The following is a 230,300-nucleotide window of genomic DNA, read 5'->3' on the forward strand; positions in this document are numbered from 1 at the left end:
AAAACGCAAAACGGAAGGGACGGTGCACTAAGCACCGTTTCACAGAACGAGAAAAGGCCGGATAAAATCCGGCCTTTTTTTTTGTCCGCCTGCGCGCACGCAGGCAGCAGCATCAACGCAACTCAGCGACTACGGAAGACAATGCGGCCTTTGCTCAGGTCGTACGGGGTCAGCTCGACAGTCACTTTGTCGCCCGTCAGGATGCGGATGTAGTTTTTACGCATTTTACCGGAGATATGAGCGGTAACCACGTGTCCGTTCTCAAGTTCTACGCGGAACATGGTGTTAGGTAACGTATCCAGTACGGTACCTTGCATTTCAATATTGTCTTCTTTGGCCATCGAATCCTCTGGGTGTACTACCTTTCAGTTGAATCGGCAAGATAATGCCCAATTCAACAAGTTATGTAAAGAACCGTCGGCAATAAAGCCAACGCATCGCCGTGCTTCGCGTGTCAACGCGAGCATGTCGGTTAAATTCGGGTGTTTATGTGACGTCTGCGGGGGATTAGCGGGCTAAGAATCTGAATCAACCGGTAACACGCGCACGATTGAAACAGTTCCGAGAGTGCGATGAGATTCCCAGCCTGGCAATTCCGGCTTGAAAACCAAGCGCGGACGACATACCAAACTTGGCCATTATATCACTTAACCGACTTTATGTGTGCAAAACATCTACGCAACTTTTAAAAAAGGGTTTGATTACGCCAGCAGCCGCTGTCAACGGCCAGGGATGCCAGGTTTTTTACCTGCTCAAGATAATGATCGCGTGCAATCTCAACCGCTCCCAGCGAAGCGGTATGGGGGTTAAGTATCTGACAATCCACTAACTGGCCCCCGTGCTTAATAAAATGCTGACAGAATACCAGTAAGGCTGTTTTTGACGCATTGGGCTGCAGGCTGAACATCGATTCGCCGCAAAAGATTTGTCCCAACGCCAGACCGTACATGCCACCTGCAAGGGTTTGATCGCGCCAGACTTCAATCGAGTGCGCGTGGCCCAGTTCATAGAGCTTCTGCCAGGCGCGTTTCACTTCAAACGTAATCCATGTACCTTCTTCGCGGCCCAGGGCACAGCCGTCAACGACATCGCCAAAGGCCTCATTCATCGTCACCCGATAAGGTGACTGCTGATGAAACCGCTTCATACTGCGACTGAGATGGAACTGCGTCGGGAATAACACCGCTCGCGGATCGGGTGACCACCACAAAATCGGATCGCCGGGCGAGAACCAGGGAAAAATACCCTGCTGATAGGCACTCAGCAGGCGTGCAGGGGAGAGATCGCCGCCCATCGCCAGCAGGCCGTTCGGCTCGCGCAGCGCGGTTTCCGGTGGCGGAAAGCGCAACGACTCTTGTGACAGTTGAACCAGTCTCATCGCGGTAATGTACCCCTCAGCGTTTGCTCAGCACTATAGCGCAAAGCGCTGCTGGAAACGCCAGTAACGTCCACCTTTTGCGACTAATTCAGAATGATTTCCCTGCTCGACGATCTTACCGCTGTCCATAAGGCAAATTCGGTCCATTTGCGCCAGGCCGCGCAGACGATGCGTTACCATAATGACCGTTTTACCCGTGGTGATCTGTTGCAGGAGGGCGAGAATCTGCTGCTCGGTGGTGGCATCAAGCCCTTCAGTCGGCTCGTCCAGAAGCCATAAGTCGCCGTTGTGTAACATCGCCCGGGCGATGGCCAGGCGGCGTAGCTCTCCACCCGACAGCGGACGGCCGCCTTCACCCAGCCAGGCATTAAGCCCTTCCTCATTTTCCAGCAGGCCCTGAAGCCCGGTTTGCACCAGTGCATTTTCAAGCATTGCATCACTGGCGGTGGGGCAGGCCAGCAACAAATTGTCCCGTAGCGTCTGACTAAACACATGGACGCGCTGGGTGACTACGCTGATGCGCTGGCGAAGTTGGGCTTCATCCCAGTCCGCAAGCGGTACGCTGTTCAATACGATTTCGCCCTGTTGCGCCTCCCAGGCGCGGGTGAGCAGCCCAAGCAAGGTGGACTTGCCGCAGCCTGTGGGGCCGAGAAGGGCAATACGTTCACCGGCTTTCATCGTCAGTGAAAACTGATCCAACACCTTTTCAGGTCGTCCAGGATAACGGAAATCCAGCGCGTCAATCCTGAGTTGCAGCGCACCGGCGGGAACCGTGCTTGTGGATGGAAAGAGGATGGCAGGCGACTGATCGATAACGTCATTGACGCGTTGTGCTGCCGTGATTACCTGAGACAGGGGCAAAAAGGCGCTCGCGATCGGCGCCAGTGCTTCAAAAGCTGCCAGGGCACAAAACACCACCAGGGCAATGAGCGGTCCGGGCAGTTGCTGCTGCGCAATGCTTGTTGCGCTCAGCCAGAGCAGGGCAGTAACAGTGAGGCCACTGCATAACAGCAGCAGACTTTGCGCCAGCGCCTGTAAACGCTCCTGCTGACGTTGTGCGTCCTGCCACTGCTGCTCATCTTCGTCCAGCCTGGCCCGCCAGCGGGCAGCGTTACCATACAGTGTCAGTTCTGCCTGTCCCGCCAGCCAGTGCATTAACTGCTCTCGCCAGCGCGATCGCTGCCGGGCAATCGCGATGCCGGTGGGCGCGCCCAGACGGTAGAACAGCGGGGGAAAAAGGCAGAGCAGCGTAAGCAGAATGCCGCCCAGCGCCAGCGCCAGGTGCAGATCAATCAGGCTGAGGCCGGCTGTTACCACGACGATAACGATAAACGCGCCCAGCAGCGGCGAGAGGACCCGCAAATAGAGATGATCCAGCGTATCCACATCACCAACAAAACGATTAAGCAGATCGGCCTGACGAAAGAGCGCGAGCTGGCCGGGAGAAAGCGCAATCAGGCGGCTAAACGTGAAGACACGCAGATGCTGTAAAACCCGAAACGTTGCGTCGTGACTTACTAACCGCTCAAAATACCGGGCGGCGGTACGGGTAATCGCTGCGCCGCGCACGCCAGCGGCGGGAAGCATATAGTTGAAACTGTACAGACCAGCCACACCGGCTACAGAAGAGGCGGCCAGAAACCAGCCCGACAACGTGAGCAAGCCGATACTGGCTAACAGCGTGACAATCGCCAGCACGATCCCTGACGTCAGGCGGAAGGGATGACGCAGCCATAGCCGCAGAAAGGGACGCAGAGCCGTCATCAGAAAATCTCCTGTTGCCGGTGTTGTAATAAATCACTGAACGGACCGGACGCAGTCAGCGTCTGCCAGTCGCCCTGCTGTACGATCTGACCGGCCTGCATTACCCAGATCGCATCCCATGTCTGAAGCAAATCAATTTGGTGGGTGATCATCAGTGTCGTCTGGCGCGTGGCCGCCTGATTTAATGCCTGCATCACATGATGTTCACTTTGACTGTCCAGGCTGGCAGCGGGCTCATCCAGTAACAATAACTGGGCGGGTTTATACAGCGCGCGGGCTACGGCAATGCGCTGTGCCTGACCGACCGATAAGTGATGACTGGCATCCCCCGGTTCGGTATCCAGTCCGGCAGGCAGTCGGGAAAGAAATTCATCGATCCCACATGATGCGGTTAAGGCACTTAGCCGTGCGGGATCGTGCGGCGCATCCATGATGATATTGTCCCGTAACGTTGCGGCGGGTAGCTGGGGATTCTGGCCGACCCAGGCAAGATGCCGATGCCAGTCATGGCGTGCGATACGGTGAAGTTCAATGCCGTTAACTTTCAGCGATCCCTGATAGGGTAAAAAGCCCAGCAGGGCATTTAACAGTGCGGTTTTGCCTGCACCGCTTTTGCCCACCAGCGCGACGCGCGTGCCTGCGCGCAGGGTGAAGGTGAGCGGGCCGCAGAGCTGATGGCCATTGGGCGCGTGTACCGTCAGATTTTCTGCCACCAGCTCTACTGGCGCCGTTGCGCTAAAGGCGTCGCTGGCGGATGTGTTTTCGGCCTCTGGCGTTTCCTGCATAAAGCGTTCAAGCGCATCGGCACCGCCGATTGCCTGCGCTTTAGCATGGTAGAACGTGCCCAGATCGCGCAGAGGCTGAAAAAATTCCGGGGCCAGAATCAGTACCAGGAAGCCGGCAAACAGCGTCACGCCGCGGCCATAATCACCAAAGTGCAGTTCGCCCAAATAGGAAAAGCCAAAATAAACGGCGACAACGGCGATGGACAGTGACGCAAAAAATTCCAGTACTGACGAAGAAAGAAAGGCCAGACGCAGAACCTCCATCGTCCGTTGACGGAAATCCGTCGTGGCGTCAGCAATCGCCTGTTTTTCGGCGTCTGCCCGATGAAACAGACGCAGGGTTTCCCGTCCACGCAAGCGATCCAGAAAGTTGCCACTCAGGCGTGCGAGCGCCACAAAGTTACGGCGATTAGCCTCGGCCGCGCCCATGCCGACCAGGGCCATAAAAAGCGGGATCAACGGCGCGGTCGCGAACAGGATCAGACCTGCCGCCCAGTTTAACGGAAACAGGGTGAGCAATATGCAACAGGGAATGACCGCCGCCAGCGTCATCTGTGGCAAATAACGCGCGTAATAGGCCTGCATATCCTCGGTTTGCTCAAGCAGTAACGTTGCCCAGCTGCCGGCGGGCTTGCCCTGTATCCAGGCCGGACCCAACGCTGCCAGACGATCCAGCACCTGTTTACGCAAAGCCTGACGGATGGCCTGCCCGGCACGAAATCCAGCCTGCTCCCGGGCATAATTCAGCGCGGCGCGCAGAACAAAGCACAGGATCAGAAGTGAAAATGAGGACAAAAGGGAGGCTGGAGAATGCCTGTCAATAATCAGCGCCTGCAGTAGCGACGCTAAAAGCCATGCCTGCATGATAATCAGAAGCGCGCCAGCGCAGCCCAGCAACGACGTAACGCGCAACCAGGGGCCAGCATGATGACACTGTTGACGAAGCCAACGAGTAAGATGCTGCTGACGCGATTTATTCATGCGAAACCCAATGTGGCAAAGACAAATGAAATGAGGCTGGTCCTCACACCCGGCGCCTGAATTTAGCATGGTGATAATAAAAAAGGCGACTGAAAAACAGTCGCCTCAAACAATTAAGATCAGGTTATTAACAACTTACTTATCGTTCTTAACCAATCCGTCAAGATAACGCTCTGCATCTAACGCAGCCATACAACCGGTACCGGCAGAGGTAATGGCCTGACGGTAGATATGGTCCATGACGTCACCTGCGGCAAACACGCCAGGGATACTGGTTTGCGTGGCATTACCGTGCAGGCCGGACTGTACCTTGATGTAGCCGTTTTCCAGCGCCAGCTGACCATCGAAAATCGCCGTATTCGGGCTGTGTCCGATAGCAACAAACAGGCCGGCAACATCCAGCGTTTCGGTCTCTTCGGTATTCAGCGTTGAACGTAGCGTCAGGCCCGTCACGCCCATCTGATCGCCGACCACTTCTTCCAGCGTTCTGTGTGTATGCAACACGATATTGCCGTTGCTGACTTTTTCCATCAGGCGGTCAATAAGGATTTTCTCTGCGCGGAAGCTGTCGCGGCGGTGAATTAAATGCACTTCAGAGGCGATATTCGCCAGATAAAGTGCTTCTTCAACCGCGGTATTTCCGCCACCGATAACGGCGACTTTTTGGTTGCGGTAGAAGAAACCATCACAGGTCGCACAGGCCGAAACGCCTTTGCCTTTAAAAGCGTCTTCCGACGGTAAGCCCAGATAGCGTGCTGATGCACCCGTGGCAATAATCAGCGCATCGGCAGTATATTCGCCACTGTCACCGGTCAGACGGAAGGGACGGTTCTGCAGATCGACCGTATGAATATGATCGAAAATAATTTCCGTGTTAAATTTCTCGGCATGCTCATGCATACGTTCCATCAGCGAGGGACCTGTCAGATCATGCGGGTCGCCCGGCCAGTTTTCCACTTCCGTCGTGGTGGTCAGCTGACCGCCTTTTTCCAGCCCGGTAATCAGTACTGGATTCAAATTGGCGCGTGCAGCATAGACGGCCGCGGTATAACCTGCCGGACCAGAGCCCAAAATGAGCAACTTACTGTGTTTAGCCGTACTCATGCGTTCCTCAGTTTTATTCACCTGACATAACCTGCGATTGTAGGGAATATGCCGTAGCAATGACAACACTTGCGCACTTTTGTTAGCGATTGCTGCAAACGGCGTAGACGATGAATGGCTTTTTCGCCTGCCTCCTGTGCCAAAAGGGGGCAAAAATTCAGTTTACAGACCACCATCGCACGAAAATACTCATTTAAAAACAGTGACCCAGCGAAGTGTCTGGCATCTTGTCCTGAATTTAGACATTTTACTTTGACAATCGCCTGCGCATTTGCGAAAACAGTGTGAGAAGCGAATAACTTAGTCTGAACAAAACGGGTGTTGCCGCCGCGTTTTGGGCAGAGTACCGAACGAATTTTATCGTCTGATATTGGTCATGACGCATGCGGTGGACAGACAGCATGCGTCATACAAATAGGTACGAATGCGCTCAGACGCCGTTATTTCACTTCAAAAATGCCCCGAACAATGACCGTTTTCAGGGGATGGCAGGTAAAGGGAAGGAATGAAGAGAGACAATAATAATGGTAGATAATAAGAAACGCCCCGGTAAGGATCTCGACAGGATCGACAGAAACATTCTTAATGAATTGCAGAAAGACGGTCGCATCTCAAACGTGGAACTTTCCAAACGTGTAGGATTATCTCCTACACCTTGTCTTGAGCGTGTACGCCGTCTTGAACGTCAGGGGTTCATCCTTGGCTATACTGCGCAACTCAACCCTCACTACCTGGATGCTTCATTACTGGTATTTGTTGAGATTACTCTGAATCGTGGCGCACCTGATGTGTTTGAGCAATTTAACGCCGCTGTGCAAAAACTTGAGGAAACTCAAGAGTGTCACCTGGTTTCTGGTGATTTCGACTACCTGCTTAAAACGCGCGTGCCTGATATGTCCGCTTACCGCAAGCTGCTGGGTGAAACCTTGCTGCGCCTGCCAGGCGTAAACGACACGCGTACTTATGTGGTGATGGAAGAGGTCAAACAGAGCAATCGTCTGGTGATCAAAACGCGCTGATGCGTGGCAGGTGCAAAGCCTGGGAAATTTCGGTACACTCCTGTGAATACATACAGGACCAGCGTCGGGTGAGCCCGACGCTGTTGTTTCTTACTTTACAGGCACCTGGAGAGATCTCTTGAGCCAGGAATACACAGAAGATAAAGACGTTTCGTTACAGTCGCTGAGCAGCGGACGCCGTCTGCTGGAAGCGTTACTTATTTTGGTGGCATTGTTCGCCATCTACCTGATGGTTTCCCTGGTCAGCTTTAATCCTTCCGATCCGAGCTGGTCGCAAACGGCCTGGCATGAACCTATCCATAACATGGGTGGCACAGTCGGCGCATGGCTGGCTGATACGTTGCTTTTCATCTTTGGTGTGATGGCCTATGCCATTCCGCCGGTCATACTGGGGCTGTGCTGGATAGCGTTTCGCCAGCGGGATAACCAGGATTATGTGGACTACTTTGCCATTGGTTTACGCTTAATCGGTGTCCTGGCCCTGGTCGTTACCACCTGTGGGATGGCCGCGCTCAACGCGGACGACATCTGGTATTTTGCTTCCGGAGGCGTCATTGGCAGCCTCGTCAGTAATGCCATTTCACCCTGGTTCAGTCCGGCAGGTGGCACACTGACTTTGCTCTGCATCTGGGCCGCAGGGATCACGCTTTATACGGGCTGGTCATGGTTAACCATTGCGGAAAGAATCGGTGGCGTGGTCATGGGCGTGCTGACATTCGCCAGCAACCGCTCACGTCATGATGAACCCTGGCATGAAGAGGACGAAGCAGACGATTATCACGAGAGCGCGCCCGTCCTTCATGCTCAGACGGACGACGACGATGACGTATTGCTGGCCGCGCCGCGTAAGGCGCAGCCCGATCTGGATGCGCATGATCCACTGTTAGCCAGGGCCGCCACCGCCACCCGCGCCGCTGTTGCGGCCACAGCCGAAGTATCTGCGACCACGACACCGACGGCAACCGCTCAGGCTACTGCCACAGCACCTGCGCAGCCTGCTGCCGCAACAATGGCGGCAACGCCTGTCAGTGCGCCATCAGCTTCACCTGAGCCTGAACAGGTTGCAGCGACGCCTGAACCTGTTTCGCCTGTTGCGGCATCGCCTCATCCTGCCCCGGTGATGACGCACATTGCACCGCGCGAGCCGGTGTCACAGGAGAAGCCTCTCACTGAACCGCCGCGCTACCGCTTTGAGTTACCGGACGATGCACCGGCGGCTGCCCCGCACTTTACCGCTTATGAGGATGACGAACCCAAAATGGGGAACTGGCGTGAAGCTACGTCGGCAGCCTCGCTGAACAGCGCTGCCGTCGCCGGTGCTGCGGCAACCGCAGCATCGTCAGCATCCTCACCGCTGTTTGAACCTGTCCCTGAAACGGTGTCGAATCCACAGGTGAAACAGGGGATTGGTCCGGCGCTGCCGCGGCCTAATCCGGTTAAACTGCCTACCCGACGTGAGCTGGCCTCGTACGGTATTAAACTGCCTTCACAGCGTATGGCGGAAGAAAAAGCCAAACGTGCTGAACTGCCGTCATCACAACCTACGAAAGAAGATACGTCACTCACTGACTGGTCAGCAGAGGAGCAGGATGCGCTGCAACAGGCAGAGTTGCGTCAGGCGTTCCAGTCAGAGCAGCAGCAACGCTATGGCGAAAGCTGGCAGCAGGACGACGCGCACGAGGACGATGAGCTGGCATTGCAGCAGGCCTCGCTGGCGCGTCAGTTCGCACAGCAGCAGCAACAGCGCTATGAAACGGTGCCTGAAGACAATGCACCCGTTTTCAATCTGGATACGTCAGCGGCCTTCGATTTCTCCCCAATGAAGGACCTGGTCGACGATGGCCCTGTCGAGCCGCTGTTCACCATTGCAGCATCGCCGGACGTCAGCGAGGTCGCGCCACAACATGAGCCCTGGCAGCACGTTCAGGCTGCACCAGAACAGCCTGCGGCTCAGCGTGTAGAATCGGCCCAGACCTTTGCGGCCGATCATTTTGCCGCGCCTGCGCAGCAGCCGGAGCCGGTCACGGAGGCGAAGCCATCCGTGCATGACAGCCTGATTCACCCCTTCCTGATGCGTCACGAGCAGCCACTGGAAAAACCTTCTACACCCTTACCGTCACTCGATCTCCTGACCGCGCCGCCGGAAGAGGAAGAACCGGTTGATATGTTCGCCCTTGAGCAGACAGCAAGACTGGTTGAAGCGCGTCTGGGTGACTACCGCGTCAAGGCCGAGGTGGTGGGCATTTCGCCAGGACCTGTGATTACCCGTTTTGAACTGGATCTCGCGCCGGGCGTGAAAGCGGCGCGTATCTCTAACCTGTCACGCGATTTGGCCCGCTCCCTGTCGACTACGGCAGTGCGTGTGGTTGAAGTGATCCCTGGCAAACCCTATGTTGGTCTGGAATTACCTAACCGACATCGCCAGACCGTTTACCTGCGTGAAGTGCTGGATTGTCCAAAATTCCGTGACAACCCCTCGCCGCTGTCTGTGGTGCTGGGTAAAGATATTGCCGGCCAGCCGGTCGTTGCCGATCTGGCTAAAATGCCACACTTACTGGTAGCGGGTACAACCGGTTCCGGTAAGTCCGTCGGCGTGAATGCGATGATCCTCAGCATGCTGTATAAAGCCACGCCGGAAGATGTGCGCTTTATTATGATTGACCCCAAGATGCTTGAGCTTTCCGTTTACGAAGGCATTCCGCATCTGCTGACCGAAGTCGTGACCGATATGAAAGATGCGGCGAACGCGCTGCGCTGGAGTGTCGGTGAGATGGAGCGTCGCTATAAGCTGATGTCGGCGCTGGGTGTACGTAATCTGGCTGGCTACAACGAAAAAGTGGCGCAGGCGGATGCAATGGGGCGGCCGATTCCCGATCCGTTCTGGAAGCCAGGCGACAGCATGGATATGACGCCGCCAGTGCTGGAAAAACTGCCTTACATCGTGGTGATGGTGGATGAGTTCGCCGATCTGATGATGGCTGTCGGTAAGAAAGTGGAAGAACTGATTGCACGTCTTGCACAGAAAGCGCGTGCGGCGGGAATCCACCTTGTTCTGGCAACCCAGCGTCCGTCAGTTGACGTCATTACCGGCCTCATCAAAGCCAACATTCCTACCCGTATCGCGTTTACTGTCTCAAGTAAAATTGACTCGCGAACCATCCTTGATCAGGGCGGTGCAGAATCGTTACTGGGGATGGGCGATATGCTTTACATGCCGCCCAACTCATCAATGCCGGTGCGTGTTCACGGTGCCTTTGTGCGCGATCAGGAAGTACATGCTGTCGTGCAGGACTGGAAAGCGCGCGGGCGTCCGCAATATATTGAAAGCATTACGGCGGGCGAAGAAAGTGAAGGCGGGGGCGGCATTGACAGCGATGAAGAACTCGATCCGTTGTTCGATCAGGCTGTTGCCTTTGTGGTGGATAAGCGACGCGCCTCGATTTCGGGCGTACAGCGTCAGTTCCGTATCGGTTATAACCGTGCTGCGCGCATCATTGAACAGATGGAAGCACAGGGCATCGTCTCGTCACCGGGCCACAACGGTAACCGTGAAGTGCTCTCTCCACCACCCCATGATATGTAAAGCCTGAACGATAAGCTTTGAAACACAAAACAATGAGCCAGTTTCCACTGGCTCATTGTTTTTTAGCGGTTAACCCCCATAGTTGATTAGTGTTTCGGTTTTTTCTCCTGTATTAAACGCAGGACAGCGACCAGGCTTAGTCACGTGATCAACGGGAAACGATTTAATAAGGATTTAAGCAGATGAAATTACGCGTAATCGCCTTAGGCCTGCTGGCCGCTTTGGGGTCAGCCAACGTTCTCGCCGATGCGTCGAGCGACCTGCAACAGCGCCTTAATAAAGTTAACAGCTTCCACGCCAGCTTTACTCAAAAGGTGACCGATGGAAGCGGTGCCAACGTGCAGGAGGGTGAAGGCGAGCTCTGGGTTAAGCGCCCCAGCCTGTTCAACTGGCATATGACCGCACCCGACGAGAGCATCATTATTTCTGACGGGAAATCGTTATGGTTCTATAACCCGTTTGTTGAACAAGCTACGGTCAGCCTGTTAAAGAATGCGACCAGCAATACACCGTTTATGTTGATTGCCCGTAACCAGGCCAGTGACTGGCAGCAATACAACGTAAAACAGCAGGGTGACAAATTTGAACTGACGCCGAAGAAAAGCGATGGCAACCTCAAGCAGTTCACGATTGATGTGACGCCAGATGGCACCATTAATCAGTTTAGCGCCGTCGAGCAGGATGGGCAGCGCAGTAACTACCAGCTAAAGAGCCAGAAAAACGGCCCGATTAGCCCGGATAAATTCACATTCACCCCGCCAAAAGGCGTCACGGTGGATGACCAACGTCAGTGAGGTGGTAGTGGGTAACCTGTCCCTGGATTTTTCCAGTGAAGATTTTAAACCGCTGGCCGCGCGTATGCGGCCAGCAACCCTGAAGCAATACATTGGACAGCAGCACCTGCTGGCTGCGGGTAAACCGTTGCCGCGCGCGATCGAAGCGGGGCACCTGCACTCCATGATTCTCTGGGGACCGCCAGGGACAGGAAAAACAACGCTGGCCGAGATTATCGCTCACTATGGCAATGCGGACGTTGAGCGTATTTCTGCGGTCACCTCTGGTGTCAAAGAGATTCGTGAAGCCATTGAACGCGCAAGGCTGAGCAAGCAGGCGGGCCGCCGCACTATCCTGTTTGTAGATGAAGTCCATCGCTTCAACAAAAGTCAGCAGGATGCGTTTCTTCCCCATATTGAAGACGGCACTATCACGTTTATCGGTGCCACGACAGAAAATCCCAGCTTTGAGCTGAACTCCGCACTGCTGTCACGTGCTCGTGTCTATTTACTTAAATCCCTGACCACAGAAGATATTGAGCAGGTGCTTGACCAGGCGATGCAGGATGCCAGTCGGGGTTATGGCAACAGCGATATCCTGTTACCTGACAATACGCGGCGTATGATTGCGGAACTGGTCAACGGCGATGCACGTCGTGCTCTGAATACGCTGGAAATGATGGCCGATATGGCCGAAACCAACGGCACAGGCAAACGCGAGCTGACGCCCCAGTTGCTGACCGAAGTGGCGGGGGAACGGTCTGCCCGGTTCGATAATAAAGGCGATCGCTTTTATGACCTGATTTCTGCCTTGCATAAATCCGTCCGGGGATCGGCACCGGATGCCGCCCTGTACTGGTACGCTCGTATTATTACCGCCGGTGGCGATCCGCTGTATGTCGCGCGTCGGTTACTGGCCATTGCGTCTGAAGACGTCGGCAATGCCGATCCACGAGGCATGCAGGTGGCTATTGCGGCCTGGGACTGTTTCACCCGCGTTGGTCCGGCAGAAGGGGAGCGCGCGATTGCGCAGGCCATTGTCTATCTCGCCTGTGCGCCAAAAAGTAACGCTGTCTATAACGCGTTTAAGGCGGCGATGCGTGATGCACGCGACCATCCAGATTTTGATGTTCCCGATCATTTGCGCAATGCCCCCACGAAGCTAATGAAAGAGATGGGGCTGGGCGAAAGCTATCGCTATGCGCATGACGAAGCCAATGCCTATGCTGCGGGTGAAGTCTATTTCCCACCCGAAATGGCGCAAACGCGTTACTATCATCCCACTCAACGCGGTCTTGAAGGCAAAATTGGCGAAAAGCTGGCCTGGCTGACTGAACTCGATCAAAATAGCCCGACAAAACGCTACCGCTGAAACAGACGTTGCGGTAATGTGGTCAATGTTTTCAACGCATTCCAGCGGGAGTGCGTCCCCTTCTTTTAACTCATAAATACACAGGATAAGCATGCTCGATCCCAATCTGCTGCGTAATGAGCCAGACGCAGTCGCAGAAAAACTGGCACGCCGAGGATTTAAACTGGATGTGGAAATGCTGCGTTCGCTCGAAGAGCGTCGCAAAGTCTTGCAGGTTGAAACGGAAAACCTGCAGGCCGAGCGCAACTCCCGCTCCAAATCCATCGGTCAGGCCAAAGCACGTGGGGAAGACATCGAGCCACTGCGTCAGGAAGTGAACAGCCTGGGCGAACGCCTGGATGCGGCTAAAGCAGAACTGGACGCGCTGCAAAATCAGATCCGCGATTTCAGCCTGGCGCTGCCGAATCTTCCTGCGGATGAAGTGCCGCTGGGGAAAGACGACACGGAAAACCTGGAAATCAGTCGCTGGGGTGAACCCCGCCAGTTTGATTTTGAGGTGAAAGATCACGTTGAGCTGGGTGAAGCGGCTAAAGGGCTGGACTTTGCTGCGGCAGTGAAACTCACCGGCTCACGCTTCGTGGTTATGCAAGGCCAGATTGCTCGCCTGCACCGTGCGCTCAGCCAGTTCATGATTGACCTGCACACTGAACAACATGGTTATCTGGAAACTTACGTCCCTTACCTGGTTAACCATGCGACCTTATACGGTACAGGCCAGTTACCTAAGTTTGGTGAAGATCTGTTCCATACCCGTCCGCTGGAAGAAGAATCCGAAAGCAGCCATTACGCGCTCATTCCGACCGCTGAAGTGCCGCTGACCAACCTTGTGCGGGATGAAATCGTTGAAGAAGAGAGCCTGCCGCTGAAGCTTACGGCACATACACCCTGCTTCCGCTCTGAAGCAGGCTCCTATGGCCGTGATACGCGTGGGCTCATCCGTATGCACCAGTTCGACAAAGTTGAAATGGTGCAAATCGTCGCGCCTGAAACCTCTATGGATGCGCTGGAAGAGCTGGTTGGCCATGCTGAAAAAGTGTTGCAACTGCTGAACCTGCCGTATCGCAAGGTCTTGCTGTGCAGCGGTGATATGGGCTTTGGTGCGACAAAAACCTACGATTTAGAAGTATGGTTACCGGCGCAAAATACCTACCGTGAAATCTCTTCTTGCTCAAACATGGGGGATTTCCAGGCTCGCCGTATGCAGGCGCGCACCCGCAATAAGCAGGATAAAAAACCGCGTCTGGTGCATACCCTGAATGGCTCGGGCCTGGCCGTAGGACGTACGCTGGTTGCCGTGCTGGAAAATTACCAGCAGCAGGACGGCCGCATCGCCGTGCCAGAGGTATTACGTCCTTATATGAACGGCCTGGAATTTATTGGCTAAGCGTTCATCCTGTCTAAAATAACCCAGCTCAGGCTGGGTTTTTTTATCTTTACCGCGAGGCATCCTCAACACGTTTAAAATTTATCACAAATAAACATTATCGATGACGACGCGGGCAGAAAGCGTAAAAATCCAGATTATCATAGAGATAGCGCAAAGTTATCTGATGCCTGACAGATGGCTAACTTACTGAAGATAAATAATTTAAATGGTCACGCAGCAAAATGTGCTGCACCCTCATTCCTCCCGTTGACTTTACAACGCGCGATGGCAAACTGCGCGCAATTTCCTTCATTTCTTTTGGTTTTTATCCCCTATGTCGACCTGGTCACGTCCTGTGATATTGCTGCTCTGCGGCCTGTTATTAATGACCGTTTCCATTGCGGTACTGAATACGTTAGTGCCCCTTTGGCTGACGCATGATGCGCTGGCAACATGGCAGGTAGGCGTGGTGAGTTCGTCGTATTACACCGGTAACCTGCTGGGCACTTTAGTGGCTGGCTGGCTGATCAAGCGATACGGTTTTAACCGAAGCTATTATCTGGCGACCGGCCTTTTTGCGCTGTCGACACTGTGCATGCTGGCGCTGGAAGGATTCTGGGCATGGACATTGCTGCGCTTCACGGCCGGTATCGGCTGCGCGTTAGTCTGGGTCGTGGTGGAAAGCGCATTGTTATGCAGTGGAACAGTACGTAACCGTGGGCAGTTGCTCGCTGCCTATATGATCGTCTATTACCTGGGTACGGTTGCCGGACAACTGCTGGTGAGCAAACTGTCTACCGAATTACTGAGTGTGATTCCCTGGGTAACCGCCACGGTCATCAGCGCCATCTTACCGTTAATCTTCACACAGGTTTCCGCCAACAGCGATACCGTAGAAGCTACGCCAGGCGGACGAATTTTACCTATGCTGCGTCGTCGCAGTTCTCGTCTCGGTATTAACGGCTGTATTATTTCTGGCATTGTTCTGGGATCGCTGTACGGCTTAATGCCGCTCTATCTTTCTCATCAGGGTATGAGTGATGCCAACGTGGGTTACTGGATGGCCTTGCTGGTGAGTGCCGGCATTGTCGGGCAATGGCCGATTGGTCGGCTTGCTGACCGCTTTGGCCGCATGATGGTACTGCGAGTGCAGGTATTTGTGGTGATCCTCGGGGCGATTGCGATGCTGACAAATGCCGCGATGGCCCCAGCCCTGTTTGTGCTGGGGCTGGCAGGTTTTACGCTTTATCCGGTCGCCATGTCATGGGCCTGCGAAACCGTGGCGCACCATGAACTGGTGGCAATGAACCAGGCGCTGTTACTGAGCTACACCGTTGGCAGCCTGGCCGGACCAAGCATGACGGCCATGCTGATGCAAAGTTATTCCGACCGTCTGCTGTTCGTTATGATCGCGGCGGTAGCGCTGGTTTACTTAGTCATGTTACTGCGTAAGGCCGATCATCATGCCACGCCAGTGGCACATGCCTGATCATAACGATAACCAGGCGGTGACACTTAACCTTCGCCGTCTGGCTGCGCTGACTGTCAGACGGTTATCGTTTACTGACTGCGGTGACGTGGTCTGTCAATACATCACTTCATGTCCGTAGCTGGCAAGAATATGCTTGACCCGTTCCATGGTCGCTTTACTGGGCGGTTTTACGCCGTCGAGCTTGTACTCTTCACCCATCGCAATCCATTTATGCTTACCCAGCTCGTGATAAGGCAGAAGCTCAATCTTCTCCACATTTGTCATATCCTGCGTAAATGCACCTAAGCGATGGACACTGTCATCATCATCAGAATAGCCGGGCACGACGACGAAACGAATCCACGTCCGTTTTCCTTTCTTCTGAAGATAGCGCGCAAAATCGAGTGTGCGATGATTCGACACACCGACAAGAATCTGGTGGATGTCATCGTTCATCTGCTTGAGGTCAAGCATCACCAAATCTGTTGCATCCAGTAATTCATCAATAACGGGATCGTAGCGGCGGACAAAGCCGTTGGTGTCAAGGCAGGTATGAATGCCCTCAGCTTGACATGCGCGAAACCAGTCGCGCACAAACTCCGCCTGCAAAATGGCCTCACCGCCTGAAGCCGTCACCCCGCCACCGGACGCATTCATGAAATGGCGATAAGACAGAACGTCCGCCATGAGCGCGTCGACGGTAATTTCTTTGCCGCAATGCGTGTCCCAAGTATCACGGTTGTGGCAGTACAGGCAGCGCATCAGGCAGCCCTGAAAAAAGGTGATAAAACGGATGCCGGGACCGTCTACGGTTCCGCATGATTCAAATGAGTGGATGCGACCAATGGCAGACATTGCGATGTATTCTCCTGATGAGCCTGCGAAGCAGGTGGCGCACTCTCCGGTGCGCTCTGAACGGGAAATCAATTTTGGTGGTTATCCGTCATACAGACAGCGACCAAACCTGACTCGAAAGAAGAGGCTCCATGAAGGAGCCTCAAGGGCGAACTAGAGTGACTGGGTAAAGGTACGGGTAATCACGTCCTGCTGCTGCTCTTTGGTGAGCGAGTTAAAGCGAACGGCATAGCCCGAAACGCGGATGGTTAACTGAGGATATTTCTCAGGGTTATCCATCGCGTCCATCAACATTTCCCGGTTCATCACGTTAACATTCAGATGCTGGCCGCCTTCAATACTGGCCTCATGATGGAAGTAACCATCCATTAGTCCTGCCAGGTTGGTTTTACGTACATTATCATCTTTGCCAAGCGCATTAGGCACGATGGAGAAAGTATAAGAGATACCGTCTTTAGCGTACGCAAAGGGTAATTTCGCTACCGAGGTCAGCGATGCTACCGCTCCTTTCTGGTCGCGACCGTGCATGGGGTTAGCGCCAGGGCCAAAGGGGGCGCCTGCACGGCGGCCGTCTGGCGTATTACCGGTTTTCTTGCCATAAACGACGTTAGAGGTAATGGTCAGAACGGACTGCGTTGGCACCGCGTTGCGATATGTTTCCAGTTTCTGAATTTTCTTCATAAACCGTTCAACCAGGTCGCATGCCAGGTCGTCCACGCGCGGATCGTTGTTACCGAACTGGGGATAGTCGCCTTCGATGTCGAAATCAATTGCCAGGCCATCTTCATCACGTACGGGTTTCACTTTGGCATATTTAATGGCTGAGAGTGAATCCGCAGCCACAGACAGTCCGGCGATACCGCAGGCCATGGTGCGGTAAACATCACGATCGTGCAGCGCCATGAGTGACGCTTCATAGCTGTATTTATCATGCATGAAGTGGATGATGTTCAGTGCGGTGACATACTGTTTTGCCAGCCAGTCCATGAAGTGATCCAGACGGGCCATCACGACGTCGAAATCGAGCACTTCATCCATGATTTTGGCTTCTTTCGGCCCCACCTGCATTTTCAGTTTTTCGTCCATGCCGCCGTTGATCGCGTACAGCAAGGTTTTTGCCAGGTTGGCGCGGGCACCAAAGAACTGCATTTGCTTGCCGACGATCATAGGGCTGACACAGCAGGCAATGGCGTAATCATCGTTGTTAAAGTCAGGACGCATCAGGTCGTCATTTTCATACTGCAGTGACGAGGTGTCGATTGAAACTTTAGCCGCATATTTTTTGAAGTTAACGGGCAGTTTTTCAGACCACAGAATGGTCATGTTTGGTTCAGGGGAGGGGCCCATGGTGTACAGCGTGTTCAGGAAACGGAACGTGGTTTTACTGACCAGCGTGCGACCATCAACGCCCATCCCCGCCAGCGATTCGGTGGCCCAGATAGGGTCACCAGAAAACAGTTCATCGTATTCTGGTGTACGCAGGAAGCGGACCATGCGCAGTTTCATGACCAGATGGTCAATCAGTTCCTGTGCCTGCTCTTCGTTCAGTTTTCCTGCCTGGAGGTCGCGTTCGATGTAGATATCGAGGAAAGTCGACACCCGGCCAAAAGACATGGCCGCGCCGTTCTGTGATTTAACTGCAGCCAGATAGCCATAATAGGTCCACTGAACGGCTTCAGCCGCGTTGGTGGCCGGGCCAGAAATATCATGACCGTATTTGGCTGCCATCGCTTTAATTTGTTCAAGCGCCCGATGCTGATCAGCAATTTCTTCGCGCAGGCGAATCGTGGCTTCCAGGTTTACGCCGTTTTCAAGATCGTTTTGCAGTGAGGTGAACTGAGCAAACTTATCCGCCATCAGATAATCAATGCCGTATAGGGCAACACGACGATAATCACCGATGATGCGTCCACGACCATAAGCATCAGGCAGGCCGGTCAATACGCCGGATTTACGGCAGCGTAAAATGTCAGGTGTATAAACATCAAAAACACCCTGGTTATGCGTTTTGCGGTATTCCGTGAAAATCTTTTTCAGAGACGCGTCGAGTTCACGACCATAGACCTTGCATGAGCCTTCAACCATTTTAATACCGCCAAAAGGAATAATGGCGCGTTTCAACGGGGCTTCGGTTTGCAGGCCAACAATTTTTTCCAGTGATTTATTGATGTAACCGGCATCGTGGGAAGTGATGGTTGAGGCAAGATCGGTATCAAAATCGACTGGTGCATGGGTGCGGTTTTCAATTTTGATGCCTTCCAGCACGCTCTCCCACAGTGTTGTGGTGGCCTCGGTGGCACCGGCCAGAAAGGACTCGTCGCCTTCATAAGGCGTATAGTTTTTCTGAATAAAGTCGCGTACGTTGACGCTGTTCTGCCATTCGCCTTCAGTAAATCCCTGCCAGGCTGAAGCGAGTTTTGCATTACGTTCGGTCATAATATACCTGCCTTATTTAAGGAGACTTTTGCTCTCGGGCGTACCAGGCTGCGATATGCCGTTGAGACAGGATTAGTGCGTTTCTTTACCACCGCGTAAGTAAATTACCCAGTAGGTCAATCCGACTAGCAGGCCGCCGCCAATGATGTTACCGAGCGTGACCGGAATCAGATTGTCGAAAATAAAGTTTTTAACGGTGAGGGCCGGGAACTGTGCTGCTGTGGCCCCTGCGGCCTGCCAAAACTCAGGCCCGGAAAAGTCGCGTATCACGATCGCGAAAGGAATCAAAAACATATTGGCGATACTGTGTTCAAAACCACAGGCGACAAACATGGCCACCGGCAAAATCATAATCAGGCTTTTATCGGTCAATGTCCGTCCTGAATAGCTCATCCAGACCGCCAGGCAGACCATCAAATTGGCCAATGTGCCGAGGCAAACGGCTTCGATAAAAGTATGATGCATTTTATGGTCGGCTGTTTGCAGGACGTTTAATCCCCACGCGCCGTTTGCCACCATCTGTTCACCGGAGAACCACATGAGCGTGACGAAAAATAACGCGCCAGCCAGGTTACCGATATAAACGGTTATCCAGTTTCGTGCCAGTTGCCCCCAGGTGATGCGTCCACTGGCTTTGGCGACCACAATGAGGACGGTAGATGTGAACAGATCGGCACCGCATACCACGACCAGTATGAGTCCCAGTGAAAAACAGATGCCGCCGATCAGTTTTGCCAGGCCATAAGGCACAGCACCGCTGCCCGTGGTAGCCGTGATGTAAAACACGAAAGCAATCGAGATGAACATGCCCGCAGTAAAGGCCAGAAAGGTCGTGGTGAGGGGATGTTTAGTGGCTTTATAAACGCCAGCATCTTCAGCCACTTTCGCCATCGCGGCGGGTAATAACAGATTAAAAGGATTGTCAGCTTTCACACTAACTCACTCCAAAAGTTGTCTGAAAAAATGATAACAAAGGCAACAGTTACAGAAGTTGATTTGGATCATGATCAGCCATGCAAGGACGGTGCGTGTTTGACTGAAAGACGGGATTTTTGGGGTTAATTTATTGAAATATAATGATTAAAAATATTTTAAATTATGCAATTTTTGTTTAAGAGATGGCGGTGTGCCGTCAGGACGATCTCTGCGGAGTTAACGAAATGCATCTGTTATGTTGCTTTAAATAATGATGATAAAAACGCTGAACAATACATCCCTTAAATACTTATTCTCAAAAAAAGAAAGGCACCCATTAAATAAGGTGCCTGTGAGATTATTATCGCTTTATCCTGAAACAGAGCCGCGAAAGATTAGGCGTTTTTCCAGTAAAGACGTTTCGCCTTTTGCAGCTTTTCATAGGCAGCAAGCAAAGCCTGATGAGCAGGGAAAGCCTTAAGATCGCTGTCTACCGGCTGGAGGCCATTGAAGGCCGCCTCACCGCTGATTGCGGCCGAGGCGGCGTCGACAGCGTCAGCACCATACATACGCACAAAGGCTGCGTGATACTCAAGCGGATTCCGCTCATCTTCCATCGCCAGCAGCAGCAGAGTTTGCAGACAGCGGTAATAATTTGCACGCTCCGGGCTGAATACGGAGCCATTAAATTCTATTGTCCATTCCGTCCAGATCAGCGCCTGATCGAGATCACCGCCAGCCAGGGCCAGCATGGCTTTGAGTTCGCCAATGCGCAACGTGTACCAGCCGTTATCTTTGCCTGTCGCCAGTCCCAGCAACTCGCGGACACGCGTGAAGTCATCAAAACCTTCTTCGTCCAGCTGAGAAATTAAATCCAGGTACTCTTCCGGATTCCAGTTGCTGCCGGGCAGGGCCAGAAGCGTTTCACGAATACCTGCACCCATGCTGTTATTCGCCAGCAACAAGTCTTCAGCCGGATAAATATCTGACATACCGGGCACAATAATACGGCAGGCATACACACCGAGGTGCTCATAATCAGCGATGTAAACGTCCTGACCTTCGGCTTTGAAAATCGCCATGAGCGTACTGAATTCCTGCTCGGTGGTGCCATCAAATTTCCAGTCAACGAAGGGATAATCCGCTGTTTCTTTGAACAGATCCCAGGAGATCAGGCCGCTTGAATCGATAAAGTGGGTTTCCAGGTTGGCGTGCTCTGCCACTTCTTCATCATCAAACGTGGGCGGCGTGAACACATCCAGATCTTTCAGGCTGCGGCCCTGAAGCAGTTCGGTAACGGTACGCTCCAGCGCGACACCAAAATCAGGGTGCGCGCCAAAAGAGGCGAAACAGGTGCCGTTGGCAGGATTAAACAGCACAACGCAGATAACCGGATATTTCCCACCCAGTGACGCGTCATAGGCAAAAATCGGGAACCCTTCGGCTTCCAGACGGGCGATGGCCTCAACCACATCGGGGTAACGCGCCATCACGGATTCAGGAATGGCAGGCAGGCTGATGGACTCGGCGATGATACGATTTTTAATATAGCGCTCGAAAACTTCTGACAGCCCCTGTACCCGTGCCTCGTTGGCCGTGTTGCCGGCGGACATGCCGTTCGACACATACAGGTTACCGATAATATTCATCGGAATATAAACGGTCTGCTGATCGGACTGACGGGTAAAGGGCAGGGCGCAGATGCCGCGTGCGCTGTTACCCGACTGGAGATCGATTAAATCTGAAGCGGAGAGGGCGTTTTCAGGATCGTAAAAGGCGCGCAGGCGCGCATCCAGGATGCCTTCAGGCAGGCTGTCGTCTTCAGGCAGAGCAAACCATTTTTCATTGGGATAGTGAACAAAATCCCCTTGGGCGATACTGTTGCCAAGCCAGAAATCAGCAAAAAAGTAATTCGTGGACAGGCGTTCAAAATATTCCCCCAGCGCCGAGGCCAGAGCGGCTTTTTTGCTGGCACCCTTACCATTGGTGAAGCAGAGGGGGCAGTCGCGATCACGAATGTGGACAGACCAGACGTGTGGCACAGGATTCAGCCAGGAGGCTTCTTCAATATTAAAACCCAGATCCTGTAATTTGGTCTGGAAGCGTGAAATGGAGTCTTCCAGGGCGGCATCTTTGCCCGGGATAAAAGTTTGCGTCATGGTGCCGCTCTCTCTGTAAATGGGGAGACATAAAGCGCGCAATGATACGTTTTTTACCGTCTGTTCGCTATCAAGACGCCGCAATTTTACCGTCGTTTTTCTCATGCTTTGTCATCTGAGCCAAAGCTGGGACTGCATGAAAGGAAGCCGCCTCACAATATTTCGTGCCGGATTACATTGGTAATATAACCTTCGGTGCGTCATGCCGAAAAAATGTGACCGCAGTTCGATTTATGATTGCAGCCACCAGAAGGCAGTGATAAAACCGAATCGTTATTCATAACCGTTCGATATGACAGTGGTGAGGGAAATGACGCAAATTTATAATTTTAGCTCTGGGCCAGCGATGCTGCCGAGCGAAGTACTCCGCCGTGCAGAACAAGAACTGACAAACTGGCATGGTCTGGGAACTTCAGTAATGGAGATCAGCCACCGCAGTAAAGAATTTATTCAGGTGGCAGAAGAGGCTGAAGCGGACTTCCGCGATCTGCTGAAAATTCCTTCCAATTACAAAGTATTATTCTGTCATGGCGGCGCACGTGCGCAGTTTGCTGCTGTACCGGGCAATTTACTCGGCAGTGCGACCAGTGCGGACTATGCAGATGGAGGCTACTGGGCTCACAGTGCCATTAAAGAAGCGGAAAAATATTGCTCACCGCGGACGCTGGATGTCAAAACGACCCAAGAGGGTAAGCGCGCCATCCTGCCGATGCGCGAATGGGATGTCAGCGACACGGCCGCCTATTTGCATTTTTGCCCAAATGAAACCATTGACGGTCTGGCTATTGACGAAGAGCCTGACTTTGGTGACAAGGTTGTGGTCGCCGATCTTTCCTCCACCATTCTGTCACGCCCAATTGATATCAAGCGCTATGGTGTGATTTACGCAGGTGCGCAGAAAAATATTGGTCCGGCTGGCCTTACCCTGGTTATCGTACGGGACGATCTTCTCGGCAACGCGCATCAAAGCGTGCCTTCCATCCTTGACTACACCGTTCTGGCTGAAAATGATTCCATGTTTAACACGCCACCTACGTTTGCCTGGTATCTGAGTGGCCTGGTCTTTAAGTGGCTGAAGCAGAAGGGTGGTGTCGCTGAGATGGAAAAAATTAATCAGGCAAAAGCCGGATTACTCTATGGTCTCATCGATAACAGCGATTTTTACCGTAACGATGTGGCACTGCAAAACCGTTCCCGAATGAACATTCCTTTCCAACTGGCTGATGCCTCGCTGGACAGCCTCTTCCTGGAAGAGTCATTTAAGGCAGGTCTGCACGCATTAAAAGGTCACCGTGTTGTGGGCGGCATGCGTGCCTCAATCTACAATGCGATGCCATTGGAAGGCGTTAAAGCGCTGACCGATTTCATGATTGATTTCGAACGCCGCCACGGCTAAGTCTTTCACTGTCAGTGGAATGACTGACACCCGACTCCGCCCTCTGGCGGAGTCATCGTTTTTTAAGGATTACGTTTCACATGCAAGATTCCCTGACCCTTCAGCCCATCGCTCGCGTTAATGGTACGGTTAATTTGCCCGGTTCCAAAAGCGTGTCAAACCGTGCGCTTCTGCTTGCTGCACTGGCGAAAGGTAAAACCCGATTAACTAATCTGCTGGACAGCGACGATGTTAAGCACATGCTTAATGCGCTTGATGCACTGGGTGTTGAGTTCACGCTTTCCAGCGATCGTACGGTGTGCGAGGTGACAGGAAAGGGTGGGCCGCTGCATGCATCACAGCCCACAGAGCTGTTTCTGGGCAACGCCGGCACCGCTATGCGGCCCCTTGCGGCAGCGCTTTGCCTGGGTGAGCAGGATGTCGTCCTGACGGGCGAACCACGCATGAAAGAACGCCCTATCGGGCACCTGGTCGATGCACTACGGCAAGGTGGGGCTACTATAGACTATCTCGAAAATACAGATTATCCCCCAGTCCGCCTGCGGGGTGGGTTTACTGGCGGCGACGTTACAGTAGATGGCAGCGTATCCAGCCAGTTTTTGACTGCGCTTCTGATGATGGCTCCGTTAGCTGAAAATCCTACCCGTATCAGCATTAAAGGTGAGCTGGTTTCCAAACCTTACATCGATATTACTCTGCACCTGATGCGCTGCTTTGGTGTCGAGGTTGAGAATCAGCAGTATCAACACTTCCTGATTAAGGGTAAACAGCACTACCAGTCACCAGGTGAATATCTGGTGGAGGGGGATGCGTCTTCTGCCTCCTATTTTCTTGCCGCAGCCGCAATCAAAGGCGGTACCGTGCGTGTCACCGGCATTGGTCGCAACAGCGTACAAGGCGATATTCGCTTTGCGGATGTACTCGAAAAGATGGGTGCATCAATTGAGTGGGGCGATGACTATATTGCCTGCACGGCCGGGACATTACGCGCTATTGATATGGATATGAACCATATTCCTGATGCTGCCATGACCATTGCCACTGCGGCATTGTTTGCAGAAGGTACGACGCAACTGCGCAATATTTATAACTGGCGAGTTAAAGAAACGGATCGTCTGACGGCTATGGCAACCGAGTTGCGTAAAGTCGGTGCCGAGGTGGAAGAAGGGCACGATTTTATTCGCATCACGCCGCCTGAGACGTTGAAGCATGCCGACATCGGCACGTATAACGATCACCGTATGGCGATGTGTTTCTCGCTGGTTGCGCTGTCCGATACGCCCGTTACCATTCTTGATCCAGGCTGTACGGCAAAAACCTTCCCTGATTATTTTGAACAGCTGCAAAAAATTAGCGAAAACGCCTAATCCCCTCGCCCGATGTCGTGCATCGGGCTCATCATCTTCAGGACGCTTTTCCACGCCAGAGGCCTTTTTCCTGGCTAAATTTCTCATTGCCTCTTCTCAAAAGGTAACTAAGCGTCGCCGGGCAGCGTATAATGCCCGACATTTGTGACGGCCAACCGGCCAAAATGCGCGCAGCAACAGGAGGGAATGATGACAGCAACTGCCCCGGTCATAACAATTGATGGGCCAAGTGGCGCGGGAAAGGGCACCCTGTGCAAGGCGATGGCGGAAGCATTACAGTGGCATTTACTGGATTCCGGCGCAATTTATCGTGTACTGGCCTTAGCCGCATTACATCATCAGGTCGATATTGAGTCTGAAGAGGCGTTAGTGCCTATCGCCGCCCATCTTGATGTGCGTTTCCTTTCTCATCATGGCGAAATGCAGGTCATCCTGGAAGGGGAAGACGTCACCAGCGAAATTCGTACCCAGGAAGTCAGTAATACCGCCTCACGCGTCGCGGCTTTTCCTCGCGTTCGGGAAGCGCTGTTACGTCGTCAACGCGCGTTTCGCGAGGAACCCGGTTTGATTGCAGACGGGCGGGATATGGGCACCGTCGTTTTCCCCGATGCGCCTGTAAAGATTTTCCTTGATGCCAGCCCGGAAGAACGTGCTCAGCGACGTATGCTACAGTTGCAGGAGAATGGCTTTAATGTTAACTTTGATCGCCTTTTAGCCGAGATAAAAGAACGCGACGACCGCGATCGCAACCGCGCTATCGCACCGTTAGTCCCTGCCGCTGATGCTTTGGTGTTGGATTCAACCCAGATGTCCATCGAGCAGGTTATTGATAACGCGTTAAATTATGCCCGCAAAACGCTTGGTATGTAATCTTCCGGCTTAAACGAATGTATTAACCCTGTGCCACGGATCCGGTGCAGGGCATGTGAAACAACCCCATCCGACATGATGTCAGATGGACGTTAAATTGAAGAATCCTAAGATTATCAATATGACTGAATCTTTTGCTCAACTATTTGAAGAATCCCTGAAAGAAATCGAAACCCGCCCGGGTTCCATCGTTCGTGGCGTTGTTGTCTCTATCGACAAAGACGTTGTTCTGGTTGATGCGGGCCTGAAATCTGAATCTGCAATCCCTGCAGAGCAGTTCAAAAACGCAGCCGGCGAACTGGAAATCCAGGTTGGTGACGAAGTTGACGTTGCTCTGGACGCAGTGGAAGATGGCTTCGGTGAAACTCTGCTGTCACGTGAGAAAGCTAAGCGTCACGAAGCTTGGATCACGCTGGAAAAAGCTTACGAAGAAGCTGAAACTGTTACCGGTATTATCAACGGCAAAGTCAAAGGTGGCTTCACAGTTGAGCTGAACGGTATCCGTGCGTTCCTGCCAGGTTCACTGGTTGATGTGCGTCCAGTACGCGACACACTGCACCTGGAAGGCAAAGAGCTTGAATTCAAAGTGATCAAGCTTGATCAGAAACGCAACAACGTCGTGGTTTCACGTCGTGCGGTTATCGAATCTGAGAACAGCGCAGAGCGCGATCAGCTGCTGGAAAACCTGCAGGAAGGCATGGAAGTTAAAGGTATCGTTAAGAACCTCACTGACTACGGTGCATTCGTTGATCTGGGCGGTGTTGACGGCCTGCTGCACATCACTGACATGGCCTGGAAGCGCGTTAAGCATCCAAGCGAGATCGTGAATGTTGGCGATGAAATCAACGTTAAAGTCCTGAAATTCGACCGCGAGCGTACCCGTGTATCTCTGGGTCTGAAGCAGCTGGGCGAAGATCCATGGGTGGCTATCGCTAAGCGCTATCCAGAAGGCACCAAGCTGACTGGTCGTGTAACCAACCTGACTGACTACGGCTGCTTCGTTGAAATCGAAGAAGGCGTTGAAGGCCTGGTACACGTTTCAGAAATGGACTGGACCAACAAAAACATCCATCCGTCTAAAGTTGTAAACGTAGGCGATGTGGTTGAAGTGATGGTTCTGGACATCGATGAAGAGCGTCGTCGTATCTCCCTGGGTCTGAAGCAGTGCAAATCTAACCCATGGCAGCAGTTCGCTGAGACCCACAACAAAGGCGATCGCGTTGAAGGTAAAATCAAGTCAATCACTGACTTCGGTATCTTCATCGGCCTGGACGGTGGCATCGACGGTCTGGTTCACCTGTCTGACATCTCCTGGAACGCGACTGGCGAAGAAGCCGTTCGTGAGTACAAAAAAGGCGACGAAATCGCTGCCGTTGTACTGCAGGTTGATGCAGAGCGCGAGCGTATCTCTCTGGGCGTGAAACAGCTGGCAGAAGATCCGTTCAACAACTACATCACTTTGAACAAGAAAGGTGCTATCGTCACCGGTAAAGTGACTGCAGTTGATGCGAAAGGTGCTACAGTTGAATTGGCAGACGGCGTTGAGGGTTACCTGCGCGCTTCTGAAGCTTCAATGGACCGTATCGAAGACGCTACACTGGTTCTGAACGTCGGTGACGACGTTGAAGCTAAATTTACCGGCGTTGACCGTAAAAACCGCGTAGTGAGCCTGTCTGTTCGTGCGAAAGACCAGGCTGACGAGAAAGAAGCTATCAACACTGTTAACACCAAACAGGAAGAAGGCAACTTCTCAAGCGCAATGGCTGAAGCGTTCAAAGCGGCTAAAGGCGAGTAATCGACCTTGCACCGGGCGGATTCATCCGCCCGGTTTCGGTAAAGGCTGTCATACATTCCTGTAGGGATTAACCGGAGGTTACATGACCAAGTCAGAATTGATTGAAAGGCTGGCGGGACAGCATACTCATATACCGGCGAAAGTCGTTGAGGATGCAGTCAAAGAGATGCTTGAGCACATGGCCACAACGCTGGCACAGGGCGAACGCATTGAAATCCGGGGATTCGGCAGCTTTTCGTTGCACTATCGCGCACCGCGCACTGGCCGTAACCCGAAAACGGGTGACAAAGTGGATCTGGAAGGTAAATACGTTCCCCACTTCAAGCCGGGCAAAGAACTGCGTGACCGTGCTAACATCTACGGCTAAGCCGATACCGAAACGCCTAAACGACATCTCAGGATGTCGTTTTTTTTTGCCCGCGTGATTATGTTCGCTCTCCCGCAAAAAAATGCGTCTGCGCTGCAACGAATTATCCTCTCTGGAAACCCTTTCTTAATTCACTCTTTACGCGCTTTACCCTGAAAGTCTGAAGGACATACTTACGCCAGTTCATCAGCGGGATACGGTATGTTGACATGGATTGGACTGGCGAGACTGGCCTCGCTGACCGCGTTACCCTTACTGATCGTGCCTCAGCTCCCTTCGCGAACGTTTATTATCGTGATGCTGCTGTGTGGCACTTGTCTGGTGGCGATGTCCGTACGTTATGTCCGCATCGCAGGCTGTGCGCTTTTGCTGGCCGCCTGGGGGCTGGTTAATGCGCAATCCCTGGTCAACGACACGGAATGGATGAGTACCCGACCCGCCTGGTTTGTCGTGCAAATTGAAGAGGTAAAACAAGACGCGTCATGTATTCGGGTCAGAATGTTGAAAGCGGGAAACCGGATTTTCTTTCCTCCCCGTTTTGCCTGGCTGTCACTGCAGGATAACGCTACAGCCTATTGTCCGGGGCAGCGCTGGCAAATGCGGCTCAGGTTACGCGCTGTTCATGCCAGACTCAATGAGGGAGAATTCGACGCACAACGCTTTGCCATGGCGAATCATACCCCGGTGCAGGGGCGCATTATCAAGCAACATCCTGTGCAGTCTGAATGCAGCTGGCGTTGGCAGCATATTCGTGGCCACAGGCAACATTACGAACATTTACCCGCTTCGGCTACGCTGGAGGCACTGGCTTTTGGCATTCGCGACAATCTGAGTGAGGCAACCCGTCAGTTGTTACGTGATACCGGAACGGCGCATCTTATGGCCATTTCAGGTATGCACATTGGCCTGGCCGCGGGCACCGGATGGCTACTGGCGCGGGGCAGCCAGTTTTTGTTACCGGCACGCTGCATTAGCTATCTGTATCCGCTCATTGTCAGTTGGCTCTGTGCCGCACTTTATACGTGGCTTTCAGGGGCCCAGGCGCCAGCGCAGCGGGCATTACTGGCACTGACGCTATGGGCAATAACACGTATAACAGGTATACAGCTCAGCCCCTGGCAAATCTGGACGCTCTGCGTAGGGTTGTTGCTGGCACTGGATCCGCTTACCGTTCTCTCGGACAGCTTCTGGCTGTCGGTGCTGGCGGTGGGGATGTTGCTGACCTGGTATCGCTGGTTTCCTCTGGCCGAGCGCTTTCGTGACAGGCGGCGCTGGTTTTTACTGCAACTCCTTCATCTGCAACTGGGAATGATGATCCTGATGGTGCCGCTTCAGGCCGCATTATTTAATGGCATCAGCCTGACCGCGCTGTTCGCTAATCTGTTTGCGATTCCTGTCGTGTCGTTTATTACGGTGCCATTGATACTCATCACCCTGTTGCTACCTTTCCCGGCATTATCAGTGTGGGGGTGGCAGGCGGCCGATCTGTCCCTGCGGTTTCTGTTCTCCGGCCTTGCCCTGCTACCGGCAGGTTGGTGGCCGCTGCAAGGCGCACCTTTCCTGATAATAGTCATATGGGGAGGGCTACTCCTGTGGCGTTCCGGCGTACTGTTCTCCATGCCGTTCAGTTGTAGCGCTGTCGCACTGGCAATCCTGTTTTCCCGCCATGCTAAGCCGGAAGCGCTATGGCGCATTGATATGCTGGACGTGGGGCATGGATTGAGCGTCGTCATCAGCCAGGGCGATGAAGCGGTGCTCTACGATACCGGTCCACGCTGGAAATACAGCGATGCAGGGAGCCGCGTTATTCTGCCCTGGCTTGAACGTAAAGGACTCAGACTGCGGGAGGTTATTCTCAGCCACCGGCATCTTGACCATACCGGCGGGCTGTCGGCTATTCTGCAACATGTCCCTACTGTACGGGTGCGCAGCGGACTTACAGAAAGCGGGCATTTACCCTGTGTACGCGGTACCACATGGCGCTGGAAACGGCTACATTTCCGGGTGCTCTGGCCAGCAACGTCTCCCAACCAGGGGGAAAACAACGATTCATGCGTGGTGAGTGTGGATGATGGAAGCGTCCGTTTGTTACTCACGGGCGATCTGGAAACCGAGGCGGAGCGGCAGTTAGTGCGGCTGGAAAAGCAGCAGTTAAAGGCGGATATTCTGCAGGTACCTCATCATGGCAGCCGGACATCCTCATCGCGCATACTGCTGCGCAGCATCGCCGGCCATACCGCAATCGCCTCTGTAGCACGCTATAATGCGTGGCGAATGCCCGCGAAGTCCGTGCTGCGAAATTACCGTGAACACGCTTATGACTGGCGTGATACCGGTCAGTCCGGACAAATTAGTATCAAAATAGAGGCAAACACCGTGCAGGTTTTTTCCTTCAGAGAACAATTAGTGCCCCGTTGGTATCATCAGTGGTTTGGCGTCAAACGCGAATCCAGGTAGAATGACCGGCTATTTCCAACAACGTGAATAAATAATGCATCAAGATAAAGATCTCTCAACGTGGCAGACATTCCGTCGACTCTGGCCGATGATCGCACCCAACAAAGCTGGCTTAATTGTGGCGGCTACTGCCCTGATTATTAATGCCGCAGGCGATACGTTAATGCTCTCCCTGTTGAAGCCTTTGCTGGATGACGGCTTTGGTAAAGCGGACAGATCCGTGATGCTGTGGATGCCGTTGGCAGTCATCGGCTTGATGCTGGTTCGTGGCGTAAGCAGCTATATCTCAAGCTACTGCATCTCATGGGTGTCAGGCAATGTGGTGATGAATATGCGCCGTCGTCTGTTCAGCCATATGATGGGCATGCCGGTTGCGTTCTTCGATCAGCAATCCACGGGTACGTTACTCTCTCGCATCACCTATGATTCGGAACAGGTCGCCTCGTCGTCATCGGGGGCGCTGGTCACCGTGGTGCGTGAAGGCGCTTCGATAATTGGCCTGTTTATCATGATGTTTTATTACAGCTGGCAGCTGTCGTTGATTCTGATTGTTCTGGCTCCAATCGTATCCTTCGCGATTCGTACCGTATCAAAGCGCTTCCGCAACATCAGCAAATCGATGCAAAACACCATGGGACAGGTGACGACCAGTGCCGAGCAGATGCTGAAAGGGCACAAAGAAGTGCTGATTTTTGGTGGCCAGGACATTGAATCCGAGCGTTTTGCCAAGGTCAGTAACCGCATGCGTCAGCAGGGGATGAAGCTGGTTTCAGCCTCTTCAATCTCCGATCCGGTTATTCAGCTCATTGCTTCTCTGGCTCTGGCATTCGTTCTGTACGCCGCCAGTTTCCCCAGCGTGATGGATACGCTGACTGCGGGGACCATTACGGTGGTCTTCTCATCTATGATCGCTCTGATGCGTCCGCTGAAATCGCTGACAAATGTGAATGCGCAGTTTCAGCGTGGTATGGCGGCCTGTCAGACGCTGTTCTCCATTCTCGACAGTGAGCAGGAGAACGACACCGGTACGCGTGAAATCACGCGCGCAAAAGGTGATGTCGAATTCCGTGGGGTGACCTTCACCTATCCCGGCCGTGAAACACCTGCGTTGAAAAACATTAACCTGATGCTGCCTGCCGGAAAAACCGTTGCCTTAGTCGGGCGCTCCGGCTCAGGTAAATCGACTATCGCCAGTTTGCTGACGCGTTTTTATGATATTCAGCAGGGCGAGATTTTACTGGATGGCCATGACCTGCGTGAATACACCTTAGCGTCGTTGCGTAATCAGGTCGCACTTGTGTCGCAAAATGTGCATCTGTTCAACGATACCGTTGCCAATAACATTGCCTATGCGCGCAGTGAACAGTATAGCCGCGAGGAAATCGAAAAGGCGGCGACGATGGCACACGCGATGGACTTTATTAATAAAATGGACAAGGGGCTGGATACCGTCATCGGGGAAAATGGTGTGCTGCTATCAGGCGGTCAACGCCAGCGTATCGCCATCGCCCGCGCTCTGCTGCGTGACTGTCCTATCCTGATTCTCGATGAAGCCACCTCTGCGCTGGACACCGAGTCCGAGCGTGCTATCCAGTCTGCCCTGGATGAGCTGCAGAAAAACCGCACCTCACTGGTGATTGCGCATCGCCTTTCTACTATTGAAAAAGCGGATGAAATTGTGGTGGTGGAAGAGGGCAATATCATCGAACGCGGTACGCACGCCGACCTGCTGGCGGAAAAAGGTGCTTATGCCCAACTCCATAAAATGCAGTTCGGCCAATGATTGAGCGCATCTGGAGTGGCCGATCGCCATTATGGTTAGTCCTGTGGCCACTCAGTGTGCTTTATGGCGCCATTACGGCGCTGATCCGCCTCAGTTTCCGGCGTGGCTGGCGTAAAAGCTGGCGTGCGCCCTTGCCTGTTGTCGTGGTGGGGAATCTGACCGCGGGCGGGAATGGTAAAACACCCGTGGTCATCTGGCTGGTTGACGCCCTGCAGCAGCGAGGATTACGGGTAGGTGTGATTTCCCGCGGCTACGGGGGGAAAGCAGACCGCTATCCGCTGCGTGTCACTGCGGAAACCGCCACCGATCAGGCGGGTGACGAGCCGGTGCTGATTGCGCAGCGCACAGCTGCACCCGTTGCAGTGGCACCGCGACGCCGTGAGGCGATTGAAGCCCTTCTGCAACATCATTCACTGGATCTCATCGTGACTGATGATGGCCTGCAACATTATGCGCTCCAGCGCGATCGGGAAATTGTGGTGGTGGATGGCGTGCGACGTTTTGGCAACGGCTGGTGGTTACCTGCCGGACCCATGCGGGAACGGGCATCCCGCATTAAGACGGTAGACGCGGTGATCGTTAACGGTGGTGAAGCGCAGCAGGGCGAAATTGCCATGCAACTGCAGGCGGGGATGGCAACCCATCTGCTCAGCGGTGAACAACGACCGCTCAACACGTTGCACGATGTCGTCGCCATGGCCGGCATTGGTCATCCGCCGCGCTTTTTTCATACCTTAAAACAGCACGGTCTGACGCCCGTTGCGGAGATCGCCTTTGCCGATCATCATGCTTACAGCGAAGAGGAACTGTCGCGTCTGGTCACGCCCGGCCAAACGCTGTTGATGACGGAGAAAGATGCCGTTAAATGCCGCGCATTCGCGCAATCCTCATGGTGGTATCTTCCCGTCGATGCCCATCTGCAGGCTGAGGCAGCGACGCTACTCTTAGACGATATACAACGCCTGTGTGGCATGTATTCACCACGAGAGCCGCACTAATTTCCACTGAGAAGGAAGAGAATGGGCACGCATTCACTTTCACGACAGCAGGCACGTAATATTCAGCTCGCGGCGCAGGGGTTATTGCGTCCGGTGAAACGTCGGGCACGTTTTCAGGATATTTCAGCCTGCATTAGCCGCATGTCGCTGTTGCAAATCGACACCATCAATGTGGTGGCCCGCAGTCCGTATCTTGTCTTATTCAGTCGCTTAGGCGACTATCCGCCCGTCTGGCTGGACGAGTCGCTGGCGCAGGGGGAGATTTTCGAATACTGGGCGCATGAAGCCTGTTTTATTCCCCGCGCAGATTACCGGTTACTGCGGCACCGCATGCTGTCGCCAGAGCGCCTGGGCTGGAAGTACAGTGCAGACTGGGCAACGGAACATCAGCAGGAAATCGCTGATCTACTTACCTATATACGCGACAACGGGCCCGTCAGATCGGCTGATTTCGCCAGTGGAAAAAATCATAAGCCAGGATGGTGGGCATGGAAACCCCACAAGCGGCATCTCGAAAACCTGTTCAGTTCAGGGGAGTTAATGGTGTCAGCGCGCCATAATTTTCAGCGCGTCTATGATTTACGCTCACGTGTCATGCCTGACTGGCAGGATGCGCTGCATGCTATCAGTGAGGATGACGCTGTCCGCCTGATGTTAGTGAACAGCGCACGCAGTCTGGGCATTTTTCGCCGTGAGTGGCTGGCAGACTATTACCGGCTAAAGCGCGCGCCCATTAAAGACTTTATCTTATGGGCACAGGCGGCCGGCGAAATCATGCCGGTTGAGGTCGACGGCATGGGAGAGATGTGGCTGCATCGGGACGCTCAGGCCGCATTAGCCACGCCGTTGATCGCAACACATACCACGCTGTTATCCCCTTTCGATCCGCTGGTATGGGACAGGAAACGTGCGCTTGCGTTGTTTGACTTTGACTACCGCATTGAATGTTACACGCCTGCGGCCAAACGTAAATATGGCTATTTTGTCTTACCGGTGCTGCATCGGGGCCAACTCAAAGCCCGCCTGGATGCACGGATGGTGCGCTCAACAGCCTTGCTGGAAATTAACAACATCTGGCTTGAACCTGACGTCGCGGTAACCGTTTCCTTTCTCAATGACGTGCAACGTGCTATTGAACGCTTCGCCCGTTGGCAGGGGGCCGAAACGGTCTTGCTAAAGAATGCGCCTTCGGCGTTACTGACACACTGGCCAACGCGCTGGCAGCTTAACAATTCCTGATGCAGCGCGGGTGTGATTTACCCGCTCTCATCAGCGCTGTGATATGCTTTAGTCCTTACGCTCTCGGTCCGAGATGGAGGACATATGGATCACCGTTTACTCGAAATCGTTGCCTGCCCGGTTTGTAATGGCAAATTGTACTTTAACAAAGAACAGCAAGAGCTGATCTGCAAGCCCGACGCGCTGGCTTTCCCTGTGCGTGACGGTATTCCGGTACTGCTGGAAAACGAAGCCCGTACGTTATCGGTTGAAGAGATCCATCCATGAGTTTTATTGCCATCATTCCTGCGCGTTATGCTTCCACCCGTTTACCGGGTAAACCCCTGGTTGATATTCATGGCAAGCCAATGGTGGTGCATGTGATGGAGCGCGCCCGGGAATCGGGTGCCAGCCGTGTGATTGTCGCGACCGATCATCCTGAGGTGGCCCGCGCTGTCGAGGCTGCCGGTGGCGAGGTGTGTATGACACGCGCCGACCATCATTCCGGTACGGAACGCCTTGCAGAAGTGATTGAAAAATATCAGTTCGCGGATGACCAGATCATCGTCAATGTTCAGGGCGACGAACCCATGATCCCCGCTGATATCGTCCATCAGGTGGCGACCAATCTGGCTCAGGCTGACGCCGGCATGGCGACGCTGGCGGTGCCGGTTACGGATGCGGAAGAGGCGTTCAATCCCAACGCCGTCAAGGTGGTCATGGATGCCAGAGGCTACGCGTTGTATTTTTCACGCGCGACGATTCCCTGGGATCGTGAACGTTATGCGCAGTCCCGGGAACAGATCGGTGACACCCTGCTGCGCCATATCGGCATCTATGCTTATCGTGCCGGGTTTATTCGTCGCTATATCAGCTGGGAACCCTGTCCGCTTGAGCAGATCGAACTGCTGGAGCAGTTGCGCGTGCTGTGGTACGGCGAAAAGATCCACGTTGCGGTGGCAAAAACGATTCCGGGCGTTGGCGTGGATACGCCAGAGGATCTCACCCGGGTCCGCGCCGCGATGCTTCGCTGACCTGTTCCGCTTCTTGTGCGATGACCGTCTGCGCACGCGGCTGAGGCGCCGGGTTCCGGTCCACTCAGCCTGCGCCATGACGGATGTCCGCCTTTGCGTCTATCCATCAGATCGTGCGGCAGAAGGTGAGGCGGATGAGAAACGTTGCAATGCGCTCCCCAGCGTTTCGTAGATCGCGCGTTCGCTGTGACTCATCCACAGCGGGGAAGGATAAAAACGTTCCCACCAGTTAAGTGGCGAAGTAATCGCCAGCTGATTGGCGGGCGCTGCAATCGGCTTGAGGCCTGCCTGATTGAAAAACCGCATCGCGCGCGGCATATGATTAGCTGAGGTAACCAGCAGGAAAGGGTGGTGCCCGATGAGCGTGCTGACAGCCTGCGCCTCCTGTGCGGTATCTTTTGGCTGATCCAGCAGACGAATGTGCGATGAAGGTACGCCCAGGCTTTCGGCAACCTGTGCGGCGACCCAGGCATTACTTTTGGGATTTTGCCCTGCTGCCGCACCGGTAAAGACCAGGGTAGCATCCGGATGGCGCTGCCACTGACGCACACTTTCTGTCACGCGAGGCAAACTGTTGTTCAGCAGGTTCGAGCTGGGCGCCCAGGCCGGGTTATAGGTATAGCCGCCCCCTAACACCACGATGTAATCGACTTTTTCAGTCCCATTCCACGTCGGGTAATGCGATTCGACGGGCAACAGTAAGCGATCGGCGACCGGCTGTAGGCTTATCAGTAATAACATCAGCCAACTCACTGAGATAAAGATTTTACCGCTTTTCTGCCAGCGGCTGAACCAAAGCAGCAAAATACCGACAGCCATTAAAAGAAGCAGAAAAGGCAGGGGCAGTAACAGGTTGCCAAATGCCTTTTTCAGCATAAAAAACATGTAAAATCCCTCTTGTTGTCCGAAAAAACAGCAGCCAGAGCAGAAGAAGGGCATGAAAGCTTCATTCTTACGGCACCTGTGACAAAATAGCATACGTTTTACCGCAGCATACCGGAGTCCATGCCATGCAGGATCGTAACTTTGACGATCTCGCGGATAAATTTTCGCAAAATATTTACGGCACCACCAAAGGCCGGGTGCGTCAGGCAATCGTCTGGGATGAGCTTGAAGCCTTGCTTCCCAGCCTGACGTCCTCGTCTCCCTCACTGAACGTGCTGGATGCGGGCGGTGGCATTGGGCAAATTTCCAGTGGACTGGCCGCGCGGGGCCATCAGATTCTGCTGTGCGACCTCTCAGGTGAAATGTTGCGCCGTGCCCAGGAAAATGCGGATGCGCTGGGTGTGAGCCATAACATGCAATTCAAACAAATTAGCGCGCAGCAGGTCGGTGAACATTTGGATAAGCCGGTGGATCTGGTATTGTTTCACGCTGTGCTTGAATGGGTCGCTGAACCGGAAACCGTGCTGAAAGCCCTGTTTGATACATTGCGGCCGGGAGGCGTGCTGTCATTGATGTTTTATAACCTGCATGGGTTAACATTACGCACCCTGACGCTGGGCAATTTTGGTTACCTTCGTACCAACTTAACCAAGCGTAAGAAGCGCACGCTGTCACCGGACTATCCGCGCGATCCTGACGATGTGTCACGCTGGTTACAGGCCTGCGGTTTCCAGATTGAACAGCGTGCCGGGATTCGGGTGTTCAGCGACTATATGAAGCCGCCTAAAGGCGAGCCAAAAAGCGACGACGAAATCATTGAGATGGAGCGGCGTTTTTGCCGTCAGGAACCCTTTTTAAGCTTAGGGCGTTACATCCACGTGACCGCGCGCAAACCCGGGCAGAAGGACGAATTATGAGTGAATTTTCCCAGACGGTACCGGAGCTGGTATCCTGGGCGCGCAAGAACGATTTCTCCCTTGCGCTGCCCGTTGAACGTCTGGCTTTTTTGCTGGCCATCGCCACGCTGAATGGCGAGCGCATGGACGGAGAAATGAGTGAAGGTGACCTGGTCGATGCGTTTCGTCATGTCAGCAAAGCGTTTGAACAAACCAGCGAAACCGTACTGGTGCGGGCCAACAACGCCATCAATGATATGGTGCGTCAGCGCCTGTTGAACCGTTTCACCAGTGAATTAACTGAAGGCAATGCAATTTATCGTCTGACGCCGCTGGCCATCGGCATCACGGATTACTATATCCGCCAGCGCGAGTTCTCCACGCTGCGGCTTTCCATGCAGCTTTCTATCGTTGCCGCTGAACTTAAGCGTGCCGCCGACGCGGCGCAGGAGAATGGCGATGAATTTCACTGGCATCGTAACGTATTCGCGCCGCTGAAATACTCCGTAGCCGAAATCTTCGACAGCATTGATATGACGCAACGCCTGATGGATGAGCAGCAGCAGGCGGTGAAAGCGGATATTGCGGAGCTACTGAATAAAGACTGGCGCGCCGCGATTTCAAGCTGTGAAATGTTACTGTCGGAAACTTCCGGTACGCTGCGTGAATTGCAGGATACGCTGGAAGCGGCCGGTGACAAACTCCAGGAAAATCTGCTGCGTATTCAGGATGCGACGCTGGACAGCCCGGATTTGGGCTTCGTCGATAAACTGGTGTTCGATCTGCAAAGTAAACTCGACCGCATCACCAGTTGGGGACAGCAGGCCATTGACCTGTGGATTGGTTATGACCGCCACGTGCATAAATTTATCCGCACCGCTATCGACATGGACAAAAACCGTGTTTTTGCCCAGCGCCTGCGCGTATCCGTACAGAACTATTTTGACTCACCCTGGGCGCTGACTTATGCCAATGCCGAACGTCTTTACGATATGCGTGACGATGAGCTGACGCTGCGTAATGACGAAGTGATGGGCGAATTACCTGCTGAACTGGAGTTCGAAGAATTTAATGAAATTCGCGAGCAGCTGGCGGCCATGATCGAAGAAGCCTTAACGATTTATAAAACGCAGCAAAAACCGCTTAACCTCGCCGCCGTCATGCGCGACTATCTGGCCCAGTACCCGCGCGCGCGTCACTTCGACCTTGCGCGCATTGTCGTGGACCAGGCGGTGCGATTAGGTGTAGCGGAAGCCGATTTAGCCGGTTTGCCTGTGGAATGGCAAGCCATTAATGATTACGGAGCCAAGGTGCAGGCACATGTCATCGACAAATATTGAACAAGTGATGCCGGTTAAGCTGGCACAGGCACTGGCAAATCCGATTTTTCCGGCGCTGGACAGCCAGTTACGTGCCGGTCGCCATATTGGCATTGAAGAGCTGGATAACCACGCTTTTCTGATGGATTACCAGCAGTATCTGGAAGAGTTTTACACGCGCTACAACGTTGAGCTGATTCGTGCTCCAGAGGGCTTTTTCTATCTGCGTCCACGCTCAACCACGCTGATTCCCCGTTCCGTGCTTTCCGAACTGGACATGATGGTCGGGAAAATCCTCTGCTATCTGTATCTCAGCCCGGAACGCCTGGCGAATGAAGGCATTTTCACGCAACAGGAACTCTATGATGAACTGCTGTCCCTGGCGGACGAAAGCAAGCTGCTAAAGCTGGTTAACCAGCGTTCAACCGGGTCGGATCTCGATCGGGCTAAGTTACAGGAAAAAATGCGTGCGTCCTTAAGCCGCCTGCGCCGTCTGGGCATGGTGTGGTTTTTTGGCAACGACAGCAGCAAGTTTCGTATTACCGAGTCTGTCTTCCGCTTTGGTGCCGATGTCCGTAGCGGTGATGATGCGCGTGAAGCGCAACTGCGCCTGATCCGCGATGGCGAAGCGATGTTGCTGGACAACACGACGGCAGCCACAGAGGCTGATGACAGTGAAGAGAATGACAGCGATGCGGGTGATATCGCGGAGGAAGAGCAGGCATGATTGAACGCGGCAAATTTCGTTCGCTAACCCTGATCAACTGGAACGGGTTTTTTGCCCGAACCTTTGATCTGGATGAACTGGTCACCACGCTGTCGGGCGGGAACGGGGCAGGTAAGTCCACCACAATGGCGGCCTTTGTCACGGCGCTGATTCCTGACTTAACCCTGCTGCATTTCCGTAACACCACCGAAGCGGGCGCAACCTCAGGCTCACGCGATAAAGGCCTGCACGGTAAACTGCGGGCAGGCGTCTGCTACGCGATGCTGGACGTAGTGAACTCACGCCATCAACGTGTGGTGGTCGGGGTCCGGTTACAGCAGGTGGCAGGACGTGACAAAAAGGTTGATATCAAGCCCTTTAGTATCCATGGCCTGCCCACGGATACGCTGCCCACGGACATGCTCACGGAAATTCTGAACAGCCGTCAGGCGCGCGTGTTACCGCTTAACGAGGTCAAAGAACGCGTCGAGGCGCTGGAAGGTGTCCAGTATCGGCAGTACAGCTCGGTAACGGACTATCACGCGATGATGTTTGATCTGGGGATTGTGCCGCGTCGTCTGCGTACCGCCAGCGACCGCAGTAAGTTTTATCGCCTGATTGAAGCCTCTCTGTACGGCGGTATCTCCAGCGCCATCACCCGTTCTCTGCGCGATTATCTGTTGCCTGAAAACAGTGGCGTGCGTAAAGCGTTCCAGGACATGGAAGCTGCGCTGCGCGAAAACCGTATGACGCTGGAAGCGATCCGCGTAACCCAGTCTGATCGCGATCTGTTTAAGCACCTGATTTCTGAAGCCACCAGCTATGTATCGGCCGACTATATGCGTCATGCCAACGAACGACGCATCCACCTGGATAGCGCACTACAGCTGCGCAATGAACTGTTCACCAGCCGCAAGCAGCTGGCGTCGGAGCAGTATCGCCACGTGGAAATGGCACGAGAGCTGGCTGAACACAGCGGGGCAGAGAACGATCTTGAAATTGATTATCAGGCGGCCAGCGATCACCTGAATCTGGTGCAGACGGCAATGCGCCAGCAGGAAAAGATTACCCGTTATGACAGTGATATAGAGGATCTGACACTTCGCCTGGAAGAACAGAGTGAAGTCGTGGCCGAAGCGCGTGAAATCCAGGAAGAAAATGAAGCCCGTGCTGAAGCGGCCGAACTGGAAGTGGATGAGCTGAAAAGTCAGCTGGCCGATTTTCAGCAGGCGCTGGACGTGCAGCAAACCCGTGCCATTCAGTATCAGCAGGCGTTACAGGCTCTGGAACGTGCGCGTTCGCTGTGTGAATTGCCTGAGCTGAACATTGACAACGCGGCGGAATGGCAGGCCAGCTTCCAGGCCAAAGAAGAAGAAGCAACCGGGCAGTTGTTGCGCCTGGAGCAGAAACTGAGTGTGGCCGAAGCGGCGCACAGTCAGTTTGAACAGGCCTTATCGCTGGTGACCAGCATTGCCGGTGAGGTCAGCCGTAAAGAGGCCTGGCAAGTCGGGCGCGATCTCCTGCGTGATGCCAGCAATCAGCGTCACCACGCCGATCAGCTTGCTTCACTGCGCCTGCGTCTGAGCGAACTTGAACAGCGCCTGCGCGAGCAGCAGGAAGCAGAACGTCTGCTGGCGGAATTCTGCAAGCGTCAGGGGCAGCAATATGAGCCTGATGCGCTGGAAGGATTGCAGCGTGAACTGGAAGCCCAAATCGAGCAGCTGAACAGCAGCGTTGCCGATGCGGGCGAACAGCGTATGTTGATGCGTCAGGAGCTGGAACAGCTCCGTCAGCGCATCGCAACGTTGACCGCGCGTGCGCCGCACTGGCTGGCTGCGCAAGAAATCCTGACGCAGCTCAGCGAGCAAACCGGTCAGGCGTTGACCAGCAGCCAGGACGTTACGGAATACATGCAGCAGCTGCTGGAGCGGGAACGTGAAACCACTGTTGAACGTGATGAAGTGGCCGCAAGGAAACGTGAAATTGAGCAGCAGATTGAGCGCTTGAGCCAGCCGGGCGGTGCGGAAGATCCGCGACTGAACCAGCTGGCCGAACGCTTTGGCGGTGTGCTGCTGTCTGAGATTTATGACGATGTCACGCTCGACGATGCGCCTTACTTCTCCGCCCTGTACGGCCCGTCACGTCACGCCATTGTGGTGCCCGATCTTTCGCTGGTGCGTGAGCAACTGGATGGCCTGGAAGAGTGCCCGGAAGATCTCTATTTGATCGAGGGCGATCCGCAATCCTTTGATGACAGCGTGTTCAGCGTCGACGAGTTACAAAATGCCGTCGTGGTCAAGGTGGCCGAGCGCCAGTGGCGCTATTCCCGCTTCCCTAAAATCCCGCTTTTCGGCCGGGCGGCACGCGAAAACCAGCTGGAGTTGCTCAATAACGAACGCGATCGTCTGGCGGAACGGTATGCCACCCTGTCGTTTGACGTTCAAAAGACGCAGCGGCTTCATCAGTCATTCAGCCGTTTTATCGGTAGCCATCTGGCGGTCGCCTTTGATGACGATCCCGAAGCGCAGATTCGTCAGCTCGGCGCCCGTCGGGGTGAGCTGGAACGTGCGCTCAACCAGCATGAAAGCAACAATCAGCAGCAACGTCAGCAGTTTGACCTGGCCAAAGAGGGCGTTGCGCAGCTTAACCGCCTGTTGCCGCGCGTGAATCTGTTACTGGACGACACGCTGGCAGACCGTTGTGAAGAGATCCGTGAGCAGGTGGAAGACGCGCAGGAAGCCGCACGCTTCCTCCATCAGCATGGGGCGAAGCTGGCCAAACTTGAACCGATGCTGGCGGTGCTGCAGAGCGATCCGGAACAGCACGACCAGTTGCAGGCAGATTACCAGCATGCACAGCAGCAGCAGCAGCGCGCGCGTCAGCAGGCTTTTGCGCTGACCGAGGTGGTACAGCGTCGCGCCCACTTCAGCTATGACGACTCGGCCAGTATGCTCGGTGGCAACACCGATCTGAGTGATAAGCTGCGCCAGCGTCTGGAGCAGGCGGAAGCGGAGCGCAGCCGCTGCCGTGAGCGCCTGCGTGCCCATCAGTCGCAGCTGACCCAGTATTCTCAGGTGCTGGCATCGCTGAAAAGCGCTTATGACGCCAAACGCGACATGCTGAAAGAGTTGCAGCAGGAGATGCAGGATATCGGTGTGCAGGCCGATGCCAGCGCGGAAGAACGCGCCCGTATCCGCCGTGACGAGCTGTATACCGCGCTCAGTCACAATCGTGCCCGCCGTAACCAACTGGAGAAACAGCTCACCTTCTGCGAAGCCGAAATGGACAATCTGCAGAAGAAACTGCGCCAGCTTGAGCGCAACTATCATCAGGTCCGCGAACAGGTGGTCAGTGCCAAAGCAGGCTGGTGCATGGTGCTGCGTCTGGTGAAGGACAATGGCGTGGAGCGGCGTCTGCATCGTCGGGAACTGGCTTACCTGAGCGCAGATGAGCTGCGTTCAATGTCGGATAAGGCACTCGGTGCACTGCGCCTGGCGGTGGCGGATAACGAACACCTGCGCGATGTGCTGCGCCTGTCGGAAGATCCCAAACGACCAGAGCGTAAAATTCAGTTCTTTATCGCCGTGTATCAGCATCTGCGCGAACGTATCCGTCAGGACATTATCCGCACCGACGATCCGGTTGAAGCCATCGAACAGATGGAAATCGAGCTGAACCGTCTGACGGAAGAGCTGACCGCCCGCGAGCAAACGCTGGCCATCAGTTCACGCAGCGTGGCGAACATTATTCGCAAAACGATTCAGCGTGAACAGAACCGTATTCGCCAGCTGAACCAGGGGTTACAGACCGTCAGCTTTGGACAGGTACGCAGCGTGCGGCTCAACGTGAACGTGCGGGAAACACACGCGATGCTGCTCGATACCTTGTCCGAAGAGCATGAACAGCATCAGGATCTGTTTAACAGCAACCGACTGACCTTCTCGGAAGCGCTGGCAAAACTGTATCAACGCCTCAATCCACAGATTGATATGGGACAGCGCACGCCACAGACAATTGGTGAAGAACTGCTGGATTACCGTAACTACCTGGAGATGGAAGTCGAGGTGAATCGTGGCTCCGATGGCTGGCTGCGTGCAGAAAGTGGTGCGCTCTCTACCGGTGAAGCGATTGGTACCGGTATGTCGATCCTGGTCATGGTCGTGCAGAGCTGGGAAGAGGAATCACGCCGTCTGCGTGGGAAAGATATCTCACCCTGCCGCTTGCTGTTCCTGGATGAAGCCGCCCGTCTGGATGCGCGTTCAATCGCCACGCTGTTTGAACTCTGTGAGCGCCTGGAGATGCAACTGGTCATCGCTGCACCTGAGAACATCAGTCCTGAGAAGGGCACGACCTACAAACTGATGCGTAAAGTGTTTAACAACACCGAACACGTTCATGTCGTGGGATTACGGGGTTTCGCCGCCGATCCGCTGCCTGCCAAACGCGGCAGTGAAGCCGATTCGGCCAGTGAAACGACGACATAATATTCGTGCGGCAAGGATAGTCAAAAACAGCGCCATTGGTTAATCTGGTAACGGCATTTGTCGCAGGAGGCAAATGCCGTTTTTGTTTGTATACTCAGTCATATGAGTAACAGCCCGATTGCAGCTTTTTCCTCTCAGGCTGCGCGGTAGATTAATGAAGGGGGCAGGGATGTTACTGAATAAAGGCTTAACAATTCATCAGGTTAGTTCATGGCTGGTGCTGGCACTTGCCCTGAGTCCGTGCGTGCCGTCCCAGGCGGCTATCATCGCGGCCATGCCCGGTGTCCATTCGACCCAGGCCACCACCTCTGTTTCTGCCAGTCAGCAAAAAATTCGCCAGGCGTTTGCCAGTGACAGTCAGCCTTTTTACGGTGCTTCACTGGCCGCCCTGTATGCCGCACGAAATATGCAACCGATCTGGCAGGATCATGACGCCGTGCAGAAGTTTCAGCAGCAGCTGGCTGAGGTAGCGTTATCCGGCGTCCAGCCACAATTTACCCGGTGGGTGGAGCGTCTGACCGATCCATCCATTACCGGATTCGCCCGCGATGTGACACTGTCCGATGCCATGCTGGGTTATCTGCAGTTTGTCTCATCGGTTCCCGCACAGGGGGAAACGTGGCTCTACAGTACGGTGCCCTATAAGTTGGCGGTGCCGTCGGTGTCCGTCATTAATGCCTGGCAGAACGCCGTGAATGCGGGGCGGGCAGCGGCCTTTGTGAATTCGCTGGAACCGCAACATCCGCAGTATCCCTTAATGCACAAAGCGTTAATAAACCTGCTTAACGATAAACAGCCGTGGCCGCAAATCAAAAATCGCGACACGGTAAGGCCGGGTCAGGTCAGTGATGATGTACCGGCACTGCGGGAAATCCTGCGGCGCAGCGGTATGTTAAGTGCACAGACGACGGCACCTGCACCGAATGACGATGCGGTTCCTACTGCGCCAGTTACGGTCAGCCACAGTGAACCTGTCGCGGTCAGCCCGTCTGCCGTTGCCGTGAACGCTATTCCGCCGCCACCGCCAGGCGCGCCGGACAACGTACAAGTGGCACCTACGGCGACAAGTGGCGTCAATGTCTATGACGATAATCTGGTCGCAGCGGTAAAACGCTTTCAACAGTGGCAGGGGCTGGACGCGGATGGTGCCATTGGTCCGCGTACGCGTGAATGGCTGAATGTGTCACCTCAGCAACGTGCCGCCCTGCTGGCGCTGAACATTCAACGCCTGCGTTTGCTGCCGGATGATATGCACAACGGCATTATGGTCAACATTCCCAATTACTCGTTGAATTATTACAACAACGGCACCCGGGTGCTGACATCGCGGGTGATTGTGGGCCGGCCAGACCGTAAAACGCCACTGATGCGCAGCGCGCTCAACAACGTGGTGCTGAATCCGCCGTGGAATGTGCCTACCACGCTGGTGCGCCAGGACATCATTCCAAAAGTGAAACAGGACCCGACGTACCTGTATAAGCATGGATATACCCTGCTGTCGGGCTGGAGTGCGGATGCGGAGGTGATCGATCCCACCATGATCGACTGGAGCATGGTGTCAGCCTCGTCGTTCCCGTACCGAATTCGTCAGGCGCCGGGGCAGACCAATTCACTGGGCCGTTTCAAATTTAATATGCCCAGTTCAGATGCTATCTATTTGCACGACACGCCCAATCATAATCTGTTCCAGCGTGATATTCGCGCACTCAGCTCGGGCTGCGTGCGGGTCAACAAAGCGTCAGAACTGGCGGGCATTCTGCTGCAGGATGTAGGCTGGAATGATGCCCGTATCTCAGGGACGTTAAAACAGGGTGATACGCGCTATGTGCCTATTCGCCATCGGATACCGGTTAACCTGTATTATTTAACCGCCTGGGTCGCGGATGATGGTAAAACGCAGTTTCGTACAGATATTTACAATTATGATAATACTGCCCGTTCCGGGAGTCTGGTGCTGAGTCGCGCGCAGCAGTTGCTCCTCTAACGGTTGATTTTTAACCGTAAGTGCGCATTGCGCGTGGGAAGATGACCTGAGAAAGGCGGTGTCTCCGATGAGGCGCCGTCTTCCAAACTTGCCAGACATGGGTTGACGTGCTACCGCGAGAAAGTTATGGTTCCGCCAGTGCGTTTTTTGCACGTGTCATTGGCTCTGTTCTCAGGTAAAACGCTTCATGTCTACAATTGATTCTGTCCGTCGCAAACTGTTGTTTTGCGGAAGTGCCGCTGCGGGACTGGCTTTGTTGCCGACGTCAGCGATGGCTTCACTCTCTACGTCACGACCGCGCGTCTTAACGCTGAATAACCTTCACACGGGTGAAACCCTCAAAACAGAATTCTTCAACGGTAAAAGTTACGACAAGAGCGAGTTATCGCGTCTTAATCATTTTTTCCGTGACTACCGCGCCAATAAAATCAAAAGTATCGATCCCCACCTTTTCGATCAGCTCTACCGCCTCCAGGCGCTGCTGGAAACGCGTAAGCCCGTTCAGCTGATCTCGGGCTACCGTACTCTGGCCACCAATAATATGCTGCGCGAATCTGGTCCTGGTGTCGCAAAACACAGCTACCACACCAAAGGTCAGGCGATGGATTTCCATATTGAGGGGATTAGCCTGGCGAATGTCCGGAAAGCCGCGTTAAAAATGCGGGCGGGTGGTGTAGGATATTACCCCAGCAGCAACTTTGTACATATTGATACCGGTCCGGTCAGGCACTGGTCGTAACGTCGGCAACGCTGCGGGTGCCGACCATGGAGCGTTATGAATTATCACATTATCCCCGTTACCGCCTTCGCGCAGAACTGTTCGGTTATCTGGTGCGACACCACACGTGAATCTGCGATTGTGGATCCGGGTGGTGACGCCGATACAATCAGGCAAACGCTGGAACAGCTTGATTTAACGCCTGGCCAGATCCTGCTGACGCATGGTCATCTTGATCATGTCGGGGCCGCGGCGGAACTGGCGGCCTGCTGGAACATACCACTGGTAGGCCCGCACAAACAGGATGCGTTCTGGCTTGAGGCATTGCCCACGCAGAGCCAGATGTTTGGACTTGAGTACTGCGCGCCGCTTACGCCCGATCGCTGGCTGGAAGAGGGGGACACTGTTCAGGTTGGTCAGGTTAATCTTGAGGTTCTGCACTGTCCCGGTCATACGCCAGGCCATATCGTGTTTTTTGACCGACAGGGGCGTTTACTGGTTTCCGGTGATGTGATCTTTAACGGTGGTGTAGGACGCACCGACTTTCCGCAGGGTAACCATCAGCATCTGATTGATGCCATCAAAAACAAAGTGTTGCCGCTGGGAGATGATGTGACGTTTTTGCCCGGTCACGGTCCGCTATCCACTTTAGGTCGTGAACGTCTGACGAATCCTTTTCTGCAATAAAAAATGGGCCAGTCAGGCCCATTTTTTTTCATAAGGACAGGATTACAGCACGGCGACAATCGCTTCACACAGGGCAGACATATTATCGGGCGTCATCCCGGCCACGTTCACCCGGCCTGAGTTCACCGCATATACGCCAAACTCTTCACGCAGACGAATGACCTGATCTTTGGTCAGCCCGCTGAACGAGAACATACCGTTCTGCTTAATGATAAAGCTGAAATCCTGCTGCGCCCCTTTTTCCGCCAGCGTATTCACAAACAGCTGACGCATGCGCTGGATACGCTGACGCATATCGGACAACTCCTGCTGCCAGATGGTACGGAGCGCGTCATTTCCCAGGATGGTTGCCACCACTGCCGCACCGTGTGACGGTGGGTTAGAGTAGTTAGCGCGAATCGTGTACTTCACCTGACTGAAGGCAGTATCGGCCGTGGCTGCATCGCTCGCCACCAGCGTAATCGCACCCACGCGTTCATTATACAGACCAAAGTTTTTGGAATAGGAACTGGCCACAATCAGCTCCTGATGGCTGGCCGCAAACAGGCGCAGACCTGCTGCATCTTCTTCCAGCCCACGGGCAAAGCCCTGATAGGCGAAGTCAAACAGCGGCAACCAGCCATTGGCTTTGGAAAGCGCAGCCAGCTGTTGCCACTGCTCTGCTGTCGGATCGATACCGGTTGGGTTATGGCAGCAGCCGTGGAACAGCACCACATCACCGGCTTTAACCTCTTTCAGCGAGGCCAGCATGCTGTCAAAGTCCAGCGTATGGTTGACCGCATCATAATACGAGTATTCACACACCTCGAGACCCGCGGCGTTAAACACGTTTTTATGGTTCGGCCAGCTCGGGTTGCTGACCCATACGCGCTTCACCGACGTCTGCGTGGCCAGAAAATCCGCAGCGACACGCAGTGCACCTGTCCCGCCTGGCGTCTGCGCGGAACGTACGCGGCCCGCCGAAATCAGGGCGTTGCCTTTACCAAATAACAATTCCTGAGTGCAGTGTGCGAAATCCGGCAGACCGTCAATGCTCAGGTAATTTTTGCTGGTCTCGTTTTCCAGCAGATATTGCTCTGCTTTTTTAACGCTGGTGAGCACCGGGGTTTTCCCGGTTTCATCTTTATAAACGCCAATACCGAGATTAATTTTATTCGGGCGGTCATCGGCACGAAACAGATCGGCCAGGCCAAGGATAGGATCGGCAGGTGCAGCAGAGATCGATTCAAACATGAGTCGGGTCCAGTAGCGTGAACTTTAGCAAATGAAGCATCAGGTTAACGTCAGCACGACGAAATGCCAACCGTTTGCGATAAAATTCATTGTCCGGTCGGCAGAATTACCGGTACTTATAGGGAGAAGGGGGCCACGTAGCGGCTGCGCTGAATAAAGGCAATAAAAAACGGAGCCGAAGCTCCGTTTTTTGTACTGCATCAACAAACTTAGAACTGGTAAACCACACCCAGGCCGACTACGTCGTCGTTAGGAATGCCCAGTGGGTTGTTTTTGTCCAGCTGGTTGATTTTATAATCAACGTAGGTGGCCATGTTTTTGTTGAAGTAGTAGGTTGCGCCCACATCGAAGTATTTGTAGATATCCGCATCGCCGATACCTTCAATGTCTTTGCCTTTGGACTGAACGTAAGCCAGTGAAGGACGCAGACCGAAGTCAAACTGGTACTGTGCAACCATCTCAATGATTTGAGCTTTGTTTGCAAAGGCAGGAGCGGTAGTTGTTGGGCCAGTAACGATTGAAATTGGTGCTGCATTACGCATTTCACCATACATCGCTGCCAGATAAACATTGTTAGCATCATATTTCAGAGCGGTTGCCCAGCTTTCAGCATGTTTGCCAGCGCCAACAATATTGCCGTTGGCTGCAACACCCTGAGCCTGCGAGTCAGTACGATCGCTGCTGCTATATGCACCAACAATGCCTACGCCGATTGGCGAGGTGTAAGATGTTGATGCACCCCATCCATCGCCATTTGCTCTACGATCAGCGCGATTTGAATTCTCATTTTTGCCCTGATACTGAAGCGCAAAGTTCCAGCCATCTACCAGACCAAAGAAGTTACTGTTGCGGTAGGTCAGCAGACCACCACTACGACCGTTCATGAAGTTGTCTGAGTTACCTGAGTCACCGCCGAATACTGGCAGCATATCGGTCCAGCCGATGGCATCATAAACCACACCGTAGTTACGGCCATAGTCGATTGAGCCGGCATCGCCGAACTTGAGGCCAGCAAAGCCCAGACGGGTTTTATTGTCAGTTTGCGCGTCAGAACCTTCAGAGTTATTACCCTGGATGTTGTATTCCCACTGACCATAACCGGTCATCTGGTCATTGATCTTGGTTTCGCCTTTGAAGCCGAAGCGGATATAAGTCTGATCGCCGTCATCACCTGAGTTATCAGAGAACTGGTGACGTGCATCCACTTTACCGTACAGGTCCAGTTTATTGCCGTCTTTGTTATAAACTTCTGCTGCATTGGCTGCGCCAGCGGCGAGCAGAGCAGGGATAACCACTGCCAGAATGTTGCGCTTCATCATTATTTATTACCCTCATTGGAGTTATTTGGACACCTGCCACTGCCGTCAAGAAATCTTTACATGAACCTTGAAAGAAGTTTGGTGTCTCCTGTGTCTGCACGCATCTTTCCATCCCCCATCGGGTAATTCTACTGCGAAAATGCTACAAAAGTCGTAATCTTGTTTCAAAGATAAAAAATGTATTTCCAAATGTAAAAATAACGGAACTTTGTGAGTCATATCAAAATTTACAAAAATAAAAAAAGGCCGGCGAAGCCGACCTCTTTATATATATGAATTTCTTATATTAAATGCTGAAAATCAGAAGCTCGCATTACGTGGCGTACGTGGGAATGGAATAACATCTCTTACATTTTGTACGCCTGTGACATAGGCGATTAAACGTTCGAAACCTAATCCGAATCCGGAATGGGGAACGGTGCCATAGCGACGCAGATCACGATACCACCAGTAATCCTCTTTTTTCAGCCCCATCTCTTCCAGACGCGCATCCAGTACGTCCAGACGCTCTTCACGCTGTGAACCGCCGATAATCTCACCAATGCCAGGCGCTAACACATCCATCGCGGCCACGGTTTTACCGTCTTCGTTAAGGCGCATGTAGAACGCTTTGATGTCTTTCGGGTAGTTTTTCACAACGACAGGCGCTTTAAAGTGTTTCTCCGCCAGGTAACGCTCATGCTCAGAAGACAAATCAATGCCCCAGGAGACAGGGTTCTCAAATGTCTGGCCGCAGTTCATCAGAATCTCGACGGCATCGGTATAGTCGACCTGCGCAAAGTCTGTGGTGACGAAGCGCTCCAGACGAGCGATGGCGTCGTTATCAACGCGCTCGGCAAAGAACGCCATGTCGTCTGCACGTTCTTCCAGGACGGCTTTAAACACATACTTCAGCATGGCTTCCGCCAGATCGGCCGCATCATCCAGGGAGGCGAAAGCTATTTCCGGCTCCAGCATCCAGAATTCGGCGAGATGACGGCTGGTGTTGGAGTTTTCGGCCCGGAAGGTGGGGCCGAAGGTATAAATTTTTGACAGCGCACTGGCATAGGTTTCGCCGTTGAGCTGGCCGGATACCGTCAGGAAGGCTTCCTTACCAAAGAAGTCTTCTGAAAAGTCGACTTTGCCCTGATCGTCACGCGGCAGGTTTTCCAGATCCAGCGTTGATACGCGGAACATTTCACCCGCACCTTCGGTATCGGAAGCGGTAATCAGCGGCGTAGAAACCCAGAAATAGCCGTTCTCATGGAAGAAACGGTGCAGCGCCTGCGCCAGCGTGTGACGAACACGGGCTACGGCACCAATCAGGTTCGTGCGTGGACGCAGGTGGGCCACTTCACGCAAATACTCAATGCTGTGACGTTTGGCCGCCATAGGATAGCTGTCGGGATCTTCCACCCAGCCTACCACCTCCAGCTTTGTCGCCTGGATTTCAAACGCCTGCCCCTGGCCCGGAGATGCCACAACGGTACCGGTGACAATGACGGAGCAGCCGGTAGTCAGGCGCAGCACTTCGTCCTGGTAATTATTCAGAGAATTATTGACGACGGCCTGAACGGGATTAAAGCAGGAGCCGTCATACACGGCGATAAAGGACAGACCGGCTTTTGAATCTCTTCGGGTACGTACCCAACCACGTACGGTGACTTCACTGTCAACCGCGACGCGACCGTGCAGTACATCCGCTACAGGCACTACGCTCATAAATATCTCTCTATATAGAAGAAGTGTGTGAATGAATTCCCCAGACTGGGGTGTTGCTATGTTACTTGCGAGTCAACAGGAAACAAGCAAAATTCAGGGGGAAGGGCAGATTTATTGCCAGGAAAGCGGGGCGCAGAGCGCCCCAGTCACATAGCGCTTAGCTGGCTTTTTTTACCAGTGGCAGGTCAAAGGCTTTTCTCAAGGCTCTGACGAAGGCTTTATCCTGACAAATGGTTTTGCCCGGACTGTCTGACAGCTTGGCAACCGGCTTCCCGTTACACTGCACCAGCTTAATGACAATATTGAGTGGCGTCACGCCGGGGATATCGCAGGTCAGTCGGGTGCCAATGCCAAACACAACGTGAGTACGCTGACCAAAGTGGCGATAGAGCGCCAGCGCTTTATCCAGATTCAGGTTGTCGGAGAACACCAGGGTTTTACTCTGTGGATCTATGCCCAGTTGCTGATAATGCGCCAGGGCTTTTTCACCCCATTCAACCGGGTCGCCCGAATCATGGCGTAAACCCTGGTAACGGCGGGCGAAGACCGGGCCGAAGTCGCGCAGGAAGGCGTCCATAGCGATGCAGTCCGTTAACGCAATACCCAGTTTGTCATCATATTCATCCAGCCAGGCCTGTAACGCGGCCCGCTGGCTGTTCGCCAGCACCGGACTGATTTGCTGAAAAGCCTGAAACCATTCGTGCGCCTGCGTGCCGACAGGCGTCAGTTCAAGACGGCGGGCCAGATCATAGTTGCTGGTGCCCATCAGCCAGGGGAAGTCCTGCTTCAGCGTACTGACAATGGCTTCCTGCACCGACCGGGAATAGCGGCGACGGGTACCAAAATCCATCAACCGAAAACGTGACATATCGGTATCCGCAATTTGCGTTTTAAACGTCGCCAGTTTCTGGTGCAGAAAGTCCACGGCCTGCTGACTGCCGGTGTGTGGTGTACGATGGCGATGCACCACTTCGCTGATCAAGGCCAACAGGGGAACTTCCCACATGATGACCTCACGCCAGGGCCCCTGAATTCGGATGGCCAGCTTGCCGTTGTGATTTTGCACGTCGACCTGCTGAGGGTCATAGCGAAAATTGCGCAGCCAGTTAAGGTAGTCGTCAGCAAAAAAGGGGAGGTCAGATAACCAGGCATATTCGGCGTCGGTCAGCGCCAGCGTCTGCATGGCATTGATCGCTGCACGGATTTCGTCAGCATAAAAACCCAGTAACTCATCGCTGCGGCAACGAAACTCCGCCGCTACCGTAACATCATAGTAGCGGTGGAAGACGGCTTGCTGCATATGAAGCTTATACGCGTCAGTATCCAGCAGCGAAGTCAGTATCGGGGAAGCATGTCCTGTCATGGCGCGTTTCGGCATCCTGTTCGGTGGCGCAGAGCCCGGTGTATTAAACGTCACAAAGACGCAAAAGTATAAATCACTAACAGACGGCGATCACAGCATATTTCAGGATAGCGAGTCGAGGCCGAATTGTGTCATTGTTAAGAAAGTGTAGCCATTTTGCCCACGACATGCATTACGCATGGCAAGCTTAACGCATCAGGCTTAGACTTTAACGGGTAAACTATTCATTGCGAGACGAAATATGACGCAGCAGCCAAAAATAAAATATCGCCACGATTACCGGGCTCCCGATTATACCATCACCGATATTGATTTAACCTTTGAACTGGATGAGTCGACTACGCGCGTCACGGCCATTAGTCAGGTTAAACGCCAGGGTGATAACGGGGCTGAATTGCGTCTGGACGGTGAAGATCTGACCCTGATCTCGCTGGAAGTTAATGGCCAGGCCTGGACGGCTTATAAAGAGGAAGAAGGCGCACTGGTACTCAGCCAGTTGCCAGACAGTTTCACGCTGAAAATCGTGAATGACATCCATCCTGACCGCAACAGCGCGCTTGAAGGATTGTACAAGTCCGGTGAGGCACTTTGTACGCAATGTGAAGCCGAAGGCTTCCGCCATATTACCTGGTATCTGGATCGGCCGGATGTGCTGGCGCGTTTCACGACCACCATCATTGCCGATGGCAACCGCTATCCTTTCCTGTTGTCGAACGGCAACCGTATCGACAGTGGTCATGACGAGCAGGGACGTCACTGGGTTAAATGGCAGGATCCGTTCCCGAAGCCCTGCTATCTGTTTGCGCTGGTGGCAGGTGATTTTGACGTGCTGCGCGACAGCTTTACCACGCGTTCGGGGCGTGATGTCGCACTGGAGATCTTTGTTGACAGAGGCAATCTGGACCGCGCCGACTGGGCAATGACCTCGCTGAAAAACAGCATGAAGTGGGATGAAGAGCGCTTTGGCCTGGAGTATGACCTCGACATCTTTATGATTGTCGCGGTGGACTTCTTTAATATGGGCGCGATGGAGAATAAAGGGCTTAACATCTTTAACTCCAAATATGTGCTGGCAAAAGCCGAAACCGCAACCGATAAGGATTACCTGGGGATTGAGGCCGTGATAGGCCATGAATATTTCCACAACTGGACCGGCAACCGCGTCACCTGTCGTGACTGGTTCCAGTTGAGCCTCAAAGAGGGCCTGACCGTCTTCCGCGATCAGGAGTTCAGTTCAGACCTGGGATCGCGCGCCGTTAATCGTATCGATAATGTCCGTATCATGCGCGGCGCGCAGTTTGCTGAGGATGCCAGTCCGATGGCGCACCCGATCCGGCCGGATCAGGTGATCGAAATGAATAATTTCTACACCTTAACCGTGTATGAAAAAGGATCGGAAGTGATCCGCATGATGCATACCTTGCTGGGAGAGGAGAACTTTCAGAAAGGGATGCAACTGTACTTCAAACGGCATGACGGCAGCGCCGCCACCTGCGATGATTTTGTTCAGGCGATGGAAGACGCGTCTGGCGTTGATCTGTCTCAGTTCCGCCGCTGGTACAGCCAGTCAGGTACACCAACCGTCACGGTACGCGACGACTACAATCCGGAACTGGAGCAGTACACGTTGCACGTTACGCAACACACGCCACCGACAGCCGATCAGAAAGAAAAACTGCCGCTACACATCCCGCTGGATATCGAACTGTATGACGGCCAGGGCAAGGTGATTCCGTTGCAGCGCGATGGCCATCCTGTGCATCACGTCCTGAACGTGACGGAAGAGTTCCAGACGTTTACGTTTGATAACGTCTATTTCCAGCCGGTGCCGTCACTGCTGCGTGAATTCTCCGCACCTGTGAAACTTGATTACAAGTGGAGCGATGCCCAGCTCACCTTCCTGATGCGTCATGCCAGTAACGATTTTTCCCGCTGGGATGCGGCGCAAAGTCTGCTGGCAACCTATTTACGTCTCAATGTTGCGCGTCATCAGCAGGGGCAGCATTTGTCACTGCCGCTGCACGTTGCCGATGCTTTCCGCACCGTGCTGCTTGACGCAGACAGCGACCCGGCATTGACGGCGCTGATTTTGACATTGCCGAGTGAGAACGAAATTGCCGAGCTGTTTGAGATTATCGATCCGCAGGCCATTGCGCTGGTGCGCGAAGCGTTGGTCCGTACGCTGGCGCGTGAACTGGCGGATGAATTCTTTGCCGTGTATAACGCCAATCAGCAGGCGGACTATCACGTTGATCATGCGGAAACAGGCAAACGGTCACTGAAAAACATCTGCCTGTACTATCTGGCGTTTGGTGACATGGATCTGGCCGATAAACTGGTTCAGGCACAGTATCAGCGCGCGAATAATATGACCGATTCCCTGGCGGCACTCTCGGCCGCCGTGGCGGCGCAGTTGCCGTGCCGTGACGCCTTACTGGCTGACTATGACGATCGCTGGCATCGCGATGGCCTGGTGATGGACAAATGGTTTATGTTGCAGGCCACCAGCCCGGCGCAGAATGCGTTACTTAACGTGCGCCGGTTGCTGTCGCACCGTTCGTTCAGCATGGGGAACCCCAACCGTATTCGTTCATTGATCGGTGCCTTCGCATCGGGGAACCCCTCGGCCTTCCATGCCGAAGATGGCAGCGGCTATCGCTTCCTGGTCGAGATGTTGACGGATTTAAATACCCGAAATCCGCAGGTTGCGTCGCGCATGATTGAGCCATTGATTCGTCTGAAACGTTACGATACTCGCCGTCAGGCGCTGATGCGCCAGGCGCTGGAGCAGCTACAGGGTCTGGAGAAACTGTCGGGCGATCTGTACGAGAAAATTACCAAGGCGCTTAACGCCTGATGAAACGGCGGGCCATGGCCCGCCGTTTCATCAGCGCTGTTGCGCATAGCGCGGCGGTTTATCTGCCGCACTGCGACGCATCACCCGATCCAGCACCTCCGCTTCCAGCTCGGCCAGACGGGCGGAACCCCGCCGCCGGGGACGCGGCAAATCAACCTGCAAATCCAGCCCAATCCGACCTTCCTCAATCAGCAGAACCCGATCCGCCATTGCAACCGCTTCACTGACATCATGGGTGACCAACAGCACCGTAAAATTGTGTTGCTGCCACAGTGATTCAATCAGCTCCTGCATCTCAATTCGGGTTAACGCATCGAGCGCGCCGAGTGGCTCATCCAGAAGGAGCAGACCGGGGCGATGAATCAGGGCGCGAGCCAGTGCCACGCGCTGTTTCTGACCGCCAGACAGGGCGGCAGGCCAGTCACTGGCGCGATCGGCTAGCCCAACGGCCGCCAGCGCCTCGTGTGCGGCTTCCCGCCAGGCATTGCCCCGCAGACCAAGTGCCACGTTATCAATCACTTTTTTCCAGGGCAGCAGTCGCGCATCCTGGAACATCAGACGGGTTTCGTCGCGCGCCGTGTGCAATGGCGCAGTGCCGGCCAGTAGCTGACCCTCAGTGCTGTTTTCCAGCCCGGCCAGCAAACGCAGCAGGGTACTTTTGCCGCAGCCGCTGCGGCCCACGACGGCCACAAATTGTCCAGACGGTATGTGCAGGTCAATGTTATTAAGAATCGTACGCTCGCCATATTTTTTGCTGACGCCCTTTACACCAACCGGCGTACCGGCCGTCAGACGCGCCGGGATAGCGGAGTTAATCATGCTGCTTCCTCCTTATGTTGATAAGCCGGATGCCAGCGTAACCACACACGTTCCAGCAGTAGCGCACTGACATCGGCCAGTTTCCCCAGCAGGGCATAAAGAATAATGGCGACCATCACCACATCGGTTTGCAGAAACTCACGGGCATTCATGGCCAGGTAGCCAATCCCGGCGTTAGCGGAAATGGTTTCAGCCACAATCAGCGTGAGCCACATTAATCCCAGACCAAAACGCACGCCGACCATGATGCTCGGTAACGCACCCGGCAATATCACCTGGACAAACAGGCTCCAGCCCGATAAGCCATAGCTGCGTGCCATTTCAACCAGCCCCCGATCCACGTTGCGAATGCCGTGATACGTATTCAGATAAATCGGGAACAGTGTGCCCAGCGCCACCAGAAAAATTTTGGCGGTTTCATCGATACCAAACCACAGGATGACCAGCGGGATAAGCGCCAGATGAGGCACATTACGTAACATTTGTACCGAGGTATCCAGCAGGCGCTCGCCCAGACGTGAAGTGCCGGTAATCAATCCCAGCACTAACCCGATCGAACCGCCGATGCTAAAGCCCAGCAGCGCGCGCCAGCTGCTGATAGCCAGATTCCGCCACAGCTCGCCGCTGGCGGCCAGTTGCCAGAAGGTGGTGACGATCTTCTCCGGTGCTGGCAGGATACGGCTGGAGAGCCAGCCGGTCTGCGACGCAATCTGCCAGACCACGACCAGTAACACCGGTAACAGCCAGGGCACAAGCGCCGCTGAGAAGGATTGACGTAATCGGATCATGGCGATCTCCTCAGGCCCGTGCGGCTTTTTTCTCGGGGGTAAAATCGTTCGCAACTGCTTCACCGTGCGCCTGAACGACCCGAGGTTGAGGCACTTCAGGTATCTTCAGATCCAGATGGGGAAACAGCAGCTCGCCCACGCGATAGGCTTCTTCCAGGTGCGGATAGCCGGAAAGAATAAAGGTTTCAATGCCCAGCGCTTCGTACTCTTTCATTCGCGCCGCTACGGTTGGGGCATCGCCCACCAGCGCGGTACCGGCACCGCTGCGAACCAGCCCAACGCCAGCCCAGAGATTGGGGCTAATCTCCAGTTTGTCACGGCGACCTCCGTGCAGGGCGGCCATGCGTTGCTGCCCAACGGAATCGGTACGCTGGAAGGCGCTTTGCGCTCTGGCAATGGTGGCATCATCGACGTTAGCAATCAGTTTGTCGGCGGCCTGCCAGGCTTCTTCATTGGTTTCACGGACGATGACATGCAGGCGGATACCAAAACGAACCTGGCGGCCCTGAGCAGCGGCTTTAGCGCGCACCTGTTCAATTTTTTCTTTTACCAGTTCAGGCGGCTCGCCCCAGGTGAGGTATACATCAACCTGTTCAGCGGCCAGATCCTGAGCGGGCTCTGATGACCCGCCAAACCACAGCGGTGGACGAGGCTGCTGCACCGGCTTAAACATCAGGCGCGCCCCGCGCACATGCACATGCTTGCCCTCGTAGTCTACTGTTTCACCTTCCAGCACCCGGCGCCAGACGCGGGTGAACTCGGCCGATTCGGCATAGCGTTCACGATGGTCGAGGAAAACGCCATCACCTGCCAGCTCTTCGGGATCGCCGCCCGTTACCAGATTAAACAGCGCACGTCCGTTAGACAGGCGATCGAGCGTCGCGGCCTGGCGGGCGGCCTGAGTCGGTGAAATCACGCCAGGGCGCAGGGCAACCAGAAAGCGCAGGCGCTGAGTGACCGGAATTAATGAGGCGGCCACCAGCCAGGCATCTTCACACGAGCGGCCGGTCGGGATCAGCACGCCACCAAAACCCAGGCGATCGGCTGCCTGCGCGACCTGCTGCAGATACGCATGATCGACCGGGCGCGCACCTTCGGCCGTGCCAAGGTAGTGACCGTCACCATGGGTGGGCAGGAACCAGAATACGGAAACACTCATTTTTCTCTCCTTATTGCGTCACGCTACGGGGATGCCAGATGCGATCGGCAATTGATACTTTCACGGGAATCAGGTGATTGGCATAAAACAGATCGGCGGTTTTCTGTTGTAACGCAACAGTGTGCGCGCTGACCGGACTGACCGGGCTAGGGGGACGATGATCCAGATTACTGGCAATGACCGCCTCAGGCAGGCCAATGGAGGTGGCAAGCAGATGAATGCTCTGGTCACGTTCGCTGCGCGTCAGCGCTTCCGCATCGCTAAAGGTTTTGAGCGTTGCTAAGACAAAGTCATTATGGTTCTGGGCGAATACGCGCGTCGCAAGGTAGAACGGACCGGTCTGATTGAGTGTGGTACCGTCTTTTAAAACGCGAACGTGCCCCTGAAGCAGCACTGCGGAATAATAGGGATCCCATATCGCCCAGGCATCAACGTTACCCTGCTGAAAGGCCGCTCGGGCATCGGCAGGCGTAAGATAAACCGGCTGTATATCTTTGATTGACAGGCCGGCCTCCTCCAGTGCGCGCAGTAACAGATTGTGCGAGCTGGAGCCTTTCTGAAAGGCCACTTTTTTGCCCTTCAGGTCGGCCACCGATTTCAGCGGGCTGTCCTGGCTGACCAGAATCACCTCGGCTTTGGGCTTAGGCGGCTCCGAGCCGATATAGAGTAAATCTGCCCCCGCCGCCTGGGCAAAAATGGGTGGAATATCGCCGGTACTGGCAATATCAATACTGTTAACGTTCAGGGCTTCCAGCATTTGCGGCCCGGCTGGAAATTCAACCCACTGTATTTTGGTCTGAGGGAAACGCGTTTCCAGTAACCGGTGAGCTTTTGCCAGCACCATACTGACCGATCCTTTCTGGTAGCCGATACGCACCTGTTCGGGGGCTGGCTCAGCAGCATAAACCTGAGTTCCCGTTATCAACATCCCTGCCAGTAACCACGCGCTTACTATCCGTTTCATGCTTAATCCTTATACTGCCCAGGCAACCGGTTGATGACGGCGTGACAACGCCAGTGAGAAAGAATCCACCGCCTCATCCAGGCGGGTGGCCAGAAGGGGATCCAGTTCTGGCTGACGATCGTAATGCGTGATCTGTTTATCTTCGGCATAAACCCCATGAAGCACTTCTTCCGCTTTCAGCGCGTTTAAAACGGGCTTGAGTGCGTAATCCAGCGCCAGCATGTGGCCTGCGCTGCCACCACTGGCAAGCGGCAGCACGACTTTGTGGGCCAGTGCGCGTTCGGGCAACAGGTCCAGTACCGTTTTCAGCGCACCCGAGAAAGACGCCTTGTAAACGGGCGTAGCAATCACCAGACCATCGGCGGCAGACAAGTCCTCACTCAGCGCCAGAATCGCCGGGGAATCAAAGCGGGCGTTAATAAGGTCTTCCGGCTGAAAGTTATGAATATTCCAGGGAATAACTTCCACGCCGCGCGCTTCCAGTTTGTGCTGGCACAGCGCCAGTAACGAGGTGGACCGTGAAGGAAACCGTGGACTGCCTGCCAGGGTAAGCACTCGCATTCACTACTCCTTATAACTGAAAGTTATTGATTATCTGTTGTTGAGAACTCAGGCTTTCATCCTGGCAGAGGCCACGGCAGGGCTTAAATGATTTTTCTGACAATCTAAAGGTGAAAAGCGCAAAAGGAAGATAAGGCGTGGCATCTGGAATCCAGGAGAAAACCGCTACGACAAATCTTAAAAACGGCCTGGTAAGTAACGGGATACATTAATCCGGATGAATGAATTCTCTGTCGCAGATGGATTTCGTACATTTGGTTACTTGAATATCGCAATATTGAAATAAATCCATGAAAGAAAAGAGTGGTCTTTTCTGACTGTGAGTTATCAAAATGGAAAAAGCGAAAAAGATTCGATGTTTCAATGGGGTTTTGTGATGCCGTAAGCCTGAGTTTAAGACGGGTTCCACAAAAGTATCAGATAAACAGGGCCAGCATTTATAAAAATTTTAATGGAATTTCACAACTGGTTACAGGCGGCAGGGCGAAAGTGAAAAGGGGACTGATGTATTTATTAAATGATTTCTCAACAAAGTGACGAAAGGTAAGTGATTAAACTTTAGTTTTTCTTACGATGGTTTTTGCCTGTGCTGCCTCCGCACGATATTGAGGCAGGCATTTTGCGGCATCAGGCATTAAAATAACGCTGCTCAATGTAAGCGCCTGTTATTTTAAATATAACTATTCGCCCTTAGTCAGTGCCTGTCTCAGGCTGGTGGATTTTATTTTTCATTTTCTAACAGCAGAGAAATCATGTATGTCTGACATCCTGTTATCGGTCATTATTCCAACGTACAACGTTGAGAAATATATTGTTGAATGCGTTGACTCCCTGGTAAGTCAAATTCGCGCGCCGAATGAAATTATCATTGTTAACGACAGTTCGACTGACGGGACAGTGGCGTTAATTGAACAGCATTATGCGCACCTGCCCCATGTCAAGGTGATCACGATTCCGAATGGAGGAGCAGGCAATGCGCGTGACAAAGGCGTAGAGGCCGCTAAAGGACAGTTTGTTTTTTTCTGCGATCCTGATGATGTGGTGGTGGACGGCCTTGTCAGCGAACTGGCTCAGGTCATTGAGCATTATCCGGATACGGATTTGTTTTGTTTTAATTCCAGTGCTTACCGTGAAGACAAACCGGAAATTACGTGGCCGAAAGTCAGGCACGGCCTGTTTGGCATTCAGCGCCCGCAGGATGTCCTGTTGGGATTGTTACAAAACGGTTCGTATACTTCCGCCGCCTGGAATTATGTCGTGAAAAAAAGCGTCATCCAGCAGCATCAGTTACGTTTTATCGATCGTGTTCATGAAGACCATAATTTTACGTTATCGGTGTTTATGAAATGCAATCAGGTCTGGGTAAGCCGTCAAACCTATTACAAACAGCGCATCCGTGGCGGCTCACTGACCAACAGTAGCAAAAACCCGACCTTTTTTATTCAACGCTACAATGCATTTATTACAACCTTCAACACATTGTGCCGTTCACTGCATAAAAGTGAATTGAAAAAGGATTTAGAAAAAGCCTACCTGTTTCATTCCTTCCGGTTGATGATTTATTTGTCGCTCTACAACCAGACGCCCGTTCCTGACTATGTGCTTAATGCGATTCGTTATTTCGGGCGCAGAGTTAAAGCCAGTAGTCTGAAAGAGTGGCTGCTGTTCAACAGTCCGGAAACCTTCATTTTATTGCAAAGCCATAAAGTGAAAAAAGAACTCAAACGCGTTCCGTAATTCCGAAAAATGGCAAGTGATATTGTTTGCACCTGAGCGAAATGAGAAGGTGAGGCATGCAATGTGTATAAGGTTGTTGCGACATGGCAAAAGTGCTCGATAAAAGTTTAGTAGTCAATATCTTATCTTTGCTGGCGTACCGGGGAGCTTCTTTCCTGTTTCCGCTGGCGACCTTACCCTACCTGGCGCGCGTGCTGGGTGTCGATCATATGGGGATTCTGGCGTTGGCCATCGCCTGCGTACTTTACTGCAGTACGATTTCTGACTGGGGGTTCAATGTTTTTACGACTAAAGACATTGCCCACCACCGTGATGACAAGGCGCGCGTGACGCAACTCTTCTGGTCAACATTCAATGCCAAACTGATGCTGCTGCTGCTGACCAGCGGCACATTGCTCACGGCGACCTGGTTTAATCCGTCCTGGCATTCATTGTTTTTTATTATTCTGGCTAACTGCACCACATTAGTCGGTTCACTGTTTTCCTTTGGCTGGCTGATGCAGGGTTTTGAGAAGCTGGGTAAAACGGCGATGATCGCCACCTTTGGCAACTTTTGTGCCATCCCGCTGACGTTTTTACTGGTGAAAACACCAGACGATACCTGGCTGGCGGCGCTGATACCGGGCGCGGTATCCATTATTAACGCCATTATTACGCTGAAGTTTGTGCTGGAAATGAAGGTGATTGGCGCGTATCGCTTCGAACCGAAAGAGATCAAACAGCGCATTACCGACAGTGCAGATGTGTTTATCGCCATTGCCGGTGCTAACCTGTTTAACAGCGTAAACGTCGTGATTCTCGCCAGCTTTACCTCCCACTACATGGTGGGGATCTACAACGGTGCGGACAGGCTGCGCAAAGCCGCGAATTCTGTACCGGAGCAGATTGGCAGCGCGTTTTTCCCGCGCGTCAGCCATCTGTTTGGTCGCGATAAAGCGGCTGCGGTTGCTGCCACACGTAAAAGCCTGATGCTGTCTTTTGGCCTCAGTCTGTCTATTGTGATCTTTACCTGGCTGTTTGCCGATCAGGTGGTGTCATTGCTGTTAGGCAAAGACTTCCTGCCGTCAGCCGATGTTCTCCGCGTCTTTGTGCTGTGCTTCCTGTTCGGCAATATCGCCTATCCCGCCGGACTGCAGATTCTGATTCCGCACGGGCTGGCGCGTCAGCGCATGATGGTGATGATGGCCGCGGGCGTCGTCAACGTACCTGTTTGCTGTTTGCTGGCGTGGAAATTTGGCGCGATCGGCGCAGCATGGTCAATGGTGCTGGCGGAAGTGCTGGTCTGTATCGGTATTTTTGGCATTATGGTTCGCCACAATATCTGGCGTGACTATGCGTTTCCGGACAGGATGAATTCGCGCACGGCAAACGATTCCGTTGTGTAAGATCAAATCTGCGTCAAACAGTTTCCTCGCTTAACGCCCCACGATTTACTTTTGCGCCAGAGCACCTTACCATTCTGGCGCACAATTTCCTGTGCACTGATTTCCACCGTCGCTTCCGTCTTCCAGGAGAGTGCATGTTTTACTCAATCGTCCGACCGGCGTTATTCAGGCTCGATCCTGAGCGCGCGCACCATCTCACCTTTCAGCAGTTACGCTTTATGAGCGGCACGCCGCTGGAAGCCCTTATCCGCCAGCGTTTACCCTCGCGCCCCGTGACCTGTATGGGGCTGACGTTTGATAATGCGCTGGGCCTTGCGGCCGGGCTGGATAAAAATGCCGAGTGCATTGATGCGTTTGGCGCAATGGGATTTGGTTTTGTTGAAGTGGGAACGGTCACGCCACGGGCTCAGCCAGGTAACGATAAGCCGCGCATGTTTCGCTTAGTTGAAGCCGAAGGGATTATTAACCGCATGGGATTCAATAATCTCGGCGTGGATAATCTAGTGGAAAATGTCAAAAAATCCCGATTCAAGGGCGTGCTGGGCATCAATATTGGCAAAAATAAAGATACGCCAGTGGAGCAGGGCAAAGACGATTATCTGCTGTGCATGGAGAAAATTTATGCCCATGCCGGTTATATTGCCATCAATATTTCTTCACCGAATACGCCAGGTTTACGTTCTCTGCAATATGGTGAGGCGCTTGACGATCTGCTCAGTTCCATCAAAGCAAAACAAAAAGAACTGGAAAAGCGGCATCTCAAATATGTGCCTGTCGCTGTAAAGATCGCGCCGGATCTTTCTGAAGACGAGTTGATCCAGGTGGCTGACAGTTTAGTTCGCCACCAAATTGATGGCGTCATTGCCACAAATACTACGCTGGATCGTACCCTGGTGAATGGACTGAAATATAGCGAGGAAGCCGGGGGATTAAGTGGACGTCCGGTTCAGTCGCGCAGCACCGCCGTCATTCAGCGTCTGTCACAAGAGCTGCAGGGGCGTTTGCCCATTATTGGCGTGGGCGGAATTGATTCACTGACCGCGGCACGAGAAAAAATCGCTGCCGGCGCCACGCTCGTTCAAATTTATTCTGGTTTTATTTATAAAGGTCCGGGCTTAATTAAAGATATCGTGACCCACATCTAAGAGAATCGCTCTATTAATGCGCCGGGGGGTTTATTTCTCTCTCCGGCTCGTTTATATTTTGTCCTGTTGCACGATTTTTCAGCATTCATTATTCTTCGACAGATATTTTGCCTTTAGCACAGCGGTAAATACAGGGCACACGATGAAAATTAAACCCGATGACAACTGGCGTTGGTATTATGACGCCGAGCACGACCGGATGATGCTCGATCTGGCTGACGGTATGCTTTTTCGTTCCCGCTATGCACGCAAAATGCTGACACCGGATGCTTTCACGGAATCCGGATTTTGTGTTGATGACGCCGCGCTCTATTTCACCTTTGAAGAGAAGTGCCGCCAGAGCCCGTTAAGCAGTAATCAGCGCGCCGAACTGGTGTTAAATGCGCTGGTGGCCGCCCGCTTTCTAAAACCCCTGATGCCCAAAAGCTGGCATTTCTCCGCACATCGCCAGCCAATGCAACCTGCGGTCGGCGAGATGGTTGAGGTCACGCTGGCCGAGAATGGCGAGCAGGCACGTTTGCTGGTGGTTGAAAATGGCGATAACGCCGCGCTCTGCCTGCTGGCGCAGCCCGCGTTAACGCTGGCGGGCAAAGGAATGGTGTTAGGGGATGCGATTAAAGTGATGAACGACCGTCTTCAACCGCATCAGCAGGAAAAAACCACGCGTTATGCACGCGCGGTGTAACTTACTTCACATCAATATCGCCGGCAGGAATACAACTGCAACTCAATATTGTGCCATCCTCACGGATGGCACTCTGTTTTAGGGGCTTCACTTTTCCCGCCACCAGGGTGATTTTGCAACTGCCACACAAACCTGCCCGACACGAGTAGGGAATGCGGAACCCCTGGGCTTCGAGCTGCTCAAGCAAAATTTGCTGGTTATCGCCGCTGAATGTCTGGCCCTGATACGAAATCGTCACCGCATTGGGGGATTGCTGCTGCGGCTTGAGGGTTTCCACAACCTCTCCCGCACCATAGGCGCGTGGCGGCTGGCGTTTGACGACCTTGACGTCATCACCGACACGAATAATCCCACTGTTTAGCGCAATAAGGTTCAGGCCAAAATCAATGTCACCACTGCCGTCCTGTGCGGTGCGAAAGCCCTGAAGTGTGGCGAGAGGTTGTCCGTCAGGATGTTTCTGGCCATTTTCAACGCTAACCGTAGTAAACACGCAACGACTGCAGGGCTTAGGGACGGCAAAATGTACCTGACCTACCGTAATCTCCGCCCAGTTGTCTTCATCCCAGGCAGGCGCACCGCTGACCACCAGGTTAGGACGAAATTGCTCAACGCGCACGCTGGCCGGACAGCGCTGCTGCAGATCCCGCAGAGAGGCATTATTCACTAACAGATAAGGATAGCCATCGGCAAACCCCAGCGGCACCTCGGTGAAGCGCTTCACGCGGCGTGACGGCTGTGGTCCAGTCCAGCGCAGTTGGACCGGTCTTGGGAAAAAGGCACTCAGCCACTGGTTGATCGCCTCCGGCGCGATACGGGCGGTAAAGGTGTTTCCCCATACCTCTGTTGGCGCTTCCGTTTGCGTAAAATCGGCGAAGCGAATCAGCGACTGACTGCCGTCGGGCGCCTGTAAAAATAATCCCTCAGGGGTGACGGCGGGCGTAAACTGCACCATTTCCGGGAACTGGCGCGCAGTAATAAAAGTGCCATCGGGTTCGGTCACCATAAAAATGCGATCGAAGGTCAATCCGCTGTTGGCAGCCCAGGCATGGGAAACCTGCAACCCCCGCATTGATTTAACAGGATGAATAAACAAGCGGGAAAGCGTAATCATGACAGTCTCCTGAAGCAGGCGCGCAAGACAAAAGAAGCTAACTTTATGACATAGGTCTGCGATTCGCTATAATGCGCAACAATTTTCTCAAGAGTAAAAAGTGACGATATGAATTCTCTGTTTGCCAGCACGGCGCGTGGGCTCGAAGAGCTGTTAAAAAATGAGCTGGACGCGCTGGGCGCGCAGGACCTGCAAGTGGTACAGGGAGGCGTTCACTTCAAAGCTGACGATCGCGTCATGTATCAAAGCCTGATGTGGAGCCGTCTGGCGTCGCGCATTCTGCTTCCGCTGACGGAGGTGGGCGTGTACAGCGATCTCGATCTTTATCTTGGTGTGCAGGGCATTGACTGGCCTGCTACCTTTGGCAGCGATAAAACCTTTGTGGTGCATTTTAACGGGACTAACGAGGCAATCCGTAACAGTCAGTTTGGCGCGTTGCGTGTCAAAGACGCGATTGTTGACAGCTTTACCCGCCGCAATCTGCCACGACCGGATGTGGATCGTGAACAGGCGGAGATCCGCATTAACGTCTGGCTCGACGACGATCGCGCCAGCATTGCACTGGACCTCAGCGGCAGCGCATTACATCAGCGTGGTTATCGCCAGCAAACCGGTCAGGCGCCGTTGAAAGAGAACCTGGCCGCAGCCATTGTGATGCGTTCAGGCTGGCAAACAACTACGCCGCTCATCGACCCGATGTGTGGTTCCGGTACGCTGCTGATTGAAGCGGCACTGATGGCCTGCGATCGTGCGCCAGGTTTACTCCGGAGCCAGTGGGGCTTTACGGCCTGGGCCGGCTTTAACGAAAGCCTGTGGCTGGACGTTAAACGCGATGCGCAGGCGCGGGCCCGTGCGGGCACGGCGGCCTGTCAGGCACGTTTTTATGGTTTCGATAATAATGGCCGGGTGCTGGAATGGGCGAAAGCCAACGCCCGCCGCGCAGGCGTTTTCGAGTTGTTCACCTTTGGGCAACAGGACCTGCTGAAGCTGAACAATCCGCTTGAGAACGGCGTAACGGGCACGGTACTGAGTAACCCACCGTACGGTGAGCGTCTGGAAAGCGAGCCTGCGCTTATTGCCCTGCACAGTCAGTTGGGGCGGCTGATGAAGCAGCATTTTGCGGGCTGGAACTTATCGCTGTTCAGCGCCTCACCCGAGCTGCTCAGTTGCCTGCAACTGCGCGCCGATCGACAGTTCAAGGCGAAAAACGGACCACTGGACTGCGTACAGAAAAATTATCAGTTATCTGCCGCCAGTGGTGAGCGCGCCAGCCAGATTGCCGAAGATTATGCTAACCGCTTGCGTAAAAACCTGAAGAAGCTCGATAAATGGGCGCGCCAGGAAGGGATTGAGTGCTATCGCATTTATGATGCCGATCTGCCTGACTACAACGTGGCGGTGGATCGCTATGCGGACTGGGTAGTGGTACAGGAATATGCGCCACCGAAAACTATCGACGCAAATAAAGCCCGTCAGCGCCTGTTCGATGTTATCAGCGCGACGCTCAGCGTGCTGGAGCTGCCGTCCAGCCGCCTCATCCTGAAAACCCGCGAACGCCAAAAGGGCAAAGCGCAGTATCAGAAACTGAGCGAGAAGGGCGATTATTTCGAGGTGCAGGAATTCAATGCCCGCTTCCTGGTGAATCTGACCGATTACCTGGACACCGGGTTGTTCCTCGATCACCGTATCGCGCGCAAAATGCTGGGCCAGATGAGCCAGGGCAAAGATTTCCTGAATTTGTTTGCCTACACCGGAACCGCCAGCGTCCATGCGGGGCTGGGCGGCGCGCGTTCTACGACCACAGTGGATATGTCGCGCACCTATCTGGAATGGGCGGAACGGAACCTGCGGCTGAATGGCCTGACAGGCCGTCAGCATCGCTTATTGCATGCGGACTGCCTGAGCTGGCTGAATGAAACTGATGAAAATTTCGATCTGATCTTTATCGATCCGCCTACGTTCTCAAACTCTAAACGTATGGAAGAGAGTTTCGATGTGCAGCGCGACCATATGATGCTGATGCGCAATCTGAAGCGTCTGCTGCGCAAAGGCGGCACCATCATGTTCTCGAATAACAAACGTGGTTTCAAAATGGATCTGGACGGCCTTAAGGCATTAGGCCTTCAGGCGCAGGACATCACACAGAAAACCCTGTCACAGGATTTTGCGCGTAATCGCCAAATTCACAACTGCTGGCTGATTACACATGCCGGTAAGGAATAAGCTACATGTCATTAATTAGTATCCACGGCGCTTATCTCTCCTTCAGCGATGCGCCGCTGTTAGATAACACCGAGCTGCACATCGAAGAGAATGAGCGCGTGTGTCTGGTTGGTCGTAACGGTGCGGGTAAATCCACATTGATGAAAATCATCAACGGCGAGCAACCGCTGGATGATGGTCGCATCATTTATGAGACCGATCTGGTCGTCGCACGTCTGCAACAGGATCCGCCGCGAAATATTACCGGCTCGGTTTACGACTTTGTGGCAGAAGGCGTACAGGAACAGGCGGAGCATCTGAAAGCCTACCACGCGATTTCCCATCAGGTCATGGAGGATCCGAGCGACAGGAACCTCAATGAGATGGCACGCTTGCAGGGCATTCTGGATCACCACAATCTGTGGCAACTGGAAAGTCGCATCAATGATGTGTTGCAGCAGATTGGCCTGTCGCCGGATACGGAGCTGTCGTCGTTATCGGGCGGCTGGTTACGTAAAGCCGCGCTCGGACGCGCGCTGGTCAGTAATCCACGCGTACTGATGCTGGATGAGCCAACGAACCACCTGGATATTGAAACGATTGACTGGCTGGAAACCTTCCTGAAAAGTTTCAGCGGCAGCATCGTGTTTATCTCTCATGACCGTTCGTTTATTCGCAATATGGCCACCCGTATCGTGGATCTGGATCGTGGCAAACTGGTTTCGTGGCCGGGTAACTACGACGCCTATCTGGAAGGCAAAGAAGAAGCCTTGCGCGTTGAAGAAATGCAAAACGCCGAGTTTGATCGCAAGCTGGCACAGGAAGAAGTGTGGATACGTCAGGGGATTAAGGCGCGCCGTACCCGTAATGAAGGCCGCGTTCGCGCGTTAAAAGCCCTGCGTCGCGAGCGCTCAGAGCGCCGTGAGGTGATGGGTAAAGCCAATATGCAGGTCGGCGAAGCGTCCCGTTCCGGCAAAATTGTCTTTGAGCTGGAGAATGTCGATTACGCGGTAGACGGCAAGCAACTGGTCAACGATTTCTCGGCGCAGGTTCAGCGCGGCGACAAGATTGCCCTGATTGGCCCAAATGGCTGTGGCAAAACCACCTTACTGCGCCTGATGCTGCAACAGCTTAAGGCCGACCATGGCCGCGTGCATTCAGGCACCAAGCTTGAAGTGGCCTATTTCGATCAGCATCGTGCAGAACTCGATCCCGACAAAACGGTGATGGATAACCTCGCCGAAGGGAAGCAGGAAGTGCTGGTGAACGGTAAGCCCCGCCATGTGCTGGGTTATCTGCAGGACTTCCTGTTCCATCCCAAGCGGGCGATGACACCTGTCAGAGCGCTGTCCGGTGGAGAACGTAACCGCCTGCTGCTGGCGCGTTTGTTTCTGCGCCCAAGTAACCTGATGATCCTCGATGAACCGACCAACGACCTTGATGTGGAAACACTGGAACTGTTGGAAGAGCTTATCGACGGCTATCAGGGCACCGTGCTGCTGGTCAGCCACGATCGTCAGTTTGTGGATAACACCGTGACGGAGTGCTGGATCTTTGAAGGCAATGGTGAGATTGGCACCTTCGTCGGGGGTTATCACGATGCCCAACAGCAGCGTGCGGCCTATAAGCAGCAAAAAACGCAGGTGACCGCGAAAGCGAAAGAGGCAAATCGTGCCGCTCAGTCTGCTGAACCGAAAAATGAATCTGCCAAACGCAGCGCGAACAAACTAAGCTATAACCTGACGCGTGAGCTGGAGCAGTTACCGCAAAAACTGGAACAGTTAGAGGCGCGTATCGGCGAACTGCAGGCAAGCATGAGCCACCCGGATTTCTTCAGCCAGCCGCACGATAAAACGCAGCCGGTGCTGGATGAACTGGCTCAGGTGGAAGCGCAGCTGGAAACCGCGTTTGCGCGTTGGGAAGAACTGGAATCAATGAAAAACGGCGGCTAGCGATAAGGGTCAGGGAATGTGTTCTGCAGACAAAACCAGTGCGTGGATGCTTTGTCCACAATGCGACCTGATGGTCAAACTGCCGGATATCCCTGTTGGCAGCCGCGCGTCATGCCCGCGCTGCCACACGTCCCTGACAGTCAACTGGTCAGAGCCATGCAAACGTCCCACCGGCTATGCGCTGGCGGCACTGTTTATGTTAGTCCTGGCCAATCTGTTCCCGTTTATCACCATGAAAGTGGCTGGGCTCTCCAGCCAGATTAGCCTGATGCAAATTCCTGGTGTCATGGTGGCCGATGACTATGCCAGCCTGGCCACCCTGTTTCTGCTGTTTGTTCAGGCGATTCCGGCGTTTTGCATGGTCACGCTGGTCCTGCTGGTCAACCAGGTCAAGATGCCCCTTAGCCTGAAACTGGGGCTGGCGCGTATTCTGTTTCATATGCGGAGCTGGGGCATGGCCGAAATTTTTATGGCCGGTGTGCTGGTAAGTTTTGTGAAGCTCATGGCCTATGGCGAAATCAGCCTTGAAACCAGTTTCTGGCCCTGGTGTCTGTTTTGTCTTTTACAACTGCGGGCGTTTCAGTGCCTGGACCGTCGCTGGCTCTGGCTGCAAATTGAGCCACCGCCGCCTTTGCCGCATGCGCCACAGCCCGGCATTAGCGGACTCAGGCAGGGGCTGCGCTCCTGTCCTTGCTGTACGGCGATCTTGCCCGTGGCGCAGCAGGAATGCCCCCGTTGTGGCGTAGTCGCCCATGCCCGACGTAAGCACAGCCTGCAGTGGACCATGGCACTGCTGATCACCTCCGTTATGCTCTACGTGCCGGCCAATCTGCTGCCCATCATGATTACGGAAACCCTGGGCTCCGCGATGCCGTCCAACATCATGGCTGGCGTCATTTTGCTGTGGGGCGATGGCTCTTATCCGGTCGCGCTGGTGATTTTCATCGCCAGTATTATGGTGCCGTCTCTGAAAATGCTGGCGATTGGCTGGCTGTGCTGGGATGCCAGTGGGCGAGGGCAGCGCGACAGCCACAAAATGCACCGGATTTATGAAGTCGTTGAGTTTGTGGGGCGCTGGTCAATGATTGACGTCTTTGTGATTGCCGTGCTTTCTGCGCTGGTGCGCATGGGGCAATTAATGAAAATTTATCCGGCATGGGGAGCGGTGTTGTTTGCGTTGGTGGTGATTCTGACCATGATTGCGGCAATGACGTTTGACCCGCGCTTAACCTGGGATCGTGCTGGTGAGAAAAACATGAAGGAGCCGCATCTTGACGGAAAATAATCACGGTTATGCCAAAGTGGACCAGATCAAGCGCTGGTCACCGGTATGGATCGTCCCTATTGTCACGTTATTAATAGGCGGCTGGATTCTGTTTTATCACTTCAGCCATCAGGGGCCCGAAGTGACCCTGATCACCGAGAGTGCAGAAGGGATCGAAGCGGGCAAAACCACGATTAAAAGTCGCAGCGTGAACGTTGGCGTGGTGGAAAGTGCGGTGCTGACGGACGATCTTCATCATGTGGAAATTAAAGCCCGACTGAATGCCGGTATGGAAAAACTGTTGCACAGCGACAGCGTCTTCTGGGTAGTTAAACCGCAGGTGGGCCGTGAAGGGATCACCGGTCTGGGCACGTTACTTTCCGGGGCCTATATTGAGCTGCAGCCTGGCACCAAAAAAGCGCCTCTGGAGCAGTACACCCTGATGGATTCACCGCCGCTTGCGCCGCCGGATGCCAAAGGTATCCGGATTACGCTCGACAGTAATAAAGCAGGCCAACTGAATCCGGGCGATCCGGTTCTGTTCCGCGGTTTTCGTGTCGGCACCGTTGAAACCAGCACGTTCGACACGGATAAACGCCTGATGACCTATCAGCTGTTTATCGCCGCGCCTTACGATCGCCTGGTGACGACCAATGTGCGCTTCTGGAAAGACAGCGGCATCGCGGTCGATATGTCGGCCTCAGGGATGCGCGTCGAAATGGGATCCCTGACCACGCTGTTTAGCGGCGGAGTGAGTTTTGACGTCCCGGACGGGTGGGATTTAGGCAAAGCGGCGCAGAATCAGGCTGAATATCATTTGTTCGACGATCAACGCAGTATTCAGGATTCGCTGTACACCAATCATATCGACTATCTGATGTTCTTCTCGGATTCGATTCGTGGCTTGCAGGTGGGCGCGCCGGTTGAATTCCGCGGCATTCGTCTGGGTACCGTTGCGGAAGTGCCGTTCATGAATGCGGGCACCGCTCAGGCGTTAAATAATGATTATCGCGTGCCGGTGTTAATTCGTATTGAACCCGATCGCTTTATTAACCGTTTAGGGCAAAACTTCGATCTTGAGCAGCATCTGCAGGATGGTAAGAAACGTGGCCTGCGCGCAACGTTGAAAACGGGCAATTTGCTGTCCGGTGCGCTGTATGTGGATATCGACTTCTATAATAACGCACCGCCGTATACCGGTCCGGATAAGGTCGCGGGATACGAAGTAATTCCAACAGTAAGCGGCGGCCTCAGTCAGATCCAGCAAAAACTGATGGCGGCGCTGGATAAGATTAACAGTTTACCGCTGAACAACATGGTGACGGAAGCCACGGGCACACTGAAAGAGAGTCAGAAGACGCTCAGGGATCTGCAGCGTACTATTGATAACATCAATGTGGTGACCAGCAGTCCGGCGATGAAGACCTTGCCAGAAGAAACGCAGCAGACGCTTCGTGAGCTGAACCGTAGCATGAAAGGGTTACAGCCAGGCTCCCCGGCTTACAGCAAGCTGGTGGGCGATATGCAACGGCTTGATCAGGTGCTGCGTGAACTTCAGCCCGTGTTAAAAACGTTAAATGCGAAAAGTAATGCGTTAGTGTTTGAGGCCAAACCGGGACAGGATCCCCAGCCAAAGAGGGCGAAACAATGAAAAAAGGATTAATGCTTTTTGCCGCTCTCGCACTGAGTGCCTGTAGCAGTACGGTCAATACCACCTATTATCAGCTGCCCTCGGGGGCAGCCTCAATGCAGGTGATAAGCAGCGAGGCGAATGCGCAGCCGACATTATGGGTGCAGCAAATTACGGTCCCCGACTATCTGGCGGGCAATGGGCTGGTCTATCAGACCAGCGACGTAAAATATGTCATTGCCGCTAATAATCTGTGGGCCAGCCCGCTCGATCAGCAATTGCAACAAACGTTGATCACTAATCTGACGAAAGCGTTACCCGGCCGTCTGGTTACCCAGACGCTTATCGGTCAGGAGCACGATACGCTGAGCGTAACGGTGAATGATTTCCAGGGCCGTTATGATGGCAAGGCGGTTATCAGCGGTCAGTGGACACTGGAACATCAGGGGCGCTTCACAAAGCAGGCTTTTAATCTGGTGCTACCGCAGCGGGAAGATGGCTATGATTCGCTGGTTAAAACGCTGGCACAGGGCTGGCAGCAAATCGCACAGCAGATTGCACGCGGTGCAACCACGGCAGAGTCAACCGCAACAGGGCTTTAGTTAACGTGTTGTTTCAGCACATATAATTTTTCTGACGTTTTCCAGGCTTTCTTTATAAATCATACGGATATCGTCACAGTTTCATAGGGTGAAACAGAAAGTATATGTCTGGAGCAGGTCATATTTGTGACACTGGCGTGAATATTGCGCATTGATCTTTTCATACAGAGCGAGTAAAACAAAAGGGTGGCTGAACATTAATTCGCCACCTTTTTCTTTCCACCAGATTCCACAGACCTTACATGAGGGACACGGAGTATGAAGAGACAGAAACGAGACCGCCTTGAGCGCGCCCATTCACGTGGTTATCAAGCTGGCATTACAGGACGCTCTAAAGAGATGTGTCCGTATCAAATGATAGACGCTAAGTCTCACTGGTTGGGAGGTTGGCGACAAGCCATGGAGGACAGGTCGGCTGCGGCTTAGCCGGATGTCACTGAAAAGGGATATAACCTCCGCACTGTGCGGAGGTTTTCGTTTCTGTGGAATGAAACGTCAGAATGCAGCAGTATCTTTGAACAGGCCAACTTTCAGATCGCTGGCTGTATAGATCAAATTCCCGTCAACAAACACTTCACCATCTGCCACGCCCATAACCAGTTTACGGTTAATCACGCGTTTAAAGTGAATGCGGTAGGTGACTTTTTTCGCGTCTGGCAGAACCTGACCGGTGAATTTAACTTCACCCACGCCCAGCGCGCGGCCTTTTCCTTCGCCACCCAGCCAGCCGAGATAGAAGCCAACCAGTTGCCACATCGCATCCAGGCCCAGACAGCCAGGCATCACCGGATCACCAATGAAATGGCAGCCAAAGAACCACAGATCTGGATTGATATCCAGTTCAGCTTCCACGAAGCCTTTATCATATTTCCCGCCGTCCTCGGTCATTTTGACTACGCGGTCCATCATCAGCATATTGCCGGAAGGGAGTGGCGGACCATTTTCGCCGAACAGTTCACCGCGACCAGACAGGATCAGGTCTTCTTTGGTATAGGATTCGCGTTTATCTACCATGTTCTTATTAAGCCTTCTTTTAGTGAATCACGAATATTAGCGAACAGTTGTACACTGAGCAAATGAGATTAACGGTGGTTGAACCAGTTAAGCCATCTCAACGGCCATGCCCGAGGGGTGGGCTCAGGCTGATTCATCTGACTGATGCGCTCCTGAATCGTACGCAGCAGGCATTCGCCTTCGCCGTCTTCCGTGTTCCAGACTTTTCCGGTCAGTAAGGGCAACGCTTCATCAGCCGTATCGATTGCCCAGATATGGAAACGACCGGCTTCGACTGCACTCACAACCTGCTGATTCAGACTCAGGTGGCGCACATTGCAGGCAGGAATAATCACACCTTGCTGACCCGTGAGCTCACGCTGATGGCAGATGTCGAAGAAGCCTTCAATTTTCTCATTCAGGCCACCGACCGGCTGGACGTTACCAAACTGATCGACCGAGCCCGTGACCGCAATTTGCTGATTTAGCGGTGTATCGGCAAGGGCACTGATCAGAGCACACAGTTCTGCCAGCGACGCGCTGTCGCCGTCAACTTCCGAATAGGATTGTTCAAACACCAGCGAAGCAGAAAAAGGCAGTTGCTGATCTAACTCCAGCTCCGCAATAAGATAGGCCTGCATAATCATCATGCCTTTAGCATGAATATTGCCGCCCAGCTCCGCTTTGCGTTCGACGTCGGTAAATTCACCGTCGCCAGGATGAACCACGCAGGTGATACGGCAGGGATCGCCCCAGGCCCGCGGGTGACCGGGATATTCCACGACGGAAAGACCGTTGATCTGGCCCACCACTTCGCCTTCCGTTTCGACCAAAATCTGGCGCAGCAAAATCTCATCACGCATGCGTTCATTCAGATAATTTTCGCGCCACAGACGTGCTTCCAGCGCGTCACGCAAGGCTTCAGCGTTTAGTGTTTCACCCATCAACGCGGTCTCACGCAGCTGACGCAGCAGCCAACGTGGACAAAGGGGATAGGTTTCCTGATCGCCACTATAGCGAACGCCTTCTTTGATGAGCTCAGGCCAAAAGTCCTCATCTGGCGCAGCGATATCAGCCTGTGCGGCCAAATCTACTGTCCAGCGGCACCATGCCAGCACATCATCTTCATCCACAATTTGAAGGTTTTCTTCAAATTCAGTGTAAATCGCCATCTCATGCGCTTCGGCATCCAGCTCCTGAAAATCAGCGAGCGTATCGCGTTCGCCACAGAGCACCAGATTTAACTTCAGCGGAAGCGGCGGGACAGAGACAGGCAAAGGGCGGCGCTCATCCTGCGACAGCCATTCGAGGTAGCCTTGCTCAATGCTTCTTTTCAGCCGCAGCCAGAGCAGGGGCTGAGCGAGGAGCGCACGGAGTGAAAGCACCAGCGTTCCGCCATTGGCACGATGGATCAGACCAGGTTCCAGCTGAATACGATCTTTATGTACCCGGACACAGCCAAACAGCTGCTCCTGCTCAATCCAGTCGGCAAAATGCACACCACCCTGGCTGGTAAAAGGACGCTGACTGTCAGTGGGCGGCTGCAACGTGACGTTGTCGGCCAGGATATGATAATCCCCGCCCGCCAGGGACGAAGCGGTGCCCATTACGCGCCGTGCCGCACTGGCGATCAGCGAGAGATAATCGCGGTTTTCCTGGCTGCGAACCAGCAGCAAAGGAAAACCCTGACTCTGATGGTGCAAGTGGGCCAGCGCATTCAGCAATCGGGGCTGCACCGTTGCTAAAGCATCGGTTTCTTCATCAGCAATTCGGGAGAAAACGGATTGATATTGCGCGCTATCCGGCTGTAAGGTTTGCCACGTGAGTTGAGTGCTGGTCAAAATAATCGCATTTGTCTGTTTTGAGAAAAGCGAGATTATACAGGATTCACTGTGCTTAAGCACTGCGGAGTTCAATCAGAAGTTGTGACACTGACGACATGTTTTTCGTTGCTGCATCCAGTAAAAAAGCTGTTATTCTTAGTTCGTTACGTGATCACGATGAGATTCCGATGAAATACCAGCAGCTCGAAAATCTTGAATGTGGATGGAAGTGGAAATACCTGGTGAAAAAACATCGGGAAGGTGAACTGATCACGCGTCACCTTGAACTCAGCGCGGCACAGGCGGCAGTCGATAAGCTGTTAATGATGGAGAATAATCCCGTCGACGTTAACGACTGGATTAGCCAACACATTCATCCCGAACTGGACAACCGGCTTAAACAAACGATCCGTGCGCGGCGAAAACGGCATTTCAATGCCGAGCATCAGCACACACGAAAAAAATCCATCGATCTGGAATATCTGGTCTGGCAGCGGCTGGCCGGCCTGGCGCAACGGCGCAACTGCACCCTGTCTGAAACGATTGTGCAGCTAATTGAAGATGCCGAACGCAAAGAAAAGTACGCCAGCCAGATGTCGACGCTGAAGCAGGATTTGCAGGCTATACTGGGCAAGTCGGATACTGACAACGGGTAGTTTACGGAGCAATATTCAGGCCTGCTCCGGATTAAAGGACAAAAAAAACCCCGCATGCGCGGGGTTTTTTATCACGTATAACTTAAGCCTGAGGCTGAGTTACCACGTCTTTGATACCTTTAACGTCGATTTCTACACGACGGTCTGGCGCCAGGCAATCGATCAGGGCTTTACGGCCTTTCACGCTGTCACAGGTGTTGCCAGTCACTGGGTTAGATTCACCCATGCCGCGAGCAGAGATCTTGTTAGCAGGGATACCTTTAGATACCAGGTAATCTACTACAGACTGAGCACGTTTCTCAGACAGTTTCTGGTTGTACTGCTCTGAACCGATGCGATCGGTGAAGCCCAGAACAACGACTGAACCGTCTTTAGGATCCATTGAGCTCAGCTGGCTGTACAGCTGATCCAGAGCCTGCTGACCTTCTGGCTTCAGAGTTGACTTGTTGAAGGTGAACAGAACGTCTGATTTCAGAGTAAAGCGCTTAGTCTGAACAACTGGCGCTGGTGCTGGAGCTGGAGCCGGAGCTGGCGCAGCAACATCATCCTGACCGAAACGGTAAGAAACACCCAGGCTCAGCATGCCGTTGTCTGGACGAGCACCAACGGTCTGTGCGTCACCGATGTTGTTCACCCACTGGTAATCCAGACGGGTTGCCCAGTTTTTGGTCAGAGCATACTCAACACCAACCGCTGCCAGTGGAGAAACACCGGTGTCGTGGTCGCTGATGCGGTTGCCGCCAACTACTTGCTGGGTAGAATCTGCACGCCATACCATACCACCCAGGCGGGTATAAACGTCGAGATCGTCAGCGATTGGGTAGCTCAGTTTAGCAGCCAGTTGGATGCCCTGTGCTTTGAAAGCGCCGTTAACCTGGTTGCCTTTGTTAGGCATACGGCCTAACCAGTCATAACCCAGCTCGAAACCCAGGTATGGGTTAGCCTGGTAACCGGCGAATGCGCCAGCACCCAGTTGGCTTTCGTGAGTTGGGCCGTCGTTATTTTGGTAACCGTGACCGTAGTAGCCAGTGTCGTGATACTGAGACCAGCCCAGTTTAGCACCGGTGTACCAGGTGTTATCTTTAGGGGCGGCCTGCGCTACGGTAGCGAAGCCAGCCAGTGCCACTGCAATTGCGATAGCTGTCTTTTTCATTTTGCGCCTCGTTATCATCCAAATAGGCAATGAGCATAAAGGTTGCTCTTGGTTTAATCCTTCGCCGGGTCAAAACGCTCGCTTATGACTCTACCGCAAAAAACGGAGGTTATTGAGCACCCTGGCGAGATAAAGTCTACAACGAGATTGGAAACTTACAAGTGTGATGTGAGGCACTTATGTAAAAAAACAGTGTTTTATACATAAATTCTAACAATTTAGGGTGAACTTCTGTGATGGGGGTAACCCGCAAAATGGGGGCTAAGCCATTGTCATTACTGGCAGGAGCAGAATCAGTGTCTTAGCCCAACGCGAGAGAAAAAATTTCTTGAGATAAATCTCATTTTTTACTTAATGAAACAAATCAGACTGAATTTTTAGCCGACTTTCTGGTCTGACTGGCGTTTTAGAGGACTCACCCGAGCGCAGGATGAGTCCTAACGCTTCACCTTCAGCCGCAGCGAGCTCTAGTTCCCGACGCTCATCTTCATCCAGATCGTAGGGAATCCAGGCTAAAACGACACTGTAATTTCCCGTACGCAGGGCCTTAATCATGGCCTCGACGGCGTTGTAACGTTCAGCGTCGGCGATATGCATACTTTTCTCCAGGGGCAAGCCTGCTTCCTGCATCCAGACCCGACTCAACTTATGCGCCGGTGTTAACCAAAGCTGCCAGCGGGATTGCTGGCTCAGTTGCTGAAGCAACGGTAACAGCAGCATCTGCATCATTCCCGGTTTTTCGCTATAGCGCAATTCAGTAATCCAGCCGCTCTGAGAAGCGGGGTCAGAAGGCGAAGCGTAACGGTGAGTCGGGCATACATTACGGGGATGTTGGGTGCGCATAAATTAATCACTCAGCAGTTGACTGTATGGATATACAGTAATGACATCCTGGATAAAGATCAACCTGAATTTCTGAAAATGCCTCGCAAAATTCGCATAATGTTGACGCCAAAGTGATTTATTCATTGAACCTGCAACTGAATTTTCTTATCTTCTAACCGACTGAATAGTAACGTTTTTAACAGGTTTTTGTTACAAGGAGGTGATGATATGAAGAAAGAACAGCGGGTCGTTTTGCGATCAAAACAACAACTGGCATCTTTAGGTAATGTCGAATCCCGTACTCAGTTTGGCGGTTACGCCTTAGCTGTTGAGCGCGTCGTGTTTGCCTTGATAAAAGACGATCAGCTTTATCTGCGCGCCAGCGAAGCCCTGCGGGAATATGTGGCTAAACGCCCCTTGGAGCCGCTTATTTTTCGCAAACGCGGTATGCCGGTCAGCCTGAATTATTTCAGGGTCGATGAAAATTTATGGTGTGACCCGGAGCATCTGGTTGCGCTCTCAGCGGCCTCACTACAGACCGCCCGTCGGGAACAGGATGACCGACAAGGCCGGGTGCGTTTAAAAGATCTGCCTAATGTCAGCTTACGGCTGGAAATGATGTTGCATGAGATAGGCATTTGCAGCGTTAAACACCTGCACGAGGTCGGAGCCAGGGCGTGCTGGTTAAAACTAAAACGTTATAACCAGCACCTCGGTTTCAAAACCTTGCTGGCGCTTCAGGGTGCTATTTCGGGTCATCATGAAGCCGCTCTCCCGCCAACGGTTAAAGCGGAGCTGGGTGAATGGTACCAGGCTGCGCTCAAAACAGTGGAAGAGGCGAAGAAAGGGCCTTAGTGAGAACCTAAAGCACGCCGCAGGCGAGCGATTTCCGGCAGCAAGGCAACCAGTAACCCAAGTTGCTGCAGTACCAGTGGCGTAGGCGAATCAGACCCGGCGGTAAACCGGGTAAGGCGTTGTTCCAGTTCCCGACGCATTTCCTCAGCCCGGCTGTCACTGACGATGTCGGTTTGCAGCACATCTTCGACATAGCACACCGTGTCGTCGAGAAGCGCCAGCAGCGCTGGATCAGTGACTTTATCGCGGTGCGCCCCCAGCGCGGAGATATAGCTGAGCAACGAGTGGTTCAGGCAAAGTAGCTGAAAGGCCGATTCCCGCAGCTTAGGGTTGGTACGGGTTTCACTGCTCATGTTCGACACGACGGAGGCCAGTTCCGCGTCAGCATTGTGTGCATCGCGGCGGGCAATACGGTAAGCGAGGCGATTATCTTTGCCCTGATGGTATTGTTCCATAATGGCATCCAGATAACGGCAATTGGCATTGAGTGTGCGCGTCGCCACCGCCGGAAGCTGGCGAAAACGCCAGTCTGGCCAGATAAAGGTGACGGCCAGCCAGGCCAGCGCACAGCCCAGTAACGTGTCCACTACCCGGGGCAGGGCCACCTCAAAGCCTTCGCCTAACAAATTAAAACAGAACAACACCAGCAGAGTAATGAACAAGGTTGCATGAGCATACTGCACCTGACGAAACGCAAAGAACATGACGCCCGTGACCACAATCAAGACCAGTTGGCCTTCAATGGAAGGGACCAGCCAGAGCAGGGGCAGTCCAAGCGCAATGCCCGCGAGCGTGCCGCCAATGCGTAGCGCCAGTCGGCGTTGGGTTGCGCTATAGTTAGGCTGGCAAACAAACAGACTGGTCAGCAGGATCCAGTAGCCGCGCTCCAGCCCGGTAATCTGAATAAATCCGTATCCCACACACATCACAATCGACATGCGTACGGCGTGGCGAAACAGGGCAGAGGCCGGACTCAGGTGAAGGCTGAGGCGCAGTTTAATATCACTCCAGCCACTCAGTTCTTCGCGTGACAGCAGGTTGTCGCTGTGCTGCGGATCAACTGCCTGCGCCTGCTCGGTTTCGATTGAGGCCAGTTGTGCATCGATGGCCTGCAGGTTGCGAAGCAGCCAAAGCAGTGCACCGGTGTGGGCGGCATCCGGCTCGCTCTGCGCCAGCCGGTGAATCGCATTTTCCAGACGTTCAAAAACACGCTCAAAGCGGCCATCATGTTCCCAGCGTTCGCGCAGCAGAATCGCCCGGGCAAGCTGGCGACAGGCCTGTGCCTGCATATTCAGTAAACGCTGAAAGCGAAACAGGATCTCGTTGTAACGCCAGTCGCCACGCAGAAGATGGTACTGCAGATGCGAAGAGCTGGCGCGTTCATGGATATCCTGAGCCACGAAGTAATAGTGCAGGCTGCGTCGGGTACCGCGTGAGCCTCTGTCACCTCGTAAACGGCTTTGCAAGGTGGTCTTGGTCAGATTGAGCTGTGCAACAAGCTGGCTGTTTACCATCGCGGCTTTAACAAATGCAGCATCATCCTGTTCACCCGCGTCAGGATCAAACAGATTGGCTTTGGCATCCAGATAGTGGGCCAGCTGTGAAAAACTGGCTGCCAGTTGTTCCTGCACCGGACGAACCGGAAACATTAAATGGCCCAGCAGCGTCAGCAGGTTATACCACAGTGCCCCAACCAACAGCAGCATGGGCTGCATATACCATTGTGAGAACAACCCAATGCCCAGCATGGTGTAAACGGCAATCAGTAAGGCGCCAAATGCAATGGTGGCATAGCGCTGTCCCAGCGCGCCTAACAGAATGAATCCCCATGTTGAACCTGCCAGGCCGATAATAAATACCAACGGATGCGGGAACAGCAGCTCTACTGAAACCGAAGCGATGCAAAAACAAAGTAAGGTAATCAGCAGGTTTTTAAGCCGCCCGGCCAGCCTGTCATCCAGATCGGCCAGCGCGGCGGCAACCACGCCGAGGGTTAACGGAATCGTCCACTCAATTTGCTGCAGTATCCAGGGCACAGCCGCACATCCTGATAAGGCAAACAGAATGCGCAGCAGATAACGCCAGGTGCTGTTAAAAAGATACTTTCGCCACCCGGACAGCATACTAATAGCGGCGGCGGGCATTGGCATCACGCGCGGCACGCGCCTCTTCCACAGAGACGACCCGACGTCCTACCGGCCAGAGTGCAATGGCGGCAATCTTGAAATTGGCGAGGCCCACCGGAATACCAATAATGCTGATGCATTGCACGATGCCGACAGAAATGTGCGACAGGCATAACCACCAACCGAAAAAGATAAACCAGAAAATGTTCAGAAACGTGCCGCCGGTGTTCATGATAGAGCTTTTATTCTCCGGGCGCAGAACGTCAACATGGACCGCTTCATTGCCAAACGGCAGAAATGACAGCTTAGTGATCTCCCAGCAGGAGCGCGTTAAGGGCAGGGTAAAGATCAGGACGATACTGATGAGCGTGGCGAATAACCAACTCAGCGTGGTGAAAAATCCACCCAGGACAAAATTAAGAATATTTAAAACAGTACGCATAACAGGCTTTTCCTTTTGCACTCCGCAATCTGTGCCGCCAAGTTTAGCGTGTTTTAAGGCTGGAGCGTCAAGAGTCTGACAGGTAAACTCCGATTACTCTCTATCTCGGTCGTTGGTGTCGGCGTGGAACTTAAAGCAACATCCATGGGCAAACGGCTTGCCCAGCATCCTTATCATCGTGTTCGCCTGTTATCCGCGGGCGTTGAGGTCAGCGGCGACAAACACGAATATTTGATCCCCTTCAATCAGTTGTCCGACATCACCTGTAAACGGGGAATGGTGTGGGGTGAACTGGAATTCTTACTGGCGGACAACAAGGTTGTGCGTTTGCACGGTACGGAATGGCAGGAGACGCAGCGTTTTTTCCACTACCTCATGCAGTCGTGGCAAAGCTGGAGTCAGGAAATGAGTGAAGTATGCGCGGCGGTTTTACAGGCGCTGCGCGACGACATTCAGGGATTCAGCGAACAGGAGCGTTGGCTGAAGCGCAGCGAACTTCAGGCGATCAAAGATAAGATCCGCAAACAGTTTGACGCGTTACCTTTGCCGCTTTCCCGCATTGAGCAGTTTGATTCCTGCCGTGAAAACTGGGCATTTTGCCAATACTGGCTGCAGCAAGTCGAGACGGCGATGACGCAGCGCAATCGTGACTGGACGGCGGCCATGTTGACCCGCTACCGGGATTTTTTCGCCACGGTGGAATCCACCCCGCTGAACGAGTCACAGGCAGAAGCGGTGGTTAACGGCGAAGACGCTGTGCTGGTGCTGGCGGGCGCTGGCAGCGGCAAAACGTCAGTATTAGTGGCCCGCGCGGGGTGGCTGTTACAGCGCAGACTGGCCGCTGCCGATCAGATTTTGTTGCTGGCATTTGGTCGTCATGCGGCGGAAGAGATGAATGACCGTATTCAACGCCGCTTAGGGGCCGGGGATATCCAGGCGCGTACGTTTCATGCGCTGGCCCTGCATATCATTCGGGAAGGAAGTCATAAACAGCCGGTCATCAGTAAACTCGAAAGCGATGCCGACGCGCGTCGGACATGGCTGATCGACCACTGGCGCCAGCAGTGTAATGAAAAGAAAGCCCAGGCGAATGGCTGGCGGCAATGGTTGCGTGATGAACTGGAGTGGGAGGTCAGCGAAGGCCCTTTCTGGCAGGATGATCGTTTAGCACAGCGCCTGGCGTCTCGTCTTGAACGCTGGCTTGGCCTGATGCGGATGCATGGCGGCGCGCAGGCCGCCATGATTGAGGATGTACCTGACGCGCTGCGCGACGTATTCAGTAAGCGGATTAAATTGATGGCACCCCTTCTGAAGGCCTGGAAAAGTGCGCTTAAGGACGAGGGCGCAGTCGACTTCTCCGGGCTGATTCATCAGGCCATCGCGATCCTTGAAAAGGGCCGCTTTGTCAGCCCCTGGAAGCATATTCTGGTTGACGAATTTCAGGATATCTCGCCACAACGCGCGGCTTTACTCAGCGCGCTGCGTCAGCAAAACACACGCACGACATTGTTTGCGGTGGGCGATGACTGGCAGGCAATTTACCGGTTCAGCGGCGCAGAGATGAGTCTGACAACGGCATTCCATCACTATTTTGGTGAGGGCGATCGTTGTGTGCTGGATACGACCTATCGTTTCAATGATCGTATTGGTGAAGTGGCGAATCGGTTTATCCAGCAAAATCCGCATCAACTGCGTAAGCCCTTAAACAGTCTGACGAAAGGGAATAAAAAGTCGATTGCTTTGCTCCCGCACGATCAGCTTGAGGCACTTCTTAACAAGCTAAGCGGTTATGTTAAAGCGGATGAGCGCGTACTGCTGTTGGCTCGCTATCACTATTTGCGTCCTGAACTGCTGGATAAAGCAAAAACCCGCTGGCCAAAAATGCGTATCGATTTTATGACCATTCATGCCAGTAAAGGTCAGCAGGCCGATTACGTCATTGTGCTGGGTCTGCAGCAAGGCAAAGAAGGGTTTCCCGCGCCGCAGCGTGAGTCCATTATGGAGCAGGGGCTGCTGCCGCAGCCCGAAGACTTCCCCGATGCAGAGGAGCGCCGGCTGGCGTATGTTGCCCTGACGCGCGCGCGGCAACAGGTCTGGTTGCTGTTCGATAAACAGCAACCCTCAGTCTTTGTCGATGCGTTCCGGGCACTGGATGTACCCGTATTACGTAAAGCCTGAATCAGTTCAGGCGTTCGGCAAGGTAGCGCGCGTAATCCGGGATTCGCACGTCCACTGTCTGCGAAAAAAGCGGTGACTGAATAATAAAATCGGCCGTTGCCCGATTGGTGGCGACCGGAATATTCCACACTGTCGCCAGACGAAGCAGGGCCTTAACGTCAGGATCGTGAGGCACGGCATTAAGCGGATCCCAGAAAAACATCAGCGCATCTATTTTGCCTTCGGCAATGAGCGCACCGACCTGTTGATCGCCGCCCATCGGGCCACTGAGCATCGCGTTCACGTTCAGACCGGTGTGACGGTTGATGAGATTACCGGTCGTCCCGGTTGCGTAAAGAATATGGGGTTCAAGTGCGGATTGGTTTCGTGTAACCCAGTCCAGCAGAGAAGCTTTGCAATGGTCATGGGCGACCAGCGCGATATGTTTTTGTTGACCAAGCGTTCGTACGGTGTAGTCCATAACAGCATCCTGATGCCAGTGAGCCCAACAGCCCGTTGCCGCAGTTTACCTTGTACGCTTTCTGTCTATCAACTTGCCCGCAGCATTTTGACCAGATTGATAAATTGCTGGCGGGTTGCTTCATCAAAACGTTCAAACCAGCGCTGAATTGAAGGCGTTGTGCTCTGAACGGACCAGGCGAGGTCCGCCGTCAGTTGGGCGGAAGGAGAGGGCGCGGTAAGATTCGCGAATTGCGGCACAGAGGCCGCCAGGCCCATGCGATTATACTTAACCATGGCTTTTTCGATGTCCACGCCCGGGCTGGTGGGCAGACGATCGCGCACGCTGAATATTTCTTTGCCCTTCTCGTCCACCAGCCTGAAGGCCAGCGTTCGGTCGAAGTTATGTCGCTCGCGCGCACTGGTCAGCGGTGGCAGGCGAATCGTGATGGTTTTTGCCGCCGCAGTGAATGCCACGATCATGGGCACGGACTGGTAGCCCGGTAGCGCCGTCTTACGCGGATCTGCCGGTTGTTCTACCCGAAATAAAAATTGATGTTGACCCCGTTCAAGCTCCAGGCTGTCGGCCCCTTTCAAGAGAGAGCCTGATATCTTACGCCCGTCCAGTACCATTAGCGTAATCTGCGGATCAAGTTTTAACGTAATTGCAGAACAGGACGCCGAAACGAGGAGGGCAATAAACCCCGTTACAGCCATTGACAGCTTCATTTCGACTCCGGTCAAAAGTGGGTGGATGTAGCAATTTTTTACATTATGGCATTAAGTTTACAATTATACATATATATTCGAGCGAAGCGGCACAATATGTCTTTACGCCAGGTGCGAACTCTGTAACGCCTCATCTACACTAAAGATTAAAGTGAAAGGAGATGGACATGAATGATCAGACTATTCGTGACGTACTGACCCGGACAAAACGCATCGCGTTGGTGGGGGCGAGTGATCGTCCGGAACGCCCCAGTTATGGCGTAATGAAGTATCTGCTTGATCAAGGCTATGAGGTTATTCCGGTGAGTCCGAAGCTGTCAGGCAAAACCCTGTTAGGGCAGACAGCCTATGGATCGCTGGCAGAGGTGCCGGGAAAAATCGATATGGTGGATGTGTTCCGCAATTCAGAGGCGGCATGGGAAGTGGCTCAGGAAGCCATCGCTGCCGGAGCCGATTCGCTCTGGTTACAAATTGGGGTAATCAATGAGCAGGCCGCCGTGCTGGCCCAGGATGCGGGAATGACGGTGATTATGGATCGTTGCCCCAAAATCGAGATCCCGAGACTAGGGCTGGGACACTAATATCAGGCGCGGCAACACCGTTGCCGCCCGCTGTTAATGGCGCAGATGAGGAGCCTGAAGCTGTTTACGTACCGAGGCGGCCAGTTCATCCATTGAGGGCTGCTCAGGATGTTCCGGGCTGGTTTCACCGGCCAACTGAATTTCAGCCACATAGGTATGAACCTGACTGCCTTGTTCATCTTCCATCACCACATGATACCAGGGCGCACTGCGCATGGTATCGGCGGCACCAATTTCATCCAGGTGCGGCTCATCTAACGCGTATTCAGGATCGACATCGACAATGACACCCAGCACGCCGGAGAGGCGATGACGAACCTGCTGACCAATACCAAATTTACTGGCAATCATGATGACCTCCGAAAAAAACTGTCCTGCCTGTTATATGGGGGCAGGGACAGTCATTTCAAGTCACATGACGCGGCAGGCGAAGCCTTTCAGGTAAAGTCCTTCAGGATAGGTTGCAATCACGGGATGATCGGCCGCCTGGCGGAACTGTTCAACAAACTGCACGTCACGGCCGGCATCCAGTGCGGCATCTGCGATGATTTTCTGGAAAAGGTCGGTAGCCATTAATCCCGAACAGGAGAAGGTCATCAATATTCCGCCGGGATTCAGTAACTGAATGGCCAGCATGTTAATGTCTTTATAGCCCCGGCAGGCTCCCATGAGCTGGCTTTTATTCTCCACGAACTTAGGCGGATCCATAATGATGAGATCAAATTTTTCACCCTCATCACGGTAGCGGCGCAGCAGTTTAAAGACATCATCGCGCTGAAATTTAGCACGCGCGAGATCCAGCTTATTCAGCTCAACGTTTTGTCGTGCAACATCCAGCGCGTCCTGAGACGTATCTACACTGATAACTTCCTGACAACCGCCGATTAGCGCTGATACGGCAAAGCCACCGGTGTAGGAGAAACAGTTAAGCACGCGAGCATCTTTGGCATAGCGCCGTGTGGCATAACGGCTGTCGCGCTGGTCAAGGTAATAGCCTGTTTTATGCCCACCCTGAATATCCACCAGCAGTTTCATATCGTGTTCGGTGATCGGCAAGAGTGCGGGAGGATACTCACCGGTAACGGTGCCCTGCGCCAGTTCCAGCCCTTCTTTTTTACGGACAGCGACATCAGATCGATCGTAGATAGCACAATCCGGAAAGCACTGCTGCAGCGCTGAAATGATAGCCGGGCGTTGGTATTCTGCGCCGGCGGATAATAACTGCAGCACCAGAAAGCGTCCGAAACGGTCAATAGTCACGCCAGGCAGACCATCCGACTCGCCAGCGATCAGGCGATAGCTGTCCAGCCCATCGCGCTCAGCCAGCCATTCACGCCATACCAGCGCGTGCTGAAAACGCCGCACGAAAAAGGCGATATCGATGGATTCGTCCTGCTGCCAGCTCCAGACGCGGGCGCGAATCTGTGACTGCGGTGAATAGGCGGCGCGAGCCAGCCATTTGCCATTACTGTCACAGACATCAATGGTTTCACCTTGTTGCGCTTTGCCTTCCAGACGAGCAACGGCCCCAGAGAAAACCCAGGGATGGCGACGGAGCAGGGACTTTTCACGTCCCTTCGCGAGAATCAATCGAACGGTCATATTTGCTATGCTTACCTGAAAAAATGAGGCGCTATTGTCCAGTGGATAACGGCAAATTGCAACGAAAGGCAGGAGAAGGCCATGGCGAAGGTCTGTTACAAAGCCTGGGTACAGGGCACGGTGCAGGGCGTGGGTTTCCGTTACAGCACCCAGGCGAAAGCAAACACACTTAACGTGCAGGGTTACGCACGGAACCTTGAAGATGGTCGTGTGGAAGTCCTGGCCTGCGGCGATGCCGAACAGGTCAATGCATTACTTGACTGGTTAAAAGCGGGCGGGCCGCGCACAGCCCGTGTAGAAAAGGTCCTGGTGGAGCCGCATCATGTCGCTGACATGCCGCACGGCTTCACCACGGGTTGATTACAGGCATTTTGCCGGTTTTGGCAGACCGGCAATTTTGGTTGCCTGCTTAGCAGGGCCCTCGGGGAAAAGGCGAAACAGGTAACGGCTGTTTCCTTTTTCTTCGCCATACTTTTTTGCCATCGCCTTCACCAGCATTCTTACGGCGGGGGAAGTATTAAATTCCAGATAAAAGTCGCGTACGAAGCGCACGACTTCCCAATGGGCATCTGTCATGGTGATGGCTTCTTCTGCCGCAATCTGCAGCGCCAGGCCTTCGCTCCAGTCCTGATGGTTTTTCAGATAACCTTCGGCATCGACAGCAATTTCGTCACCGTTGTAATTCATAGTGCATCCTCAGATTCGTTCGGGCTGCAGTTTACCAAACTGGCCCCACAGAAAAAGCAAAAACCCCGCCTGAGCGGGGTTTTTCAGTTTACCTGCAGTGCGTTAGTTACTGCGTGAGAAACCCAGGATGCTTAACAGGCTCACGAAGATGTTATAGAGGGAAACATACAGGCTGACCGTTGCACGAATATAGTTGGTTTCGCCGCCATGAATGATGTTGCTGGTTTCCCACAAAATAGCCCCCGCCGAGAACAGAATGAACAGGGCGCTAATCGCCAGTTGCAGCGCTGGCAAGTGCAGGAACAGGTTCGCCACCACGGCGACCAGTAACACGACAAAGCCCGCCATCATCATGCCGCCAAGGAAGGACATATCCCGTCCTGTCGTCAGCACATAGGCAGAGCAGCAGAAAAACACCAGTGCCGTTCCGCCGAGCGCCAGGGCGATCACGTCACCCATCCCTGCGGCCAGATAGGTGCTCAGGATAGGACCCAGACAGTAGCCCAGGAAGCCCGTAAATGCGAAAGCAGCTAAAATTCCCGCCGGGCTGTCAGCCAGACGGTAGGTCAGGAACATCAGACCATAGAAGCCCACCAGCATCAGGATCAAACCCGGGGCGGGCAGGGCCAGCAGTGTACTCGCTGTTGCGGTCAGCGCGGAAAAGGCGAGGGTCAGGCCCAGCAGAAAATAGGTGTTACGCAGGACCTTGTGCGTACTCAGTAATGACTGTCGCGATGATGATGAAACTATTCTGTCCATGTTGCGCTCCTGTAAGGCAGAACACCAAATATGCGTTGAGAATACGCAGCGCGATAAAGCGGGAAAAGAGGTTTTACCCTTCTTTACGCGAAAAAAACGCTAATTCTTTGAGCACACTGGCGATTTTGACAACGAATAACGCTTTTTTGACTGTTTTTCAGGCGAACGGATTATCACAGGCTTTACATCTCCATAGGGGATGTTTATAGTGCGCGTCATTGCGGAGGGGTGGCCGAGCGGCTTAAGGCAGCGGTCTTGAAAACCGCCGATGGGAAACCATCCGAGAGTTCGAATCTCTCCTCCTCCGCCACTTCATCTCTTAAAGAGTGAAGTGGCAAGACAGCGTTATCGCATCTTGCCTTTGCAGTAGTATGACAACCCGGAGGGATGGCCGAGCGGCTTAAGGCAGCGGTCTTGAAAACCGCCGATGGGAAACCATCCGAGAGTTCGAATCTCTCTTCCTCCGCCACATTCACAGGCCAGCACAGCGTGCTGGCCTGTTTCGTTTTACGTGCCTGACACATTTCTTCATTATTATCCCTGCCTTTTCAGTAAACTGGACTGTTTTTACCCGCGTCCGGTATCTCTGCTATAGTCCAGTAATTGTTTTTACTGTCACCTGGCGCTTTTCAGGGGCAAGCTGAGTTACACTATCCGTCACGTCGCTCTATGGCGAGCTAATCGGTTGATAGCCAGAGTGTTTTTTTACTGAATGAATGGAATAGGCACAATGATCAAGAAACTGAGTCTTTGCGCATTGTCGGTACTCGCTGCATTACCGATCGGGACGCTGGCCCACGCCGCGGATAACGAGATGCAGCTCCAGCAGGTACTGATGTTTAGCCGCCATAATCTGCGTGCGCCGCTTGCGGATAACGGTAGCGTACTGGCACAGTCCACCAAAAAAAGCTGGCCAGAGTGGGAGGTGCCCGGCGGGCAACTGACCACCAAAGGTGGCGTGCTGGAAGTCTATATGGGTAACTACACGCGCCAGTGGCTTGCGCAGCAGGGCCTGGTGAAGAACGGCGCCTGTCCGGACAGCAACAGTGTGTTTGTCTACGCAAACAGCCTGCAACGTACCGTAGCGACGGCCCAGTTTTTTGTAAATGGTGCCTTCCCGGGCTGTGATATTACGGTGACCCATCAGGATGAAATGGGCAGCATGGATCCGGTATTTAATCCCGTGATCACCGACGGCAATGAAGAATTCATCAAAAAAGCGCTGGCGGACATGACTGCCGCTAATGAGAAGCTGGCCCTGAAGCCAGCGTATCAGCGTCTGGACAAAATTGTCGACTACAAGTCTTCTCCGGCCTGTAATAACAAAAAGCAGTGCGATCTGAGCAGTGGGCAAAATACCTTTATTGTTGAAAACGGCAAAGAGCCTGGCGTGAACGGACCGCTGAAAGTGGGGAATTCCCTTATGGATGCCTTTACGCTGCAATATTACGAAGGCTTCCCGCTGGATCAGGTTGCCTGGGGGCAAATTAAAACCCCTGAGCAGTGGCAGTCACTGTCAGCGATCAAAAACGGTTATCAGGACACGCTGTTTACCACACCAGATGTGGCACGCAACGTCGCGGCTCCGCTGGTGGACTATATCCGCAGCCAGCTCATCGATCAGGATAAAGCTGACTCACCCAAAGTGACCCTGATGGTAGGGCATGACTCCAACATAGCGTCATTGTTGAGCGCCTTACAGGTCAAACCTTATGATCTGCCAGAGACCTATGAGAAAACGCCCATCGGTGGACAGGTGGTGTTTGAACGCTGGCATGATGCCAAAAACAACAAAGACCTGCTGAAGATGGAATACGTGTATCAGACCGCCGATCAGTTGCGCGATGCCCAGGTGTTAAGTCTGAAAACGCCACCGAAGCGCGTCACCCTGCAACTGGCGGGTTGCCCGACTGACGCGAACGGTTACTGCAGCTGGGAGCAGTTTACCCAGGTGCTGAACAGCGCGCTGCAGGGGACCGCGTTGCAACCGGCGGCGGCAGAGCAGCCAGCGGCCAGTGCCAACGCGGGCGCGGCGAATCCTGCGGAGTCAAAAGCTGACGATAAAGCCAGCGCCGATAAGGCGACGGCTGATAGCGCTGCTGCCCAGAAAGCGGCTGACGATAAGGTAAAGGCGGACAAAGCGGCTGACGAGAAAGCGAAAGCTGATAAAGCCGCCGCGGATAAAGCCGCTGCGCAAAAGGCGGCGGATGAGAAGGCCAGCGCTGATAAGGCTGCTGCCCAGAAAGCAGCGGATGACAAAGCCAAAGCGGAAAACGTCGCCAACGCGCAAAATAAAACAGATAACAGTCCTGCGAAGCAGCCCGCTGCAGCCAACTAATAGCTTTCGGTCACTGAAAACAAAAAACCCCGTTAAGACGGGGTTTTTTTTACGCTTCAGGCTGCGCTTATCCGGCCACAACCACCAGTTTCTGGTTCGCAAACTCTTTGATACCCAGATCCGAAAGTTCGCGTCCGTAGCCAGAACGCTTCACACCGCCGAAAGGCAGCTCCGCAGAGGTGTCGCTCTGCGAGTTGATGAACACCATGCCCGTTTCAATGGCGGAGGCCAGTTTACGGCCACGCGCAATATCACGTGTCCACACGGAACCGCCCAGCCCATAGTGTGAATCATTGGCCAGGGCCACCGCCTCGTCATCACTGGCGACCACATAAACCTGCGCCACCGGGCCAAAAAACTCCTGAAAATAGGCAGGGTTATCGCGGGTGATATGGGTAAGCAGCGTGGGCTGGTAATAGCATCCTACGCCCGCCACCGCTTTACCACCTGTGACCAGCTTAGCGCCGTTTGCGACGGCTTCATCAACCTGTTTAACCAGACGATCGCGCGCATCAGCCGACGAAAGCGGTCCCAGAGTAGTTTTCTCATCCAGCGGATCGCCCAACACCGCTGCATTAAGCGCCGCACTGAATTTATCGATAAAGGTATCCGCAATCTTCTCGTTCAGAATAAAACGCTTGGCTGCTGTACAGACCTGACCGCAGTTGCTCAGTCGCGCCTGCACGCCCTGACGAACGGCTTCATCCAGATCGGCATCCTCCGTGACCACAAAGACGTCATTCCCGCCCAACTCCAGCGTGGATTTTTTCAAATGCTTACCAGCCTGTTCAGCAACGGCGCTTCCCGCCCGTTCGGATCCTGTCAGAGCCACGCCCTGTACCCGGTCATCGGCAATCAGTTCCGCAACCTGATCGGTAGAGATAAACAGGTTGGTCCAGGCACCCTCAGGCGCGCCCGCTTCCTTCACCAGCTTTTCGAAGACATCGGCACAATGCGGCACGATGTTGGCGTGTTTAGCCAGTACCGGATTACCCAGTGCCAGATTTGGTGCCAGCACGCGCATCAGTTGGTAGTAGGGGAAGTTCCACGGTTCGACCGCAACCAGCACACCAATGGGATGATACTCAACCCAGGCGTCGCCCAACTCACTTTCATAAGGTTGTGGCTTCAGGATACGTTCTGCATGCTCAGCGTAATAGCGGGCGATTTGCGCGCAGATTTTGACTTCGCCACGGCTTTGGCCAATCAGCTTGCCCATCTCTTTACTGGCAATAGTCGCCAGTTCTTCCGCACGGTCATCAATCAGATCAGCCAGTTTTTTCAATACCTGAAGTCGTGGCTGAATAGCGCCTTTACTCCAGGCAGAGTGGAACAGCCGATCCGCCGTTTCCAGCGCTTGCGTCACGGCCGCGCTGTCATGGGAAGGCCAGCTTTTCATTAACTGATTGTTTGCCGGGTTGATGCTTTGATAGGAAGACATAGAATTCTCCGTGGTCAACGATAAAAAAAAGGGCGGGGCCAGGCCCGCCATGCCGTCAGACGTTCTTTCGCTCAACCGTTTTGTCGTCCCACGTGAGGACGTCCTGATCGGTTTTTTCAAACGCGCGGATTAATACGTCATCGCTTCCCTGTTGACGCCAGATCTCTTCCGCCAGGCGCTCGTCATAGTTTGCGACTTCAAAAATGGCCTCGGCAATTTCGGGCGAGGTGTGACGCAAACTGGCCCATTCACCTACGTGATGTGCTTTTGACTGATTCGTCGACATACTGATCTCCTTCTGGAAGGTTAGTCCTTAAGTTTTGCTGCCAGCCCGGCAACGTGTTCGCCCTGGAAACGGGCAATAATCAATTCTTCCTGGGTTGGCTGACGTGAACCGTCACCACCGGCCAGCGTAGTGGCGCCATAAGGCGTACCGCCGCGGACCTCAGAAATGTCAAACATCTCTTTGGTGCCATAGCCGATAGGCACGATGACCATGCCGTGGTGGGCGAGGGTGGTCCAGACAGACGTAATGGTTTGCTCCTGTCCTCCTCCGGTACCGGTGGAGGTAAAGACGCTGGCAATTTTGCCGTAGAGCGCGCCAGAGGCCCACAGGCCGCCTGTCCGGTCCCAGAATGTTCGCATCTGCCCTGACATGTTGCCGAAACGGGTAGGGGTGCCCACGATGATGGCATCGTAGTCAGGCAGTATCTCTGGCGTCGCTTCAGGCGCGGATTGCTGAGTTTTACCGCCAACTTCCGCAAAGCGTTGTGCATCCATGGTTTCGGGGACGCGCATCACATCTACCTGGGCGCCAGGCACCTTGCGTGCGCCTTCCGCGACAGCGTTCGCCATGGTTTCAACGTGTCCATACATTGAATAGTAAAGCACCAGAATCTTAGCCATTGATCTCTCCGGGAGTTAGTCAACACATCGAAAAGTATAGAAGAGCTTTACCTGACTGTGAGAAATCACCGGTCAGACAGTCAGCGTAACGACACTGAAAATGCTGAGAATGGATTTTTTTAAGGATTAATCGTCGTCTTTTAAGTCAATTCTTAGCGTAGAGTCTGTTTCTAAATGTAATTTTCAGCGATCCAGAGACCTAAAAGGTGGAATGTCACACAGGCTTTCACGCACATGTCCTTCGATGAACATCAAGCCGCCTCACGTGAAGCGATGTGGCACTGAACGTTCATGCATCAGAAGATCGCAAACCGGTGCAGGTATGTTCACCTGTTATCGCTCCAGCCCAGACCTTGTCAGGCGACGGGGTGCCGCCTGATGCGAGGCGACAGTCACGCGGCAGCAAACGGAATTGCATTCGCCCGGAGCACTGATCACAATAGCGCCTGAAAACAGATACAGGTGAATTATGTCGGATACGACTCGCAAACTGACCGTCGGTATTACGCGTCAGGAACTGGTCCTTATTTTTATTACGGTAATCTGGGGGGGAACGTTTCTGGTCGTGCATCAGGCGATGCATTATTCAGGTCCGTTCTTCTTTGTCGGTTTACGCTTTGCTACCGCTGCGCTGTTACTGGCGTTTTTTTTCCGCCGCTATCTTGCTGCCGTCTGTTGGCGCGAAGTCAAAGCGGGCACGATGATCGGCCTCACGATTGCGGGGGGCTACGGCTTACAAACCTGGGGCATGCAGACGATATCCAGCAGTCAGTCAGCGTTTCTCACCGCGCTTTATGTTCCCGTGGTGCCGCTGTTGCAGTGGCTGTTTCTGCGCCGTCCGCCAAAACTGATGGCGTGGTTGGGTATTTCACTGGCGTTCTGCGGATTGATTCTGGTCGCGGGGCCGCAGGATGGCCGAATTGCGCTGAATCAAGGGGAAGCCGCGACGTTACTCAGCACGCTGGCTATTGCCGGAGAAATCATTCTTATCAGTCGTTTTGCCGGTCAGGTTGATGTGCGTCGGGTGACCTTCATTCAACTGACTGTCGCTTCACTGTGTGCCTTCTGCTTTATGATCCCGAATGGTGAATCCGTGCCTGCGTTATCGACCCCGCTGTTAGTCAGCGCGGTCGGGCTCGGCACAGCCAGTGCGCTGATACAGGTAACAATGAACTGGGCTCAACGCAGCGTATCACCGACACGCGCCACGGTCATTTATGCCGGTGAACCGGTCTGGGCGGGTGTGGTGGGGCGTTTAGCAGGCGAGCGTCTGCCGGCCGCTGCCATTCTTGGCGGTATCCTGATTGTCTGCGGGGTCATTGTCAGCGAGTTGCGCTGGAAACGTAGCATGCCATCGGCCTCTTCCGATGAATAGTGGCGCGAGAATAAGTGCTTATGGCCCTGTCAGTGTGGCCCTTTCCCTGCGCCGTATATCACAGCTGTCGGCACGTTAACGCCTGAAAACAGTCTGTTGCCGTGATGCGTAACGGTAACGTGAAGGAGATACGTATGAAAAAGGCTACGCCCGGGCCAACGCGTCGTGCGGTCGCCGTTGCAGCGAAACGTGCGGCAATTCTGCAGGCTGCCCTGACCTGTTTTTCCCAGTTTGGTATTCACGGGACGCGGCTGGAGAAAGTCGCGGAGCAGGCTGGCGTCTCCAAAACCAATTTGCTGTACTACTATCCCTCTAAAGAAGCGCTTTATATTGCCGTATTAAAAGAGATCCTGGATGTCTGGCTGGCACCGCTACGTGCCCTGACTTACGAGCAGGAGCCGTTGCGCGCCGTGCGTCAGTATATTCGCCTTAAGCTGGAGGTTTCTCGCGATTATCCACAGGCATCAAAGTTGTTTTGCCTGGAAATGCTGCAGGGTGCGCCCTTGCTGAAAGGTGAACTGGCCGGCGATCTGAAGACGTTGATGGACGACAAAACAGCGATAATTGAGCGCTGGATAGCTGAAGGACGGCTGGCGGCGATTGCGCCTCAGCATCTGATCTTTATGCTGTGGGCGACGACACAGCATTATGCTGACTTTGCCAGCCAGGTCGAAGCGATCACGGGGAATCAGCTCAGCAATCCTGTTTTCTTCGAGGAAACGGTGGAGAACGTTCAGCGCATTATTATTGAAGGCATTCGCGTTCGTTAATAAAACGCGATCAAACTCAGCCCTGTAACAGACAAGGGAGTGGCGTGATGGATTCTGTTTCACAATGTGTTCTGGGCGCATCCGTGGCGCTGGCTGTGATGGGGCGGCGCGTACCTGCCTGGCAAGCCGCGGCGGTAGGCGCAATCAGTGGCACATTGCCCGATCTGGATGTGTTTATCGACCACGGTGATGCTATCCGCAACATGACGCTGCACCGGACTGAAAGCCATGCCTTACTCTATCTGACGTTGTGTTCACCGTTGCTCGCCGCGCTGGTCGCGCGGCTTTTCAAATCCGGCGTGACATGGATCGCCTGGTGGCCTGCTATTTGGCTGGCGCTGATCACGCATCCCCTTCTTGATTTGATGACAGTCTATGGCACTCAGCTTGGGCTGCCTCTCACCGATCATCCTTATGCGATTGGCAGCATGTACATCGTCGATCCGCTTTATACGTTGCCGCTTATCATCGGGCTCTGTGTCGCTTTGTGGCGGCGTAACAGACGGGGATTACGCTGGAATCACGCGGGGCTGGCACTCAGTACCGGCTACCTTGCCTGGAGTATGGTCATTCAGCAGGTGGCTGATGAACACATTAAACACTCACTCGAACAGCAGGGGGTGGCGACTGACAAGGTGTTGGTCACCCCAACGGCATTCAATACGCTGGTCTGGCGCAGCGTCATCATCACGCCTGACCGCTATGGCGAGGCTTACTGGTCTTTGCTGTCGCCTGCTCGTCCTGTCACGGTAACGTGGCGGCCGCGTCATCCTGAGCTATTCGTCCCGTTTAAAGGAAACTGGCTGGCAGAACGTGTTGCCTGGTTCAGCCATGGCTTTTATGCCATGGATGAGCGTGACGGGCAGGTCACCATTGCAGATTTGCGTATGGGAGAAGGGAGCCATTACACGTTTACGTTTGGTTTGGGCACGGCGGAAAGCCCTGATTTGCAGCCACAGCGCCTGCCGTCTGGTGAACGGGCCCTGCGCCGCGGCGTCAATCGTATACTTGAGCGGTTATAAAAAAGCCCGACGTGCGTCGGGCTTTTTTCAGTCTCTATATCAACGACGCGTGCGTCGACGCAGTTGCCAGCCTGCGGCGAGCAGGATAAACCACAACGGCGTGACCATGAGCGCCTGTCGCGTGTCTTCCTGCAGTGTAAGCAGCACCAGTATAAAGACAAAAAACGCCATACATGCCCAGCACATGAATTTGCCTAAAGGCATTTTAAATGTCGAGGCGGCATGACGTTCCGGAAATTTTTTACGATATGCAAGGTAACTGCACAGGATAATGGTCCACACAAACATAAACAGAATGGCAGACACGGTGGTCACCAGCGTAAAGACCGTCATCACATTTGGGATCAGGTAAATCAGAGCCACACCACACAGCAGGCAGAAGCAGGAAAAGAACAAGCCGGTCGTGGGCACCGCGCGTGACGATAAACGACCAAAAGCACGGCTGGCAACGCCCTGCTGCGACAGACCATACAGCATGCGGCTGGTGGAGAAAATACCGCTGTTGGCTGAGGATGCCGCCGACGTCAGGACCACGAAGTTAACAATGCTGGCCGCAGCTGGCAGGCCAATTAACACGAACATTTCCACAAACGGACTGCGATCGGCCATCACTTCGGTCCACGGGGTAACGGACATAATCACCAGCAGCGCCAGAACATAGAACATAATGACGCGCAGCGGAATGGCATTAATGGCCCGCGGTAAAACCCTGTGCGGGTCATGCGTTTCGGCCGCCGCTGTACCCACCAGCTCGATACCGACAAACGCAAAGACGGCGATCTGGAATCCGGCAAAGAATCCGCTCAGTCCTTTCGGGAAAAGCCCCCCGTGATCCCAGATATTACTCAGTGCAGCGGTGCCACCACCCGGCGACGGGTAATGAATGGACACCAATACAATGCCGGTAATGATCAGCGCGACAATCGCCACGATCTTGATGATGGCAAACCAGAACTCCATCTCGCCAAATAATTTCACCGTGGCAATGTTTAAGGCCAGGAAAACAAAAACACATAGTAGTGCGCTCATCCAGATCGAAAAGCCGGGAAACCAGAGCTGGAAGTAGGCGCTTATAGCCACCACGTCGGCAATCCCGGTAACAACCCAACAGAACCAGTATGTCCAGCCGGTGAAGTAGCCGGCCCAGGGACCCAGTAAGTCAGCCGCAAAGTCGCTAAAGGATTTATACTCAAGATTCGACAGCAGTAATTCACCCATTGCCCGCATGACAAAAAACAGCATGAAGCCGATGATCATGTAAACGAAAATGATCGAAGGTCCTGCCAGACTAATTGTTTTACCCGAGCCCATGAACAAACCGGTGCCAATCGCACCGCCAATAGCAATGAGCTGGATGTGTCGGTTATGAAGATTACGTCGCAGCGTGTCATCGCCCTGTGAGCTCGCCTGCGTTTGAGTAGATTGATCAACCATGAAAGTGTCTTTCCTGTCTTGATGTTGTGTCAGCTCTGGTGGCTGTTGAGAATACCGGATTGCCGGGAGCAATTTGGCATAAGATAGTGGAAGTGTTAATGAAAACGGTAATTGTTTTTTAACAATATCGGACAACGCTGGCATTAAAACGGCGCTTTCACTTAACGTTGGCGATTTTTACGTCAGATTAAGTAATATTTCATCACCCTGTGTCATCTTTTAAGCGTATCCTGCCGTGTGCTTCTACACTACCTCCGTACAGCTTCTTTCAGCTACAGAGGTTCTATGCGCACACTTGTTCTGCTTATCATCATGACCGGAGTGGGGTGGATGAGTTTGCCATGGTTAAAACAGCACCTTCCTGCGCAATTTAATCCCTTTACGCCACTCTCTGTAACGGATCCGCCGGGCTGGATGACGCGATTAAAACTCAAAAGACTGCAAACTGATCCCGCCGCCTGTCTTGACGTGATGCAGCGTGCACAGCAGGCCGGCGTTGTACGTTTCAGTCAACGGCCGGCGGTGACAGGGGCCTGTCCGTTGTCCGGCCCCCTCAGGCTGCAAAATTTTGGGCCCGTCTCGCTCAGCAGCAGTTTCCTCGCCAGTTGCCCAATGGCCGTTGCGGCTACAATGTACGTGGCTTACAGCCGCGAGCAAATGTTACATCTGTCTGGCAGTGATCTGACCCGAATTGAACATGTCGGAAGTTATGCCTGCCGCAACATCTACCATCAGGCCACCGGACGGCTGAGTGAACATGCCAGCGCGGATGCCTGGGATATTACCGCCTACCAGCTTGCTAACGGCGAGTGGTTGGTGCCAGGAAAAAACTGGCAACAACCTGGCCAGAAATCACTATTACTTCATGCATTATGGCGATCGGGTTGTAACTTTTTTGGTAATGCGCTTGGGCCTGATTATAATCGCGCGCATGCTACACATTTTCATCTGGGCATGCGGGGGGCGGGTTATTGCAGGTGAGATTAACCTTTACTTTCACCGTAAAACTGTGTCGTGGGTTTAATATTATTTTCTTCTGTTCTGCTTTTTTACTGTTTTAAAAAGGGTGTCACATCTGCTTATTTTTTCTCATGGCGTCAGTGTTATTTAAATCATTCACCCGGTGTTATCACCGTTCATTGCCTGCTAAATGACCAAATTGAGAGAGTATACTGCATTATTATTACCTGACTGGGTGAATGATGCCGTTTTAACAGGGCGATAAATTTGAGTTATCTGTACATAAATAAAGGAGGATGACAGTGTCGTTAAATAATTATTTTTCTCTTTTCAGATGCGCTATTTATTAAATAAGTTATCTGTACAAGCCCGCACCAGGCCAAAATGACAGCGGTCACCGGTCTGCGCCATCCGCCAGGCGTCTTGCCTGTAAAGACGGGCAGTGCCGTTATGCTGGCCGTTCAACAGGCCTTGTACGGCCGTCTGCCCTACGACGCAGAGCCATAAGCCATCTTTTGTAGGACCAAAAGATCCGGGTAAAACGCGTACCAGAAAAGGGGTGCTTTCCCTGCCTGACTGCAGAAAACATGCGGCGGTGATTGCCTGAAAAAGACATCGTGTTTTACAAGATATGATCTGCGTTTTTTTTCAGCATAATAAGTTGCCGGGCGCAACTTATCGAGTGAGATTTGTTGATCATGGCTATGTTAAATGATTGAAAAAATATAAGAAAAATCTTATTATTTCCTCTGTTGCACTCGCCTGAGTTATCCCGAAGCGTTTGCTTACCCTGTATTTTTATCCTTTTCTCTGCAGGTCGTTGTCGCCAGAATGAAAATAATGCTTTTTATGACGTCGCAACAAAGAGTAAATTAATTACATAACGTGTTAATCAGAAACACCCGGCAAGTTGTTGAATTTGAGGCAATATGATAGGTGAAGATTATTTTTCCTGGCGTGAAAATGTCGAACAGCACTTTCAGGTATTAACGGCAGCTCCGCAATTAAAGGGGCTTTTACAGGATTATATCCAGTCACTGGGCTTCGATTTTTTCGCTTTTTTTATCCAGCATCGCGTTCCTTTTACGCGTCCGCGAGTTTATTTGCATGATACTTACCCCGAAGCGTGGATTAAACGTTATAAGGAACGGAATTATTATGCCATTGACCCCGTGTTGCAGCGCTGCCTGCGTGCTGGAAAGGGGGTGGAATGGACACCTGAACTCTTTTGCTCGGCGAAGGAAATGTGGCAAGAAGCGGGTAATTTTGGGCTGCTGAGCGGATTTTCTTGTTCTGCAATGGCGTCAAATCGAGCCGTTGGTATATTATCTATAGGTTCGCATCGTCCCTTTATTACTGACTGTCGGCAAGTGGAGCTGGAGGTAAAGTTGCACTTCCTCGCCGAGCAAAGCTTGTGCTTACTTGAACGCCTCAATGATGAAGCGCTGATGGTTCAGGGAAATGATTTCAGCCAGCGTGAGCTGGAAATTTTGAAATGGACCGCAGAGGGAAAAACCTCTCAGGAAATTTCACTTATTTTGTCGATTTCTGAACACACCGTAAATTTTTACCAAAAAAATATGAAAAAACGTTTTAATGTTTCCAATAAAACGCAGATTGCCTGCTATGCCGCAGCAATTGGTGTGATTTAAAAGAAAAGCAACTGCCAACTTTAGTAGTTCCTTACCTAAAGGGACTTCTCTACCCTGCGCGGGTGCGCTTTTGGCAGGCGCATAGAAATCATTGCAAACATGGGGATGTCAGAGGCGCATGATGAAAATAGTTCAAACGCAGTTAAAGGATATGCCATCCTCTTTGCTTGCCGAACTTGGCAGCTACCGTTACAGCGTGTTTGCGCGGGGTGAAGGCTGGTCGATTCCACCGCGTCTGAGTACACCAGGGCAAGAATATGACCGGTATGACCGCTCTGATGTGACCTGGTTAATCGCCTGGAGCGTGCGAAGCGGCATTAGCGGCTGCGCCCGCCTGATGCCCTGGACGGAACCCGAGCAAACGGAAGGCATTGTTTTGCCGTTCGATCATGAAAAGGTCTGGGAAATGTCCCGCTTCTCTGCACGACTGGAAGTGGATCCTGAGCTACCGCTCAATATTCTGTGGCATGCGGTACAGCTGGCGGAGCTGAACGGCATTGAATGCATTATCAGTTCGGCTACGCCGATGCTGGAAAAAATGTTTGAAGAACATCAGGTCGTCTATGAACCTCTGACGCCGGGTTTAATTCTGTCAGAGGATAATCTCTTTGCCATCCGTATCCCCGTCAGTCAACCTGCGCTGGCAGAGAAATACCGTGGTACGCGGCGTTTCAGCCCGGAAGAGGTGCTGCCTTCACTCGGCGTGTCCGTTAACTGGCATTCGAACGGTTAGCGCGCTGCCCCCGGGCGGGGGCAGCACAAGCCATTACTGGCGATAAGCCGCTTTGATTTGTTTAATGGTGTTACTGAACACGTCTGCCTGCGGCTTTTCGCCCAGTGTTTTCACATAACGTTCCATATTAATGATTACTTTTCCAGCATCAGCCTGGCCCATCCCTTTCAGGATCAAAGTAATCATCATCTTAAGGCAAGCCACTTCATCAGATAATTTTTGCGTTTCCTGCGAGGTAGCGAAATCTTCATCGCTCATGAATTTCTCCTTGGTGATTAACATCGTCTCTACAATCTTTACGCGCAGCAATCGGTGAGTATATCACACGAAAGACCACTTGCTGTTAGCGTGGGCAACGCAGGCTGTTTAACTATGTCAGTTCAGTCATATTAATTAATCACGGATGTGAATAGTAGCTGAGGAGAGCGTCGCAGTTCGGTAAAAATCTCATAAATACAATATCGTCTGATTGTTGTAACTGATTGATAAAACATTTTTTTTACATTATGCAGGCTGTCATGTCTGTTCGTGCAGGCGTAAACAAGAACAGAGCCAGGTGGCATGAAGATAAAACACTGACGCGATCTGACCTGCCACTTTGTATCTGTGCTTTTAATGCAAAAACAGGTATGATTGCCGCTTGCAATCGTTAAATGCTACCTCTTTATTAGCTGCGGAGTGCTTCGCGTTGATCACTGTCCTTCTTGTCGATGACCATGAGCTGGTACGTGCCGGCATCCGCCGTATTCTTGAAGATATCAAAGGTCTGGTGATCGCTGGCGAAGCGTGTTGTGGCGAAGATGCAGTTAAGTGGTGTCGGGCTAATCAGGTTGACGTCATCTTAATGGACATGAATATGCCGGGTATCGGTGGGCTGGAAGCCACGCGCAAAATTGTGCGCTACAACCCGGATATCAAAATTATTATGCTGACGATTCACACTGAAAACCCGCTGCCTGCCAAAGTGATGCAGGCCGGTGCGGCAGGTTATCTGAGTAAAGGTGCCGCGCCGCAGGAAGTGGTGAACGCGATTCGTTCGGTTAAGGCCGGCCAACGCTACATTGCCTCGGACATTGCTCAGCAAATGGCGTTAAGCCAGATTGAGCCGCAAAAAGCCGAATCTCCCTTCAGCTGTTTGTCGGAAAGGGAATTGCAGATTATGCTGATGATCACCAAAGGACAAAAGGTGACGGAAATTTCCGAGCAGCTGAATCTCAGTCCTAAAACCGTTAACAGCTACCGCTACAGAATGTTCAGTAAGCTGAATATCAGTGGCGACGTAGAGTTAACGCATCTGGCCATCAGACATGGCCTGTTCAATGCGGAGCCATTAATCAGTAGTGAGTGACCTCTTTAATCCCAAAAATTTTCTCAGTACGGTCACCAGCGAGCCAGGTGTTTACCGGATGTACGATGTGTCCGGAACGGTTATCTATGTCGGCAAAGCGAAAGATCTGAAAAAGCGACTGACAAGCTACTTTCGCACCCAGGTGGGTAGCCGAAAAACCGAAGCGCTGGTAAGTAACATCCATCACATTGATGTCACCGTAACCCACACTGAAACCGAAGCGTTGTTGCTTGAGCATAATTACATCAAGCTTTATCAACCGCGCTATAACGTTCTGTTGCGTGACGATAAATCCTACCCCTACATTTTTCTGAGTGGCGACACACACCCGCGTCTGGCAATGCACCGGGGCGCTAAGCACGCCAAAGGGGAGTATTTCGGTCCGTTTCCTAATGGTTATGCGGTAAGAGAAACGCTGGCGTTGCTGCAAAAGGTCTTTCCGATACGGCAATGTGAAAACAGCGTTTACCGCAACCGCACGCGCCCCTGTTTGCAGTACCAGATTGGCCGCTGTCTTGGCCCTTGCGTGGCAGGGTTGGTCAGTGAGGAGGAATACGCCCAGCAGACAGATTACGTCAGACTGTTTTTAGCGGGCAAAGACGATCAGGTGCTGAATCTGCTGGTGACGCGCATGGAAGAAGCCAGTCAGTCACTGCGCTTCGAAGACGCGGCCCGGCTGCGCGATCAGATTCAGGCCGTCAGACGCATTACCGAGAAGCAGTTTGTCTCTAATCAGGGCGACGATCTGGATGTGATTGGCGTTGCCTATGACGCCGGAATGGCATGTTTGCACGTTCTGTTTATCCGCCAGGGGAAAGTACTGGGAAGCCGAAGCTATTTTCCCAAAGTGCCTGCGGATACGGACCTGGCTGAAGTCGTCCAGACCTTCGTCGGACAGTTCTATTTGCAGGGCAGCGAAATGCGCACCTTGCCCAGCGAGATTTTACTCGATTTCACTTTGCCCGAACGTGAGTTGCTAGCAGACTCATTGACAGAATTAGCCGGTCGACGGGTAAACATTCAAAGTAAACCCCGCGGCGATCGCGCGCGTTACCTCAAGCTGGCTCGGACCAATGCCGGTTCGGCATTAAAAACGCGTCTGTCGCAGCATTCCACGATTCATCAGCGCCTCACCGCGTTGGCCGAATTTCTCAAACTGGAGAAGATTGGCCGCATGGAGTGTTTTGACATCAGTCATACTATGGGTGAACAAACCATCGCTTCCTGCGTCGTGTTTGATCAAAACGGCCCGCTTCGTGCTGACTACCGTCGTTATAACATCACCGGCATCACACCCGGCGATGACTATGCGGCCATGAACCAGGTGCTACGCCGCCGTTATGGCAAAGCGATTGAAGAAGAAAAAATTCCCGATGTGATCCTGATAGATGGAGGCAAAGGTCAGCTGGCACAGGCAAAACAGGTGTTTGCAGAGCTGGACGTGCCCTGGGATAAATCCCGCCCCATTTTGCTGGGCGTTGCAAAGGGCACCGATCGTAAAGCCGGTCTGGAAACCTTATTTTTCGAGCCAGAAGGCGAGGGCGTTTCTCTGTCACCCGATGCGCCAGCGCTTCATGTCATTCAGCATATTCGTGATGACGCTCACAATCATGCAATTTCAGGGCACCGTAAAAAACGGGCCAAAGTCAAAAACACCAGCGCACTGGAAAGTATCGAGGGCGTGGGACCAAAACGGCGACAGCAGTTGCTCAAGTACATGGGCGGCCTGCAACCGTTGATGAATGCGTCGGTCGAGGAGATCGCCAATGTGCCCGGTATATCGCATGCGCTGGCGGAAAAAATCTACTACTCGTTGAAACACTAGCATTGAAACAGGGGGGGCAATGTAGGAACATACGTTAAACACCACCCAATCCAGACAGTTACCAGCATATGCAATTTAACATTCCGACCTGTCTTACCCTGTTTCGCGTCGTTCTTATTCCGTTCTTTGTGCTGGCTTTCTATCTGCCTTTTCACTGGGCGCCCTTTGTTACCGCGTTGATTTTCGTTGTTGCCGCCGTGACCGACTGGTTCGATGGCTTCCTGGCTCGCCGCTGGAAGCAGACAACCCGCTTTGGTGCGTTTCTCGATCCGGTGGCGGATAAGGTGATGGTGGCCATTGCTTTGGTACTGGTTGCGGAATATTTCCATGCCTGGTGGATCACGCTGCCCGCTGCCACGATGATCGCCCGTGAAATTATTATTTCAGCCCTGCGTGAGTGGATGGCAGAGATAGGTAAACGGAGCAGCGTTGCGGTTTCCTGGATCGGTAAAGTGAAAACCACCGCGCAGATGTTTTCGCTTTTTGCTCTGCTGTGGCGTCCGGACAGTATGGTGGTCGGTGTTGGCGTGGTCGCGCTGTACATTGCTGCGGTGCTGACGTTCTGGTCCATGTTCCAGTATTTAAGCGCTGCCAGAGGCGATTTGCTCGAACCGTGATCGATGCGATTCAAAAAGCAGCAAACGGACGCAATGTGGGGATAATTTTATTGACTCACCGCGTCATCTCAGTAGAATGCATCGCATCGAACGGCAGCACAGCTGCAGAAGCTAAGAAAAATCAGTAAGTTCGATAAAGTGTAGTAAAGTCTGACCCTTCAGCAGCGAGTTATCTGAATGGTAAGATGATGCGGGAATAGCTCAGTTGGTAGAGCACGACCTTGCCAAGGTCGGGGTCGCGAGTTCGAGTCTCGTTTCCCGCTCCAAATTCGCAGGCCAGGCAATCCTGGCGGCAAATCGGTTTTAGGCGCGTTGGCAGAGTGGCTATGCAGCGGATTGCAAATCCGTGTACCTCGGTTCGACTCCGGGACGCGCCTCCAGTTATACCTCGCCCGGGTGGTGAAATCGGTAGACACAAGGGATTTAAAATCCCTCGATCGTAAGGTCGTGCGGGTTCAAGTCCCGCCCCGGGCACCATATTGAAACATCCATAAAATCAAGTCGTAGCAATGTCGTTTAAGCCGCCTCTTTGGGCGGTTTTTTGTTTTTATAAGCCCTTCCTGCTATGTCATTTCTGATTCTGGTCTCAGGCTCTTGTTAAACCCCTTTCTCCCTTTGCCGTTTGTCTCCTCCTGTGCTGACCTGAAGCTGTTTTTTATAACATGCCACGTCTGGCAATCCAGCAAGGGCATCAAGATGCGTCTGCACGATGAGTGGAAACAAGCCCGGTAGACTGAGAAAGAGAGGCTTTACGGGTACAGGCAGCATGATATCGATTACCGAAAACGCTCGTCCTGAATGTGGGTGACAGTAGCAAAACCAGTAACAGTTTTGACTATGCTCTCTATCCCGTTTTGACAGACATGACGGTGACAGACGGCATTATCTGGTATTTTCGCCTTTGGCTACGGGCAATCCTGTCACGCATCATTGCCGTTTCTCAATCAAAACGGAATGGATTACCTTTGATCAATACATTCAGGGCCAAAATAAACGCGAGGAAAAGGGGGCAGATTGAGAAGGCTGCGGATTTTAAGCGGTTCAATCCGTTCATTAAAAAAGCCTGCGTTACACAGGCAGAAATCGTTACAAGGGAAAATCCAGTTGTCAGCATGCGCTGACCCGGCAAGCATACAGCGAATGGGGTTTTTAGATACAAGTGAATAACTTTTGATCAGCAAAAGGCACGATGTGTATGTTGCAGGCATAAAAAAGCCCACTCGGATGTGGGCATAGCAAAATTGGCTATTAATGTAAGGTTCTAACAATTACTTTCTTACTATCGGCAATCCCGCGGCAGGCTTTAGCCGCTGTAAAAAATAAACCTTTTATATTGCCGACAGCCTTCGGTGCGGAAGGCGGGCAACGTGCTCTGTTCTTATCCCGTTGACTGACTTTTACAGCGTGTCGCTATTCGGTTTTGCGAGATTGATCGTGCTGGCAGAAGCGGCAGAGTCAGATTCAGAGCAGGTGTCCCTAAGACTTAATGGGGCCGTTAAGCGCTTATCCGTCGTTTGAGCAATGGCAGTGTGTTCCCTGACAATCAACATAAAAATGGCGTGGAGATGTTTTGGCAGGCGTTAAACGATATGTTCTTACGGTCGGATACGACTTTTTTCCCCCGCGGCGGGGTTACTGTGGCGGACAGGCTGAGGCCAGCAGGTTACCTTTCTTCTCTGTGTACTAATCTTGTCTGCAGTCATTTCATTATTCAGAGAAGGGCAAGCCGTGCCGGGAAACAAAGCAGAAATCACTGTGGGTTCAGATCATATCATCATCGCTCGACGTTACCGCGCTCTTGGCGCGCTCAACGATCTCTTTATCGCAGTATGGTTCCTGACGGGCAGCATCCTGTTTTTCTTCGACTCGCTGATGACAGGTGGAACATGGTTATTTGTCGTGGGGAGCCTTCAGTTATTACTTCGCCCGGCAATCACCCTGGCAGAACTGGTACACGTAAAGCGCATCGATCAACATCCACAAAAACCTCAGTAGTCCTTTACCCCTGTATCACGGACAGCTAAACGCATTCAGCCTGCCTGATATATGAACGACTCAGGCAGGCTAAATGAAAGGTGAGGCGATTTCAGGAGATCACCAGGTGCGGGCGGGCGGTGGTGGCGGTTGCTGCCCGGTTGCAGGCGGCGGTGGTGCAACGGTGCCTGCCGGTGGTGGGGCCAGTGCCTGACCCGGTGGTGGTGGCGGAGGCGGCGGCGGGCGATGATCGTGTGGCGGTGGGGGTGGCGCACAGCCGGGGCCCGGTGGCGGCGGTGCGCACGCGGTCAATGTTGAGGCAGCGACAACAGCAGCGAAAAAAGTCAGACGACGATTCATGCTATTTCCCTTGTGAAATTAACAGTAAGCTAATTGTAGTTAGCTGTTACTAAACATAACGGGGGTAAAGCAGAAAAGCGAAGCGATTCCGCCCTCTATCCGTTTTTTGAGATACTTCTCATCTCGCGCGTTTAATCCGGTTTTTTGTTTCAACGCCAGCTAAAGTAGCGCATCACAAAAGAGGAGTGGCGTTTATGAATGGCATTTTGAAATTCGTCCGCGGCTGGCTGATTTTTTCAGTGTTATGGGGCGTCTTCATGTGGTTTATGTCATGGCAGGCGCAGGGCAAAGAAATTGGCCTGGCGGTTTTGATGAGTCTTTATGCTGGCCTGTTATACCAGGCATTAATAACGATGGTCGCGCGCTATCGGGCACGGCGACAGCAGGCGTAAGAGGGGCCTGCTGCGTGCCGCAGCAGGCCAGTGTCTCAGCTCAGATTACCGCTCAGGCGGCGATGAAAATCGCTGCTGCGCATATCCAGCCCTTCAATGGTGACGCTGGCACCATGACGCTGATAACGGTATTCGATACCATCCAGTGCAGCGACGGTGGAGGCATCCCATATCTGTGCGTGCGTTAAATCAATGGTGACAGATTTAGGGTCATGTGCGTAATCGAAGTGCTCAAACAAATCGTTGCTGCTGGCAAAAAACAGCGGTCCGCGAACATCGTAGCGCACAGACTGTCCGTCCTCACTCAACGTTCTTTCCGCATGAATCACATGCGCGACGCGCCGGGCAAACAACATCATTGCCACCACTACACCCGCAAGCACCCCCAGCGCCAGGTTACTGGTTAACACGGTAATACCTACCGTTAACAGCATGACCAGCGTTTCTGACCAGGGCATCCGTTTCAGCGTCGCGGGCTGCAAACTGTGCCAGTTGACCGTCTTGACGGCGACAATCATCATGATGCCGGCCAGCACCACCATCGGGATCTGCGCCATGATGTGGCTCAGGCCCGTCACCAGCAGTAACAGCACGAGGGCGGCGGCAACCGTTGAAACCCGGCTACGTGCTTTACCCAGTTCCACGTTGACAATGGTCTGTCCGATCATAGCGCATCCGGCGATACCGCCGTAAAAACCGGCCAAAATATTACCTATACCCAGCCCCCAGGATTCGCGACGTTTGCTGGACGGCGTATCTGTAAGGTCATCCACCAGCTTGGCGGTCAGTAGCGATTCCATTAGTCCTACAAACGCCACGCTCAGCGCGGTGGGCCAGACGATGGATAAGGTCTGCCAGTTGAGCGGAACGGTCAGTGCCGTAAAGTCTGGCAGACCTGCGCTCATGGGGCCTTCATCACCCACCGTCGGGACGCGATAGCCCATCGCCAGCGCCACGGCGGTCACGGCCACGATGGCCACTAAGGGAGAGGGCACACTTTTCAGCACGCGGGGCAGGAGCAGCACGATGGCCAGCGTCACGGCGAAGAGTGCCCACACCAGCGGCGATTGACCCCAGACATGCGGGACCTGAGCAAAGAAAATTAAAACGCCAAGCGCATTCACAAAGCCGATCATGACCGAACGGGGAATATAACGCATCGCACGTGACATACCTGTCACGCCGAACAGAATCTGAATGATCCCGGCCATTACAACGGCAGGAAGAATATAGGCCACGCCATGCGCATGGACCATAGGCCCAATCACCAGCGCAACCGAACCCGCTGCGGCGGTTACCATGGCAGGGCGGCCGCCAAGCAAAGACAGCGTCAGGCAGAGTACGACAGAGGCCACCAGGCTGACCTTCGGATCGACACCGGCGATAACCGAAAACGAGATCACTTCCGGAATAAGCGCCAGCGCCGTGATCACGCCGGCCAGGCATTCTCGCGTCAGCAGTGCAGGCGAGCGTAAGACGCGGCCGACACTGACATCGTTTTCCACAACGGCTGTTGTGGCGACATCATGTTGTTGATTCATAGTGTAAACAGGCTCTTTTATTTTAAGCTTGCGCGAAAGGCAAGGAAGACAGGATTTGGTGAAGGGCGAATGTTACCGACAGCTCAGAGAAGAAGCCAGAAAAAGCGAAATGACTCCATCCATGGAGAAAGGATTATACCGTCAGGTCGTCTGGCGTTTTATACACCACCATCTCAAGCAGATGACGATAAACGTCCAGTGAGACTTCGTCGCGCTCCAGCTCGAGGCGATGAATTAGTTTCGAAATAATGGCTTTATTATTGACGGCCATACCTGACTGTAAGATTTCCGCGACAACGAGACCAAGAATCTCCATATCGCTGTCGGGTTTAGTCGCCGCAGCGGTGAAGTAATCCGCGATCTCTTTATCCGTTTGGGGCAGTGTGTTTTGCATGTGTCAGCCTTTGAAAAAGTCGGCTACCCGGTAGAGTGCGCGACAAACAGACCTAAAAGCCATCGCATAAAAATACAATGGCGCCAAACTCAACAAGCAGGTCATCAAAATCAAAAAAGAAACCTCTGAGGGTGGAAATCCATTACACCTTCAGAGGCGACGCAGATGCATCATTCGTTGCAGAGTCGTGATCACAACTCGTTGTATGTAAAGTTATACAATTAAAGTTTATTTGTACAAGTAGATTATTAAGCATAAAATGCTAATCCTTAACAATTAGGATGTTAAGAATTTTGTTTGTCGCTTTCCTGTACAGGAAATGTGTACAAGCGGGCCAGGCCGACGGGAAAGCAGCGTGCTTTCCCGGGAGGGTTAACTAAACAGGTTGAGTTTTGCAGTGAGTTTGCGAACCGCTTTTTTGTCGCCCACTATCGCCATCCCAAGCAGGCGCCATTCCGGGGCGGGCAGCGTCTTCATCGTGTCACTGAAGGCCTGGTAGTCGGTGGTTGACTGACCCTGCTCGGGAAAGACCACAATGTCACAGTCTGTCTGTTCACTCTGACGCCACACGGTGCTGAGTTGCGCACTATCGGCCCCCAGGACAGGAATGCCAACGGGGATGAGCCCCGGATAGCGCTGCGTTGTCGCATCTTCCAGGTCTTCACCGACCAGACTGGGATGACGTTGTCCCAGCGTCAGAGCGATAACGGCGGCAGCATTGGTGGCTTTGCCGGCCGGTAACGCACTGTTCAAAATCATGACACATCGTAAGTCGCTCATTATCTTCTCCTGACACAAAATGCCATTGTGGCAAGGCTAGTGATCAGCGTCTGGAAGATTTGTGCACAGTTGCTGGTAACGTGCAGGCGTCAGCTGGCAGGCGCGTTTAAACCAGCGCCCCAGATGACTCTGGTCTGCAAAGCCAAGATCGGCAGCCACCTCAGCGGGTAAATGGCCCATAGCCAGCCGTCGGCGTGCCTGACTGAGCCGCCACTGTACCAACCAGGCGTGGGGCGGCAGGCCCCACTGCTGCTGGAACAGGCGGGAAAGCCGAAAACGATCCACGTTCAGCGCCTGTGCCATCTGGGCAATGCCGGGGTTATCGACGTGGTAAGCAATAAGCCAGTCTCGTGCCTGATGGGCCAGTGTCGGTGCCACATCCGGCCGCGTATTGCGCCAGACAGGCAAGTGACGAAGATGGCGGAATAGCCGCTCCAGCGCCGCATCTTTGATTAACTGCGGGTGATTGTGCCAGAGCGCGTCGAAGGCGTGCCAGACCGCCCAGGAGAGCCATTTCTCATCCTGAAGCGTGGTGGCAAAACGCAGTTCACTGCCGGGCGCACTGTCCAGACAGCCAGGTGCAAACTGCTGGTGCAGATGATGAGGTGACAGATAGAGCATGCGGTAGGTAAAGCCCTGTGCATCAATGGCATCGCCATCGTGAAGCTCTTCAGGTTCCAACATAAAGACCGTGCCCGGTCGGCTCCGATGACGTTTCTGACGGGAGTGGAACTGCTGCACGCCTTGCTCCGTCACGCCAATTAAGTAACTGTCATGCCAGTGAGGATCGTAAGCATGTCCGGTAAAATGCGCCCGTATCGCTTCGATGCCGCTACGCGCGTCGCGGCGCAGATCGACCCAGTTATGGGTGGAGGTGTTCACGCTTTTGTCCTCCCCGAGGTGTTGACAGCAGGATCATGACTGGACATTTTGACGTTGTTATCCAGTATTTAACAGTACAGATGCTTTTCTTTCGCATTTTGCTTTGCGTATAATAACTTAATCAATTAATTAGAACTCTAATCATTAGGCAGCTACTTATAAATGTCATCTAACCGTACCTTTACCCACCTGCTGCACCTGACCGCCCATGCCTGGCGCCTGGCCGTTGACCGCCATCTTAAAGACAGCGGTCTGAGCACCAGTAGCTGGATGGCGATAGGGCTTATCGCCAGTGAACCTCAACGCCTCACGCAAACCGAACTGGCGCAGTTAATGGGCCTGGAAGATGCGAGTATGGTGCCGTTGGTGGATCGCCTGGTGAAACAGGACCTGTTATCCCGGGTCCAGCCCGCCGAAGATCGCCGCAAGCGTCATCTGGTGCTGACCGAGAAGGGCAATGAAGCGTTCGCAAAAGTAAAGACGCAGGCCGATGCGCTGCGCACGCAACTGCTGGCGGATATTGATCCTCAGGAAATCGCCCTGGTAGAGCGCGTTTTACAAACGCTGCTGACCCGAATGGGAAGTATGTAAGTATGGCCCGGCGCAATCCCTACGCTGCGCGTGAATGGTTGCCTCATGAAAAACCCATGCTGCCGGGCTCGCCTTCGACGCCAATCCATTCCCCACCCAAGCGTGTTGCCTTTGGGCTGATAGGGTTGCTGATCTCGCTGACCGGCGCGTTAAGTAATGCGCTGGTTACGGCTAATCTGACCAATCTGCAAGGCACCTTCGCGGCTTATTCCAACGAAATTGCCTGGCTGCCCGCGGTGTATGTGATGGGGAACATCTCCATCAACCTGCTGTTGGTAAAATTTCGCCAGCAGTTTGGTTTACGCGTATTTACCGAAGCGTTTTTGGTGCTGTACGTCCTGGTCGCCTTTTTCCATCTGTTTGCCAACGATCTGAGTTCAGCGATTATCGTGCGCACGGCCCATGGCATGGTCGGTGCGGCGCTAAGCTCGCTGGGCATTTATTACCAGGTTCAGGCCTGGCCTGCCAGGCATCGCTTAAAAGCGCTGGTCATTGGTCTCACCGCCTCACAGCTCGCTATTCCGCTGGCGCGCCTGTTCTCCAGTGAGTTGCTACAACTGGACGAGTGGCGAGGGCTGTATCTGTTTGAGCTGGGCTTAGCGCTGATTGCATTAGGAGCGGTGCTGGTGGTTAAGCTGCCGCCGGGCGATCGTATTAAAGCTTTTGAAAAGATGGATTTCCTGACGTTTATCCTGCTGGCTCCGGGCATGGCGTTGCTGTGTGGCGTGCTGTCGCTGGGCCGTATTGAGTGGTGGTTCAGTACGCCCTGGCTGGGGATCTGTTCAGCCCTGGCGCTGGTGCTGATCGTCAGTGCCTTTGTGATTGAGCACAATCGCCGCAATCCACTCATTAACACGCGCTGGCTCAGCAGTGGAATGATCGTGCGTTTAGGCATTGTGATGATCATGATTCGCATCGTACTGGCAGAGCAGAATACGGGGGCAGTCGGCTTCCTGCAGCAGATTGGATTACAGAATGATCAAATGCACGGCCTGGCGCTTGCCATCATGGCCGGTGTGGTGGCGGGCATTGCCGCCAGCGCGCTGACGATCAAGCCTACCCATCTTAACTGGCCGATCGTCGCATCGCTGGTCGTCATGATTATCGCCTCACTGATGGATGCGCAATCCAGCCCGGTCACGCGCGCGAACAATATGTACCTGAGTCAGTTTCTGCTGGGGTTCGGCAGTGCCTTTTTCATGGCGCCGGCCATGCTGATGGGGATTGGCAGCGTCGTCACGCAGCCTAAAAATCTGGTCAGTTTCGTGGTCCTGTTCGGCATGAGCCAAAACCTGGGCGGTTTAATCGGATCCGCGATTCTGGGAACCTTTCAGGTCTGGCGTGAAAAATATCACTCCAGCCTGCTCGGCGATCAATTATCGTTACTGGATCCCAACGTCAGCGATCGGCTTACGCAATATGGTGGGCTCTTTAGCAGCCAGATTGGCGATAGCGTATTATTGAGTGCCCAAAGCACCAGCCAGCTTCAGTCCGTCGCCACCCTGCAGGCGAACGTCCTGGCCTACAACGACACCTATCTGCTGACCGCAACTCTGGCGCTGGTTACGCTGATGTGGGTGTTATGGCGTTTAACACGTCGACGCTACCTTGACTGGCGACAGGCCAAATTTCATCTGGCAGAGCAGCGTCAGCTCGCCGCCGCACAAGAACGAACGGAGTAAGTATGAGTCAGCAGGATGAACTTCAGGCAGCAGAACGCGATCGGGCCAATCGCCGTCGTATTCTCTCCATCGCCCTGGGGAGCGGCATTGCGGTCATTGGTGTGCTGGTTATTCTGTATGCCTGGCAGCTATGGCCTTTTACCAGTCCGGTCCAGAGCACGGAAAACGCCTATGTACGCGGCCAGGTCACCTTTATCAGCCCGCAGGTGAGCGGATATCTGACTGCTGTGAACGTGGCCGATCTGCAGCCGGTCAAAAAAGGTCAGGTGCTGATGACGATTGACGATCGTATTTATCGCCAGCGAGTGCATCAGGCGCAGGCACAACTGGCCATGAAGCAGGCCGCTCTGAGCAACAACCAACAGCAGCGTCTCAGCGCGCAGGCCACGATCCAGAGCAACAAAGCCGCTCTGGAAAACGCCAGAGCGCAGGCGGTGAAAAGTGGCCTGGATCTGAAGCGGGTAGAGAATCTGGCCGCGGATGGTTCGCTCTCCGTGCGTGAGCGGGATGCCGCACGCGCAGCGAACGCGCAGGGGCTGGCTCAGCTTCATCAGGCAGAAGCCCAGGTTGCAGTCGCTCAGCAAAATCTGCAAACGGTGATCGTAAACCGGGCGTCGCTGGAGGCGGACGTTGCCAGTGCGCAGGCGGCGCTGGAGCTGGCTGAAATCGACCTGGCAAACACCCGTATTATATCGCCCGATGCGGGTCAGTTAGGGCAGTTATCGGTGCGTAAAGGCGCCTATGTGACGGCCGGGACGCGCCTGACCTCCGTGGTGCCTGCACATAAGTGGATCATCGCAAACTATAAAGAAACCCAGCTTGCGCATATCCGCGTGGGGTTGCCGGTGACGATTCGTGTCGATGCGCTGGATGGTAAACGTTTCGACGGTCGCGTTGCCGATATCTCGCCAGCGGCAGGCTCAGAATTCAGCGCTATCTCACCGGATAACGCGACCGGTAACTTTGTGAAAATCGCCCAGCGTATTCCCGTACGCATTGACGTCGCGCCGGAGGTGCAGCAACAGTTACGGCCCGGCATGTCAGTCGAGGTCAGTATCGATACGGCGGCCTCACCAGTCAGTGAGACCGCACCATGAAGGGCGCTCGGTTAGTGGCAGGCATGCTGGCCGCCCTGTTAGCAGGGTGCAGCACCCAGGTTGAGAAAGCCCCGGCCTCGTTACCCATTCCGTCAAAATGGCGCGAACAGGTTGGGCCTTCCGCGCCGCCAGAGGCGGCCTGGTGGCAGGCGTTTGGCGATCGGGATCTGAACCGCCTGGTGGAGCAGGCATTACAGCATAATCCCGATATTTTGATAGCCCGTTCGCGGGTGGATCAATATCGTGCGCAACTGCGTGGCGCTGAGGGCGATAACTTTCCCACGCTCAGTGGCGGGGTTGCGGCAACGCGTCAACGTGCCCTGTCGGCTGTGACCGGGCAGCCTTATGAAACCTCCGTTTTTCAGGGGCAGCTTCAGGCCAGTTACAATGTCGATTTGTGGGGCGCACGGGCCGATACGATTGATGCCACCCGCGCCACGCTGGAGGCGCAGCAGGCGGCCGCGTCGGCCGCAGAACTGACCATCGCCAGTTCCGTTGCATCGGGTTATATGACGCTCTGCGCGCTGGATGAACAACTGCGCGTGACCGAAGCGACGCTGGCCATACGGCGTAACTCGCTCCGACTGGCGCAGCGTCAGTTTGAAACAGGTTATACGTCCCGGCTGGAGTGGATGCAGGCCTCATCGGAGTATCAGTCCGCGCAAGCCCAGGTGCCGCAGTTACAGCATCAGATTGCTCAGCAGGAAAACGCGCTCAGTATTTTAGTCGGCATGAACCCTCGGGAGGTGGCCCGTCACCGCGACTTTACTGTCCTGATGCCACAGACGATACCGGGCATTTTGCCGTCAGCCTTACTGAATCGTCGCCCGGATATCGTCCAGGCGCAGCGCCAGCTGCTGGCCGCCGATGCCAGCCTGGCTGCGTCAAAGGCGAAGTTACTGCCGGGAATTAATCTGACAGCGTCGGGCACATTACAGCGTTCCGTTTTGCATCAGCTGGTGGACGATCCGTTCCGCCTCTGGAGCGTAGGGGGCAGTATTCTGGCACCGTTGCTGAACCGTGAAGCATTGACTGCCCAGGTCGATGTCGCTATGGCTTCTCGCAATCAGGCACTTTACACCTATGAGAAAGTGGTAAGAAACGCGTTCTCCGAAGTCAATAACGCGCTGGATGCCATTCGCCAGGGCGAAGCACAGCGTGAAGCGCTCCAGAAGCAAGAGCAGTTTGTCGCCGAGGCACTGCGTATTGCAACGAATCGCTATCAAAATGGCTATGCTTCTTATCTGGACGAACTGGATGCGCAACGCACCCTGTTTGCCACGCAGCTAAATCTGGTAACGGTAAAGAATAATCTGTTGCAGGCCCAAATCGCGTTATACAGTGCACTCGGCGGGGGCTGGTCGGGCGAAAACCAGAGTGGGGCACGGCATCAGGCTGACGCCAGGGGGCCGTAATCGTCGCCCATCAGTTTGCCAGCGGTCTGTTTTGTAAAATCACGGCTAACGCGACGGGTTTGTTTTACACTGTCGCGCACTATCGCCCCATTATGCCGTTTTGACCAGGAAGAGCATGTTCTTACCCCACCCACCAGAAGAGCATGAGGAACCCGTGGCTCAGCCGCTTGCCGATGCGCACTTCGCGATTGTGGTGCTTGCAGTGACGTCGGTAACGCTTATAATTTTCGTTCTGATCGTCACGCTTTGGATGAGCTAGTGTTTATCAACCGGACCTGAAAGGAGTGAGGGATGGAATCGCGCGATGATAAACTGATTGCGATTATTGGGCTGCTGACGGCTTGCCTGATTGGTGTCACCTTTCTGTTTCTGATGACATGGTTTAACGACAGCCGTCTTACCACGCCCGTCGACCATGTCGATGCACAAACCTGCTATCCTAAACCGCCCACCGGTCAACGCTGAACGCGCTGACTGAATTTAATCTGCTGGCTTCGTAGTACCAGTGCCAGATTCTCGTGTACCGTTCGGTTGCCGTTCGGATCGGCCAGCCCTAACAGTGAGCCTGGCGACCGTCTGTCATCGGCCCAGGCCGGATACTCAACCACCGGGTACAGAGAAATCCCTTCCATCGCGATACCCTGATCCAGCGCGACCATAACATTTTCACTGACTTCCTGCAGCCAGGGGGCCCGTGCCTCGCCTTCTGCGCCCGTCTCAGCGATTAACATGGGGCGCTGATAGCGTTGCCAGTACTGGGCCAGTAACAGGTGGAGTGGGGCCCGTACGGGATCGTCTCTGTCCATGGGCTGATCGGGAAAATACCAGTGGTTATCGGGGTAATAATTCAGACCCAGAATATCCAGATACTCTTCGCGCCCGCCCAGTTCCTTATCAAGGCGACCGGCCAGCATATCCCAGGCCTCAAACTGAGCCTGATGTTGGGCATCGGCCCCGGGTTTACTGTCGGGGTTATCAGGATGATGGGCAATCTGTACCAGCGGATCGGTAAGGACAAATCGCGCCGCGGGAATCACGTCGCGAATCGCCTGTATCGCCGCCAGAGAGGCACGGACCAGTTGCCGTTTTAACTCTTTTCCGCGCTGACTGACGTGAGGATTAAACCAGGCCACCTCCGCACCCGCCCAGGACCAGAACGATATTTGGTTAATCGGGGTAAAAAAGGGCTGTTCGATTCCCCGATCGCGCAGCAATGTCGCCATCGCACGGGCATAACGTTCAAAATGATCGACAAAGCTGGCTTTCCAGATAGTGAGATGGTCCGGATAGCCAAAATGGGCCAGCTCCCAGATGACCTGCAACTGTTGATCCCGCGCCGCATCGACCATGGGTAAAAAGCTACGCCAGTCGTACTGGCCTGGCGTTTTCTCAATCAGATGCCAGCGCGCACCGTCACGTGCGGTCAACAGGTGCAAATCGACCAGCGCGGCATAGTCTTTTCTGAACAACATATCGTGGCCACTGCTGATCACCATATCCAGGCGCTTACCAGGCGTGCGGCAGGCGGTAGAGCAGGGAAAACTGCCCTGAAAAAAGCTTTGAAACAGACGGGGTTGATGGTGTACGTGATCGTCAGTGATAGGCTGGTTGCGCATATTCCTCTCCTGCCGGACAAATGTCGGTCACAGATCGTTGGAGTAAGTCTAGACTAAAAAACATTGCTTTCAGTCTTGCAGCTGAGCAACCGCGACTGGCATCCCGTGCCGCGCGAAGGAATAATAATAAATGACCGTAAGATTCAGGGACTCTCCATGACCGAAGCGTTTAATCTTCCCCAGCCTGCACCGAGCCAGAGTTGGCTTGAGCAACGGCTTGTTCCGCCCGGGCAGCGTCATCCGGGGCTAAGCGGTATTCATCCGCTGAGTGACGGGCTGGATGCCTTTGCTGCCCGTTACCTGCTGATGGAAAAAGCGACAAAGACGCTGGATATTCAATACTATATCTGGCAAAACGACATGTCTGGTCGGCTCCTGTTCAGCGCCATGCTGGATGCAGCCAATCGCGGCGTGAAAGTCCGGCTCCTGCTCGATGATAACAATACGCCAGGGCTGGACGATACGCTGGCGCAGCTTAATCATCATCCAAATATTACCGTCAGACTGTTCAACCCCTTTTCCTTTCGCACGTTGCGCGCCTTGGGTTACCTCACTGATTTTGCACGCCTCAATCGTCGTATGCACAATAAAAGCTTTACCGCCGATGGCATCACCACGGTGGTGGGTGGGCGCAACATTGGCGATGAATACTTTGGGACAGGTAACGAACCGCTGTTTGCCGATCTCGACGTGCTGGCAATTGGAACCGTGGTCAAGGAAGTGGCGGAGGATTTTGAACGCTACTGGCACAGTAAACCGGTTTCCCCTTTGGACGATGTGCTGGAACAGGACGTGACGGCACATCCTGAAGTCGTTCTGCCTCCCGAATGGCGTGAGAACGAGGGCGTTCAGCACTATCTGAAGCGACTGAGCCATTCGCCACTGATTCAGCAACTGACGCAGGACAGCTTACCGTTTGTCTGGGCAAAAGCCCGGCTGTTGAGTGACGATCCGCGCAAGGGGCTGGGTAAAGCCCGTCGCAAATCGCTTCTGCCCCAGCGCATGCTGGAGGTTATCGGTTCACCCCAGCGTCAGTTTGATATCATTTCCGCCTACTTTGTTCCCACCCGCGCGGGCGTGGCGCAGTTATTGTCGCTAAAGCGTAAAGGCGTGAAAATTGCGATTCTGACGAACTCTCTGGCAGCGAACGACGTTTCTGTTGTGCATGCCGGTTATGCCAAGTGGCGCAAAAAGCTCCTGCGTCATGGCATCGCGCTGTATGAGTTAAAGCCGCAGGCGGGCGTAAACGATGCGCCGCACGATCGCGGGTTAACCGGGAATTCTGGTTCAAGCCTGCATGCGAAAACCTTCTCGGTAGACGAAGCCATCCTGTTTATTGGCTCGTTTAACTTTGATCCGCGTTCCGCCGTGTTAAACACGGAGATGGGACTGGTGATCGAAAGTGAAACCCTGGCCACGGAAACCCACCGGCGCTTTAGTGAATCCATGCGTGACAGAGCCTGGACATTGCAACTGGATAAGTGGGGCCGGGTAAACTGGCTGGAATATCCGGGCGAAGCGCAGCAGGTTGTGCATAAGCATGAGCCCGGCTGTAGCTGGTGGCAACGTCTGCAGGTCCGGCTGGTCTGGCGGCTGCCTATTGAGTGGCTACTGTAATAAAAAGGCGACCCGGACGGTCGCCTTTACCTTAACGCTTTTGCGGTTTACCGGAGAACAGAAAGCGCAGCAGAGGAATGCGCAGGTGCAACTCATACAAAATGAAGGAGGCACTAAACACCATTAAGAGGCCCAGAAAAAAGCCAAACGTGTTGTTGTGCAGATGCGGCGTCATAAAAATTCCGTACAGCAGGGTCAAAGGGTGATGCACCAGGTAAATGAACAGGGAGGCATTGACCAGGTACATAATCTGAGGAGAGTGAGAATTCAGCCATTTATGACCCAGACTGTAACAAACGTTCAGCATGCAAAGCCCCATCATGCTGCTGATCAGCGCGTCGGTTTCATACAGCCAGCCTTCACCACTGTTCAGCCGTTGGTTTGCAATGTAGGCGACCAGCATCACGACGGCCCCGACGTACAGCAGCGGGTTTGCCCGGACAAACAGCGTTTTCAGCGCCTGATGTTTCCAGCTGAGGGCACCCAGCATAAAAAACGGCAGGAAGAACAGACACTGCATAACGGCAAAGTTAAACAGCGCATCGCCCAACAGGGAAGGGTGGGCATAAAAAATCGCCCGCCGTACCGCTCCCCAGAGCACGGCCCACAACAACAGCCCCAGAGCCAGCTTTGTCCAGCCGACACGTTGGTAGTCAATATTGCGCTGCTGATCGCGTAGCCAGCGGAAGGTGAGCATGCCCAGTGTGGTAAGCAGCACCAGCACCAGCAAAAACCACAGGTGCGAGATCAACTCCCACATCAGCGTATTGTACTTGTCATACAGCGATAAATTGTTCCAGTTCGACAGCTTCGGAGTCCAGGCTTTCAGCATAAAGAACTGCGGCAGCGTGATCAGCGGAACCGCGGTGAGCATCGGAATCCCGACGCGCTCTAAGCGGACTTTCAGAAAGCGCTGAGGCTGATAGCGCAGATAGAGCATATAAGAGAAGTAGCCCGAGATAACAAAGAACACCTGCATACGAAACGAATGAATAAAATCATTGAGCGTAGTGAGCCACAGTGAGGCATCGTGGCTATTGACGGCCCATGACTGAGACGAATAGATCAGGGAGACGTGAAACGGCACGCCTAACAACATCAAACAGGCCCGAATGGAGTCGAGAAAATATTCACGCTCAGGTTTTTTTGTACTCATAAAGTTCCAGTTCGTTAGTACGTTTTAGGCGGTTTCGCCCTGAAACCGTTTTATGTTGGAGGGAAATTCTAGCTGGAGATAACAGAGTATACTATCAGTTGAATCTCAGTTGAGCCCGTAACGTTTAATTGTCCTAAAATCACCTCGCGAGTAGATGATTATCGGGAACATTGTTGTGCATATGCTGTCGGAAAGCCGAATTATCCATTAAGATAAGCGGGTTTGTATTAAGCACACGAAAGGGGGGGATGTGCTGACTAATGTAAAAAATAATGTGGGGCTGACGAAAATGCGCTGGATTGGCGCAGCGGTCCTGCTGGCTTTGTATGCCAACAACAGTTGGGCGTTTAACTTTGATGATGTCGCGAAACAAGCGAAAGAGTTGTCTGGAAAAAGCTTTGAAGCGCCAAAAAGTAATTTACCCTCTCAGTTTCGTGACATGAAATTTGCTGATTATCAGCAGATTCAGTTCAACCACGATAAAGCGTATTGGGGCAAACTGCGTACGCCGTTTAAGCTCGAGTTTTACCATCAGGGCATGTACTTTGATTTGCCGGTGAAGATCAATGAAATCACCGCCAATACCGTACGTGAGATCAAATACAATCCTGACTATTTCAACTTTGGCAACGTGAAGCACGATGCTGATGCGGTTAAAAACCTTGGCTTTGCCGGTTTTAAAGTCCTGTATCCGTTGAACAGCAAGAATAAGAAAGATGACGAAATCGCCAGCTTCCTGGGGGCCAGTTATTTTCGTGTGATTGGTGCAGGCCAGGTTTATGGTCTGTCTGCCCGTGGTCTGGCGATCGATACCGCGCTGCCGTCAGGTGAAGAGTTCCCGCGTTTCAAAGAGTTCTGGATTGAACGTCCAAAACCCCAGGACAAGCAGTTAGTGATTTATGCGCTGCTGGATTCTCCACGTGCCACCGGTGCCTACCGTTTCACGATTCACCCAGGCCAGGAGACTACCGTCGATGTTAAGACGCAGGTCTATTTGCGTGACAAGGTTGGTAAACTGGGCATCGCGCCGTTAACCAGCATGTTCCTGTTTGGCCGCAATCAGCCATCGACGGTCTCGAATTTCCGCCCTGAACTGCATGATTCGGACGGTTTGTCGATCCACAGCGGCAATGGTGAATGGATCTGGCGTCCACTCAACAACCCGCGCCATCTGGCGGTCAGCACCTACACGATTGAAAATCCGAAAGGCTTCGGGCTGCTGCAGCGCGGACGTGATTTCAATAATTATCAGGATCTGGACGATCGTTACGATCTGCGCCCAAGCGGCTGGGTTGAGCCATTAGGCGAGTGGGGCAAAGGCCATGTTGAGCTGGTGGAAATCCCCACCGCTGACGAAACCAACGATAACATCGTGGCGTTCTGGACACCGGAAAATCTGCCGGAACCCGGCAAAGCCATGGACTTTGACTACCGTCTGCACTTTGGCCGTAATGAAAACAAGCTGCATTCAGATGATGTTGCCTGGGTCAAAGATACGCTGCGCTCGGCGGGCGACGTGAAGCAGTCAAACCTGGTTCGTCAGCCGGATGGCACCGTGGCCTTCACCATCGATTTCGTAGGGAAAGACATGAGTGAAATGCCGGCCGACAGCCAGGTTGCGCCTCAGGTCAGCGTAGGTAAAAACGGGGAAGTGGTGGAACAGAGCGTTCGCTACAATCCGGTTACCAAAGGCTGGCGCCTGGTTCTGCGTATCCGGGTTAAAGATAACAAGCAGGCGACTGAAATGCGTGCCGCGCTGGTAAGCGGTGACAAAACATTGACGGAAACCTGGAGCTATCAGTTACCTGCCAATGAATAATCTGACTTTTACACCTCAACGCTATGTAGAAGCCCTGCCGCTGGATGCGGCAGGAAAAGCGCGTCTGGCGGCGTCTTTACAGAATGCCCAGACGTTCCATCAACTGCACGAATCGCTGGGTCAGGATGTGGCCGCCAGCGATCGTCCTGACGATGCACCGCTGAAGTCCGTTTCATCACGTGTTGAAATGGCCTGGCCTGATTCCCTCGCGGGTGGTGCACAGCTAGGCAAAGACTATCTGGAACGTACCACCCTGAAAGCGATGCCAAAGGTGAAGCGTTCGCTGATGTTTCCGGAAGCCTGGCGCACTAACCCGCTGGCACGTGCCTGGGACTCATTACGGGGTCATAAGGCGGTTCCGCGTTATGCCACGGCGGAAGAGCAGCGCGCAGAAGAAAAATGGCGCCATGTCGGTTCTGTTCGCCGCTATATCCTCCTGATTCTTACGGTGTTTCAAACCGTGGTGGCCACGTGGTACATGAAGACCATTCTGCCTTACCAGGGCTGGACGCTGCTGGATCCGATGGACATGATCAACCAGAACTGGCAGCAGTCTGTCATGCAGATTCTGCCTTATGTGTTGCAGACGGGGATTTTGTTCCTGTTTGCGATTCTGTTCTGCTGGGTGTCGGCGGGCTTCTGGACAGCACTGATGGGCTTTTTACAACTGCTGATCGGCCGGGATAAATACAGCATCTCTTACTCGACAGTCGGGGATGAGGCGCTGAATCCAGAGCACCGTACCGCGCTGATCATGCCCATCTGTAATGAAGATGTGGGTCGTGTGTTCGCAGGCTTGCGCGCCACCTGGGAATCCGTTGTGCGTACAGGCAACGCTGAGCACTTCGATGTCTATATCCTGAGTGACAGCTACGATGCCGATATCGCTATTGCTGAGCAAAAGGCCTGGATGGAGCTGGTGCGTGATGTCGGTGGGGCAGGAAAGATCTTCTACCGCCGTCGCCGTCGTCGTGTGAAGCGTAAGAGCGGCAACATTGATGACTTCTGTCGTCGCTGGGGCAGCAACTATAGCTACATGGTCGTACTGGATGCGGACAGCGTCATGAGCGGGGAATGTCTGACCGGTCTGGTGCGCATGATGGAAGCGAACCCGAATGCCGGGATCATTCAGTCGTCACCAAAAGCGTCCGGAATGGACACGCTGTATGCGCGCTGCCAGCAGTTTGCGACGCGTGTTTATGGGCCGTTGTTTACCGCGGGTCTGCATTTCTGGCAGTTAGGGGAATCGCATTACTGGGGCCATAACGCCATCATCCGTGTGAAGCCGTTTATTGAGCACTGTGCGCTGGCACCGCTGCCCGGTGAAGGGTCTTTTGCGGGATCCATTTTGTCTCACGACTTTGTGGAAGCGGCACTGATGCGCCGTGCGGGTTGGGGCGTATGGATTGCCTATGATCTGCCTGGCTCGTACGAGGAATTGCCACCGAATCTGCTGGATGAGCTTAAACGCGATCGCCGCTGGTGTCATGGTAACCTGATGAACTTTCGCCTGTTCCTCGTTAAAGGGATGCACCCGGTTCACCGTGCGGTCTTCCTGACGGGCGTGATGTCATATCTTTCAGCCCCGCTGTGGTTTATGTTCCTTGCGCTGTCCACCGCCCTACAGGTGGTCCACACGCTGATGGAACCGACCTACTTCCTGCAGCCTCGACAGCTGTTCCCGGTCTGGCCGCAATGGCGTCCTGAACTGGCGATTGCGCTGTTCTCCACCACGCTGGTGCTGCTGTTCCTGCCGAAGCTGCTGAGCGTAGTGCTGATCTGGTGTAAAGGCGCGAAACCTTACGGTGGTGCACTGCGTCTGTTTGTGTCGCTGCTGCTGGAAATGCTGTTCTCGGTTCTGCTGGCACCGGTGCGCATGCTGTTCCACACCGTATTTGTGGTCAGCGCGTTCCTGGGCTGGGAAGTCGTCTGGAACTCACCGCAGCGTGATGATGATGCAACGCCCTGGAGCGAGGCCTTTAAACGTCATGGCTCGCAGATGGCATTGGGTATCGTATGGGCAGCCGGAATGGGCTGGCTGGATCTCAACTTCCTGTGGTGGCTGGCGCCTATTGTCTTCTCACTGATTCTGTCACCGTTTGTCTCAGTGATGTCGAGCCGTTCGGGGCTGGGCCTGAAGACCAAGAAGGCGAAGCTGTTCCTGATTCCGGAAGAGTATGATCCGCCAAAAGAGCTGATCGATACTGACCGTTACGTCGAGCTGAACCGCCAGCGCGTCCTGAAAAACGGCTTTATGCACGCGTTGTTTAACCCGGCGTTTAACGCACTGGCGACAGCGCTGGCGACCTCACGGCACAAGCACAGCCAGTTGTTAGATCATGCGCGCGATCGGCGGGTTGATCAGGCACTGAGCGATGCGCCCGAGAAGCTGGGTCGTGAACAACGTTTGCAGCTGATCAGCGATCCGGTGGTACTGGCGCGCGTTCACACCCGTTTGTGGGAAAGTGGCGAGAAATACCATCAGTGGGTAGAGAGTTATCAAAAACTTTCGCTCAATCCTGACGCGCTTCCGCATCAGGCATAATGAAAAAAGCGGCAAAGATGCCGCTTTTTTTTTTGTCCCTGGCCCGACACAGACAGCAACATTATTTTGCAGTTTTACGTAAACAGGATGGTAACGCCACCTGAGTCGTGATTAAAATGACGGCTGTCTAACCTGAGTCGCTATTGTGAATAAACTCGTTATGTTAACGCTGCTGTCCCTCGCTATCGTTACGCTGAGCGGCTGTGGCAGTATTATCAGCCGTACCGTGCCCGGACAGGGACACGGTAACCAGTTTTATCCCGGCGTAAAGTGGGACGTCAGAGAGGGGGCATGGCGGATTATCACCATTCTCGACCTGCCGTTATCACTGGTTGTCGATACGTTGCTTATTCCGGTCGACGCCAGCCATGGACCTTACACGTAACCGCGATCGGAATCGCTGTTATCGTCTTCCCACTCTTCGGCGGCAGCCTTACCTTCTTCACTGTCCAGTGGAGGCTCAAGCTGAAATTCGCCATCGTCCCATTCATGCAGCGTGTTTTCCGCTAACCACTCCTGACGCAACTCAATCTCATCGAAGTCACCGTCAAAAATTGCCTGAGCGGCTTCACCACTGCGAATCGGTAAACATTCGCCTGAATCCCCTTCGTCTTCGAAGAACTCTGCCTGCCACATGATATCGCCATCCTGCATAACATATTTTTGCAGACCGAACTGATTGATAGCTGCATCATCTTGCTCAAGGTCTGGATGGTTGGCGAGAAACTCTTCACGCGCAGCGTCAATCGCTTCTTCCAGTGTAGTGAACATACTCATGCTTCTCTCCTTGCCTGATTAACGTGATTTCAGTGAAGGATAGACCAAAATCGCAGGAGAGAAAGTCAGTGCGTCAGAGGGCGAATATGTCTGGCGGTTCGGCAGGCAAAATGATGTGATGAAATCAGGCGGTACATCGTGCTGGCTTGTCTCGCAGAGAAGGCCATCACAGCAGTTCGATGCCCCAGCGTTTCAGCAGAACGGCCCAGAGAACGAATACGATAAGCGTCAGGACGCAGCTCAGTCCCAGGGTAAGCCAGAAGCCTGTACGCTGATACAAAAAAGGAAACAGGATAAACATGGGCAAGGTCGGCACCACATACCAGAAGGTGTACCAGGCGTGGGCGGCAATTTTGGCCTGCGTTTGTCCTTCCAGTTTCATCCAGACAAGCACCAGAATCGTGACCAGTGGCAGCGCCGCAAGCAGGCCGCCAAGACGATCGCTGCGTTTTGCCGCTTCCGAGATCACCACCACCATCAGGGCCGTTATTGCATATTTTGAAAGCAGCCAGAGCATCGTTTTCTCCTGTTCAACCGCAACGCATTATCCAGCTTAACATGAAGGGCATGCCCGACGGTGGAATGGGGGCAGGGCGAGGTCGTACCGCCAGGTCGGGTGCAGAACAAACGGTTTACCACCCCGTAAGGGAAAAGCGCTGCCCGCATCGGTGTCGGGCAGCGGTGAGGTTAATAGCGCGAGGGTTCGCCTTCAGGGCGGGTTTTAAAGCGGCGATGCAGCCACATGTACTGCTCAGGTGCCAGCAGTACGCCTTCTTCCACCACTTTATTCATGCGCGCGGCGGTGTCTTCTTCGCTGGTCAGCGGAAAATCAGCGCTGACATCAGGCAAAATGATCAACTCGTAACCGCGTCCTTCCGGCAGACGGCGCGGCACAAACGGGATAACCGCCGGTTTTCCGGTACGCATTAACATATGTGTCCCTACGGTGGTGGCGGCTTTGTCGACGCCAAAGAAGGGGACGAACACGCTGCTGCGGGGACCATAATCATGATCGGGCGCATACCAGATGATATCCCCACGTTTTAAGGCCCGGATCATGCCTTTCAGGTCCTTACGATCCAGCATGCCTTTATTGGAGCGCATACGACCGCGGGTTTGTAACCAGTCGATTAATTTATTGTCATTCGGCCGGTAAACGCCAATACCGGGATTATGAATGCCAAACATACGCGCGCCAATTTCCAGCGTCAGGAAATGCATACCGATAAGTAACACGCCGCGCTGGGTATCATGGGCCTGCTGAATATGTTCCAGACCGGAAGGTGTGTGCCATTTATGAATCCGCCAGTCGGGCCAGAACCACGCCATGCCGGTTTCAATCAGACCCATGCCCACAGATTCAAAATTATGCTTAATCATGGCTTCACGATCGGTGGTCGGCATATCCGGAAAGCTCAGCTCCAAATTGCGGCGAGCAATGGCCACACGTCGCTTCATAAACCGCATAGCGATACGGCCAATACCGCTACCCAGCGCGTAGAGCAGGGGATAAGGTAACAGGACCAAAATATAAAGAAAAATGATACCCAACCAGGTCAACCAATAGCGGGGATGAAAAAGTGCACGTGAAAATTGAGGCAATTGGGTCATCTTGAATACTGTTATCCTGCGTCGTGCACCTGCGGTGCTGTTATTCGTCAGTTGCGGTTATTGTGCCATTTTTTTCCCCGCGGCTGAAATGTTAGAGCATTTCTCCGGGTGTTGCAGAAGATGAAAATGAGGGCACAACACCATCGCGCAACGAAATTTACCGTTTTACCTATCAATTTTTCTTATACGCTTCGCATTTTTTTCATTTCAGGTATCATGTGCGCGCTAAATTTCTTCTATTGATAACAGGAACGAACACCATGCCAGTGTTACACAACCTTGTTTCCAATAAAGAGCTGAAGGCGCGTATGTTGGCCGAAACCGAACCGCGCACCACAGTCTCTTTTTACAAGTACTTCACCATTGCCGATCCCAAAGCCTTTCGCGATGCGCTTTATGTCGGGTTAACCGCATTAAAGGTGTTTGGTCGCATCTACGTTGCCCATGAGGGCATCAATGCGCAGATCAGCGTGCCAGCCAGCCAGTACGAGGCTATGAAAGCCTTTTTGTACGGCTTTGATCCCGCGCTGGACAATCTGCGCATGAATATTGCGCTGGATGATGATGGCAAGTCGTTTTGGGTGCTGCGCCTGAAAGTGCGCGATCGCATCGTGGCTGACGGGATTGAGGACGACACCTTTGATGCCAGTAACGTCGGCAACTACCTGAAAGCGGCCGAAGTTAACGCCATGCTCGACGATCCTGATGCGGTCTTTGTCGATATGCGCAATCATTATGAGTATGAAGTCGGGCGTTTCGATAACGCATTAGAGGTGCCTGCCGACACGTTCCGCGATCAACTGCCCATGGCCGTGGATATGCTTAAAGACAAGAAAGACAAAAAAATCGTGATGTACTGCACCGGGGGGATTCGCTGTGAAAAAGCCAGCGCCTGGATGCGGCACAACGGTTTTCAGGATGTTTATCATGTCGAGGGTGGGATTATTGAATATGCACGTCGGGCGCGGGAACAAAATTTACCGGTGCGTTTTAAAGGTAAAAACTTTGTTTTTGATGAACGCATGGGCGAGCGTATATCAGATGATGTTCTGGCGCATTGTCATCAGTGTGGTGAGCCCTGCGATACGCACGTCAACTGCGTCAATGATGGTTGTCACTTACTGTTTATACAGTGCGAAAGTTGTGCCGAGAAGTATGAGCACTGCTGTAGCCCGTTGTGCCAGGAAGAAGCCCGTCTGTCGCCCGAAGAACAGCGTGCCCGTCGGGCGGGACGTGAGAATGGCAATAAAATCTTTAACAAGTCGCGTGGCTTGCTGAATATGACCATTCCGGCACCGACGCGGAAATAACCGACCCCGCCTGAAGGCCGACTTCAGGCGGGTGTTTTGTTACTGACGGACGCCTTCAACAGAGATAATTAACTCGACGTTCTGCGAGGCAGGGCCCAGGTCATGGGTGATATTAAAGTCTTTCAGCGCAATCTCGCCTTCAGCTTCAAAACCGGCACGATAACCGCCCCACGGATCTTTTCCTTCGCCCATCATTTTGGCTTCCAGCGTCACCGGTTTTGTCACGCCATTCAGCGTTAAATCCCCGGTGACCGCCAGTTTGTCACCGTCTTTTTTCACGGAAGTCGATTTGAACGTCGCGGTGGGATGTTTCGCCACGTTCAGAAATTCAGGGCCACGAATATGTTTGTCACGCTCGGCGTGGTTGGTATCCACGCTGTTGGTTTTAATCGTGACATCGACTTTATCGGCGGTGGGATTGTCTGCATCGAAGGTGAATGAGCCATCAAAATCTTTAAACGTCCCATACAGCCAGCTGTAGCCCAGATGCTGAATACGGAACTGAACAAAGGCGTGCTGGCCTTCTTTATCGATTTTGTAATCGGCGGCATTAGCGGTCAGTGATCCCAGCAGCAGGCCAGTAGCGGTAACAGCCAGAAGCGTTTTTTTGAACATATCATTTTTCCTTTTCAGAGGGAGAGTGGATGCGCCGTCCCAGCATCCTTTTCAGGGTGATATCGCGGTCAATAAAGTGATGTTTTAACGCGGCAAGACCATGCAACACCGACAGCACCACGATGCTCCAGGCCAGCCACAGATGAATATTTCCTGCTAAATCCGCCTGTTCACCCGCGCCACTGAATAACGCCGGTAACGAGAACCAACCGAAAACAGACACGGGTTTGCCATCCGCAGTCGAGATCAGATAGCCACTCAGCAGAAGGGCAATAAGCAGGCTGTAAAGCAGCCAGTGCACGAACACTGCCGCGAAGCGCACCGCAGGAGAATAGCTACGCAGCGGTTCAGGGGGCGGCGAAAGCACACGCCATACCAGTCGGATGACCAGCGCCAGCATTAATAACACGCCGATGCTTTTATGAATGTCAGGCGCGTTATGGTACCAGCTGTCGTAATAGCTCAGGCCAACCATCCACAGGCCCAGCGCGAACATGGCGTAAATAACCACGGCCATTGACCAGTGCAGAAAAATCGTGAGTAAACCGTAACGGGTGGAGGAATTTGTCAGCGACATTGTGCTAAAGCACCAAAGGAATACGTGGAAACAAGAATCTACAGAATGAAATACAAAATCAATGATGCTTACTTTTCTATAAATTTATTGTTGCTGGTGCAATGGGTTTGGTGAACCGATTTGACTAAGCGCAGGATTATTGAATAAACGCCCTTGTCTGGCGGCGGCATGATGTGACTGATGGAGAAAACATCTCTGAAACACCTGGATGGCAGAAGAAAAAGCGGTAAAACGGGCTGGCGTGTAAATCTGTGTCAATGCGGCGCGGTGCACTGCACGCGCGCCGTACGGTCAGGCGTGAAAACGCGATAAACGGAAAGGGGTAAGATCGAAACTGAACGGTTTATTCTGTGCAAACTGACTGGCGAGTTCACCCAACACGCTGGCAAATTTAAAGCCATGCCCGCTTAAACCGGTGATGATCAGACGATTCGGTTCGCCCGGCAGTGTATCAATGATGAAATCCTCATCAGGACTCACGTCATAGCTACAGGCTTCACCGTGCAGGCAAACCCCAACGCCCGGTAAAAACTGACGGAGAAACCGGAAGGCTTCACTGCCATCGGCGGAAAGGCTGCCGAACGGCTTGCGGTCTTCAGGTGTTGCCATTAGCTGACCACCATCATGACGACCAACTTTTAAAGCATTGTTGTCCGCCGGGAAACCATAATACTGACTGCCATCCGGCATTTCGCAGGTGAAGCCAGGAAACGCATTGTTTTCACTGTAGCGGCCATCAGCCTGATACCAGGCAAACACTTTACGCGTAGGGGCGATGGGCAAATCGGGGACCAGTTTACTCACCCAGGTGCCCGTACTGACCAACAGTTTGCGCCCGCGGTAAAGGCCATCGAGCGTGGTAACCTGTTGCAATTCGCCGTCACGCCGGATCTGAGTAACCGGGCAGTTAAACAACTGCGCGCAGCCCTGTTTTTCTGCCAGCTGTATCCAGCTTCGAACCGCCTGTTCACTTTTTAAAAAGCCAGAGTTTGGTTCGAAAACGCCCAGATATCCGTCAGGAACCGCCAGCTGTGGCCAGCGCTTGCGCACGTCAGCCGCCTGCAGCACCTCGACAGGGAGCTGCCAGGTTTGGGCGCTGCTTACGACGTTTTGAATAAATTCAGACTGGACAGGCGCAAGATTCAGGACACCGCAACGATGCATAATGCGCTCGCCCGCCTGCTGTTCCAGTTCATCCCACAACGTTTGCGCACGCAATACCAGCGGTACATAGCGTTCGCCCTCGCCATAGGCATGACGAATCAAACGGCTTTCTCCGTGATGAGCACCCTGATGATGGGGAGGATGTGCGCTGTCAATCATCAGCACGGAAAGGCCAGCCTGGGTCGCATAATAGCCAGCCGCTGCACCCACTGAACCGCTACCGACCACAATGAGATCGTAAATCATGAAAATGGAACTCCTGAAAGGGTTACATAATCAATAGCATACCAGAAAGTCCATGAAAAAAGGCACCCGGGTGGGTGCCTCGCTGATGCAGCAGTATTAATGCTTCTTTCGTAGTCGTTCTACTTGCTCGGCAGATTCAATCTTAGCGATACCCGCTTCGAGAATAGAGATAAATTGCCTGGCTACATCTGTCGTCAGCCAGTAGGTCGGGCCGACGTCCGCGTCTTCTTCAGTTTGATCCTGCGACGAAAGGGAGTGCAGACGGATCATCATCGCATCATAGCTGTCAACAGTACTGATATCCCAGCCCACCAGAGGATGGGTCTGAATTACATCTTTCCGACTGTCCATTATAACCTCCTTATTACTCGTTAAACGAAGTGCATGATGAGGTTCAATGCGGCTTTTAATTTCCACTGCGAAACAATTATAACAGCAAAATGGCGATTCACTGATTAAAACGTATCATGGAAAGCCTGAATGCAGAATGATTATCTCTAAAACAGTCAGGCTGAGAAGATATAATACCTGAATACCGGGCGTGCAATTGTCCTAATTGAACAATAAAAAAGGCTTATTAAGGTCGTTAAACAGGGTTAAAGAGGGGAAGTTTCAACGCCTGCTGAACCGCTACGTTTTTGTAATGTCTCTGCAAGGCGCGCAAACTGCTGCTGCAATTGCTCATCATGGTTTTGATTTTGCGCTTCAAGCGAAAGATTATGCACCAGCAACTGACTGGCCCGGTCATCAAGACAGAAAATCAGGCTGGAAAAGGCGTTTTCCAGCACCGTCAAGCGGCGTTGCTGTTCACCGATGAGCGTCAGCAGCTCGCCAAAGGTCATGGCTTCTTCGGGTTTATCTGTAGTCATGGGATGAAACTCCTTTTATGCATGATCAGCGCCAGCATAGGGCATTGGTCATTCGGAGTCCAGATGGGCGAGCGGTTAGTCAGGCATAAATGAAGATAAAAAAACCGGGTGGCGAAACCCGGTAAAAACAGCACAGTGGCGGTTAATCGGTAATGAACCAGTCGTCAGCGCTTTCCCACGTTTGCTGCAGGATTTCACTGATTTGTTCACGCGTGTCTTTGTCACCGCCCATTACGCTCAGCTGATTCGCCGTGGCGTAACGCACTTTGACCTGATTGGTGAATTGCGGAAATTGTTCATCGATCCGGCGCGACAGCTCCTGGCTCAGAGCTTCCATCGCACCAGCGGGAAGAGGTTGGGTTTTGGCAACGGTAATTTCAACACGCATAAAAGCCTCCGTATAAGATACTGTATATAATTACAGTATAAATATAGCGGAGGCAAGCGAAATTATTTTATACGCCAGTTGAGGGTTTCCCCGGCCAGGAAAGGCACCAGCGTATGAGAGCCCATTGCAATGCTTTCTTCTACCGTCCATGGCTCACGCACCAGCGTAAGGGTGCCTTCGTTCAGCGGCAGGCCATAGAAACGCGGACCATTTTCAGAACAAAATGCCTCAAAATGCTGCAGGGCATTGAGCTCTTCAAATACGGTAGCGTACGCGGGCAGGGAGGTAGGGGCGTTGAACACACCCGCACAGCCGCAGCTGCTCTCTTTCAGATGGCGCAAATGAGGCGCGGTGTCGGTACCCAGAAAGAAACGGGGATGACCGGAGGCGACAATCCTGCGCAGCGCCTGCTGATGCGTATTGCGTTTCAGGATCGGCAGACAGTACAGGTGAGGGCGGATACCCCCGACCAGCATATGGTTGCGGTTGAACATCAGATGCTGCGGCGTAATCGTTGCCGCCAGGTTTTCATTGGCGCTTTCCACATAGTCAGCTGCATCTTTGGTCGTGATGTGTTCCATCACCACTTTCAGCGCGGGGAACTGTTTGCGTAGCGGTTCCATCACCGTTTCAATAAAGCGGGCTTCGCGGTCAAAAATATCGATGTGCGAGTCCGTCACTTCACCGTGCACCAGCAGCGGCATTCCCAGCGTTTGCATCCGCTCCAGCACTGAGGCAATCGAAGCAATATTGGTGACACCATGGCTTGAATTGGTCGTGGCATGAGCGGGATACAGTTTGGCGGCCGTGAACAATCCCGACTGAAAACCGTGGGCCAGCTCATCGGCCTCTAACGAGTCGGTCAGGTAGCAGGTCATCAGGGGGGTAAAAGCGTGCCCATCAGGTAAGGCAGCCAGAATGCGATTGCGATAAGCTTCGCCCGCCGCGACGCTGACTACCGGCGGAACCAGATTGGGCATGACGATAGCACGACCATTGACTGCGCTGGTATAGGGCAGCACAGTGTTGAGCATATCATCATCACGAAGATGGATATGCCAGTCATCTGGACGGCGGATAGTAAGTTGCTGAGGGTGTGCGGTCATGAATGCGGCTCCGGCAAGTAGAATAAACGAAAGGCGTGTTTAGGCCGGGTTATAAGCATAAGGACTCAGGCAACCGTTTGCACCTGTTTTTCTTTTTTAAAAAAAATCCGCGCCTGAAGGCGCGGATAAGATGACGGTAAAGCTGCCTGTCAGGCGGTTAGTCGGTGAAGGGGATGACCAGTTCACCAGGCTTCACTTCCAGCCCTTTCGCGAATTTTTTCGCCAGCGATTCCGCTTTACTGCGATCGGCGCTCAGCACGTAGGCGGGGTGCTGATCAAAGTAGCTTTTTAACGACTGATTCAGATAAGGCGTCAGGGTTTTCATAATAGAGGCCATCTTCTCGGGCTGAACCTGCGCATCGACGATTTCCATATCGCGCAAATATATGGCTCCTTGCTGCTGATCAAACACTGGCTGCGCACGCATTTTGAGTTGCATATCGGCCTGTTGCGGACCAAAGAGTGAGGAGACATTAATTTTGGCATCGCCCGATAAGGTGACTTTCCCTGGCACGTCCCGACCAATGTGGCTATTCAGGTTAGTTAACACAATATGGGCATTGACCAGACCTGATACGCCAATGTCTTTTTCGAAGTTATTATGTTTTTGCAGGGCCTGATTGACTTCCTGTTCGCTAATTGTGTATTGCGTTAACTGATTACAGCTACTCAGTAAAACCGCTAAAAACAGGGCAGCCAGCCCGTGAAAAACCGTCTTCATACTTCCCTCGTTTAACTGAAAAACTCGCTCGTGGCATAGCCTGCCTGAATGCAAACCGTCTGTCATCAGGAATGGGATGATAAGGATTTGCCGAAAATGCCTTCCGGAAGAAAGTGCCCCGATCTTCCGCTGTTAAAACGGGCGGCTTGCGGCACCCACGGCTTCTTACGCGGCGGGGCAGTGACAGCGCACAGGGTTAAGAAACCGATGTGGTTACCGAACCAGTTTTCTGGATCGGAGATATGAACAGGTCTTTTGACGCGTCTGCGCTGCACGGTGGGCCGGACGATAATTCAGCGACCTGGCTGTTGTGATATGCGTAACGTTTTACCGCAGACCTGGCGGCGGTTATAGTGAAAGTTATCAATGACTGGCATTTCCTTCCCGCCATGGACTTCAGGAGAGATGATGTTTGGCTATCGTTCTGCCGCACCAAGGGTGCGACTCACGACCGAGCGGCTGGTGGTAAGACTGGTTCATGAACGCGATGCATGGCGTTTAGCCGACTATTACGCGGAAAACCGTGACTTCCTTAAACCCTGGGAGCCGGTGCGTGATGACAGCCACTGTTATCCCTCTGGCTGGCAAGCCCGGCTGGGCCTGATCGCTGATATGCATAAACAGGGCTCGGCGTTCTATTTTATTTTAATGGACAGCAATGAAACGGAAGTGCGTGGCGTGGCGAATTTTAGCAATGTCCTGCGCGGTGCTTTTCATGCCTGCTATCTTGGCTATTCGCTTGGCGAGAAGTGGCAAGGGCAGGGCCTGATGTTTGAAGCGCTGCAGTCGGCGATTCGCTATATGCAGCGCCAGCAATATATCCACCGCATCATGGCAAACTACATGCCGCATAACCAGCGCAGTGGTGACCTGCTGGCCCGCCTGGGATTCGAAAAAGAGGGCTATGCTAAAAACTACCTGATGATTAACGGTCAGTGGCAGGATCATGTCCTGACTGCGCTGACCAGCAAGGAATGGACACCCAATCGTCGTGGGTAAAATGAGGAGTTCGCAATGAAGATGACCTTGTCGGCGCATGCGTTGCGCGTGCTGGGTTGCCTGCTGGAAAAGCAAATCACCACACCGGAACAGTATCCTCTTTCATTAAATGGCGTGCTTACCGCCTGTAATCAAAAATCTAATCGCGAGCCCGTGATGACGCTGAGCGAAAGCGACGTGCAGGATCAGCTCGATCTCCTGATTAAAAAGCATCTGGTGACCGCCAACAGCGGGTTCGGCCAGCGCGTGGTGAAATACGAGCAACGCTTCTGCAATTCCGCCTTCGGTAATTTACAGCTCAGTAGCGCAGAAGTTGCCGTTCTCACATTGCTGTTCCTGCGTGGCGCGCAAACCCCTGGTGAACTGCGGACCCGGAGTGGGCGTTTGCATGAGTTTGCCGACGTCAGCGACGTTGAACAGACGCTTGACACGTTGATGTCGCGCGCTGAGGGGCCCATGGTCATGCGACTGGCACGGGAGCCGGGTAAACGTGAAAGCCGTTTTATGCACATGTTTGCTGATGAGGTCGAACTCGGGGCGCTGGAGCAACACCCAGCCACGGCGGACGATGCCGCGCTGCGGGATCGGGTTGAGGCGCTTGAGCAGCACGTTGCCGATCTTCAGGCACAACTGGCGCAATTACTGGAAAGAGAACAATAAATGACGATTCGCATTGGTGTTGTTGGGTTGGGCGGTATTGCGCAAAAGGCCTGGTTGCCTGTGTTATCGCAGGCAAATAACTGGCAGTTAGTCGGTGCATTTTCGCCGAATCAGGCCAACGCCCGCATCGTCTGTGACCGCTACCGTATCACCTGCTTCCCTTCACTGACCGATCTGGCTGCCGCCTGTGACGCCGTATTTGTGCACAGCAGTACGGCCAGCCATTACGACGTGGTCAAAGCACTGCTTCAGGCTGGCAAGGATGTCTGTGTCGACAAACCGCTGGCAGAAACCCTGAATCAGGCAGAGGCGCTGGTCGCGCTGGCCGAAAAGAAACAACGAAAGCTAATGGTGGCGTTTAACCGGCGTTTCGCGCCCTGCTATCAGCAACTGAAAACACAAATGCACTCCGCCGCTGCGCTGCGTATCGAAAAACACCGCAGCGACAGCGTGGGTCCACAGGATCTGCACTTTACACTGTTAGATGATTACCTGCATGTCGTTGATACGGCTCTGTGGCTGGCAGGAGGCCGTGCGCTGCCCCGTCAGGGCCATATTGCGACCAATGAACAGGGACAGATGCTTTACGCCGAGCACCATTTCAATGCGGGTGGATTGCAGGTAACCACCAGTATGCACCGTCGGGCAGGCAGCCAGCGCGAACGTATCAGCGCCATCTGTGATGGCAAATGCATTGATATTCATGACATGCGCGACTGGCAGGAAGAGTGCGGTGAAGGCGTAGTGATCACGCCGCCTGCTGCCTGGCAGAGCCACCTGGCTCAGCGCGGATTTGTGGGCGTGGCAGAACATTTTGTTCACTGCATCGAAAATCAGACAAAGCCGGAAACGAGTGGTGAGCAGGCACTGCTGGCGCAACGTATCGTCGAATCCATGTGGCGTGACGTGGAACGGGAATAACGCCTTGTAACACTCAGTGCTGGTCATTTCACGCGATCGCAGTAGACTATCGCCCGACGTGTGACAGGACCCGTGCTAAGTCACTCATTTTGCCGATTCTTTTCAGGATGCCCCGTCAATTATGAATTTGTTGAAATCGCTGGCAGCGGTCAGTTCAATGACCCTGTTTTCCCGCGTGCTGGGTTTTGCCCGGGATGCCATCGTGGCACGGGTGTTTGGTGCCGGCATGGCGACCGATGCGTTCTTTGTTGCGTTTAAACTACCCAATCTTCTGCGGCGTATTTTTGCTGAAGGGGCCTTCTCGCAGGCATTTGTTCCTATTCTGGCCGAGTATAAAAGTAAGCAGGGCGAAGAGGCTACGCGGCTCTTCGTGTCCTACGTTTCCGGTCTGCTGACCCTGGCGCTGGCGCTCGTGACCGTCGCAGGCATGGTTGCCGCCCCCTGGGTCATCCTGGTGACGGCACCGGGTTTCGCCGATACAGCCGATAAATTTTCCCTGACCAGCGCGCTGCTGCGCGTCACTTTCCCCTACATTCTCCTGATTTCGCTGGCTTCGCTGGCTGGGGCCATATTAAACACCTGGAACCGTTTTTCGGTGCCGGCGTTTGCCCCCACGCTATTGAATATCAGCATGATCGGCTTTGCGCTGTTCGCCGCACCGCACTTCCATCCGCCCATCATGGCGCTGGCGTGGGCGGTGGTGGTCGGCGGACTGCTGCAACTGGGCTATCAGTTACCGCATCTGAAAAAGCTGGGCATGCTGGTCCTGCCGCGGATCAACCTGCGTGATGCTGGCGTGTGGCGCGTGATGCGCCAGATGGGGCCGGCAATTCTTGGGGTTTCAGTGAGTCAGATCTCACTGATCATCAATACGATTTTTGCCTCGTTCCTGGTTTCGGGCTCTGTCTCATGGATGTATTACGCTGACCGCCTGATGGAGTTTCCGTCCGGCGTGTTAGGCGTGGCGCTGGGCACGATTTTATTGCCTTCTCTGGCAAAAAGTTTCGCCAGTGGCCACCATGAAGAGTATTCGCGCTTAATGGACTGGGGCCTGCGTTTGTGCTTTTTACTGGCGTTGCCCAGTGCGGTGGCGCTGGGTATGTTGTCCGGTCCGCTGACTGTCGCGTTGTTCCAGTACGGAAAATTTACTGCCTTTGATGCCGCTATGACGCAGCGTGCGCTGATTGCCTACTCGGTGGGATTGATGGGCCTGATCGTCGTGAAAGTCCTGGCGCCGGGCTTTTATTCCCGTCAGGACATTAAAACGCCGGTAAAAATTGCGATTATTACGCTGATCGCGACCCAGCTAATGAATCTGGCCTTTATTGGCCCGCTGAAGCACGCCGGACTGTCACTCTCCATTGGTCTGGGTGCCTGTCTCAATGCTGGGTTGCTCTACTGGCAACTACGTAAAAAGAAAATCTTTCAACCTCAGCCTGGCTGGGTCGGTTTTCTGATTCGCTTACTGGTGGCGGTAATCGTCATGGCGGCCGCGCTGTCAGGCATGCTGTACTGGATGCCGGACTGGGAGCAGGGCAACATGCTATGGCGCCTGTTGCGGCTGGCTCTTGTCTGTGCGGTAGGCGGCGGCGCTTATTTCCTGGCCCTGGGCATGATGGGCTTCCGACTGCGGGATTATGCCCGCCGAACCGCCGTCTGACCATGAAACCCTCCAACGGTTAATGCCGTAATCCAGGCCGTAATGGATAACATTACGGCCTTTTTGTCATAAACCTGCGCAGTGCAGGCCGGACTAACAAGGGATTCTGTGCCAGACCAGTCATTTCATCACGCCCGGCGATGCCACGAACCTCTGTCATCCCTTTTGCTGGCCTGTTTGCTAGGGGGGGCAGCCCTCGCAGCAGATTAGTTGGCATTTTCAGGTGAGTAATCCGCTCAGCGGGTTGCCAAGAGACGACACCCGATAATGGATGGGGGCACGCCGTTACTGACTCATCAGGCGCAAGGCGTTAATACGGTGCGTCGAAAAGCCTGTTTACAGCGTATCGTCATAAAAAATTCATGTTTTTTTCATTGCTATTTAGCGTCTGACGTCGCCTCGCACGATAAGCCCATAATGTTGTAAGAAACTGATTCAAAAGTCCGTTTTGGCGTAAATCCTGTCTTCTTCCTGCCGATGAGTACCTTTAGTCCATCATTGAGAGGAAGATCAAAATGCATACCCGCGCTCATGAAAACGCGATGCCAGGTTTCTGGTACAACCTCAATCTTATTCCCTTATTCAGCCTGATTTTTGGCGGCATCTTATTTCTGTTCGTGTGCAGTAGCACGATATCCGCCTGGTTTCTGACGCAGGGGCAACATTCCCTTGACGTGTCAACGGATGAAATTTCGGTAAGGCAGGGATTACTCGACAGCTCAACGCATATGCGCTCTGCCAGGCTCAATATTATTCAGGCCGGCGCAGCGGCACGTATTGCCGACACGGATAACTACGCCGCTTTCCTCAGCGCCACAGAGGGCAGCATTAAAAAGGCAGAAAATGGGCTGAATATTTACCTTAACCGTCCGGTCAGGACGCCAGTCGGCATCGAACTCGATAAACAACTGCAGGCGCGATTTAAGGATTACCTGCAAAAAGGGTTGATGCCGATGATTGAGGCAGCCAAACAGAACAGTTTTGAAGAGATCATTTCGGATGAAACGGCGGCTGACAAACTCGACAAAGCGTATAAAGACGTGTTGATGAAAGCCATTCAGATGCGCAATCAGCGCTCGATGGACATTAAACAGCAGGCGGTTGAACAGGTTAAAACAGGCTATACCACGATGTTAGTGGCCTTTATCGCATCCGTAGTGATTGTGCTACTGGCTTTTGCTCTGCTGAGAAAAGTGGTAATTAAGCCTTTAAGACAGTCACTTCACCGTATCGATCTGATTGCCCACGGCGATTTGACCGTACCACCCTCGGCCTGCGGTCGTAACGAGCCGGGTATGTTACTGTCGAACCTGCAACGTATGCAGTCATCGCTTGCCCAAACTGTCGGCGCTGTCCGCGATGGGGCCATTGCTATCTTTCAGAGCGCGGGGGAAATTGCCTCCGGCAACACCGATCTCTCCTCCCGAACGGAACAGCAGGCCGCGTCGCTGGAACAGACGGCTGCCAGCATGGAACAACTGACCGCGACGGTGAAACAGAATGCCGACAATGCGCATCACGCCTGCCAGCTGGCGTCCGATGCGTCCGAAAAAGCCCAGTCGGGTGGAGAGATTGTTAATCGCGTCGTCAAAACCATGGACGATATCTCCGGCAGTTCGAAAAAGATCGCTGAAATTACCAGCGTCATTAACAGCATCGCCTTTCAGACGAATATTCTGGCATTGAATGCCGCGGTCGAAGCCGCGCGGGCAGGGGAGCAGGGACGCGGATTTGCGGTGGTCGCCAGCGAAGTGCGCAGCCTTGCTCAGCGCAGCGCGCAGGCTGCAAAAGAAATCGAAGGGCTTATCGCCACTTCTGTCGGACTGGTTAACAACGGCACGGAACTGGTTAGCGATGCCGGTACCACCATGATGAAAACGGTAGACGCATTCCAGCGTGTGAATGACATCATTTCTGAAATTGCCGTCTCTTCAGACGAGCAGAACCGAGGCATTCAGCAGGTCAGCCAAGCGATCACAGAAATGGATGCAGTAACCCAGCAAAATGCGTCACTGGTTGAAGAGGCTTCAGCCGCTGCGGCCTCCCTTGAGGATCAGGCGGATAAACTGACGAAAGCCGTGGCCGTCTTTAAACTTGAACGAGCCCCGTTAACACCGTCTGACGCCCCCACTGTAGTCGTTGCTCCCGCCGTTCCTGCTTTTGCAGCAGCGGCACCGAAGAAAGGTCATGACAACTGGGAAGCGTTTTAAGACGAATGCCTGCCAGATCGTGGCAGGCTAAATCGGCGTCCGCTTCTTATCAGAACAGGCAGTATGCGCAGGGATGCGCTGGAGCAGAGACGTTATCCGGGATGCCGGAGGTGCAGGATGTATAGCGCGTTGGACACTGCATCTGTTGGGCGAAGGGGACAGATATTCTGCATAACAGAGCCGCCGCCCTGTGACGACAGCATGAAAAAATCCGTCATCCACGCGTGATGACGGATTCTTCAAAAATGGACAGCGTGATCACCAGACTGACGTTATCAGATTTTACGGCTCAGCGTCGCCTGGCCCTGACCTTTTCCATCCGGTCCGTAGAACGCTTGCGTCTGATGCGGCTTAAGCACGTCTAACGCATCATGCGTGAAGGTAATCTGGTGCTGTAACAGGATGCCGTTGTGCGTGTTGGCACGGTGTAACCGACGTGTATGCTGCTGAATACCTTCCCAGCGGCGCGCCATGTCACTCTGACCACGATAAGGTGCAGATGTCCCCAGACTTTTCTCGTTGCTACGGCGCATCTCATCCAGATAGTTCAGCGTCGTCAGCAGCGCGCTTTTATCTTCGGTAATGCGCTGCAAATTGTTGCTGTCAATCATTCCGGACGACAACTGTTGTTCTTCTTCATCCAGAACGGTCGCCAGAGACACCAGCACTTCCTGCATCTTATCTAATGTGGTCAGCAAATTACTCATGGGGATTATTTACCCTCTAAATACGCCTTAGTGTCGGCAATCAGCGCATCGGCGATCTTGCCGGTATCCATCTTCAACTCGCCATTACGAATAGCGGTTTTCAATTGTTCAACGCGTTGGACGTTAATGTCCTGGCTGCCTGGCTTCATCAGCTGCGCCTGGGCGCTGCTCAGGCTCACCTGAGCGGCGGCTGGCGTGGTCGCTGTTGCGCTGTCACTCTGGCGCACACGCGCAGTTTGCGGCTCGCTGCTGTCACGTGTTTGCACGGTGCTGGCGGGCTTTAACGGTTGTGTTCTTTCGATGCTCATATTCGGGCTCCTGTAAGGTCAGGGGGTCTGCCACCTGAATCATAATAGCGTAATCGCTTTGCTGATTCTTCTATCGGCAAATAAACAGGCTTCTTTAATGTTTTATAGTGTTATAAGAATTTTCCCATCATCACTGACCCGACCGCTCACAACCTGACCGTTCCCCATACGTACACGAACCCATTGCGCGATAGTGCCATTGCTTAAGGCTTTCCCCTCGCCGCTGGCATCAAATCCGTCGCCACTGGCAACCACCATGACATCCTGACCTGCTTTTACACGCCACGGCTGGCGCAGCATCGACTGACTCACCGGCTGTCCCGGCTGAATGTCACGCAGCACCACAGAATCGGCGACGGTCTCATCGTTAAGCAGGGTGCGCGGCGGCAGCGTATCCAGACGTCCCTCTTCGATACGGAAATCGTCTTTGCTCACGGTTGCGCCGCGGGCAATTAAATTTTTCGCCACCAGATAACGGCCAGTGACCTGAACCTGGACCTGAATATAACGTCGATTTTCTCCGCAGTTGGCTGCCACGCTCATATTGCCCCACGGGCGGCTGTTGCCGGGCAGCGTAAATTGCGGCGTATCACATAAGGGCCACTGTGCCTGTGGCGTGCGAATGACGACGTTCATGCCCGTGGCATGCTCAGGATCACGGGCTTTAAAAAACTGGTTCAGTTGGGCGCTGAAATCGCCTGCCATAACGGGTAAGGCAAACAGGGCCAGCAGGCTGGCTAACAGGGCTGGATATCCACGCATGTGCTTTTCCTCACTGATGATGGCGATGAGTGTACGCGTTTGAAAAAAAACTCAAGAGTTAAAATAGCGACGATTTGAGGCGTTATTCAGACGATGGCTCTTGCTTTTTCCCAATTATGCTGCCAGCTCGAAATTCTCATTTGCGGAGGAAGCATGCTCGACAAACTCGATGCGGCGCTACATTTCGGTACCGAAGCCCTCAACCTGCGAGCTCAACGTCAGGAGATTCTGGCATCCAACATTGCCAACGCCGACACCCCAGGCTATCAGGCCAGGGATATCGACTTTGCCAGCGAGCTGAATCGGGCAATGGCGAATGGACGTGCTGAAGGCAGTAGCCTGGCGCTCAAAGTTACTTCGTCGCGTCACATCGAAGCGCAGACGAACACGGCACCGTCGATGGATTTGCTGTATCGCATTCCGGATCAGCCATCTGCGGACGGTAACACCGTCGATATGGACCGCGAACGTACTCAGTTCGCGGATAACAGCCTGAAATATCAAACCGATCTCACACTTATCAGTAGCCAAATCAAAGGCATGATGAGCGTGTTACAAGGGCAATAATCATGGCATTGCTGAATATTTTTGACATTGCCGGCTCAGCGATGACCGCGCAATCACAGCGATTAAACGTCAGTGCCAGTAACCTGGCAAACGCCGACAGCGTGACCGGCCCGGACGGGCAGCCTTATGTGGCAAAGCAGGTCGTTTTTCAGACCGATGCTGCGCCGGGTGCGGCCACCGGTGGCGTAAAAGTGGCGCAGGTTGTTGATGATCCTACGCCCGCGAAACTGGTGTATGACCCGGGTAACCCGATGGCGGATGCCAAAGGCTACGTGAAGATGCCTAACGTGGATGTGGTAGCGGAAACGGTCAACACCATGTCGGCATCACGCAGCTACCAGGCGAACGTCGAGGTGCTGAATACCGTGAAGTCGATGATGATGAAAACGCTGACCCTGGGTCAGTAACGGAGAAAAATAATGACTATCGCGGTAGGCGTTAATGAAAAGCTGGACCCCACGGTCCTTAGCTCATCCAGCACCGGCACAAGTAACAGCGCCCAGGATCTGCAAAACCAGTTCCTGACCATGCTGGTGACGCAGCTGCAAAACCAGGATCCCACCAATCCGATGGATAACAGTCAGCTGACAACACAGCTGGCACAGATCAACACCCTGAGCGGTATTGAAAAACTGAACACCACACTGGGATCGATTTCGGGTCAGATCAGCACCAGCCAGTCACTACAAAGTTCGACGCTGATTGGCCATGGCGTGATGGTGAATGGTTCACAGATTCTGGTCGGTAAAGGCACGACAACGCCGTTTGGCGTGGAGCTGACTAACGCAGCCACCACCGCCACGGCGACGATTACCGATGCACAGGGCAATGTGGTCAGCACCCAGGACCTGGGCGCACTGACCGCCGGCGTTCACACGTTCTCGTGGGACGGCAAATTACCGGATGGCAGCGTCGCGCCAGATGGAAAATACAAAGTTGCGATTGCTGCCAGTAACAGCAGCGGTCAACAGGTGGCTCAGCCACTTAACTATGCCTACGTCAATGGCGTAAGCACAGCGGGTAATACCGCAAAACTGGATCTCGGCACCATGGGCTCCGCCACCCTTGACGACGTACGTCAGATTCTCTGATTCACCTGTAGACAGGAGAGATTTAAATGTCATTTTCACAAGCGGTCAGCGGTCTCGGCGCTGCCTCAAGTAACCTGGACGTTATCGGTAACAACATCGCTAACTCCGCCACAGCGGGCTTTAAGTCCAGCACCATCGCGTTTGCCGACATGTTTGCCGGTTCAAACGTGGGTCTGGGGACTAAAGTCGCTGCCGTGATCCAGAACTTCAACGATGGTGCAACGACAACGACCAGTCGAGGACTGGATGTAGCGCTGAGCGGTAACGGCTTTTTCCGTTTGACTGACTCGGCGGGCGCCGTGTTTTATTCACGTAACGGGCAGTTCAAACTGGACGAAAACCGTAACCTGGTCAATGCCCAGGGCCTGAACGTTACAGGTTATCCTGCGTCAGGGGTTCCTCCGACCATTCAGGCAGGTGCTAACGCCGTGTCGCTGTCTATTCCTACGACACAAATGGCTGCCAGAGCGACCACGACCAGTAATTTAGTCGCAAACCTGAATTCAACGTCACCGATTCTGGATGACACCAAATTCAACGTTTCTGATGAGACCACACGTAGCGCGAAGAGCACAATTTCGATGTTCGACACGCAGGGTAACAGCCATAACGTCGACCTGTACTACGTCAAAACAGCTAACAATACCTGGAACGTCCATGCTGTGGATTCGACTGTAGGCTCTGCAGTAGGTAATTACCAGATGTCGTTCGACGCTAACGGCAAGTTGACCAGCGTTTCCCAAATTACTGCAGCGGGTGCCATCGTTCCGGGAACGACAACTGACAGTACTGCAACGTTGCCACTCACCGGCGCAAACGGTGCTAACGGCACGACGGTTGCACTGAATTTCGTCGGTAGCCAGCAGCAAAATACCGGTGCATCAACTTTTGGTAGCCCAACTCAAAACGGCTATGCGCCGGGCGATCTGACCAGCTATGCCATCAACAATGACGGCACCATCACTGGCGCTTATTCCAACGGACAAACTCAGCTTCTGGGACAAATCGTTCTGTCCAGCTTTGCTAACCCTGAAGGTCTGCAGTCAAAAGGTGACAACGTTTGGTCGGCAACCAGCGCGTCCGGACAGCCCGCTATCGGCGTAGCTAATACCGGCACCTTCGGTTCACTGACCGCAGGCGCACTGGAAGCTTCGAACGTCGATATGAGTAAAGAGCTGGTCAATATGATCGTCGCGCAACGCAACTACCAGGCGAACGCGCAGACCATCAAAACGCAGGATCAGATCCTTAACACTCTGGTCAACTTACGTTAATTCGCTAACGGGATTGCTCTATGGATCACGCGATATATACCGCGATGGGCGCGGCCAGTCAGACACTGGATCAGCAGGCGGTTACCGCCAGCAACCTCGCCAACGCCTCAACGCCCGGTTTCCGGGCGCAGCTGAACGCGTTGCGTGCTGTACCGGTCACTGGTTGGTCACTGCCCACGCGCACGTTGGTCACGGCGTCCACGCCGGGTGCCGACATGAGTCAGGGGGCCATGGATTACACCCAGCGCCCACTGGACGTGGCAATGCAGCAGGATGGCTGGCTGGCTGTACGCACCGCCGACGGCAGCGAAGCCTATACCCGCAACGGCAACATGCAAATTCGTTCGGACGGTACGCTGACGGTGCAGGGCAATCCCGTAATGGGCGAAGGTGGTCCGATTGTGATCCCTCAAGGTTCTGAGATCACCATCGCGGCTGATGGCTCTATTACCGGGCTGAACGCTGGCGACTCACCTAATGCGACTGTACAACTGGGCCGTCTGAAGCTCGTCCAGGCAACCGGTAAAGAGTTAGAGCGTGGGGACGATGGCATGTTCCGTCCCACCGCCGCGACGCAGGCGACACGTGGCGCAGCCCTGCAGGCCGATCCGACTATGCAGGTCATGCCGGGTGTGCTTGAGGGCAGTAACGTGAAGCCGGTGGAAACGATGGTCGATATGATCGCCAATGCCCGCCGTTTCGAGATGCAGATGAAGGTCATTAACAACGTTGACCAAAACGAACAGAAAGCCAACCAGTTGCTCAGCATCGGCAGCTAAGGCGCGAGGATAAATACATGATTCGTTCTTTATGGATCGCCAAAACCGGTCTTGATGCACAGCAGATGAACATGGACGTGATCGCCAACAACCTGGCCAACGTCAGTACTAACGGGTTTAAGCGCTCACGTGCCGTGTTTGAAGATCTGATGTACCAGACCATGCGTCAGCCGGGCACGCAGTCATCTGAGCAGACGACGCTGCCGTCAGGTTTGCAAATCGGTACTGGTGTACGTCCGGTGACGACCGAGCGTTTGCATACGCAGGGCAACCTGTCGCAAACCAACAACTCAAAAGATATCGCCATCAACGGCCAGGGTTTTTTCCAAATCCAGATGCCAGATGGAACTTCTGCGTATACACGTGATGGTTCATTTCAGGTTGACCAGAACGGCCAACTGGTGACCAACGCGGGTTTCCCTGTGCAGCCTGGTATTACCATTCCAGCCAACGCCACAAGTATCACCGTGTCGCGTGATGGTGTGGTGAGCGTAACCCAGCAGGGGCAGACGCAGGCCGCCCAGGTCGGACAGTTAACGCTGAGCACCTTCATGAACAATGCGGGTCTCGATAGCGTGGGTGAAAACCTCTACAAGGAAACGCAGGCATCGGGTGCGCCGACGGACAGTACGCCTGGGCAGAACGGTGCCGGTTTGTTGTATCAGGGTTATACCGAAACCTCTAACGTAAACGTCGCGGAAGAACTGGTTACGATGATCCAGACGCAGCGTGCTTACGAAATTAACAGCAAAGCGATCAGCACCTCCGATCAAATGCTGGCGAAGTTGACACAGCTGTAACACGAACAGGGCCAGCTAAGGCTGGCCTGAAGACTAGTCATAAATAAGGTCGTAACTCCGTGGCGATGCAACATATTCTTAAGCCTGGACATTGGTTAGTAGTCACCGCACTGCTGACGCTTAACGGTTGTGCGTTGGTGCCACGCACGCCACTGGTGCAAGGAGCGACCACGGCTCAGCCGTTGCCCTCTGCGCCACCTGTGGTAAATGGGTCCATTTTTCAGGGTGTTGCGCCGCTCAACTACGGCTATCAGCCGCTGTTTGAAGATCGCCGCCCACGTAATATCGGCGATACGCTGACTATCACCTTGCAGGAAAACGTCAGTGCCAGCAAAAGTTCGACCTCGAATGCCAGCCGTAACGGCAGCGGCAGTCTGGGTATCACTGCAGTGCCTACCGGTTTAGAAGGTTTAGCCGGCGCAACGGGCGAAAAAGCCAACTTTGCGGCGGGTGGCAAAAATGATTTCGCAGGCAAAGGTGGGGCATCTGCTAACAACACCTTTACCGGCACCATCACCGTCACGGTGGATCAGGTTCTGTCGAACGGCAACCTGCACGTGGTCGGAGAAAAACAAATTGAGATCAACCAGGGCACCGAGTTTATTCGTTTCTCGGGCGTGGTTAACCCACGCACCATCAGTGCGAGTAACGCCGTGTTGTCTACAGCCGTGGCCGATGCACGTATTGAGTACGTCGGAAATGGTTATATCAATGAAGCGCAAAATATGGGCTGGTTGCAGCGCTTCTTCCTGAATATCTCGCCGTTCTAAGAGGTTGCAATGAAAAAGCTAACATTATGGCGTGTCGGTCTGGGATTACTGTTAGGCGTAAGCCTGATGGCGCGTGCCGATCTGATCCGCGACTTAACCACCGTACAGGGTGTGCGTGATAACCAACTGCTGGGTTATGGCCTTGTCGTGGGCCTGGACGGAACAGGCGATCAGACAACGCAGACGCCGTTCACGACCCAAACCGTCAGCAACATGCTGTCGCAACTGGGCATTACCGTGCCACCGGGCACCAACATGCAGCTCAAAAACGTCGCCGCCGTGATGGTTACCGCCAGGCTACCTTCGTTTGCCCGCCAGGGCCAGACGCTGGATGTGGTGGTGTCGTCCATGGGTAACGCGAAAAGCCTGCGCGGCGGCACGCTGTTAATGACGCCACTGAAAGGCGTGGATAACCAGGTTTATGCGCTGGCCCAGGGTAACATTCTGGTCGGCGGCGCGGGTGCCGCAGCAGGCGGCAGCAGCGTTCAGGTCAACCAGCTTAACGGTGGACGGATTACCGATGGGGCAACGGTTGAACGTGAACTGCAGAGCAACTTTGGTTCGCAGAATACGATTAACCTGCAGCTGAACACCGAAGATTTCTCCATGGCGCAACGAATTGCTGATGCGATCAACGCCCGTGGCGGATACGGTTCGGCCCAGCCGCTGGACGCCCGTACGGTCCAGGTCCGCGTGTCTCCGAATAATGGTGCGCAGGTTCGTTTACTGGCAGAGATTCAGAACATTGATGTCTCCGTGCCGGTTGAGGATGCCAAAGTCATCATTAACTCACGCACCGGCTCTGTTGTGATGAATCGTGAAGTGAAACTGAACACCTGTGCGGTCGCTCAGGGCAACCTGTCTGTCACGGTCAATCAGCAGCAAAACGTGAGTCAGCCGAACACGCCGCTGGCGGGTGGACAGACTGTCGCTACTACCAATACGCAGATCGATCTGCGTCAGAGCGGCGGTGCGTTGCAACGGGTTAACTCCAGCGCCAACCTGAACAGCGTGGTGCGTGCGCTGAATGCGCTGGGTGCATCGCCTATCGAACTGATGTCTATTTTGCAGTCAATGCAGAGCGCGGGTTGCCTGCGCGCAAAACTGGAAATTATCTGATGAACGATACGCAATCGCTGATGAATGCGGCTTTTGACAGCCGCTCGTTGAACGACCTGAAACGCGATGTCACTGCCGATCCCAAAGGGAAAGCACTGCAGGTCGCGCAGCAGGTTGAAGGGATGTTTGTTCAGATGATGCTGAAGAGTATGCGTGAAGCGTTACCGCAGGACGGCATTCTCAGCAATGAACAGACCAAGCTTTTCACATCAATGTACGATCAGCAGATTGCGCAGGACATCGGTAAACGTGGCCTGGGCCTGGCGGATATCATCGTTAAACAGATGGAACCCGCCAAAGCCCCGGACGAGCGCGCCGGTACGGTGCCGATGAAGCTGGATAACAGCTTCATCATGAGCACCAGCGGCGCCACGCCGCTGGAGCAAATGGTGCGCAAAGCTATGCCGCGCCTGCCCGCGCCTTCGCCCACCGGCCTGCCAAGCGACAGTCGTGACTTTATTGCCCAACTGACTCAGCCCGCTCAGGCCGCCAGTCAGCAGAGTGGTATCCCTCATCACCTGATTCTGGCGCAGGCTGCACTGGAGTCAGGCTGGGGGCAACGTCAAATCCTGACCCGTGATGGAAAGCCGAGTTATAACGTCTTTGGCATCAAAGCCAGCGGGAACTGGAAAGGCGAAACGACCGATATCATGACCACAGAATATGAGCACGGTGAAGCTAAAAAGGTGCGTGCGACATTCCGGGTTTACAGTTCTTATTTCGAAGCGTTAAACGACTACGTCAAACTGCTTTCAAATAACCCACGTTATGCGGCTGTCACCAATGCACAGAGCGCGGAGCAGGGCGCCCAGGCATTGCAGGCTGCGGGCTATGCCACCGATCCGAAATATGCGCAAAAACTGATGGGAATGATTCAGCAATTCAAGAGCATGGGTGAAAAAGTGGTGAAAGCTTATAGCCAGGATTTAAGCACATTGTTCTGAGAATTGTGCCTCAAGTTTCACTTAAGCATGCCGATAATAGCAGCAAGAGCCAGGCGCGCCAGCGCACGCTGGCGACCACACTGATGACAGCGACCCGTGTAGCGGGGAATGTAAGGAACCGAGATGTCCAGCATAATTAACTCCGCAATGAGCGGGCTCAGTGCCGCACAGGCCGCCTTAAGCACCACCAGTAATAACATCAGCAATTACACCGTTGCCGGCTATTCACGTCAGACGACGATTCTGGCAGAAGCCAACAGTACCCTGCAGGGAAAAAGTTATTACGGTAACGGGGTTAACGTAACCGGTGTTCAGCGTGAATACGACAGTTTTATCGCAGCGCAGCTGCGTGGGTCTTCAGCCACCTACAATGCGGCAAATACGCAGTATTCGCAGGTCTCCAATATCGACGATCTGATGTCAACCTCGACAACGAGTCTGTCGAGTGCGATTCAGGGCTTCTTTAGCAACATGCAGAACGTGGTCAGTAATGCTAACGATCCCGCAGCGCGTCAGTCTATGCTCAGCAACTCCCAGGGGCTGGTCAATCAGTTTCAGACCCAGGCGCAATATCTGACCAACCTGCAAAACAGCGTCAATACGGACGTTGCGGCCAATGTGGATCAGATCAACACGTTTACCAGTCAGATTGCGAACCTCAATCAGCAAATCGCGAAACTCACTACGGGTAACGGTGCGGTGCCGAATGACTTACTGGACCAACGCGACCAGCTCGTCAACGGACTAAATAATATTGTCGGTGTGACGGTGTCACAACAGGATGGTAGTTATACCGTTTCGATGGCTAACGGCACCTCATTAGTTAACGGCTATCAGACAACCAAAATGGTTGCCATGCCATCAAACAGTGATATTACCCGTACAACAATTGGTTATGTGGATGCACAGGCCGGTAATGTACAGATTCCGGAATCCTCTGTAACAACGGGTTCTCTGGGCGGCCTTCTTAGCTTCCGCTCTCAGGATTTAGACCTTGCTCAAAACCAATTGGGACAGCTTGCGGCCGCTTTTACGACCAGTTTTAACACCGTGCACAAGCAGGGATTCGATAGCAATGGTGATCAGGGCGTCGACTTCTTTACTATTGGCGGCCCAACTGTTCAGGGCAACAGTAAAAACACCTCATCTGCAACGATGACCGCAGCATGGAGCAATGCCAGTGCTCTGCAGGCATCGAATTACACCGTCAGTTATGACGGAACAAACTGGTCAGCTACGCGTTTGTCAGACAATGCCAAAACGACCCTGACGCCCACCACCTCGGGCGGCGTGACGACGCTCAGCCTGGACGGGATGAGTCTGACGGTCAACGGTACGCCGAATGCCAAAGACAGCTTCCTGGTGAAGCCGGTTCAGAACGCTATTACTAACATGTCAGTGGCGATTACCAGCGGCTCGCAGATTGCGGCGGCGGCGGCACCAGGCGGTGAAAGTGATAACCGCAATGCCCAAAATTTGCTGGCGCTACAGGATGCCAAAATCGTCAACGGTAATTCTACGTTGTCCCAGGCCTATGGCGCGATGGTGAGTACCGTTGGTAACAAAACACAGGCCCTGAAAACGGCCAGTACAACGCAGCAGAACGTAGTGACGCAGTTAACAAACCGTCAGCAGTCTGTCTCCGGCGTTAACCTGGACGAAGAGTATGCGAACCTGACCAAATACCAGCAATATTACATGGCGAATGCGCAGGTTTTAAAAGCGGCCAGCACCGTTTTTGACGCCCTGCTTAGCATTAACTAAGAGCAGAGGACATCATGCGACTCAGTACAAATATGATTTTTGACCAGCAGGTTCGCGGCGTAAGTGATGCGCAATCCTCCTGGTTGAGTGCGGGCAAACAGCTGTCTACCGGATACAGAGTATCTAACCCCTCTGACGATCCGATCGCCGCTTCCCGTGCCGTGGTGTTATCGCAAACTCAGGCGCAGGCAAGCCAGTATGCGGTTGCCCGTACCTTCGCCGACCAGGGCTTATCCCTGGAAGAAAACACGCTGGACGGTGTGACAAACAGCATTATGAGCGCGCAGTCGATGATTGTGGCCGCCTCAAACGGCTCATTGAGCGACGATGACCGCGCCTCGTATGCGACGCAGCTGGAAGGGGTGCGTGCGCAGTTACTGAACCAGGTCAACAGCAAAGACGCCAACGGGCGTTATATCTTTGCCGGCTATAAAACTGATACACCACCGTTTGTGGATGGTGCCGGCGGTGTGACCTATCAGGGCGGAACCGACGCGATTACGCAAAAAGTCGATACGGACCGTACGATGACGATCGGTCATACCGGTAACAGCATCGTAATGTCGATCACCAGCAACGCGGTGAAAGAACCGAACGGTGGCACCAGTGAAACGAATTTATTCAATATGCTGGACAGTGCTATCAGTGCGCTAAAAGTGCCCCAGAATGGCGCGGATGATGCCACCAAAGCGACCTTTTCAGCGGCAATGGATAAAACCAACCGTGGTCTGAGCAACTCGCTTAACAACGTGCTCAGCGTACGTTCCGAAATCGGAACACAGCTGAAAGAGCTGGATACGTTGAATGCGCAGGGTGACGATCGCAAAGTGATTTATGACTCGCAGATGAGTAGCCTGGTGGATGTGGATTACACCCAGGCGATTTCCAGCTACACCATGCAACAACAGGCGCTGCAGGCTTCTTATAAGACCTTCACTGATATGTCTCAGATGTCATTGTTCCAGTTAAATTCATAAAAATTTTAGGCGTACTTTAACCGGGTGCGCTTAGTTTTTCCCATCGTCCTACAGGGACGGTGGGATTTTTTTTGTCTGCGTAATGCCTCTTTCGCTGCTCAATTAACATGGCGACCTGTGCGGAGAACCTTTGCTGCATGATTGACGCTGTGCTGCACGGATCAGGCTAATGTAGCCCTGATTACATACCTCAGGATGATCCCTCCGTGGTGTTTCTGCCCGCATACCTCACCCGAAATGTCCGTAACAGACAATAAAAAACCCGGCCGGAGCCGGGTTTATCACGTCTGCGAACCGTGCTTATGGCTTGGTCGCAGGGGCCGTTGCCTGGTGGGTAGCACTATGGCCGCCCGCAGAACCTTTGCCTTCAAAATTGAAGGAAGGACGCTGCCAGTCGCTGTGACGCGCAGGCTCTGGTTGCCATGCTGGCGCAGGCGCTTTGGTCATTGGGGCTGACGCAAAGTGCTTCCAGCGCGTTTCCGCATTGGCCTGGAGGGCTTCTACAGCAACGTCGCGCGCAGCCACAGGCGCATGCGGTTCGGTGATGGGTGCAACGGTTTCCTCTGCAGCAACCGGTGCATTTAACACCGCGTCAACCTGAGCTTCGGTTGTCGGGCTCACCGCCGTACCGGCCTGCTCTGCGGGCTCAACGTGCTCGTGTTGGGCGACCTCGGGCGCGGCGGTCACGTCGGACTTATGCGCGTCTTCAGCCGTGACATCGGCAGGTTGTGCCTGCTGCGCGACGGCGTCGGCGCGGGCTTCTGCAGCCGCAGGAATCACAGAGGGTTCCTGATGCACAGGAGCATCAATCGCCTGCGTGTCATCCGTATTCACCACAGTAACCGGCGTGTCTGTCTGGGGTTCAGCAACCTGTACTGGATCGGGCTGTGAAACCGGCGCCTCGTCTACGGCCGCTGCCACAGGCAGGGCGATAGCAGGTGCTGTGTCTGCATGGCTGTCGTCCTGTGCGGTTTTCACGGCATCCTGTGTGGTCTGCTCTTCGTTCGTCTGTGCGACCGGATAGCGCACCCAGACTTTGCCTGACGCCATCTCAGGTGAGGCCGAAGCGGCTTCTAATGGCATAGCAGACTGTGTTGGGTAGCGTTCATCGCGGTAACGACGGCGACGCTGACCACTGACGCGCAGATGACGCGGTGAACGACGAGAGCGACGCGGCATGTTGGCGTTCTCACGCGCTTCGGTTTCGTCCGCGTCGTCGACCTGTGAGGCTTCTGCAACCGGCTGAATCTTGCGGGCTTCAACAGATTCTGCTGACTCGACGGCAGCATGCTGAGGCTGATCATTGTTGTCGCCAACACGCACTTTTTGCGTCAGCTGACGCGGTTTGCGGCGTGGCATAGCCTGAACGCGCTCATCGTCCTGTGCTTCAGCCGCAACGGGCTCAGCGGTTTCAACGGCCTGTTCAACCGCGCTGTTCGCTTCCTGCTGGGCACGTTTCTCTTCCTGACGACGACGCTGACGTTCAGCACGCTGTTCACGACGCTGCTGCTGTTGCTCATCGCGTTGCTGGCGAGCTTCATCGCTCAGCGCCGGACGTTCATCACGCGCCTCGTTAGACTGCCCCTGACGCTTATTACGACGGTTGTCTTCACGTGGTTCACGATTGTCACGGGTTTCGCGGTTGTCCCGAGATTCACGCTGCTGAGTGGTGTCACCATTACGTGGCGTGCGCTCACGGCGGTTATTGTTACGGCGGTTGTTACGACGATCGCCACGCTGATTGCCGTTCTCCTCACCGCTGGTTTTCTGCGGTTCGGTCACTTCAGCAACGGGCTCTGCCGTGGCAGGCACAGGCTCACCGGCGAACATTTTTTTCAGGCCCGCCAGCAGGCGACCAACAAAGCCTGTTCCGTTGGATGGCGTTGCAGGGGCGGTTTCAGCAACCGGCGCAGTTCGCGCTTTGGTCGCTTCCGGCGCTGCTTCCGTCGGTGCCGGTGGCGCATCAGGCATCACAAATGCCGCCAGGGCCGGTTGTTCTGGACGACGACGTTCGGCATGTTCTTCTTCCGAAGGCATCGCCATTTCGGCTTCGTGCAGCTTAGGCAGGTGATAGCTCAGCGTCTGCGTTTCTTCACCTTTCCGCACGCGCAACACGGAGTAGTGCGGCGTTTCCATCCGGTCGTCCGGTACGATAACCGCACGCACGCCGCCCTGGCGTTTTTCGATAGCATTGACCGCTTCACGTTTTTCATTCAGCAGGTAAGAGGCCACAGGCACCGGGACAATAGCATGCACTTCTTTGGTGTTGTCCTTCAGGGCTTCTTCTTCGATCAGGCGCAGAATAGACAGTGACAGCGACTCGTTATCACGAATGGTGCCGGTACCGCTACAGCGCGGGCAGACATGATGGCTCGACTCGCCCAGTGACGGGCTGAGACGCTGGCGGGACATTTCCAGCAGGCCAAAACGTGAAATATGGCTGATCTGAATACGGGCGCGATCCTGACGGACCGCCTCACGCAGACGGTTTTCTACCGCGCGCTGATGGCGAACCGGCGTCATATCGATAAAGTCGATAACGATCAAACCGCCGAGGTCGCGCAGGCGTAACTGGCGGGCGATTTCATCTGCTGCTTCGAGGTTCGTGTTAAACGCGGTTTCTTCGATATCGCCACCACGCGTAGCGCGTGCCGAGTTGATATCGATGGCGGTCAGTGCTTCGGTGCTGTCGATAACAATCGAGCCACCGGAAGGCAGGCGCACTTCACGCTGGAAAGCGGACTCGATTTGCGACTCGATTTGATAGTGGCTGAACAACGGGATTTCGCCGGTGTAGAGCTTGATCTTGCTGGTAAAGTCCGGACGGCCCAGAGCCGCAATATGCTGACGCGCCAGTTCCAGGACCTTCGGGTTATCGATAAGAATTTCGCCGATGTCCTGGCGCAGGTAATCGCGGAATGCGCGCACGATTACGTTACTTTCCTGATGAATCAGGAAGGGCGCAGGACGGCTGTCAGCGGCTTTCTTAATCGCTTCCCAGTGTTTCAGACGGAAGCTGAGATCCCACTGCAGCGATTCGGCTGATTTGCCTACACCTGCGGTACGGACAATCAGCCCCATACCATCAGGCAGTTCCAGTGCCGAAAGCGCTTCTTTCAGTTCGGTACGGTCGTCACCTTCAATTCGACGAGAAATGCCGCCCGCGCGCGGGTTGTTCGGCATCAATACCAGATAACTTCCTGCCAGCGAGATAAAGGTGGTCAGGGCGGCGCCTTTATTACCCCGTTCTTCTTTATCGATCTGAACAATAACTTCCTGGCCTTCACGCAGCACATCCTTAATGTTTGGACGACCGTGAGCGTTGTAGGAAGCAGGGAAGTATTCGCGAGAAATTTCTTTGAGAGGGAGGAAACCGTGACGTTCTGCACCGTAGTCGACGAAAGCCGCTTCAAGGCTGGGTTCGATACGGGTGATTTTACCTTTGTAGATATTGGCTTTTTTCTGTTCGTGTCCGGGACTTTCGATATCCAGATCGTACAGACGTTGACCATCAACCAGGGCAACGCGCAACTCCTCCTGCTGAGTTGCGTTAATTAACATTCTTTTCATCGTAACGTACTCGTTATTCTTTCATGAGTGATTAAAGCTGCGGGCATAGTTACCCTGGACGAGTATCAACCGATGGCCCCGTGACTTAGTGCAATGTCGTCAACCTCACGGTTATCGACCGCGCGAGGGGCGCAAATAACGTCGGTGGCCTGTTTTTCATAAGGAACAACAGCACCAGATAGTGGAAATGCGAGAGATAATTCTGTAAACCCGTGCACTCCATCTCATGTCCAGGCCGCAACCCGCAGCCCGCTAAGTGCCTGATTTCGCATTACGTCTTACGCCATTGCTGCGTGTCTGCTCAATCCGACAAAATAACTAATTTCGCTTTTTTTCTTATCTGAATCCTCAGCTAAGAAACCTAAGCATTATTCCACTGCTAACCTTCATATAGCAAGGTGACTTTAACTGACTGATCAATTTTCTTTACATTTTAAGAACCCTGCGACAGAAAGCGCATTCAGGCTGTTGAAAATGCCAGCAATCTGATTGCTCATCCCGACGCTACGCAGAGAGTTAAGCACATAAAAAGGGGTGGCGCTATCAGGGGACACTATTTAGAATCGCCGCCATGAAAACAGAGAATCCCGGCGTACAGTTTGTCGCCATCACGGCTGAAAACGCCGGACAACGTATTGATAACTTTTTGCGCACCCAGTTAAAGGGCGTGCCGAAGAGCATGATTTATCGCATCGTGCGAAAAGGTGAAGTGCGCGTGAATAAAAAACGCATCAAGCCTGAATATAAACTCGAAGAAGGCGATGAGGTGCGCATTCCGCCAGTACGTGTGGCGGAGCGTGATGAGGACGCTGTCTCGCCCAAACTGGCCAAAGTTGCCTCACTGGCTAACGCCATCCTCTTTGAAGACGATCATTTGCTGGTCATGAACAAACCGTCCGGTACAGCCGTACACGGCGGCAGCGGCTTAAGCTTTGGTGTGATTGAAGGACTGCGCGCCCTGCGTCCGGAAGCGCGCTTTCTGGAGCTGGTACATCGCCTTGACCGCGATACGTCCGGCATTTTACTGGTGGCCAAAAAGCGCTCAGCATTGCGTTCGCTGCATGAACAGCTGCGTGAGAAGGGCATGCAGAAAGATTATCTTGCGCTGGTGCAGGGCAACTGGCCCTCGCATATCAAAGTGCTTCAGGCGCCGCTGCTGAAAAATATTCTGCAAAGCGGTGAACGTATGGTGCGTGTCAGCAGTGACGGCAAACCGTCGGAAACCCGCTTTAAAGTGGAAGAACGTTTTGCGTTTGCCACGCTGGTCAAAGCCAGTCCGGTAACCGGGCGTACGCACCAGATTCGTGTACACACCTTGCACGCCGGTCATCCCATCGCCTTTGACGATCGTTACGGCGAGCGCGACTTTGACAGCAAACTGGTCTCTACGGGGCTGGATCGGCTCTTCCTGCACGCGGCTGCGTTGACATTTACGCACCCGAATACAGGGGAAACCCTGCGTATGGAAGCGCCGCTGGATGACACGTTACAGCAGTGCCTGACGAAGCTGCGCCAGCAAAAAAACTGACGCAGGGCGGCATCACGCTCCCAGGGGATTGATGCCCGCTTCACGCAGCATCGCGCTGAGCGCGATAAGCGGTAGTCCCACCAACGCATTCGGATCGCGCCCTTCAAGCCGGTCAAATAAGCAGATGCCCAGTCCTTCACTTTTGAAACTGCCGGCGCACTGTAGCGGTTGCTCTTTCTTTATATAGTTGGTGATGTCGGCCTGACTCAGCGTGCGGAAATGCACGGTAAAAGGTTCACAGCACTGCATCAGTCGCTGGCTGGCAGGGTGGTAGAGGGCGAGGCCGGTGTAAAAGGTTATGCGGTTGCCACTGGCAGCGCGCAGCTGTGCTTCTGCGTTCTGCGCCGTATGGGGTTTTCCGGTAATCCTGCCGTTAAGGACGCAGACCTGATCGGAACCAATGATCCAGTGATGTGGATAACGCTCAGCCAGCGCCTGAGCTTTGGCTATGGCCAGGCGCGTAACCAGATCCTCTGCGCGTTCATTTTCTAACGGCGTTTCATCTGTCTGGGGTGAATCCACTGTAAAAGGCAGGCCAAGCTTGCTCAGCAGCGCCTGACGAAACGGTGAGGTTGATGCTAAAAGAATCGATGCTGTCATTTTTTTTCAATATTGATAGCGAATTGGTGGCAGTCATTTTAAACTGTGCGCCGCACTGGATGCGAATAGTGGTTGAAAGATGCTGTCCAACGGCCTTTTTCTTTGACTCTATGTGATTACAAAGTTAATATGCGCGCCCTATGCAAAAGGTAAAATTACCCCTGACGCTGGACCCCGTCCGCACCGCTCAAAAACGCCTTGATTACCAGGGTGTTTATACCTCGCAACAGGTCGAGCGTGTGGCTGAGTCGGTCGTCAGTGTGGACAGTGATGTTGAATGTGCCATGTCGTTCGCGGTTGATAACCAGCGTCTGGCAGTACTGACGGGTACTGCTGATGTTGAGGTTACGCTTCGTTGTCAGCGCTGCAACCAGGTTTTTCCACATCATGTTCACGTAAGCTATTGCTTCAGTCCTGTTTCATCTGATGAGCAGGCCGAGGCGTTGCCGGAAGCGTACGAGCCGGTTGATGTCAACGAATTCGGTGAGATCGACTTGCTGGCGGTTATCGAGGATGAAGTTATTCTCGCGCTGCCTGTGGTTCCGGTGCACGATTCTGAACACTGTGAAGTGTCCGAGGCGGACATGGTCTTTGGCCAATTGCCTGCAGAGGCAGAAAAACCAAACCCATTTGCCGTATTAGCCAGTTTAAAGCGTAAGTAATAGGAGTAAGGTCCATGGCCGTACAACAGAATAAACCCACCCGTTCTAAGCGTGGTATGCGTCGTTCGCACGATGCGCTGACCACTGCTGCTCTGTCAGTAGATAAAGTTTCTGGTGAAACTCATCTGCGTCACCACATCACTGCGGATGGTTACTACCGCGGTCGCAAGGTTATCGTTAAGTAAGATCTTTGCTTAGCAAGGCGATACCTTGACACGTTTGACCCTGGCTATCGATGCCATGGGCGGGGATTTCGGTCCCTGCGTGACGGTGCCTGCAGCATTGCAGGCACTGGCCTCTCATTCGGAACTTATCCTTCTTCTGGTCGGAGACCCCGACATTCTCACGCCATTGCTTGCCAAAGCTGATTCCGCCCTGCTGGCGCGTTTGCAGGTTGTCCCTGCAGAATCCGTTATTGCAAGTGATGCGCGACCCGCACAAGCCATACGTAACAGCCGCGGCAGTTCAATGCGAGTGGCGTTAGAGTTGGTGAAAGAAGGGCGGGCAGAGGCCTGCGTCAGCAGCGGCAATACCGGCGCGCTGATGGGGCTGGCGACATTATTACTGAAGCCGCTGGACGGCATTAAGCGTCCGGCGTTGATGACCGTTTTACCCCACCAACATCAGGGAAAGACGGTCATTCTGGATTTAGGTGCCAACGTCGATTCTGACAGTGCGATGCTGGTGCAGTTTGCGGTAATGGGCGCGGTCATGGCCGAAGAAGTGTTGGGCATAGCGCATCCCCGCGTGGCACTTCTCAATATTGGCCATGAAGAGCATAAAGGGCTTGAAAGCATTCGCGATGCGGCGTTAAGTCTGAAGGCATTACCGCAAATTAATTACATTGGTTACCTTGAAGGTAATGATTTGCTGACCGGCAAAACGGACGTGCTGGTTTGTGATGGTTTCGCTGGAAACATCACACTGAAGACAATGGAAGGCGTGGTAAGAATGTTCCTTTCTCTGCTGAAATCATCGGGAGAAGGTGAAAAGCGGTCGTGGTGGCTGACGTTGCTGGGGCGCTGGGTTAAAAAGCGTTTGGTCAGGCGTTTCGGCCATCTCAACCCCGACCAGTATAATGGCGCTTGTCTGTTAGGATTGCGCGGGACAGTGATCAAGAGTCATGGCGCAGCAAATCAACATGCCTTTGCCATGGCGATCAATCAGGCCGAGCAGGCGGTGAGGCGGCAGGTTCCTGAACACATTGCCGCCCGTCTGGACGCTGTATTAGCCAGGAGTGACAAAGCCTAGATGTTTACCAAAATTATCGGTACGGGCAGTTATTTGCCCAGCCAGGTCCGCACCAATGCCGACCTGGAAAAAATGGTGGAGACCTCGGACGAGTGGATTGTTACCCGTACCGGCATCCGTGAGCGCCGTATTGCTGCGCCGGATGAGACTGTTGCAAGTATGGGCCACCAGGCAGCACAACGTGCCCTGGAGATGGCGGGCGTCGATGCCAATGACGTGGGCCTGATCATAGTGGCGACCACGTCTTCCAGTCATGCCTTCCCCAGCTCTGCCTGCCTGATTCAGCAGATGCTTGAAATCAAGGATTGCGCCGCGTTTGACCTGGCTGCGGCCTGTGCAGGCTTTACTTATGCGTTAAGCGTTGCCGATCAATACATCAAAAATGGTGCAGTGAAACATGCGCTGGTCATCGGTTCTGATGTCCTGGCGCGTACGCTCGATCCTGAAGATCGTGGCACGATCATTCTGTTCGGTGACGGTGCGGGCGCAGTGGTACTGGGTCAAAGTGAAGAGCAGGGCATCATTTCTACCCATCTGCATGCTGATGGCCGTTACGCCAAATTGCTGACGCTGCCTTATCAGGATCGCGCGCATCAGGATCAACCCGCTTACCTGACAATGGCGGGTAATGAAGTCTTCAAAGTGGCCGTGACAGAACTGGCGCACATCGTTGATGAGACCTTGCAGGCGAACAACATTGCGCGTGAAGAGCTGGACTGGCTGGTGCCGCATCAGGCAAACCTTCGCATTATCAGCGCCACGGCGAAAAAACTGGGCATGACCATGGAAAAAGTGGTAGTCACGCTGGATCGTCATGGAAATACCTCAGCCGCATCGGTGCCCAGCGCACTGGATGAAGCCGTGCGCGATGGCCGCATCAAACCCGGACAACTTATTTTGCTGGAAGCCTTTGGTGGTGGATTCACCTGGGGTTCTGCGCTGGTTCGCTTTTGATTGACAGGAACTGAAAATGACGCAACTTGCTTTTGTTTTCCCAGGTCAGGGCTCACAGTCTGTGGGCATGTTGACAGAACTCGCTGCCGCTTATCCGGTGGTTGAAGAGACGTTCCGTGAAGCCTCTGAGGCCCTCGGTTATGATCTGTGGCAGTTAGTGAGCCAGGGGCCCGCGGAAGAGTTGAACAAAACCTGGCAGACGCAGCCTGTGCTGCTGGCCGCTTCTGTGGCGATTTACCGTGTCTGGCAGCAGCAGGGGGGCAAACAGCCTGTGCTGATGGCGGGCCACAGCCTGGGCGAATATTCTGCGCTGGTCTGTGCGGGCGTACTGGATTTCGCGGACGCAATCAAACTGGTTGAACTGCGCGGTAAACTGATGCAGGAAGCCGTGCCAGAAGGCACCGGTGCCATGCAGGCGATCATCGGTCTTGATGATGCGGCCATTGCGAAAGCCTGTGAAGAAAGTGCGCAGGGTGAAGTCGTTTCGCCGGTGAACTTCAATTCGCCAGGCCAGGTCGTTATCGCGGGTAACAAAGATGCGGTAGAACGTGCAGGCGCGGCCTGTAAAGCGGCGGGTGCCAAGCGCGCGTTGCCGCTGCCGGTCAGCGTACCTTCGCATTGTGCACTGATGAAGCCTGCGGCGGAAAAACTGGCACTGACGCTGGAAACGCTCACCTTTAAGGCACCCCAGGTGCCGGTGATTAACAACGTCGACGTGAAAGCCGAAACGGATGCCGACGCGATTCGTCAGGCGCTGATTCGTCAGCTTTACAGCCCGGTACGCTGGACAGAAAGCGTAGAGGCGATGGCTGCGCAGGGCGTGACGCAACTGATTGAAATGGGTCCGGGTAAAGTGCTCACTGGCCTGACCAAACGTATCGTAGATGGCCTGTCTGCGGCAGCGGTGAACGATACTGCGTCATTGGCTGCGGCACTTGCACAGGAATAAGAGGAAAATCATGAGCTTTGAAGGTAAAGTAGCGTTGGTAACGGGCGCGAGCCGCGGCATTGGCCGTGCGATTGCAGAAACCCTGGCTGCACGTGGTGCAAAAGTGGTGGGAACTGCAACCAGCCAAAGTGGTGCCGATGCGATCAGTGCTTACCTTGGCGATAAGGGACTGGGCCTGCTGTTAAATGTGACAGATGCCGCTTCCATCGACAGCGTTTTAGAGAAAATTCGCGCTGAATTTGGCGAAGTGGACATTTTGGTCAATAATGCAGGCATTACGCGTGATAATTTACTGATGCGTATGAAAGACGATGAGTGGCAGGATATCCTTGATACCAACCTCACATCAGTTTTCCGTCTTTCTAAGGCGGTGATGCGTGCCATGATGAAAAAGCGCATGGGACGTATCATCACCATTGGTTCCGTTGTCGGAACCATGGGTAATGCGGGTCAGGCAAACTATGCTGCAGCAAAAGCGGGTTTGATTGGCTTTAGCAAATCACTGGCGCGGGAAATCGCGTCACGTGGCATTACCGTCAACGTCGTGGCTCCGGGCTTCATAGAGACCGACATGACGCGGGCACTGAACGAAGATCAACGTTCCGGTATTCTGGCAGAAGTGCCTGCGGGTCGCTTAGGCGAAGCGCAGGAAATTGCTAATGCTGTTGCATTCTTAGCCTCTGACGAAGCAGCCTACATCACGGGTGAGACGCTGCACGTCAATGGCGGCATGTATATGGTCTGATAATCACGAAATCATTTGCATTATTTGCGTATAAAACCGCACAATAGCGTAAATCGTGGTTAGACCAGCCGGGATTTTGTTGCATCTTTTTCAACATTTTATACACTACGAAAACCATCGCGAAAGCGAGTTTTGATAGGAAATTAAATAGTATGAGCGATATCGAACAACGCGTTAAGAAAATCATCAGTGAGCAGCTGGGTGTGAAAGAGGAAGAAGTGACCAACTCTGCATCTTTCGTAGAAGACCTGGGTGCCGATTCTCTTGATACCGTTGAGCTGGTAATGGCTCTGGAAGAAGAGTTTGATACTGAAATTCCAGACGAAGAAGCTGAGAAAATCACTACCGTTCAGGCAGCGATCGACTATATCAATAGCCACAAAGGCTAATGAATATCTTCAGGCGGTCAATTGACCGCCTGAGTTTTATGTTTGCCCCACAATAGTCATTTTTTTCCCTCCCTGGAGGACGAACGTGTCTAAGCGTCGTGTAGTTGTGACTGGTCTTGGCATGTTGTCTCCTGTCGGCAATACCGTAGAGTCTACCTGGAGTGCTCTCCTTGCCGGTCAGAGCGGCATTAACCTGATCGACCATTTTGATACCAGCGCCTATGCAACACGCTTTGCAGGTCTGGTAAGAGATTTCAATTGCGATGACTTTATTTCCCGTAAAGATCAACGCAAGATGGATGACTTCATTCAGTACGGCATCGTGGCAGGCATTCAGGCCATGCAGGACAGCGGTCTTGAAGTGACCGAGGAAAATGCAGGCCGGATTGGCGCGGCAATTGGTTCGGGCATTGGTGGTTTGGGTCTGATTGAAGAAAACCATACCTCGCTGGTGAACGGCGGTCCGCGTAAAATCAGCCCTTTCTTCGTGCCTTCCACAATCGTCAATATGGTGGCGGGACATCTCACCATCATGTATGGCCTGAAAGGCCCCAGCATTTCCATTGCGACCGCCTGTACTTCTGGCGTTCACAACATTGGTCATGCGGCACGTATCATCGCCTATAACGATGCTGACGTGATGTTGGCAGGTGGCGCGGAAAAAGCCAGTACACCATTGGGTGTAGGTGGGTTTGGCGCGGCGCGTGCACTGTCTACACGTAACGACAACCCACAGGCGGCAAGCCGTCCATGGGATAAAGACCGTGATGGTTTTGTACTGGGCGACGGCGCGGGCATTATCGTACTGGAAGAGTACGAGCATGCTAAGAAGCGTGGCGCTAAAATCTACGCGGAAATCGTGGGCTTTGGGATGAGCAGCGATGCCTATCACATGACCTCGCCACCGGAAGACGGCTCTGGCGCAGCCGCAGCGATGATCAATGCGCTGCGTGATGCACAGATGACGCCTGACAGGATCGGTTACGTCAACGCGCATGGCACGTCAACGCCAGCAGGCGATAAAGCCGAAGCGCAGGCGGTGAAATCAGTGTTTGGTGAGGCTGCCAGCAAGGTTATGGTCAGCTCAACTAAGTCGATGACCGGCCATTTACTGGGTGCGGCAGGCGCGGTTGAATCGATCTATTCGATTCTGGCGCTGCGCGATCAGGCGGTTCCACCGACCCTGAACCTGGATAACCCGGACGAAGGTTGCGATCTTGATTTCGTTCCCCACACTGCACGTCAGGTGTCTGGACTGGAATATACGCTGTGTAACTCTTTCGGTTTCGGTGGCACTAACGGTTCACTGATTTTCCGTAAAATCTAAACCTGGCGTTTATGATTGCTTAAAAGGCCCGCTATGCGGGCCTTTTTTCTGTCCAGCGACGAAGAGAAACCGATAAAATCACCGTCATGACAACCACGATATCGATACGGGAGACGCGGTAATGTGGATTAACGGCATCGAACAATCTCATCTCACGGCCCGCGATCGCGCCGTACAATTTGGCGATGGCTGCTTTACCACGGCCGCTATCATCAAGGGCAATATCGCGCTGTTTGACTGGCATATTCAGCGGCTACAGCAAAGCTGCGAACGCCTGTGGTTACAGAATGTTGACTGGCAGGCTCTGGCGGGGGAAATGCTGCAGGCGGCCTCGGGCCATGACAGCGCGGTGCTTAAAGTCATTATCAGCGCAGGCAGTGGGGGACGCGGTTACAGTCGTGCGGGCTGTAGCGGGCCGACGCGCATTGTCTCGGTCTCTGACTGGCCCGGACACTATGCTGCGTTAGAAAATACCGGTGTCAGGCTGGTGGTCAGTCCGGTCCGGCTGGCACGCAACCCCCAGTTTGCCGGGCTAAAACATCTCAACCGGCTTGAACAGGTGATGATTCGTGCCCATCTTGAGCAGACAGACGCGGATGAAGCCTTGGTGCTTGACACCGAAGGTTGGGTGGTGGAATGCTGTGCGGCCAATTTATTCTGGCGGAGCGGCAACACGATCTTTACGCCCCGGCTGGATCAGGCTGGCGTTGACGGCATTATGCGGCAGAATCTGATAGCGCAAATACGTGCAGCAGGACAGAGTTGTCAGGTGGTGCAGGCGACGCTGGCGTCGCTGTTAGCCGCAGACGAAATTGTCATCTGTAATACGCTCATGCCTGTCTTGCCCGTTCGACAACTTGATGCGGTGACCTTTCATCAACGCACATTGTTTAACCAGCTACAGGCAAGCTGTAAAACGATAATGGAAGCAGAATGAGTCGAAGCAAAAAAATTATTGCGGGTGTGCTGGCAGTGCTGCTGGCGGCCGCAGGCGTCAGCTACTGGCAGGTGAAGCAACTTGCTGCCAGCCGTCTGACCCTTTCCCAGGAAACGATTTACACGCTGCCCGCCGGGACGGGCCGTGTGGCATTAGAAGCCCAACTGGAAAGTCAGCATATTATTCCCCACAGCATCTGGTTTGGCGCGTTGCTGAAGTTTGAGCCTGAACTGGCAAAATTCAAAGCCGGGACCTATCGTCTGGAACCGTCAATGACGGTGCGCGAGCTACTGGCGTTGCTAGCCAGCGGCAAAGAGGCCCAGTTCCCGCTGCGCTTTGTAGAAGGACAACGCCTGCAGGAGTGGCTGAGTGAATTACGCCAGGCACCCTATGTAAAACATACGTTGCCTGATGATAAGTATGCCACCGTGGCAAAAGCGCTCAGGCTGGATGAAAATCAACTGGAAGGGGGCTTCTGCCCGGATACCTATCTGTATACCGCCAATACAACGGATATTGCGTTGCTGACGCGTGCGCATCAGCGAATGCAAAAGATGGTTGATGAAGTCTGGCAAGGCCGCATGGACAACCTGCCCTACAAGAATGAGCAGGAGATGGTGACGATGGCGTCGATCATTGAAAAAGAGACGGGCGTCAGTGAAGAGCGGGCGAAAGTGGCCTCTGTGTTTATTAACCGACTGCGGACGGGCATGCGCCTGCAGACCGATCCGACCGTGATTTACGGTATGGGCGCAGCCTACAATGGCACGCTGACGCGCAAAGATCTGGAAACAGCGACGCCGTACAATACCTATATCATCAGTGGTTTGCCGCCAGGCCCGATTGCGATGCCGAGTAAGGCCTCATTGATTGCCGCCGCCCATCCGGAAAAGACCAACTACCTCTATTTTGTGGCGGATGGCAAAGGTGGACATACGTTCACGACCAATCTTGCCAGCCACAACAAGGCCGTCCAGGCTTACCGGCTTGCGTTAAAGGAAAAAAATGGACAGTAAGTTTATTGTGATCGAGGGCCTGGAAGGCGCGGGAAAAACCACGGCCCGTGAGGCCATTGTGGCAACGTTACAGGCACACGGGATTGAAGACATCGTCTTTACCCGTGAACCCGGCGGTACGCCGCTGGCTGAACAGCTCCGTATTCTGGTGAAGCAGGGCATTGAGGGCGAGCAGGTGACCGATAAAGCGGAACTGTTAATGCTGTACGCCGCCCGTGTCCAGCTGGTCGAAACCGTGATTAAACCGGCCCTTGCGCGCGGCGCCTGGGTGGTGGGCGATCGGCATGATCTCTCCTCTCAGGCTTACCAGGGCGGCGGCCGTGGGGTTGATGCCGAACTGATGCGTACATTGCGTGATACGGTGCTGGGGGATTTTCGTCCTGACCTGACGTTGTATCTGGATGTCACACCGGAAACAGGATTACAACGTGCCCGCGCTCGTGGTGCGCTGGATCGCATCGAGCAGGAGTCACTGCGCTTTTTCGAACGCACACGTAACCGCTATCTGGCCCTGGCGGCAGAAGATGCGACGATTCGGACAATCGATGCGACGCAGCCTCTGGAACAGGTGACCACCGCGCTGCAATCTACATTGTCTGCCTGGCTGGCGGAACAGCGGGCATGAACTGGTATCCCTGGCTAAACCAGCCTTACCGGCAGGTGATTGCACAGCACCAGGCGGATCGCGCGCATCACGCGCTGCTGGTGAATGCCATGGAAGGCATGGGCGATGATGCCCTGGTGTGGGGAATGAGCCGCTGGCTGATGTGTCAGCGCCGCGATGGATTGAAAAGCTGCGGTCACTGTCATGGCTGTCAACTGATGCAGGCAAACACGCATCCTGACTGGTACCGGCTGGAAGCCGAAAAAGGCAAAGCCACGCTCGGCATTGATGCCGTGCGCCAGGTGACGGAAAAAATGTACCACCATGCACAGCAGGGCGGGGCTAAAGTCGTCTGGCTACCCGATGCGTCGCAGCTCAGTGATGCGGCAGCGAACGCCTTGCTGAAAACCCTTGAAGAACCGCCGGCAAACAGCTGGTTCTTTCTGAGCAGTCGTGAACCTTCGCGTTTGCTGGCGACGCTGCGCAGCCGCTGTATGGTCTTAACGCTGGCACCGCCAGACGAAGCCCACAGTCTGGCATGGCTCAGAAAGCAGGGAGCGTATGACGAGTCACACTTACTGGCTGCGCTGCGCCTGAGTGCGGGCGCGCCCGGTGCCGCCCTGGCGCTGCTGGATGAGCGAGCATGGCAGGCAAGGCAGGCACTCTGTGATGCCCTTGCCAGCGCCCTGCAACAGGACATCCTGCAACTGCTTCCAGTACTGAATACTGATAACCCAGGCACGCGCATAGGCTGGCTGCTGGCGTTGATACTGGATGCCATCAAGTGGCAGCAGGGTGCGGCACAGTGGCTGACCAATGTGGATCGTCAGGATGTGGTGGCGATGCTGGCGCAGCATTTCTCGCAAACGGCGCTGAACAACAGCGCTCAGGACTGGATGCGCTGCCGCGAAACGCTGTCAGAGGTTGCGGCAGTGAATCGTGAACTTTTGTTAACTGACAGGCTACTGAGCTGGGCGGACAACCTGAAGCCCGCAGTACCCGGCTGACTGAGAAAACTATGTTTATTGTTGATTCCCACTGCCATCTTGATGGCCTTGACTATGAAAAAACCCATCAGGATCTTGATGACGTGATCGCCAAAGCGGCAGCGCGCGACGTCAGGTTTATGCTGGCCATTGCCACAACGTTACCTGGCTTTAGCACGTTAAAGGCGCTGGTAGGCGGTCGCGAAAATATCGCACTCTCCTGCGGTGTACATCCGCTGAACCAGGAGGAACCTTACGATGTCGACGAATTCCGTCGGCTGGCCGCCGATCCACAGGTGGTGGCCTTGGGTGAAACCGGACTGGATTATTATTACCAGCAGGAAACCAAAGCGCAGCAGCAGCACTCGTTTCGCGAGCATATCCGTACCGGGATCGCGCTGAACAAGCCGATCATCGTGCACACGCGTGATGCACGTGAAGATACCCTGGCGATTCTGCGTGAAGAACAGGTTGAACGCTGCGGCGGTGTACTACACTGTTTTACGGAAGATCAGGCGACCGCGGCGAAGCTGCTGGATATGGGGTTCTACATTTCTTTCTCAGGGATCGTGACGTTCCGTAATGCTGAGCAGATACGCGAGGCGGCACGCTATGTTCCCCTTGATCGTATTCTGGTTGAAACCGATTCGCCCTATCTGGCACCTGTACCTTATCGCGGCAAGGAGAATCAACCGGCCTATACACGCGATGTAGCGGACTATCTGGCGGTACTGAAAGGCGTGGATATCGAGACGCTGGCGGCAACCACCACGCAGAATTTCTCCACGCTTTTCCATATCCCCATGAGCCGCCTCGGCGCCTGACAGTTAGTTTATTTCAAGCTTTGTAATAAATACGAAATATCCGCTGCTGACTCTGTTTTTGTCCAACAGAGTCAGAGGATTTCGCTGAAAAAATAGGCGGTTATGCACGTATGTTTACCCATCTGAGCGCTCTGGTTTGCGAAACGTGATAGCCGTCAAAGTAACGAGGCGTAATTTATTTTACCCTTCGTAATAAATCAAAATGGCGGATAACGCCAACCGGTAAAGAACCTCCCTCTTTACCACGCGCACTGCGCGAAAAACGCACTCATACTCAGGAGTTTCACGTTATGTTCAAAAACGCTTTTGCCAACTTACAAAAGGTTGGTAAATCGCTCATGCTGCCGGTGTCGGTTCTGCCTATCGCCGGTATTTTATTAGGAGTAGGTTCCGCCAATTTTAGCTGGTTACCTGTGGTCGTCTCACATGTTATGGCGGAAGCGGGCGGCTCGGTCTTTGCGAATATGCCGTTGATTTTTGCCATCGGTGTTGCGCTGGGCTTTACCAATAACGATGGCGTTTCGGCCCTGGCGGCGGTAGTGGCTTATGGCATCATGGTGAAAACCATGGCCGTGGTGGCACCGTTAGTGCTGCATCTGCCTGCGGCAGAAATTGAGGCCAAACACCTGGCGGACACCGGTGTGCTGGGCGGTATCATTGCCGGCTCCATCGCGGCTTACATGTTCAACCGCTTCTATCGCATCAAGCTGCCTGAGTATCTGGGCTTTTTTGCGGGCAAGCGCTTTGTGCCGATTATTTCCGGTCTGGCGGCTATCGCAATGGGCCTGGTACTGTCATTTATCTGGCCGCCGGTCGGTTCAGCGATTCAGGATTTCTCACAGTGGGCAGCCTATCAGAACCCTGTGGTCGCCTTTGGTATTTACGGCGTGGTTGAACGTGCGCTGGTGCCATTTGGTCTGCACCACATCTGGAACGTCCCTTTCCAGATGCAGATTGGTGAATATACCAATGCGGCAGGTCAGGTCTTCCACGGCGATATTCCGCGCTATATGGCGGGTGACCCAACCGCAGGTAAACTGTCGGGTGGCTTCCTGTTTAAGATGTATGGCTTGCCTGCGGCCGCCATTGCGATTTGGCATTCGGCAAAACCAGAAAACCGGGCGAAAGTGGGCGGCATCATGATTTCGGCTGCACTGACCTCGTTCCTGACCGGGATTACCGAGCCGATCGAATTCTCGTTCATGTTCGTTGCGCCTGTCCTGTATGTCATCCATGCGATCCTGGCCGGTCTGGCGTTCCCGATTTGTATTCTGCTCGGCATGCGTGATGGCACCAGCTTCTCTCACGGACTGATCGACTTTATCGTTCTGAGTGGTAACAGCAGCAAAATCTGGCTGTTCCCGATCATCGGGATGATTTATGCGGCGGTTTACTACACCGTGTTCCGTGTGCTGATCGTTAAGCTGGATCTGAAAACGCCAGGCCGTGAAGACAGCGCCAGCGAGCAGTCGTCATCAGCAACCGGCACCGAAATGGCGGGCAAACTGGTTACGGCGTTTGGCGGTAAAGATAACATTACCAACCTGGATGCCTGTATTACCCGTCTGCGCGTCAGCGTGGCGGATGTCAGCAAGGTCGATCAAACAGAACTGAAAAACCTGGGTGCACGCGGTGTGGTCGTGGCAGGTTCAGGGGTTCAGGCCATTTTCGGCACCAAATCTGATAACCTGAAAACCGATATGGATGACTATATCCGTAAAATGTAACAGGCCGTAGCGTACGTTTTTGCCTTTCATAAACAGCGTTGAGTTCCGACTCAACGCTGTTTTTTTATGGCATGACATAACGGCATGACGGCGATAACCTGTTTGGGGCTGGCTTTAGCTGGCCTGACGCGTCACAAATTTAGAGGTCGTCTGCAACAGCAGATCGGACAACCGTTGCAGCTGAGCTGTGGCCGCCGCCGTTTCTTCAACCAGTGCCGCATTCTGCTGCGTATCGCTGTCCATCTGCGCCACGGCAATGCCGACCTGTTTCACGCCGGTGCTCTGCTCATGGCTTCCGGTGCTGATTTCGGCAACCAGATCGTTAACGCGATGAATCTCTTTCACCACCGCCTTCATGGTCTCGCCCGCCACGCTGACATTATTCACCCCGGTTGCTACCCGCGAGTGGCTCTCCGTAATCAACGCTTTGATTTCCTGAGCCGCCACGGCGCTGCGTTGTGCCAAGCTGCGAACCTCACCGGCTACCACAGCAAAACCCCGTCCCTGATCGCCCGCCCGGGCCGCTTCGACCGCCGCGTTAAGCGCCAGGATATTGGTCTGAAAAGCAATGCCGTCAATCACGCTAATGATTTCCCCTATCCGGCTGCTGCTGTCCTGGATAGCGTGCATGGTCTCTTCTACATCCGAGACGGACTGGCCGCCGCTGGCCACAATCTGAAACGCGTGTTTGACGACATCATTGGCCACCCGCGCATTATCTGCATTGCTCTGTACTGCCGAAGAGAGCTGTTCCATTGAGGCGCTGGTTTCTTCCAGTGCAGATGCCTGAGACTCGGTACGGCGTGACAAATCCTGCGTGCCGTTGGCGATTTCTGCGGAGGATTTTGCCACCTGCTCAGCGGCGTCCTGAACTTCACTGATCAGATCGCGGATGTGCTGACGCATCACAGACAACTGAAAAATCAGGCTGGAGGTATCACCGGGTTTTGTTTCGTTGTGCCCGTGAAGGTCACCACGCGCAATCAGTCCCGCCATGTGGACCGCCACTTCCGGTTCCGCCCCCAGTTGCTTCATGACGGAGATAAAAATCAGCGTACCGAGTACGCCGCCGGCGAGGAAGGTCAGACCGATTAACAGAATGAGCGTGAACGAGGTACTGTCTATATGGGAAACATTGTCATCAATGACCTGATGCACAGAGGCGTTGTAAATCTTCACGGCCTCCAGCAGCGGATCTCTGACAGCGACGTGCAGGCGGTCGGTCTGAGTGGCAATTTCCTTCAGGGCGCCCGGAATGTCGTTATTGTTCGCCAGCGCATAAACCCGCTGCATAGAGGCCAGATAGTCCGGCCAGGCCTGCAACACTTTTTGCGTAATCGCGACCAACGCGGGATCCTGGGACTGTTTCAGAAAATCCACTGCGGTCTGTACTGACTGCTGTGATTTTTGGTTAAATTTTATCGTATTTTGACGGGATTCGGCCGCGGTGACGTTGCCACCCGGAAAAACATACGCATAGCCCCGTCGAAAGTGGGTCGCCATTTCGCGGGCCGCCACGTTCATCATCTGAACCGGTTCAAGCCGCGATGTGTATAACTGCTGTTCTGACGCCGCCAGTGTTCTGAGGGAATGAAGACAGATAACGGCAATAATGACCATGGCGATGAGAAAAAAAGCGGTAAGAAAAATCAGTCGGTGTGACAGTTTAACGCGTTGTAAGAATCGCATAATTAACATCCTGTTTAACGGTTAATTGTAATCGTTTTCAGTCAGGCACGTTATTGCGCATCAAGATTTAACGGCCTGAAGCGGTGTAAAACGCGACGGGCTCGGGATCAAACTAATCCGACACGTTATTTATAGTTTCGGCAAGAAATGATAGGGCTTTAATGATCAAATGTTGCAACCTTTTGCTGTCACCCCCGCTCAGTAATGCAGGGACTTAAGCAACGCCCGTCACGCTGTGGATGAGCCGACTGTTGGGGTCAACAGTGCGTAGAGCAGAAAGGGCTGTTGTTGCACGGAAAGACAGCGGGTGATATCCGTCAACCCGGCCAGGACAGCAGGGGAGCGGAGACTGTGGCAACGACCCAACGTTTGCAGGGCTGCTGCGCGTGAAAACCAGAGATACGTGATCGTTTCATTACCCGGCAGGTCGCAGGAAAGGAGACGACACTGACTGTGGGGTGATAAAAATGGAAAGGCCCGTTTCGTGCCCTTACAAGGGCGGAAATGCGTTAAACACCGCCACTTAATGTAAGAAAGAGCGGCGCGAGGTTGAAAGAAAACGAATTTCTCCCGCATACTGAGAGATTATCTACCCAGGCTAAAGGAACTGCTCTCTATGGCTGAAGAAACGATTTTCAGTAAAATCATCCGTCGCGAAATTCCCGCCGACGTGGTTTATCAGGATGAACTCGTCACGGCGTTTCGCGATATCTCGCCTAAAGCCCCCACGCACATCCTGATTGTCCCTAACATTCTTATCCCGACCGCCAACGATGTTGAGGCGGCACATGAGCAGGCGCTTGGCCGGATGTTCACGGCGGCGGCGAAGATTGCGCGTGAAGAAGGGATTGATAAAGAGGGTTATCGCCTGATCGTCAACTGCAATCAGCACGGTGGTCAGGAAGTTTACCATATTCATATGCATCTGGTAGGCGGTAAACCGCTTGGTCCGATGCTGTCACATTGATCCCTGAAGGGGACCTTGCTATGCGTTCATGGCTGACAGGACTGGCCGTTTTGCTGAGTCTGACCGGTTGCAGTAGTGATAAACCGATGATCAATACGTCTCAGTCGCTGGTGATGGAATCATCCGTGCTTTCAGCGGGCATTATTACCGATGAGCCCACGCTGGATGACCACGACGGTCAGAAACGTGCCAGCAGCATACTCTACAATCAGCGTGAAACGCCGGTTGTGGTGCACTATCGTTATTACTGGTACGACGATAAAGGGCTGGAAATAACGCCGCGTGAACCCGCGCAGATTGTCACGGTGCCGCCTGACGGCAGCGTCGCTGCAGTGTCGCAACTGGGTAACCTGACGGCCAGCAAGGTTCGTCTCTATATCTATCTCTGAGGACTGTTACGTGATTCGCAGTGTTAATCGTACTGGCGCACTGATGATGGCGCTTATTCTTTCGGGCTGTATGTTGAAACAGCAGCAGCCTGCCCCCGTGGAACAGCAAACTCAGCCCGAGGAGCAGACTCAGCCCGTTCCTCAGCCTGAGCCGCAGCCGGTTCCTCAGCCTCAACCCGTTCCGCAGCCGCCAAAGCTGGTGACAATTAACTGGGATGCCACCGTACAGCCGCTGGTCGCCCAAATGGTGCGTGCCGCAACTGTGCAGCCGGGCAGCGTGCTGTTGGTGGATCGTATCAAAAACAACACTAACGGTTCACTCCAGTCGGAGAAGGCAACCAGTGCCATTCAGACGGCGCTGAACAACAATGGTAAGTTCAGCCTGGTGTCGCCGGAGCAGCTGGCGCAGGCCAAACAGGCGCTGGGGCTTTCGCCGGACGACAGTCTTAACTCACGCAGTAAAGCGATTGGCCTGGCGCGTAACGTTAACGCCCAGTATGTGCTTTACAGCACGGCGAAGGGTGACGTCAAAACGCCGACCATCCAGATGCAGCTCATGCTGGTGCAGACGGGCGAAATTATCTGGTCGGGCAACGGTGTCGCCCAGAATTAATGCCGCTTTTTTACAGCTGATTCAGGCTACAACGGGTGAGCAGCCGGTCAACCTGACCTCACTCGCGGGCTTAACCGGGCAGAGTTGTCGCATCCTGACCGCACAGGGACGCTATCTTCTCCGCCCGGCACCGCATCCCGCGATACCGTTCGTTAATCGCCAGCGCGAGCACCGTGTGTTGCGCAAGTTGCAGCCCAGCGGGCTGGTGAACGCGCCGCTGGCGGGTAACCGCCATGGCCTTATCCTGCCCTGGCAGGAAGGTGAGGTGCTGGATGAGGCGGGTTTTCGTGCACAGCGGTACGAGGTGATTACGCTCCTCCAGCGGCTTCATCACCAGCCGCTGACCGGTTATCGTGTCGTGCTGTTACCCCTGCTGTGGCAATACTGGCAGCAGTGCCAGCAGCGTCAGTATTGCTGGCTGCGCCAGCTAAAACGGCTGACAGAGCAGGGTGAGCCGCGTCCGTTGCGCCTTGCCCCGCTGCATATGGATGTTCATCCTGCCAACCTGATCCAGTCATCGCAGGGGCTGCATCTTATCGACTGGGAATATGCCGCGGACGGGGATGTGGCGCTGGAGCTGGCCGCCGTCTGTTTAGCCGTGCCGGATCAGCAAACGGGTTGGCTAACCGACTATGCTGAGCGGATGCAGTTACCGCTGGCTTCACTTCAGCGTCAGGTTCGTCGCTGGCAACCATGGCTGCACCTGCTAGTGGCCAGCTGGTATCAACTGCGCGCAGAACAGAGTGGCGATGCCCAATTACAACAGCTGGCTCAACAGAGCTGGTCACAGATTTAACGGCTTTGCGCAGAGGCGCAGAGAGACAGGATACAGGTTATGACAACACGTTTTCCCGGCCCACTCATGCTGGACGTTGAGCGTTTCGAGCTGGATGCCGAAGAGCGCGACATACTGCGCCATCCGCTGGTGGGTGGCGTGATTCTTTTTGCCCGCAATTACCACGATCCGGCGCAACTGGCCGAGCTGGTCCGTCAGATCCGCGCCGCGTCGCACACTCGTCTGGTTGTGGCCGTCGATCAGGAAGGTGGGCGGGTACAGCGTTTTCGTTACGGCTTCACCACACTACCGGCGATGCAGTCTTTTGCTGCGCTCCACGATATGAGCACGGCAGGGGAGTTGGCCCAGCAGGCAGGCTGGCAGATGGCCGCCGAAATGATAGCGATGGATATCGACATCAGCTTTGCGCCGGTGCTGGATATCGGCCACATCAGTGCGGCCATTGGCGACCGGTCATTTCACGCGGATCCGCAGATCGCCCTCGCGATAGCGCGCCGCTTTATTGCCGGTATGCATGAGGCGGGAATGAAGACGACCGGTAAGCATTTCCCCGGTCATGGTGCGGTCAGCGCAGATTCCCATAAAGAAACCCCGCGCGACAATCGCCGTGAAGCCGAGGTGCGCGAGCACGATATGGCCATTTTTCGTACGCTGATTCATGAACAGGCGCTGGATGCCATTATGCCTGCCCATGTGATCTACAGCGAAGCGGACCCGCTTCCTGCCAGCGGATCACCCTACTGGCTGAAAACGGTGTTACGCCAGGAACTGGGCTTTAAGGGCGTGATTTTCTCTGACGATCTCTCCATGGAAGGTGCCGCCGTGATGGGCAGCTATGCGGAGCGTGCGCAGCAGTCACTGTCTGCCGGTTGTGACATGGTTCTGGTTTGTAACGATCGCAAGGGCGCCGTCAGTGTCATAGATAATTTGACCCTGATCGAAGCGGAGCCTGTCATGCAGTTGTATCATCGTGGAACCCTGAGCCGGGAGAGCCTGAAAGCGAGTCGCCGCTGGAAAGACAATGCGCAGCAGCTCAGTGCGCTACAGGCGCGCTGGCTGGCACATAAAGCCGCGTTATAGCCATCAGGTTGCCCGGCGCGACAGCCATAGAGGATAAACATGATTATTTATCTGCACGGTTTTGACGCGACGAGCCCGGGCAACCACGAAAAAGTGTTGCAACTGCAGTTTATCGATCCTGATGTCAGACTCATCAGTTACAGCACCCGTCATCCTAAACACGACATGCAATTTCTGCTGAAAGAAACGGATAAAATGCTGGGCCTCAGTGATGATCCCCGTCCGCTGATCTGCGGGGTCGGCTTAGGAGGCTACTGGTCCGAGCGTATTGGTTTTTTATGCGGTATCCGTCAGGTCCTGTTTAATCCCAACCTCTTTCCCTTCGAGACCATGGAAGGCAGGATTGATCGTCCTGAAGAGTACCTGGATATAGCCACCAAGTGCGTCAGCGATTTTCGCGAGCGTAATCGTGACCGCTGCCTGACCATTTTAGCGCGTCATGATGAGGCGCTTGACAGCCAGCGCACCGCGACGCTGCTCCAGCCTTATTACCCCCTTATCTGGGACGAAAGCGAAAGCCATAAGTTCAGGAATCTCTCGCCCCATCTCCAGCGAATCAACGCCTTCAAAACCACCGTGTAACACAACGCGGCAACCGCACGATGCCGGGCTTTATGCCAGGAACAGTCTGCTAAATTTGATGTACATCAATTTTCTGAGGCCCATACGGGGCCGTCATGGTATTCTGCCTTCAGATAGCGATGTTATGTCGCCAACCCTATGTTTATTAAGGTTTAATTTAACCATTGATTAACTTTTGGTTCACAATTTGAGGGGGTCCTTGTTGACTGCATCTGTTAAGAAAATTGTTATTGTTGGCGGCGGTGCCGGCGGGCTGGAAATGGCCACGCAACTGGGCCACAAGCTGGGGCGTAAAAAGAAAGCCGAGATTATTCTGGTCGATCGCAACCACAGTCACTTGTGGAAGCCGCTGCTGCATGAAGTCGCTACCGGATCGATGGATGAGGGGATTGATGCGCTGAGTTATCTGGCGCATGCCCGTAATCACGGTTTCCAGTTCCAACTGGGTTCGCTCACTAACATCAACCGCGAAAAGAAAGTGATTCAGCTGGCCGAAGTGGTCAATGCGCAGGGGGACGTATTAGTGCCCGAGCGCGAACTGGCCTACGACACGCTGGTGATGGCGCTGGGCAGTACCTCAAACGACTTTGGGACGCCGGGCGTCAAAGATCACTGCATTTTTCTTGATAACCCGCACCAGGCTCGCCGTTTCCATAACGAAATGCTCAACCTGTTCCTGAAATTCTCGGCCAGTGAAGGGGCGCTGGAGAAGGTCAATATCGCCATCGTCGGGGGCGGAGCAACAGGCGTTGAGCTGTCGGCGGAGCTGCATAATGCCGTGAAGCAACTGCACAGCTATGGCTATAAGGCGCTCGACAGCGAAGCGCTGAACGTAACGCTGGTGGAAGCGGGCGAACGTATCCTGCCAGCCTTACCACCGCGTATTTCGGCTGCGGCCCATCAGGAACTGTCAAAACTGGGTGTTCGCGTGCTGACACAAACGATGGTCACCAGCGCAGATAAGCAGGGCCTGCACACGAAGAGCGGCGAATTTATCGAAGCCGATTTAATGGTCTGGGCAGCGGGCATCAAAGCGCCTGATTTTATGAAAGGCATCGGTGGACTGGAAACGAATCGCATTAATCAACTGGTGGTCAAAGACACGCTGCAAACCACGCTGGATGAGGATATCTACGCTATCGGCGACTGCGCATCCTGTGCCTTGCCGGGTGGCGGATTCGTACCACCGCGTGCGCAGTCAGCTCACCAGATGGCTTCCTGTGCGCTGGATAACATCCTGCTGCAGTACCGGGGGAAGCCGTTGAAAGCCTACGTCTATAAAGACCACGGCTCGCTGGTGTCGCTGTCGCGCTTTAGTACGGTAGGAAGCCTGATGGGCAACCTGATGCGTGGCTCTATGATGATTGAAGGGCGCATCGCCCGTGTTGTCTATATCTCCCTGTACCGCATGCATCAGGTCGCCCTGCATGGCTATATCAAAACTGGCCTGATGATGGTGGTGGGGAGCCTGAACCGGGTGATTCGCCCCCGGCTGAAACTGCACTAAGAGTACGGGGCGGATTCGCCTGACTTCGCCACCGGTGCTGTTCCGGTGGCGAAACCCGCGCACGATTTTACGCTGTCATTCCTGTTCAGAACTCTCCGAAAACGTGATAGTACCACTGTTGGCGCGATTTTCTTCCCAAATTCCGATATTGCAAAAGCTTTACATCTGTAAAACTTATCTCAACCAAACGGCGAGTCGCGCACGCCGGTTCTGCCAGTGCTGTGAGGGATATCCAGCGGCAGGAATGCGCGGTAACACTTTCAGGAGGAACTTCCTGTGAATAAATCAATGTTAGCGGGTATCGGTATTGGCGTGGCAGCGGCACTGGGTGTTGCCGCCGTAGCAAGCATTAACGTGTTTGACCGTGGTCCTCAATACGCACAGGTGCTGTCAGCAACACCAATAAAAGAATCTATCAAACAACCGCGTCAGGAATGTCGTAACGTGACGCTGACGCATCGTCGTCCGGTTCAGGATGAAAACCGTATCGCCGGTTCAGTACTGGGTGCGGTAGCGGGCGGTGTGCTGGGTCATCAGTTTGGCGGTGGTCGCGGACGCGATGTCGCAACGGTAGCCGGTGCACTGGCAGGCGGTTATGCCGGTAACCAGGTTCAGGGCGGCCTGCAGGATCGTGATACCTACACGACGTCTGAACAGCGTTGCAGAACCGTATACGACAAACAAGAAAAGATGCTGGGTTATGACGTAACCTACAAGATCGGCGACCAGCAGGGTAAAATCCGTATGGAAAACGATCCGGGTACGCGTATTCCGGTTGACCGTAACGGACAATTGATCCTGAACGGCGACAAGGCTTAAGGGCAAAGCTTGCCGCACTGCGGTCACACAGCACACATAACAAAAATGATAAGCGCATCTCCGGATGCGCTTTTTTTTGCTTATCCGAACGCTAAAGCGCGCAACCGAACGATAGCCTCTTCCAGGCTGCTCGCCGTGCATGGCTGACCTTATGCATCAGATCCCGGTTGCCCGGTAAATATGACTGCGTTAAAGCGGCGGCGTCAGACTGACATTTTCATTCACGCGATTCACAGGCAGTCACGTCAGGACAGTTTTTGTAACACATTACTTGCTGGATTTTTACATATTTAGAACAAAGTGCACAGTCAGGGAAAGAGCATTACGCTTAATTACTCTTTCTTATCAAATGCATTGAGAAAGCAGGCTAACCGTTGATAACAAAACCGGTTTGCTTCGGTGCAAAAGTAAAAGGGAACAGTTCAATGCGTGATAACACCTCAGTCGAGCACAGCACAGTGCGCAAGATGGCATGGCGGCTGATGCCGCTGTTTACGGTAGGCTATTTTCTGGCGTCCCTGGACCGCGTCAACGTCGGCTTTGCGGCATTACAAATGAATGGCGACATCGGCTTATCCGCTGCCGCATACGGCCTGGGTGCAGGGCTGTTTTTCTTTGCCTACTGCCTTTTCGCCGTGCCCTGCAATATGGTGATGACAAAAGTGGGCGCAACCCGCTGGCTGTCTGCCGTCATGATTGCATGGGGATTGCTGGCGGCGGGCATGTCAATGGCGCAGGGCCCGGTATCTTTTTATCTTCTCCGGTTTTTACTGGGGATCGCGGAAGCCGGCTTTTTCCCGGGCGTCATTTATTACTTTACGCTTTGTTTTCCCAAACGTTATCGTGGACAAATGGTGGCCATCCTGATGATGGCGCTGCCGGTGTCCAGCGTGCTGGGTTCACCGCTGTCCGCCGCACTGCTTAATTTCGATGGCCTGATGAACCTGCGTGGCTGGCATTGGTTATTTATCCTTGAAGGTACGCCGGCTGTCGCGCTGGGCTTCCTGACTTTTCTGATGTTGCCGAGGCAGCCTCTGGAGGCTAAATGGCTGAGCCCGCAGGAAAGCAGCTGGTTACGCCATACGATGGCGGAAGAACAGAAAAGTGCCGCCCCGACAACCCCGCGCGTCAGCCTGTTCGCCACGTTGTTCAGTCCGCGCGTGCTGCTGCTGACGCTTATTTATCTGGGCGGAACCGCCGTTACCAATGGTCTGGCATTATGGCAACCTCAAATCATTAAAACCTTTAACCTGAGCGTTATTCAGATTGGCTTAGTCAATGCCATTCCGTTCGCGGTGGCGAGCCTGGCGATGTATCTGTGGGGACGTCACTCTGACCAGACAGGCGAGCGTCGTCTGCACACCGCTTTTCCGTTATTGCTGGGAGCGACCGGTCTTGCGGCCAGCATGTATGTTACCCATCTCTGGCCGATGCTGATGGTGCTATGCCTGACCATTACCGCAGCGTCGATGATTAAGGGCCCGTTCTGGGCGATGGCAACCGAGATGATCCCCGCCAGCGCGGCGGCTGTGGTCATCGGGCAAATCAACGCCCTTAATAATCTGGGCGTGTTTGTGGGCACCTGGCTAATCGGCTTAATTCGCACCAGCACGGGGAGTTTTACCTATGCGCTGACGCCCCTGATGCTGGTCACGTCCTGTGCCTGCCTTGGCGCGCTGTTGATTGGCCGACGTCAGTCACCGTGTGATCCGCATAAAAAGCCTGTCTGACACCACGGCATGAATGTACGCTACTGATGAAAAGCGTGGCAGCGGAAACAGGCGCATGATACGCACTTCTCAGCCAACCATAAAAAAAGCCGCCGTAAGGCGGCTTGTCAGCACAATGAAGCAAAACGATAAGCGCGGTTAAGACGCGACCTGATTTTCCAGTAACTGGTTCATAAATGACTGCACCCAGTCCATGCGCACCTTTCGTTCCGTCAGCTCACGGGTAAAGCGTAACCGTGTCGGACCTTCCAGTTTCCACTGCTTTGCATCTTTCTGCAGCAGACCAATCAGCCAGGCCGGATCGACACTGTTCTGCGGAGCAAAATCAAAATAACCGCCTTTGTCGCTGGCTTCAATTTTGCGCACGCCCACCGCTCGCGCTTTCATGCGCAGCACGGCGATGTCCAGCAGATTACGCGCCGGATCGGGTAACAGACCGAAGCGATCGATCATTTCCACCTTCAGCTCCTGCAACTCCTCTTCCGTTTCGGCACTGGCTACGCGTTTATACAGCGATAAACGGGTATTCACGTCCGGAATAAAGTCTTCTGGCAGCAGGGCAGGCATGCGCAGTTCTACTTCGGTCTGATTACTGGTGAGATCTTCCAGCGAAGGCTCGCGACCGGCTTTCAATGCATCGACCGCATTTTCCAGCAGTTCCATGTACAGCGAGAAGCCCAGGGTTTCCATCTGACCACTTTGCTCTTCACCCAGCAGTTCACCGGCACCCCGAATTTCGAGATCGTGCGTAGCCAGCGCAAAGCCTGCCCCCAGATCTTCCAGGGAGGCGATGGCTTCCAGACGTTTTTGCGCGTCGGTCGTCATGGCTTTGGGATGTGGGGTCAGCAGCCAGGCATAAGCCTGATGGTGCGACCGGCCCACGCGACCACGCAACTGATGTAGCTGTGCCAGCCCGAAGTGATCGGCCCGTTCGATAATGATGGTATTCGCCGTCGGAATATCAATGCCGGTTTCGATGATGGTGGTACATACCAGAACATTGAAACGCTGATGATGGAAGTCATTCATCACCCGTTCCAGATCGCGTTCGCGCATCTGTCCGTGACCAATGGCAATGCGCGCTTCCGGCACCAGTTCCGCCAGCCGCTGCGAGGCTTTCTCGATATTTTCGACATCGTTATACAGGTAATAGACCTGACCACCGCGCAAAATTTCACGCAAAATGGCTTCGCGAATCACTAAGTCGTCGTATTCCCGTACAAAGGTTTTTACCGCCAGACGACGCGCGGGTGGCGTGGCGATGATGGACAGGTCGCGCATCCCGCTCATGGCCATATTCAGCGTACGGGGAATCGGCGTGGCGGTCAGCGTAAGGATATCCACATCGGCGCGCATCGCCTTGATGCGCTCTTTATGACGCACGCCAAAGCGGTGTTCTTCATCGACGATCAGTAAGCCCAGATCGTGCCACTTAATGTCGCTCATCAACAGCTTGTGAGTGCCAATCAGCACATCAATTTTGCCTTCGCTGGCCTCCTGCAAAATCTGATTCTGCTCTTTGGCGCTACGGAAGCGTGACAGCATTTCGATGCGCACCGGCCAGTTAGCGAAGCGGTCACGGAAATTATCGTAATGCTGCTGAGCCAGCAGGGTGGTGGGAACCAGCACCGCCACCTGCTTGTTGTTCTCCACCGCCAGGAAGGCCGCGCGCATGGCGACTTCGGTTTTACCAAAGCCCACATCACCGCACACCAGACGATCCATGGCCAGCGGCTGGCACATGTCACTTAACACGGCATTGATGGCCTGGGTTTGATCGGGTGTGGTTTCAAACGGAAAACTTTCGCAGAACAGTTGATACTGCTCACGGTCATGTTTGAAGGCAAACCCGGCCTTGGCGGCACGCTGAGCATAGATATCCAGCAGTTCAGCGGCCACGTCGCGCACTTTCTCCGCCGCTTTCTGCCGCGCGCGCGACCAGGCATCGCTGCCCAGTTTATGCAGCGGTGCATTTTCGTCGGCACCGCCGGCATAACGACTGATAAGATGCAGGGAGGAAACCGGGACGTACAACTTGGCGTCATTGGCATAGGAGAGCATCAAATACTCTGCCTGAATGCCGCCAGCTTCCAGCGTGGTCAGGCCGATGTAGCGCCCGACGCCGTGTTCAAGGTGCACCACAGGCTGGCCCGGATGCAGTTCCGCCAGGTTGCGAATCAGGATGTCCGGATTAATGGTGCGGCGCGTATCCTGGCGGCGGCGGCTGATGCGTTCGCCCAGCAAATCGCTTTCACAGATGAAAGCCAGCTTCCCCTGTGTATCCACAAAGCCCCGCTCGCTGGCACCGATCATCAGACCATACTGTGCGTCACGGGCCTCGCGCAGATGACGAATGGGTTTCGGCCGTACTTTAATGCGCGCCAGCAACTCCTGCAGGCTTTCACGGCGGCCTTCGCTTTCAACGGAAAACACCACATCACCGGTAAACTGTTCCAGGAACTGACGTAAATGATCCAGCGGCGCTTTCGCCTGCGCCTGAACGGACAGATCGGGCAGGGATTCATAGCCCAGGTTGGTATTGGCGGCCCGGGCCGGCAGCACCTCATGGGTCATACGGATACGCGGCCAGGCTTTGAGTTCCCCCATTAAGGCATCCGGGCGCAGCCACAGCGTGGTCGGCTCCAGCAGCGGGCGCATGGGATCGACACGGCGGTTTTCGTAACGCGCATTCGCATCCTGCCAGAAGCGCTCGGCACTGCCTTCCAGATCGCCACAGTTCACGATCAACGTGTTGTCAGGCAGATAGCTAAACAGCGACGGTAACGGCTGGTCGAAGAACAACGGTTGCCAGTATTCAATACCGGCCGGCAGGGTGCCTTTGCTCACCTGCTGATAAATATGCTCTGCCTCACGGCGCACATCAAAGTTTTCACGCCAGCGGCTACGGAACAGTTCAATGGCTGTTTTATCGCTGGGAAATTCATGGGCCGGCAGCAAATTAATGGCGGGAACGGCTTCCAGCGTTCGCTGGCTGTCGACATCAAACAGGCGCAGGCTGTCGATCTCGTCATCAAAAAAATCGATACGGTAGGGTTGATCACTGCCCATCGGGAACAGATCGAGCAGGGCGCCGCGTGTGGCGTACTCGCCGTGCTCCATCACCTGATCGACATGGCGATAGCCGGCCTGTTCAAGCTGGTCGCGCAGGCGGTCGCGTGACAGTTTCTGGCCCTGCTGCATCACCAGCGCATGACCGTGCAGGTAGCTGTGAGGACAAACACGCTGCATCAGCGTGTTGACCGGCATAATCAGCATGCCGCGTTGCAGCGTGGGCAACTGATACAGGGTGGACAGACGTGCCGAGATAATATCCTGGTGGGGTGAGAAGCTGTCATAAGGCAGCGTTTCCCAGTCCGCAAGGTGGGTAACAGGTAAATCGGTAAACTGACGAATCTCGTCCAGCAGACGCAGGGCGGTTTGCGTATCGGGTGTAATCATTAACACCGGACCTGCATGGCGCTCAGTGATGCTGGCACACTCAACCGCGTGCGCAGCGCCAGTCAGCTGACCGAGCAGGCGTTGGTCGCCTGATTTCACGGGCAGGGTATAGCGAGTCGGTTCGGACATGTGATCTCGAGGTTGCTCCATTTTTACCAGGGCGTCATCATTCCATAATACGCCATGGGGATCACCTCTGCGGCAGATTTTTTCTGCCGCTTCGCCTGATGCAGGCGATGCAGAAGGGTTGCTGTGTGTAAATCTTTTTTGCGAACAGGGCTCGCAGGAAAGTGAATCGGGTACATCAGAGTCACGGTCATAGCCGTCACCGCTTTACCCGAATAAGTATACCGATGTGGGGCGTGGATGATCGTACGATAAACATCATCTTTGTGGCTTAATCCTGTGCATCAAACCGTCTGCTAACCTATTCTGATACAACTTTGCAGCAGACTCAGAGGGTTAGAGGTTTCATAAAGTGCACAGCTCCTTTATCATCCTCTCTACTTATTTTCCAGCAACTGCACATTGGATACCATGTATCAACCTGTCGCGCTATTTATCGGTCTGCGCTACATGCGCGGAAGAGCAGCGGATCGTTTCGGTCGCTTTGTCTCCTGGCTCTCCACCATTGGTATCACGCTTGGCGTGCTGGCCATGATTACTGTGCTGTCTGTGATGAACGGTTTCGAGCGCGAGCTTGAGGGCAACATCCTGGGCCTGATGCCACAGGCGCTGATCACCAGCAACACGGGCAGCATCAATCCGCAGCAATTCCCTGCCTCTGCACTCAAGCTCAACGGCGTTGACCGCATCGCGCCGCTGACCACCGGTAATGTGGTGCTGCAAAGTGCACACAACGTCTCAGTCGGGGTGATGTTGGGGATCCAGCCGGACGAAAAGGATCCCCTGACGCCTTTTCTCGTTAACACGCCGCAAAGCGTGTTACAGCCCGGTCAGTATAACGTCATCCTGGGCGAACAACTGGCCTCGCAGCTGGGCGTGAAACGGGGTGATCAGATCCGCCTGATGGTGCCGTCCGTCAGCCAGTTCACGCCCATGGGGCGCGTGCCGAGCCAGCGCCTGTTTACCGTGGCGGGCACGTATGCGGCTAACAGCGAAGTTGATGGCTATCAGATTCTGGTTAACCAGCAGGATGCGTCGCGCATTATGCGCTATCCCGCGGGCAATATTACCGGCTGGCGTCTGTGGCTGGATAAGCCGCTTGAGGTTGACAGCGTGAGCCAACAGGCTCTGCCCGCGGGCATGGTCTGGAAAGACTGGCGCGAACGCAAAGGGGATTTATTCCAGGCCGTGCGTATGGAGAAAAACATGATGGGGCTGCTGCTGAGCCTGATCATTGCCGTTGCGGCCTTCAATATCATCACCTCGCTGGGCCTGCTGATCATGGAGAAGCAGGGTGAAGTGGCCATTCTGCAAACCCAGGGATTAACCCGCCGTCAGATTGTCGCCGTTTTTATGGTGCAGGGTGCCAGTGCCGGGATTATTGGCACGTTGCTCGGGGCGCTGCTTGGCGTCCTGTTAGCCAGCCAGCTTAATAACCTGATGCCGGTCATTGGCCTGTTTTTGGACGGTGCCGCGCTGCCTGTGGATATTAATCTGTGGCAGGTGGTGACTATCGCCTTCAGCGCAATGGTGATTGCGCTGCTTTCTACGCTTTACCCTTCATGGCGCGCTGCCGCCGTACAACCCGCTGAGGCTTTACGCTATGAGTAACTCTCCTTTGTTGCAGTGCCGCGACCTGTGCAAACGCTATCAGGAAGGCAGCGTACAGACCGACGTACTGCGCAACGTGAATTTTGATGTGCAACCTGGTGAACTGATGGCGATTGTCGGCAGTTCAGGGTCAGGAAAAAGTACCCTGCTGCACCTGCTGGGCGGCCTGGATACGCCCACTGCGGGCGATGTGGTGTTTGACGGGCGTTCGCTGAACAGCATGTCTTCTTCTGATAAGGCCGAACTGCGTAACCGCGAACTGGGCTTTATCTACCAGTTTCACCACCTGCTGCCTGACTTTAGCGCGCTGGAAAACGTCGCGATGCCGCTGCTGATTGGCAAAACCGCTAAAGGCGAAGCCCAGGCACGCGCGCGGGAAATGCTGGCCGCCGTCGGGCTGGAACACCGCGCCGCCCATCGTCCGTCTGAACTGTCTGGTGGTGAGCGTCAGCGCGTGGCGATTGCCCGTGCGCTGGTGAATCGTCCCCGCCTGGTCATGGCTGATGAGCCCACCGGTAACCTGGATGCCCGCAATGCGGATGCCATTTTTGAACTGCTGGGGGAGCTGAATGTGCGTCAGGGCACGGCGTTTCTGGTGGTCACCCACGATCTGCATCTGGCAAAACGCATGACGCGTCAGATGGAAATGCGCGACGGCCAGCTCAGCGATCAGATTATCCTGGCGGGAGCGGTCTGATGGGATCGTCGCTATCACTGTTACTGGGGCTGCGTTTTAGCCGTGGCCGTCGTCGCGGCGGCATGGTGTCGCTGATCTCGGTGATTTCCACCGTGGGCATTGCACTCGGCGTTGCGGTGCTGATCATTGGCCTGAGCGCCATGAACGGCTTCGAGCGTGAGCTGAATAAACGCATTCTTGCCGTGGTCCCGCACGGTGAAATCGAAGCCGTTAATCAGCCTTTTCAGCGCTGGCAGTCATTGATCGCGCCGATTGAGCAGGTGCCTGGCATCGCGGCTGCCGCGCCCTATGTCAACTTTACCGGCCTGATTGAAAGTGGCGCGAAGATGGAAGCGTTGCAGGTGAAAGGCGTGGATCCGGCACAGGAGCCACGGCTGAGTGCCTTACCTTCTTTTGTCACCGACAATGCCTGGTCATCCTTTGCGGCAGGGAAACAACAAATCATCCTCGGTGGTGGTATCGCAAAGGCGCTCAACGTGAAGCAGGGCGACTGGATCACCATCATGATCCCGAACAACGACGGTGAGAATAAGCTCCTGCAACCCAAACGTATTCGCCTGCAGGTGAGCGGTATTTTGCAGCTGAGCGGAATGCTGGATCACAGCCTGGCTCTGGTGCCGCTGGCGGACGCGCAGCAGTATCTGGATATGGGTGACAGCGTAACCGGCATCGCGCTGAAGATGAACGATCCCTTCCAGGCGGCCAAACTGGTGCGCGCGGCGGGTGAAGTGACGCACGCTTACGTGTATATCAAAAGCTGGATTGGCACCTACGGTTATATGTACCGCGATATCCAGATGATTCGCGCCATCATGTACCTGGCCATGGTGCTGGTGATCGGCGTCGCCTGTTTCAACATTGTGTCGACACTGGTGATGGCCGTTAAAGACAAGAGCAGTGATATCGCCGTTCTGCGGACGCTGGGCGCAAAAGATGGCCTGATTCGGGCAATTTTTATCTGGTACGGCCTGCTGGCAGGCCTGCTGGGCAGCGTGAGCGGCGTGGTGGTCGGTGTACTGGTGGCGCTGAATCTGACATCGCTGATGAAAGGTCTGGAAACGCTGACCGGTCACCATTTGTTAGCCGGCGATATCTACTTCATCGACTTCCTGCCGTCTGAATTGCACTGGCTGGACGTGTTTTCAGTACTGATTACCGCTATTGTGCTAAGCCTGCTGGCAAGTTGGTATCCCGCACGGCGCGCCAGCCGCATCGATCCGGCGCGTGTCCTGAGTGGACAGTAGTCGTACCGGACAGCGCCGTTCATGCTGCGCTGTCGGCCCTGTTCTTTGGATTGTCGGGCCAACTGGCCCAAACTTTGTTGATTGACCTGCGGACGTTTTACTCACCGCACCAGGAGACTTTATGCGTACACCTCGTCGCCGTATACGACTTGCCCGCCTGAAGAAAACACGCAGGAAAGTGCATCAGCGCTTTCGCCAGCGTATTTTCGAACGCGATCGTCAGGCCGAACTGGCGGCGCACCCGTTGCCGCGCATCGTCGTGTTAACGGGGGCAGGGATATCCGCCGAATCCGGTATCAGGACCTTTCGTGCCGCGGACGGATTATGGGAAGAGCATCGGGTTGAAGATGTCGCCACGCCAGAAGGTTTCCGACGCGATCCGGCGCTGGTGCAGCGCTTTTATAACGCGCGGCGTCAGCAGCTTCAGCAGCCCGAGATCCAGCCCAATGCCGCGCATCTGGCGCTGGCAGAACTGGAACAGGTGCTGGGCGACAACTTTTTCCTTGTCACGCAAAATATCGATAACTTGCACGAGCGCGCGGGCAACAGCCGTGTGCTGCATATGCACGGCGAATTGTTAAAAGTGCGCTGTGCCAGTAGCGGACAGGTGATCGACTGGCAGGAAGACGTCACGGAGAACGACCGGTGTACCTGCTGTCAGTTTCCCTCTGTCCTGCGCCCCCATGTCGTCTGGTTTGGCGAAATGCCGCTGGGTATGGAAGACATCTACCAGGCGCTGGAACAGGCCGATCTGTTTATCGCCATTGGCACCTCAGGCCACGTGTATCCCGCGGCGGGCTTTGTCCATGAGGCGAAGCTGCAAGGCGCGCACACGGTGGAACTGAATCTGGAGCCCAGTCAGGTGGGCAATGAGTTTGCCGAAAGTCACTATGGGCTCGCAAGTGAAGTGGTTCCCGCCTTCGTACATAAGCTGTTGCACGGGCTGCACAAATAATCTTGTGTGTGATGCCACCGCACACCTGAAAGAAAACACTTTCAGCAGTAAGACGGTCGCGCCACACGCCGGCCTCAGGGTTTACGGCAGCCCAGCGGCGGCAGGGAGTCAGGCCGCCTGTTGATGCACGGGTTAACGGCCTGCGTGCGGTTTCCGAACGGCATGCGGCTGTTGCCTGCCTCCTCTCATCCTCAGTCGCGTTAAACCCCGCCGCCGTATGTTTGAGCGCAGCCGGATGCTTCCCGGGGCGCATCACAAAGGTTACAGGTGCCCGAAACGGCTGTGCGTGTTTGCCTTATTAATATTTCTGTCTGCTGACACAAGAGCCTGTCAGCAAAGAAAAGGGCCGCGATAGTGGGAAAAAGCGCGCCCCGGTTTTGACTCTGAATCTGGCTGATGCAGGGCAGGGTTGCGTTAACCGCCGCAAAAACCAGCGATTGCCCGTTTTTTTATGCTGTCTGGCGTGCGGAATATGCCCCGGCAGCCTTAACCTGAACGATAATGATTTGACGCAACACGATGTCTTGCCGGTTTATCAATAATGACCGGCGGTAAATTTTAAGGATGGCATATGAAGCAACTATTAGAACGCTTTTTGCGTTATGTGGTAGTAGAGACGCAGGCAAAACCGCAGGCACGTCAGGTGCCCAGCAGCGAAGGTCAGTGGGTACTGGCCCGCCAGTTGCAGGAAGAACTGCTGGCCCTGGGTTTTGTGGATGTCAGCCTGAGCGATCATTGTTGTGTGATGGGCACGCTACCGGCCAATGTGGACTGGCCAACGCCGGTGGTGGGCTTTATTTCGCACATGGATACCTCACCGGATTTCACCGCGAAACATGTTAATCCGCAAATCATCGAAAACTACCGGGGCGGCGATATCGCGTTGGGCAATGGTGATGAAGTGCTGTCACCGGTCATGTTCCCCGTGTTGCATAAGCTTATCGGTCATACCCTGATCACCACCGATGGCAAAACCCTGCTGGGCGCGGATGATAAAGCGGGCATTGCCGAGATCATGACGGCCATGGCCAGACTGGCGGAAGGCGATATTCCGCACGGTGCCATTCGCGTTGCCTTTACCCCAGACGAAGAGATTGGGCGGGGCACGTCGCATTTCGATGTTGAAGGCTTTGCGGCTGACTGGGCCTATACCGTCGACGGCAGCGATCTGGGCGAATTTGAATACGAAAACTTCAATGCGGCCTCGGCGCTGGTGAAAGTCGTGGGCAACAATGTTCATCCCGGGTCTGCGAAAAATGTCATGGTCAATGCGCTGGAGCTGGCGACGCGTTTCAGTGCAGCGTTGCCTGCGAAAGAGAAGCCGGAATGGACAGACGGTTATGAGGGCTTCTTTCATCTGCACCAGATGAAAGGCACGGTTGAGCACGCTGAGCTGCACTACATCATTCGTGATTTTGATACCGAGGCGTTTGAACAACGCAAACGCACACTGCAGCAAATTGCGGATGAGATCAATAAAGACCTGCATCCCGGCTGTGGTATTACGGTAGAGATCAGCAACAGCTACCGCAATATGCGCGAAAAAGTCGAACCTTTCCCGCACATTATCGATCTGGCCTTGCAGGCGATGCGCGACTGCGGCATCGAGCCGGTGGTGAAACCGATTCGCGGCGGTACGGACGGTTCGTCCCTGTCATGGAAAGGATTGCCCTGTCCAAACCTGTTTACCGGGGGCTATAACTACCACGGCAAGCACGAGTTTGCCTCGCTGAACATCATGGCGCAGTCCGTCGACGTCATCGTTCGCCTGGCAGAACTGGCCGGTCAGAAGAAAGGTTAAAACAACGTCTCCTCGTCCAGGCAGGGCGAGGAGACGGCGTAAACGGATGGGAACAACACTTCTCCAGCGGTTTATTCAGCGCCGAAATACCAGTAACCCGCGTTAATCAGCCCGGCAATCTGCGCCAGCACGGCCGGATCGTCAAGAGCCTCTCCCAGATCATCCAGGGTGATTTCATCGCGATGTGCCAGCACGGACATCACGCGCGGATCGGCGCATTCGACGCGCTCGCCGTTGATATAAATCGCATTGCCCAGCGTCAGGACACGTAATCCACCCAGACGAGACAATACATCGCCCTGTTGCAGCGCATCATAGATTTCATCGGGCTGATAAGGCGGTTCCGGTGGCGCAACGTCAAGTTCGTGGCGTGATTGTGAAATAAATTCGCCCAGCCACTGCTCAAAATGCGCAGGCTGATTCACCACATCCAGCATCACCTTGCGTAAGCCTTCCACTTCTTCAGGCAAAATCAGCGACGGGCAGTCGCGCGAAGGCACATCGGGATCGGTATAACGCAGGCTGCCCAGCTCGTTGGCCAGCGCATAATCGGCGAAGCCGCTGATGAGTTCACGTCCGCTGGGCGCGCGGAATCCTACAGAGTAGTTCAGCGCATTTTCGAGGGAGTAGCCTTCATGCGGGAAACCCGGCGGAATATAGAGAATATCGCCCGGTTCCATTTCTTCATCGATAATGGCGTCAAACGGCTCGACCTGCAGCAGGTCAGGATGCGGGCAGTGCTGTTTCATCGGCACTTTTTCCCCGACGCGCCAGCGGCGGCGGCCGGTGCCCTGAATAATAAACACATCGTACTGATCGAAATGCGGACCCACGCCGCCGCCGGGCACGGAGAACGAGATCATCAGATCGTCAATGCGCCAGTCCGGCAGAAAGCGGAAAGGGCGCATCAGTGCGGCAGAGGGCTCATGCCAGTGATTGACCGCCTGAACCAGCAGTGACCAGTTGTTTTCGTCCAGGTGATCGTAGCTTTCAAACGGACCATGGCTGACCTGCCACTTTCCGTTTGGCTGGCTGACCAGCCGACTGTCGACCTCATTTTCCATGGCTAAGCCCGCCAGTTCATCCGGCGAAATGGGATCGATAAAATTCTTAAAGCCACGCTTCAGCACTACCGGGCGCTTTTGCCAGTAACGCTGAATAAAATCGGGCCAGTTGAGATCGAGCTGATAATCCATAAAGAAAGTCCGCTAAGGGCTGAAAATACCTGCAAGTATAACAGCCCGCAGCCTGAACTACTCGCGGCGATGTTCCATTTCCTGACGCTGAAATACGACTTCCATGCGCGCACCGCCTAACGGGCTGCTGGAGGCGATGACATTACCGGCGTACTGCTCAAGGATATCTCGCACCACGGCCAGCCCGAGCCCCTGGCCTGGTCGCATGGTGTCGACGCGCTGTCCCCGCACGAAAATCAGGTCGCGTTTACTTTCCGGAATGCCCGGACCGTCATCATCAATATAGATGTGCAGCGCATCTTCGGTCTGATGAGCACTGACCTCAATAAATTCCAGACAGTATTTGCAGGCGTTATCCAGCACATTGCCCATCACTTCCATAAAGTCGTTCTGATCGCCAAAGAAGGTGATTTCCGGGGAAATATCCAGGGTAATTTCCACCCCTTTACGCTGATACACTTTATTCAGTGCCGAGCACAGGCTGTCCAGTAAACCCGATACCGAATGCAGATCACGCTGCAGGGGATTATGATCGGCCTGCATGCTGGCTCGGTGCAGGTAATAACCGACCTGCTGAGAGATGCGGCTGATTTGCTCCAGCATCACCGGCTCGGCCTGTTCGATGGTTAACTCTTTTCCGCCGCGCAGCGAACGCAGGGTACTTTGCAGGACCGCCAGCGGTGTTTTCAGGCTGTGGGTCAGGTCGGCCAGCGTCGTGCGGTAACGCGTGTAACGTTGACGCTCGTTGGTCAGCAACAGATTGAGGTTACGCACCAGCGAACGCAGCTCCTGCGGCGGCTTATCGTCCAGATTTTCACGCTGTCCGGTTTCCAGTTCGCGTACCTGAAGCGTCAGATGCCCAATCGGCCGTAAACTCCAGTGCGCCGCCAGCCAGAGCAGCGGGACAATTAAAATCAGGTTAGCGGCCAGAACATAGCTGAACCATGACCAGACCACATCGGAATGCTGTAGCTCTTGTGGAATGGTATCGACCACCACAATGGTCAGGGCGGGCAGGTTGGTGGTGGCATCGTAGCGGTTGACGGCAACCGAATGGGTAAACGTATCCTGATCGTCATCGTCGTTATCATCCCACGCATGAAGCTGCTGCTGTGCCGTCAGATTGTCGCCCATGGCGGCCCGGCTGGTGCTGTTGTTGGTATCAATCTCGTAGAAATCAGGTTTTAACAGCCATTCGGGTTGAATCTTCTCACGAATTTCCGGCACATCACGCTGCTGCCAGAGCAGCTTGCCGTGTTCATCATAAATAAATACCAGGGTGGGGAAATTAAGCATGGTGCGCTCGGGCTGCGCAATTGTCAGCTTATTATCTTTCCACTGTGCCAGGGTAAAAAATAAATTACTCTCGCCTCGCATCACGCGATAGGTGTTTTTATCAAAACTCACCACATAGCCAATCACGGCGACCATGCCATAAGAAAGCGAGAGAATGAGAACGATGGCTGCGGAGGCCAGTAAAAAGCGTGTCCGCAGCGAAATAGGGCGATAACGTTTAAGCCAGGACATCATCAGAGATCAAAGCGGTAACCCTGGCCGCGAACGGTAGCGATAACTTCGTCAGAATGCAGCGCGAGGATTTTTTTGCGCAGGCGGCCCATTAATACATCGATCGTGTGGCTTTCACGCAATTCGGCATCGGGATACAGCTGCAACATTAATGAATCTTTACTCACCACTTTGCCCGCATTACGAATTAAGGTTTCCACGATGGTATATTCAAAGGCGGTCAGCTTAACCGGGCTTTCATTCACCGTCAGTTCGCGACGCGATAAATCGACCTGAAACGGCGGCATGGCAATAATTTGCGACGCATGACCACTGTTGCGGCGCATTAATGCCTGCAGGCGTGCGGCAACTTCTTCAATATGAAACGGTTTTGTGACGTAATCATCCGCACCGGCTTCCAGCGCTTCGACTTTCGCCTGCCAGCCTTCACGGGCGGTCAGCACCAGAATAGGCTGACGCACGGCATCATTGCGCCAGCGACGAATTAACGACATGCCGTCTTCACCGGGTAAGCCCAGATCAACCAACGCGATATCAGGTAAATGTTCCTGGAGAAAATAATCGGCTTCTTTGGCATCTTCAGCAGCATCAACCTGATGACCCATTTCTCGCAGTTGTACTGAAAGATGGTGGCGCAGCAGGGCATTATCTTCCACAACCAGAACACGCATAGGATTTCCTTAGCATCAGATCGAAACGAATTTAAATAAGTATAAGCGAAATGAATTAAACAGCAGGTTAACGCAGACCGGCGGGAACCGGTCTGCAGAAGGGATATTATTTCAGATCATCAACCATTTGAATCGCACGGCCAAGATAATTTGCCGGGGTCATCTGTTTTAAACGGGTTTTTTCTTCTTCAGGCAGCGCCAGGCTGTCGATAAAGGCCTGCATGCCTGCGGCGTCAACACGTTTACCGCGGGTCAGCTCTTTCAGCTTCTCGTACGGTTTTTCGATGCCGTAACGGCGCATCACGGTCTGAATCGGCTCGGCCAGCACTTCCCAGTTGTGATCCAGTTCATCCAGCAGGCGCTCGCGGTTCACTTCCAGTTTTGAAATACCTTTTAAGGTGGCCTGATAGGCGATCAGCGCATAGCCTACGCCGACACCCAGGTTACGCAGCACGGTAGAATCGGTCAGATCACGCTGCCAGCGGGAAACCGGCAGTTTGCTGGCCAGATGCTGCATGACCGCGTTGGCCAGGCCCAGATTGCCTTCCGAGTTTTCAAAATCGATAGGGTTTACTTTATGCGGCATGGTCGACGAGCCGATTTCACCCGCAACGGTTTTCTGTTTGAAGTGGTTGAGTGCCACATAACCCCAGATATCGCGATCAAAGTCGATCAGGATGGTGTTAAAGCGGGCGATACAGTCAAACAGCTCGGCAATGTAGTCGTGCGGCTCGATTTGCGTCGTATAGGGATTCCAGGTGATGCCCAGCGAGGTAACAAACTCTTCACTCAGCTGGTGCCAGTCGGCTTCCGGGTACGCCGCAATGTGCGCGTTGTAGTTGCCCACGGCGCCGTTGATTTTGCCCAGCACTTCAATCTGCGACAGCTGACGCAGCTGACGTTCCATGCGGTAGGCTACGTTGGCCATCTCTTTACCCATAGTCGATGGCGTAGCGGGCTGGCCGTGCGTGCGAGACAGCAGGGGAATATCACGGTATTCCTGCGCCAGGCCTTTTATGGCGGCGATCAGCTGCTGCCAGTAAGGCAGAATGACATCGCGGCGTGCTGTTTCCAGCATCAACGCATGGGAAAGGTTATTAATGTCTTCAGAGGTGCAGGCAAAATGAATAAATTCCGACACTGCATGCAGGGCGGGCACATCCGCCACTTTTTCTTTCAGGAAATACTCAACCGCTTTCACGTCATGGTTGGTGGTGCGCTCAATGGTTTTGATGCGTGCGGCGTCTGCTTCGCTGAAACGGGCGACGATCTCGTCAAGGAAAGCGTTTGCGTCAGCATCAAATGCAGGAACTTCCTTGATCTCTGCGGTCGCAGCCAGTTTTTGTAACCAGCGAACTTCAACCTCAACGCGGAACTTCAGCAAACCAAATTCGCTGAAAATTGCGCGCAGCGGGCTGACTTTATCGCCGTAACGACCATCGACAGGTGAGACGGCGGTCAGAGAGGATAATTCCATCAGTGCAACTCCTGATTCATTTAACGGTGTTTGCCTCACTGACTCAGTAAGTCAATGGCAGGCGGGATAAAATCGATTTGGCTTCGCGCAGTAAACGCTGGCGCGAAAACATCAGCTGCAGTCGGCCTCCGCCAACCTGTTGCCACAACACGGCGGCACGAATGCCGGCCAGCAGCGTGGCGCGAACTTTACTCTGTAGCAGGGAATTCTGTAGCACTGCCGGCGATCCGGTTACCTGAATACGTGGGCCGAGCGGGCTAATCACATCGACATAAATGCCCGCCATGGCGCTCAGAATAGTGTCGGATTCCAACGTGTAATGCGCCAGCTGACGATCGAGCTGGCTGATACGCTGGGCCAGGGTGTTCATAGCCTGCTTGTTCGCATTGAGCTTGCGCTCCAGTACCATCAGGCTCAACGTGTAACGGGTCAGTTCGGCACCAGCGCCCTGACGTTGCGTGCTGTTCAGCACGGCCATCAGGGTTTCCAGCCCCAGGCGCAGGTTGGCTTCGTTGTTACCAAATACCGCCAGGGTCGAGGGAGGATTCAGGTCCAGTACGCTGCGCAGTGACACCGTCAGCGCCTCCGGCTGACAATGTCCCTGATTGGCTAACTGCTGCACCAGATGGGCCGCCTGGCAAATGCCCGCCAGTGCAAAGGTAATGTCCTGATAGTTTTTTGCCACGGTTACTCCTGTTTACGCGTTATTCGCACCGGTCTTATGCGGCAACCCAAGGCAAACGTTCTTCGATGATACCGCCACCCAGGCAGACTTCATCAAGGTAGAACACCGCAGACTGACCCGGCGTGACCGCAGCAACGGGCTCATCAAACCGGACTTCAATTTTATCCTCGCCGTGCGGGATAATTTCGCAGGGGATATCGGTCTGACGGTAGCGGGTTTTCACCGTACAACGCAGCGGTGCGGTTAGCGGCTGACGATCAACCCAGTGTAACTGCTGGGCAATCAGACCCACTGACATCAGTCGGGGATGGTCGCCGCCCTGCGCCACGATCAGGCGGTTGCGCGCCACATCTTTATCAACGACGTACCAGGGATCGTCTTTGCTTTCTTTAAGACCGCCAATGCCCAGCCCTTTACGCTGGCCGAGCGTGTGATACATCAGGCCCTGGTGCTCACCCACAATCTGTCCGTCGACGGTTTCAATTTCACCCGGCTGGGCAGGGAGGTAGCGCGCGAGGAATTCGGTAAACTTGCGTTCACCAATGAAGCAAATGCCGGTGGAGTCTTTTTTCTTCGCCGTCACCAGCTCAAGTTGTTCAGCGATGCGACGCACTTCAGGCTTTTCCAGCTCGCCGACCGGGAACAGGCTCTGCGCGATTTGCTGGTGGCTGAGTGTGTAAAGGAAATAGCTCTGGTCTTTGTTACCATCCAGACCGCGCAGCAGGTGGCTGCGGCCATCGATATCCTGACGGCGGACATAGTGCCCGGTGGCGATGAAGTCTGCACCCAGATCCTCTGCGGCAAACTCCAGAAACGCCTTAAATTTGATTTCTTTATTACACAGGATATCGGGGTTGGGAGTGCGGCCCGCTTTGTACTCTTCCAGGAAGTGTTCAAAGACATTGTCCCAGTACTCTGCCGCAAAGTTCACTTTGTGCAGTTTAATACCTAACTTGTCGCACACGGCTTGCGCATCCGCCAGATCGTCAGCGGCGGTACAGTATTCCTCGCCATCGTCTTCCTCCCAGTTCTTCATGAACAGGCCTTCAACCTGATAGCCCTGCTGTTGCAGTAACCAGGCGGAAACGGAAGAATCGACGCCGCCGGACATTCCGACGATCACTTTTTTCTGGCAGTTATCAGACATCACAAGCTCGCAAAACAGTAAAACAGGCGGCGCATTCTATCACGCTGAACGCGGGTGCGCACCTTCATGAAACGGCCAGTTGAACGGGCTGATCAGGTCGAGCGGATAGCGTACGCCCTGTTGCCAGCGGCGTACGCTTTCGGCAACCAGGGGCGAACGCAGGTTAGAGGCCGACAGAATCTGCTCTGGCGCGACCCACCAGCAGCAATCAATGTCGCTGTCCTGCGGAGCCGTTGGCTGGATATCGTCCAGATCCACGCCAAACAGAAACCGCACAAAAGGCGTATTATCCGGGGCGATCCACTGGTTTATGCCGATAAAATACTGCATTTCGGCCCGAATGCCGGTCTCTTCAAACAATTCCCGTGATGCGGCTTCATGCAGCGTTTCATCGGCTTCAAGATGACCGGCAGGCTGGTTCCAGGTGGCGATGCCGTTGACGCGTTCTTCAACGACCAGTAATGCACCCCGAGCCTGCACCAGGCACGCGACGGTGACATGCGGTTTAAACATCGATCCTCCTGAATTGTTAACTTAAAGTTATGGAAATGATAATGGCAGTCAATCTTGTGCGCTGATATCGCGCCAGGCACCCGGGGCCAAATCGCCCAGCGTAAACTCGCCCATGGCATAGCGCACCAGACGCAGGGTTGGAAAGCCAATATGGGCCGTCATACGTCTGACCTGACGGTTGCGTCCTTCAAAAAGCGTTATTTTCAGCCACTGTGTTGGAATGGCTTTGCGCTCGCGAATCGGCGGCTGGCGCGGCCACAACCAGTCGGGCTCAGCCACTTTTTCGACGCCAGCCGGTAACGTCGGGCCATCTTTCAGATTAACGCCATCGCGCAAAGGTTGTAGATCGGTTTCCTCAGGCGCGCCTTCCACCTGCACATAGTAAATCTTGCCGGTGCGCTTGCCGGGCTGCGTCAGCGCCGCCTGTAGCGGGCCATCGTTAGTCAGGACCATCAGTCCTTCGCTGTCGCGATCGAGTCGGCCCGCCGCGTAAACGTCACTCACGTCGATAAAATCTTTGAGGGTGCGGCGGCCGGCTTCATCGGTAAATTGCGGCAGAACATCGAAGGGTTTGTTGAACAGAAGCACGCGGCGGACGGCAGGCGGCGAGGACGCCTTGCGATGCACAGAACGTGTTTGTCGGCTGAATCGTTTATTTGGATGAGAAGTCTGATTAGTTTTTCGCATACGCTTTGCAGTCTGGAACATTCAGCGCATTATAACGCGAAATTGCGGTGATTGGCGTGGCGTGAATATTCAAGTAGTATTGACGCGCATCTTACAAATCATTAACAAAAAATCGCTCGAAGGAGAGGTTAATGGAAAGCAAAGTAGTTGTTCCGGCGGAAGGTCAGAAAATCACCCTGAATCAAGGTAAACTGGTTGTCCCAAATAACCCGGTTATCCCTTACATCGAAGGGGATGGTATCGGCGTTGATGTGTCACCAGTGATGCTGAAAGTGGTTGATGCCGCTGTGAAAAAAGCCTACAACGGCGAGCGTAAAATCTCCTGGATGGAGATTTATACCGGTGAAAAATCGGTTGAACTCTACGGTCAGGATGTCTGGCTGCCGCAAGAAACCCTCGATTTAATTAAAGAATACCGCGTAGCGATCAAAGGCCCACTGACCACGCCAGTTGGCGGCGGCATCCGTTCTCTGAACGTTGCGCTGCGTCAGGAACTGGATCTGTACGTTTGCCTGCGTCCGGTGCGCTACTACACCGGTACACCAAGCCCGGTAAAACGTCCTGAAGACACGGATATGGTGATCTTCCGCGAAAACTCCGAAGATATCTATGCCGGTATCGAATGGAAAGCGGGCACGCCAGAAGCGGATAAAGTCATCAAATTCCTGCGTGAAGAAATGGGCGTGAAGAAAATTCGCTTCCCAGAAAACTGCGGTATCGGTGTTAAACCGTGTTCGGAAGAGGGCACCAAGCGCCTGGTCCGTGCAGCAGTGGAATATACCATCACTAACGATCGTGATTCACTGACGCTGGTACACAAAGGCAACATCATGAAGTTCACCGAAGGCTCCTTCAAAGACTGGGGTTACCAGTTAGTGAAAGACGAGTTCGGCGGCGAGCTGATCGATGGCGGCCCATGGATGAAATTTAAAAATCCAAACACCGGTAAAGAGATCATCGTAAAAGACGTGATCGCCGATGCCTTCCTGCAGCAAATCCTGCTGCGTCCGGCAGAATATGACGTTATCGCCTGTATGAACCTGAACGGTGACTACATCTCTGACGCCCTGGCGGCGCAGGTTGGCGGTATCGGTATTGCACCAGGCGCAAACATCGGTGACGAATGTGCGCTGTTCGAAGCCACCCACGGTACGGCACCGAAGTACGCAGGTCAGGATAAAGTGAACCCAGGTTCCGTGATTCTGTCCGCTGAAATGATGTTGCGTCATATGGAATGGTTCGAAGCCGCAGACCTGATTGTTAAAGGCATGGAAGGCGCAATCGCTGCCAAGACCGTGACCTATGACTTCGAACGTCTGATGGATGGCGCTAAGCTGCTGAAATGTTCAGAGTTTGGTGACGCGATTATCGCGAATATGTAATCCAGAATTTGGGTTAAACGAGAACGGGAGCCGGTTGGTTCCCGTTTTTTATTGAAAGCGAGGTTGGATGAACGGCTGCATGTGGCGTTGCCGATAAAACGCCGTCCGAGGGGAACGCTGGCTTCGCCCTTCACGTTTTATGCTATATACTGCGCCCGCAGTTTTCCGCCAGTCTGCGTGACTAAGAAACATGCGCTTCTTGCCTTGACCACACGTAAAAGGGGCAGGGGCACAGTAAGGATAATGAGGCGTCAGTCAGGACCACTTATGAGTAAAATCGCAAAGCAAAAAGCCGCCAGATTGTTCCTGTCGCTATGGAGGTTGACGGGTTATCGCGTCAAAAAAATTGACCGCTTTTCTGAGCACCATGATCTCAAAAGCATCGCAATTATTTCGAACACGGCACTTGGCGATTTCATGTTTAACACGCCCGCTATTGGCGCGATAAAAGATCGCTGGCCCGATGCCAAAATCATCATGGTGATTCAGCCACGTAATCTTGCGCTGGTGGAAGGAAGCCCCCTGATTGACAAGATATTATACTGGGACGGAAAAATCGGCGGTATGATGCAACTGGTCAAATCGCTGCGTAAAGAGCAGGTTGAAGCGACCTTTATCCTGCATTCGCGCGCACCCTATGACATTGTTGCCGCCTCGCTGGCCGGGTCTGACTACATACTGAAAGACGTTTATTACGCGGACTACCAGGGCAAAGAAAAATTTATTCTGGAAAATTGTTTGTCCGCGTTTCATGACAACCGAAAGCACGGCAATATTCATCTTATCCGTCAGAAAAAAGACCTGTTGAGTGCTGTCGGTATTCCGATGCCCTCAGAAGCCATGTTTATTCCGGCGCCTTTCAAGCGTCAGGTTAATCACGCGCCGGTCATTGGTATTCATGCTGGCGCATCCAGTATGGAGCGATGCTGGCCTGACAGCTATTATTCACAGCTCATCGATACCTTAATTTCCCGACATGATGATCTGACCATTGAACTTGTAGGTGCTCCGGGCGAAAAGGCCCTGAACCAACGCATCATTGACGGCATGAAAGTGCCCAGTGAGCGGGTCAAAAATGTGGCGGGCACCACAAACCTCATTCAACTGGCGGAAAAGATCAGCGGCTTTAAAACGCTGGTGGTGGGCGATACCGGCCCCTTACATCTGGCTGTGGCCGTGCAAACGCCGACCGTGGCGTTGTTCAGTGATCAGAATGCGATTGATGGCGCTGCGCCTGTTCAGGACAGCACAATGCATCAGGTATTGCGCCCTGCAGAATCACATGCGGGGCTACGTGCGATTCGTTGTGATGACGTTTTAGCCGCTGTTGAACGTAATCTTTCAGCGTAGTCATCCTGTCTCGGGGGCCCGGCACGGTCTGTACGTTTATCGCCGTAGCCGGACCACACAGTGTTACAACGCTGTGTGAGTCTCTATCGCGTCCGCATTACCGTAGATATGAATCGCGTTCTACGAAGCGTATCGCCGGAAGAAATAACGGGAATGAAACAGACATGAACGCTCGCGATATAACCTTAAGATCTTCATAACCCCTTTCGACGCTTAGTCTCATCTATCCGTTCAGCGATCGTAATTGATGACGCGTAACGGTTAAATTTTCACTCCTTCTTTCATGAAATAGCCCCATCCAGGGCAAGAACGTGATGCGCCGGTCATACTGTAATCGGGCAGGCATAAAATCCTCATCTCTTCTCTGTCATCTTTACCTCTTTCATATTGACCTTGTATTGCATTTCAAGGCTGCCGTAATGTCAGTTCCTCCTCAGTTTAAACAGGTCGCTGTTATTTTTTTCGGAAATTTAAACGGATATATATTTAAATAAAACTGCACTTCATGCATGGGCTGTAAGCTATCCGATATGGCTGTTTTGCTATTTTTAGTAAAGCCATTTTCTAAATAAATGCTTAGATGGGTAACTGACTTATAATGGTTTTGCTTCATGGGTTTTTCATTGAAATATTAAGGTTTAATTTCGACTGGTTGACAGTTTTACTGATTTTGAACAATAAACTCATAAGGTGATGATGTAGATTGATTGGGTGAAGTTTTTACCCCTTTCCCAAACTTATTCAACGACAGAGAAACTTAATCAGCGATGATATACATGAATTGATGGCATTCAAAGTGAATGGCTGATATGTCACAGCAGGTGCCACTTTTAAATCAAGAATTGATAACTCAACGGTTTGACCGTGGAGTATTGCTTGTGCGCTGTCTGATTTCAATCATGATTAGCAAATCAAAAGACATTCACAGTTATGGTCGTTAAATTTTTCAGAGTGAATTTAAAATAACACAAAGGAGCGATATATGTGGTTTTTCAGAAATGCAAAAATGATCCCATGGAGTCTGAACGGTCATCAGCCCGGAGATATTCTTTCTATGGGGGCAGTAGAAATCAATCCGGACGTTACGGAGGCGCAAAAAAAATACAAGGTAGCGATGCGCCTTTATCGGGTCGGATGCGATACCGGCATAATACACTGGTCCGGTGGTCCATTTGTCAGCCCTGGATACGTATTCATTAACTACAACGGTACGCGAAATATTTTTCCTTATGGAACTACGGCTGACAGGTTCGACACTGTCGGCGACTTCCTGGAGTATCAAAAGGAGAATGTTAAAATTTACCATAATCTTGTCGAGGACGGTATAATTAATGAAAACATGTTTATTTTGCCCATTAATGGCTATCTGTTTACCGAGGCAATTATGGAAATTATGGTGTATGAAAACGAAGAAGATGAGAGAGATAATATCGAATATGGAAGTTTCCAGTTGAATGCTGTGTTTTGCCCGCTTACGAAAAATTAAACAGATAAAAACTGCGCTTCATTGAAGAACGAACCTTGTCAGAGGCACTGCATTTCAGTGCCTCATCAGCGTTCCATATCAACTCTCTTTGTGCCAGAAATAGGTAATTCGGCTACTTCCCAACAGTCGCGCGAAGCGTGCTGCGATGTTTCTCAACGTTACCGTTCTGGTCAATCACTTCATATTCGACGTTTGCACCGGGATTAACGGAAGTGGTGACGGGAACCACAATATCAGACAGCGGTGCGACCATAATATTTCTCAATACCGCTTTTTCCACTTTCGCGTTCAGGCTCATATACCAGGGCGTAGGGTTAGAAATCATGATTTGCTGGCTTTGTCGGGTAAAGCGTAGTTTTTGTGCATCTTCCGGCCGGGGGGCACCCAGCCCTGTCGGACGTACAAAAACCTTCAGGCGAATACGCAGCGGCAGAACGACTTTTTTATCGCGCTGGTTGTCAGATTTTTTGAGCGCCGGTATCTGGTAGATATTCAGCCAGTACAGGGTTTCTTTCCCGGGGGGCAAGCCAGCGCGTGAGGTCAGCATCAGCTTTATAGAGCGTAATTCGCCGGGCTGCATTTTCAAGACCGGCGGCATAGCCATGACCGGTGTTTTGCTCTTCTCTGGCGGGGCATAGATATCGCCGTCATCTGTCCAGATTTGTAAAACGGCAGGGCTGTTTTCACTGTTGACCAGATTGACGGATTGCGCAATCTCGTTGGCATTGAAAATAATGCGGGTTTTATCAATGTTTACAACGGCAACTGCCTGCGTTGACAATAACGCCGTGAGTAAATACAGGCTGCTACTGAAAACTGACCACCACTTGTAACTGTGCATTAACGGTTCCTGAAGTGATAACTTGTCCGGGAATAGCCTCAAGGGAGGCAGTAAAATCGCCGCTGTAGATCTCACCGTTGTCTGATGACGTAAGTGTGGTTAAATCTTTATAAGCATACCATCCACGCGTATTGCCTGTGCCGGTACTGCTTATATCGGGCAACAGGTTGAGTGCGGCACCCGCACTGTTGTAAATTTTTATCCCTACACCAGAGGCCGAACCGCCGTTATTGTCGCCATAGTTTGTGTCGAGCAGCCAGGTTAATCCACCGCTGCTGGTGGTCAGGCCCAGCGTCTGAGCCATTGCCACGGCCCGAGGCTGATTTACCAGAAAACCCATTGCGACGTTGGCTGATGTCACAGTGGAATTCTTGATCCCGGACGTTGCCCCGGTCTCGCAGCGGAGGGTAATGGAAAAAGGTGCCTGGCTGCTGCCTCCAGCGGCTAAAACACCCACGCTGGTTAATGGCAGAGAGACGACCGCGGGGTAATCGTACACCTCGCAGGCTGCGCCGCGAACATAGGTGACTGTCTTCCACGAACTCCAGCCAACAGGCCAGTCATAGTGCCAGCCATTCCACACCGTGGAATGATCCGCACCGGGATAAAGATTATTACTTTCCAGTCCAGGACCTTTAAATGCAATATATCCGCGGGGTTGATTGTTTGTCTCAAAATAATAGTTGTCACTATTGACGTAATGTTTACCTTCATCGATTTTAAATATTTCGTAGAGCACACTGCTAAATATACTGGCCGGGATGTAGATTTTTTGCCCATCGGTATACCAGTCGCTGGCACTAAGCTGCCGTGCTTTCCAGTAGCGGCTGTAATATTCACCCGTGGTAAGGTTGGTCAGTCTGACCGCCACATTTTTGAACTTATCAAAATAAGCGCCTTCAACCTCGCTGGTGGCATATTTACCGGCTTCTTCTCTGTCGCCATTCGTGGAATACATTTCAAAGAGTTTATCCGCATCACCCATGTCGCAGCGGTACAGAATCTGATTCGGCGTAAACGCATCCCTCATCGGGTTGTTGAGCGGATGGCCGACCGCACTGGCCAGCAACGTCCCCGAGGGCTGAAACAGCTTGCCCGAATTGATATTGATGATTGCAGGCAATGCCAGCCGCCCTGTGCACTCATCACAGGCACCTTCCCATCCCTTTGCGGTATAGCCGGCATCTTTAGCGGCCTGGGAAAGCTGGCCCTGACTCGTGACCTTTGTGCAATTCGCCAGAAGTGGAAGCGGTACCAGTAGGGTAGTGATTAACAAAAGCAGGATTCTTGTGAACACGCGCTACTCCTTATTACATAAGCCGGTAAGCTGGATCAGGTGACCGTCTTGCTTTCCGGTAATTTGATAATTCACCAGGCAGGTTTGTTGACCATCGTTATCCCAACTGACTTTAAGTGTGCCGGAGTCGTGGGGGACACGTGCATAAAGCTGACCACCCTGACCGACGACACCAATAACCGTGTTGTCGGCATCACGAACTTCAGCGCCCATAGGGGGCGTTTCCCCCGCATTACTGGTGAGCGAGATCAAGACAGCTTTGCCTTTGATGGTGGCGAAATTTATCCGTACAACAGCCCCCGCATAGGGGACCACACGTTGACTACCGCCGCTCAGTTCGGCATCGGCATTCATGTCCAGCGTGTCCAGACTGATGTTATTTTCGCGATAGGCACTGAGTGAGGGCAAAATGGCATAGCCAAAGCGATCGATGACAGCTCCCTGACCATTTCGTACCAGCGCGCCCTGTGCGCCATCGGCCTGAACCAGGGCGAATGTCTCACTGCTGTATGGGCCAAGTGTAATGCCGCCCCGGTGAAGCACCACGGTGCCGGATGCCCCCAGCCCAGCCTGACGATAGTTTTCGCCCTGACCATAGTTGGCGCGAACAGCGCCCAGACGCGTATTTTGCTGAACGTTTCCGCCGAAGTTCAGTGCCTGTCCACTATTGCCATTGCGATAATGTTCACTGCCGCCATAGACAGAATAAGAAATATCATTGTTGTCACCCGCCGATCCTGACAGGGACAGCGATGAGCTACGTGTTTGTTTTGACTGGTTATAGTAATAGGAAACAGAAGAGGTGTTGTTCCAGGCAAGAGGCATTGAGATATTAAAGGAAAAGGTGTTTTCGGTATAACGTTGCGCGCGAGTGTCGTCCTGGCGATTGAAGAGATCCAGATCGGATCGCGTTGTATTCCAGGTCGTGCGCTGACGTGCGACGTTGAAGCCGTAACTGATCTTTTTCCAGTTGTTGTTATAGCCAAGCTGCAACTGAGTGATGCGGGATTTATTGTTGTAGTAATCGGCTGTGCTGGCGCTCAGGGTAAACATACCGACGTCATCAAATGACTGCCCCAGGGTTGCGGATAACCGGTTACGCTGGTTCATCGAATCGGAGTAGTAGCTGATACCTGTGTCATTCTGCCTTCTGACGCCCAAAACGTCCTGCAGATCGCGAAAACCGCTGGTGGAATAACGGTAAGCGGCTAAAACCAGATTTGTCCCGGTTTCAAAGGTTTTGCTGTAGCTCAGTTCGGCACGCCAGCCGGTCGTTTTTTTGTTTTGCTCAACGCGTGCTTGTGAAAAAATGGTGTTCATACCTACAGCACCGACCGGTGAACCCCATACACCGCCTGCCAGCCATGCCTGATAATCTTTTGCGAGGCGTGAACCGGCCGTCGCTGTGAAGCGGTTACTGATGCCGCGCTGTAAGACGCCTTCAAAAAACGTGTTTTCTACGCTGTAATACTGACGTACACGTCCCAGCGCCAGACCGTATGTCCAGTTTCCTGGACGAACAGAATCCGGTACAGAAGAGTAGGGCACCGTAAAGGTAGAACGCTTACCGTTAGCTTCGATGACCTCAACCTCAAGGTCTCCCTGACCGCTGGTGTTATACAGGTCATCAATGACAAAAGGGCCGGGGGGAACGCTTGTCTCATAGATCACGTTATTAAGCTGACGCACGATAACGCGGGCATCGGAAGTGGCAACACCCTGAACTTCTGGTGCATAACCCCGTTTGCCCTGTGGCCACATGCGTTCATCAGAGGCGAGTTTGATACCGTTGAATGCAAGGCTACCGAAGAGGGAGTTACTGGTGTAGTTATCACCTAAAGCAAGCTGACTGTTTATCCCCTCTAAAGGCCGCTGGACCCAGCTTCTGACCTGGTTGTACTGGTAACGGCTTCCGGTTCTGCTGTTACGCAAATAGCGCATATTGCCCTGATGACGGAACTGCCATTTTTCCAGATTGGTGCCTGCCGTTATTCCGCTCCACAAATATTCATATCGGTAATTTGACGAGCGATTTTCTGACCAGGTGAAATTGGTGTTGTGGCGCAAAAATAATGCCGTAACGCCCTCATCCCATTCCGATACGGGGATGTAGCCACGCGGAGTCCGGTTCAGGCTTGCCATAGGTAATGTAAAGTGCAAACGAAGCGATGCCTGATCGAAACGCCAGCTGCCCGCTTCTGTCCAGCCGGATAAAGGCCGACAAGATGCTGTCGGTTGTCCGGTGCGCAGGGTTTTTATTTGCAATAGCGTTACGATTTCTTCAGACAGACAAGGTTCTACTCCGCCCTGGTCGTTAAATTTCCTGAAGTTTATTTTTACCCCAGATTTAATCATTTTACTATTGAGGTAAATATCAACCAGGTAATTTCCCTGCGCAATTTCATTTTGATTGAATTGTTCGAGGTTTTTCCCAAATGTCGCCCCTTGAAAAAGCGAGGAGTCAAAATAATATTCTTCGCTGCATACACCGTAAGAGAAACAGGCCGACACGGTAAAAGCTATGAGTTTCGGACTAATTAACTTCAACCGTAAAGTTTTCACTGATTTTAGCTCCCTGATCATTAACTGCCGAGACTGTAATCACCCCTGAGCCCTTAAGGCGTTTACTGTTATTGAACCAGTAAGTTTGCCGCGAAAAGGGTGAAACCATATCCGCATCTCGCTTTAAAGACTGATTACCCACTTTTAATACAACGTCTACTAATGAAGCGTGCCAGGGTTGGGGGTTATCAATTTCAATACCCATACCCTTATTCGCATGATAGAAGGATGTGACCTTTATACCTTTAAGGATATTTTTAGGCGCGCCAATGCTTTTAGGGCGATAAAACACCTTCATGCGGTTACGTAATACCACCAGCATTGCATTTTGCGCGTTATCTTTGGCGATATTAGAAGGCGGAATCTGAAGTGTATTGAACCAGTAAACGGATTCACGATCCTAGGCTTGTGAGACGGCATTGTTTAATATTATCTTGGCAATTTGTCCGGCTTTAGGCTGAATGCGAAATACCGGCGGCGTTATGATAAAAGGCGTGTTTACCTGGCCATCCGGCTGGGAATCTTTATTGCCGTTATCAAACCAGCTCTGAATAACATAAGGAATAGCATCATTATTTTTAAACTGCACATCTACTGAGCGCGCCTGTTCAGGATAAATAATCCTACTGCCCATAATCGTCACGCTGGCATTAGCACAAATGGGAAGTAATAATGCCGGAACTAATGCCAGCGAAACTTTTAAAGCAAATAAGTGTTGGCGAATAAACATAGACAGGTTCTCAATCATTTATTGTGCACTCCGCTTTATGGGAGTGCACCGGGTAAGGATTACTGATAAGTCACGGCATACTGAAGTGAAGCGCTGATGGTACCCGCAGTGGCTACATCAGTAGCCAGATACTGGGCAGAATAGGTCGCTGATTTTTCGGTTTCGCCTGAGCTCAGGGTCAAATCACCGTCACCGGTATAGGTGCTGGTTAAATTAATTTCTTTACCTGCCGGATCCAGCAACTGGATTTCGACGTTTTCGGCATTGCCACTGTTTTTCAGGTTACCGGCAGCACTCACATTGTTACCCACAAACACGGTGGATACACGGGTGGAATTTGTGGACCCGGTACAGCCGCTGATGGACACGGAGAAGTCCGTCTTACCGGCAACTTTTCCGCTCGTATCTAATTCATTCACGGCCACGGTTGGCATGAGTACAAGCGGGGCGCTTTCATTACCATTCACACTTACTGAACAGGTTTCATCGCTCACTTCGCCCTGAAAGTTAATAGTGTTAGCAGAATTTGCCAGTGCCTGTCCTGATACCAGAGCCGTGCTGATTAACAGAGGTAAGATCATAGCCTTAGTATTTAACATGATTGTATTTTCCTTTTACATTATTAACTGGAGAACAACTGATTCAGGCTGGTTCCCGTCTTGCGGCGCACTGAATCTTTTATGCAATAAATCTTTTTTACGCCAAGGCGCATTTTTTCTGAAATTTCACCCAGAGATAATCCATGACTCACCAGTTCCAGAAAATTAACCTCATCGCTGGTTAACGGATTAACACCTTTTTTTTCACCTCCTTTTAAACCGTAATAACATGCGTTTATTGATTTTTTCATCTCGGTGATCCCCGTTCCCGGATAGATCACCGTATTGATGCTTTTGTCCTGTTTTTTCCAGAAGGCTGCGAGGGACGCCAGTCGGCGATCGCAAACCAGGATGATGATTAACCCCGGTGATTTTAAATAGTCCAGCCAGTTATGGTTGGTGAAAAAACGGATGTTATGTGATGAAAAATCAACAAACATGCAGCCTTTAATAAATAAACTTTCATATCGTCCCGCCACCAGGGATAAAACGCCATTCATTAAGAAATAATTCTTTGCGGGCCAAATGGACACTTTCTGGATCGGGCAACGTTTAATTTCTTCTGTTAGCTCGCTGGCCAATTCACATCGGTATCGACAACTAAAGCAATAAATGCTTTCTCGCGTAATCCTTCGCATAAGCCGGTCCTGCTGCTCGTTTAGGAAGGTGTGATAACCATATCATCATTAAATCTTCTGATTCAATGTGTTGGCCAGATGACTCGCGTTTTATGCAGGGAATATTCCGAAGATGGGCTCTTTCATTTCTGTGTCTACAAAAACGCGATTCCTCCCACAGTTGTGCAATTTATTTTGAACTAAAGAAGCACGTGACTTGTAGCAAGTTAAGACGATTTTGTTTTCTCCAGGAATTTTCGGTTAATTCCACCGGCGCGATCAAAAAAACTATCGCACTTTAAGATAAAAATGTGGTGCGTATGACTTTTATCTCACTCTACACGTAGTTTGCTGTGATTTTAATTTTATAAAAAAGCAATATGGATATGATAAGGCTCTGTGTTTGTTGTTTTTAAAATGCTAGCTTTTTGTTGTTGTATTTAATATTTGCGCAATAATGCACGAATTAGTCAGGATTTTTTTGTCCTGTTGTGTCTACTTACAGACAGATGGCATTTATTTATTAAGCTTGACAATGTAATGATGTCTTGACTTTTTTATTATGAAGTTAAGGGTGGGATGTGAATGGAAAGTTGCATTTAGTGTATAGCTGCCTGTCAATCCAGTCCGTTAATCGGGAGAGCAACTGTTCTCCCTGTTTTGTGAAACGCAAGCGGTGTAAACACCGCAGTACCGTATCGTTTGCAGGCGCTGTTTCGATAACCTCCATCTATCACAATCAACAACGATAACAATTTGCGGGAAGGTGCGCTGGCGATGATGATGTCTGCATGACGACATATCGTATTAAAGTGGGTTACCACAATCCTAACGCGCTGACATTCAGACAACTGGATGCGCAGCTTGCCGACCACGCGTTCTACAGTGCGCGTGCCAATGATGACAGAGGCGGATTCCGTTACTTTCAGGAGTACGAATACTCTTCCGACTCGGCCGATTACTGTGCGGTCTGTTCACTGGCTTACCATCATGCCTGTCAGGTCAAAAAATGCCCGCTGGTGCTGGTTGAGATAAAACAGTCAGAACCTGAAACCTGATCGGCCAGCGTATGCAGCTTTTTCCGACGGCGATCTGAATAGCCCCACATTCCTTCGGTACGAATATCGTCGATACTGGCTTAGACTCACCAGATACAGTATGAGGGAGTCACTATGTCATCTTCAAAACACGACAGCGCCGACTGTTGTATCATTGGCGGCGGTCCGGCAGGGTTAATGCTGGCTTATCTCCTGGCCCGCGCAGGGTTGCAGGTGGTAGTGCTGGAGAAGCACGCTGATTTTCTGCGCGACTTTCGTGGCGATACCATTCATCCCTCCACCCTTCAAATCATGCACCATCTGGGCTTACTTGATGCGCTGCTCACGCTGCCGCATCAGCGTGTCGAAAAACTGCAGGCAGAAATGGGCGGTGAAGAGGTCACGATGGCCGACTTCTCCCGCCTGCCGGTGCGTTGCCGCTTTATTGCCTTTATGCCGCAGTGGGACTTTCTGAATTTTCTGGCGGAGAAAAGCGCGCAGTTTTCAGGTTTTACACTGCTTAAATCGACCGTTTGTCGTCAGTTGATCACCGAGAATGGTCAGGTGTGCGGCGTACTGGCGGAGCAGGCAGGCCAGCCAATGGAAATTCGCGCCCGTCTGGTGGTGGGAGCGGACGGACGGGATTCCGTTATTCGTGCCCAGGCCGGGCTCAGCAGCCAGCATTTCGGGGCGCCGCGCGACGTTCTCTGGTTCCACCTCAATAAACAGCCCGACGATCCGCTGACCGGCATGGGCCATACCGGCCCGCGCAACAATTTTATCGTCATTGATCGAGGGGATTACTGGCAGTGTGGTCTTACCATTCCCAAAGGCCAGTTTGAGGCCTTACAGGCGCAGGGGCTGGATGCGCTTAAAGACACTATTGCGGCGGTTTCGCCCTTTGCCGCTTCACGTCTGGCGGAGGTCGACAGTTGGGAAAAACTCAAACTGTTGTCTATCCGGATAGATCGTCTGGATCAGTGGGCAAAACCGGGCGTGCTGTGCATTGGCGATGCGGCGCATGCTATGTCACCGATCGGCGGGGTTGGGGTTAATCTGGCGATTCAGGATGCGGTGGCGGCGGCGAACCTGTTAACGCGACCACTGCGCAGGGGAACGCTGAAGTTAAGCGATCTCCATAAGGTCCAGAAACGCCGTCAGTTTCCTACCGTGGCGACCCAGTTCCTGCAAATTAAAATGAGCAGCAACAAGCCACGTGCCAGCGGGCAAAGTAAGATGCCCGCCATGATGCGTAAATTCCCGTTTCTGCGCTTCGTGTTTGGCCGGCTTATTGGTTTAGGATTCAGAACGGAAAGGCCGAGGGAATGCCGTTGACAGCTCGTTGTCTGCCTGACGTGAACAGTCGGCGCTAAAGGCTGAGCCGTCGGGCCGCATGGCGGAAGATGCGCAACGTTATACCCGCGAGCCATAGCCCCAGGCTATAACAGACAGCCAGGCTGTGTCTGCTGTCTGGTGGGTTTTTGCATCCGGCGTTTTGCTGCCACGCGGTATTCGGTTTTTCCCCCTGACACGACCTGCTGCGTAAAGCCCTGCGGCGCGTTTAGCGACTATTCCAGTGTGCGTGCCTTAGCCGCGCGAATGCTCCCGTCCTGCCAGGCATTCATCGCTTTACGTACTGTGATGCGTAAAATATTCAACGGGTAAGAAACTTCACGCCCGGCTGGCCGAATGTCCTGATGACGCAGCAACTCTTTACGTACAGTGTCCAGCGGTATATTGCTGTCGGCACTGCGCGCAGGGCAGGGCGCCAGGGTGTGATGTGATTATTTTCGTCCGGGAGACAAAATCGTATCGGCTGAAATTCTATACTCTCACTGTCAACGCCGTACTGATTTTGCATAAATCCCGGAGGAACCCTGAATGGAAACGCCTCTTTCACCCGTAAAACACCCAAAACGCGCTCTGATCGCGGGTGCGGTAGGCAACTTTATCGAATGGTATGAATTTGCCATCTACGGTTTCCTCGCCACAATTATTGCGCACAATTTTTTTCAGCTTCAGGGCGAGTCAGCGCTGAGTGGCCTGATCCTGACCTGGGCGTCCTTTGCCATTGCGTTCTTTTTTCGCCCCCTTGGCGCCCTGGTGTTTGGCCGACTGGGCGACCGCCTGGGCCGCAAGCCTGTCCTGATTACCGTCCTGATATTGATGACGCTGGCGACCACCGCTATCGGGTTAATTCCCACCTATGCGACGGCGGGCATTCTCGCGCCCGTGCTGCTTACGGCACTGCGTATCCTGCAAGGGTTATTTGTCGGCGGCGAATATGGCGGGGCGGTGGCGCTGATGACCGAATTTGCGCCGCGCGGTCAACGTGGACGCTATGGTGCCTGGCAGTCGCTGACCGTGGCGTTTGGCCTGTTGGCCGGCGTGGGGCTGGTGGCGCTGCTGTCCTGGCTGCTCAGCCCGCAGGCGATGCTGGCATGGGGCTGGCGCATTCCGTTTGGGCTGGCGTTACCGCTGGGCCTGGTTGCGCTATGGTTGCGTCTGGCAATCACAGAAACGCCGGACTTTGTACGCCAGCAACAGCAGCGCGTCAGGGCTGCACCGCGCCAGACGATAAAAATTATTTTCCTGGCGATCGCGCGCGTCATGCTGTGGTCCTCCGCAGGCTATACCTGTCTGGTGATCATGCCCGGCTATTTGCAGTCGGCGCTACATACCGGTATGAATCAGGCGCTGCTGATTGCCGTGATCGCCAATGTGGGCTTCGCATCGACAATTATCCCGGCGGGCATCGTCAGTGATCGCGTTGGTCGGCGTCGTGTCATGGTTAGCGCCAGCGTACTCCTGCTGCTTATGGCGATGCCGCTATTGAAAATAGTGCAGGCGGATGGCGTGAGTTTGCTGCTAAAAGCGCTGGTGGTGCTGATAGCGGGGGGACTGGTTGGTTTGCTCGCCGGGCCGGGGCCTGCAATGCTGGCGGAAATGTTTCCAACAACGGTACGTTATACCGGGCTGGGTGTCGCCTATGCGTTATCCAATGCGGTGTTTTCCGGCTGTGCGGGTTTAATTATTACAGGGTTGATTAAGCAGACGGGCAATCTGGATATTCCGGCCTGGTATATGATGGCAACGGCACTGGTTTCCATCCCGGCCCTGATGACACTCAATAAAGACGACCACACGCGGGAGCTGACATAAAGGAAAAACGGGAGCAAACGCCCCCGTTTTGAACTTACTTACGACCGAGCAGGAAGCCCAGTACGACGCCCACACCGGCCGCGACCGCCAGACCCGCAAACGGGTTAGACTGCATCTGATCTTTGATGCAGTCGGCGGCATCGCGTGCGGCATAGGATGCCTGATTGGTGTAGCGGCGGGCTGCACCACGGGCGCGGTGACGCGGCGAATCGGTGACTTCACCCCATTGTTGCTCTGCGGCACCGGCGACTTCTTTTACGGCATCTTCAATTTTTCCTGACATGCTTCATCTCCTTGGTTATCACAGTCATTTAAAGCGTAGCAAACCTTCGCCACTGTGCTGCGTTTAGACGCATTAATCGTCTGTCAGGGAGGAATTGACCAGATGAAAACTCCGCCTGGTGATGGCCATCGGACTGGCGGAAGGCGCGGAGAGACGGGCATGAAGCGGGCAGCGTGCGTTAACGCCACCACGCGAAGGGCCGGGCGAGGAAAATTATTACCAGCTGTTTCACCTGACGGGATGACGTGGATGGGATCGCGTGTTGGGATACCAGCTCACCAGAAAATGCCGCAGATGGTCAAAGCACCACTCGGCATCCCCGGCCTGCTGGCAGTAATACTGAATCGTGATTTTTTCATAATGGCGCTGGCGCTGCTGTAGCGGTGACCAGCCCCAGTCGAGTACACAACGGGCAAAGTTCACCAGCGTGTCGGCTGCCAGCGCGTGCTGCTGCTCTTGTTCCTTCAGATAGTCATAAAAGGCGGCTTCTAGCTGGAGTGCCTCCTTGTGAGAACAGTGAAGGAGTTCGGGCCGAAAGGCGATATCAATGAATCCGCATACCGCGTTTTCCTGCTGCTGCCAGTCGCAGGCCAGGGTCATAAACAGGCCTTCCTGCAGATTCACCTCTTCCAGTAAACGTTGCAGGTTAGGGGAGTGACGAATCACGGCGATCTCGTCCAGCCGTTCTGTCTCCAGGGTCAGGTCGATACCGCAGGGATTAACAGAGCCATCTGCATTGCGGGTAGCAGGGAACGGGAAATCAATATAACCGTTGTTATCCAGCCGTTTTTCCATGATGAGCCTGACCTGTCGCTTGACGTTTCCTGACACTATATCACGCAGTGTCAGGATTGCCCGCTTTACGGACAGGTCCAGGTAATCATGGTGTCCTGATAAGGGTTGATCAGACGAAACTGTTTATCGGACAGGCGCTGGGCGTAGTAACCTTCAGACGTCACCGCTGACGGGACATACTGAAAGCGATCCAGCGACTGAAGCGGCCCGCTCTGCACGTTTACGCCATCCCGACTGACGCTGAACGCGGTGACCAGATCGAATACCGTTCCCTGCGTTTGCCCCAGTGACTGACCGTAAATTGTGCTGACGTCGCCCGGACACTCCACGCCTTTCGGCGAAGAGGAACAGCCTGAGAGCAGTGCCATAAAAATGAAAAATCCTGGTCGCAACATAGCCTGCTCCTGCCCCGGTCCATAGAATGAATGATCGATTTTAGCCTGAAACGCGACAAATAACATGATCATAGCGTTTACGCGCGCCGGGTTGATTTGCCGTTTGTTCAATCGTTAAGCAGTGGGAATGTAAAAGATGACTTTCGGTGCAAATAAACGTTATTCTTGCCATCTTTGCGCGTCGCTTAAGCAAATTCAGGGATAAAAGATGAAAGAAGAAGAAGCCAGTCTAATGATTATTCGCCATGCCATCGATGCGCTGGACGCAGAGAAAAGGCAGCAGGTGATTGCCTGTGCGGCAGAAATCCGCGATGTCATGAGCAGTTTCGACAACGAACCTGCCGGTCTGGCCTTGATGCTGGTCGCGGCGGAGGTTGCGGCAGAGTAAGTTTCATCCGTCGCGCCTGGTATCCGCATGCGCGAGTGTCATCCCGCTGGCGGCAGCCAGTCACGCGTCTCTTACGGCCTGATGTGCCGTTTTTTATTGCGCGGTCGCGCTCACCGCGCGATGCTTTACCCCTGCTTACAGCGTCTTAGCGCCACCTGACATGTGGCCGCCCTTATTTTCAGTGGAGGAATCAGATGAAAGCAGCCCGTCTTGCCCTGTGCCTGATCGCCGGTTTCAGCGCATCCGCATGGAGCGAAAGTGAGTTTCAGATCCAGTGTCCCGGACGTCCCGTTATGACCGTCTCGCGGGCGCAATATGGGCTCAGCACGCTCTACTGGCCGAAACAGCATTTCCAGATTGCCGCAGGCCAGCTGCAAACCCGCACGGATAACGGCGACAAGGTCGCGATTACACGCTTTCGCAACGGCGATCAGTTGATTGTGAACAAAAGCAATCTCGACACCTTCTTTGTCTACCATGACAGCGACGATCTGATCCCGTGCCGCCGTACCACGACGCGTGAGGTCGATGCGCTGAGCCTTGAGCGCTACGATGATCGCCAGCGCAACGACTCCTGACACGCAGCGATAAGGAAGATAAATGCAGATTACCCTGACTGACACGGTGAGCAGTAAGGATCTGGATGAAATCCGGCTGGGCCTGAATGCCTGGAACAGTCAGTTTTACGATGCTGACCTGATTAAACCCCTTGGGCTGTTCATTTGCGATGCGCAGGGCAGGAAACTGGCCGGATTGACCGGCACGACCACCGGCAACTGGCTACGCATTGATTTACTCTGGGTCGCACAGGCGCTGCGTGGGCAAGGCACCGGTCGCCAGTTGGTGCTGGCGGCTGAGCAGGAAGCCCGCCAGCGCGGCTGCCGTTTTGCACAGGTGGATACCGGCAGCTTTCAGGCAAAGCCGTTTTACGAAAAGCTGGGTTACCGTGTCCGGCTGACGCTGGGCGAGTACATTATGCATCATCAGCGTCACTATCTGACGAAAACGCTATGCTGAGGGCAGCGCCTGCTGCCGCAAATCCAGCGGGTGCTGCTCAGCCTCATCAATCGCGGCCAGCCAGCAGGGCAGTGTAACCTTTTGCCAGGACAGATGACCACGCGTGGTGCTCATCAGCACCACATCGGGACGCAGGCTACGGTAAAGCTCCAGCGACGCCGCCAGTTCGGCAGGATTGCTGTCGGGTACCAACACCGTTACCCAGCGGTCATGATCACGCGTCAGCGTATCCCCGACAAATAAATAGGTCGGCCCCTGCGGCGAATGGTAGAGGTAGCTGCAGCTGCCGGGCGTATGGCCGGGCGTGGGCAACAGATGAAAATCACCGAAATGGGTTTCCTGCTGGGTAAAAGTATCGTCCGGCTCCACAAAGCGGCTGATTTGCCCGAGCGAGCGGCTGTGACAGTACAGCGCGCTGCTAAAACGCTTCTGGATTACCGCTGCGCCCGGTGCAGACTCATGCCAGTGAGTAAGATAATGGCGAATCACGCCGTTCTCATCGGCCAGCACTTCATGATCGAGCGGATTTTCCACCCGGCCAATCAGTAAATTACCGCGCGGATGGCGCAGTAAAAACCCATGCATCATGATATCGACGGCATCGTCTTCCGGAAACTCCGGCGTAGAGATCCACAAATCGTCATACAGCGGCTTCAATGTCGATCTCCTGCAACTCCAGTTATGTGCGCAATACGGGATGCCCGCTTGCCTGTAAACTGACCTGTCCCTGATGTACCGCTAAGGTCGCCCTGGCACCCAACGGCAGGGTCACGGTGTCAGGGCCGTGACCGAAATCCAGATCGCTGATAACGGGCAGACCGCTCAGATCGCGGAGGTACTGCCAGACCGTGGCGAAGTCAAACCCGTTATCGTAGTCGGACAAGGCGGTGCTGGTGAAACTGCCGGTGATAATCGCCCGTTGCTGCGCCAGAATCCCACACTGGTGGAGCTGCAGCAGCATACGTTCAATCCGGAACGGATGCTCATTCACATCCTCAATCACCAGAATGCCGTCTGTGATGGCCGGCATCCACGGCGTACCGATAAGCGAGCTGATCATCGCCAGGTTTCCTCCCCATAACGTACCGTGCCAGGTACCGTTATCGGGCGTGTCACTTTTCCAGTTCACACTGACTGTAGGTGATGTCAGCGCCTGCCAAAAGTGCTGCAGGGTAAATTCGGATAAAACCGCAGCGCCAAAGTTGCCCGCCAGCATCGGCCCACTGAAGCTGATTATTCCGGCGTGTTGCAGTAAGGCCAGTTGAATCACGGTGAAGTCGCTGTGGCCACACAGTGCCAGCGGCTGGTCCGCTAAGCGGCGCTGTAACGCGGCATAGTTGATTGAGGGCAGCAGGCGCGTGGCACCGTAGCCGCCGCGCACTGCCAGCACAATATCAGGTAAGGTCGCCAGATCGGCCAGCGCATTGATATCGTCTAAGCGTTCCGAATCCGTACCGGCAAAACGTTGAAAGCGCCGCGCGATTGCCCCCGTATTGTCAACCTGGTGCCCCGCTGCGCGCAGGCGTTCAACCCCCAGATGGGCTGCAGGCTGATTGTGGCAATAACCTGAAGGGGCGATAAGACGGATTGAACGTGACGTCATAGTAAATTCCTGAAATTAGTCAGTGACAGACGTCACGATAATGACGAAAAAGTGCCAATAAGTCATCCGACTACTGTAATTAGGATAAACGGTAATTTTGCAATTTACCCTGCCAGGTATGATAGCTTCCGCCACTTCTGCGACGAGATAAAAAATTGCTTAAAATTCGCTACTTTGTCATTTCAGCATTATTGCTGACAGGCTGTGCCAGTGAACCGCCGCATACGTATGTTAAAGAGAAGAATACACCGCTGACGCAGGCACCGCCGTCGCGTATTTCGGGCACATGGTCACTCTTTACCGAAAGCGCGGCCAGCCAGTACGGGGTGGATGAGAAACTGATTAGCGCGATTATTAATGTAGAATCCGGAGGAAATCCGGGCGTGGTCAGCCGTTCAAATGCTGTCGGGCTGATGCAAATCAAAGCGGCAACGGCCGGACGTGAAGTGTACCGCACCCAGGGGCGCCGGGGTCAACCGACCACCGCTGAGTTACGCGATCCCGCCAGGAATATTGAGATCGGCACCGCCTATATCAAAATCCTCCAGCAGTCTGCGCTGTCCGGCATCCGCGATCCACTCACGCTGCGTTATGCCACGATTGTTTCTTACGCTAACGGTGCCGGGGCATTGCTTCGCACGTTCTCGCGCGATCGTGACCGCGCGATTGCCATGATTAACGCCATGACGCCGGACGAATTCTACCAGCACGTGCAGAACAAGCATCCGGCTGCTCAGGCACCGCGTTACTTATGGAAAGTCACCACGGCCTACCGGGCTATCAGCTGAGTCGCGTTTTTTCTCCTCACCTGACAGAAGGTGAGGAGAAAACACTTAACCCACCAGCAGCTGGGCCGTCGGATAATCGACGATCAGCACATTGACATAACCGCCGCGCAGGGCTCCGCGAATCGCCTGGGCCTTCTCTTTGCCACCCGCCAGCGCCACCACCTGCGGACACTGTCTGACCTGTTCCAGCTCCATACCAATCACCGGATCTTCGTCGGCCTGCAGCACGGGCTGGCCTTGTTCATCAAAATAATGCAGACAGATATCGCCGACCGCGCCGCGCGCTGCCAACGTGCGCAACATGGTTGCATCGTAATAGTTACCGGAGTTGCGCAACAGGGCGGACGGCTCCAGGTCGCCGATGCCGACAATCGCCAGGTCTACTTCGCCGAACTTATTCAGCACCTCGGCCACCTCCGGATTGGCCGCCAGCCGCTGACGGTCGCTCACCGAATGTTCAATCGACTGCGAAGGCAGCAGCCAGGCCGGACAGTTCAGCAGCGCGGCCAGGTTTTGCGTCAGGATAGTCGCCTGCACGTTGCCGTTCGCCCCCACGCCGCCCAGGAGCTGAATCACCCCTTTGCATGAGGCATTCAGCGGATGCAACGCATCGACCATACAGCGAATGGTGCCGCTCCAGGAAGAGATGCCGATCAGTTCATCGGGGCGCAGTCGCGTCTCCAGATAGTGAGCCGCTGCCGATCCAATCGCCTGTTTAATTTCGCTGACAGAAGCCTGTTCTGCCACATCCACTACGATGGCCTGAGGTAACTGATAGGTTTGCTCGATCGCTTTTTCCAGTTCAGGAAAAACGTTGGCGGGGGGAACCACGCTAATTTTCACCACGCCTTCTTTCACACTGCGGGTCAGGATGCGTGAAACAAACGACTGGGACAGCTTAAGTAACTGCGCAATATCGGATTGCTTCCTGCCTTCGACATAGTAGAGCGTGGCAATTTTCACCATGAGCCGCTGTTCGTCCTGCTTCGCCATCTGTTTTTCCTCTCGTATTCTGCCCGCCATTGTTAACCACTGACGTGAAAAGCACAATCCAGGGCAATTTGTGATCGTTTTCGCTTTTTATCACTTCGTGCATAGACGCCGTCGTTCGTCGGGCGCATAGTAATTATGAATATAAAATCATTATTGAATATATATTCATGACTGTTAAGGCTGTTGTATTTCTGTGCGTGACAGCAGGCGATGAAAGGGGAGGTTATTGCTGTCATCACGGCGAAAGAAGGGAGAGCTGTACCCTCTCTGAATATATATTCAAGTCAGACTTAAAATTCAAAGGTGAAATATGAATCCATTTACGCTTTCTGTGGATGCGCTCGAAAAAAAGGCCCGGGCCGTACGCCGCCGCATCATCCAGCTTAACGCGGGCAGTCCGGCAGGCGGGCATACCGGTGCCGATCTGTCACAGGTTGAGATTCTGACCGCGCTCTATTTTCGCATTCTGAATTGTGCACCGGATCGAACGGAAGACGATCAACGTGATATCTATATCCAGTCAAAAGGTCATGCTGTGGGAGGATACTATTGCGTACTGGCGGAAGCCGGCTATTTCCCGCTGGACTGGCTGCCTACCTATCAACATGCCGATTCTGCGTTGCCGGGCCATCCGGTACGGCAGAAAACCCCGGGCGTTGAACTCAACACCGGTGCGCTGGGTCACGGATTGCCCGTGGCGGTGGGCATTGCGCTGGCGGCGAAAAAGAGCCACAGCCCGCGCCGTGTGTTTGTGGTGACCGGCGACGGTGAGCTGGCAGAAGGCAGCAACTGGGAAGCCGCGCTGGTAGCCGCGCACTATGGCCTGGATAACCTCATCATCATAAACGACAAGAACAAGCTGCAACTGGCGGGTGCAACGCGTGACATTCTCAATACCGATCCACTGGCAGAAAAATGGCGCGCCTTTGGTCTGGAGGTCAGGGAATGCAACGGCAATGACATGGCCGCAGTGGTGAATACGCTGGAAAACCTGCCTGTGAACGGTAAGCCACAGGTCATTATCGCGCACACCGAAAAGGGCTTTGGCATCTCGTTTATTCAGGGACAAGCCGAATGGCACCATCGGGTGCCGAAAGGGGACGAGATTGCGCGGGCACTGGAGGAATTAAACGATGAGTAATGCACAACACCTGGCCAACGTCATGGTCGACGCGTTAACAGATGCCGTACATCGCGGCATCGATGTGGTGCCGGTCGTGGCGGATTCGACCTCCACGGCGAAGATTGCGCCCTTTATTGACGCCTTTCCCGGTCGTCTGGTTAACGTCGGTATCGCTGAACAGGCGCTGGTCAGCACAGCCGCTGGCCTGGCGCTGGGCGGCAAAATCGCCGTGACCTGTAACGCCGCGCCCTTTCTGATTTCGCGCGCCAATGAGCAGATCAAAATCGATGTCTGCTACAACAACACTAACGTGAAGCTGTTTGGACTGAATGCCGGTGCCAGCTATGGTCCGCTTGCCAGCACCCATCACAGCATCGATGACATCGCCGTCATGCGTGGATTCGGCAATATCGAAATTTATGCGCCCGCCTGTCCAGTCGAGTGCCGCCAAATTATCGATTATGCGCTTGACCACAGGGGGCCGGTTTATATCCGGCTGGACGGCAAAGCGCTGCCGTCGTTGCACGACGAAAATTACCGCTTCCGGCCCGGTCAGATTGACCGGCTGCGAGAAGGCCACGATATTGCGCTTGTTGCCATGGGCTCGACGGTACATGAAGCCGTGACCGCCGCAGAGCAACTGGAAAAGCAGGGCGTTTCTGCCGCCGTGATTTCGGTTCCGTCCATTCGCCCCTGTAATACGCAGCAGCTGCACAATCTGCTCAGCCACTTCCGCGCCGTGATCACGGTGGAAGAGCATAATATTAATGGTGGCGTAGGCAGCCTGGTGGCGGAGGTGCTGGCGGAACACGGCTTGCCGGTTAAGCTTCTGCGGCTGGGGATTGCCAACGGCGAATATGCCATAGCCGGCGATCGGCCCGCCACGCGCGCGCACCATGGCATTGATGCCAGCAGCATCGCCGCGCAGGCGTTACGCCTCTGTGCAGGAGGCTGACGATGCGGGAGTCGGTGATTCTGGCCATTGATGAAGGCACCACCAATGCCAAAGCGGTAGCCGTCGATCGAAAGGGATACGTGGTGGCGCGCGGCAGTCAGGGTTTAACGTTACAACATCCACAACCCGGCCTGGCAGAACAGGATCCCCAGGCCATATGGTCAGCCGTCAGGCAGGCCATCACCGACTGCCTGGCGCAGTGCGACGGAGCAAGCGTGGCAGGGGTGGCTATCAGTAACCAGCGCGAATCCGTACTGATCTGGCAGCGCCGCGATGGCGTGCCGTTAACGCCGCTGGTGAGCTGGCAGGATCGTCGGTCAGAATCGTTTTGCCGGGATTTACAGCAGTCGGGCAGCGCCGCGCGCATCAGCGCTCTGACGGGCCTGGCGGTCGATCCGATGTTCCCGGCCGCCAAACTGGCCGGCATGCTGGCAGCCATACCGGACGGTTTCGCCCGGGCAGCGGCGGGGGAACTGTGCATCGGCACCGTGGACAGCTGGCTGACCTGGCAACTGACGGCGGGCACGACATTTGTGACCGATCATGCCAATGCCGCGCGCACGCAGCTTTACAGCCTGCACCGCAATGACTGGGACGATGAACTGCTGTCACTGTTCAGCCTGCCGCGTGCGGCGCTGCCACAGATTGTCGCGTCGGCGAGCGTGGCAGGCATGATATGCGTGAGCGATATACCGGGACTCGCACCCGGCACACCGATCCTGGCGCGCATCGGCGATTCTCATGCCGCGCTTTATGCTCAGCGACGCGGCACGGCGGAAGTGGTCAAAGCCACTTACGGCACTGGATCATCGCTGATGATGTCGATGGCCACGCCGCTGCTGACCGATAACGGGCTCAGCACCACCGTTGCCTGGCACGACGGCCAGGCGCGCTTTGCCTTTGAAGGTAATATCACGCACACCGGGTCCGGTGCCGCCTGGCTGGGGACGATGCTGGGCATTCACGATCCCCGGCAACTTACGGCACTGGCTGAAGGCTGTGATGATAATCAGGGCTGCTATTTTGTTCCGGCGCTGTCGGGGCTGGGGGCACCGTGGTGGGATCTCAAGGCCAGAGGCCTGATCTGCGGCCTGACCGATGCGGCCACGCCCGCCGTACTGGCGCGGGTGGCGCTGGAATCCATCTGCTGGCAGATTGCTGACGTGTTTTTTGCCATGGAAGAGGCCTGCGGCACAGCGCTTCCGGCCTTGTGCGTTGATGGCAGCGCCACGCAAAACCCCTGGCTGATGCAGTTTCAGGCCGACGTATTGCAACGTCCGCTGCACTGCGCGCCGACCGCCGAAGCCTCTGCGCTGGGGGCGGCACTGCTGGCAGGAAAAGGGCTGGGATGGTGGCAGCAGGGCGACGATATGCTGGCCTTGCAGGGCGGGCCGATCATCATGCCGCGTACCCATCTGGCGCAGCACATGCAGGATAACTATCAGGGCTGGAAAAACGCGGTGACCCGCTGTCGCTATCAGCCACAATGAACGGAAAATGAGGGCCAGACTGTAACAGCCAGCCCTCAGTACAGCGAGGTTAACGACTGACGCGTTGCGGGACAGTCTCTTCATCGTCCGGCACCGGTTTAAGATCGACCGGCGGTAAACTTCCGCCGCTGAATTCGACCTGACGGATCGGAAAGGCAAAGCGAATATTGCGTTCTTCCAGCGCCGCCATCAGTTGCAGGTTAATCTCCTGCTGAATATCCATGTAGACGTTGTAGTCGGCGCTCAGCACAAAGTAGACCACTTCAAAGGTCAGCTTCGAGTCATCGAAGGCCAGAAAATGGGCGCGGTCAAAGCGCGTCATTTCAATGCCCTGAATGATGGTTTTCACCAGTTCGCTGATTTCTCGCACCTGCTCAGACGGCGTGGCGTAGCTGATACCGAATGTAAACACCAGACGACGTTGCTGCATCCGCTTGTAGTTATGAATCGTCTGCTGCAACAAAATGGTATTGGAACAGACGATCTGCTCACCGCTCAGGCTACGCAGCCGCGTGGTTTTCAGGCCTATATGCTCAATAGTGCCGGCAATATCGCCAAACACGATAAAATCGCCGTGCTCAAAAGGCTTATCAAAGCCAATCGCCAGGGAAGCAAACACATCACTCAGGACGGTCTGAATCGCCAGGGCGATGGCAATACCGCCCACGCCCAGGCTGGCTACCAGCGCCGTGATGTCGATGCCCATATTCGACAGAATCGCCAGCAGCATCATGACCCACACCACGACCCGCAACAGAATGCCCAGAATGACGGTGGTCACCGGATTGCGCACGTGAAGCGGATCGCGCAGCAGGCTTTTTAACCACAGGCGAATGCCGCAGTCGATCCACAACGCCAGTTGCACAATCAGCGCCAGGAACCAGCTGTGAGAAACCGTCGAGCGCCACGAGTCGGGCAAATCGATGAAACGCAGGGCAATCAGCAGCGAAAAAATCAGCAACAGAAGGTGGCTGGTGCTGCGCAGTATTTCCACCAGGATGCCGGTAAATCGGACGTGGCGGTCTTCGCTGAAGTGCGCAATGCGGTTGGACACGAAACTGATCAGGCTGCGCAGCAACCAGTAAATAACGAGGGTGGCAACGATGACGATGGCGCTGTTGATCCACAGAGTTTGATTAAAAAGAATGGACTGAAAATGACGCAAACTGAGCCAGTTTTCCATTGGGGAGTGTCTCCTTGCTGGTTCCGGTTAAACGAGAAAGCAAGGAAAGCATAGCCTGGATGCGCCGCGGATGTGCGGCGCGGGAAAAGAGCGGAGGTTACTGGAAGCGTTGCGCTTTGTCGCGCGCCAGCCGCTCCAGGCTAAAAATCACCTGCTGCAACTGCCGTTCCTGATGGGGTTCGAGTGCCGTAAAACGGAAGCTCAGCCGCGGCGTAACTTTGGTTTCATTTTTACTGGTAATCATGCTGCGTTCACCAATATGCATCAACGTCGCATTGACGTTAAACTGGCCGTATTCACCCAGTTCCACCTGAAGATTTTTAAAATCGTCGCCGCTTTTCAGGCCGTCCGGCATCGCGTCGTCCACCAGCACGCCGATACCGCCTAACGATAAATCCTGTAATCGCAGTCGGGCAGCCGAGCCGTCAGGCCATGTGCAGTGACACCAGAACTGCGGGTCCATCGGTGCGCTGATGCGGAAGAATTCACGCCGCTGAATTTGCCATAACACCTCCGGTAACGTTGCCTGAAATGCAGGCAGGCCGTCGAATTCCGTTTTCTCAAGCCCAGGTAAGGCAAATTCAACCTTCGCGCCCTGGGTTTCGGCAAACACGGTAATATCGTTGCACTGCAGTGCGTAGTCGTTATCCAGATTATTACTGCCCAGATCAAAAACAATGCGGTTTTCATCCGCCGCCAGCATACGGCTGATAAACTGCCCACGTGAGAAATTCACCAGCAAAGGTGTTTGCGCCTGAAGCAGGTCTTTCATGACGCCCAGAACCGCCAGCGTGCCACGTTTGAGATAATGTTCTTTATCGGCTTCTTTCACTTGCTGGCTCCCGATGAGCAACGCTTTATCATTTATATTTATCCTGTTACTACCCGTTCGTTATCGGCTGACAATAATAAAGCTTTAACACAATAACCACTATCATAACCTTCACGCGCAGCATTTTTAAAAATTGCGACTATACTAAGCGCGTGAACCGCTTGATTAATCAGGCGATCGCCATTGACTAACCAAAAGGAAGGAGTAACAGATGGGTATTATTTCATGGATCATCTTTGGTTTAATCGCTGGTATCCTGGCGAAGTGGATCATGCCAGGCAAAGATGGTGGTGGATTCATCATTACTATTATTCTGGGTATCGTGGGTGCCGTTGTCGGTGGGTGGATCAGTACCTTCTTCGGCTTTGGCCGGGTGGACGGGTTCAACTTCGGTAGCTTTGTCGTCGCGGTCATCGGCGCGCTGGTTGTGCTGTTTATCTACCGCAAAGTACGCAGTTAACGTACGCAGATAACCAAAAAAGGCCCGCATCGCAGCGGGCCTTTTTTATGTTAACGCGATCTCTCGCCTGTTCGCTTTATTTCGCGCTGCTTTGCGCCTCGGGAATATCGTGGGCGCTGTTACAGGTTTTATCTTTCGGACAATATTTATCCAGCAATTTTAACGTGACCCCGTTCGTCCAGCCAAAACCGTCCTGAAGCGGATATTCACCACCGCCGCCGCCGCCAAGATTGTTGCCTTCGACCACGTATTTTTCGACCAGCTTATGCTCTTTATCGTACGTCAGCTGAACGTTACGCAGGAAACGCAGACCCACCTGCTGCGCCAGTTGCGGCTTTTTATAGTGCTCCAGCCCTTCAACGGCCACCCACTGCAGCGGTGCCCAGCCGTTGGGAGCGTCCCATTGCTGGCCGTTGTTCACTGTGGTGGTCACCAGACCGCCCGGTTTCAGCAGCTGTTTTTCCACCGCGCTGGCGGTGCTGTCAGCCTGCTTGTCACTGGCAATCTGCATATAGAGCGGAAACAGCGTAGCAGCCGTTAGCTGCGGATGAATCTTACGCGTTTTCCAGTCGTAGTCGGCGTACCAGCCCTGTTTGCTGTCCCACAGATAGCGGTTAATCGCCGCCTGACGTTTTTCAGCCCGATCGGCAAAGGCTTTAGCCTGCGCATCCTGTTTATTCAGGCGATACGCCGTCGAGAGCGTTTTTTCCAGATGGAACATCAGGCTGTTGAGATCGACCGGGGCCAGTTGCGTGGTGCGGATGGTCGAAAGGTTATGCGCATCGGTAAACCAGCGCGAGCTGAAATCCCAGCCCGATGCCGCACCGGCGCGCAGATCGCGATACATCTCTGCTTTGTTGCGCTGTGGCGCTTTGTTTGCCGTTACAATGTCGTCCATCCATGATTCGGTACGCGGCACGTCGCGTGCGTCCCAGTAGCGGTTCAGCACTGTCCCGTCGGCCAGTTTGACCACCCGCTTGCTGGCATTACCTGCGGCGACGCTGTCGCTGTCCGCCATCCAGTAATCGTACTCTTTTTGTAACTGCGGCAAATAACGCACATAGACGTTATCGCCTTCATGCGTCGCCAGCAGATCTACCATCAGGCTAAAGAATGGCGGCTGTGAGCGACTCAGGTAATAAGTGCGGTTGCCGTTGGGAATGTGGCCATAGCGATCCAGCAGCGAGGCGAAGTTGTCCACCATATCCTGCACTTTATCCCAGTGGCCGCTTTCCGCCAGGCCGAGCATGGTAAAGTAGCTGTCCCAGTAGTAAACCTCACGGAAACGCCCGCCTGGCACCACATAGGGTTTGGGCAACGGCAGCAACGAGTCATATTTTCCTGTGTTACTTGTCGTCCGCGTTAACACCGGCCACAGGCCGTTAATATGGTCACGAAGGTTCTGGCCCGCAGGCGGTACATATTTGTCACTGTCGGTGGGCAGGGTGAAATTCGCGGCGACGAAGCGCTTTAAATCAAAACCGCGCTGATTCTTCTGCATCTGCCAGTCGGCCAGAATGGAGGACGGATCATATTTAGGCACGGCATCTGCAAACGTCTTTTGGTCAGGGTAAAATTTTGCCTGTTGTACGGCATTGAACAACGGTCCTAAACGGACATCGGGCGGCTGGGGTTGACTGGTCAGTAATCGGGAATCCTCGGCTGCCCAGGTGCTGAAAACGGTCGCACTTAACAACACGCCAAGCAAAACGGGCGCATGACGTTGAGACCGTTTAGTCGTTGTTACCTCAGTGTTTCTCATCGGTGTTTCTCCTTGTCCGAAATGTGATCATGTGTCACGCATTGACCACTCTCCAACTTTAGACCTTAACCGCAATTTTCACCCTTTCGTCCGGCGGAAATGTGAAGCCGCGTAACTTATTGATGATCATAGCCTGCGAAATTTTGTGCTTTTTTTTCAGGCTCCGCTTGCCCTGAGACCACTTTTCCCCGAGGCTGAGAAAAAAAGAGGATCACTATGGACATCATCTGGTTTCATCCATCGCAACCTGCTGACGACTGGATCAGCGGATTACAGCAGCGCTTACCTCATGCACGTGTCCGTCACTGGACGACCGACGATACGTCCCCGGCAGATTATGCGCTGGTCCGTTCGCCGCCACCGGCCATGCTGCGGGGCCGCAATGACCTGAAAGGGGTATTTGCGCTGGGGGCGGGCGTAGACGAAATTTTGCGTCAGCTGCAGCAAAACCCGGACATGCTGGCAGACAGTGTTCCCCTTTATCGTCTGGAAGACACGGGCATGGCGCAACAGATGCAGGAGTACGCGGTCTGTCGGGTGCTGGGCTGGTTTCGTCGCTTTGATGATTACCAACAGCAGCAGCAGTCGGCCCAGTGGCAACCGCTGCCGTCGTATTCGCGTGACCAGTTTCATATCGGGATTTTAGGCGCGGGCGTGCTGGGACAACAGGTGGCGAAAAGCCTGACGGCCTGGGGATTCCCGGTGCGCGTCTGGAGCCGTTCAGCCAAGCAGATTGCCGGTGTGACCAGCTTCGCCGGGCGCGACGCGCTGGACGATTTCCTGCGTGACACTCAGGTACTGATCAATCTGCTGCCCAGCACCGCAGAAACGCGCAATCTGATTGATCAGAAACTGTTAGCCCGGTTGCCGCAGGGCGCGTTTTTCCTTAACCTCGCCCGTGGGGATCAGGTTGTGGAAGCCGATTTGCTCACCGCCCTGGATAGCGGGCAAATAAAGGGCGCCGCACTGGATGTTTTCCAGGTCGAGCCACTGCCTGCCGATCATCCGTTGTGGTTCCATCCGCGCGTCACAATTACTCCGCATAATGCGGCGGTCACCCTGAAAGAGGAAGCGATGGACTACATTGCCCGCGCGATTACTCAACTTGAAGCAGGTGAAAACCCACAGGGCTACGTCGATCGCCAACGTGGCTATTAACGATTCGGGCCGTAACCGGCCCCTACAGGAGCAGACAATGTATCCCGTCGATCTTCACATGCACACAGTTGCCAGCACCCACGCCTACAGTACGCTACATGATTATGTCGCGCAGGCTAAACTGAACGGACTGAAACTGTTTGCCATCACCGATCACGGCCCGGATATGGCCGATGCACCGCACTACTGGCACTTTGTGAATATGCGTATCTGGCCCCGTATCATTGACGGCGTGGCGATCCTGCGCGGCATCGAGGCCAACATCAAAAACCAGCAGGGCGAGATCGACTGTTCCGGCCCGATGCTGGAATCGCTGGATCTGATTGTGGCGGGCTTCCACGAACCCGTCTATGCACCGCGCGACCTTACTCAGAATACCGAGGCGATGATTGCCGCCATGGCGGGAGGGTTAGTGCATATCATCAGCCATCCCGGCAACCCGAAATATCCCGTTGATATCCCGGCGATTACCGAAGCGGCCGCACACTACGATGTGGCGCTGGAGCTGAACAATTCCTCCTTTACCCATTCGCGTCCGGGCAGCGAACCGAACTGCCGGGCGATTGCCGAAGCCGTCGGCAAGGCGGGTGGACGCCTGGCCTTCGGCTCTGATTCCCATACGGCATTTACCCTGGGCAATTTTGAGCACTGTCTGCGTATCGCCAGAGAAGTGGATTTTCCGGAGGATCGCGTGTTAAATGTCACGCCGCGTCGCCTGCTCGATTTTCTGGCACTGCGCACGGGCAAG

General features: G+C 53.7%; 209 protein-coding genes, 5 tRNA genes and 1 pseudogene (1 of these 215 cut by a window edge). 131 read left to right on the forward strand and 84 right to left on the reverse strand.

What is annotated here, in order from left to right; all coding sequences use genetic code 11:
* Positions 1–31: the 3' portion of an ATP-dependent Clp protease ATP-binding subunit ClpA gene (clpA, locus tag C7434_RS02555; protein ID WP_006118605.1), read on the forward strand. The gene continues 2,246 nt to the left of window position 1, outside the view; 31 of the gene's 2,277 nt are visible here — the last part of the coding sequence; the start codon falls outside the window, past its left edge; the stop codon is at positions 29–31.
* A 91-nt stretch (positions 32–122) separates the two neighbouring features.
* On the opposite strand, the gene infA is transcribed toward clpA, so the two are convergent.
* From infA to trxB, 5 genes are all read right to left on the reverse strand, one after another.
* Complete coding sequence (gene infA, locus C7434_RS02560; RefSeq protein ID WP_002211347.1) at positions 123–341, reverse strand: translation initiation factor IF-1; 219 nt, start codon at positions 339–341, stop codon at positions 123–125.
* Between the two features lie 344 nt (positions 342–685).
* Entirely contained in the window at positions 686–1,378 is a 693-nt protein-coding gene (gene aat, locus C7434_RS02565; RefSeq protein ID WP_033737648.1) for a leucyl/phenylalanyl-tRNA--protein transferase, read from the reverse strand.
* Between the two features lie 33 nt (positions 1,379–1,411).
* The gene (gene cydC / locus C7434_RS02570) at positions 1,412–3,142 is read right to left on the reverse strand and encodes a cysteine/glutathione ABC transporter ATP-binding protein/permease CydC (RefSeq protein WP_033737647.1); all 1,731 of its coding nucleotides are present in this window, start codon (positions 3,140–3,142) and stop codon (positions 1,412–1,414) included.
* On the reverse strand, positions 3,142–4,908 hold the full coding sequence (gene cydD / locus C7434_RS02575; RefSeq protein ID WP_033737646.1) for a cysteine/glutathione ABC transporter permease/ATP-binding protein CydD: 1,767 nt from the start codon (positions 4,906–4,908) through the stop codon (positions 3,142–3,144). Before cydD ends, cydC begins: the two co-directional genes overlap by 1 nt.
* Before the next feature lie 135 nt (positions 4,909–5,043).
* On the reverse strand, positions 5,044–6,012 hold the full coding sequence (gene trxB, locus C7434_RS02580) for a thioredoxin-disulfide reductase (RefSeq protein WP_033737645.1): 969 nt from the start codon (positions 6,010–6,012) through the stop codon (positions 5,044–5,046).
* A gap of 524 nt (positions 6,013–6,536) precedes the next feature.
* On the opposite strand from trxB, the gene lrp reads away from it, so the two are divergent.
* From lrp to C7434_RS02610, 6 genes are all read left to right on the forward strand, one after another.
* Positions 6,537–7,031: a leucine-responsive transcriptional regulator Lrp gene (gene lrp / locus C7434_RS02585; protein ID WP_006118610.1), complete on the forward strand. Its 495-nt coding sequence runs from the start codon at positions 6,537–6,539 to the stop codon at positions 7,029–7,031.
* A gap of 118 nt (positions 7,032–7,149) precedes the next feature.
* Complete coding sequence (locus C7434_RS02590; protein ID WP_133745110.1) at positions 7,150–10,614, forward strand: DNA translocase FtsK 4TM domain-containing protein; 3,465 nt, start codon at positions 7,150–7,152, stop codon at positions 10,612–10,614.
* Between the two features lie 182 nt (positions 10,615–10,796).
* Complete coding sequence (gene lolA, locus C7434_RS02595) at positions 10,797–11,408, forward strand: outer membrane lipoprotein chaperone LolA (protein ID WP_006118612.1); 612 nt, start codon at positions 10,797–10,799, stop codon at positions 11,406–11,408.
* Positions 11,409–11,415: 7 nt separating this feature from the next.
* Positions 11,416–12,759 carry a replication-associated recombination protein A gene (locus C7434_RS02600; RefSeq protein WP_133745304.1) on the forward strand — a complete coding sequence of 448 codons (1,344 nt, stop codon included), beginning with the start codon at positions 11,416–11,418 and terminating at the stop codon, positions 12,757–12,759.
* A gap of 91 nt (positions 12,760–12,850) precedes the next feature.
* Positions 12,851–14,143 carry a serine--tRNA ligase gene (gene serS / locus C7434_RS02605; protein ID WP_033737644.1) on the forward strand — a complete coding sequence of 431 codons (1,293 nt, stop codon included), beginning with the start codon at positions 12,851–12,853 and terminating at the stop codon, positions 14,141–14,143.
* Positions 14,144–14,459: 316 nt separating this feature from the next.
* A complete protein-coding gene (locus C7434_RS02610) occupies positions 14,460–15,614 on the forward strand; it encodes an MFS transporter (protein ID WP_006118615.1) in 1,155 nt (384 codons plus the stop codon).
* 96 nt (positions 15,615–15,710) lie between these two features.
* Here C7434_RS02610 and pflA read toward each other — a convergent pair whose 3' ends face one another.
* The 4 genes from pflA to ycaO all read right to left on the reverse strand — a co-directional run bounded on the left by pflA (position 15,711) and on the right by ycaO (position 21,961).
* The gene (gene pflA, locus C7434_RS02615; protein WP_033737643.1) at positions 15,711–16,451 is read right to left on the reverse strand and encodes a pyruvate formate lyase 1-activating protein; all 741 of its coding nucleotides are present in this window, start codon (positions 16,449–16,451) and stop codon (positions 15,711–15,713) included.
* 153 nt (positions 16,452–16,604) lie between these two features.
* Entirely contained in the window at positions 16,605–18,887 is a 2,283-nt protein-coding gene (pflB, locus tag C7434_RS02620) for a formate C-acetyltransferase (RefSeq protein ID WP_006118617.1), read from the reverse strand.
* Between the two features lie 72 nt (positions 18,888–18,959).
* Positions 18,960–19,820 (reverse strand): formate transporter FocA, encoded by an 861-nt coding sequence (focA, locus tag C7434_RS02625; RefSeq protein ID WP_033737642.1) that lies wholly within the window; start codon positions 19,818–19,820, stop codon positions 18,960–18,962.
* A 377-nt stretch (positions 19,821–20,197) separates the two neighbouring features.
* Positions 20,198–21,961, reverse strand: coding sequence for a 30S ribosomal protein S12 methylthiotransferase accessory factor YcaO (ycaO, locus tag C7434_RS02630; protein WP_133745111.1), 1,764 nt, complete (start codon positions 21,959–21,961; stop codon positions 20,198–20,200).
* A gap of 310 nt (positions 21,962–22,271) precedes the next feature.
* On the opposite strand from ycaO, the gene serC reads away from it, so the two are divergent.
* From serC to kdsB, 11 genes are all read left to right on the forward strand, one after another.
* The gene (gene serC, locus C7434_RS02635; RefSeq protein ID WP_006118621.1) at positions 22,272–23,357 is read left to right on the forward strand and encodes a 3-phosphoserine/phosphohydroxythreonine transaminase; all 1,086 of its coding nucleotides are present in this window, start codon (positions 22,272–22,274) and stop codon (positions 23,355–23,357) included.
* A gap of 80 nt (positions 23,358–23,437) precedes the next feature.
* Positions 23,438–24,724, forward strand: coding sequence for a 3-phosphoshikimate 1-carboxyvinyltransferase (gene aroA, locus C7434_RS02640; RefSeq protein WP_033737641.1), 1,287 nt, complete (start codon positions 23,438–23,440; stop codon positions 24,722–24,724).
* A gap of 189 nt (positions 24,725–24,913) precedes the next feature.
* Positions 24,914–25,594 carry a (d)CMP kinase gene (gene cmk / locus C7434_RS02645; protein WP_033737640.1) on the forward strand — a complete coding sequence of 227 codons (681 nt, stop codon included), beginning with the start codon at positions 24,914–24,916 and terminating at the stop codon, positions 25,592–25,594.
* A 121-nt stretch (positions 25,595–25,715) separates the two neighbouring features.
* Positions 25,716–27,389, forward strand: coding sequence for a 30S ribosomal protein S1 (rpsA, locus tag C7434_RS02650; RefSeq protein WP_033737767.1), 1,674 nt, complete (start codon positions 25,716–25,718; stop codon positions 27,387–27,389).
* 82 nt (positions 27,390–27,471) lie between these two features.
* Positions 27,472–27,756 carry an integration host factor subunit beta gene (gene ihfB / locus C7434_RS02655; RefSeq protein WP_003849360.1) on the forward strand — a complete coding sequence of 95 codons (285 nt, stop codon included), beginning with the start codon at positions 27,472–27,474 and terminating at the stop codon, positions 27,754–27,756.
* 201 nt (positions 27,757–27,957) lie between these two features.
* Positions 27,958–30,213, forward strand: coding sequence for a DNA internalization-related competence protein ComEC/Rec2 (locus tag C7434_RS02660; RefSeq protein ID WP_133745112.1), 2,256 nt, complete (start codon positions 27,958–27,960; stop codon positions 30,211–30,213).
* A 34-nt stretch (positions 30,214–30,247) separates the two neighbouring features.
* Positions 30,248–31,996, forward strand: a complete 1,749-nt coding sequence (gene msbA, locus C7434_RS02665; protein WP_033737638.1) for a lipid A ABC transporter ATP-binding protein/permease MsbA — start codon at positions 30,248–30,250, stop codon at positions 31,994–31,996.
* Positions 31,993–32,994, forward strand: coding sequence for a tetraacyldisaccharide 4'-kinase (gene lpxK, locus C7434_RS02670; protein ID WP_033737637.1), 1,002 nt, complete (start codon positions 31,993–31,995; stop codon positions 32,992–32,994). Before msbA ends, lpxK begins: the two co-directional genes overlap by 4 nt.
* 21 nt (positions 32,995–33,015) lie before the next feature.
* Positions 33,016–34,233, forward strand: coding sequence for a winged helix-turn-helix domain-containing protein (locus C7434_RS02675; RefSeq protein ID WP_033737636.1), 1,218 nt, complete (start codon positions 33,016–33,018; stop codon positions 34,231–34,233).
* 84 nt (positions 34,234–34,317) lie between these two features.
* Positions 34,318–34,500 (forward strand): Trm112 family protein, encoded by a 183-nt coding sequence (locus C7434_RS02680; RefSeq protein WP_006118631.1) that lies wholly within the window; start codon positions 34,318–34,320, stop codon positions 34,498–34,500.
* Complete coding sequence (kdsB, locus tag C7434_RS02685; RefSeq protein WP_033737635.1) at positions 34,497–35,246, forward strand: 3-deoxy-manno-octulosonate cytidylyltransferase; 750 nt, start codon at positions 34,497–34,499, stop codon at positions 35,244–35,246. Before C7434_RS02680 ends, kdsB begins: the two co-directional genes overlap by 4 nt.
* A gap of 99 nt (positions 35,247–35,345) precedes the next feature.
* Here the strand turns inward: kdsB and elyC are convergent, their stop codons facing one another.
* Positions 35,346–36,131, reverse strand: a complete 786-nt coding sequence (gene elyC, locus C7434_RS02690) for an envelope biogenesis factor ElyC (RefSeq protein ID WP_033737634.1) — start codon at positions 36,129–36,131, stop codon at positions 35,346–35,348.
* 125 nt (positions 36,132–36,256) lie between these two features.
* Between elyC and cmoM the strand changes: the two genes are divergently transcribed.
* The 7 genes from cmoM (at position 36,257) to C7434_RS02725 (ending at position 46,925) form a co-directional block, all read left to right on the forward strand.
* The gene (gene cmoM / locus C7434_RS02695) at positions 36,257–37,048 is read left to right on the forward strand and encodes a tRNA uridine 5-oxyacetic acid(34) methyltransferase CmoM (protein WP_033737633.1); all 792 of its coding nucleotides are present in this window, start codon (positions 36,257–36,259) and stop codon (positions 37,046–37,048) included.
* Complete coding sequence (gene mukF, locus C7434_RS02700; RefSeq protein WP_033737632.1) at positions 37,045–38,367, forward strand: chromosome partition protein MukF; 1,323 nt, start codon at positions 37,045–37,047, stop codon at positions 38,365–38,367. The genes cmoM and mukF overlap by 4 nt, the downstream gene beginning before the upstream one ends.
* Positions 38,348–39,073, forward strand: coding sequence for a chromosome partition protein MukE (gene mukE, locus C7434_RS02705; RefSeq protein WP_006118636.1), 726 nt, complete (start codon positions 38,348–38,350; stop codon positions 39,071–39,073). The genes mukF and mukE overlap by 20 nt, the downstream gene beginning before the upstream one ends.
* The gene (gene mukB, locus C7434_RS02710) at positions 39,070–43,536 is read left to right on the forward strand and encodes a chromosome partition protein MukB (RefSeq protein WP_033737631.1); all 4,467 of its coding nucleotides are present in this window, start codon (positions 39,070–39,072) and stop codon (positions 43,534–43,536) included. The genes mukE and mukB overlap by 4 nt, the downstream gene beginning before the upstream one ends.
* Positions 43,537–43,705: 169 nt before the next feature.
* Positions 43,706–45,520, forward strand: coding sequence for a L,D-transpeptidase (gene ldtD / locus C7434_RS02715; RefSeq protein ID WP_133745113.1), 1,815 nt, complete (start codon positions 43,706–43,708; stop codon positions 45,518–45,520).
* Positions 45,521–45,707: 187 nt separating this feature from the next.
* Positions 45,708–46,259, forward strand: coding sequence for a YcbK family protein (locus C7434_RS02720; protein ID WP_033737630.1), 552 nt, complete (start codon positions 45,708–45,710; stop codon positions 46,257–46,259).
* Between the two features lie 36 nt (positions 46,260–46,295).
* Positions 46,296–46,925 carry an MBL fold metallo-hydrolase gene (locus C7434_RS02725; protein ID WP_033737629.1) on the forward strand — a complete coding sequence of 210 codons (630 nt, stop codon included), beginning with the start codon at positions 46,296–46,298 and terminating at the stop codon, positions 46,923–46,925.
* Positions 46,926–46,967: 42 nt separating this feature from the next.
* Here the strand turns inward: C7434_RS02725 and C7434_RS02730 are convergent, their stop codons facing one another.
* From C7434_RS02730 to pncB, 4 genes are all read right to left on the reverse strand, one after another.
* Entirely contained in the window at positions 46,968–48,158 is a 1,191-nt protein-coding gene (locus C7434_RS02730; RefSeq protein WP_033737628.1) for an amino acid aminotransferase, read from the reverse strand.
* Positions 48,159–48,367: 209 nt separating this feature from the next.
* Positions 48,368–49,477, reverse strand: coding sequence for a porin OmpF (gene ompF, locus C7434_RS02735; RefSeq protein ID WP_033737627.1), 1,110 nt, complete (start codon positions 49,475–49,477; stop codon positions 48,368–48,370).
* A 300-nt stretch (positions 49,478–49,777) separates the two neighbouring features.
* Entirely contained in the window at positions 49,778–51,178 is a 1,401-nt protein-coding gene (gene asnS, locus C7434_RS02740; protein ID WP_039341285.1) for an asparagine--tRNA ligase, read from the reverse strand.
* 157 nt (positions 51,179–51,335) lie between these two features.
* Complete coding sequence (gene pncB, locus C7434_RS02745; RefSeq protein ID WP_006118645.1) at positions 51,336–52,541, reverse strand: nicotinate phosphoribosyltransferase; 1,206 nt, start codon at positions 52,539–52,541, stop codon at positions 51,336–51,338.
* Positions 52,542–52,782: 241 nt separating this feature from the next.
* On the opposite strand from pncB, the gene pepN reads away from it, so the two are divergent.
* Positions 52,783–55,398 (forward strand): aminopeptidase N, encoded by a 2,616-nt coding sequence (pepN, locus tag C7434_RS02750; RefSeq protein ID WP_039341279.1) that lies wholly within the window; start codon positions 52,783–52,785, stop codon positions 55,396–55,398.
* Positions 55,399–55,428: 30 nt separating this feature from the next.
* On the opposite strand, the gene ssuB is transcribed toward pepN, so the two are convergent.
* Genes ssuB through ssuE form a run of 5 tightly spaced genes read right to left on the reverse strand, consistent with a single transcriptional unit; the run spans position 55,429 to position 59,689 of the window.
* On the reverse strand, positions 55,429–56,217 hold the full coding sequence (gene ssuB / locus C7434_RS02755) for an aliphatic sulfonates ABC transporter ATP-binding protein (protein ID WP_033737625.1): 789 nt from the start codon (positions 56,215–56,217) through the stop codon (positions 55,429–55,431).
* Positions 56,214–57,005, reverse strand: a complete 792-nt coding sequence (gene ssuC, locus C7434_RS02760) for an aliphatic sulfonate ABC transporter permease SsuC (RefSeq protein WP_033737624.1) — start codon at positions 57,003–57,005, stop codon at positions 56,214–56,216. The genes ssuB and ssuC overlap by 4 nt, the downstream gene beginning before the upstream one ends.
* Before the next feature lie 10 nt (positions 57,006–57,015).
* Positions 57,016–58,164, reverse strand: coding sequence for an FMNH2-dependent alkanesulfonate monooxygenase (ssuD, locus tag C7434_RS02765; protein WP_033737623.1), 1,149 nt, complete (start codon positions 58,162–58,164; stop codon positions 57,016–57,018).
* A 10-nt stretch (positions 58,165–58,174) separates the two neighbouring features.
* Positions 58,175–59,128, reverse strand: coding sequence for a sulfonate ABC transporter substrate-binding protein (locus tag C7434_RS02770; protein ID WP_033737622.1), 954 nt, complete (start codon positions 59,126–59,128; stop codon positions 58,175–58,177).
* Positions 59,129–59,137: 9 nt separating this feature from the next.
* Complete coding sequence (gene ssuE, locus C7434_RS02775; protein WP_039341268.1) at positions 59,138–59,689, reverse strand: NADPH-dependent FMN reductase; 552 nt, start codon at positions 59,687–59,689, stop codon at positions 59,138–59,140.
* Between the two features lie 756 nt (positions 59,690–60,445).
* Between ssuE and C7434_RS02780 the strand changes: the two genes are divergently transcribed.
* The 4 genes from C7434_RS02780 to C7434_RS02795 all read left to right on the forward strand — a co-directional run bounded on the left by C7434_RS02780 (position 60,446) and on the right by C7434_RS02795 (position 64,641).
* The gene (locus C7434_RS02780) at positions 60,446–61,426 is read left to right on the forward strand and encodes a glycosyltransferase family 2 protein (RefSeq protein ID WP_033737620.1); all 981 of its coding nucleotides are present in this window, start codon (positions 60,446–60,448) and stop codon (positions 61,424–61,426) included.
* Between the two features lie 83 nt (positions 61,427–61,509).
* Positions 61,510–62,811, forward strand: coding sequence for a flippase (locus C7434_RS02785; RefSeq protein WP_133745114.1), 1,302 nt, complete (start codon positions 61,510–61,512; stop codon positions 62,809–62,811).
* Between the two features lie 134 nt (positions 62,812–62,945).
* Complete coding sequence (gene pyrD / locus C7434_RS02790) at positions 62,946–63,956, forward strand: quinone-dependent dihydroorotate dehydrogenase (RefSeq protein WP_033737618.1); 1,011 nt, start codon at positions 62,946–62,948, stop codon at positions 63,954–63,956.
* 142 nt (positions 63,957–64,098) lie between these two features.
* Complete coding sequence (locus C7434_RS02795) at positions 64,099–64,641, forward strand: cell division protein ZapC (RefSeq protein ID WP_006118654.1); 543 nt, start codon at positions 64,099–64,101, stop codon at positions 64,639–64,641.
* A gap of 1 nt (position 64,642) precedes the next feature.
* On the opposite strand, the gene C7434_RS02800 is transcribed toward C7434_RS02795, so the two are convergent.
* Positions 64,643–65,752, reverse strand: a complete 1,110-nt coding sequence (locus tag C7434_RS02800; RefSeq protein WP_033737617.1) for a YcbX family protein — start codon at positions 65,750–65,752, stop codon at positions 64,643–64,645.
* A 108-nt stretch (positions 65,753–65,860) separates the two neighbouring features.
* Between C7434_RS02800 and rlmKL the strand changes: the two genes are divergently transcribed.
* The 6 genes from rlmKL to rmf all read left to right on the forward strand — a co-directional run bounded on the left by rlmKL (position 65,861) and on the right by rmf (position 73,828).
* Positions 65,861–67,975: a bifunctional 23S rRNA (guanine(2069)-N(7))-methyltransferase RlmK/23S rRNA (guanine(2445)-N(2))-methyltransferase RlmL gene (gene rlmKL / locus C7434_RS02805; RefSeq protein WP_133745115.1), complete on the forward strand. Its 2,115-nt coding sequence runs from the start codon at positions 65,861–65,863 to the stop codon at positions 67,973–67,975.
* A gap of 5 nt (positions 67,976–67,980) precedes the next feature.
* Positions 67,981–69,906 (forward strand): ABC transporter ATP-binding protein, encoded by a 1,926-nt coding sequence (locus tag C7434_RS02810; RefSeq protein ID WP_033737615.1) that lies wholly within the window; start codon positions 67,981–67,983, stop codon positions 69,904–69,906.
* 16 nt (positions 69,907–69,922) lie between these two features.
* Positions 69,923–71,191, forward strand: coding sequence for a membrane integrity-associated transporter subunit PqiA (gene pqiA / locus C7434_RS02815; RefSeq protein WP_133745116.1), 1,269 nt, complete (start codon positions 69,923–69,925; stop codon positions 71,189–71,191).
* Complete coding sequence (gene pqiB, locus C7434_RS02820; RefSeq protein ID WP_033737613.1) at positions 71,178–72,821, forward strand: intermembrane transport protein PqiB; 1,644 nt, start codon at positions 71,178–71,180, stop codon at positions 72,819–72,821. Before pqiA ends, pqiB begins: the two co-directional genes overlap by 14 nt.
* Positions 72,818–73,402, forward strand: a complete 585-nt coding sequence (gene pqiC / locus C7434_RS02825) for a membrane integrity-associated transporter subunit PqiC (RefSeq protein WP_033737612.1) — start codon at positions 72,818–72,820, stop codon at positions 73,400–73,402. Before pqiB ends, pqiC begins: the two co-directional genes overlap by 4 nt.
* Positions 73,403–73,660: 258 nt before the next feature.
* Positions 73,661–73,828 carry a ribosome modulation factor gene (gene rmf / locus C7434_RS02830; RefSeq protein WP_006118662.1) on the forward strand — a complete coding sequence of 56 codons (168 nt, stop codon included), beginning with the start codon at positions 73,661–73,663 and terminating at the stop codon, positions 73,826–73,828.
* A 69-nt stretch (positions 73,829–73,897) separates the two neighbouring features.
* On the opposite strand, the gene fabA is transcribed toward rmf, so the two are convergent.
* Complete coding sequence (fabA, locus tag C7434_RS02835) at positions 73,898–74,416, reverse strand: bifunctional 3-hydroxydecanoyl-ACP dehydratase/trans-2-decenoyl-ACP isomerase (protein WP_006118663.1); 519 nt, start codon at positions 74,414–74,416, stop codon at positions 73,898–73,900.
* A gap of 68 nt (positions 74,417–74,484) precedes the next feature.
* Positions 74,485–76,311, reverse strand: coding sequence for a Lon protease family protein (locus C7434_RS02840; RefSeq protein ID WP_110267709.1), 1,827 nt, complete (start codon positions 76,309–76,311; stop codon positions 74,485–74,487).
* 95 nt (positions 76,312–76,406) lie between these two features.
* Between C7434_RS02840 and matP the strand changes: the two genes are divergently transcribed.
* Complete coding sequence (gene matP, locus C7434_RS02845) at positions 76,407–76,874, forward strand: macrodomain Ter protein MatP (protein WP_146212551.1); 468 nt, start codon at positions 76,407–76,409, stop codon at positions 76,872–76,874.
* A gap of 82 nt (positions 76,875–76,956) precedes the next feature.
* On the opposite strand, the gene ompA is transcribed toward matP, so the two are convergent.
* Entirely contained in the window at positions 76,957–78,027 is a 1,071-nt protein-coding gene (gene ompA, locus C7434_RS02850) for a porin OmpA (RefSeq protein WP_033737609.1), read from the reverse strand.
* Positions 78,028–78,378: 351 nt separating this feature from the next.
* On the reverse strand, positions 78,379–78,870 hold the full coding sequence (gene sulA / locus C7434_RS02855; protein ID WP_039341244.1) for an SOS-induced cell division inhibitor SulA: 492 nt from the start codon (positions 78,868–78,870) through the stop codon (positions 78,379–78,381).
* 210 nt (positions 78,871–79,080) lie between these two features.
* Between sulA and C7434_RS02860 the strand changes: the two genes are divergently transcribed.
* Entirely contained in the window at positions 79,081–79,707 is a 627-nt protein-coding gene (locus C7434_RS02860; protein ID WP_133745117.1) for a TfoX/Sxy family DNA transformation protein, read from the forward strand.
* Here C7434_RS02860 and yccS read toward each other — a convergent pair.
* The gene (gene yccS / locus C7434_RS02865) at positions 79,704–81,851 is read right to left on the reverse strand and encodes a YccS family putative transporter (RefSeq protein ID WP_006118669.1); all 2,148 of its coding nucleotides are present in this window, start codon (positions 81,849–81,851) and stop codon (positions 79,704–79,706) included. The two genes, C7434_RS02860 and yccS, sit on opposite strands and share 4 nt — an antisense overlap.
* Positions 81,832–82,275, reverse strand: a complete 444-nt coding sequence (locus C7434_RS02870) for a YccF domain-containing protein (protein WP_033737606.1) — start codon at positions 82,273–82,275, stop codon at positions 81,832–81,834. The genes yccS and C7434_RS02870 overlap by 20 nt, the downstream gene beginning before the upstream one ends.
* A 123-nt stretch (positions 82,276–82,398) precedes the next feature.
* Between C7434_RS02870 and helD the strand changes: the two genes are divergently transcribed.
* Positions 82,399–84,453, forward strand: coding sequence for a DNA helicase IV (helD, locus tag C7434_RS02875; RefSeq protein ID WP_133745118.1), 2,055 nt, complete (start codon positions 82,399–82,401; stop codon positions 84,451–84,453).
* 1 nt (position 84,454) lies between these two features.
* On the opposite strand, the gene mgsA is transcribed toward helD, so the two are convergent.
* Together mgsA and C7434_RS02885 are read right to left on the reverse strand one after the other, a co-directional pair.
* Positions 84,455–84,913: a methylglyoxal synthase gene (mgsA, locus tag C7434_RS02880; protein ID WP_039341234.1), complete on the reverse strand. Its 459-nt coding sequence runs from the start codon at positions 84,911–84,913 to the stop codon at positions 84,455–84,457.
* Between the two features lie 68 nt (positions 84,914–84,981).
* Positions 84,982–85,620, reverse strand: a complete 639-nt coding sequence (locus C7434_RS02885; RefSeq protein ID WP_006118673.1) for a DUF2057 family protein — start codon at positions 85,618–85,620, stop codon at positions 84,982–84,984.
* 167 nt (positions 85,621–85,787) lie between these two features.
* On the opposite strand from C7434_RS02885, the gene C7434_RS02890 reads away from it, so the two are divergent.
* Positions 85,788–86,201: a CoA-binding protein gene (locus C7434_RS02890; RefSeq protein ID WP_133745119.1), complete on the forward strand. Its 414-nt coding sequence runs from the start codon at positions 85,788–85,790 to the stop codon at positions 86,199–86,201.
* Positions 86,202–86,234: 33 nt separating this feature from the next.
* Here the strand turns inward: C7434_RS02890 and hspQ are convergent, their stop codons facing one another.
* Entirely contained in the window at positions 86,235–86,552 is a 318-nt protein-coding gene (gene hspQ, locus C7434_RS02895; protein WP_006118675.1) for a heat shock protein HspQ, read from the reverse strand.
* 60 nt (positions 86,553–86,612) lie between these two features.
* A complete protein-coding gene (rlmI, locus tag C7434_RS02900) occupies positions 86,613–87,803 on the reverse strand; it encodes a 23S rRNA (cytosine(1962)-C(5))-methyltransferase RlmI (protein WP_033737601.1) in 1,191 nt (396 codons plus the stop codon).
* An 81-nt stretch (positions 87,804–87,884) separates the two neighbouring features.
* Here rlmI and yccX point away from each other — a divergent pair, with 81 nt between their 5' ends.
* Positions 87,885–88,163, forward strand: coding sequence for an acylphosphatase (gene yccX, locus C7434_RS02905; RefSeq protein WP_110267704.1), 279 nt, complete (start codon positions 87,885–87,887; stop codon positions 88,161–88,163).
* Here yccX and tusE read toward each other — a convergent pair whose 3' ends face one another.
* The gene (gene tusE, locus C7434_RS02910) at positions 88,164–88,490 is read right to left on the reverse strand and encodes a sulfurtransferase TusE (protein WP_006118678.1); all 327 of its coding nucleotides are present in this window, start codon (positions 88,488–88,490) and stop codon (positions 88,164–88,166) included.
* A 102-nt stretch (positions 88,491–88,592) separates the two neighbouring features.
* On the reverse strand, positions 88,593–89,249 hold the full coding sequence (gene yccA, locus C7434_RS02915) for an FtsH protease modulator YccA (protein ID WP_133745120.1): 657 nt from the start codon (positions 89,247–89,249) through the stop codon (positions 88,593–88,595).
* Between the two features lie 222 nt (positions 89,250–89,471).
* Here yccA and C7434_RS02920 point away from each other — a divergent pair.
* The 3 genes from C7434_RS02920 (at position 89,472) to agp (ending at position 91,587) form a co-directional block, all read left to right on the forward strand.
* Positions 89,472–89,559: transfer RNA gene (locus C7434_RS02920), tRNA-Ser, on the forward strand.
* A gap of 71 nt (positions 89,560–89,630) precedes the next feature.
* Positions 89,631–89,718, forward strand: a tRNA-Ser gene (locus C7434_RS02925).
* Between the two features lie 261 nt (positions 89,719–89,979).
* Positions 89,980–91,587, forward strand: coding sequence for a bifunctional glucose-1-phosphatase/inositol phosphatase (gene agp, locus C7434_RS02930; RefSeq protein WP_205956230.1), 1,608 nt, complete (start codon positions 89,980–89,982; stop codon positions 91,585–91,587).
* A 67-nt stretch (positions 91,588–91,654) separates the two neighbouring features.
* Here agp and C7434_RS02935 read toward each other — a convergent pair whose 3' ends face one another.
* Genes C7434_RS02935 through wrbA form a run of 3 tightly spaced genes read right to left on the reverse strand, consistent with a single transcriptional unit; the run spans position 91,655 to position 93,934 of the window.
* Positions 91,655–93,028 carry an NAD-dependent succinate-semialdehyde dehydrogenase gene (locus C7434_RS02935; protein ID WP_133745122.1) on the reverse strand — a complete coding sequence of 458 codons (1,374 nt, stop codon included), beginning with the start codon at positions 93,026–93,028 and terminating at the stop codon, positions 91,655–91,657.
* Between the two features lie 55 nt (positions 93,029–93,083).
* A complete protein-coding gene (locus C7434_RS02940) occupies positions 93,084–93,314 on the reverse strand; it encodes a YccJ family protein (protein ID WP_006118682.1) in 231 nt (76 codons plus the stop codon).
* A gap of 20 nt (positions 93,315–93,334) precedes the next feature.
* Positions 93,335–93,934, reverse strand: coding sequence for an NAD(P)H:quinone oxidoreductase (gene wrbA / locus C7434_RS02945; RefSeq protein WP_006118683.1), 600 nt, complete (start codon positions 93,932–93,934; stop codon positions 93,335–93,337).
* Positions 93,935–94,403: 469 nt separating this feature from the next.
* Between wrbA and C7434_RS02950 the strand changes: the two genes are divergently transcribed.
* From C7434_RS02950 to C7434_RS02960, 3 genes are all read left to right on the forward strand, one after another.
* On the forward strand, positions 94,404–95,309 hold the full coding sequence (locus C7434_RS02950) for a DMT family transporter (RefSeq protein ID WP_133745123.1): 906 nt from the start codon (positions 94,404–94,406) through the stop codon (positions 95,307–95,309).
* A 134-nt stretch (positions 95,310–95,443) separates the two neighbouring features.
* Positions 95,444–96,079: an HTH-type transcriptional regulator RutR gene (gene rutR / locus C7434_RS02955; RefSeq protein ID WP_033737596.1), complete on the forward strand. Its 636-nt coding sequence runs from the start codon at positions 95,444–95,446 to the stop codon at positions 96,077–96,079.
* A gap of 47 nt (positions 96,080–96,126) precedes the next feature.
* Positions 96,127–97,101, forward strand: a complete 975-nt coding sequence (locus C7434_RS02960; protein ID WP_039341209.1) for a metal-dependent hydrolase — start codon at positions 96,127–96,129, stop codon at positions 97,099–97,101.
* A gap of 39 nt (positions 97,102–97,140) precedes the next feature.
* Here C7434_RS02960 and cycA read toward each other — a convergent pair whose 3' ends face one another.
* Positions 97,141–98,535, reverse strand: coding sequence for a D-serine/D-alanine/glycine transporter (gene cycA / locus C7434_RS02965; RefSeq protein ID WP_039341206.1), 1,395 nt, complete (start codon positions 98,533–98,535; stop codon positions 97,141–97,143).
* A gap of 285 nt (positions 98,536–98,820) precedes the next feature.
* On the opposite strand from cycA, the gene C7434_RS02970 reads away from it, so the two are divergent.
* From C7434_RS02970 to C7434_RS02980, 3 genes are all read left to right on the forward strand, one after another.
* Positions 98,821–99,516: an extensin family protein gene (locus tag C7434_RS02970; protein ID WP_033737593.1), complete on the forward strand. Its 696-nt coding sequence runs from the start codon at positions 98,821–98,823 to the stop codon at positions 99,514–99,516.
* 908 nt (positions 99,517–100,424) lie between these two features.
* A complete protein-coding gene (gene sdiA / locus C7434_RS02975; protein WP_033737592.1) occupies positions 100,425–101,147 on the forward strand; it encodes a transcriptional regulator SdiA in 723 nt (240 codons plus the stop codon).
* Positions 101,148–101,268: 121 nt separating this feature from the next.
* A complete protein-coding gene (locus C7434_RS02980; protein ID WP_006118772.1) occupies positions 101,269–101,880 on the forward strand; it encodes an acyl-homoserine-lactone synthase in 612 nt (203 codons plus the stop codon).
* A gap of 33 nt (positions 101,881–101,913) precedes the next feature.
* On the opposite strand, the gene C7434_RS02985 is transcribed toward C7434_RS02980, so the two are convergent.
* Positions 101,914–102,138, reverse strand: coding sequence for a DUF2594 family protein (locus C7434_RS02985; protein ID WP_006118773.1), 225 nt, complete (start codon positions 102,136–102,138; stop codon positions 101,914–101,916).
* 430 nt (positions 102,139–102,568) lie between these two features.
* Here C7434_RS02985 and uvrY point away from each other — a divergent pair, with 430 nt between their 5' ends.
* From uvrY to C7434_RS03030, 9 genes are all read left to right on the forward strand, one after another.
* Positions 102,569–103,228 carry a UvrY/SirA/GacA family response regulator transcription factor gene (gene uvrY, locus C7434_RS02990; RefSeq protein ID WP_006118774.1) on the forward strand — a complete coding sequence of 220 codons (660 nt, stop codon included), beginning with the start codon at positions 102,569–102,571 and terminating at the stop codon, positions 103,226–103,228.
* A complete protein-coding gene (gene uvrC / locus C7434_RS02995) occupies positions 103,221–105,053 on the forward strand; it encodes an excinuclease ABC subunit UvrC (protein ID WP_058707584.1) in 1,833 nt (610 codons plus the stop codon). The genes uvrY and uvrC overlap by 8 nt, the downstream gene beginning before the upstream one ends.
* 68 nt (positions 105,054–105,121) lie before the next feature.
* Positions 105,122–105,670, forward strand: coding sequence for a CDP-diacylglycerol--glycerol-3-phosphate 3-phosphatidyltransferase (gene pgsA / locus C7434_RS03000; protein ID WP_006118776.1), 549 nt, complete (start codon positions 105,122–105,124; stop codon positions 105,668–105,670).
* Positions 105,671–105,860: 190 nt separating this feature from the next.
* Positions 105,861–105,936 (forward strand) — tRNA-Gly (locus C7434_RS03005).
* Positions 105,937–105,976: 40 nt separating this feature from the next.
* Positions 105,977–106,050, forward strand: a tRNA-Cys gene (locus C7434_RS03010).
* 10 nt (positions 106,051–106,060) lie between these two features.
* A tRNA-Leu gene (locus C7434_RS03015) sits at positions 106,061–106,147 on the forward strand.
* A 1,212-nt stretch (positions 106,148–107,359) separates the two neighbouring features.
* Positions 107,360–107,665 (forward strand): YrhK family protein, encoded by a 306-nt coding sequence (locus C7434_RS03020; RefSeq protein WP_191091122.1) that lies wholly within the window; start codon positions 107,360–107,362, stop codon positions 107,663–107,665.
* A gap of 80 nt (positions 107,666–107,745) precedes the next feature.
* Entirely contained in the window at positions 107,746–108,057 is a 312-nt protein-coding gene (locus C7434_RS21895) for a hypothetical protein (protein WP_166649043.1), read from the forward strand.
* Positions 108,058–108,198: 141 nt separating this feature from the next.
* The gene (locus C7434_RS03030; RefSeq protein ID WP_006118780.1) at positions 108,199–108,396 is read left to right on the forward strand and encodes a DUF6404 family protein; all 198 of its coding nucleotides are present in this window, start codon (positions 108,199–108,201) and stop codon (positions 108,394–108,396) included.
* A 35-nt stretch (positions 108,397–108,431) separates the two neighbouring features.
* Here the strand turns inward: C7434_RS03030 and C7434_RS03035 are convergent, their stop codons facing one another.
* The 4 genes from C7434_RS03035 to C7434_RS03050 form a co-directional block, all read right to left on the reverse strand.
* Positions 108,432–109,937: a SulP family inorganic anion transporter gene (locus C7434_RS03035; protein ID WP_033737587.1), complete on the reverse strand. Its 1,506-nt coding sequence runs from the start codon at positions 109,935–109,937 to the stop codon at positions 108,432–108,434.
* 133 nt (positions 109,938–110,070) lie between these two features.
* Positions 110,071–110,331 carry a biofilm/acid-resistance regulator YmgB/AriR gene (locus C7434_RS03040; RefSeq protein ID WP_033737586.1) on the reverse strand — a complete coding sequence of 87 codons (261 nt, stop codon included), beginning with the start codon at positions 110,329–110,331 and terminating at the stop codon, positions 110,071–110,073.
* Positions 110,332–110,703: 372 nt separating this feature from the next.
* Positions 110,704–111,111, reverse strand: a complete 408-nt coding sequence (locus tag C7434_RS03045) for a DUF2000 domain-containing protein (protein WP_033737585.1) — start codon at positions 111,109–111,111, stop codon at positions 110,704–110,706.
* A gap of 36 nt (positions 111,112–111,147) precedes the next feature.
* A complete protein-coding gene (locus tag C7434_RS03050; protein ID WP_033737584.1) occupies positions 111,148–111,993 on the reverse strand; it encodes an AraC family transcriptional regulator in 846 nt (281 codons plus the stop codon).
* A 162-nt stretch (positions 111,994–112,155) separates the two neighbouring features.
* Between C7434_RS03050 and C7434_RS03055 the strand changes: the two genes are divergently transcribed.
* The 6 genes from C7434_RS03055 (at position 112,156) to C7434_RS21905 (ending at position 117,243) form a co-directional block, all read left to right on the forward strand.
* Positions 112,156–112,584 carry a MarR family transcriptional regulator gene (locus C7434_RS03055; protein WP_033737583.1) on the forward strand — a complete coding sequence of 143 codons (429 nt, stop codon included), beginning with the start codon at positions 112,156–112,158 and terminating at the stop codon, positions 112,582–112,584.
* 2 nt (positions 112,585–112,586) lie between these two features.
* Entirely contained in the window at positions 112,587–114,266 is a 1,680-nt protein-coding gene (locus C7434_RS03060) for an MFS transporter (protein WP_033737582.1), read from the forward strand.
* Positions 114,267–114,268: 2 nt separating this feature from the next.
* Complete coding sequence (locus tag C7434_RS03065; protein ID WP_033737581.1) at positions 114,269–115,363, forward strand: HlyD family secretion protein; 1,095 nt, start codon at positions 114,269–114,271, stop codon at positions 115,361–115,363.
* Positions 115,360–116,778: an efflux transporter outer membrane subunit gene (locus tag C7434_RS03070; protein WP_133745124.1), complete on the forward strand. Its 1,419-nt coding sequence runs from the start codon at positions 115,360–115,362 to the stop codon at positions 116,776–116,778. The genes C7434_RS03065 and C7434_RS03070 overlap by 4 nt, the downstream gene beginning before the upstream one ends.
* 115 nt (positions 116,779–116,893) lie before the next feature.
* Positions 116,894–117,037 carry a hypothetical protein gene (locus C7434_RS21900; RefSeq protein WP_006118788.1) on the forward strand — a complete coding sequence of 48 codons (144 nt, stop codon included), beginning with the start codon at positions 116,894–116,896 and terminating at the stop codon, positions 117,035–117,037.
* 32 nt (positions 117,038–117,069) lie between these two features.
* Positions 117,070–117,243, forward strand: coding sequence for a hypothetical protein (locus tag C7434_RS21905; RefSeq protein ID WP_006118789.1), 174 nt, complete (start codon positions 117,070–117,072; stop codon positions 117,241–117,243).
* On the opposite strand, the gene C7434_RS03075 is transcribed toward C7434_RS21905, so the two are convergent.
* Positions 117,234–118,394 (reverse strand): beta-glucosidase, encoded by a 1,161-nt coding sequence (locus tag C7434_RS03075; RefSeq protein WP_033737580.1) that lies wholly within the window; start codon positions 118,392–118,394, stop codon positions 117,234–117,236. The two genes, C7434_RS21905 and C7434_RS03075, sit on opposite strands and share 10 nt — an antisense overlap.
* 156 nt (positions 118,395–118,550) lie before the next feature.
* On the opposite strand from C7434_RS03075, the gene C7434_RS03080 reads away from it, so the two are divergent.
* On the forward strand, positions 118,551–120,011 hold the full coding sequence (locus C7434_RS03080; RefSeq protein WP_133745125.1) for a phospholipase D family protein: 1,461 nt from the start codon (positions 118,551–118,553) through the stop codon (positions 120,009–120,011).
* Positions 120,012–120,042: 31 nt separating this feature from the next.
* Here the strand turns inward: C7434_RS03080 and mdoC are convergent, their stop codons facing one another.
* The gene (mdoC, locus tag C7434_RS03085; RefSeq protein WP_133745126.1) at positions 120,043–121,167 is read right to left on the reverse strand and encodes a glucans biosynthesis protein MdoC; all 1,125 of its coding nucleotides are present in this window, start codon (positions 121,165–121,167) and stop codon (positions 120,043–120,045) included.
* Between the two features lie 280 nt (positions 121,168–121,447).
* Between mdoC and C7434_RS03090 the strand changes: the two genes are divergently transcribed.
* From C7434_RS03090 to C7434_RS03100, 3 genes are all read left to right on the forward strand, one after another.
* On the forward strand, positions 121,448–122,986 hold the full coding sequence (locus C7434_RS03090) for a glucan biosynthesis protein G (RefSeq protein WP_172677658.1): 1,539 nt from the start codon (positions 121,448–121,450) through the stop codon (positions 122,984–122,986).
* Entirely contained in the window at positions 122,979–125,531 is a 2,553-nt protein-coding gene (gene mdoH, locus C7434_RS03095) for a glucans biosynthesis glucosyltransferase MdoH (protein ID WP_033737576.1), read from the forward strand. The genes C7434_RS03090 and mdoH overlap by 8 nt, the downstream gene beginning before the upstream one ends.
* Positions 125,532–125,691: 160 nt before the next feature.
* Positions 125,692–125,916: a YceK/YidQ family lipoprotein gene (locus tag C7434_RS03100; protein WP_033737575.1), complete on the forward strand. Its 225-nt coding sequence runs from the start codon at positions 125,692–125,694 to the stop codon at positions 125,914–125,916.
* Here the strand turns inward: C7434_RS03100 and C7434_RS03105 are convergent.
* The 3 genes from C7434_RS03105 to C7434_RS03115 all read right to left on the reverse strand — a co-directional run bounded on the left by C7434_RS03105 (position 125,907) and on the right by C7434_RS03115 (position 127,919).
* The gene (locus C7434_RS03105) at positions 125,907–126,308 is read right to left on the reverse strand and encodes a MysB family protein (RefSeq protein ID WP_033737574.1); all 402 of its coding nucleotides are present in this window, start codon (positions 126,306–126,308) and stop codon (positions 125,907–125,909) included. The two genes, C7434_RS03100 and C7434_RS03105, sit on opposite strands and share 10 nt — an antisense overlap.
* A 166-nt stretch (positions 126,309–126,474) precedes the next feature.
* On the reverse strand, positions 126,475–126,825 hold the full coding sequence (locus tag C7434_RS03110) for a DUF3147 family protein (RefSeq protein ID WP_033737573.1): 351 nt from the start codon (positions 126,823–126,825) through the stop codon (positions 126,475–126,477).
* Between the two features lie 170 nt (positions 126,826–126,995).
* Positions 126,996–127,919, reverse strand: coding sequence for a Kdo(2)-lipid IV(A) acyltransferase (locus C7434_RS03115; RefSeq protein ID WP_133745127.1), 924 nt, complete (start codon positions 127,917–127,919; stop codon positions 126,996–126,998).
* Between the two features lie 260 nt (positions 127,920–128,179).
* Here C7434_RS03115 and C7434_RS03120 point away from each other — a divergent pair, with 260 nt between their 5' ends.
* A complete protein-coding gene (locus C7434_RS03120) occupies positions 128,180–129,229 on the forward strand; it encodes a rhodanese-related sulfurtransferase (protein WP_033737572.1) in 1,050 nt (349 codons plus the stop codon).
* Between the two features lie 39 nt (positions 129,230–129,268).
* Here the strand turns inward: C7434_RS03120 and C7434_RS03125 are convergent, their stop codons facing one another.
* The 8 genes from C7434_RS03125 to C7434_RS03160 all read right to left on the reverse strand — a co-directional run bounded on the left by C7434_RS03125 (position 129,269) and on the right by C7434_RS03160 (position 134,915).
* Positions 129,269–129,844 carry a YceI family protein gene (locus tag C7434_RS03125; RefSeq protein ID WP_006118799.1) on the reverse strand — a complete coding sequence of 192 codons (576 nt, stop codon included), beginning with the start codon at positions 129,842–129,844 and terminating at the stop codon, positions 129,269–129,271.
* A 1-nt stretch (position 129,845) separates the two neighbouring features.
* Positions 129,846–130,421, reverse strand: coding sequence for a cytochrome b (locus C7434_RS03130; RefSeq protein ID WP_058701397.1), 576 nt, complete (start codon positions 130,419–130,421; stop codon positions 129,846–129,848).
* A 291-nt stretch (positions 130,422–130,712) separates the two neighbouring features.
* Positions 130,713–131,831, reverse strand: coding sequence for an N-methyl-L-tryptophan oxidase (gene solA / locus C7434_RS03135; RefSeq protein ID WP_133745128.1), 1,119 nt, complete (start codon positions 131,829–131,831; stop codon positions 130,713–130,715).
* Between the two features lie 96 nt (positions 131,832–131,927).
* Positions 131,928–132,182 (reverse strand): biofilm formation regulator BssS, encoded by a 255-nt coding sequence (gene bssS / locus C7434_RS03140; RefSeq protein WP_006118802.1) that lies wholly within the window; start codon positions 132,180–132,182, stop codon positions 131,928–131,930.
* 245 nt (positions 132,183–132,427) lie between these two features.
* Positions 132,428–132,700, reverse strand: a complete 273-nt coding sequence (locus tag C7434_RS03145; RefSeq protein WP_006118803.1) for a hypothetical protein — start codon at positions 132,698–132,700, stop codon at positions 132,428–132,430.
* A gap of 142 nt (positions 132,701–132,842) precedes the next feature.
* Positions 132,843–133,088 (reverse strand): DNA damage-inducible protein I, encoded by a 246-nt coding sequence (gene dinI / locus C7434_RS03150; protein ID WP_006118805.1) that lies wholly within the window; start codon positions 133,086–133,088, stop codon positions 132,843–132,845.
* A gap of 62 nt (positions 133,089–133,150) precedes the next feature.
* Positions 133,151–134,194, reverse strand: a complete 1,044-nt coding sequence (gene pyrC, locus C7434_RS03155) for a dihydroorotase (protein ID WP_133745129.1) — start codon at positions 134,192–134,194, stop codon at positions 133,151–133,153.
* A gap of 157 nt (positions 134,195–134,351) precedes the next feature.
* Positions 134,352–134,915, reverse strand: coding sequence for a lipoprotein (locus C7434_RS03160; protein ID WP_133745130.1), 564 nt, complete (start codon positions 134,913–134,915; stop codon positions 134,352–134,354).
* Positions 134,916–135,323: 408 nt separating this feature from the next.
* Between C7434_RS03160 and rimJ the strand changes: the two genes are divergently transcribed.
* The 5 genes from rimJ (at position 135,324) to C7434_RS03185 (ending at position 141,365) form a co-directional block, all read left to right on the forward strand.
* Positions 135,324–135,914 (forward strand): ribosomal protein S5-alanine N-acetyltransferase, encoded by a 591-nt coding sequence (rimJ, locus tag C7434_RS03165; RefSeq protein ID WP_033737566.1) that lies wholly within the window; start codon positions 135,324–135,326, stop codon positions 135,912–135,914.
* A 15-nt stretch (positions 135,915–135,929) separates the two neighbouring features.
* Entirely contained in the window at positions 135,930–136,574 is a 645-nt protein-coding gene (locus tag C7434_RS03170; RefSeq protein ID WP_033737565.1) for a DUF480 domain-containing protein, read from the forward strand.
* Positions 136,575–137,495, forward strand: a complete 921-nt coding sequence (locus tag C7434_RS03175) for a Gfo/Idh/MocA family oxidoreductase (protein WP_033737564.1) — start codon at positions 136,575–136,577, stop codon at positions 137,493–137,495.
* A 121-nt stretch (positions 137,496–137,616) separates the two neighbouring features.
* Positions 137,617–139,155: a murein biosynthesis integral membrane protein MurJ gene (murJ, locus tag C7434_RS03180; RefSeq protein WP_133745131.1), complete on the forward strand. Its 1,539-nt coding sequence runs from the start codon at positions 137,617–137,619 to the stop codon at positions 139,153–139,155.
* 515 nt (positions 139,156–139,670) lie between these two features.
* The gene (locus C7434_RS03185; protein WP_033737562.1) at positions 139,671–141,365 is read left to right on the forward strand and encodes a methyl-accepting chemotaxis protein; all 1,695 of its coding nucleotides are present in this window, start codon (positions 139,671–139,673) and stop codon (positions 141,363–141,365) included.
* A gap of 275 nt (positions 141,366–141,640) precedes the next feature.
* Here the strand turns inward: C7434_RS03185 and flgN are convergent, their stop codons facing one another.
* From flgN to flgA, 3 genes are all read right to left on the reverse strand, one after another.
* On the reverse strand, positions 141,641–142,072 hold the full coding sequence (gene flgN / locus C7434_RS03190; protein WP_006118813.1) for a flagellar export chaperone FlgN: 432 nt from the start codon (positions 142,070–142,072) through the stop codon (positions 141,641–141,643).
* 5 nt (positions 142,073–142,077) lie between these two features.
* Positions 142,078–142,380, reverse strand: a complete 303-nt coding sequence (gene flgM / locus C7434_RS03195; protein WP_006118814.1) for a flagellar biosynthesis anti-sigma factor FlgM — start codon at positions 142,378–142,380, stop codon at positions 142,078–142,080.
* A gap of 102 nt (positions 142,381–142,482) precedes the next feature.
* The gene (gene flgA, locus C7434_RS03200) at positions 142,483–143,142 is read right to left on the reverse strand and encodes a flagellar basal body P-ring formation chaperone FlgA (protein ID WP_033737561.1); all 660 of its coding nucleotides are present in this window, start codon (positions 143,140–143,142) and stop codon (positions 142,483–142,485) included.
* Between the two features lie 153 nt (positions 143,143–143,295).
* Between flgA and flgB the strand changes: the two genes are divergently transcribed.
* The 11 genes from flgB to flgL all read left to right on the forward strand — a co-directional run bounded on the left by flgB (position 143,296) and on the right by flgL (position 153,227).
* Positions 143,296–143,709 (forward strand): flagellar basal body rod protein FlgB, encoded by a 414-nt coding sequence (gene flgB, locus C7434_RS03205; protein ID WP_006118815.1) that lies wholly within the window; start codon positions 143,296–143,298, stop codon positions 143,707–143,709.
* Between the two features lie 2 nt (positions 143,710–143,711).
* On the forward strand, positions 143,712–144,116 hold the full coding sequence (flgC, locus tag C7434_RS03210) for a flagellar basal body rod protein FlgC (RefSeq protein WP_006118816.1): 405 nt from the start codon (positions 143,712–143,714) through the stop codon (positions 144,114–144,116).
* Between the two features lie 12 nt (positions 144,117–144,128).
* Positions 144,129–144,800 (forward strand): flagellar hook assembly protein FlgD, encoded by a 672-nt coding sequence (flgD, locus tag C7434_RS03215; protein ID WP_006118817.1) that lies wholly within the window; start codon positions 144,129–144,131, stop codon positions 144,798–144,800.
* 26 nt (positions 144,801–144,826) lie between these two features.
* On the forward strand, positions 144,827–146,074 hold the full coding sequence (gene flgE / locus C7434_RS03220; RefSeq protein ID WP_006118818.1) for a flagellar hook protein FlgE: 1,248 nt from the start codon (positions 144,827–144,829) through the stop codon (positions 146,072–146,074).
* A gap of 20 nt (positions 146,075–146,094) precedes the next feature.
* Positions 146,095–146,853 carry a flagellar basal body rod protein FlgF gene (locus C7434_RS03225; protein WP_033737560.1) on the forward strand — a complete coding sequence of 253 codons (759 nt, stop codon included), beginning with the start codon at positions 146,095–146,097 and terminating at the stop codon, positions 146,851–146,853.
* 17 nt (positions 146,854–146,870) lie between these two features.
* Entirely contained in the window at positions 146,871–147,653 is a 783-nt protein-coding gene (gene flgG / locus C7434_RS03230; protein ID WP_006118820.1) for a flagellar basal-body rod protein FlgG, read from the forward strand.
* 65 nt (positions 147,654–147,718) lie between these two features.
* Positions 147,719–148,423, forward strand: coding sequence for a flagellar basal body L-ring protein FlgH (locus C7434_RS03235; RefSeq protein WP_170317968.1), 705 nt, complete (start codon positions 147,719–147,721; stop codon positions 148,421–148,423).
* 9 nt (positions 148,424–148,432) lie between these two features.
* Entirely contained in the window at positions 148,433–149,542 is a 1,110-nt protein-coding gene (locus C7434_RS03240) for a flagellar basal body P-ring protein FlgI (RefSeq protein WP_006118822.1), read from the forward strand.
* The gene (flgJ, locus tag C7434_RS03245; RefSeq protein WP_054634183.1) at positions 149,542–150,486 is read left to right on the forward strand and encodes a flagellar assembly peptidoglycan hydrolase FlgJ; all 945 of its coding nucleotides are present in this window, start codon (positions 149,542–149,544) and stop codon (positions 150,484–150,486) included. Before C7434_RS03240 ends, flgJ begins: the two co-directional genes overlap by 1 nt.
* A gap of 123 nt (positions 150,487–150,609) precedes the next feature.
* Positions 150,610–152,250 (forward strand): flagellar hook-associated protein FlgK, encoded by a 1,641-nt coding sequence (flgK, locus tag C7434_RS03250; RefSeq protein WP_006118824.1) that lies wholly within the window; start codon positions 150,610–150,612, stop codon positions 152,248–152,250.
* Between the two features lie 14 nt (positions 152,251–152,264).
* Positions 152,265–153,227, forward strand: a complete 963-nt coding sequence (gene flgL / locus C7434_RS03255; protein WP_006118825.1) for a flagellar hook-associated protein FlgL — start codon at positions 152,265–152,267, stop codon at positions 153,225–153,227.
* A gap of 300 nt (positions 153,228–153,527) precedes the next feature.
* On the opposite strand, the gene rne is transcribed toward flgL, so the two are convergent.
* Entirely contained in the window at positions 153,528–156,797 is a 3,270-nt protein-coding gene (gene rne / locus C7434_RS03260) for a ribonuclease E (RefSeq protein WP_133745132.1), read from the reverse strand.
* 571 nt (positions 156,798–157,368) lie between these two features.
* Between rne and rluC the strand changes: the two genes are divergently transcribed.
* Positions 157,369–158,325, forward strand: a complete 957-nt coding sequence (gene rluC, locus C7434_RS03270) for a 23S rRNA pseudouridine(955/2504/2580) synthase RluC (RefSeq protein WP_133745133.1) — start codon at positions 157,369–157,371, stop codon at positions 158,323–158,325.
* A 12-nt stretch (positions 158,326–158,337) separates the two neighbouring features.
* Here rluC and C7434_RS03275 read toward each other — a convergent pair whose 3' ends face one another.
* Entirely contained in the window at positions 158,338–158,925 is a 588-nt protein-coding gene (locus tag C7434_RS03275; RefSeq protein WP_033737557.1) for a nucleoside triphosphate pyrophosphatase, read from the reverse strand.
* A gap of 140 nt (positions 158,926–159,065) precedes the next feature.
* Between C7434_RS03275 and yceD the strand changes: the two genes are divergently transcribed.
* From yceD to ptsG, 14 genes are all read left to right on the forward strand, one after another.
* The gene (gene yceD, locus C7434_RS03280; RefSeq protein ID WP_006118829.1) at positions 159,066–159,587 is read left to right on the forward strand and encodes a 23S rRNA accumulation protein YceD; all 522 of its coding nucleotides are present in this window, start codon (positions 159,066–159,068) and stop codon (positions 159,585–159,587) included.
* A 14-nt stretch (positions 159,588–159,601) separates the two neighbouring features.
* Positions 159,602–159,772, forward strand: coding sequence for a 50S ribosomal protein L32 (gene rpmF, locus C7434_RS03285; protein ID WP_003849870.1), 171 nt, complete (start codon positions 159,602–159,604; stop codon positions 159,770–159,772).
* A 25-nt stretch (positions 159,773–159,797) separates the two neighbouring features.
* Complete coding sequence (plsX, locus tag C7434_RS03290) at positions 159,798–160,838, forward strand: phosphate acyltransferase PlsX (protein WP_033737556.1); 1,041 nt, start codon at positions 159,798–159,800, stop codon at positions 160,836–160,838.
* Entirely contained in the window at positions 160,839–161,792 is a 954-nt protein-coding gene (locus tag C7434_RS03295) for a beta-ketoacyl-ACP synthase III (RefSeq protein WP_006118831.1), read from the forward strand.
* 16 nt (positions 161,793–161,808) lie between these two features.
* Positions 161,809–162,741: an ACP S-malonyltransferase gene (fabD, locus tag C7434_RS03300; RefSeq protein WP_133745134.1), complete on the forward strand. Its 933-nt coding sequence runs from the start codon at positions 161,809–161,811 to the stop codon at positions 162,739–162,741.
* A gap of 10 nt (positions 162,742–162,751) precedes the next feature.
* The gene (gene fabG / locus C7434_RS03305; protein ID WP_006118833.1) at positions 162,752–163,486 is read left to right on the forward strand and encodes a 3-oxoacyl-ACP reductase FabG; all 735 of its coding nucleotides are present in this window, start codon (positions 162,752–162,754) and stop codon (positions 163,484–163,486) included.
* A 152-nt stretch (positions 163,487–163,638) separates the two neighbouring features.
* The gene (acpP, locus tag C7434_RS03310; protein ID WP_003849865.1) at positions 163,639–163,875 is read left to right on the forward strand and encodes an acyl carrier protein; all 237 of its coding nucleotides are present in this window, start codon (positions 163,639–163,641) and stop codon (positions 163,873–163,875) included.
* An 85-nt stretch (positions 163,876–163,960) separates the two neighbouring features.
* Entirely contained in the window at positions 163,961–165,202 is a 1,242-nt protein-coding gene (gene fabF, locus C7434_RS03315) for a beta-ketoacyl-ACP synthase II (RefSeq protein WP_033737555.1), read from the forward strand.
* A gap of 121 nt (positions 165,203–165,323) precedes the next feature.
* A complete protein-coding gene (pabC, locus tag C7434_RS03320; RefSeq protein WP_006118835.1) occupies positions 165,324–166,139 on the forward strand; it encodes an aminodeoxychorismate lyase in 816 nt (271 codons plus the stop codon).
* On the forward strand, positions 166,136–167,155 hold the full coding sequence (yceG, locus tag C7434_RS03325) for a cell division protein YceG (RefSeq protein ID WP_033737554.1): 1,020 nt from the start codon (positions 166,136–166,138) through the stop codon (positions 167,153–167,155). Before pabC ends, yceG begins: the two co-directional genes overlap by 4 nt.
* The gene (tmk, locus tag C7434_RS03330) at positions 167,145–167,780 is read left to right on the forward strand and encodes a dTMP kinase (RefSeq protein ID WP_033737553.1); all 636 of its coding nucleotides are present in this window, start codon (positions 167,145–167,147) and stop codon (positions 167,778–167,780) included. Before yceG ends, tmk begins: the two co-directional genes overlap by 11 nt.
* Positions 167,777–168,766, forward strand: a complete 990-nt coding sequence (gene holB / locus C7434_RS03335; RefSeq protein WP_033737552.1) for a DNA polymerase III subunit delta' — start codon at positions 167,777–167,779, stop codon at positions 168,764–168,766. Before tmk ends, holB begins: the two co-directional genes overlap by 4 nt.
* An 11-nt stretch (positions 168,767–168,777) precedes the next feature.
* On the forward strand, positions 168,778–169,569 hold the full coding sequence (locus tag C7434_RS03340) for a metal-dependent hydrolase (protein WP_006118839.1): 792 nt from the start codon (positions 168,778–168,780) through the stop codon (positions 169,567–169,569).
* Positions 169,570–169,859: 290 nt separating this feature from the next.
* Positions 169,860–171,296: a PTS glucose transporter subunit IIBC gene (gene ptsG, locus C7434_RS03345; protein ID WP_006118840.1), complete on the forward strand. Its 1,437-nt coding sequence runs from the start codon at positions 169,860–169,862 to the stop codon at positions 171,294–171,296.
* A 114-nt stretch (positions 171,297–171,410) separates the two neighbouring features.
* On the opposite strand, the gene C7434_RS03350 is transcribed toward ptsG, so the two are convergent.
* Entirely contained in the window at positions 171,411–172,985 is a 1,575-nt protein-coding gene (locus C7434_RS03350) for a methyl-accepting chemotaxis protein (protein ID WP_033737551.1), read from the reverse strand.
* A gap of 616 nt (positions 172,986–173,601) precedes the next feature.
* Here C7434_RS03350 and hinT point away from each other — a divergent pair.
* From hinT to C7434_RS03395, 9 genes are all read left to right on the forward strand, one after another.
* Entirely contained in the window at positions 173,602–173,952 is a 351-nt protein-coding gene (gene hinT / locus C7434_RS03355; protein WP_006118842.1) for a purine nucleoside phosphoramidase, read from the forward strand.
* 20 nt (positions 173,953–173,972) lie between these two features.
* The gene (locus C7434_RS03360) at positions 173,973–174,341 is read left to right on the forward strand and encodes a DUF1425 domain-containing protein (protein ID WP_033737550.1); all 369 of its coding nucleotides are present in this window, start codon (positions 173,973–173,975) and stop codon (positions 174,339–174,341) included.
* Positions 174,342–174,351: 10 nt separating this feature from the next.
* Positions 174,352–174,954 (forward strand): penicillin-binding protein activator LpoB, encoded by a 603-nt coding sequence (lpoB, locus tag C7434_RS03365; RefSeq protein ID WP_033737549.1) that lies wholly within the window; start codon positions 174,352–174,354, stop codon positions 174,952–174,954.
* Positions 174,938–175,750 (forward strand): thiamine kinase, encoded by an 813-nt coding sequence (gene thiK, locus C7434_RS03370; RefSeq protein WP_033737548.1) that lies wholly within the window; start codon positions 174,938–174,940, stop codon positions 175,748–175,750. Before lpoB ends, thiK begins: the two co-directional genes overlap by 17 nt.
* Before the next feature lie 39 nt (positions 175,751–175,789).
* Positions 175,790–176,830 (forward strand): beta-N-acetylhexosaminidase, encoded by a 1,041-nt coding sequence (gene nagZ, locus C7434_RS03375; RefSeq protein ID WP_033737547.1) that lies wholly within the window; start codon positions 175,790–175,792, stop codon positions 176,828–176,830.
* Between the two features lie 39 nt (positions 176,831–176,869).
* Positions 176,870–177,412: an alpha/beta hydrolase YcfP gene (gene ycfP, locus C7434_RS03380; RefSeq protein ID WP_006118847.1), complete on the forward strand. Its 543-nt coding sequence runs from the start codon at positions 176,870–176,872 to the stop codon at positions 177,410–177,412.
* Positions 177,413–177,614: 202 nt separating this feature from the next.
* Entirely contained in the window at positions 177,615–178,919 is a 1,305-nt protein-coding gene (locus tag C7434_RS03385) for an NAD(P)/FAD-dependent oxidoreductase (RefSeq protein ID WP_033737546.1), read from the forward strand.
* Between the two features lie 276 nt (positions 178,920–179,195).
* Positions 179,196–179,738, forward strand: a complete 543-nt coding sequence (locus C7434_RS03390; protein WP_033737545.1) for a glycine zipper 2TM domain-containing protein — start codon at positions 179,196–179,198, stop codon at positions 179,736–179,738.
* Between the two features lie 425 nt (positions 179,739–180,163).
* Positions 180,164–181,468 (forward strand): MFS transporter, encoded by a 1,305-nt coding sequence (locus C7434_RS03395; protein WP_033737544.1) that lies wholly within the window; start codon positions 180,164–180,166, stop codon positions 181,466–181,468.
* A 138-nt stretch (positions 181,469–181,606) separates the two neighbouring features.
* Here the strand turns inward: C7434_RS03395 and mfd are convergent, their stop codons facing one another.
* Positions 181,607–185,056, reverse strand: coding sequence for a transcription-repair coupling factor (gene mfd, locus C7434_RS03400; protein ID WP_033737543.1), 3,450 nt, complete (start codon positions 185,054–185,056; stop codon positions 181,607–181,609).
* Positions 185,057–185,464: 408 nt separating this feature from the next.
* Here mfd and lolC point away from each other — a divergent pair, with 408 nt between their 5' ends.
* The 5 genes from lolC (at position 185,465) to pepT (ending at position 191,361) form a co-directional block, all read left to right on the forward strand.
* On the forward strand, positions 185,465–186,664 hold the full coding sequence (gene lolC, locus C7434_RS03405; RefSeq protein ID WP_033737765.1) for a lipoprotein-releasing ABC transporter permease subunit LolC: 1,200 nt from the start codon (positions 185,465–185,467) through the stop codon (positions 186,662–186,664).
* Positions 186,657–187,361, forward strand: coding sequence for a lipoprotein-releasing ABC transporter ATP-binding protein LolD (gene lolD / locus C7434_RS03410; RefSeq protein ID WP_033737542.1), 705 nt, complete (start codon positions 186,657–186,659; stop codon positions 187,359–187,361). The genes lolC and lolD overlap by 8 nt, the downstream gene beginning before the upstream one ends.
* Positions 187,361–188,605 carry a lipoprotein-releasing ABC transporter permease subunit LolE gene (gene lolE, locus C7434_RS03415; RefSeq protein ID WP_033737541.1) on the forward strand — a complete coding sequence of 415 codons (1,245 nt, stop codon included), beginning with the start codon at positions 187,361–187,363 and terminating at the stop codon, positions 188,603–188,605. Before lolD ends, lolE begins: the two co-directional genes overlap by 1 nt.
* Before the next feature lie 121 nt (positions 188,606–188,726).
* On the forward strand, positions 188,727–189,560 hold the full coding sequence (cobB, locus tag C7434_RS03420; RefSeq protein ID WP_033737540.1) for a Sir2 family NAD+-dependent deacetylase: 834 nt from the start codon (positions 188,727–188,729) through the stop codon (positions 189,558–189,560).
* Between the two features lie 571 nt (positions 189,561–190,131).
* Positions 190,132–191,361 carry a peptidase T gene (gene pepT / locus C7434_RS03425; protein ID WP_033737539.1) on the forward strand — a complete coding sequence of 410 codons (1,230 nt, stop codon included), beginning with the start codon at positions 190,132–190,134 and terminating at the stop codon, positions 191,359–191,361.
* 71 nt (positions 191,362–191,432) lie between these two features.
* On the opposite strand, the gene C7434_RS03430 is transcribed toward pepT, so the two are convergent.
* The 8 genes from C7434_RS03430 to rluE all read right to left on the reverse strand — a co-directional run bounded on the left by C7434_RS03430 (position 191,433) and on the right by rluE (position 199,285).
* The gene (locus C7434_RS03430; protein WP_133745135.1) at positions 191,433–192,557 is read right to left on the reverse strand and encodes a cupin domain-containing protein; all 1,125 of its coding nucleotides are present in this window, start codon (positions 192,555–192,557) and stop codon (positions 191,433–191,435) included.
* Positions 192,558–192,614: 57 nt separating this feature from the next.
* On the reverse strand, positions 192,615–194,084 hold the full coding sequence (gene phoQ / locus C7434_RS03435; protein ID WP_033737764.1) for a two-component system sensor histidine kinase PhoQ: 1,470 nt from the start codon (positions 194,082–194,084) through the stop codon (positions 192,615–192,617).
* Between the two features lie 2 nt (positions 194,085–194,086).
* A complete protein-coding gene (gene phoP, locus C7434_RS03440) occupies positions 194,087–194,755 on the reverse strand; it encodes a two-component system response regulator PhoP (protein WP_033737538.1) in 669 nt (222 codons plus the stop codon).
* Positions 194,756–194,861: 106 nt separating this feature from the next.
* Positions 194,862–196,232, reverse strand: coding sequence for an adenylosuccinate lyase (gene purB / locus C7434_RS03445; protein WP_033737537.1), 1,371 nt, complete (start codon positions 196,230–196,232; stop codon positions 194,862–194,864).
* Between the two features lie 43 nt (positions 196,233–196,275).
* On the reverse strand, positions 196,276–196,917 hold the full coding sequence (hflD, locus tag C7434_RS03450; RefSeq protein WP_033737536.1) for a high frequency lysogenization protein HflD: 642 nt from the start codon (positions 196,915–196,917) through the stop codon (positions 196,276–196,278).
* Positions 196,918–196,951: 34 nt separating this feature from the next.
* The gene (gene mnmA / locus C7434_RS03455) at positions 196,952–198,064 is read right to left on the reverse strand and encodes a tRNA 2-thiouridine(34) synthase MnmA (protein ID WP_033737535.1); all 1,113 of its coding nucleotides are present in this window, start codon (positions 198,062–198,064) and stop codon (positions 196,952–196,954) included.
* 39 nt (positions 198,065–198,103) lie between these two features.
* Positions 198,104–198,577, reverse strand: a complete 474-nt coding sequence (locus C7434_RS03460; protein ID WP_033737534.1) for an NUDIX hydrolase — start codon at positions 198,575–198,577, stop codon at positions 198,104–198,106.
* A gap of 48 nt (positions 198,578–198,625) precedes the next feature.
* On the reverse strand, positions 198,626–199,285 hold the full coding sequence (rluE, locus tag C7434_RS03465; RefSeq protein WP_033737533.1) for a 23S rRNA pseudouridine(2457) synthase RluE: 660 nt from the start codon (positions 199,283–199,285) through the stop codon (positions 198,626–198,628).
* Positions 199,286–199,395: 110 nt separating this feature from the next.
* On the opposite strand from rluE, the gene icd reads away from it, so the two are divergent.
* From icd to C7434_RS03480, 3 genes are all read left to right on the forward strand, one after another.
* A complete protein-coding gene (gene icd / locus C7434_RS03470; protein ID WP_033737532.1) occupies positions 199,396–200,646 on the forward strand; it encodes an NADP-dependent isocitrate dehydrogenase in 1,251 nt (416 codons plus the stop codon).
* A gap of 267 nt (positions 200,647–200,913) precedes the next feature.
* Positions 200,914–201,996, forward strand: a complete 1,083-nt coding sequence (locus C7434_RS03475) for a glycosyltransferase family 9 protein (RefSeq protein ID WP_033737531.1) — start codon at positions 200,914–200,916, stop codon at positions 201,994–201,996.
* 982 nt (positions 201,997–202,978) lie between these two features.
* Complete coding sequence (locus tag C7434_RS03480) at positions 202,979–203,482, forward strand: hypothetical protein (RefSeq protein WP_133745136.1); 504 nt, start codon at positions 202,979–202,981, stop codon at positions 203,480–203,482.
* 112 nt (positions 203,483–203,594) lie between these two features.
* Here the strand turns inward: C7434_RS03480 and C7434_RS03485 are convergent, their stop codons facing one another.
* The 6 genes and pseudogenes from C7434_RS03485 to C7434_RS03510 all read right to left on the reverse strand — a co-directional run bounded on the left by C7434_RS03485 (position 203,595) and on the right by C7434_RS03510 (position 210,011).
* Positions 203,595–204,323, reverse strand: a complete 729-nt coding sequence (locus C7434_RS03485) for a fimbrial assembly chaperone (RefSeq protein ID WP_033737528.1) — start codon at positions 204,321–204,323, stop codon at positions 203,595–203,597.
* A complete protein-coding gene (gene stbD / locus C7434_RS03490) occupies positions 204,289–205,620 on the reverse strand; it encodes a fimbrial usher protein StbD (protein ID WP_050504706.1) in 1,332 nt (443 codons plus the stop codon). Before stbD ends, C7434_RS03485 begins: the two co-directional genes overlap by 35 nt.
* 3 nt (positions 205,621–205,623) lie before the next feature.
* Entirely contained in the window at positions 205,624–208,182 is a 2,559-nt protein-coding gene (locus C7434_RS03495; protein WP_033737527.1) for a fimbrial outer membrane usher protein, read from the reverse strand.
* Positions 208,154–208,912 (reverse strand): annotated as a pseudogene (locus C7434_RS03500) (fimbria/pilus periplasmic chaperone). The gene C7434_RS03495 and the pseudogene C7434_RS03500 overlap by 29 nt, the downstream one beginning before the upstream one ends.
* Before the next feature lie 59 nt (positions 208,913–208,971).
* The gene (locus C7434_RS03505; protein WP_039341028.1) at positions 208,972–209,511 is read right to left on the reverse strand and encodes a fimbrial protein; all 540 of its coding nucleotides are present in this window, start codon (positions 209,509–209,511) and stop codon (positions 208,972–208,974) included.
* Positions 209,512–209,534: 23 nt separating this feature from the next.
* Positions 209,535–210,011 (reverse strand): hypothetical protein, encoded by a 477-nt coding sequence (locus C7434_RS03510; protein WP_226374480.1) that lies wholly within the window; start codon positions 210,009–210,011, stop codon positions 209,535–209,537.
* 908 nt (positions 210,012–210,919) lie between these two features.
* Here C7434_RS03510 and C7434_RS03515 point away from each other — a divergent pair.
* The 3 genes from C7434_RS03515 (at position 210,920) to C7434_RS03525 (ending at position 214,327) form a co-directional block, all read left to right on the forward strand.
* Complete coding sequence (locus C7434_RS03515; protein ID WP_033737525.1) at positions 210,920–211,186, forward strand: hypothetical protein; 267 nt, start codon at positions 210,920–210,922, stop codon at positions 211,184–211,186.
* A 114-nt stretch (positions 211,187–211,300) separates the two neighbouring features.
* Complete coding sequence (locus tag C7434_RS03520; RefSeq protein ID WP_033737524.1) at positions 211,301–212,500, forward strand: FAD-dependent oxidoreductase; 1,200 nt, start codon at positions 211,301–211,303, stop codon at positions 212,498–212,500.
* Positions 212,501–213,046: 546 nt separating this feature from the next.
* Positions 213,047–214,327, forward strand: a complete 1,281-nt coding sequence (locus tag C7434_RS03525) for an MFS transporter (RefSeq protein ID WP_133745137.1) — start codon at positions 213,047–213,049, stop codon at positions 214,325–214,327.
* A gap of 34 nt (positions 214,328–214,361) precedes the next feature.
* Here C7434_RS03525 and C7434_RS03530 read toward each other — a convergent pair whose 3' ends face one another.
* From C7434_RS03530 to C7434_RS03540, 3 genes are all read right to left on the reverse strand, one after another.
* Positions 214,362–214,610 carry a DUF883 family protein gene (locus tag C7434_RS03530; RefSeq protein WP_006119721.1) on the reverse strand — a complete coding sequence of 83 codons (249 nt, stop codon included), beginning with the start codon at positions 214,608–214,610 and terminating at the stop codon, positions 214,362–214,364.
* 228 nt (positions 214,611–214,838) lie between these two features.
* A complete protein-coding gene (locus C7434_RS03535; RefSeq protein WP_033737522.1) occupies positions 214,839–215,405 on the reverse strand; it encodes a hypothetical protein in 567 nt (188 codons plus the stop codon).
* Between the two features lie 65 nt (positions 215,406–215,470).
* Complete coding sequence (locus C7434_RS03540) at positions 215,471–215,800, reverse strand: hypothetical protein (protein ID WP_033737760.1); 330 nt, start codon at positions 215,798–215,800, stop codon at positions 215,471–215,473.
* Between the two features lie 208 nt (positions 215,801–216,008).
* Here C7434_RS03540 and C7434_RS03545 point away from each other — a divergent pair, with 208 nt between their 5' ends.
* From C7434_RS03545 to C7434_RS03555, 3 genes are all read left to right on the forward strand, one after another.
* Positions 216,009–216,188 carry a hypothetical protein gene (locus tag C7434_RS03545; RefSeq protein WP_006119718.1) on the forward strand — a complete coding sequence of 60 codons (180 nt, stop codon included), beginning with the start codon at positions 216,009–216,011 and terminating at the stop codon, positions 216,186–216,188.
* Positions 216,189–216,382: 194 nt separating this feature from the next.
* On the forward strand, positions 216,383–216,766 hold the full coding sequence (locus C7434_RS03550) for a hypothetical protein (protein WP_033737521.1): 384 nt from the start codon (positions 216,383–216,385) through the stop codon (positions 216,764–216,766).
* A gap of 22 nt (positions 216,767–216,788) precedes the next feature.
* Entirely contained in the window at positions 216,789–217,205 is a 417-nt protein-coding gene (locus C7434_RS03555; protein ID WP_006119715.1) for a GNAT family N-acetyltransferase, read from the forward strand.
* Here C7434_RS03555 and C7434_RS03560 read toward each other — a convergent pair.
* On the reverse strand, positions 217,197–217,862 hold the full coding sequence (locus C7434_RS03560; protein WP_033737520.1) for an MBL fold metallo-hydrolase: 666 nt from the start codon (positions 217,860–217,862) through the stop codon (positions 217,197–217,199). The two genes, C7434_RS03555 and C7434_RS03560, sit on opposite strands and share 9 nt — an antisense overlap.
* Positions 217,863–217,884: 22 nt before the next feature.
* Positions 217,885–218,808 carry a muramoyltetrapeptide carboxypeptidase gene (gene ldcA / locus C7434_RS03565; RefSeq protein ID WP_033737519.1) on the reverse strand — a complete coding sequence of 308 codons (924 nt, stop codon included), beginning with the start codon at positions 218,806–218,808 and terminating at the stop codon, positions 217,885–217,887.
* A 155-nt stretch (positions 218,809–218,963) separates the two neighbouring features.
* Between ldcA and emtA the strand changes: the two genes are divergently transcribed.
* The gene (emtA, locus tag C7434_RS03570) at positions 218,964–219,596 is read left to right on the forward strand and encodes a membrane-bound lytic murein transglycosylase EmtA (RefSeq protein ID WP_006119712.1); all 633 of its coding nucleotides are present in this window, start codon (positions 218,964–218,966) and stop codon (positions 219,594–219,596) included.
* 45 nt (positions 219,597–219,641) lie between these two features.
* On the opposite strand, the gene C7434_RS03575 is transcribed toward emtA, so the two are convergent.
* Positions 219,642–220,589 carry a sugar-binding transcriptional regulator gene (locus tag C7434_RS03575; RefSeq protein WP_133745138.1) on the reverse strand — a complete coding sequence of 316 codons (948 nt, stop codon included), beginning with the start codon at positions 220,587–220,589 and terminating at the stop codon, positions 219,642–219,644.
* Between the two features lie 310 nt (positions 220,590–220,899).
* On the opposite strand from C7434_RS03575, the gene C7434_RS03580 reads away from it, so the two are divergent.
* Genes C7434_RS03580 through C7434_RS03590 form a run of 3 tightly spaced genes read left to right on the forward strand, consistent with a single transcriptional unit; the run spans position 220,900 to position 224,157 of the window.
* The gene (locus tag C7434_RS03580) at positions 220,900–221,730 is read left to right on the forward strand and encodes a transketolase (RefSeq protein WP_006119710.1); all 831 of its coding nucleotides are present in this window, start codon (positions 220,900–220,902) and stop codon (positions 221,728–221,730) included.
* Complete coding sequence (locus tag C7434_RS03585; protein WP_033737517.1) at positions 221,723–222,667, forward strand: transketolase C-terminal domain-containing protein; 945 nt, start codon at positions 221,723–221,725, stop codon at positions 222,665–222,667. Before C7434_RS03580 ends, C7434_RS03585 begins: the two co-directional genes overlap by 8 nt.
* Before the next feature lie 2 nt (positions 222,668–222,669).
* On the forward strand, positions 222,670–224,157 hold the full coding sequence (locus tag C7434_RS03590; protein WP_033737516.1) for an FGGY family carbohydrate kinase: 1,488 nt from the start codon (positions 222,670–222,672) through the stop codon (positions 224,155–224,157).
* 49 nt (positions 224,158–224,206) lie between these two features.
* On the opposite strand, the gene C7434_RS03595 is transcribed toward C7434_RS03590, so the two are convergent.
* Together C7434_RS03595 and C7434_RS03600 are read right to left on the reverse strand one after the other, a co-directional pair.
* On the reverse strand, positions 224,207–225,340 hold the full coding sequence (locus tag C7434_RS03595) for a mechanosensitive ion channel family protein (RefSeq protein WP_033737515.1): 1,134 nt from the start codon (positions 225,338–225,340) through the stop codon (positions 224,207–224,209).
* A 97-nt stretch (positions 225,341–225,437) separates the two neighbouring features.
* Positions 225,438–226,172, reverse strand: a complete 735-nt coding sequence (locus C7434_RS03600; protein WP_006119706.1) for a flagellar brake protein — start codon at positions 226,170–226,172, stop codon at positions 225,438–225,440.
* Positions 226,173–226,383: 211 nt separating this feature from the next.
* Here C7434_RS03600 and C7434_RS03605 point away from each other — a divergent pair, with 211 nt between their 5' ends.
* Positions 226,384–226,632, forward strand: coding sequence for a GlsB/YeaQ/YmgE family stress response membrane protein (locus tag C7434_RS03605; RefSeq protein WP_033737514.1), 249 nt, complete (start codon positions 226,384–226,386; stop codon positions 226,630–226,632).
* Positions 226,633–226,708: 76 nt separating this feature from the next.
* On the opposite strand, the gene treA is transcribed toward C7434_RS03605, so the two are convergent.
* Positions 226,709–228,394 (reverse strand): alpha,alpha-trehalase TreA, encoded by a 1,686-nt coding sequence (gene treA, locus C7434_RS03610; RefSeq protein ID WP_033737513.1) that lies wholly within the window; start codon positions 228,392–228,394, stop codon positions 226,709–226,711.
* 216 nt (positions 228,395–228,610) lie between these two features.
* Here treA and ghrA point away from each other — a divergent pair, with 216 nt between their 5' ends.
* Together ghrA and C7434_RS03620 are read left to right on the forward strand one after the other, a co-directional pair.
* Positions 228,611–229,552, forward strand: coding sequence for a glyoxylate/hydroxypyruvate reductase GhrA (gene ghrA, locus C7434_RS03615; RefSeq protein WP_033737512.1), 942 nt, complete (start codon positions 228,611–228,613; stop codon positions 229,550–229,552).
* Between the two features lie 37 nt (positions 229,553–229,589).
* Positions 229,590–230,300 (forward strand): phosphatase (locus tag C7434_RS03620; RefSeq protein WP_133745306.1); only part of this gene is annotated, 711 nt, incomplete at its 3' end.

The sequence above is a fragment of the Pantoea sp. PNA 14-12 genome (assembly GCF_004364735.1).
Taxonomy (GTDB): Bacteria; Pseudomonadota; Gammaproteobacteria; order Enterobacterales; family Enterobacteriaceae; genus Pantoea; species Pantoea stewartii.

Excerpts from the sequence above, each read along its gene's own strand:
- ssuE (WP_039341268.1), bottom strand. The coding sequence starts at position 59,689 with ATGCGAGTGCTTACCCTGGCAGGCAGTCCACGGTTTCCTTCACGGTCC.
- pabC (WP_006118835.1), top strand. The coding sequence starts at position 165,324 with ATGTGGATTAACGGCATCGAACAATCTCATCTCACGGCCCGCGATCGC.
- C7434_RS03590 (WP_033737516.1), top strand. The coding sequence starts at position 222,670 with ATGCGGGAGTCGGTGATTCTGGCCATTGATGAAGGCACCACCAATGCC.
- ptsG (WP_006118840.1), top strand. The coding sequence starts at position 169,860 with ATGTTCAAAAACGCTTTTGCCAACTTACAAAAGGTTGGTAAATCGCTC.
- C7434_RS02780 (WP_033737620.1), top strand. The coding sequence starts at position 60,446 with ATGTCTGACATCCTGTTATCGGTCATTATTCCAACGTACAACGTTGAG.
- C7434_RS03555 (WP_006119715.1), top strand. The coding sequence starts at position 216,789 with ATGCAGATTACCCTGACTGACACGGTGAGCAGTAAGGATCTGGATGAA.
- C7434_RS03520 (WP_033737524.1), top strand. The coding sequence starts at position 211,301 with ATGTCATCTTCAAAACACGACAGCGCCGACTGTTGTATCATTGGCGGC.
- pepT (WP_033737539.1), top strand. The coding sequence starts at position 190,132 with ATGAAGCAACTATTAGAACGCTTTTTGCGTTATGTGGTAGTAGAGACG.
- elyC (WP_033737634.1), bottom strand. The coding sequence starts at position 36,131 with ATGTTTTTTATGCTGAAAAAGGCATTTGGCAACCTGTTACTGCCCCTG.
- fabG (WP_006118833.1), top strand. The coding sequence starts at position 162,752 with ATGAGCTTTGAAGGTAAAGTAGCGTTGGTAACGGGCGCGAGCCGCGGC.
- C7434_RS03475 (WP_033737531.1), top strand. The coding sequence starts at position 200,914 with ATGAGTAAAATCGCAAAGCAAAAAGCCGCCAGATTGTTCCTGTCGCTA.
- C7434_RS03105 (WP_033737574.1), bottom strand. The coding sequence starts at position 126,308 with ATGAGTATGTTCACTACACTGGAAGAAGCGATTGACGCTGCGCGTGAA.
- C7434_RS03175 (WP_033737564.1), top strand. The coding sequence starts at position 136,575 with ATGACGATTCGCATTGGTGTTGTTGGGTTGGGCGGTATTGCGCAAAAG.
- C7434_RS03275 (WP_033737557.1), bottom strand. The coding sequence starts at position 158,925 with ATGACAGCATCGATTCTTTTAGCATCAACCTCACCGTTTCGTCAGGCG.
- C7434_RS03235 (WP_170317968.1), top strand. The coding sequence starts at position 147,719 with ATGCAACATATTCTTAAGCCTGGACATTGGTTAGTAGTCACCGCACTG.
- C7434_RS03100 (WP_033737575.1), top strand. The coding sequence starts at position 125,692 with ATGTTAACGCTGCTGTCCCTCGCTATCGTTACGCTGAGCGGCTGTGGC.
- C7434_RS03225 (WP_033737560.1), top strand. The coding sequence starts at position 146,095 with ATGGATCACGCGATATATACCGCGATGGGCGCGGCCAGTCAGACACTG.
- matP (WP_146212551.1), top strand. The coding sequence starts at position 76,407 with ATGAAATACCAGCAGCTCGAAAATCTTGAATGTGGATGGAAGTGGAAA.
- C7434_RS03430 (WP_133745135.1), bottom strand. The coding sequence starts at position 192,557 with ATGGATTATCAGCTCGATCTCAACTGGCCCGATTTTATTCAGCGTTAC.
- C7434_RS03395 (WP_033737544.1), top strand. The coding sequence starts at position 180,164 with ATGCGTGATAACACCTCAGTCGAGCACAGCACAGTGCGCAAGATGGCA.
- hspQ (WP_006118675.1), bottom strand. The coding sequence starts at position 86,552 with ATGATTGCCAGTAAATTTGGTATTGGTCAGCAGGTTCGTCATCGCCTC.
- acpP (WP_003849865.1), top strand. The coding sequence starts at position 163,639 with ATGAGCGATATCGAACAACGCGTTAAGAAAATCATCAGTGAGCAGCTG.
- pflA (WP_033737643.1), bottom strand. The coding sequence starts at position 16,451 with ATGTCTGCCATTGGTCGCATCCACTCATTTGAATCATGCGGAACCGTA.
- ihfB (WP_003849360.1), top strand. The coding sequence starts at position 27,472 with ATGACCAAGTCAGAATTGATTGAAAGGCTGGCGGGACAGCATACTCAT.
- flgB (WP_006118815.1), top strand. The coding sequence starts at position 143,296 with ATGCTCGACAAACTCGATGCGGCGCTACATTTCGGTACCGAAGCCCTC.
- cycA (WP_039341206.1), bottom strand. The coding sequence starts at position 98,535 with ATGGTTGATCAATCTACTCAAACGCAGGCGAGCTCACAGGGCGATGAC.
- C7434_RS03070 (WP_133745124.1), top strand. The coding sequence starts at position 115,360 with ATGAAGGGCGCTCGGTTAGTGGCAGGCATGCTGGCCGCCCTGTTAGCA.
- ldcA (WP_033737519.1), bottom strand. The coding sequence starts at position 218,808 with ATGACGTCACGTTCAATCCGTCTTATCGCCCCTTCAGGTTATTGCCAC.
- C7434_RS03170 (WP_033737565.1), top strand. The coding sequence starts at position 135,930 with ATGAAGATGACCTTGTCGGCGCATGCGTTGCGCGTGCTGGGTTGCCTG.
- wrbA (WP_006118683.1), bottom strand. The coding sequence starts at position 93,934 with ATGGCTAAGATTCTGGTGCTTTACTATTCAATGTATGGACACGTTGAA.
- dinI (WP_006118805.1), bottom strand. The coding sequence starts at position 133,088 with ATGCGTGTTGAAATTACCGTTGCCAAAACCCAACCTCTTCCCGCTGGT.
- sdiA (WP_033737592.1), top strand. The coding sequence starts at position 100,425 with ATGATAGGTGAAGATTATTTTTCCTGGCGTGAAAATGTCGAACAGCAC.
- pepN (WP_039341279.1), top strand. The coding sequence starts at position 52,783 with ATGACGCAGCAGCCAAAAATAAAATATCGCCACGATTACCGGGCTCCC.
- C7434_RS02940 (WP_006118682.1), bottom strand. The coding sequence starts at position 93,314 with ATGTCGACGAATCAGTCAAAAGCACATCACGTAGGTGAATGGGCCAGT.
- lolE (WP_033737541.1), top strand. The coding sequence starts at position 187,361 with ATGGGATCGTCGCTATCACTGTTACTGGGGCTGCGTTTTAGCCGTGGC.
- C7434_RS03485 (WP_033737528.1), bottom strand. The coding sequence starts at position 204,323 with ATGCACAGTTACAAGTGGTGGTCAGTTTTCAGTAGCAGCCTGTATTTA.
- C7434_RS02960 (WP_039341209.1), top strand. The coding sequence starts at position 96,127 with ATGGATTCTGTTTCACAATGTGTTCTGGGCGCATCCGTGGCGCTGGCT.
- pgsA (WP_006118776.1), top strand. The coding sequence starts at position 105,122 with ATGCAATTTAACATTCCGACCTGTCTTACCCTGTTTCGCGTCGTTCTT.
- C7434_RS03575 (WP_133745138.1), bottom strand. The coding sequence starts at position 220,589 with ATGGCGAAGCAGGACGAACAGCGGCTCATGGTGAAAATTGCCACGCTC.
- rimJ (WP_033737566.1), top strand. The coding sequence starts at position 135,324 with ATGTTTGGCTATCGTTCTGCCGCACCAAGGGTGCGACTCACGACCGAG.
- C7434_RS02610 (WP_006118615.1), top strand. The coding sequence starts at position 14,460 with ATGTCGACCTGGTCACGTCCTGTGATATTGCTGCTCTGCGGCCTGTTA.
- mfd (WP_033737543.1), bottom strand. The coding sequence starts at position 185,056 with ATGTCCGAACCGACTCGCTATACCCTGCCCGTGAAATCAGGCGACCAA.
- ldtD (WP_133745113.1), top strand. The coding sequence starts at position 43,706 with ATGTTACTGAATAAAGGCTTAACAATTCATCAGGTTAGTTCATGGCTG.
- C7434_RS03545 (WP_006119718.1), top strand. The coding sequence starts at position 216,009 with ATGAAAGAAGAAGAAGCCAGTCTAATGATTATTCGCCATGCCATCGAT.
- cydC (WP_033737647.1), bottom strand. The coding sequence starts at position 3,142 with ATGACGGCTCTGCGTCCCTTTCTGCGGCTATGGCTGCGTCATCCCTTC.
- C7434_RS02770 (WP_033737622.1), bottom strand. The coding sequence starts at position 59,128 with ATGAAACGGATAGTAAGCGCGTGGTTACTGGCAGGGATGTTGATAACG.
- mdoH (WP_033737576.1), top strand. The coding sequence starts at position 122,979 with ATGAATAATCTGACTTTTACACCTCAACGCTATGTAGAAGCCCTGCCG.
- ycaO (WP_133745111.1), bottom strand. The coding sequence starts at position 21,961 with ATGACGCAAACTTTTATCCCGGGCAAAGATGCCGCCCTGGAAGACTCC.
- C7434_RS02935 (WP_133745122.1), bottom strand. The coding sequence starts at position 93,028 with ATGTCTTCCTATCAAAGCATCAACCCGGCAAACAATCAGTTAATGAAA.
- C7434_RS03185 (WP_033737562.1), top strand. The coding sequence starts at position 139,671 with ATGCATACCCGCGCTCATGAAAACGCGATGCCAGGTTTCTGGTACAAC.
- ycfP (WP_006118847.1), top strand. The coding sequence starts at position 176,870 with ATGATTATTTATCTGCACGGTTTTGACGCGACGAGCCCGGGCAACCAC.
- ssuC (WP_033737624.1), bottom strand. The coding sequence starts at position 57,005 with ATGATCCGATTACGTCAATCCTTCTCAGCGGCGCTTGTGCCCTGGCTG.
- agp (WP_205956230.1), top strand. The coding sequence starts at position 89,980 with ATGATCAAGAAACTGAGTCTTTGCGCATTGTCGGTACTCGCTGCATTA.
- C7434_RS02970 (WP_033737593.1), top strand. The coding sequence starts at position 98,821 with ATGCGCACACTTGTTCTGCTTATCATCATGACCGGAGTGGGGTGGATG.
- C7434_RS03240 (WP_006118822.1), top strand. The coding sequence starts at position 148,433 with ATGAAAAAGCTAACATTATGGCGTGTCGGTCTGGGATTACTGTTAGGC.
- flgE (WP_006118818.1), top strand. The coding sequence starts at position 144,827 with ATGTCATTTTCACAAGCGGTCAGCGGTCTCGGCGCTGCCTCAAGTAAC.
- C7434_RS03120 (WP_033737572.1), top strand. The coding sequence starts at position 128,180 with ATGCCAGTGTTACACAACCTTGTTTCCAATAAAGAGCTGAAGGCGCGT.
- C7434_RS03045 (WP_033737585.1), bottom strand. The coding sequence starts at position 111,111 with ATGAGCGACTTACGATGTGTCATGATTTTGAACAGTGCGTTACCGGCC.
- C7434_RS03505 (WP_039341028.1), bottom strand. The coding sequence starts at position 209,511 with ATGTTAAATACTAAGGCTATGATCTTACCTCTGTTAATCAGCACGGCT.
- C7434_RS03515 (WP_033737525.1), top strand. The coding sequence starts at position 210,920 with ATGACGACATATCGTATTAAAGTGGGTTACCACAATCCTAACGCGCTG.
- phoP (WP_033737538.1), bottom strand. The coding sequence starts at position 194,755 with ATGCGTGTTCTGGTTGTGGAAGATAATGCCCTGCTGCGCCACCATCTT.
- phoQ (WP_033737764.1), bottom strand. The coding sequence starts at position 194,084 with ATGTCCTGGCTTAAACGTTATCGCCCTATTTCGCTGCGGACACGCTTT.
- sulA (WP_039341244.1), bottom strand. The coding sequence starts at position 78,870 with ATGCGCACCCAACATCCCCGTAATGTATGCCCGACTCACCGTTACGCT.
- C7434_RS02730 (WP_033737628.1), bottom strand. The coding sequence starts at position 48,158 with ATGTTTGAATCGATCTCTGCTGCACCTGCCGATCCTATCCTTGGCCTG.
- C7434_RS02870 (WP_033737606.1), bottom strand. The coding sequence starts at position 82,275 with ATGCGTACTGTTTTAAATATTCTTAATTTTGTCCTGGGTGGATTTTTC.
- C7434_RS02660 (WP_133745112.1), top strand. The coding sequence starts at position 27,958 with ATGTTGACATGGATTGGACTGGCGAGACTGGCCTCGCTGACCGCGTTA.
- cmoM (WP_033737633.1), top strand. The coding sequence starts at position 36,257 with ATGCAGGATCGTAACTTTGACGATCTCGCGGATAAATTTTCGCAAAAT.
- lolA (WP_006118612.1), top strand. The coding sequence starts at position 10,797 with ATGAAATTACGCGTAATCGCCTTAGGCCTGCTGGCCGCTTTGGGGTCA.
- C7434_RS02680 (WP_006118631.1), top strand. The coding sequence starts at position 34,318 with ATGGATCACCGTTTACTCGAAATCGTTGCCTGCCCGGTTTGTAATGGC.
- flgD (WP_006118817.1), top strand. The coding sequence starts at position 144,129 with ATGACTATCGCGGTAGGCGTTAATGAAAAGCTGGACCCCACGGTCCTT.
- rluE (WP_033737533.1), bottom strand. The coding sequence starts at position 199,285 with ATGTTCCAGACTGCAAAGCGTATGCGAAAAACTAATCAGACTTCTCAT.
- ssuD (WP_033737623.1), bottom strand. The coding sequence starts at position 58,164 with ATGAGTGTTTCCGTATTCTGGTTCCTGCCCACCCATGGTGACGGTCAC.
- C7434_RS03550 (WP_033737521.1), top strand. The coding sequence starts at position 216,383 with ATGAAAGCAGCCCGTCTTGCCCTGTGCCTGATCGCCGGTTTCAGCGCA.
- rpmF (WP_003849870.1), top strand. The coding sequence starts at position 159,602 with ATGGCCGTACAACAGAATAAACCCACCCGTTCTAAGCGTGGTATGCGT.
- flgA (WP_033737561.1), bottom strand. The coding sequence starts at position 143,142 with ATGCGTGGATATCCAGCCCTGTTAGCCAGCCTGCTGGCCCTGTTTGCC.
- C7434_RS03540 (WP_033737760.1), bottom strand. The coding sequence starts at position 215,800 with ATGTTGCGACCAGGATTTTTCATTTTTATGGCACTGCTCTCAGGCTGT.
- cmk (WP_033737640.1), top strand. The coding sequence starts at position 24,914 with ATGACAGCAACTGCCCCGGTCATAACAATTGATGGGCCAAGTGGCGCG.
- flgC (WP_006118816.1), top strand. The coding sequence starts at position 143,712 with ATGGCATTGCTGAATATTTTTGACATTGCCGGCTCAGCGATGACCGCG.
- tusE (WP_006118678.1), bottom strand. The coding sequence starts at position 88,490 with ATGAATTACAACGGTGACGAAATTGCTGTCGATGCCGAAGGTTATCTG.
- C7434_RS02980 (WP_006118772.1), top strand. The coding sequence starts at position 101,269 with ATGAAAATAGTTCAAACGCAGTTAAAGGATATGCCATCCTCTTTGCTT.
- C7434_RS03605 (WP_033737514.1), top strand. The coding sequence starts at position 226,384 with ATGGGTATTATTTCATGGATCATCTTTGGTTTAATCGCTGGTATCCTG.
- C7434_RS03145 (WP_006118803.1), bottom strand. The coding sequence starts at position 132,700 with ATGACTACAGATAAACCCGAAGAAGCCATGACCTTTGGCGAGCTGCTG.
- solA (WP_133745128.1), bottom strand. The coding sequence starts at position 131,831 with ATGATTTACGATCTCATTGTGGTCGGTAGCGGTTCAGTGGGTGCAGCG.
- rpsA (WP_033737767.1), top strand. The coding sequence starts at position 25,716 with ATGACTGAATCTTTTGCTCAACTATTTGAAGAATCCCTGAAAGAAATC.
- lolC (WP_033737765.1), top strand. The coding sequence starts at position 185,465 with ATGTATCAACCTGTCGCGCTATTTATCGGTCTGCGCTACATGCGCGGA.
- icd (WP_033737532.1), top strand. The coding sequence starts at position 199,396 with ATGGAAAGCAAAGTAGTTGTTCCGGCGGAAGGTCAGAAAATCACCCTG.
- rmf (WP_006118662.1), top strand. The coding sequence starts at position 73,661 with ATGAAGAGACAGAAACGAGACCGCCTTGAGCGCGCCCATTCACGTGGT.
- yceG (WP_033737554.1), top strand. The coding sequence starts at position 166,136 with ATGAGTCGAAGCAAAAAAATTATTGCGGGTGTGCTGGCAGTGCTGCTG.
- lolD (WP_033737542.1), top strand. The coding sequence starts at position 186,657 with ATGAGTAACTCTCCTTTGTTGCAGTGCCGCGACCTGTGCAAACGCTAT.
- flgM (WP_006118814.1), bottom strand. The coding sequence starts at position 142,380 with ATGAGCATCGAAAGAACACAACCGTTAAAGCCCGCCAGCACCGTGCAA.
- C7434_RS03125 (WP_006118799.1), bottom strand. The coding sequence starts at position 129,844 with ATGTTCAAAAAAACGCTTCTGGCTGTTACCGCTACTGGCCTGCTGCTG.
- pncB (WP_006118645.1), bottom strand. The coding sequence starts at position 52,541 with ATGACAGGACATGCTTCCCCGATACTGACTTCGCTGCTGGATACTGAC.
- fabD (WP_133745134.1), top strand. The coding sequence starts at position 161,809 with ATGACGCAACTTGCTTTTGTTTTCCCAGGTCAGGGCTCACAGTCTGTG.
- C7434_RS03055 (WP_033737583.1), top strand. The coding sequence starts at position 112,156 with ATGTCATCTAACCGTACCTTTACCCACCTGCTGCACCTGACCGCCCAT.
- cydD (WP_033737646.1), bottom strand. The coding sequence starts at position 4,908 with ATGAATAAATCGCGTCAGCAGCATCTTACTCGTTGGCTTCGTCAACAG.
- yccS (WP_006118669.1), bottom strand. The coding sequence starts at position 81,851 with ATGCCCGCCGCCGCTATTAGTATGCTGTCCGGGTGGCGAAAGTATCTT.
- mukE (WP_006118636.1), top strand. The coding sequence starts at position 38,348 with ATGTCATCGACAAATATTGAACAAGTGATGCCGGTTAAGCTGGCACAG.
- mnmA (WP_033737535.1), bottom strand. The coding sequence starts at position 198,064 with ATGTCTGATAACTGCCAGAAAAAAGTGATCGTCGGAATGTCCGGCGGC.
- C7434_RS03480 (WP_133745136.1), top strand. The coding sequence starts at position 202,979 with ATGTGGTTTTTCAGAAATGCAAAAATGATCCCATGGAGTCTGAACGGT.
- pflB (WP_006118617.1), bottom strand. The coding sequence starts at position 18,887 with ATGACCGAACGTAATGCAAAACTCGCTTCAGCCTGGCAGGGATTTACT.
- C7434_RS03115 (WP_133745127.1), bottom strand. The coding sequence starts at position 127,919 with ATGACCCAATTGCCTCAATTTTCACGTGCACTTTTTCATCCCCGCTAT.
- mukB (WP_033737631.1), top strand. The coding sequence starts at position 39,070 with ATGATTGAACGCGGCAAATTTCGTTCGCTAACCCTGATCAACTGGAAC.
- rlmKL (WP_133745115.1), top strand. The coding sequence starts at position 65,861 with ATGAATTCTCTGTTTGCCAGCACGGCGCGTGGGCTCGAAGAGCTGTTA.
- C7434_RS03065 (WP_033737581.1), top strand. The coding sequence starts at position 114,269 with ATGAGTCAGCAGGATGAACTTCAGGCAGCAGAACGCGATCGGGCCAAT.
- rluC (WP_133745133.1), top strand. The coding sequence starts at position 157,369 with ATGAAAACAGAGAATCCCGGCGTACAGTTTGTCGCCATCACGGCTGAA.
- flgG (WP_006118820.1), top strand. The coding sequence starts at position 146,871 with ATGATTCGTTCTTTATGGATCGCCAAAACCGGTCTTGATGCACAGCAG.
- C7434_RS03535 (WP_033737522.1), bottom strand. The coding sequence starts at position 215,405 with ATGGAAAAACGGCTGGATAACAACGGTTATATTGATTTCCCGTTCCCT.
- mukF (WP_033737632.1), top strand. The coding sequence starts at position 37,045 with ATGAGTGAATTTTCCCAGACGGTACCGGAGCTGGTATCCTGGGCGCGC.
- serC (WP_006118621.1), top strand. The coding sequence starts at position 22,272 with ATGACGCAAATTTATAATTTTAGCTCTGGGCCAGCGATGCTGCCGAGC.
- C7434_RS02810 (WP_033737615.1), top strand. The coding sequence starts at position 67,981 with ATGTCATTAATTAGTATCCACGGCGCTTATCTCTCCTTCAGCGATGCG.
- lrp (WP_006118610.1), top strand. The coding sequence starts at position 6,537 with ATGGTAGATAATAAGAAACGCCCCGGTAAGGATCTCGACAGGATCGAC.
- pqiC (WP_033737612.1), top strand. The coding sequence starts at position 72,818 with ATGAAAAAAGGATTAATGCTTTTTGCCGCTCTCGCACTGAGTGCCTGT.
- C7434_RS02720 (WP_033737630.1), top strand. The coding sequence starts at position 45,708 with ATGTCTACAATTGATTCTGTCCGTCGCAAACTGTTGTTTTGCGGAAGT.
- C7434_RS03160 (WP_133745130.1), bottom strand. The coding sequence starts at position 134,915 with ATGAAGACGGTTTTTCACGGGCTGGCTGCCCTGTTTTTAGCGGTTTTA.
- holB (WP_033737552.1), top strand. The coding sequence starts at position 167,777 with ATGAACTGGTATCCCTGGCTAAACCAGCCTTACCGGCAGGTGATTGCA.
- C7434_RS02885 (WP_006118673.1), bottom strand. The coding sequence starts at position 85,620 with ATGAAGCTGTCAATGGCTGTAACGGGGTTTATTGCCCTCCTCGTTTCG.
- pqiA (WP_133745116.1), top strand. The coding sequence starts at position 69,923 with ATGTGTTCTGCAGACAAAACCAGTGCGTGGATGCTTTGTCCACAATGC.
- C7434_RS03340 (WP_006118839.1), top strand. The coding sequence starts at position 168,778 with ATGTTTATTGTTGATTCCCACTGCCATCTTGATGGCCTTGACTATGAA.
- flgL (WP_006118825.1), top strand. The coding sequence starts at position 152,265 with ATGCGACTCAGTACAAATATGATTTTTGACCAGCAGGTTCGCGGCGTA.
- C7434_RS03510 (WP_226374480.1), bottom strand. The coding sequence starts at position 210,011 with ATGAATGGCGTTTTATCCCTGGTGGCGGGACGATATGAAAGTTTATTT.
- C7434_RS03595 (WP_033737515.1), bottom strand. The coding sequence starts at position 225,340 with ATGGAAAACTGGCTCAGTTTGCGTCATTTTCAGTCCATTCTTTTTAAT.
- C7434_RS03585 (WP_033737517.1), top strand. The coding sequence starts at position 221,723 with ATGAGTAATGCACAACACCTGGCCAACGTCATGGTCGACGCGTTAACA.
- C7434_RS03350 (WP_033737551.1), bottom strand. The coding sequence starts at position 172,985 with ATGCGATTCTTACAACGCGTTAAACTGTCACACCGACTGATTTTTCTT.
- trxB (WP_033737645.1), bottom strand. The coding sequence starts at position 6,012 with ATGAGTACGGCTAAACACAGTAAGTTGCTCATTTTGGGCTCTGGTCCG.
- pyrC (WP_133745129.1), bottom strand. The coding sequence starts at position 134,194 with ATGACCGCACACCCTCAGCAACTTACTATCCGCCGTCCAGATGACTGG.
- aroA (WP_033737641.1), top strand. The coding sequence starts at position 23,438 with ATGCAAGATTCCCTGACCCTTCAGCCCATCGCTCGCGTTAATGGTACG.
- rlmI (WP_033737601.1), bottom strand. The coding sequence starts at position 87,803 with ATGACCGTTCGATTGATTCTCGCGAAGGGACGTGAAAAGTCCCTGCTC.
- C7434_RS21900 (WP_006118788.1), top strand. The coding sequence starts at position 116,894 with ATGTTCTTACCCCACCCACCAGAAGAGCATGAGGAACCCGTGGCTCAG.
- flgJ (WP_054634183.1), top strand. The coding sequence starts at position 149,542 with ATGAACGATACGCAATCGCTGATGAATGCGGCTTTTGACAGCCGCTCG.
- nagZ (WP_033737547.1), top strand. The coding sequence starts at position 175,790 with ATGACAACACGTTTTCCCGGCCCACTCATGCTGGACGTTGAGCGTTTC.
- C7434_RS02985 (WP_006118773.1), bottom strand. The coding sequence starts at position 102,138 with ATGAGCGATGAAGATTTCGCTACCTCGCAGGAAACGCAAAAATTATCT.
- C7434_RS02800 (WP_033737617.1), bottom strand. The coding sequence starts at position 65,752 with ATGATTACGCTTTCCCGCTTGTTTATTCATCCTGTTAAATCAATGCGG.
- C7434_RS02950 (WP_133745123.1), top strand. The coding sequence starts at position 94,404 with ATGTCGGATACGACTCGCAAACTGACCGTCGGTATTACGCGTCAGGAA.
- C7434_RS03060 (WP_033737582.1), top strand. The coding sequence starts at position 112,587 with ATGGCCCGGCGCAATCCCTACGCTGCGCGTGAATGGTTGCCTCATGAA.
- C7434_RS02725 (WP_033737629.1), top strand. The coding sequence starts at position 46,296 with ATGAATTATCACATTATCCCCGTTACCGCCTTCGCGCAGAACTGTTCG.
- C7434_RS03360 (WP_033737550.1), top strand. The coding sequence starts at position 173,973 with ATGCGTTCATGGCTGACAGGACTGGCCGTTTTGCTGAGTCTGACCGGT.
- kdsB (WP_033737635.1), top strand. The coding sequence starts at position 34,497 with ATGAGTTTTATTGCCATCATTCCTGCGCGTTATGCTTCCACCCGTTTA.
- mdoC (WP_133745126.1), bottom strand. The coding sequence starts at position 121,167 with ATGAGTACAAAAAAACCTGAGCGTGAATATTTTCTCGACTCCATTCGG.
- aat (WP_033737648.1), bottom strand. The coding sequence starts at position 1,378 with ATGAGACTGGTTCAACTGTCACAAGAGTCGTTGCGCTTTCCGCCACCG.
- rutR (WP_033737596.1), top strand. The coding sequence starts at position 95,444 with ATGAAAAAGGCTACGCCCGGGCCAACGCGTCGTGCGGTCGCCGTTGCA.
- C7434_RS02890 (WP_133745119.1), top strand. The coding sequence starts at position 85,788 with ATGAATGATCAGACTATTCGTGACGTACTGACCCGGACAAAACGCATC.
- treA (WP_033737513.1), bottom strand. The coding sequence starts at position 228,394 with ATGAGAAACACTGAGGTAACAACGACTAAACGGTCTCAACGTCATGCG.
- lpxK (WP_033737637.1), top strand. The coding sequence starts at position 31,993 with ATGATTGAGCGCATCTGGAGTGGCCGATCGCCATTATGGTTAGTCCTG.
- C7434_RS03530 (WP_006119721.1), bottom strand. The coding sequence starts at position 214,610 with ATGTCAGGAAAAATTGAAGATGCCGTAAAAGAAGTCGCCGGTGCCGCA.
- C7434_RS03110 (WP_033737573.1), bottom strand. The coding sequence starts at position 126,825 with ATGCTCTGGCTGCTTTCAAAATATGCAATAACGGCCCTGATGGTGGTG.
- C7434_RS03580 (WP_006119710.1), top strand. The coding sequence starts at position 220,900 with ATGAATCCATTTACGCTTTCTGTGGATGCGCTCGAAAAAAAGGCCCGG.
- ompA (WP_033737609.1), bottom strand. The coding sequence starts at position 78,027 with ATGAAAAAGACAGCTATCGCAATTGCAGTGGCACTGGCTGGCTTCGCT.
- fabA (WP_006118663.1), bottom strand. The coding sequence starts at position 74,416 with ATGGTAGATAAACGCGAATCCTATACCAAAGAAGACCTGATCCTGTCT.
- infA (WP_002211347.1), bottom strand. The coding sequence starts at position 341 with ATGGCCAAAGAAGACAATATTGAAATGCAAGGTACCGTACTGGATACG.
- C7434_RS02795 (WP_006118654.1), top strand. The coding sequence starts at position 64,099 with ATGAAAATTAAACCCGATGACAACTGGCGTTGGTATTATGACGCCGAG.
- C7434_RS03035 (WP_033737587.1), bottom strand. The coding sequence starts at position 109,937 with ATGAATCAACAACATGATGTCGCCACAACAGCCGTTGTGGAAAACGAT.
- yceD (WP_006118829.1), top strand. The coding sequence starts at position 159,066 with ATGCAAAAGGTAAAATTACCCCTGACGCTGGACCCCGTCCGCACCGCT.
- cobB (WP_033737540.1), top strand. The coding sequence starts at position 188,727 with ATGCGTACACCTCGTCGCCGTATACGACTTGCCCGCCTGAAGAAAACA.
- serS (WP_033737644.1), top strand. The coding sequence starts at position 12,851 with ATGCTCGATCCCAATCTGCTGCGTAATGAGCCAGACGCAGTCGCAGAA.
- hinT (WP_006118842.1), top strand. The coding sequence starts at position 173,602 with ATGGCTGAAGAAACGATTTTCAGTAAAATCATCCGTCGCGAAATTCCC.
- msbA (WP_033737638.1), top strand. The coding sequence starts at position 30,248 with ATGCATCAAGATAAAGATCTCTCAACGTGGCAGACATTCCGTCGACTC.
- C7434_RS03295 (WP_006118831.1), top strand. The coding sequence starts at position 160,839 with ATGTTTACCAAAATTATCGGTACGGGCAGTTATTTGCCCAGCCAGGTC.
- murJ (WP_133745131.1), top strand. The coding sequence starts at position 137,617 with ATGAATTTGTTGAAATCGCTGGCAGCGGTCAGTTCAATGACCCTGTTT.
- C7434_RS02675 (WP_033737636.1), top strand. The coding sequence starts at position 33,016 with ATGGGCACGCATTCACTTTCACGACAGCAGGCACGTAATATTCAGCTC.
- rne (WP_133745132.1), bottom strand. The coding sequence starts at position 156,797 with ATGAAAAGAATGTTAATTAACGCAACTCAGCAGGAGGAGTTGCGCGTT.
- tmk (WP_033737553.1), top strand. The coding sequence starts at position 167,145 with ATGGACAGTAAGTTTATTGTGATCGAGGGCCTGGAAGGCGCGGGAAAA.
- C7434_RS03030 (WP_006118780.1), top strand. The coding sequence starts at position 108,199 with ATGAATGGCATTTTGAAATTCGTCCGCGGCTGGCTGATTTTTTCAGTG.
- mgsA (WP_039341234.1), bottom strand. The coding sequence starts at position 84,913 with ATGGACTACACCGTACGAACGCTTGGTCAACAAAAACATATCGCGCTG.
- C7434_RS02860 (WP_133745117.1), top strand. The coding sequence starts at position 79,081 with ATGAAGAAAGAACAGCGGGTCGTTTTGCGATCAAAACAACAACTGGCA.
- flgN (WP_006118813.1), bottom strand. The coding sequence starts at position 142,072 with ATGAGTAATTTGCTGACCACATTAGATAAGATGCAGGAAGTGCTGGTG.
- C7434_RS02785 (WP_133745114.1), top strand. The coding sequence starts at position 61,510 with ATGGCAAAAGTGCTCGATAAAAGTTTAGTAGTCAATATCTTATCTTTG.
- purB (WP_033737537.1), bottom strand. The coding sequence starts at position 196,232 with ATGGAATTATCCTCTCTGACCGCCGTCTCACCTGTCGATGGTCGTTAC.
- asnS (WP_039341285.1), bottom strand. The coding sequence starts at position 51,178 with ATGAGCGTAGTGCCTGTAGCGGATGTACTGCACGGTCGCGTCGCGGTT.
- yccX (WP_110267704.1), top strand. The coding sequence starts at position 87,885 with ATGGCGAAGGTCTGTTACAAAGCCTGGGTACAGGGCACGGTGCAGGGC.
- C7434_RS03130 (WP_058701397.1), bottom strand. The coding sequence starts at position 130,421 with ATGTCGCTGACAAATTCCTCCACCCGTTACGGTTTACTCACGATTTTT.
- ssuB (WP_033737625.1), bottom strand. The coding sequence starts at position 56,217 with ATGATTAACTCCGCTATCCCGGCGCGTCTGACGGCCGGTACGCCGGTT.
- ghrA (WP_033737512.1), top strand. The coding sequence starts at position 228,611 with ATGGACATCATCTGGTTTCATCCATCGCAACCTGCTGACGACTGGATC.
- C7434_RS03080 (WP_133745125.1), top strand. The coding sequence starts at position 118,551 with ATGACCGAAGCGTTTAATCTTCCCCAGCCTGCACCGAGCCAGAGTTGG.
- yccA (WP_133745120.1), bottom strand. The coding sequence starts at position 89,249 with ATGGACAGAATAGTTTCATCATCATCGCGACAGTCATTACTGAGTACG.
- bssS (WP_006118802.1), bottom strand. The coding sequence starts at position 132,182 with ATGGACAGTCGGAAAGATGTAATTCAGACCCATCCTCTGGTGGGCTGG.
- ompF (WP_033737627.1), bottom strand. The coding sequence starts at position 49,477 with ATGATGAAGCGCAACATTCTGGCAGTGGTTATCCCTGCTCTGCTCGCC.
- flgK (WP_006118824.1), top strand. The coding sequence starts at position 150,610 with ATGTCCAGCATAATTAACTCCGCAATGAGCGGGCTCAGTGCCGCACAG.
- C7434_RS03075 (WP_033737580.1), bottom strand. The coding sequence starts at position 118,394 with ATGCGCAACCAGCCTATCACTGACGATCACGTACACCATCAACCCCGT.
- C7434_RS03040 (WP_033737586.1), bottom strand. The coding sequence starts at position 110,331 with ATGCAAAACACACTGCCCCAAACGGATAAAGAGATCGCGGATTACTTC.
- C7434_RS03460 (WP_033737534.1), bottom strand. The coding sequence starts at position 198,577 with ATGTTTAAACCGCATGTCACCGTCGCGTGCCTGGTGCAGGCTCGGGGT.
- pyrD (WP_033737618.1), top strand. The coding sequence starts at position 62,946 with ATGTTTTACTCAATCGTCCGACCGGCGTTATTCAGGCTCGATCCTGAG.
- C7434_RS03525 (WP_133745137.1), top strand. The coding sequence starts at position 213,047 with ATGGAAACGCCTCTTTCACCCGTAAAACACCCAAAACGCGCTCTGATC.
- C7434_RS21905 (WP_006118789.1), top strand. The coding sequence starts at position 117,070 with ATGGAATCGCGCGATGATAAACTGATTGCGATTATTGGGCTGCTGACG.